Origin of the sequence: Nocardioides sp. GCM10028917, from assembly GCF_042666175.1 — a bacterium.
Classification (GTDB): domain Bacteria; phylum Actinomycetota; class Actinomycetes; order Propionibacteriales; family Nocardioidaceae; genus Nocardioides.
Genome location: NZ_JBHTFL010000001.1, coordinates 56270 through 283573, shown reverse-complemented (window position 1 = coordinate 283573; position 227304 = coordinate 56270). Strand labels below are relative to the sequence as shown.

Annotated in this window: 206 protein-coding genes, 6 tRNA genes and 1 pseudogene (1 of these 213 running past the window's edge); 119 read left to right on the top strand and 94 right to left on the bottom strand. The window is 70.4% G+C overall.

All coding sequences use genetic code 11. From position 1 onward, the window contains the following. The first annotated feature begins 159 nt into the window (after positions 1–159). On the top strand, positions 160–957 hold the full coding sequence (locus ACFQW6_RS01335) for a hypothetical protein (RefSeq protein ID WP_378540385.1): 798 nt from the start codon (positions 160–162) through the stop codon (positions 955–957). Between the two features lie 58 nt (positions 958–1015). Here ACFQW6_RS01335 and ACFQW6_RS01330 read toward each other — a convergent pair whose 3' ends face one another. After that, positions 1016–1615, bottom strand: coding sequence for a LysE/ArgO family amino acid transporter (locus ACFQW6_RS01330; protein ID WP_378540384.1), 600 nt, complete (start codon positions 1613–1615; stop codon positions 1016–1018). 72 nt (positions 1616–1687) lie between these two features. Between ACFQW6_RS01330 and ACFQW6_RS01325 the strand changes: the two genes are divergently transcribed. Continuing rightward, positions 1688–2599: a LysR family transcriptional regulator ArgP gene (locus ACFQW6_RS01325; RefSeq protein ID WP_378540383.1), complete on the top strand. Its 912-nt coding sequence runs from the start codon at positions 1688–1690 to the stop codon at positions 2597–2599. Between the two features lie 171 nt (positions 2600–2770). Further along, positions 2771–3529 carry a hypothetical protein gene (locus tag ACFQW6_RS01320; RefSeq protein WP_378540382.1) on the top strand — a complete coding sequence of 253 codons (759 nt, stop codon included), beginning with the start codon at positions 2771–2773 and terminating at the stop codon, positions 3527–3529. A gap of 36 nt (positions 3530–3565) precedes the next feature. Here ACFQW6_RS01320 and ACFQW6_RS01315 read toward each other — a convergent pair whose 3' ends face one another. From ACFQW6_RS01315 to ACFQW6_RS01305, 3 genes are read right to left on the bottom strand one after another with little or no spacing between them, the layout of a single operon-like run. Beyond that, a complete protein-coding gene (locus ACFQW6_RS01315) occupies positions 3566–4333 on the bottom strand; it encodes an amino acid ABC transporter ATP-binding protein (RefSeq protein WP_378540381.1) in 768 nt (255 codons plus the stop codon). Further along, complete coding sequence (locus tag ACFQW6_RS01310) at positions 4333–5124, bottom strand: amino acid ABC transporter permease (RefSeq protein WP_378540380.1); 792 nt, start codon at positions 5122–5124, stop codon at positions 4333–4335. The genes ACFQW6_RS01315 and ACFQW6_RS01310 overlap by 1 nt, the downstream gene beginning before the upstream one ends. Before the next feature lie 39 nt (positions 5125–5163). Beyond that, positions 5164–5952 (bottom strand): transporter substrate-binding domain-containing protein, encoded by a 789-nt coding sequence (locus tag ACFQW6_RS01305; protein WP_378540379.1) that lies wholly within the window; start codon positions 5950–5952, stop codon positions 5164–5166. 53 nt (positions 5953–6005) lie between these two features. On the opposite strand from ACFQW6_RS01305, the gene ACFQW6_RS01300 reads away from it, so the two are divergent. Continuing rightward, entirely contained in the window at positions 6006–6542 is a 537-nt protein-coding gene (locus ACFQW6_RS01300) for a DUF1697 domain-containing protein (protein WP_378540378.1), read from the top strand. Positions 6543–6563: 21 nt separating this feature from the next. On the opposite strand, the gene ACFQW6_RS01295 is transcribed toward ACFQW6_RS01300, so the two are convergent. The 4 genes from ACFQW6_RS01295 to ACFQW6_RS01280 form a co-directional block, all read right to left on the bottom strand. Next, positions 6564–7139, bottom strand: a complete 576-nt coding sequence (locus ACFQW6_RS01295) for a nicotinamidase (RefSeq protein ID WP_378540377.1) — start codon at positions 7137–7139, stop codon at positions 6564–6566. 97 nt (positions 7140–7236) lie between these two features. Further along, complete coding sequence (locus ACFQW6_RS01290; protein ID WP_378540376.1) at positions 7237–8373, bottom strand: methyltransferase domain-containing protein; 1137 nt, start codon at positions 8371–8373, stop codon at positions 7237–7239. 96 nt (positions 8374–8469) lie between these two features. After that, a complete protein-coding gene (locus ACFQW6_RS01285; protein WP_378540375.1) occupies positions 8470–11205 on the bottom strand; it encodes an AAA family ATPase in 2736 nt (911 codons plus the stop codon). A 58-nt stretch (positions 11206–11263) separates the two neighbouring features. Beyond that, positions 11264–12565, bottom strand: coding sequence for a nicotinate phosphoribosyltransferase (locus ACFQW6_RS01280; RefSeq protein ID WP_378540374.1), 1302 nt, complete (start codon positions 12563–12565; stop codon positions 11264–11266). 26 nt (positions 12566–12591) lie between these two features. On the opposite strand from ACFQW6_RS01280, the gene clpS reads away from it, so the two are divergent. Genes clpS through ACFQW6_RS01265 form a run of 3 tightly spaced genes read left to right on the top strand, consistent with a single transcriptional unit; the run spans position 12592 to position 14705 of the window. Continuing rightward, positions 12592–12888: an ATP-dependent Clp protease adapter ClpS gene (clpS, locus tag ACFQW6_RS01275; RefSeq protein WP_378540373.1), complete on the top strand. Its 297-nt coding sequence runs from the start codon at positions 12592–12594 to the stop codon at positions 12886–12888. Between the two features lies 1 nt (position 12889). Further along, positions 12890–13480: a DUF2017 domain-containing protein gene (locus ACFQW6_RS01270; protein ID WP_378540372.1), complete on the top strand. Its 591-nt coding sequence runs from the start codon at positions 12890–12892 to the stop codon at positions 13478–13480. Positions 13481–13499: 19 nt separating this feature from the next. Continuing rightward, complete coding sequence (locus ACFQW6_RS01265) at positions 13500–14705, top strand: DUF429 domain-containing protein (protein ID WP_378540371.1); 1206 nt, start codon at positions 13500–13502, stop codon at positions 14703–14705. Between the two features lie 32 nt (positions 14706–14737). Here ACFQW6_RS01265 and ACFQW6_RS01260 read toward each other — a convergent pair whose 3' ends face one another. Next, positions 14738–15991 (bottom strand): MFS transporter, encoded by a 1254-nt coding sequence (locus ACFQW6_RS01260; RefSeq protein ID WP_378540370.1) that lies wholly within the window; start codon positions 15989–15991, stop codon positions 14738–14740. An 86-nt stretch (positions 15992–16077) separates the two neighbouring features. Here ACFQW6_RS01260 and ACFQW6_RS01255 point away from each other — a divergent pair, with 86 nt between their 5' ends. The 4 genes from ACFQW6_RS01255 to ACFQW6_RS01240 are packed head-to-tail and all read left to right on the top strand — an operon-like array spanning position 16078 to position 18447. Further along, positions 16078–16530: a Mov34/MPN/PAD-1 family protein gene (locus ACFQW6_RS01255; protein WP_378540369.1), complete on the top strand. Its 453-nt coding sequence runs from the start codon at positions 16078–16080 to the stop codon at positions 16528–16530. Next, positions 16530–16817 carry a MoaD/ThiS family protein gene (locus tag ACFQW6_RS01250; protein WP_378540368.1) on the top strand — a complete coding sequence of 96 codons (288 nt, stop codon included), beginning with the start codon at positions 16530–16532 and terminating at the stop codon, positions 16815–16817. The genes ACFQW6_RS01255 and ACFQW6_RS01250 overlap by 1 nt, the downstream gene beginning before the upstream one ends. A gap of 13 nt (positions 16818–16830) precedes the next feature. Then, on the top strand, positions 16831–17781 hold the full coding sequence (locus ACFQW6_RS01245; protein ID WP_378540367.1) for a PLP-dependent cysteine synthase family protein: 951 nt from the start codon (positions 16831–16833) through the stop codon (positions 17779–17781). Between the two features lie 21 nt (positions 17782–17802). Further along, entirely contained in the window at positions 17803–18447 is a 645-nt protein-coding gene (locus ACFQW6_RS01240; RefSeq protein WP_378540366.1) for a DUF3152 domain-containing protein, read from the top strand. A 3-nt stretch (positions 18448–18450) separates the two neighbouring features. Here ACFQW6_RS01240 and ACFQW6_RS01235 read toward each other — a convergent pair whose 3' ends face one another. Next, positions 18451–20010, bottom strand: a complete 1560-nt coding sequence (locus ACFQW6_RS01235) for a CotH kinase family protein (RefSeq protein WP_378540365.1) — start codon at positions 20008–20010, stop codon at positions 18451–18453. 33 nt (positions 20011–20043) lie between these two features. Further along, positions 20044–21087: an alkaline phosphatase family protein gene (locus ACFQW6_RS01230; protein WP_378541053.1), complete on the bottom strand. Its 1044-nt coding sequence runs from the start codon at positions 21085–21087 to the stop codon at positions 20044–20046. Between the two features lie 97 nt (positions 21088–21184). On the opposite strand from ACFQW6_RS01230, the gene murI reads away from it, so the two are divergent. Then, on the top strand, positions 21185–22009 hold the full coding sequence (gene murI, locus ACFQW6_RS01225) for a glutamate racemase (protein WP_378540364.1): 825 nt from the start codon (positions 21185–21187) through the stop codon (positions 22007–22009). A 25-nt stretch (positions 22010–22034) separates the two neighbouring features. Further along, a complete protein-coding gene (locus ACFQW6_RS01220) occupies positions 22035–22799 on the top strand; it encodes an MBL fold metallo-hydrolase (RefSeq protein WP_378540363.1) in 765 nt (254 codons plus the stop codon). Between the two features lie 7 nt (positions 22800–22806). On the opposite strand, the gene ACFQW6_RS01215 is transcribed toward ACFQW6_RS01220, so the two are convergent. Both ACFQW6_RS01215 and ACFQW6_RS01210 read right to left on the bottom strand, forming a co-directional pair. Then, positions 22807–23457 carry a response regulator gene (locus ACFQW6_RS01215; RefSeq protein ID WP_378540362.1) on the bottom strand — a complete coding sequence of 217 codons (651 nt, stop codon included), beginning with the start codon at positions 23455–23457 and terminating at the stop codon, positions 22807–22809. Continuing rightward, the gene (locus ACFQW6_RS01210) at positions 23454–24608 is read right to left on the bottom strand and encodes a sensor histidine kinase (RefSeq protein WP_378540361.1); all 1155 of its coding nucleotides are present in this window, start codon (positions 24606–24608) and stop codon (positions 23454–23456) included. The genes ACFQW6_RS01215 and ACFQW6_RS01210 overlap by 4 nt, the downstream gene beginning before the upstream one ends. A 233-nt stretch (positions 24609–24841) precedes the next feature. Between ACFQW6_RS01210 and rph the strand changes: the two genes are divergently transcribed. Next, on the top strand, positions 24842–25582 hold the full coding sequence (gene rph / locus ACFQW6_RS01205) for a ribonuclease PH (RefSeq protein ID WP_378540360.1): 741 nt from the start codon (positions 24842–24844) through the stop codon (positions 25580–25582). Beyond that, on the top strand, positions 25579–26208 hold the full coding sequence (gene rdgB, locus ACFQW6_RS01200) for an RdgB/HAM1 family non-canonical purine NTP pyrophosphatase (protein WP_378540359.1): 630 nt from the start codon (positions 25579–25581) through the stop codon (positions 26206–26208). Before rph ends, rdgB begins: the two co-directional genes overlap by 4 nt. Here rdgB and ACFQW6_RS01195 read toward each other — a convergent pair. From ACFQW6_RS01195 to bcp, 3 genes are all read right to left on the bottom strand, one after another. Beyond that, positions 26197–27072: a bile acid:sodium symporter family protein gene (locus tag ACFQW6_RS01195; protein WP_378540358.1), complete on the bottom strand. Its 876-nt coding sequence runs from the start codon at positions 27070–27072 to the stop codon at positions 26197–26199. The genes rdgB and ACFQW6_RS01195 overlap by 12 nt on opposite strands. Before the next feature lie 64 nt (positions 27073–27136). Next, a tRNA-Leu gene (locus tag ACFQW6_RS01190) sits at positions 27137–27210 on the bottom strand. A gap of 7 nt (positions 27211–27217) precedes the next feature. Further along, positions 27218–27688: a thioredoxin-dependent thiol peroxidase gene (bcp, locus tag ACFQW6_RS01185; RefSeq protein WP_378540357.1), complete on the bottom strand. Its 471-nt coding sequence runs from the start codon at positions 27686–27688 to the stop codon at positions 27218–27220. 151 nt (positions 27689–27839) lie between these two features. Between bcp and ACFQW6_RS01180 the strand changes: the two genes are divergently transcribed. The 9 genes from ACFQW6_RS01180 to ACFQW6_RS01140 all read left to right on the top strand — a co-directional run bounded on the left by ACFQW6_RS01180 (position 27840) and on the right by ACFQW6_RS01140 (position 34094). Continuing rightward, complete coding sequence (locus ACFQW6_RS01180; RefSeq protein ID WP_378540356.1) at positions 27840–28529, top strand: energy-coupling factor ABC transporter permease; 690 nt, start codon at positions 27840–27842, stop codon at positions 28527–28529. Continuing rightward, positions 28526–28888 carry a PDGLE domain-containing protein gene (locus ACFQW6_RS01175; protein WP_378540355.1) on the top strand — a complete coding sequence of 121 codons (363 nt, stop codon included), beginning with the start codon at positions 28526–28528 and terminating at the stop codon, positions 28886–28888. The genes ACFQW6_RS01180 and ACFQW6_RS01175 overlap by 4 nt, the downstream gene beginning before the upstream one ends. Next, positions 28888–29571: a cobalt ECF transporter T component CbiQ gene (cbiQ, locus tag ACFQW6_RS01170; RefSeq protein WP_378540354.1), complete on the top strand. Its 684-nt coding sequence runs from the start codon at positions 28888–28890 to the stop codon at positions 29569–29571. The genes ACFQW6_RS01175 and cbiQ overlap by 1 nt, the downstream gene beginning before the upstream one ends. Further along, positions 29568–30323 carry an energy-coupling factor ABC transporter ATP-binding protein gene (locus ACFQW6_RS01165; RefSeq protein ID WP_378540353.1) on the top strand — a complete coding sequence of 252 codons (756 nt, stop codon included), beginning with the start codon at positions 29568–29570 and terminating at the stop codon, positions 30321–30323. Before cbiQ ends, ACFQW6_RS01165 begins: the two co-directional genes overlap by 4 nt. Next, complete coding sequence (locus ACFQW6_RS01160; RefSeq protein WP_378540352.1) at positions 30320–30568, top strand: DUF3618 domain-containing protein; 249 nt, start codon at positions 30320–30322, stop codon at positions 30566–30568. The genes ACFQW6_RS01165 and ACFQW6_RS01160 overlap by 4 nt, the downstream gene beginning before the upstream one ends. A 59-nt stretch (positions 30569–30627) precedes the next feature. After that, on the top strand, positions 30628–30927 hold the full coding sequence (locus ACFQW6_RS01155) for a co-chaperone GroES (protein ID WP_300048541.1): 300 nt from the start codon (positions 30628–30630) through the stop codon (positions 30925–30927). Positions 30928–30961: 34 nt separating this feature from the next. Next, the gene (locus ACFQW6_RS01150) at positions 30962–32944 is read left to right on the top strand and encodes an NAD(P)-binding domain-containing protein (protein WP_378540351.1); all 1983 of its coding nucleotides are present in this window, start codon (positions 30962–30964) and stop codon (positions 32942–32944) included. A gap of 85 nt (positions 32945–33029) precedes the next feature. Continuing rightward, complete coding sequence (locus ACFQW6_RS01145; RefSeq protein WP_172261506.1) at positions 33030–33173, top strand: GPGG-motif small membrane protein; 144 nt, start codon at positions 33030–33032, stop codon at positions 33171–33173. A 141-nt stretch (positions 33174–33314) separates the two neighbouring features. Beyond that, positions 33315–34094, top strand: a complete 780-nt coding sequence (locus tag ACFQW6_RS01140; RefSeq protein ID WP_378540350.1) for an SRPBCC family protein — start codon at positions 33315–33317, stop codon at positions 34092–34094. A gap of 23 nt (positions 34095–34117) precedes the next feature. Here ACFQW6_RS01140 and ACFQW6_RS01135 read toward each other — a convergent pair whose 3' ends face one another. The 3 genes from ACFQW6_RS01135 to ACFQW6_RS01125 form a co-directional block, all read right to left on the bottom strand. Continuing rightward, positions 34118–34561, bottom strand: coding sequence for a hypothetical protein (locus ACFQW6_RS01135; protein WP_378540349.1), 444 nt, complete (start codon positions 34559–34561; stop codon positions 34118–34120). 91 nt (positions 34562–34652) lie between these two features. Next, positions 34653–34991, bottom strand: coding sequence for a hypothetical protein (locus ACFQW6_RS01130; RefSeq protein WP_378540348.1), 339 nt, complete (start codon positions 34989–34991; stop codon positions 34653–34655). A 22-nt stretch (positions 34992–35013) separates the two neighbouring features. Then, complete coding sequence (locus ACFQW6_RS01125; protein WP_378540347.1) at positions 35014–36366, bottom strand: carotenoid oxygenase family protein; 1353 nt, start codon at positions 36364–36366, stop codon at positions 35014–35016. Positions 36367–36642: 276 nt separating this feature from the next. Here ACFQW6_RS01125 and ACFQW6_RS01120 point away from each other — a divergent pair, with 276 nt between their 5' ends. From ACFQW6_RS01120 to ACFQW6_RS01100, 5 genes are all read left to right on the top strand, one after another. Next, the gene (locus ACFQW6_RS01120; protein ID WP_378540346.1) at positions 36643–37695 is read left to right on the top strand and encodes an alpha/beta fold hydrolase; all 1053 of its coding nucleotides are present in this window, start codon (positions 36643–36645) and stop codon (positions 37693–37695) included. A 240-nt stretch (positions 37696–37935) separates the two neighbouring features. Beyond that, the gene (locus tag ACFQW6_RS01115; protein ID WP_378540345.1) at positions 37936–38892 is read left to right on the top strand and encodes an alpha/beta fold hydrolase; all 957 of its coding nucleotides are present in this window, start codon (positions 37936–37938) and stop codon (positions 38890–38892) included. Positions 38893–38942: 50 nt separating this feature from the next. Then, the gene (locus ACFQW6_RS01110) at positions 38943–39698 is read left to right on the top strand and encodes a hypothetical protein (RefSeq protein ID WP_378540344.1); all 756 of its coding nucleotides are present in this window, start codon (positions 38943–38945) and stop codon (positions 39696–39698) included. A 265-nt stretch (positions 39699–39963) separates the two neighbouring features. Next, entirely contained in the window at positions 39964–42744 is a 2781-nt protein-coding gene (locus ACFQW6_RS01105; protein WP_378540343.1) for an AAA family ATPase, read from the top strand. Between the two features lie 87 nt (positions 42745–42831). Further along, positions 42832–44190 carry a cytochrome P450 gene (locus ACFQW6_RS01100; protein ID WP_378540342.1) on the top strand — a complete coding sequence of 453 codons (1359 nt, stop codon included), beginning with the start codon at positions 42832–42834 and terminating at the stop codon, positions 44188–44190. Here ACFQW6_RS01100 and ACFQW6_RS01095 read toward each other — a convergent pair. Next, a complete protein-coding gene (locus tag ACFQW6_RS01095) occupies positions 44138–45040 on the bottom strand; it encodes a DUF6461 domain-containing protein (protein WP_378540341.1) in 903 nt (300 codons plus the stop codon). The two genes, ACFQW6_RS01100 and ACFQW6_RS01095, sit on opposite strands and share 53 nt — an antisense overlap. 108 nt (positions 45041–45148) lie before the next feature. Then, entirely contained in the window at positions 45149–46609 is a 1461-nt protein-coding gene (locus tag ACFQW6_RS01090; RefSeq protein WP_378540340.1) for a hypothetical protein, read from the bottom strand. Between the two features lie 323 nt (positions 46610–46932). On the opposite strand from ACFQW6_RS01090, the gene ACFQW6_RS01085 reads away from it, so the two are divergent. Both ACFQW6_RS01085 and ACFQW6_RS01080 read left to right on the top strand, forming a co-directional pair. Then, positions 46933–47742, top strand: coding sequence for a DUF1963 domain-containing protein (locus ACFQW6_RS01085; protein ID WP_378540339.1), 810 nt, complete (start codon positions 46933–46935; stop codon positions 47740–47742). 223 nt (positions 47743–47965) lie between these two features. Beyond that, on the top strand, positions 47966–48379 hold the full coding sequence (locus ACFQW6_RS01080) for an ATP-binding protein (RefSeq protein ID WP_378540338.1): 414 nt from the start codon (positions 47966–47968) through the stop codon (positions 48377–48379). Between the two features lie 357 nt (positions 48380–48736). On the opposite strand, the gene ACFQW6_RS01075 is transcribed toward ACFQW6_RS01080, so the two are convergent. Then, the gene (locus ACFQW6_RS01075; RefSeq protein ID WP_378540337.1) at positions 48737–49477 is read right to left on the bottom strand and encodes an HAD family hydrolase; all 741 of its coding nucleotides are present in this window, start codon (positions 49475–49477) and stop codon (positions 48737–48739) included. A gap of 271 nt (positions 49478–49748) precedes the next feature. Between ACFQW6_RS01075 and ACFQW6_RS01070 the strand changes: the two genes are divergently transcribed. Further along, the gene (locus ACFQW6_RS01070; protein WP_378540336.1) at positions 49749–50135 is read left to right on the top strand and encodes a hypothetical protein; all 387 of its coding nucleotides are present in this window, start codon (positions 49749–49751) and stop codon (positions 50133–50135) included. 191 nt (positions 50136–50326) lie between these two features. On the opposite strand, the gene ACFQW6_RS01065 is transcribed toward ACFQW6_RS01070, so the two are convergent. Then, on the bottom strand, positions 50327–51580 hold the full coding sequence (locus tag ACFQW6_RS01065) for a sulfatase-like hydrolase/transferase (protein ID WP_378540335.1): 1254 nt from the start codon (positions 51578–51580) through the stop codon (positions 50327–50329). A 196-nt stretch (positions 51581–51776) separates the two neighbouring features. Between ACFQW6_RS01065 and ACFQW6_RS01060 the strand changes: the two genes are divergently transcribed. Both ACFQW6_RS01060 and ACFQW6_RS01055 read left to right on the top strand, forming a co-directional pair. Next, positions 51777–52889 (top strand): sugar phosphate isomerase/epimerase family protein, encoded by a 1113-nt coding sequence (locus ACFQW6_RS01060; protein ID WP_378540334.1) that lies wholly within the window; start codon positions 51777–51779, stop codon positions 52887–52889. A 105-nt stretch (positions 52890–52994) separates the two neighbouring features. Continuing rightward, a complete protein-coding gene (locus tag ACFQW6_RS01055) occupies positions 52995–56351 on the top strand; it encodes a PQQ-dependent sugar dehydrogenase (protein ID WP_378540333.1) in 3357 nt (1118 codons plus the stop codon). A 155-nt stretch (positions 56352–56506) separates the two neighbouring features. On the opposite strand, the gene ACFQW6_RS01050 is transcribed toward ACFQW6_RS01055, so the two are convergent. Then, positions 56507–56579, bottom strand: a tRNA-Lys gene (locus tag ACFQW6_RS01050). 65 nt (positions 56580–56644) lie between these two features. Next, a complete protein-coding gene (locus ACFQW6_RS01045) occupies positions 56645–58213 on the bottom strand; it encodes a phytoene desaturase family protein (protein WP_378540332.1) in 1569 nt (522 codons plus the stop codon). Positions 58214–58414: 201 nt separating this feature from the next. Between ACFQW6_RS01045 and ACFQW6_RS01040 the strand changes: the two genes are divergently transcribed. Continuing rightward, complete coding sequence (locus tag ACFQW6_RS01040; RefSeq protein ID WP_378540331.1) at positions 58415–59317, top strand: universal stress protein; 903 nt, start codon at positions 58415–58417, stop codon at positions 59315–59317. A gap of 3 nt (positions 59318–59320) precedes the next feature. Here ACFQW6_RS01040 and ACFQW6_RS01035 read toward each other — a convergent pair whose 3' ends face one another. Next, entirely contained in the window at positions 59321–59500 is a 180-nt protein-coding gene (locus ACFQW6_RS01035) for a hypothetical protein (RefSeq protein WP_378540330.1), read from the bottom strand. Between the two features lie 138 nt (positions 59501–59638). Between ACFQW6_RS01035 and ACFQW6_RS01030 the strand changes: the two genes are divergently transcribed. After that, positions 59639–60763, top strand: a complete 1125-nt coding sequence (locus tag ACFQW6_RS01030; RefSeq protein WP_378540329.1) for an aromatic acid exporter family protein — start codon at positions 59639–59641, stop codon at positions 60761–60763. A gap of 281 nt (positions 60764–61044) precedes the next feature. Next, the gene (locus ACFQW6_RS01025) at positions 61045–61431 is read left to right on the top strand and encodes a hypothetical protein (protein WP_378540328.1); all 387 of its coding nucleotides are present in this window, start codon (positions 61045–61047) and stop codon (positions 61429–61431) included. A 284-nt stretch (positions 61432–61715) separates the two neighbouring features. Here the strand turns inward: ACFQW6_RS01025 and ACFQW6_RS01020 are convergent, their stop codons facing one another. The 4 genes from ACFQW6_RS01020 to ACFQW6_RS01005 all read right to left on the bottom strand — a co-directional run bounded on the left by ACFQW6_RS01020 (position 61716) and on the right by ACFQW6_RS01005 (position 65400). Next, positions 61716–62507, bottom strand: coding sequence for a carbohydrate kinase family protein (locus tag ACFQW6_RS01020; RefSeq protein WP_378540327.1), 792 nt, complete (start codon positions 62505–62507; stop codon positions 61716–61718). A gap of 73 nt (positions 62508–62580) precedes the next feature. Continuing rightward, complete coding sequence (locus tag ACFQW6_RS01015) at positions 62581–63954, bottom strand: flavin monoamine oxidase family protein (RefSeq protein ID WP_378540326.1); 1374 nt, start codon at positions 63952–63954, stop codon at positions 62581–62583. Between the two features lie 121 nt (positions 63955–64075). Then, on the bottom strand, positions 64076–64837 hold the full coding sequence (locus tag ACFQW6_RS01010; protein ID WP_378540325.1) for a DUF4386 domain-containing protein: 762 nt from the start codon (positions 64835–64837) through the stop codon (positions 64076–64078). Positions 64838–64965: 128 nt separating this feature from the next. Continuing rightward, positions 64966–65400 (bottom strand): hypothetical protein, encoded by a 435-nt coding sequence (locus ACFQW6_RS01005; protein ID WP_378540324.1) that lies wholly within the window; start codon positions 65398–65400, stop codon positions 64966–64968. Between the two features lie 189 nt (positions 65401–65589). Here ACFQW6_RS01005 and ACFQW6_RS01000 point away from each other — a divergent pair, with 189 nt between their 5' ends. The 5 genes from ACFQW6_RS01000 (at position 65590) to ACFQW6_RS00980 (ending at position 70670) form a co-directional block, all read left to right on the top strand. Further along, positions 65590–68433, top strand: coding sequence for a LuxR C-terminal-related transcriptional regulator (locus ACFQW6_RS01000; RefSeq protein WP_378540323.1), 2844 nt, complete (start codon positions 65590–65592; stop codon positions 68431–68433). Positions 68434–68624: 191 nt separating this feature from the next. Continuing rightward, entirely contained in the window at positions 68625–68951 is a 327-nt protein-coding gene (locus tag ACFQW6_RS00995) for a hypothetical protein (RefSeq protein WP_378540322.1), read from the top strand. A 90-nt stretch (positions 68952–69041) separates the two neighbouring features. After that, positions 69042–69479 (top strand): hypothetical protein, encoded by a 438-nt coding sequence (locus ACFQW6_RS00990; protein WP_378540321.1) that lies wholly within the window; start codon positions 69042–69044, stop codon positions 69477–69479. Then, positions 69476–70105 (top strand): GNAT family N-acetyltransferase, encoded by a 630-nt coding sequence (locus tag ACFQW6_RS00985; protein WP_378541051.1) that lies wholly within the window; start codon positions 69476–69478, stop codon positions 70103–70105. Before ACFQW6_RS00990 ends, ACFQW6_RS00985 begins: the two co-directional genes overlap by 4 nt. Positions 70106–70337: 232 nt before the next feature. Beyond that, positions 70338–70670, top strand: a complete 333-nt coding sequence (locus ACFQW6_RS00980) for a hypothetical protein (RefSeq protein WP_378540320.1) — start codon at positions 70338–70340, stop codon at positions 70668–70670. 242 nt (positions 70671–70912) lie between these two features. Here the strand turns inward: ACFQW6_RS00980 and ACFQW6_RS00975 are convergent, their stop codons facing one another. Together ACFQW6_RS00975 and ACFQW6_RS00970 are read right to left on the bottom strand one after the other, a co-directional pair. Further along, positions 70913–71185, bottom strand: coding sequence for a hypothetical protein (locus ACFQW6_RS00975; RefSeq protein WP_378540319.1), 273 nt, complete (start codon positions 71183–71185; stop codon positions 70913–70915). 61 nt (positions 71186–71246) lie between these two features. Then, entirely contained in the window at positions 71247–72281 is a 1035-nt protein-coding gene (locus ACFQW6_RS00970) for an NAD(P)/FAD-dependent oxidoreductase (protein ID WP_378540318.1), read from the bottom strand. Positions 72282–72360: 79 nt separating this feature from the next. Here ACFQW6_RS00970 and ACFQW6_RS00965 point away from each other — a divergent pair, with 79 nt between their 5' ends. Continuing rightward, a complete protein-coding gene (locus ACFQW6_RS00965) occupies positions 72361–72984 on the top strand; it encodes a helix-turn-helix domain-containing protein (RefSeq protein ID WP_378540317.1) in 624 nt (207 codons plus the stop codon). A gap of 199 nt (positions 72985–73183) precedes the next feature. On the opposite strand, the gene ACFQW6_RS00960 is transcribed toward ACFQW6_RS00965, so the two are convergent. The 6 genes from ACFQW6_RS00960 to ACFQW6_RS00935 all read right to left on the bottom strand — a co-directional run bounded on the left by ACFQW6_RS00960 (position 73184) and on the right by ACFQW6_RS00935 (position 80041). Next, positions 73184–74239, bottom strand: coding sequence for an NAD(P)-dependent alcohol dehydrogenase (locus tag ACFQW6_RS00960; RefSeq protein ID WP_378540316.1), 1056 nt, complete (start codon positions 74237–74239; stop codon positions 73184–73186). A 1-nt stretch (position 74240) separates the two neighbouring features. Further along, positions 74241–75086, bottom strand: a complete 846-nt coding sequence (locus ACFQW6_RS00955) for an ABC transporter permease (protein ID WP_378540315.1) — start codon at positions 75084–75086, stop codon at positions 74241–74243. Further along, positions 75083–76033 carry an ABC transporter ATP-binding protein gene (locus ACFQW6_RS00950; protein ID WP_378540314.1) on the bottom strand — a complete coding sequence of 317 codons (951 nt, stop codon included), beginning with the start codon at positions 76031–76033 and terminating at the stop codon, positions 75083–75085. Before ACFQW6_RS00950 ends, ACFQW6_RS00955 begins: the two co-directional genes overlap by 4 nt. Further along, positions 76030–76791 (bottom strand): DUF4386 domain-containing protein, encoded by a 762-nt coding sequence (locus ACFQW6_RS00945; protein ID WP_378540313.1) that lies wholly within the window; start codon positions 76789–76791, stop codon positions 76030–76032. The genes ACFQW6_RS00950 and ACFQW6_RS00945 overlap by 4 nt, the downstream gene beginning before the upstream one ends. Before the next feature lie 60 nt (positions 76792–76851). Further along, positions 76852–77082: a hypothetical protein gene (locus ACFQW6_RS00940; protein ID WP_378540312.1), complete on the bottom strand. Its 231-nt coding sequence runs from the start codon at positions 77080–77082 to the stop codon at positions 76852–76854. Between the two features lie 217 nt (positions 77083–77299). Continuing rightward, positions 77300–80041 (bottom strand): LuxR C-terminal-related transcriptional regulator, encoded by a 2742-nt coding sequence (locus ACFQW6_RS00935; protein ID WP_378540311.1) that lies wholly within the window; start codon positions 80039–80041, stop codon positions 77300–77302. Between the two features lie 252 nt (positions 80042–80293). Here ACFQW6_RS00935 and ACFQW6_RS00930 point away from each other — a divergent pair, with 252 nt between their 5' ends. Further along, positions 80294–81607 carry an MFS transporter gene (locus ACFQW6_RS00930; protein ID WP_378540310.1) on the top strand — a complete coding sequence of 438 codons (1314 nt, stop codon included), beginning with the start codon at positions 80294–80296 and terminating at the stop codon, positions 81605–81607. A 289-nt stretch (positions 81608–81896) separates the two neighbouring features. Next, the gene (locus tag ACFQW6_RS00925; protein ID WP_378540309.1) at positions 81897–82718 is read left to right on the top strand and encodes a hypothetical protein; all 822 of its coding nucleotides are present in this window, start codon (positions 81897–81899) and stop codon (positions 82716–82718) included. A 513-nt stretch (positions 82719–83231) separates the two neighbouring features. On the opposite strand, the gene ACFQW6_RS00920 is transcribed toward ACFQW6_RS00925, so the two are convergent. The 4 genes from ACFQW6_RS00920 to ACFQW6_RS00905 form a co-directional block, all read right to left on the bottom strand. Beyond that, complete coding sequence (locus ACFQW6_RS00920; RefSeq protein WP_378540308.1) at positions 83232–83621, bottom strand: hypothetical protein; 390 nt, start codon at positions 83619–83621, stop codon at positions 83232–83234. A gap of 24 nt (positions 83622–83645) precedes the next feature. After that, positions 83646–83825: a hypothetical protein gene (locus tag ACFQW6_RS00915; RefSeq protein ID WP_378540307.1), complete on the bottom strand. Its 180-nt coding sequence runs from the start codon at positions 83823–83825 to the stop codon at positions 83646–83648. A 107-nt stretch (positions 83826–83932) separates the two neighbouring features. After that, entirely contained in the window at positions 83933–87343 is a 3411-nt protein-coding gene (locus tag ACFQW6_RS00910; protein WP_378540306.1) for a heavy metal translocating P-type ATPase, read from the bottom strand. Between the two features lie 63 nt (positions 87344–87406). After that, positions 87407–87637: a heavy-metal-associated domain-containing protein gene (locus ACFQW6_RS00905; protein WP_378540305.1), complete on the bottom strand. Its 231-nt coding sequence runs from the start codon at positions 87635–87637 to the stop codon at positions 87407–87409. Between the two features lie 221 nt (positions 87638–87858). Here ACFQW6_RS00905 and ACFQW6_RS00900 point away from each other — a divergent pair, with 221 nt between their 5' ends. The 5 genes from ACFQW6_RS00900 to ACFQW6_RS00880 all read left to right on the top strand — a co-directional run bounded on the left by ACFQW6_RS00900 (position 87859) and on the right by ACFQW6_RS00880 (position 94405). Continuing rightward, a complete protein-coding gene (locus ACFQW6_RS00900; RefSeq protein ID WP_378540304.1) occupies positions 87859–89322 on the top strand; it encodes an AAA family ATPase in 1464 nt (487 codons plus the stop codon). Next, positions 89319–90665 carry a LuxR C-terminal-related transcriptional regulator gene (locus ACFQW6_RS00895; RefSeq protein ID WP_378540303.1) on the top strand — a complete coding sequence of 449 codons (1347 nt, stop codon included), beginning with the start codon at positions 89319–89321 and terminating at the stop codon, positions 90663–90665. Before ACFQW6_RS00900 ends, ACFQW6_RS00895 begins: the two co-directional genes overlap by 4 nt. 125 nt (positions 90666–90790) lie before the next feature. Further along, on the top strand, positions 90791–91435 hold the full coding sequence (locus ACFQW6_RS00890; protein WP_378540302.1) for a DJ-1/PfpI family protein: 645 nt from the start codon (positions 90791–90793) through the stop codon (positions 91433–91435). Between the two features lie 163 nt (positions 91436–91598). Continuing rightward, positions 91599–92801 (top strand): flavin-containing monooxygenase, encoded by a 1203-nt coding sequence (locus ACFQW6_RS00885; protein ID WP_378540301.1) that lies wholly within the window; start codon positions 91599–91601, stop codon positions 92799–92801. Positions 92802–93037: 236 nt separating this feature from the next. Beyond that, entirely contained in the window at positions 93038–94405 is a 1368-nt protein-coding gene (locus ACFQW6_RS00880; protein WP_378540300.1) for an MFS transporter, read from the top strand. 685 nt (positions 94406–95090) lie between these two features. Here ACFQW6_RS00880 and ACFQW6_RS00875 read toward each other — a convergent pair. The 3 genes from ACFQW6_RS00875 to ACFQW6_RS00865 form a co-directional block, all read right to left on the bottom strand. Beyond that, complete coding sequence (locus tag ACFQW6_RS00875) at positions 95091–95681, bottom strand: cysteine hydrolase family protein (protein ID WP_378540299.1); 591 nt, start codon at positions 95679–95681, stop codon at positions 95091–95093. A gap of 62 nt (positions 95682–95743) precedes the next feature. Beyond that, on the bottom strand, positions 95744–96700 hold the full coding sequence (locus ACFQW6_RS00870) for an alpha/beta hydrolase family protein (RefSeq protein WP_378540298.1): 957 nt from the start codon (positions 96698–96700) through the stop codon (positions 95744–95746). Next, positions 96697–97059, bottom strand: coding sequence for a hypothetical protein (locus ACFQW6_RS00865; protein ID WP_378540297.1), 363 nt, complete (start codon positions 97057–97059; stop codon positions 96697–96699). Before ACFQW6_RS00865 ends, ACFQW6_RS00870 begins: the two co-directional genes overlap by 4 nt. Before the next feature lie 38 nt (positions 97060–97097). Between ACFQW6_RS00865 and ACFQW6_RS00860 the strand changes: the two genes are divergently transcribed. Genes ACFQW6_RS00860 through ACFQW6_RS00850 form a run of 3 tightly spaced genes read left to right on the top strand, consistent with a single transcriptional unit; the run spans position 97098 to position 99593 of the window. Then, positions 97098–97727: a helix-turn-helix domain-containing protein gene (locus tag ACFQW6_RS00860; protein WP_378540296.1), complete on the top strand. Its 630-nt coding sequence runs from the start codon at positions 97098–97100 to the stop codon at positions 97725–97727. Then, a complete protein-coding gene (locus ACFQW6_RS00855; RefSeq protein ID WP_378540295.1) occupies positions 97727–98605 on the top strand; it encodes a type II CAAX prenyl endopeptidase Rce1 family protein in 879 nt (292 codons plus the stop codon). The genes ACFQW6_RS00860 and ACFQW6_RS00855 overlap by 1 nt, the downstream gene beginning before the upstream one ends. A 31-nt stretch (positions 98606–98636) precedes the next feature. Further along, entirely contained in the window at positions 98637–99593 is a 957-nt protein-coding gene (locus tag ACFQW6_RS00850) for a CPBP family intramembrane glutamic endopeptidase (protein ID WP_378540294.1), read from the top strand. Between the two features lie 857 nt (positions 99594–100450). Here the strand turns inward: ACFQW6_RS00850 and ACFQW6_RS00845 are convergent. The 9 genes from ACFQW6_RS00845 to ACFQW6_RS00805 all read right to left on the bottom strand — a co-directional run bounded on the left by ACFQW6_RS00845 (position 100451) and on the right by ACFQW6_RS00805 (position 111370). Continuing rightward, complete coding sequence (locus ACFQW6_RS00845; RefSeq protein WP_378540293.1) at positions 100451–100996, bottom strand: cysteine hydrolase family protein; 546 nt, start codon at positions 100994–100996, stop codon at positions 100451–100453. A 96-nt stretch (positions 100997–101092) separates the two neighbouring features. After that, positions 101093–101230: a hypothetical protein gene (locus tag ACFQW6_RS00840; RefSeq protein WP_378540292.1), complete on the bottom strand. Its 138-nt coding sequence runs from the start codon at positions 101228–101230 to the stop codon at positions 101093–101095. Positions 101231–101352: 122 nt separating this feature from the next. Then, entirely contained in the window at positions 101353–104094 is a 2742-nt protein-coding gene (locus ACFQW6_RS00835; RefSeq protein WP_378540291.1) for an AAA family ATPase, read from the bottom strand. A 92-nt stretch (positions 104095–104186) separates the two neighbouring features. Then, positions 104187–104417: a hypothetical protein gene (locus tag ACFQW6_RS00830; protein ID WP_172260959.1), complete on the bottom strand. Its 231-nt coding sequence runs from the start codon at positions 104415–104417 to the stop codon at positions 104187–104189. Then, positions 104417–105805 carry an alpha/beta fold hydrolase gene (locus ACFQW6_RS00825; RefSeq protein ID WP_378540290.1) on the bottom strand — a complete coding sequence of 463 codons (1389 nt, stop codon included), beginning with the start codon at positions 105803–105805 and terminating at the stop codon, positions 104417–104419. The genes ACFQW6_RS00830 and ACFQW6_RS00825 overlap by 1 nt, the downstream gene beginning before the upstream one ends. After that, positions 105802–106299, bottom strand: a complete 498-nt coding sequence (locus ACFQW6_RS00820; RefSeq protein ID WP_378540289.1) for a GNAT family N-acetyltransferase — start codon at positions 106297–106299, stop codon at positions 105802–105804. Before ACFQW6_RS00820 ends, ACFQW6_RS00825 begins: the two co-directional genes overlap by 4 nt. 182 nt (positions 106300–106481) lie before the next feature. Then, positions 106482–109013, bottom strand: coding sequence for an ABC transporter permease (locus ACFQW6_RS00815; RefSeq protein ID WP_378540288.1), 2532 nt, complete (start codon positions 109011–109013; stop codon positions 106482–106484). Positions 109014–109016: 3 nt separating this feature from the next. Next, complete coding sequence (locus tag ACFQW6_RS00810) at positions 109017–109871, bottom strand: ABC transporter ATP-binding protein (RefSeq protein ID WP_378540287.1); 855 nt, start codon at positions 109869–109871, stop codon at positions 109017–109019. A gap of 125 nt (positions 109872–109996) precedes the next feature. Next, positions 109997–111370, bottom strand: a complete 1374-nt coding sequence (locus ACFQW6_RS00805; RefSeq protein ID WP_378540286.1) for an MFS transporter — start codon at positions 111368–111370, stop codon at positions 109997–109999. Between the two features lie 400 nt (positions 111371–111770). Here ACFQW6_RS00805 and ACFQW6_RS00800 point away from each other — a divergent pair, with 400 nt between their 5' ends. The 4 genes from ACFQW6_RS00800 (at position 111771) to ACFQW6_RS00785 (ending at position 116719) form a co-directional block, all read left to right on the top strand. Further along, the gene (locus ACFQW6_RS00800) at positions 111771–113219 is read left to right on the top strand and encodes an MFS transporter (protein WP_378540285.1); all 1449 of its coding nucleotides are present in this window, start codon (positions 111771–111773) and stop codon (positions 113217–113219) included. Positions 113220–113296: 77 nt separating this feature from the next. Continuing rightward, positions 113297–115606: a HelD family protein gene (locus ACFQW6_RS00795; protein ID WP_378540284.1), complete on the top strand. Its 2310-nt coding sequence runs from the start codon at positions 113297–113299 to the stop codon at positions 115604–115606. Positions 115607–115659: 53 nt separating this feature from the next. Then, complete coding sequence (locus ACFQW6_RS00790) at positions 115660–116325, top strand: GNAT family N-acetyltransferase (RefSeq protein ID WP_378540283.1); 666 nt, start codon at positions 115660–115662, stop codon at positions 116323–116325. 19 nt (positions 116326–116344) lie between these two features. Further along, positions 116345–116719 carry a hypothetical protein gene (locus ACFQW6_RS00785; protein WP_378540282.1) on the top strand — a complete coding sequence of 125 codons (375 nt, stop codon included), beginning with the start codon at positions 116345–116347 and terminating at the stop codon, positions 116717–116719. A gap of 202 nt (positions 116720–116921) precedes the next feature. Here the strand turns inward: ACFQW6_RS00785 and ACFQW6_RS00780 are convergent, their stop codons facing one another. After that, positions 116922–118184 (bottom strand): MFS transporter, encoded by a 1263-nt coding sequence (locus ACFQW6_RS00780; RefSeq protein WP_378540281.1) that lies wholly within the window; start codon positions 118182–118184, stop codon positions 116922–116924. A 67-nt stretch (positions 118185–118251) separates the two neighbouring features. Between ACFQW6_RS00780 and ACFQW6_RS00775 the strand changes: the two genes are divergently transcribed. Then, complete coding sequence (locus tag ACFQW6_RS00775; RefSeq protein WP_378540280.1) at positions 118252–118824, top strand: winged helix-turn-helix domain-containing protein; 573 nt, start codon at positions 118252–118254, stop codon at positions 118822–118824. A 453-nt stretch (positions 118825–119277) separates the two neighbouring features. Further along, a complete protein-coding gene (locus ACFQW6_RS00770; protein ID WP_378540279.1) occupies positions 119278–119517 on the top strand; it encodes a hypothetical protein in 240 nt (79 codons plus the stop codon). 73 nt (positions 119518–119590) lie between these two features. Here the strand turns inward: ACFQW6_RS00770 and ACFQW6_RS00765 are convergent, their stop codons facing one another. From ACFQW6_RS00765 to ACFQW6_RS00755, 3 genes are all read right to left on the bottom strand, one after another. After that, a complete protein-coding gene (locus tag ACFQW6_RS00765; RefSeq protein WP_378540278.1) occupies positions 119591–119875 on the bottom strand; it encodes a hypothetical protein in 285 nt (94 codons plus the stop codon). A 108-nt stretch (positions 119876–119983) separates the two neighbouring features. After that, complete coding sequence (locus tag ACFQW6_RS00760; RefSeq protein ID WP_378540277.1) at positions 119984–120907, bottom strand: hypothetical protein; 924 nt, start codon at positions 120905–120907, stop codon at positions 119984–119986. Between the two features lie 738 nt (positions 120908–121645). After that, the gene (locus tag ACFQW6_RS00755) at positions 121646–122050 is read right to left on the bottom strand and encodes a hypothetical protein (RefSeq protein WP_378540276.1); all 405 of its coding nucleotides are present in this window, start codon (positions 122048–122050) and stop codon (positions 121646–121648) included. A gap of 323 nt (positions 122051–122373) precedes the next feature. Here ACFQW6_RS00755 and ACFQW6_RS00750 point away from each other — a divergent pair, with 323 nt between their 5' ends. Together ACFQW6_RS00750 and ACFQW6_RS00745 are read left to right on the top strand one after the other, a co-directional pair. Next, entirely contained in the window at positions 122374–122829 is a 456-nt protein-coding gene (locus ACFQW6_RS00750; protein WP_378540275.1) for a hypothetical protein, read from the top strand. Positions 122830–123207: 378 nt separating this feature from the next. Then, positions 123208–124953 (top strand): tyrosine-type recombinase/integrase, encoded by a 1746-nt coding sequence (locus ACFQW6_RS00745; protein ID WP_378540274.1) that lies wholly within the window; start codon positions 123208–123210, stop codon positions 124951–124953. Positions 124954–125028: 75 nt separating this feature from the next. Here ACFQW6_RS00745 and ACFQW6_RS00740 read toward each other — a convergent pair whose 3' ends face one another. The 3 genes from ACFQW6_RS00740 to ACFQW6_RS00730 all read right to left on the bottom strand — a co-directional run bounded on the left by ACFQW6_RS00740 (position 125029) and on the right by ACFQW6_RS00730 (position 129090). Next, positions 125029–126447 (bottom strand): hypothetical protein, encoded by a 1419-nt coding sequence (locus tag ACFQW6_RS00740; protein WP_378540273.1) that lies wholly within the window; start codon positions 126445–126447, stop codon positions 125029–125031. After that, positions 126440–127951 carry a hypothetical protein gene (locus ACFQW6_RS00735; RefSeq protein ID WP_378540272.1) on the bottom strand — a complete coding sequence of 504 codons (1512 nt, stop codon included), beginning with the start codon at positions 127949–127951 and terminating at the stop codon, positions 126440–126442. The genes ACFQW6_RS00740 and ACFQW6_RS00735 overlap by 8 nt, the downstream gene beginning before the upstream one ends. Positions 127952–128718: 767 nt before the next feature. Continuing rightward, complete coding sequence (locus tag ACFQW6_RS00730) at positions 128719–129090, bottom strand: hypothetical protein (RefSeq protein ID WP_378540271.1); 372 nt, start codon at positions 129088–129090, stop codon at positions 128719–128721. Positions 129091–129255: 165 nt separating this feature from the next. On the opposite strand from ACFQW6_RS00730, the gene ACFQW6_RS00725 reads away from it, so the two are divergent. Then, the gene (locus ACFQW6_RS00725) at positions 129256–129708 is read left to right on the top strand and encodes a hypothetical protein (RefSeq protein ID WP_378541070.1); all 453 of its coding nucleotides are present in this window, start codon (positions 129256–129258) and stop codon (positions 129706–129708) included. 34 nt (positions 129709–129742) lie between these two features. Here the strand turns inward: ACFQW6_RS00725 and ACFQW6_RS00720 are convergent. From ACFQW6_RS00720 to orn, 9 genes and pseudogenes are all read right to left on the bottom strand, one after another. Beyond that, a pseudogene (locus ACFQW6_RS00720) lies at positions 129743–130051 on the bottom strand (DUF3263 domain-containing protein); the annotation flags it as partial. A 777-nt stretch (positions 130052–130828) separates the two neighbouring features. Further along, the gene (locus ACFQW6_RS00715; RefSeq protein ID WP_378540270.1) at positions 130829–131443 is read right to left on the bottom strand and encodes a hypothetical protein; all 615 of its coding nucleotides are present in this window, start codon (positions 131441–131443) and stop codon (positions 130829–130831) included. A gap of 460 nt (positions 131444–131903) precedes the next feature. Further along, positions 131904–133679: an ATP-dependent endonuclease gene (locus tag ACFQW6_RS00710; RefSeq protein ID WP_378540269.1), complete on the bottom strand. Its 1776-nt coding sequence runs from the start codon at positions 133677–133679 to the stop codon at positions 131904–131906. 52 nt (positions 133680–133731) lie between these two features. Continuing rightward, entirely contained in the window at positions 133732–136851 is a 3120-nt protein-coding gene (locus tag ACFQW6_RS00705; RefSeq protein ID WP_378540268.1) for a type I restriction endonuclease subunit R, read from the bottom strand. Next, positions 136851–138149, bottom strand: a complete 1299-nt coding sequence (locus tag ACFQW6_RS00700) for a restriction endonuclease subunit S (RefSeq protein WP_378540267.1) — start codon at positions 138147–138149, stop codon at positions 136851–136853. The genes ACFQW6_RS00705 and ACFQW6_RS00700 overlap by 1 nt, the downstream gene beginning before the upstream one ends. Further along, positions 138146–139891, bottom strand: a complete 1746-nt coding sequence (locus ACFQW6_RS00695; protein ID WP_378540266.1) for an N-6 DNA methylase — start codon at positions 139889–139891, stop codon at positions 138146–138148. The genes ACFQW6_RS00700 and ACFQW6_RS00695 overlap by 4 nt, the downstream gene beginning before the upstream one ends. A 486-nt stretch (positions 139892–140377) precedes the next feature. Continuing rightward, positions 140378–141784, bottom strand: coding sequence for a tyrosine-type recombinase/integrase (locus tag ACFQW6_RS00690; protein WP_378540265.1), 1407 nt, complete (start codon positions 141782–141784; stop codon positions 140378–140380). A gap of 191 nt (positions 141785–141975) precedes the next feature. Beyond that, positions 141976–142051: transfer RNA gene (locus tag ACFQW6_RS00685), tRNA-His, on the bottom strand. A gap of 45 nt (positions 142052–142096) precedes the next feature. Next, the gene (orn, locus tag ACFQW6_RS00680) at positions 142097–142741 is read right to left on the bottom strand and encodes an oligoribonuclease (RefSeq protein ID WP_378540264.1); all 645 of its coding nucleotides are present in this window, start codon (positions 142739–142741) and stop codon (positions 142097–142099) included. Between the two features lie 155 nt (positions 142742–142896). Here orn and ACFQW6_RS00675 point away from each other — a divergent pair, with 155 nt between their 5' ends. Beyond that, positions 142897–143685 (top strand): DsbA family protein, encoded by a 789-nt coding sequence (locus tag ACFQW6_RS00675; RefSeq protein WP_378540263.1) that lies wholly within the window; start codon positions 142897–142899, stop codon positions 143683–143685. A gap of 25 nt (positions 143686–143710) precedes the next feature. Further along, positions 143711–144724, top strand: coding sequence for an adenosine deaminase (locus ACFQW6_RS00670; protein WP_378540262.1), 1014 nt, complete (start codon positions 143711–143713; stop codon positions 144722–144724). 15 nt (positions 144725–144739) lie between these two features. Here ACFQW6_RS00670 and ACFQW6_RS00665 read toward each other — a convergent pair whose 3' ends face one another. After that, positions 144740–144898 (bottom strand): hypothetical protein, encoded by a 159-nt coding sequence (locus tag ACFQW6_RS00665; RefSeq protein ID WP_378540261.1) that lies wholly within the window; start codon positions 144896–144898, stop codon positions 144740–144742. Between the two features lie 220 nt (positions 144899–145118). On the opposite strand from ACFQW6_RS00665, the gene ACFQW6_RS00660 reads away from it, so the two are divergent. Beyond that, complete coding sequence (locus tag ACFQW6_RS00660; RefSeq protein WP_378540260.1) at positions 145119–145736, top strand: hypothetical protein; 618 nt, start codon at positions 145119–145121, stop codon at positions 145734–145736. 205 nt (positions 145737–145941) lie between these two features. Here the strand turns inward: ACFQW6_RS00660 and ACFQW6_RS00655 are convergent. The 3 genes from ACFQW6_RS00655 to ACFQW6_RS00645 all read right to left on the bottom strand — a co-directional run bounded on the left by ACFQW6_RS00655 (position 145942) and on the right by ACFQW6_RS00645 (position 149787). Then, positions 145942–146017 (bottom strand) — tRNA-Arg (locus ACFQW6_RS00655). A 71-nt stretch (positions 146018–146088) separates the two neighbouring features. Beyond that, positions 146089–148023, bottom strand: coding sequence for a hypothetical protein (locus ACFQW6_RS00650; RefSeq protein WP_378540259.1), 1935 nt, complete (start codon positions 148021–148023; stop codon positions 146089–146091). Between the two features lie 375 nt (positions 148024–148398). Beyond that, positions 148399–149787 (bottom strand): dicarboxylate/amino acid:cation symporter, encoded by a 1389-nt coding sequence (locus tag ACFQW6_RS00645; protein WP_378540258.1) that lies wholly within the window; start codon positions 149785–149787, stop codon positions 148399–148401. A 262-nt stretch (positions 149788–150049) separates the two neighbouring features. Here ACFQW6_RS00645 and ACFQW6_RS00640 point away from each other — a divergent pair, with 262 nt between their 5' ends. Both ACFQW6_RS00640 and ACFQW6_RS00635 read left to right on the top strand, forming a co-directional pair. Next, complete coding sequence (locus tag ACFQW6_RS00640) at positions 150050–150649, top strand: hypothetical protein (protein ID WP_378540257.1); 600 nt, start codon at positions 150050–150052, stop codon at positions 150647–150649. Between the two features lie 25 nt (positions 150650–150674). Beyond that, the gene (locus tag ACFQW6_RS00635) at positions 150675–151277 is read left to right on the top strand and encodes a hypothetical protein (RefSeq protein ID WP_378540256.1); all 603 of its coding nucleotides are present in this window, start codon (positions 150675–150677) and stop codon (positions 151275–151277) included. Positions 151278–151280: 3 nt separating this feature from the next. Here ACFQW6_RS00635 and rlmC read toward each other — a convergent pair whose 3' ends face one another. Together rlmC and ACFQW6_RS00625 are read right to left on the bottom strand one after the other, a co-directional pair. Next, positions 151281–152444, bottom strand: coding sequence for a 23S rRNA (uracil(747)-C(5))-methyltransferase RlmC (gene rlmC, locus ACFQW6_RS00630; protein WP_378540255.1), 1164 nt, complete (start codon positions 152442–152444; stop codon positions 151281–151283). Then, positions 152437–153846 carry an aminopeptidase P family protein gene (locus ACFQW6_RS00625; protein WP_378540254.1) on the bottom strand — a complete coding sequence of 470 codons (1410 nt, stop codon included), beginning with the start codon at positions 153844–153846 and terminating at the stop codon, positions 152437–152439. The genes rlmC and ACFQW6_RS00625 overlap by 8 nt, the downstream gene beginning before the upstream one ends. Positions 153847–153952: 106 nt before the next feature. On the opposite strand from ACFQW6_RS00625, the gene ACFQW6_RS00620 reads away from it, so the two are divergent. The 5 genes from ACFQW6_RS00620 (at position 153953) to ettA (ending at position 161232) form a co-directional block, all read left to right on the top strand. After that, a complete protein-coding gene (locus ACFQW6_RS00620) occupies positions 153953–155071 on the top strand; it encodes a PrsW family intramembrane metalloprotease (RefSeq protein WP_378540253.1) in 1119 nt (372 codons plus the stop codon). Next, positions 155068–156960, top strand: a complete 1893-nt coding sequence (locus ACFQW6_RS00615) for a dynamin family protein (RefSeq protein ID WP_378540252.1) — start codon at positions 155068–155070, stop codon at positions 156958–156960. Before ACFQW6_RS00620 ends, ACFQW6_RS00615 begins: the two co-directional genes overlap by 4 nt. Positions 156961–157003: 43 nt before the next feature. Beyond that, positions 157004–158659 (top strand): YfjP family GTPase, encoded by a 1656-nt coding sequence (locus tag ACFQW6_RS00610; RefSeq protein ID WP_378540251.1) that lies wholly within the window; start codon positions 157004–157006, stop codon positions 158657–158659. A gap of 374 nt (positions 158660–159033) precedes the next feature. Then, on the top strand, positions 159034–159483 hold the full coding sequence (locus tag ACFQW6_RS00605; RefSeq protein ID WP_378540250.1) for a single-stranded DNA-binding protein: 450 nt from the start codon (positions 159034–159036) through the stop codon (positions 159481–159483). A 66-nt stretch (positions 159484–159549) separates the two neighbouring features. Further along, positions 159550–161232 (top strand): energy-dependent translational throttle protein EttA, encoded by a 1683-nt coding sequence (gene ettA / locus ACFQW6_RS00600; protein WP_378540249.1) that lies wholly within the window; start codon positions 159550–159552, stop codon positions 161230–161232. A 41-nt stretch (positions 161233–161273) separates the two neighbouring features. Here the strand turns inward: ettA and ACFQW6_RS00595 are convergent, their stop codons facing one another. The 3 genes from ACFQW6_RS00595 to ACFQW6_RS00585 form a co-directional block, all read right to left on the bottom strand. After that, entirely contained in the window at positions 161274–161768 is a 495-nt protein-coding gene (locus tag ACFQW6_RS00595) for a MarR family winged helix-turn-helix transcriptional regulator (protein WP_378540248.1), read from the bottom strand. Positions 161769–161803: 35 nt separating this feature from the next. Continuing rightward, positions 161804–163018: an acetyl-CoA C-acetyltransferase gene (locus ACFQW6_RS00590; RefSeq protein WP_378540247.1), complete on the bottom strand. Its 1215-nt coding sequence runs from the start codon at positions 163016–163018 to the stop codon at positions 161804–161806. A 61-nt stretch (positions 163019–163079) separates the two neighbouring features. Continuing rightward, the gene (locus ACFQW6_RS00585) at positions 163080–163676 is read right to left on the bottom strand and encodes a TetR/AcrR family transcriptional regulator (RefSeq protein WP_378540246.1); all 597 of its coding nucleotides are present in this window, start codon (positions 163674–163676) and stop codon (positions 163080–163082) included. A 136-nt stretch (positions 163677–163812) separates the two neighbouring features. Here ACFQW6_RS00585 and ACFQW6_RS00580 point away from each other — a divergent pair, with 136 nt between their 5' ends. Together ACFQW6_RS00580 and ACFQW6_RS00575 are read left to right on the top strand one after the other, a co-directional pair. Beyond that, positions 163813–163995 (top strand): hypothetical protein, encoded by a 183-nt coding sequence (locus ACFQW6_RS00580; protein WP_378540245.1) that lies wholly within the window; start codon positions 163813–163815, stop codon positions 163993–163995. An 84-nt stretch (positions 163996–164079) separates the two neighbouring features. Beyond that, positions 164080–164940, top strand: coding sequence for an acyl-CoA thioesterase (locus ACFQW6_RS00575; RefSeq protein ID WP_378540244.1), 861 nt, complete (start codon positions 164080–164082; stop codon positions 164938–164940). Here the strand turns inward: ACFQW6_RS00575 and ACFQW6_RS00570 are convergent. Together ACFQW6_RS00570 and ACFQW6_RS00565 are read right to left on the bottom strand one after the other, a co-directional pair. Then, entirely contained in the window at positions 164924–165301 is a 378-nt protein-coding gene (locus ACFQW6_RS00570; RefSeq protein ID WP_378540243.1) for a globin, read from the bottom strand. The two genes, ACFQW6_RS00575 and ACFQW6_RS00570, sit on opposite strands and share 17 nt — an antisense overlap. A gap of 43 nt (positions 165302–165344) precedes the next feature. After that, positions 165345–166400 carry a mechanosensitive ion channel family protein gene (locus ACFQW6_RS00565; RefSeq protein ID WP_378540242.1) on the bottom strand — a complete coding sequence of 352 codons (1056 nt, stop codon included), beginning with the start codon at positions 166398–166400 and terminating at the stop codon, positions 165345–165347. Between the two features lie 31 nt (positions 166401–166431). Here ACFQW6_RS00565 and ACFQW6_RS00560 point away from each other — a divergent pair, with 31 nt between their 5' ends. Beyond that, positions 166432–166821, top strand: coding sequence for a hypothetical protein (locus tag ACFQW6_RS00560; protein WP_378540241.1), 390 nt, complete (start codon positions 166432–166434; stop codon positions 166819–166821). Next, complete coding sequence (locus tag ACFQW6_RS00555; protein ID WP_378540240.1) at positions 166808–167191, top strand: DUF5130 family protein; 384 nt, start codon at positions 166808–166810, stop codon at positions 167189–167191. The genes ACFQW6_RS00560 and ACFQW6_RS00555 overlap by 14 nt, the downstream gene beginning before the upstream one ends. 208 nt (positions 167192–167399) lie before the next feature. Here ACFQW6_RS00555 and pepN read toward each other — a convergent pair whose 3' ends face one another. Beyond that, a complete protein-coding gene (gene pepN, locus ACFQW6_RS00550) occupies positions 167400–169952 on the bottom strand; it encodes an aminopeptidase N (RefSeq protein WP_378540239.1) in 2553 nt (850 codons plus the stop codon). A 79-nt stretch (positions 169953–170031) separates the two neighbouring features. Between pepN and ACFQW6_RS00545 the strand changes: the two genes are divergently transcribed. From ACFQW6_RS00545 to tig, 10 genes are all read left to right on the top strand, one after another. Beyond that, positions 170032–170631, top strand: coding sequence for a DsbA family protein (locus ACFQW6_RS00545; protein WP_378540238.1), 600 nt, complete (start codon positions 170032–170034; stop codon positions 170629–170631). Positions 170632–170707: 76 nt separating this feature from the next. Then, positions 170708–172534 (top strand): methionine--tRNA ligase, encoded by a 1827-nt coding sequence (metG, locus tag ACFQW6_RS00540; protein WP_378540237.1) that lies wholly within the window; start codon positions 170708–170710, stop codon positions 172532–172534. 68 nt (positions 172535–172602) lie between these two features. After that, positions 172603–173244 (top strand): NADPH-dependent F420 reductase, encoded by a 642-nt coding sequence (locus ACFQW6_RS00535; protein ID WP_378540236.1) that lies wholly within the window; start codon positions 172603–172605, stop codon positions 173242–173244. Continuing rightward, entirely contained in the window at positions 173244–174143 is a 900-nt protein-coding gene (locus ACFQW6_RS00530) for an alpha/beta hydrolase (protein ID WP_378541048.1), read from the top strand. The genes ACFQW6_RS00535 and ACFQW6_RS00530 overlap by 1 nt, the downstream gene beginning before the upstream one ends. A 68-nt stretch (positions 174144–174211) precedes the next feature. Continuing rightward, positions 174212–174745: a ribose-5-phosphate isomerase gene (locus ACFQW6_RS00525; RefSeq protein ID WP_378540235.1), complete on the top strand. Its 534-nt coding sequence runs from the start codon at positions 174212–174214 to the stop codon at positions 174743–174745. Beyond that, a complete protein-coding gene (locus tag ACFQW6_RS00520) occupies positions 174738–175652 on the top strand; it encodes an Fpg/Nei family DNA glycosylase (RefSeq protein ID WP_378540234.1) in 915 nt (304 codons plus the stop codon). Before ACFQW6_RS00525 ends, ACFQW6_RS00520 begins: the two co-directional genes overlap by 8 nt. After that, a complete protein-coding gene (locus tag ACFQW6_RS00515) occupies positions 175649–176704 on the top strand; it encodes a PP2C family protein-serine/threonine phosphatase (RefSeq protein ID WP_378540233.1) in 1056 nt (351 codons plus the stop codon). The genes ACFQW6_RS00520 and ACFQW6_RS00515 overlap by 4 nt, the downstream gene beginning before the upstream one ends. Positions 176705–176779: 75 nt before the next feature. Further along, positions 176780–176853 (top strand) — tRNA-Gly (locus ACFQW6_RS00510). Positions 176854–176900: 47 nt separating this feature from the next. After that, positions 176901–176973 (top strand) — tRNA-Pro (locus tag ACFQW6_RS00505). 182 nt (positions 176974–177155) lie between these two features. Next, positions 177156–178574 carry a trigger factor gene (tig, locus tag ACFQW6_RS00500; RefSeq protein ID WP_378540232.1) on the top strand — a complete coding sequence of 473 codons (1419 nt, stop codon included), beginning with the start codon at positions 177156–177158 and terminating at the stop codon, positions 178572–178574. A gap of 82 nt (positions 178575–178656) precedes the next feature. Here tig and ACFQW6_RS00495 read toward each other — a convergent pair whose 3' ends face one another. After that, complete coding sequence (locus ACFQW6_RS00495; RefSeq protein WP_378540231.1) at positions 178657–179841, bottom strand: phosphotransferase; 1185 nt, start codon at positions 179839–179841, stop codon at positions 178657–178659. A gap of 24 nt (positions 179842–179865) precedes the next feature. Between ACFQW6_RS00495 and ACFQW6_RS00490 the strand changes: the two genes are divergently transcribed. The 5 genes from ACFQW6_RS00490 to ACFQW6_RS00470 all read left to right on the top strand — a co-directional run bounded on the left by ACFQW6_RS00490 (position 179866) and on the right by ACFQW6_RS00470 (position 184105). Next, positions 179866–180291 carry a MarR family winged helix-turn-helix transcriptional regulator gene (locus ACFQW6_RS00490; RefSeq protein ID WP_378540230.1) on the top strand — a complete coding sequence of 142 codons (426 nt, stop codon included), beginning with the start codon at positions 179866–179868 and terminating at the stop codon, positions 180289–180291. A 119-nt stretch (positions 180292–180410) separates the two neighbouring features. Then, a complete protein-coding gene (locus ACFQW6_RS00485) occupies positions 180411–181016 on the top strand; it encodes an ATP-dependent Clp protease proteolytic subunit (RefSeq protein ID WP_378541045.1) in 606 nt (201 codons plus the stop codon). Positions 181017–181020: 4 nt separating this feature from the next. Next, positions 181021–181635 (top strand): ATP-dependent Clp protease proteolytic subunit, encoded by a 615-nt coding sequence (locus tag ACFQW6_RS00480; RefSeq protein ID WP_378540229.1) that lies wholly within the window; start codon positions 181021–181023, stop codon positions 181633–181635. A gap of 153 nt (positions 181636–181788) precedes the next feature. After that, the gene (clpX, locus tag ACFQW6_RS00475; RefSeq protein WP_378540228.1) at positions 181789–183069 is read left to right on the top strand and encodes an ATP-dependent Clp protease ATP-binding subunit ClpX; all 1281 of its coding nucleotides are present in this window, start codon (positions 181789–181791) and stop codon (positions 183067–183069) included. A gap of 121 nt (positions 183070–183190) precedes the next feature. Then, complete coding sequence (locus ACFQW6_RS00470) at positions 183191–184105, top strand: hypothetical protein (protein WP_378540227.1); 915 nt, start codon at positions 183191–183193, stop codon at positions 184103–184105. 148 nt (positions 184106–184253) lie between these two features. Here ACFQW6_RS00470 and valS read toward each other — a convergent pair whose 3' ends face one another. Beyond that, positions 184254–186887 carry a valine--tRNA ligase gene (gene valS, locus ACFQW6_RS00465; RefSeq protein WP_378540226.1) on the bottom strand — a complete coding sequence of 878 codons (2634 nt, stop codon included), beginning with the start codon at positions 186885–186887 and terminating at the stop codon, positions 184254–184256. Positions 186888–186964: 77 nt separating this feature from the next. Here valS and ACFQW6_RS00460 point away from each other — a divergent pair, with 77 nt between their 5' ends. From ACFQW6_RS00460 to ACFQW6_RS00385, 16 genes are all read left to right on the top strand, one after another. Beyond that, a complete protein-coding gene (locus tag ACFQW6_RS00460; protein WP_378540225.1) occupies positions 186965–187894 on the top strand; it encodes a GNAT family N-acetyltransferase in 930 nt (309 codons plus the stop codon). Between the two features lie 9 nt (positions 187895–187903). Then, on the top strand, positions 187904–188920 hold the full coding sequence (locus tag ACFQW6_RS00455; protein WP_378540224.1) for a hypothetical protein: 1017 nt from the start codon (positions 187904–187906) through the stop codon (positions 188918–188920). Positions 188921–188944: 24 nt separating this feature from the next. Continuing rightward, positions 188945–190306, top strand: a complete 1362-nt coding sequence (locus ACFQW6_RS00450; protein WP_378540223.1) for a bifunctional folylpolyglutamate synthase/dihydrofolate synthase — start codon at positions 188945–188947, stop codon at positions 190304–190306. Continuing rightward, positions 190303–190713: a DUF4233 domain-containing protein gene (locus ACFQW6_RS00445; RefSeq protein ID WP_378540222.1), complete on the top strand. Its 411-nt coding sequence runs from the start codon at positions 190303–190305 to the stop codon at positions 190711–190713. The genes ACFQW6_RS00450 and ACFQW6_RS00445 overlap by 4 nt, the downstream gene beginning before the upstream one ends. 185 nt (positions 190714–190898) lie before the next feature. Then, on the top strand, positions 190899–191330 hold the full coding sequence (gene ndk, locus ACFQW6_RS00440; RefSeq protein ID WP_378540221.1) for a nucleoside-diphosphate kinase: 432 nt from the start codon (positions 190899–190901) through the stop codon (positions 191328–191330). Positions 191331–191686: 356 nt separating this feature from the next. Next, positions 191687–192715 carry a rod shape-determining protein gene (locus ACFQW6_RS00435; RefSeq protein WP_378540220.1) on the top strand — a complete coding sequence of 343 codons (1029 nt, stop codon included), beginning with the start codon at positions 191687–191689 and terminating at the stop codon, positions 192713–192715. Next, positions 192715–193653 (top strand): rod shape-determining protein MreC, encoded by a 939-nt coding sequence (gene mreC / locus ACFQW6_RS00430; protein WP_378540219.1) that lies wholly within the window; start codon positions 192715–192717, stop codon positions 193651–193653. The genes ACFQW6_RS00435 and mreC overlap by 1 nt, the downstream gene beginning before the upstream one ends. After that, positions 193650–194162 carry a rod shape-determining protein MreD gene (gene mreD / locus ACFQW6_RS00425; protein WP_378540218.1) on the top strand — a complete coding sequence of 171 codons (513 nt, stop codon included), beginning with the start codon at positions 193650–193652 and terminating at the stop codon, positions 194160–194162. Before mreC ends, mreD begins: the two co-directional genes overlap by 4 nt. Beyond that, complete coding sequence (gene mrdA / locus ACFQW6_RS00420; RefSeq protein ID WP_378540217.1) at positions 194159–196294, top strand: penicillin-binding protein 2; 2136 nt, start codon at positions 194159–194161, stop codon at positions 196292–196294. Before mreD ends, mrdA begins: the two co-directional genes overlap by 4 nt. A gap of 5 nt (positions 196295–196299) precedes the next feature. Next, the gene (rodA, locus tag ACFQW6_RS00415) at positions 196300–197499 is read left to right on the top strand and encodes a rod shape-determining protein RodA (protein WP_378540216.1); all 1200 of its coding nucleotides are present in this window, start codon (positions 196300–196302) and stop codon (positions 197497–197499) included. Positions 197500–197595: 96 nt separating this feature from the next. Continuing rightward, complete coding sequence (locus tag ACFQW6_RS00410; protein ID WP_378540215.1) at positions 197596–199569, top strand: TIGR03960 family B12-binding radical SAM protein; 1974 nt, start codon at positions 197596–197598, stop codon at positions 199567–199569. Between the two features lie 20 nt (positions 199570–199589). Beyond that, positions 199590–200429, top strand: a complete 840-nt coding sequence (locus tag ACFQW6_RS00405; protein WP_378540214.1) for a hypothetical protein — start codon at positions 199590–199592, stop codon at positions 200427–200429. Next, on the top strand, positions 200426–201124 hold the full coding sequence (locus ACFQW6_RS00400) for a hypothetical protein (protein ID WP_378540213.1): 699 nt from the start codon (positions 200426–200428) through the stop codon (positions 201122–201124). The genes ACFQW6_RS00405 and ACFQW6_RS00400 overlap by 4 nt, the downstream gene beginning before the upstream one ends. Before the next feature lie 52 nt (positions 201125–201176). Beyond that, positions 201177–202226, top strand: a complete 1050-nt coding sequence (locus tag ACFQW6_RS00395; protein ID WP_378540212.1) for a methyltransferase domain-containing protein — start codon at positions 201177–201179, stop codon at positions 202224–202226. Continuing rightward, complete coding sequence (locus ACFQW6_RS00390; protein ID WP_378540211.1) at positions 202223–203854, top strand: glycosyltransferase; 1632 nt, start codon at positions 202223–202225, stop codon at positions 203852–203854. The genes ACFQW6_RS00395 and ACFQW6_RS00390 overlap by 4 nt, the downstream gene beginning before the upstream one ends. A gap of 43 nt (positions 203855–203897) precedes the next feature. Beyond that, positions 203898–205139 carry a hypothetical protein gene (locus ACFQW6_RS00385; protein WP_378540210.1) on the top strand — a complete coding sequence of 414 codons (1242 nt, stop codon included), beginning with the start codon at positions 203898–203900 and terminating at the stop codon, positions 205137–205139. Between the two features lie 14 nt (positions 205140–205153). Here ACFQW6_RS00385 and ACFQW6_RS00380 read toward each other — a convergent pair whose 3' ends face one another. Genes ACFQW6_RS00380 through ACFQW6_RS00365 form a run of 4 tightly spaced genes read right to left on the bottom strand, consistent with a single transcriptional unit; the run spans position 205154 to position 208708 of the window. Then, complete coding sequence (locus tag ACFQW6_RS00380) at positions 205154–206059, bottom strand: glycosyltransferase family 2 protein (RefSeq protein WP_378540209.1); 906 nt, start codon at positions 206057–206059, stop codon at positions 205154–205156. Beyond that, positions 206056–206442 (bottom strand): DUF2304 domain-containing protein, encoded by a 387-nt coding sequence (locus ACFQW6_RS00375; protein WP_378540208.1) that lies wholly within the window; start codon positions 206440–206442, stop codon positions 206056–206058. Before ACFQW6_RS00375 ends, ACFQW6_RS00380 begins: the two co-directional genes overlap by 4 nt. Then, positions 206439–207299: a glycosyltransferase family 2 protein gene (locus ACFQW6_RS00370; RefSeq protein ID WP_378540207.1), complete on the bottom strand. Its 861-nt coding sequence runs from the start codon at positions 207297–207299 to the stop codon at positions 206439–206441. The genes ACFQW6_RS00375 and ACFQW6_RS00370 overlap by 4 nt, the downstream gene beginning before the upstream one ends. 41 nt (positions 207300–207340) lie before the next feature. Beyond that, entirely contained in the window at positions 207341–208708 is a 1368-nt protein-coding gene (locus ACFQW6_RS00365) for a hypothetical protein (protein WP_378540206.1), read from the bottom strand. A 103-nt stretch (positions 208709–208811) separates the two neighbouring features. Here ACFQW6_RS00365 and ACFQW6_RS00360 point away from each other — a divergent pair, with 103 nt between their 5' ends. From ACFQW6_RS00360 to proB, 7 genes are all read left to right on the top strand, one after another. Then, positions 208812–209450 carry a class I SAM-dependent methyltransferase gene (locus tag ACFQW6_RS00360; protein ID WP_378540205.1) on the top strand — a complete coding sequence of 213 codons (639 nt, stop codon included), beginning with the start codon at positions 208812–208814 and terminating at the stop codon, positions 209448–209450. 64 nt (positions 209451–209514) lie between these two features. Continuing rightward, positions 209515–210243: a TIGR03936 family radical SAM-associated protein gene (locus ACFQW6_RS00355; protein WP_378540204.1), complete on the top strand. Its 729-nt coding sequence runs from the start codon at positions 209515–209517 to the stop codon at positions 210241–210243. Between the two features lie 321 nt (positions 210244–210564). Next, complete coding sequence (locus ACFQW6_RS00350; protein ID WP_378540203.1) at positions 210565–213861, top strand: Rne/Rng family ribonuclease; 3297 nt, start codon at positions 210565–210567, stop codon at positions 213859–213861. Positions 213862–214052: 191 nt separating this feature from the next. Further along, positions 214053–214352 carry a 50S ribosomal protein L21 gene (gene rplU, locus ACFQW6_RS00345; protein WP_191197488.1) on the top strand — a complete coding sequence of 100 codons (300 nt, stop codon included), beginning with the start codon at positions 214053–214055 and terminating at the stop codon, positions 214350–214352. A gap of 67 nt (positions 214353–214419) precedes the next feature. Further along, the gene (gene rpmA, locus ACFQW6_RS00340; protein WP_056602771.1) at positions 214420–214674 is read left to right on the top strand and encodes a 50S ribosomal protein L27; all 255 of its coding nucleotides are present in this window, start codon (positions 214420–214422) and stop codon (positions 214672–214674) included. Positions 214675–214770: 96 nt separating this feature from the next. Continuing rightward, positions 214771–216336, top strand: a complete 1566-nt coding sequence (obgE, locus tag ACFQW6_RS00335; protein WP_378540202.1) for a GTPase ObgE — start codon at positions 214771–214773, stop codon at positions 216334–216336. Further along, positions 216326–217459 (top strand): glutamate 5-kinase, encoded by a 1134-nt coding sequence (proB, locus tag ACFQW6_RS00330; RefSeq protein ID WP_378540201.1) that lies wholly within the window; start codon positions 216326–216328, stop codon positions 217457–217459. The genes obgE and proB overlap by 11 nt, the downstream gene beginning before the upstream one ends. 4 nt (positions 217460–217463) lie before the next feature. Here the strand turns inward: proB and ACFQW6_RS00325 are convergent, their stop codons facing one another. Beyond that, entirely contained in the window at positions 217464–217781 is a 318-nt protein-coding gene (locus ACFQW6_RS00325; RefSeq protein ID WP_378540200.1) for a MazG nucleotide pyrophosphohydrolase domain-containing protein, read from the bottom strand. Between the two features lie 24 nt (positions 217782–217805). After that, positions 217806–218090: an HIT family protein gene (locus tag ACFQW6_RS00320; protein ID WP_378540199.1), complete on the bottom strand. Its 285-nt coding sequence runs from the start codon at positions 218088–218090 to the stop codon at positions 217806–217808. A 32-nt stretch (positions 218091–218122) separates the two neighbouring features. Here ACFQW6_RS00320 and ACFQW6_RS00315 point away from each other — a divergent pair, with 32 nt between their 5' ends. After that, positions 218123–218782: a nucleotidyltransferase domain-containing protein gene (locus ACFQW6_RS00315; protein WP_378540198.1), complete on the top strand. Its 660-nt coding sequence runs from the start codon at positions 218123–218125 to the stop codon at positions 218780–218782. A 1-nt stretch (position 218783) separates the two neighbouring features. Here ACFQW6_RS00315 and ACFQW6_RS00310 read toward each other — a convergent pair whose 3' ends face one another. Next, complete coding sequence (locus ACFQW6_RS00310) at positions 218784–220031, bottom strand: hypothetical protein (protein ID WP_378540197.1); 1248 nt, start codon at positions 220029–220031, stop codon at positions 218784–218786. A gap of 73 nt (positions 220032–220104) precedes the next feature. Between ACFQW6_RS00310 and ACFQW6_RS00305 the strand changes: the two genes are divergently transcribed. From ACFQW6_RS00305 to ACFQW6_RS00295, 3 genes are read left to right on the top strand one after another with little or no spacing between them, the layout of a single operon-like run. After that, entirely contained in the window at positions 220105–221286 is a 1182-nt protein-coding gene (locus ACFQW6_RS00305; protein WP_378540196.1) for a cysteine desulfurase family protein, read from the top strand. Positions 221287–221303: 17 nt separating this feature from the next. After that, the gene (mnmA, locus tag ACFQW6_RS00300) at positions 221304–222407 is read left to right on the top strand and encodes a tRNA 2-thiouridine(34) synthase MnmA (RefSeq protein WP_378540195.1); all 1104 of its coding nucleotides are present in this window, start codon (positions 221304–221306) and stop codon (positions 222405–222407) included. Further along, positions 222404–223393 carry a methionine synthase gene (locus tag ACFQW6_RS00295; protein WP_378540194.1) on the top strand — a complete coding sequence of 330 codons (990 nt, stop codon included), beginning with the start codon at positions 222404–222406 and terminating at the stop codon, positions 223391–223393. Before mnmA ends, ACFQW6_RS00295 begins: the two co-directional genes overlap by 4 nt. A 16-nt stretch (positions 223394–223409) precedes the next feature. On the opposite strand, the gene ACFQW6_RS00290 is transcribed toward ACFQW6_RS00295, so the two are convergent. The 3 genes from ACFQW6_RS00290 to ACFQW6_RS00280 all read right to left on the bottom strand — a co-directional run bounded on the left by ACFQW6_RS00290 (position 223410) and on the right by ACFQW6_RS00280 (position 226413). Next, on the bottom strand, positions 223410–224048 hold the full coding sequence (locus tag ACFQW6_RS00290; protein ID WP_378540193.1) for an alpha/beta hydrolase: 639 nt from the start codon (positions 224046–224048) through the stop codon (positions 223410–223412). A 105-nt stretch (positions 224049–224153) separates the two neighbouring features. Further along, positions 224154–225746: an MFS transporter gene (locus ACFQW6_RS00285; protein ID WP_378540192.1), complete on the bottom strand. Its 1593-nt coding sequence runs from the start codon at positions 225744–225746 to the stop codon at positions 224154–224156. A 55-nt stretch (positions 225747–225801) separates the two neighbouring features. Next, entirely contained in the window at positions 225802–226413 is a 612-nt protein-coding gene (locus ACFQW6_RS00280; RefSeq protein ID WP_378540191.1) for a TetR/AcrR family transcriptional regulator, read from the bottom strand. Between the two features lie 156 nt (positions 226414–226569). On the opposite strand from ACFQW6_RS00280, the gene ligA reads away from it, so the two are divergent. Then, on the top strand, positions 226570–227304 hold the 5' portion of the coding sequence (gene ligA / locus ACFQW6_RS00275; protein WP_378540190.1) for an NAD-dependent DNA ligase LigA. It continues 1389 nt past the right edge of the window; 735 of the gene's 2124 nt are visible here — the first part of the coding sequence; the start codon lies at positions 226570–226572; the stop codon falls past the right edge of the window.

Here is a 227304-nt window from a genome sequence, read left to right as displayed (position 1 = left end):
GCGGTGCGTGAGGAGGAGTTCAGCCCCGCGGAACCCTCCTCAGCCACCGCTGCCTGCGTGTCGGGGTACGACGCGCCGGCGGGCGGTGTGTGGAGGGGATTCCTCGGGCGCGGAAATGCCCCTCACTCACCGCTCGGCGTCGGCCCTAGGCTGAGGCGCATGATGATCCGACCGGCCGAGCTGGCCGCGATCAAGGCCGGCACGGTCGACCTGGCGTTCCGTCGGTGGGCGAAGCCGCGGGTGGTCGTCGGCACCCGGATGCGTACGGGCGTCGGGGTGATCGAGGTGACGAGCCTGGAGCAGGTCAGCGTGTCGAGCCTGCGCGCGGACGACGCCCGCCGTGCCGGTGCGCCCTCGCTGGGGGCGCTCAAGAAGGCGCTGTCGGCGCGCTCGGAGGAGCCCGCCTGGCGGATCGGGTTGGCGTACGCCGGTCCCGACCCGCGCGAGGCGCTGCGGGCCGCGGTGCCCGACGCCGACGAGATCGCGACGATCAACGCCCGGCTCGACCGCCTCGACGCCGCGTCGGCGTACGGCGCGTGGACGCGGGAGACGCTCGACCTGATCGACCTCAACCCGACCGTGCGCGCACCCGACCTGGCCGCCCGGGTGGGGCGCGAGACGGCGGACTTCAAGAAGGACGTGCGCAAGCTCAAGGAGCTCGGCCTCACCGAGTCGCTCGCCATCGGCTACCTGCTCTCCCCGCGCGGCGAGGCGGTCGTCGACGCCGGTCTTCAGGCGCCGCGCGAGCGCGCACCCCGGGAGACGGGGACGCCGCTGCCGAGGAACATCGGCGCACCCGCCACGCGCGCGCTGCGGGAGGTCGGGGTGACGACGCTGGAGCAGGTCGCGGGCCACAGCGCCGCCGACCTGGCGGCGATGCACGGCGTCGGTCCCATGGCGATCAGCCGGCTGCGCGAGGCGCTGGCCGAGCGGGGCAGCCGCCTCGCGGGCGACTAGGCCAGGACGCCCACGAGCTCGCTCTCCGCCTCGGCGAGGCCGGGGGCATCGCGTCGGCTCAGTGCGCGAGGAGTCCCACGCCGAGGGTGCCCATCACCACCGCGATCGCCGAGTCCAGGACGCGCCAGGCGCCGGGGCGGGCGAAGAGGCCGCGCAGCAGGCGGGCGCCGTAGCCCAGGCCGAAGAACCACAGCACGCTCGCGACGAGGGTGCCGGTCAGGAACCACCAGCGGTCGGTGCCGAAGCTGTTGGCGACCGTGCCGAGCATGAGCACGGCATCGAGGTAGAAGTGCGGGTTGAGCCAGGTCAGGGCGAGGGTGAGCAGCACCGCCCGGCCGGCGGTGAGCGACGTCGACTCACCCGCCTCGAGCGCCGCCGGTCGCCACGCTCGCATCGCCGCGTGCACGCCGAAGGCGATCAGGTAGAGGCCGCCGAGCACCTGGGCCACGGGCAGGACGCCGGGCCACCGCTCGAGCACGACGCCCAGGCCGGCCACGCCCGCGGTGATCGCGACGACGTCCGAGACGAGGCAGGTCAGCACGATCGGCAGGACGTGCTCGCCGCGGATCCCCTGACGCAGGAGGAACGCGTTCTGCGCGCCGATGGCGACGATGAGGGCGAGTCCGGTGAGCAGACCGGTGAGAGCAACCTGGAACATGAGGGCAACGCTAGGTCGCGCATGGCGTTCAATCCAGCGAAGGATTCTGAGCAATCATTAGGATGTCTAAGTATGAAAGGCATCACCCAGCTCGACCCTGTGGCCCTGCGCACACTCGCCGTCGCCGTGCGGCTCGGTACCTTCGAGGCCGCCGCCCGCGAGCTGCACGTCACGCCCTCCGCGGTGAGCCAGCGGATCAAGGCGCTCGAGACCAGGATCGGCCGCGTCCTGCTGCACCGGATCAAGCCGCTGGAGCCCACCGAGGCCGGTCTGGTGCTGGTCCGCCTCGCCACGCAGACCGAGCTCCTGGAGCGGGAGGCCGTCGCCGAGCTCGTCGAGGAGCCCGACGCGACCGGGACGTCGTACGCCTCGCTGCCGATCGCGGTCAACGCGGACGCGCTCTACGGATGGTTCGTCGACGCCCTCGCCGAGGTGCAGTCGCGGCACCGCGTGGTCTTCGAGGTGGTGCGGGAGGACCACACCCGCACCGCGGAGCGGCTGCGTCGCGGAGAGGTGGTGGCGGCGATCACCGGTGAGCCCAAGCCGGTGCCGGGCTGCCGGGTGGTGCGCCTCGGCCGGCTCAGGTACGCCGCGGTCGCCACCCGCGACTTCCACGCCCGCCACTTCGCCGACGGTGTGGGGTCCGGGTCGCTCGGCGAGGCGCCGATCGTGGCCTTCGACCGCAACGACTCGCTGCAGCACGACTTCATCCGCCGGGTGACCCGTCGCCACCTCGCGCCGCCGGTGACCTACCTGCCGTCGGTGCGCGAGTTCGACCGCGCGATCCGGGTGGGCATGGGATGGGGGCTCCTGCCGGAGTCCGACGTCGTCGTCGAGCTCGACCGTGGTGACCTCGTCGAGCTGGTGCCGGGGCGGCGGCCCGAGGTGCCGCTGTTCTGGCAGCACTGGCGGCTCGGGTCCGCGCTGGTCGACGACCTCACCGACGCGGTGGTGGGTGCGGCACGCGGCTGGATGTCCGGCTGAGCCCGGTCCGCCGCCGCTCGGACAAGATGTGGTGATTCCCCTGACAGCCACAGGAGCCGGACCTAGGCTCCGAGCGAGATCGAGCACGGAGCTCGTCACGACCTGATCGGGGAAACCCCAGTGGCACGTCGTCGGAGCGCAACGTGGGCGTCCGCCCTCTGCGTCGGTCTGGTGCTCACCCTCAACGCCTGCGGAGGCTCCGGCGAGGCCGCCGCCACCCAGGGCGACGACTTCGTGCTGGAGGGCGACAAGCTCAAGGCGCTGAACGGCCAGGTCGCCAAGATGGGCATCGTGGAGTGGCACGGCCAGCTGCTCACCAAGAACCCCGACAACGGCGGCAAGCGCATCTTCGACCTCGACGGCCGGTACAGCCCGTCGACCGGCTACAGCGAGCTGTCGATGGACTCCGCGATCGGCGGTGACGTCCAGCAGGTCGACTACCTCGTCGTCGCGGGCCGCACGTACTTCAACAGCGAGGTCTGGGGCCCCAACGCCGCCGACTGCTGGGCCGACATCACCGACGACGAGGAGGGGCGCAGCTGGGCGCTGCCGACCGACCTCGACCCGACCTGGCCCGTCACCGCGGCCCGCGCGGTCAAGCTCGCCGGCGACGGCGTCGCCGTCGGGGTGCCCGCCAAGGCGGTGCTGACCGGCATGCCACGCGGTCTCTTCCCCTCGGTGCCGGCGTCCCTCGACGACATCGAGGCCAGGGCGGTCGTCACTCCGCACGGGCACCTGATCGAGGTGGGCGTGGACGTGCTGAACATGTGGAACGCCCTCCCCGAGGAGGAGCTCGCCGCCATCGACACCCGCAGGGCGGGCTGGTGGGCCATGACGATGAAGGAGTCGCAGGACGGTGCGAGCATCACGCCGCCCAAGTACGTCTTCGACCCCGCCGTCACCCCGCCCAGCCAGTGCAAGCGCGGCTGACCGGCTGAGGCACGCGCTGGACGACCGCGTCGGGTCCTAGAGCACCTTCGACAGGAACGACTGCGTCCGCTCGTGGCGGGGGTCGGCGAGCACCTGGCGCGGGTCGCCCTCCTCGACGATCACTCCGCCGTCCATGAAGACGAGGTTGTCGCCCACCTCGCGCGCGAAGCCCATCTCGTGGGTGACGACCATCATGGTCATGCCCTCGGACGCCAGGTCCTTCATGACCGCGAGCACGTCGCCGACCAGCTCCGGGTCGAGAGCCGAGGTGGGCTCGTCGAAGAGCATCATGTCGGGGCTCATCGACAGCGCCCGGGCGATCGCGGCGCGCTGCGACTGCCCTCCCGAGAGGTGGGCGGGGTAGGCCGACTCCTTCTCGGACAGCCCCACCTTCGCCAGGTTGGCGCGAGCGATCTCGACAGCCTCGGCCTTGCCACGACCCTTGACCTTCCGCTGCGCGATGGTGAGGTTGCGCAGCACCGTCATGTGCGGGAAGAGGTTGAACTGCTGGAAGACCATCCCGATGCGGGACCGGAGCTTGTCGACGTCGGCGTCGGGATCGGTGATCTCGTCACCCTCCACGAAGATGCGGCCGCTGGTGGGGGTCTCCAGCATGTTCACGCAGCGCAGCAGCGTCGACTTGCCGGAGCCAGAAGGCCCGATGACGCAGACGACCTGCCCCTGACCGACGTGGAAGTCGATGCCCTTGAGCACCTCGTTGTCGCCGAAGTACTTGTGCAGGTCCTGCACGTCGATCGCTGCTGCGGCCCGGTCGGCCGTGCGGTCGGTGGGGTGGGTGGTCATCAGCGGGCCCTCTCCGCGCGGCTCTCCATGCGGCGTACGACGATCGACAGCGGCACCGTGATCAGCAGGTAGCACAGGCCGATCACGATGATCGGGGTGAGGTTCGAGGAGGAGTTCATGCCCTCGCGGCCGAACTTGGTGAGCTCGTAGCCCGACAGCGACAGGCCCAGGATGTAGACGAGCGAGGAGTCCTTCGTCAGCAGGATCAGCTCGTTGGTCAACGGCGGGAGGATGATCCGGAACGCCTGCGGCACGACCACGCTGATCATGGCCCTGCTGTGCGACATGCCGAGCGACCGAGCAGCCTCCATCTGCCCCTTCGGCACCGCCTGGATGCCGGCCCGGATGGTCTCCGCCATGTAGGCGCCGCCGACGAGGCCGAGGGCGAGGGTGACGACCCCCAGGTTGCCGAAGGGGATCTCGTAGCGGGGGAAGGCGAGGTTGAAGCCCACGCTGAGCGCGATGAAGACGACCAGCGCGGGCAGCCCTCGGAACAGCTCGATGATGCCGGTCGCGATCCACCGGTAGGGCCCCACGCTCGACAGGCGCATGAGCGCCAGCACCAGCCCGAGCAGGAGCCCGAACGTGAAGCCGCACGCGGTGTAGATGATCGTGTTCTTGAGCGCGATGGTGATGACGTCGGGGAACTGCTCCTTGACCAGCTCCCAGTTCCAGAACGCCCGCTGGATCTGCTCCCAGTCGGCGATGAGCGCGATGGCCAGGAGCACGACCACCAGCACGGCGTACTGGACGTAGCGCCACCGGGCTGCACGCTGACGGGGACTCGCCATGGGCTCACATCACCTTGGTCGGGAGGGGCTGGGGAGGCGTCACTCGGTGGGGGCGGTGCCGAACCACTTCTCGTAGACCGCGTCGTACTCCTCGCTCGCGATGCCCTCGTTGATGGCGGCGAGCAGCTCGTCGTTGCCGCCCTTCTTCACCGAGAAGCCGTACTCCTCGCCCGTCTCGAACTCGGTGACCACCTCGACGTCGTCGTTCTGGCTGACGAAGTAGTTGAGCAGGCCGTTGTCGTTGACGCCGGCGTCGGTCTTGCCGGTCCGGACTGCCTGCTGCATCAGGGAGGAGTCCTCGAAGGAGATGATCTCCGCGTCCTCGGGGGCGTTCTCCCGCACGTAGTCGGCGCCGGTCGTGCCGTCCTGGACCGCGATCTTCTTGCCGGCCAGGTCCTCGAGCGAGGTGATGCCCGAGCCGGTCTTGGTCATCAGGGCCTGCGTGGCCTCGAAGTAGGGGTCGGTGAAGTCCATGACCGCGGCGCGCTCGTCGTTGATCGTCATGGCACCGGCCCCCACGTCGCACTGCCCGGTGTTGAGGGCCTCGCCCGTCGTGATCGTCTCCCACGCGACGTCGAGGACCTCGGTCTCGAGGCCTTCGTTCTCGGCGGCGATCGCCAGCACGTCCGGGTCGAAGCCGACGACCTCGCCGCCCTCGGTGAACTCGAAGGGCTCGTAGGGGAGGTGGGTGCAGATCGTCAGGGTGCCGTCCTTGACCAGCTCGATGCCCGACTCGGTGGTCGTGGACGTGTCGTCCTTGGCGCACCCGCCGACAGTGAGGGCGAGCGCCGCGGCGCTGACGACGGTGGCGAGAGCTCGAGTCTTCATGAGTCCCACCCTAGACCCGTCCGACCGCTGCCCCGGGCAGGCATACTCCCGGTGTGCCCACCTACGTCGCCTTCCTGCGCGCCATCAACCTCGGCGCGAAGCGGAAGTTCCCCAAGGACGCCATCAAGGCCGCGACCGAGGCGGCGGGCGGCCGCGACGTGGAGACCTACATCAACACCGGCAACGTCCGGCTGACCCACCCGGCACGCTCGGTGGCGAAGGTGCAGGCCGCGCTCGAGGAGGCGTACGCCGCCGCGGCCGGGTTCGAGGTCCCGACGGTCGTCTTCACCACGAAGGACCTCGCCGCGCTCACCGCGCGGGCCGAGGAGCTGCACGCCGAGCACGACCCGTCCGGCCAGCACTACGTCACCCTCTACTCCGCCGCTCCGAGCGCCGCCGCGGTCGAGGCCGCCCACGCGCTCGAGCACGAGGGCGAGACCGTCGTGGTCGACGGCCGCGCCGCGTACGTCCTGCTCGACGGCGACATCCACACCTCCAAGCTGCTCGCGTCGAAGGAGCTGACGGCGCTCGGGAAGGGCACCGCGCGCACCGTCAAGGTGCTGCGGACCGTCACCGAGAAGTGGTGCTGACCAGCAGGACCGGGTGGGCGGTCAGGCGATCTCGACGCCGGCTCCGGCCAGCTCGGTGATCGCGGCGGCCGTGGACTCCTCGGCCACGCCGGCACACAGCGCGGTCAGCACCCGGGTGGTGAACCCCGCGCCCGCGCTGTCGAGCGCCGTGGCGCGCACGCAGTGATCGGTGGCGATGCCGCACACGTCGACCTCCTCCACCTGCCGGGCCCGCAGCCAGTCGGTCAGCGGGTCCCCGGACGACGTACGCCCCTCGAAGCCGCTGTAGGCCGCCTCGTGCTCGCCCTTGTAGAACACCTCGTCGAAGGGCTGCGGGTCGAGGTTGGGATGGAACGCCGCCCCCTCGGTGCCGACCTTGCAGTGCACCGGCCACGAGTCGACGAAGTCGGGCTTGAGCGACCAGTGCGACCCCGGGTCGACGTGGTGGTCCTTCGTGGCGACGACGACGTCGTACGCCGGTGCGTCGTCGGCCTGCGAGTGCCAGCGGTGCAGCAGGTCGTTGATGCCCGCCGCCACGCTGGCGCCGCCCGGGACGGGCAGCGAGCCGCCCTCGCAGAAGTCGTTCTGGACGTCGACGACGATCAGGGCTCGGGCCATGCGTCGAGGCTAGCGGTGCGAGGACGCAGGAGCAGCCCTCCCGCCGCCCGGAGAGAGGGTGGCGGGAGGGCTGCCGCGGGCACCCCGGGCCCCGGCGTCAGCGGCGGGTCGCCGTGACGATGCGGTACTCCCAGTCGACGACCAGGCCGTCGCCCTCACCACGGTCGTGCGACTCGGCGAGCGCGACGAGGTCGGCCCGGAGCGCGGCGCGCCCCTGGTCGTCCAGCCGGCTGGCTGCCGCGAAGGTGGGTCCGTAGTAGGTGAGGAACAGGTCGGCGAACGCCCCGGCGTCGGTGAAGCGCTGGGTGACCTTCGCGGTCTCCGAGCGGACGTCGCTGACGCCCTCGCCCAGCAGGCCGGCGACGACCTCCTCCGTGCCCCACCGGGTGGCGGGCTGCGCGCCCGGCGGCGGCGACACGTGCGCACCGACGGTGCGCAGCATCCCGCCGACGAACCCCTCGGGGGTCCAGCTCGCGATGCCGATGCGTCCGCCGGAGCGCGTCACGCGGACCAGCTCGCGGGCGGCCGCGTCGTGGTCGGCGGCGAACATGACGCCGATGGCGGACATCACGACGTCGAACGAGGCGTCCTCGTAGGGCAGGTGCTCCGCGTCGGCCTCGGCCAGCTCGACGACGAGGTCCTCGGCCTCCGCTCGGCGCCGAGCGATCTCGAGGAGCTCGGGAACGTAGTCGATGCCGACCGACTCGGCCGACCGGCGTGCGGCGGCGAGGGCGACGTGGCCCGTGCCGGTCGCGACGTCGAGCACCCGGTCGGTCGGACTGACCCCGACGTGGTCGACGAGGTGCTCGGAGACCGGGACCGTCAGGGCGGCGATCTTGTTGTAGTCGCCGCTGCTCCAGACCTTCTGCTGCTTGTCACGGAGCTCGGAGAGGTCAGGGGTGCCGGTGGTGCTGGTGGTGGTGCTGGTCATGCTGGTTCCTTTCGTGGTGCCGTCCGGCGACTCCTGTGCGCCGGCGACGGACGTGGTGGCCGCCGAGACGTGCTCGAGCCGGAGGCCGGCCCGCCCCACCGCCTCGGTGACCAGGTCGACCGAGTCGGCCTCGTAGAGCAGGAAGCACGTCTCGTCCTCGGGGACGAAGAACGACTGCAGGTAGCGCACCGCCCGGCCCTCCCGGGCCAGGTCGGCGCCGGCCTGCTCCGCCACCGCGACGTGGTGCCGCGCGACGGCGTGGTCGCCCTGTGAGACGTAGAGCTCGACGAGGTACTCGGCCATGACTCCACGGTGCTCGCCCCGGACGGGGTGCCGAAACTGCGGAAGACCCGAGGAAATGACCCCGGGAACAACCCCAGTTGACAGCCTCGGTACGGCTCAGGTGGCGGTGTCGTCGAGCTCCGCCAGGCGCGGCGCGAGCTCCATCCGCGACCGGATGCCGAGCTTGGTGTAGGCGTTGCGGAGGTGGAACTCGACCGTGCTGACGGTGACGACCAGCGTCCGGGCGATCTCCTTGTTGGCCAGTCCCTGCACGGCGAGGTCGGCCACCCGGCGCTCGGTGGTGGTGAGGCGCCCGGGGGTGCTGGGGCGGCGGGCGCCCACCCGCTCGAGGTCGGCGCGCGCGGCATCGGCCCAACCGGGCGCGCCCTGCTCCTCGAAGAGCCGCACCGCGCGCTCGAGGGAGTCGCGGGCGGCGCCCCACTTGCGCGCGCGTCGCTGGGCCCGGCCGAGCGCGAGCCAGGTCCTCGCCGCCTCGGCCGCGAGCCCGCGCTCGTCGTACGCCGTGGCGACGCCGACCAGCGCCCGCGCCTCGTCGTCGGACCACGCGCCCGCGAGGGCGACCGTCGCGGCTCCGCGCCCCGCGGTGAGCCGGGCCCACGTGTGGTCCTGCAGGTCGGCGGTCTCGTGCAGCGCGTCGACGACCGTGCACGCGTCGCCCACGTCGCCGGTCTCGACGAGAGCCTCGACGAGGTCGGGGGCGGCGGGGAAGGCGCCGGGGTCGAGCACCCCCTGGTCGCGCGTGTGGGCCCACACGGTGCGGAGGTGTCGGACCGCCTCCTCGGGGCGGTGGTCCAGCAGGGCCGCCACGCCGAGCGCGCGCGTCGCCTCCAGCCAGTCCCAGCGGATCCCGGTCTCCTCGGCCTGCGCGATCGCTCGCTCGCCCCACTCGCGTGCACCGGCGGCGTCGCCCCGGCCCGCGGCGAGCAGGCTCCGGCACCGCTCGTACATCGGCCAGTGGAGCAGGCTGCTGTCGAGCGAGGCGGCCCACTCGTCGAGGAGCTCCGCGGCGTCGTCCCACCGGCCCAGGCGCAGCTCGAGCTCGCAGAGGTGGAGCCGAGCCAGCGCGTACGGGCTGGGCTCCCCGCGGTCGGCGGCGAGCGAGCGGAACGACTCGAACCGCTCCCGCGCGGGCCCCGGCTCCCCGCGCCACACGTGCTGCTGGCCGGCCACCCGCCCCGGCGTGCGGGCGAGGTACGACGACTCGCACGCGAGCACCTCGTAGCGCTCGAGGAGGTCGTCGAGGGGGCGCCCGCGCAACGCGGAGGTCCACACGCGGGTGTAGAGGGCGAGCCGCTGGCCGCCCGCGGAGCCGGAGGCCGACGCCACCACGGCCTCGGCGGCCCGAGCGTCGGCGACGACGACGTTGCGGACCTCGATGACTGCCTCGTTCTCGGCGAGGTGGCACAGCACGCGCAGGCGCAGGGCGGCGTCGTCGCCGGCCTCGTCGAGGGCGCGCTGGAGGAGCGCGAGGATGTCGTCGTTGCCGTGCACCACGCCGCCGGTGAGGAGCACGTGAGCGCGCACCCGGTCGGCCCGCTCGGGGAGGCTCGCCGCGCGAGGGGCGAGGAGGTCGGTCAGGCGCTGCTTCTCCCCGGCCATCTGCAGCAGCTTGGCCAGCAGCATCACCCGTCCCGCGTCGGCGTCGCCGGGCGGGGTGAGGCGCAGGGCGTGCCCGGCCAGGTCGGCGGCCAGCCGGATCGCGCCGCGCGCGGTCGCGCGCGCGACCGCCCCGTCGAGCCGGGCCGCGAGCACCGGGTCGGGCTCGGTGGCGGCGAGGGCGAGGTGCAGCACGCGGCGCTGGTCGTCGGAGACCACGGCGGCGAGGTCGGCGTGGAGACGTCGTACGTCGTCGGCGGTCGCGGCGCGCCGGGCGGCCTCGGCCAGCAGCGGGTGCGCCGGGCGGACCCGGTCGCCGTCGACGTCGACGACGCCCGTCGCGGACGCGTGCTCGAGCGCGTCCGGGCCGGCGAGGTCGCGCACCTGCGCGACGCGCAGGTCGGCGTCGAGCGCGAGCGCGAGCAGCAGCCGGCGGGTGGCGGGTTCCAGGTCGGCGACGCGCAGGCCGAGGAGGTCCTCGACCGCGTCGGGCACGGGCAGTCCCTCGCCGAGCGTCGCCGGGTCGCGGCCTGCCAGCAGCCGGCCGACCTCGAGGGCGAAGAGCGGGTTGCCCAGCGTCGTGTCGTAGACGCGACGGAGCAGGTGGTGGGGGAGTCGCAGGCCCAGCCGGGTCGCGAGGATCTGCCGGGTGCCGCCGAGGGTCGTCGCCCGCACCACGAGCCGGTCGACCCGCTCGTCGCGGAACGCGCCCTCGACCCCGCTGCGAGGGCCGGGGCGACGGGCGAGGAGGACGGTGACGCGGTCCTGCAGCCGGCGCGCCGCGTAGGCGAGCGCGGCCTGCGACGACGGGTCGAGCCACTGCAGGTCGTCGACGGCCACGAGGAGGTGCTGCTCGCGGGACAGGGAGCGCAGGGCGGAGAGGAGCGCGAGCGAGACCACCTGCTCGGTGGCCGGCTGCTCGCCGGGCTCGGCCCGGTAGAGCGCCACCTCCAGCGCGTGCAGCTGAGGCGGGGGGACCGCCGTGAGCTCGTCCACGGCGACCTCGTCGAGGAGGTCGATCAGCCCCGCGAAGGGGAGGCCGGTCTCGGACGCGCTGCCCCGCGCCGCCAGCACCCGCATCCCGCGGTCCCGGCCCCCCGCCAGGCCCTGCTCCCACAGGCTGGTCTTGCCGACGCCCGGCTCGCCCTCGAGCACCAGCGCCCGCACCGAGGTCGGCTCGCGGTCGAGCACCTCGGCGATCATCTCGAGCTCGGCGTCGCGCGCGACGAGACCCATGTCGGCATGATGACAGCCGACGGGCCGCGGGGCATCGGGAAAAGGTCGCCCCAGCCGGTCAGGGTCCCAGGTGCACCGTCGGGATCACGGGCTCGCCGGCCGACATCATCGTCACGGAGCGGGGCAGCTCGGCGACCGACGCACGGTGGCGGGTCCGGGCCTCATCGAGCGTCGCGCGGCCGACGACCTCGCCGTCACGCACGAGCGGGACGAGCAGGGCGCGGTCGTCACCGTCGTCCTCCGGCGGCGCGCCGATCCCCACCACCTCGGCCTCCGCGACCCCGCTCGGGCCACGCCGGCGCAGTGCGTACTTCCGGCCGCCGATGGACTGCTTGTCCGTCGACTTCTTCGCCACCGACACCAGCTCGCCACCCGCGTCCTCGCGCGCCACCAGCTTGTAGACGAAGCCGCACGTCGGGTGGCCCGAGCCGGTGACCAGCTGGGTCCCCACACCGTAGGCGTCGACCGGCTCCGCCGCGAGGGCGGCGATGGCGTGCTCGTCGAGGTCGCTGGTCACCACGATGCGGGTGGCGCTCGCCCCGAGGCCGTCGAGCTGGGCGCGCACCTCGCGCGCCACCTCGCCCAGGTCCCCGGAGTCGAGACGGACCGCCCCGAGGCCGGTGCCGGCGACCTCCACCGCGAGGCGTACGGCCTCGGCGACGTCGTAGGTGTCGACCAGCAGCGTCGTGCCCACGCCGAGGGTCTGCACCTGGGCACGGAAGGCGTCCGACTCGGCGTCGTGCAGCAGCGTGAAGGAGTGGGCGGCGGTGCCGGTGGACGGCACCCCGTAGCGGGCGCGGGCGGCCAGGTTGCTGGAGGCGTCGAAGCCGGCGACGTACGCCGCCCGCGCAGCCGCCACCGCGGCCTCCTCGTGGGTGCGGCGCGACCCCATCTCGATGCACGGGCGGTCCCCGGCCGCCAGCGTCATCCGGGACGCGGCCGAGGCGATCGCCGAGTCGTGGTTGTAGACGGACAGCAGGACCGTCTCCAGGAGGACGGCCTCGGCGAAGGTCCCCTCGACCACCACCAGCGGCGAGTAGGGGAAGTAGGCCTCGCCCTCGGCGTAGCCCCACACGTCGCCGGAGAAGCGGTAGGAGCCGAGCCAGTCGAGCATGTCGGGGTCGACGACCCCCTCGAGCGCCGTCAGGGCGGCAGCGTCGAAGCGGAAGTCCTCGATGGCATCCAGCGCCCTCCCGACCCCGGCCACGACGCCGTAGCGGCGACCCGGCGGGAGCCGCCGCGGGAACAGCTCGAAGACCGCCCGGCGGTCGGCCGTGCCGGACTGCCGCGCGGCCTGGACCATGGTCAGCTCGTAGTGGTCCGTCAGGAGCGCCGATGACCTACGGGGTGGGCTCGTCACGACCGACACTGTGCCACGATGGACTCGTGTCAGCCGCCAGTCCCGTAGAGGTCGAGCCGACCGTCACCCCCGATGAGATCACCTTCCTGTCCAAGCCGTGGGTGACCCTCGTGTGGGACGACCCGGTCAACCTGATGTCCTACGTCGCCTACGTGTTCCAGAAGTACTTCGGCTACGACAAGGCCAAGGCCGAGAAGCTGATGCTCGAGGTGCACACCGAGGGCAAGTCGGTGGTCTCGACGGGCACGCGCGAGGAGATGGAGCGCGACGTGCAGGCCATGCACGAGTACGGACTCTGGGCGACGATGGAGAAGGCATCCTGAGGTGAGCGGCTTCGAACGACACCGCAGGTCCGGCCGCGTGATCGCCACCTTCACCGGCTTCGAGGCCGATCTCCTGCGCTCCCTCGCCTCGCAGATGGTCGAGCTCCTGCGCAACGAGCGCGCCGAGCCGGCGGCACCCACCGCCGACGCGTTCGACGCGATGACGGCCGAGTTCTCCGGTGCCACCACCATCCCCGAGGACCCCGTGCTCGCGCGGCTCTTCCCGACCGCCTACCCCCACGACGAGGAGTCGGCCGCCGACTTCCGCCGCTTCACCGAGAGCGGGCTGCGCGACGGCAAGGCCTCGGCGGCGGGGTCGATCATCGACACGCTCGAGGACGCCGGGCTCCCGCCGGAGCTGACGGAGGACGGCCTCGTCATCGACGTCGAGCTCACCCACGCCGAGGCCGAGGCGTGGATGCGCGCGTTCACCGACATCCGGCTCGCGCTCGCCACCCGGCTCGGCGTGGAGGCCGGGGACGAGCACTACTGGCACTCGCTGCCCGACGACGACCCGCGCGCCCAGGCGCACGACATCTACGAGTGGGTGGGCTACCTGCAGGAGACGGTCGTCGAGGCCCTCACCTCGTGACCGGCCCCGTGACCGGCCCATGAGCCCCGTCCCGGACTTCGTCCTCGCGCTGCGGGACAAGATCGGCCACGACGCGCTGTGGCTCCCCGGGGTCACGGCCGTCGTACGACGTGGCGACGAGGTGCTGCTCGTGCGACGCGCCGACAACGGCCACTGGACCCCGATCACCGGGATCCCCGACCCGGGGGAGGAGCCGGCGGTGGCCGCGGCCCGCGAGGCCCTCGAGGAGACCGGTGTCCGGATCCGGGTGGACCGGCTGGCCGCAACGGCGGTCCACGGCGAGATCGTCCACGCGAACGGGGACCGCGCGACGTACCTCGACCTGACCTTCGCCTGCACCTGGCTCGAGGGCGAGGCCCACGTGGCCGACGACGAGTCGAGCGACGTGCGGTGGTGGCCCTTGTCCGCGCTGCCGCCGATGGGCGACATCATGACCGCGCGCATCGATGCCGCCACCAGCGGCGAGACCGCGGCACGGTTCGTCGCCCCCGCGGGGGCCGACGACGAGGAGCCGCCGCCGGTCCTCGCTCCGCCGGCGCCCGTGCTCGGCGTGGACGCCTGCCCGGCCGGGTGGGTCGGGGTCGTGATCGACCCGCAGCGCCGCGCCTCGGTCTTCGTCGCGTCCGACATCGCCGGCCTCGTCGACCTGGTCCGTGAGCGGCACGACGTCCCGGTCGTCGCGGTCGACATCCCGATCGGGCTGCCCGACACGGGCGGACGGCAGGCCGACGCGCAGGCCCGTCGCGCGCTCGTCGGCAAGGCCTCGTCGGTGTTCTCCACCCCGGTGCGCGCCGCGGTCGAGGCCGCCACCTACGAGGAGGCACGGGCGGCCAACCTCGCCGCGACCGGCGGACGCACCAGCGTCAGCGCCCAGGCGTACGCCCTGCGCGAGAAGGTGCTGCAGGTCGACGCGTGGGTGCGGGGACGGCCCGGCGCCCACGTGATCGAGGTCCACCCGGAGGTGAGCTTCGCCCGGATGGCCGGAGCCCCGCTGCTGGCGCGCAAGAAGGACGCCGACGGGGTCCGCGCCCGCCGCCAGGCGCTCGCCGCCCACGGCATCGTGGCGCCCGCGTGGTTCCGCGGCGCGGGCTTTGGCGAGGACGACCTGCTCGACGCGTGCGCCGTCGCGTGGACGGCCGTGCGCCACGCGCTGGGGGTCTCCGAGTCGTACCCCGAGGTGCCGGAGGTCTTCTCCGACGGGATCCCGGCTGCGATCTGGGTCTGAGGCTGGGTCTGAGGCTGGGTCTGAGGCCGACCTCAGCCGGAGTGCGTGAGCACGCCGTAGCGCTCCCGCGAGGCGAGCGCCCAGCGCGAGGCGGGCACCGAGACCAGCGCGACGCCGAGCATCAGTGCCGCCAGCACCAGCCAGCCGGTCTCGCCCATCTCGACGCACAGCAGCGTCACCAGCGGGGGACCGACGACGGCGATCACGCTGAAGCCGAGTCCGGCGAAGCCCTGGTACTGGCCCTGCCGCTCGTGCGGTGCGAGGCCCATCTGGAGTCCCCACTGGCCGCCCGAGCCGATCATCTCGCCGACCACGTGCACCAGCGACCCGACGACGAGCACCACCACGGCGAACGTCGCGTCGCCGCGGTCGGCGAGGGCCACGATGGCGAAGCCGGCGGCGATCCACACCGCCCCGCGGACCAGCGCCCGGGCGCCGGCCTCGACCGAGTCGGCCCGGCGCGAGAGCCGCACCTGGAAGAGCGCGACGCAGGCGGTGTTGAGCACGAGCAGCACCGCGACCATCACCGGCGGGGCCGCGGTGCGCTCGGAGATGTAGAGCGCCAGGCCGAGCTCCATCACGAAGAAGTGGAGCGAGAACAGCCCGGTCAGCGCGACCACGACCACGTAGGGCCAGTCGCGCAGCACGGCGAGGCGCGGCTCGCCCTCGGGCCGGACGTACGCCGGCAGGTCCGGCAGGCGGGTGGTGTTCCACGCCGCGAAGCCGGTGAAGACGGCGTTGAGCACGAACACCGAGACGTAGGCCCACGACTCGTCGACGACGAGCGCGGCACCCCCGAAGACCGAGCCGAGTCCGATCGCGGTGTTCGTCACCGCCCGCAGGTAGGCCTTGAACTGCACACCGCGCCCGCCGGTGGCGAGCTGCGCGATGACGCCCTGCTGCACCGAGCCGGCCGAGCGCTCGAACAGGGTGAGCAGTGCGAGCAGGAACGCGAGCTGCCACGGCGTACGCGCCAGGATCGGCAGCGCGCTCGTGAGGGCGGCGCCCACCATGCAGACCGTCAGCACGCGGCGCGGCCCGTGGCTGTCGCCGAGCTGGCCGGCCGGCACCTGGACGAGGATCCCGACGACGGCGGCGACCGCCAGCGCGAAGGCGACCTCGGCGGCGCTGAAGCCCACCTGCCGGGTGAAGTAGAGCGCGCTGGTCGTCATGACCGCGCCGGCGCCGAACCGGTTGGCGAACGAGCCGAGCGCCAGGACCCGCAGGTCGCGCTCGAGCGGGATGCCGCGGCGGGTCAGCGGCGCCCGCACCTGCGACAACGACATGTGGCTCCCCTCGAAGTCTCTCGACGTCAAGACTATGTGGTGAGACGCGTGCGAGCCGCATCGACCGCCTGCCTACCCTTGGCAGCGTGCTGACCCTCGCCCAGGAGATCTACGACGCCATCGTGGCGCACGCCAAGCGCGACCACCCCGACGAGGCGTGCGGCGTCGTCGCGGGCCCCGAGGGCAGCGATCGCGCCGAGCGGTTCATCCCGATGGTCAACGCCGCCGGCAGCCCGACGTTCTACGAGTTCGACTCCTCCGAGCTGCTGGCCCTCTACAAGGACATGGACGCGCGCGACGAGGAGCCGGTGGTCGTCTACCACTCCCACACCGCCACCGAGGCCTACCCCAGCCGCACCGACATCGGCCTCGCCAGCGAGCCGAACGCCCACTACGTGCTCGTCAGCACACGCGAGCACGGGAATAGCGACGGCCCGGTGGAGTTCAGGTCCTACAGAATCATCGACGGAGTCGTGACCGAGGAAGAGGTCGCGACCACGCCCACGACTGAGTCGTCCCAGAAAGCGAGCACCCCCTGATGGCCATCGAGGTCCGGATCCCCACCATCCTGCGCACCTACACCGACGGCGCCAAGGCCGTCGAGGGCGCGGGCGGCACGCTGTCCGCCCTGATCGACGACCTCGAGGGCAACCACCCCGGGATCAAGGACCGCCTGGTCGAGGACAAGTCGGGCTCGATCGACCTGCGCCGCTTCGTCAACGTCTACATCAACGACGAGGACGTCCGCTTCATCGGCGGACTCGAGGCGGAGCTCTCCGACGGCGACCAGGTCGTCGTCCTGCCGGCCGTCGCCGGCGGTTGCTGACCCGGCTGATCGCGTGACGCGCTACGACGACCTGCTCGCCTCCGTCGGCAACACCCCGCTGGTGGGGCTGCCGCGGCTCTCGCCCAGCCCCGACGTGCGTCTTTGGGCGAAGCTGGAGGACCGGAACCCGACCGGGTCGATCAAGGACCGTCCGGCCCTGCGGATGATCGAGCAGGCCGAGAAGGACGGCGTCCTGCGGCCGGGGTGCACGATCCTCGAGCCCACCAGCGGCAACACCGGCATCTCGCTGGCGATGGCCGCCAAGCTCAAGGGCTACCGCATCGTCTGCGTGCTGCCGGAGAACACCTCCGAGGAGCGCCGCCAGCTCCTGCGGATGTGGGGCGCGGAGATCGTCTCCTCGCCCGCCGCCGGTGGGTCCAACGAGGCCGTCCGCGTCGCCAAGCAGGTCGCCGGGGAGCACCCCGACTGGGTGATGCTCTACCAGTACGGCAACGAGGCCAACGCCCTCGCGCACCAGGAGGGCACCGGCCCGGAGATCCTCGCCGACCTCCCCGGCATCACCCACTTCGTCGCCGGGCTCGGCACGACCGGGACGCTGATGGGTGTCTCCCGCTTCTTCCGGGGAGCCAAGCCCGACGTGCGGATCGTGGCGGCCGAGCCGCGCTACGGCGAGCTCGTCTACGGCCTGCGCAACCTCGACGAGGGCTTCGTCCCGGAGCTGTACGACGCCTCGCTGATCGACTCGCGGTTCAGCGTCGGCCCGCGCGACGCCGTACGCCGGGTGCGCGAGCTGCTCGAGCTCGAGGGCATCTTCGCCGGCATCTCGACCGGCGCGATCCTGCACGCCGCACTCGGCCAGGCCGCCAAGGCGGTCAGGGCGGGGGAGCGTGCCGACATCGCCTTCGTCGTGTGCGACGGCGGGTGGAAGTACCTCTCGACCGGCGCCTACGAGGGGACGATCGACGAGGCCGAGGACAGGCTCGACGGACAGCTCTGGGCCTGAGGCGTGTCCTAGGCTGGTGCGGTGGACCGAGCGCCCCGCCTCCTGCGACTGCTGGTCGCGCTCGCGCCGCTCGTCCTGACGCTCCTGGCCGCCCCGTCTCACGCGACGGGGGAGGACGCCGGCGAGCACCGGCGCGCGGCCCGGACGCCGACCCGACCGACGGTGGCGTACGCCGTCCCGGTGAGCCGCCGCGTCACCTACTCCGTCAGGACGCGCGGGCGGGTGACGGCGTCGATGAAGGTCTTCCGCCGCCAGGCGCAGGAGACCTTCGACCACCGGCGCGGCTGGCGCGCCGCCGGTGTGCAGTTCCGCCGGGTGCGGCGGGGCGGTGACTTCACCCTCGTGCTCGCCGCGGCCGGCACGCTGCCGTCGTTCTCCCCGGGCTGCTCCGTGCGGTGGTCGTGCCGCGTGGGGCGGCGCGTGGTGATCAACCAGCTGAGGTGGAGACATGCGTCCCCGGCCTGGAACCGCGCCGGACGGTCGCGGCGCGACTACCGGCACCTGGTCGTCAACCACGAGACGGGCCACTGGCTCGGGCGCGGGCACGCCGGGTGCCACCGGCGCGGTCGGGCGCCGGTGATGATGCAGCAGTCCAAGGGCACCGGCCGGTGCCGGTTCAACCCGTGGCCGCTGCCCTGGGAGGCCGCGGCGGTCAGGCGGCGCTGAACGTCAGCGAGTGTTGGCGTCGATGACCAGGGTGGTGGTCGACGGCGAGCCCACGACGACGCCGCCGGAGGCCCCGGTCAGCGTGATCAGCACGGTCTCGCGGCCCTCGGTGACCCGGTCGTCGATGACTTGGACGGGGACGTAGCGCTCGGTCTGCCCGGGCGCGAAGACCGCCTGACCGGTGCCGTTGACGAAGTCCTCGCCCGCGGTGGCGGTGCCGGCCTGCACGGTCCAGGACACGTCCACGGCCCCGACGGCGGGCGACTGCAGCCGCACCGGCACCCACACCGTGCGTGCCCGCTCCTCGGTGCGCTGACGGATGCCACCGAGCCGCACCTCGTTGCTGCTCAGCCACTGGATCCGTCGGGTGAGCCAGTCGGCGAGGAACTCGACCTCGGCCTGGCGGTCGCGGCCGTGGCGGGTCCACTCAAGGTCGCCCGAGGCGTGCCACTGGGCCCAGTCGGCCTCGGCGGCAGGGGCCAGCGTCGCCGCTGCGCCCGGGATCTCGGAGACCACCTGGCGCGCGACCGGCTTGAGCTTGGCCCACCGGCTCTTGACGCGGGCGGAGAAGGCCGGGTCCTCCAGCATCCGGGCCACCCAGTGGCGCCCGACGCGGGTCACCCAGGTGTCGGGCTGGGAAGAGGCCTTCCACCGGCTGCCCGCGCTGAGGTCGAAGTCCCAGACGGGGCCGAAGACGAAGCGCTTGCCCGGCACCCAGCTGAAGTTGACGCTCGACTGGAAGTTGGAGTCCTGGTTCGCGAACAGCTCCTCGACGAGGTACCAGTCGATCAGCTTGCGGACGTTGACGTACGCCGCGTAGCCGGTGTCGGGATCGGCGAAGTCGGGGCCGTAGAGGACCCTCTCGAACCGCGACACCGCGCGCCGGACCTCGCGCCGCTGCTGCTTCGTGACCTCGTCGGGGTCCTTGAAGGCCACGGGCGTCCCGCGACGCGTGCGGAAGCCGGGCTCGTCGTCGCGGAGGTAGCGCTGGTTGATCTCCAGCAGGTAGCCGTCGTCGGGCAGGTCGACGCGTCCCTTGCCCTCCTCCACCTGCTCGGTGAGCATGTAGAGACCCTGCGACTGGCCGTTGAGGACGACCTCGACGAAACGGAAGCGCGGGGTCCACTGCAGCCGGGTCTGCGCTGCGATCGCGAACGCCGCGGCCGTCCGCAGCGAGCTGCGGTCGGCGTAGCCGGCGAGGAGCACCCACTCGTCGTACTCCCGCGACCCGACCAGGGCGGCGTCCTCCTCGAGCTTGAGCTTGTAGGGCTTCTTGGCCCAGCCCCAGGTCGAGTTGCCCCGTCCGCGCACCTCGGTGACCCGGGTGACGCCGTCCAGGGTGACGGTGCCGGGCACGTAGTCCTCGCGGTCGATGACCGCACCCGCGGTGTCGATGACCAGCTGGGTCTGCGCCGCCGGCGGCCAGCCCAGGACGGCGGCTGCCCGGTCGGTGCGCGAGGGCTCGTGCCCGGTGGCCGGGGCGAGCACGACGGCGGACGCGGCGACGGTGAGCGCGGTCGCGACGCTCAGTCGTCCCAGGAGGGGCTTCTTCAACAGGGGCATGGGTCTCCTCGGCCCGGCGTCCGGGCGGCTGGGTCAGGCAGGCGGGGGTGAGACGTCGAGGTCGAGGTCGGAGTTGTGCTCACTTCCCGGGACGGCCGCGAGGTCGAGGAGGTCGAGAGTGAGGTTGGCCAGGTCGCCGTTGCGGACCGGCTGCGGCGACTGGCGGTAGGTCGTGCGCCGCGTGCCGGGATCGCGGTAGTCGTCGGCGTTGAGCTCGTAGAGGTCGGCCCCGGCCGGGACGCCCGGGCCGGCCACCATGAAGGCCACGCGGTAGTTGGCCAGGCGGCGCGCGTCCGAGTGGTCAGCACCCAGACCGCCGTGGTCGCTGGTGAGGATGATCGCCGTGCGGCCGACGAGCGCGGGGTCGTTGCGGACGGCGTCGACGATCGACCCGACGAGCGTGTCGACCTGCTGGACCGCGCGCAGGTAGCGCGGTGACATGAAGCCGTACTCGTGACCGGCCGCGTCGGGAAGCGACAGGTGGACGAACCGGAAGGCGCGCTCGTGGTCGCGGAGGTCGCGCCGCACCGAGCGCGCCAGGCGCGCGTTGTCGAGCTGGATGCGGGTGGTCTCGATGGCCAGGGGCCAGCTGCGCTTCCACAGCGAGAACTTGGTCTTGCTCGCGAAGAGGGCCGTCGAGCCGCCGGCGGCGCTCACCTGCGTGAAGACCGACTCGACGCGCTTCCCGGCCGCCGCCTGCACGGTCGCCGGACGGCGCCGGTCGTCGTTCCACGTCACGCCGTGGCCGCCCGTCGCGGCCTCGACCCGCCGGCCGGTCACCATCCCGGTGTGGTTGGGAAGGGTGATGGTCAGCTCGTGCTCGGTGCGGGCGTTGAGCGTCGACGCGCCGGAGTCCATGAGGTCGTGCAGGTGGGGCGTGCGCGTGGGGCCGAGCCTGCCGAGGGCGTCGGTGTTGAGCCCGTCGACGGAGATGGCCACGACCGAGTCGATCGGGTTGTCGGCGGAGACGCGCTGGGTGCTCGGCAGGGGGTCGCCGGAGGGCACCTGGGCCGGGGCGGACGTCGGGCACAACCCGATGGCGGAGCAGGCGAGGAGGGAGGCGAGCGCGGTACGCATGGTCACGCGGCGACCCTAACCCGACGGGGGCGGTGTGACGGGGCCGACGCACGCGACCGCGTGACCCGCGACGCCCCGAGCGCCTAGCCTGCTGCCTGTGCCGACGCCCACGCCGCGAGAGACCGCCGACGCCCCCATCGGCATCTTCGACTCCGGCTTCGGCGGACTGACCGTCGCCCGCTCCGTCATCGACCAGCTCCCGCACGAGTCCGTCGTCTACCTCGGCGACACCGCGCGCCAGCCCTACGGCCAGAAGCCCATCGGCGAGGTCCGCGAGTACGCCCTCGAGTGCCTCGACCACCTCTACGAGCGCGGCGTGAAGGCGCTGGTCATCGCGTGCAACTCCGCCAGTGCCGCGATGCTGCGCGACGCCCGCGAGCGCTACGACGTCCCCGTCGTCGAGGTGATCCTCCCCGCGGCCAGGCGCGCGGCCGCGGCCACGCGCAACCAGCGGGTCGGGGTGATCTGCACGCGCGCCACCGCCAGCTCCATGGCGTACGACGACGCCTTCGCCGCCGCGCCGCACCTCGACCTGCACATCCGGGCCTGCCCGCGCTTCGTGGAGTTCGTCGAGGAGGGCGTCACCGGCGGTGACGAGCTGCTGGCCGCCGCCCACGACTACCTCGACCCGCTGGCCGAGGCAGGGGTCGACACGCTGATCCTCGGCTGCACCCACTACCCGCTGCTGACCGGCGTCATCTCCTACGTGATGGGCGACCAGGTCACCCTGGTCAGCTCGGCGGAGGAGTGCGCCAAGGACGTCTACAAGATGTTGGCCGGCACCGGCCTGATGCGTCCCGACGGCGAGGCGAGCTACACCTTCTCAACCACCGGCAGCCCCGACGACTTCGCCACGATCGGCCGCCGCTTCCTCGGCTCGGAGCTGCTCGGGGCGACGCAGTTCGCCGGGGGACGCGCATGAACCACCCCACGACGCGGGGTCCTCGATGAGGCTCACCATCGTCGGGTGCTCGGGTTCCTACCCCGGCCCCGAGTCCGCGGCGAGCTGCTACCTCCTGGAGGCCGACGAGGGAGGGCGCACCTGGCGGATCCTGCTCGACCTCGGCAACGGCGCGCTCGGGCAGCTGCACCGCTACGCCGACCCGCTGGGGATCGACGCGGTCTTCCTCAGCCACCTCCACGCCGACCACTGCCTCGACCTCTGCGGCTACTACGTGATGCGCAAGTACCACCCCACCGGCGCGCAGCCCCAGATCCCCGTCTGGGGGCCGGCGGGCACGGCCGAGCGGATGGCGCGGGCCTACGACCTGCCGCTCGACCCCGGCATGACCGAGGAGTTCGCGTTCCACGGCTACGGGGACGACGGCGCAGCCGTGGACCTGGGCCCGTTCCGCGTCGAGGCACGCCGGGTGGTCCACCCCGTGGCCGCCTATGCCCTGCGCGTCACCGCCGGCGGTCGGACGCTCGTCTACTCCGGCGACACCGGGCCGTGCCCGGAGCTCGACGAGGTGGCCGTCGGAGCCGACCTGCTGCTCGCGGAGGCGTCGTTCCGCAGCGGCGACGACAACCCGCCCGAGCTCCACATGACCGGCGCCGACTGCGGGCGTACGGCGTCGCGCGCCGGGGTCGGACGCCTGGTGCTGACCCACGTCCCGCCGTGGCACGACCCGGCCGACGCGGAGGCCGAGGCCCGCGCCGAGTGGTCGGGTCCGGTCGAGCTGGCACGCGCCGGCACGACGTACGACATCTAGCCGCGCGTCAGACCAGCCCGGCGTCGTGCACGACCATCGCGACCTGCACGCGGTTGGTGGCGTCGAGCTTGGTCAGCAACCGGGAGACGTGCGACTTCACGGTGGGGATGGACAGGTAGAGCTCGGAGGCGATCTCGGAGTTGCTGAGCCCGCGCCCGACGCACACGGCGACCTCGAGCTCGCGCTCGGTCAGCACGGTGAGCCGGTCCGCGGCGGTCGTGGTGCGGTCGGTCGTCGAGGTGTTGCGCAGCCGGGAGACCAGGCTGCGGGTCGCGGACGGCGACAGCATCGCGTCACCTGCCGCCACCGTGCGGATCGCTCCGACGATGTCGCCGGGCGGGGTGTCCTTCAGCAGGAAGCCGTCGGCGCCCGCCGCGACGGCGCTGAGCACGTGGTCGTCGGCGTCGAAGGTGGTGAGCACGACCACGGCCGGCGGGGACGGTCGCGAGTGCAGGACGCGCGTCGCCTCCAGGCCGTCCATCACCGGCATCCGGATGTCCATCAGCACGACGTCGGGCCGGTGCTCGGCGACCTGGGCCAGGCCGGCCTCGCCGTTGTGGGCCTCGCCCACCACCTCGATGTCGGACTGTCCGCCGAGCATCAGGGTCAGCGCCGAACGGACCAGCGGGTCGTCGTCGACGAGCAGCACGCGGATCACGCAGTCCACGGTAGCCAAGCCTCCAGCACGAACCTCGACCCCTCCGTGCGCTGCTGCAGCCGGCCGCCCCGCAGCTCGGTGCGCTCGCGCAGCCCGACCAGCCCCAGACCCGCGCCCGGCGCGGCGCTCGGCCGGTCGCTGAGCGGGTTGCTGATCACGACGGTGATGCCGCCGCGCTCGTCCCCCGAGGATCGGATCTCCACCTCGGCGCCCGGGGCGTGCTTGCGGACGTTGGTGATGCCCTCCTGCACGATCCGGTAGACCGTGCGGCCCGTCACCGGCGGCACCGGCACGTCGCCGTCGACGTGGTCGGCCCAGTCGATGTCGAGGCCGAGCGAGCGAGCCTCGTCGACCAGGGCGGCGATGTCGTCGTACGTCGGCTGCGGGCGCGCCGTGGGCGGGCTCGGGTCGTCCTCGCGCAGCACCCCGAGCACGCCGCGGAGCTCGTGGAGCGCGTCGTTGGCCTGTCGCTGGATCTGGCCGAGCCCCTCGCGGAGGCGGTCGGCGTCGAGGTCGTCGCGGAACGCGAGCGCGCCGGCCTGCATGGACACCTGGGTGATGCGGTGCGCGACCACGTCGTGCATCTCCCCGGCGATGCGGGCGCGCTCGGTCGAGCGGGCCTGGGTGAGCCGGAGCTCCTGCTCGAGCTCGGCGCGCTCGGCGCGGTTGCGGAGGTTCCAGAGCAGCTCGCGCCGCGAGCCGATGTAGAGACCCCAGCCCATCATCCCCGTGTTGACGGCCAGGTTGACCAGCGTGGTGATGAGGAAGTCGCTGTCCTCGATCGGCGCGATCGTCGTCCAGGTCTGCGCGGCGACGAAGTTGGCGGTGCCGACGAGCACCACCTCGCGCCAGCGCCGTCGGGTCGCGACGGAGACCGCGGCGAGGGTGGCCGGACCGGCCGCGATCCCGGAGAAGGCGCTCATCGCAGCGATGACGAGGGCCACCCGCTTGGGCGCACGGCGGCGGAAGTGGACCAGCACGAAGGCGGCGACGCCCAGGACCACCTCGACGGTGAAGAGCAGGCGGTGGTCGCGCCACTCGGCCCCCGCGGCGGTCTGCCAGACCGCCGCCGAGAACACGACGCACAGCGCGTAGCGCCACGCGTGCGCCACCCACGTCAGCTCGGGCTGGGTGTCGGGTCGCGGCTCCACGGCGCTCAGGGTAACGAGCCGATTTCCTACTTTGGTCGCAAGCACATGGCCTCTGGGCCGATGCGACGGCCGGGCTCGCGCGCGCAGGGTGGTCCCACCAACCGCGCGGAGGGAGCTGCGCGGCGTGGGGCCGCGCACGAGTGGACGGTCCCGCAGGGGAAGGGGTTTTGAGCCGGGTCCGGTAACACACGGGGGTGACCGGACCCGGCTCAGCCACGTCTAGGGTCGTGCCCATGACTTCTGCCCCGACTCCGGCTCCTCGGGCCGACGGCCGTGCCGACGACGAGCTCCGCCCGATCACGATCACCCGCAACTGGCTCGACCACGCCGCCGGGTCGGTGCTGGTCGAGTTCGGCGGCACCCGGGTGCTCTGCGCCGCGTCCGCCTCCGAGGGCGTGCCGCGCTGGCGCAAGGGCTCCGGCCTGGGCTGGGTCACCGCCGAGTACGCGATGCTCCCCGCGGCGACCAACACGCGCTCGGACCGCGAGTCGGTGAAGGGCCGCATCGGCGGCCGCACCCACGAGATCTCCCGGCTGATCGGCCGCTCGCTGCGGGCGGTCATCGACTACCAGGCGCTCGGCGAGAACACGATCGTCCTCGACTGCGACGTCCTCCAGGCCGACGGCGGCACCCGCACCGCCGCGATCACCGGGGCGTACGTCGCCCTGGCCGACGCGGTCGCGCACCTGCGCTCCAACGGCGCGCTCACGGGCGAGCCGCTGACCGGGTCGGTCGCGGCGGTGAGCGTCGGCATCATCGATGGCGCGCCGCGGCTGGACCTGCCCTACGTCGAGGACGTGCGCGCCGAGACCGACATGAACGTCGTGATGACGGGCGACGGGAAGTTCGTCGAGGTGCAGGGCACCGCCGAGGGCGCGGCCTTCGACCGCGCCGAGCTCGACGCCCTGCTGGCCCTGGCCGAGAAGGGTTGCGCCGACCTGACCCGCCTGCAGCAGGAGGCGCTCGGCCGGTGAAGATCTTCCTCGCCTCGGGCAACGCCAAGAAGATCCTCGAGATGCAGCGCATCCTCGCCGAGCACGTGCCGGGCATCGAGGTGCTGGGCATCGCCGACGTGGAGGGCTACGTCGAGCCGGTCGAGGACCAGCCGAGCTTCGAGGGCAACGCCCTGCTCAAGGCCCGCGCCGGCGTGGCGGCCACCGGGCTGCCGTCGGTCGCGGACGACAGCGGGCTGTGCGTCGACGCGCTCAACGGCATGCCGGGCGTGCTGTCGGCCCGGTGGTCAGGCAGCTCCAAGGCTGTCGACGGTGGGCGCGACGCCCGTAACAACGAGCTGCTGCTCGACCAGCTCCACGACGTACCCGACGAGCGGCGCGGCGCGCACTTCGCGTGCGCCGTGGCCTGGGTGATGCCCGACGGTCGCGAGCGCGTCGTCGAGGGTCGGATGGACGGGCGCATCATCCGCGAGGTGCGCGGCACCGGCGGCTTCGGCTACGACGTGGTCTTCGTGGCGGCCGAGCACGACGCCGAGGACCTGACCTCGGCCGAGCTCGAGCCGGGGGAGAAGGACCGGATCTCGCACCGCGGGCGGGCGCTGCGCGCTCTCGCGCCGCAGGTCGCGGAAGACCTGTCAGGCGACTGACATGTCCTCGCGGGCGCCGACCTGCCTGCTGACCCACGCGCCCCACAGTGCGGCGAAGAGGAACATGACGAGCGAGTAGACGGCCGCCGGCACGGAGATCTCGACCTCGTCGAGCACCTCGACCGCGACGAAGATCGCGAGCGTGGCGTTGTGCACCCCGACCTCCATCGAGGAGGCGATGGCCTGGGGGCCGGTGACCCCGAACGCCTTGGGCACGTAGTAGCCGACGACGAGGCTGATCGCGCAGAAGAGAGCGGTGACGAGGCCGACGTCGGCGAGGTAGTCGCTGACGTTCTCGCGCTGGTCGAGCAGGATCCCCAGCACGAGGATGGCGAGGATCACCGCCGAGCCGATCCGTACCGGCTTGTCCATCCGCCGGGCGAAGCCGGGCGCGCGGGCGTTGACCAGCATGCCGACGCCGACGGGCAGCAGGATCAGCGCGAACACCTTGACGATCTCGACGAGCGGCATGGAGACGTCGTCCTGCCGGTCGTACCACGCGATGGCGAGGCCGGTGATGATCGGCAGCGTGACGACCGCGATGACGGTGTTGATGGCCGTCAGCGTGATGTTGAGGGCCACGTCCCCACGGAACAGGTGGCTGAACAGGTTGGCGGTCGTGCCGCCCGGCGACGCGGCGAGCAGCATCATCCCGATGCCGAGCAGGGCCGGGAGGTCGAAGAGCACGACCAGTCCGAAGCAGATTGCCGGCAGCAGCAGGATCTGGCAGGCGAGCGCGACGGCCACGGCCTTCGGCGCCCGGCCCACCCGCTTGAAGTCGGCGACCGTCAGGTCCAGGCCGAGCCCGAACATGATGATGGCGAGGGCGAGCGGCAGCCCGACGGTGGTCAGCGCGGAATCCATGCGCGGACCCTAGTGGTGACGGGCGTCACGTGGGGAGGAACTTGCGCAGACGTGTACTCCCGCGTGCGCCCGGTGAGAGTCGAACTCACACTGTCACGGACCTAAACCGTGTGCCTCTGCCTGTTGGGCTACGGGCGCTGGACGATCAGTCCAACCCTAGGTCCCTGCGCAGCTTGGCGACGTGGCCGGTGGCCTTGACGTTGTACTGGGCGCGCTCGACCTTGCCGTCCGGGTCGATCACGAAGGTCGACCGGATCACGCCCTCGACCTCCTTGCCGTAGAGCTTCTTCGTGCCGAAGGCGCCGTACGCCCGGTGCACCGCCAGGTCCTCGTCGGACAGCAGCGTGAGGGTGAGCGCGTCGCGCTCGCGGAACTTCGCGAGCTTGGCCGGCTTGTCCTTGGACACCCCGAGCACCTCGTAGCCCGCCCCGCGCAGCGAGTCGAGCGACTCGGAGAAGTCGCAGGCCTGCGTGGTGCAGCCGGGGGTCATCGCGGCCGGGTAGAAGTAGAGGATCACCTTCTTGCCGCGCAGGTCCGACAGCGAGACCTGCTCCTCGGTGTCGCTGGTCAGGGTGAAGTCGGGGGCGGCATCGCCGGCGGCGAGGCGGTCGGACATGGGGACTCCTGTACACGGTCGGTCCGGACGGGGGTCCGGTTGGTTGTTGCAAGACGATTGCAATAAGGTCGATGCGTGCCGGCCCGGCATCGGGGGATCCGTGCCGGCCACCAGACATCCAACCAGCCCCGCCCGAGCAGGGAGCGACCACGTGCACGTGCCCGACGGCTTCCTCGACGCCCCGACCTCGGTGGCGACGGGGGTGGTGGCGGCGACCGCGGTCGCCCTGTCGCTGCGCGGCGCGCGACGCGAGCTCGACGACCGCACGGCGCCGGCGGCGGGCCTGGTCGCGACGTTCGTCTTCGCCGCCCAGATGATCAACTTCCCCGTGGGGGCGGGCACCAGCGGACACCTGATGGGCGGCGCGCTCGCCGCCGTCCTCGTCGGACCGTGGACGGCCGTGCTGTGCCTGTCGGTGGTGCTCGCCGTCCAGGCCCTGCTGATGGCCGACGGGGGCATCACCGCGCTCGGCACCAACATCACCCTCATCGGCATCGTGACCGTCGTCGTGGGCTACGGGGTCTTCGTCGGTCTGCGCCGGGTGCTGCCCAAGCGGCTCGGCATGGTGGCCCCGGCGGCCGCGGTCGGCGCCCTGGTCAGCGTCCCGGTCGCGGCGTTGGTCTTCACCGTGCTCTTCGCGATCGGCGGCAACGTCCCGGTCGACCTGGGCGCCGTCCTGACCGCGATGCTCGGCTGGCACACCGTGATCGGCATCGGCGAGGCCGTCGTGACCGGCCTGGTCGTCGCGAGCGTGGTGGCCGCGCGGCCCGACCTCGTCCACGGCGCCCGCCCGCTCCTGGTCGAGCGCGAGCTCGAGCTCCGCACCGGAGTCGTGCGATGAGCACCCGCCGCTTCTTCGCGGTCGCCCTGGTCGTCAGCCTGCTCGTCGCCGGTGTCGCCAGCTACTACGCCAGCTCGCACCCCGACGGCCTGGAGCACGTCGCCGAGCAGACCGGCTTCATCGACTCCGCCGAGGACTCGGCGACCGCCGACAGCCCGCTGGCCGACTACCAGACCTCGGGGGTCGACGACGCCCGCGTCAGCGGCGGCCTGGCCGGGGTGATCGGCGTGGTCGTGATGCTCGTGCTGAGCACCGGCCTGTTCTGGCTCGTACGGCGCCGGGGGACCGACGACGCCGACCCGGACGAGTCCCACTCCGACGACGTCCACTCCGAGCCCGCCCGCCGGTCGGAGGCCTGATGGGGGCCGGGCACGGGCACCGGCTGCACTTCCACGGCCACAGCCCGGTGCACCGCGCGCCCGCGCACCTCAAGGTCCTCGCCCTGCTGGGGTTCATGCTGGTGGTCGTCGCGACCCCGCGGCAGGCGTACCCGGTCTTCGCCCTCTGGGCCGCCGTGCTGCTGGGCGTCGTCGTGCTGTCCCGCGTGCCGCTGCGCTACCTGCTGCCGCGGATGGTCGTGGAGGTGCCGTTCGTCGTCTTCGCGGCCCTGATGCCGTTCATCGCCCACGGACCGCGGACCGAGGTGCTGGGCGTGAGCGTCTCCGAGCCCGGCCTCGTCGCGGGCGTCGCGCTGCTCGTCAAGGGCACGATCGGCGTCCTCGCCTCGCTCACCCTCGCCGCCACCACCGAGCCGCAGGACCTGCTCCGCGGGCTGCAGCGGCTACGGACCCCCGACCTGGTCGTGCAGATCATGGGCTTCATGATCCGCTACCTCGACGTGGTCACCGCCGAGCTGGGCCGGATGATGACGGCACTCCGCTCGCGCGGCTGCGACCCGCGCTCGCCACGGCACTGGCCCGTGCTGGCCCGCTCGCTCGGTGCCTTGTTCATCCGGTCCTACGAGCGCGGCGAGCGCGTGCACCTCGCCATGCTGTCGCGGGGGTACGACGGCCGCCTGCCGCAGTCGGGGGACGCGCGATGACCACCCCCGTGCTCGACGTGCGCGGGCTCGCGTTCGCATACCCGGACGGGCACCAGGCGCTCTTCGGGGTCGACCTCCACGTCCACCGCGGGGAGCGGGTGGCGCTGCTCGGGCCCAACGGTGCCGGCAAGACGACCCTCGTGCTCCACCTCAACGGCATCCTCGCCGCCGGGCGGGGCTCCGTCACGGTCAGTGGCCTCCCGGTCGCCAAGGAGCACCTCAAGGAGATCCGTCGTCGCGTCGGGATCGTCTTCCAGGACCCCGACGACCAGCTCTTCCTCGGCACGGTCCGCCAGGACGTCGCCTTCGGCCCCGCCAACCTCGGCCTGAAGGGCGAGGCGCTCGACCGCCGCGTGATGGACGCGCTCGACCGGGTGGGGATGGCCGACTACGTCGACCGGCCGCCGCACCACCTGTCCTACGGCCAGCGCCGCCGGGTGGCGGTCGCCACCGTGCTGGCGATGGAGCCGGAGATCCTGGTGCTCGACGAGCCGTCGTCCAACCTCGACCCCGCCTCGCGCCGCGAGCTCGCCGACATCCTGCGCAGCCTCGACGTGACGGTGCTGATGGTCACCCACGACCTGCCCTACGCGCTGGAGCTGTGCCCGCGCAGCGTCGTGCTGAGCGAGGGGGTCGTGGTCGCCGACCGGCCGACCTTCGACGTCCTCACCGACGACGAGCTGATGTCCGCACACCGGCTGGAGCTGCCCTGGGGTTTCGACCCGCGACGGATTGATAGCCTTCCCCGGTGACCCAGGACATGAGCGCGCTCGAGCGCGAGATCGAGGAGACGCGTGAGCGGCTCGCCTCGACGATCGACCAGCTCGCCTACCGCGCCCACCCCAAGACGATCGTCGGCCGGCAGGTGACGACCCTGAAGTCCCACTTCGTCGAGCTCGACACGGGCGCCCCCCGCACCGACAACATCCTCAAGGTGGCCGGTGCCGTCGTCGGGGTCATCGTCCTGTTCGCCGTCGTCCGCAAGGTCGCGAGCTGAGCGTGTCCTCCAGCAGCAGGGCGACCGGGGGCAGCGACCCCGGGTCCGCCCCGATCAAGATGCTGCACGACCGCGTGCTCGTCGAGGTCGACCAGGAGGCCGGCGAGCGTCGTTCCAGCGGCGGCATCGTCATCCCCGCCACCGCGGCGATGGGCGCGCGCCGCCTCGCCTGGTCACGGGTGATCGCGGTCGGCCCGCACGCCCGTGCGGTCGAGGTCGGCGACCGGGTCCTCTTCGATCCCGAGGACAAGGCCGAGGTCGAGGTCCACGGCGAGGTCTACGTCGTCATGCGCGAGCGCGACGTCCACGCGGTCGCCGCCGAGCGGCTCGAGGGCGGCTCCACCGGTCTCTACCTCTGATCCCGCCTTCGGGGGGCAGCCCTAGGCTTCGGCCATGGCCTACCTCGTCAAGCAGTCCCACCGCGCGCCGGCGGTGACCTCCCCGGTGCCCGTCGACGAGTCGCTGCCGCGCGCCTGCGTCATCGGCGCCGGGTCCGCGGGCATCGCGGCGGCCAAGCAGCTCTACCTGGCCGGGATCCCGTTCGACTGCTTCGAGCAGGGCAGCGACATCGGCGGGACGTGGGTCCTCGACAACTCCAACGGCCAGTCGGCCTGCTACGACACCCTCGAGATCAACACGTCGTGCCCGCGGATGGCGTTCTCCGACTTCCCGATGCCCGCGGACTACCCGCCCTACGCGCGCCACGACCAGGTGCGCGCCTACTTCGAGCAGTACGTCGACCACTTCGGCTTCCGCCACACCATCACCTTCGACACGACGGTGGAGGACGTCTCCCGGTCGGCCGGCGGCCGCTGGGACGTGCGCGTCACCGGGCCCGACGGCACCGAGACCCGCACCTACGACGCCGTGCTGGTCGCCAACGGCCACCACTGGGACCCGCGCTGGCCCGAGCCGGCCTACCCCGGCACCTTCGCCGGCGAGCAGATCCACGCCCACGACTACCGCTCCGGTGACCAGCTCGCCGGACACGACGTCGTGGTGGTCGGCGCCGGCAACTCGGCGATGGACATCGCGGTCGAGTCGTCCTACGTGGCGCGTACGACGACGTGGTCCGTGCGCCGCACCGAGTGGGTGCTGCGCAAGTTCCTCCTCGGCAAGCCGAGCGACCAGGTGGCCCTGCCGGGCTGGCTGCCGTGGTGGGTGACCGCCGCGCGGCTGCGCATCGGGGCGACGTACGCCGGCAGCATGACGAAGTACGGCCTGCCGGCGCCCACCCACAAGCCCGGGCAGTCGCACCCTGTGCAGTCCGACAAGATCCGTGAGCGCCTCGACGCCGGCGCGGTGACGGCGCGGCCCGGCATCGAGCGGCTCGACGGCGACCGCGTCGTCTTCGTCGACGGCACCACGGCCCCGGCGGACCTCATCGTGTGGGCCACCGGCTACCGCGTGACCTTCCCGTTCTTCAAGCCCGAGCTGGTGTCGGCGCAGGACAACGAGCTGCCGCTGTGGAAGCGCACCGTGCACCCGGACCTCCCCGGCCTCTACTTCATCGGCCTCGTGCAGGCCATCGGTGCGGTGATGCCGATCGCCGAGGCGCAGTCGGCGTGGATCGCCGAGACGCTCGCCGGTCGCTACCTGCCACCTGCGGACGACGTAGTACGACGCCAGATGGAGGGTGAGCACCGCCGGGACAAGAAGCAGTTCTACGCCTCGCCGCGGCACACCATGGAGGTCGACTTCGACCACTACCTGTGGGACCTCGATCGCGAGCGCAGGGCTGGTCGGGAGCGGGCGGCGACGCGCACGCCGTCGTCCGCGTCCGTGCCGGCCCCGGTGTCCGGCGGCGCGGGAGCACGACGCACGCTCGCCCGCCTCCTCCTCGGCGCGGCTCGGTGGAGGGCCGTCGGCGAGGTGCCGCAGCGCGGCGTGCTGGTCGGCGCACCCCACACCTCCAACTGGGACTGGGTGCTGACCATGCTCCTGGCGTGGCGCTACGGCATCACGATCCGGCTGCTGGTGAAGAAGGAGCTCTTCGTGGGACCGCTCGGCTGGCTGCTGCGGCGCACGGGCGCCGTCGAGCTGGACCGCAAGAACCCCGCGGCGACCATCAAGGACCTGCTGGCGGAGGCCGAGGGCGGCGACTCCTGGCTGCTCGGGATCGCGGCCGAGGGCACGCGATCGCGCAGCGACTACTGGAAGTCCGGCTTCTACCGGATCGCCCAGCAGACCGGCCTCCCGATCACCCTCGCCTTCCTCGACGTGCCCTCGCGGACCGTCGGCTGGGGCCCCACCTTCCACCCGACGGGCGACGTGAGCGCCGACATGGACGTCCTGCGCGACTTCTACGCCGACAAGACCGGCTTCAACCCCGAGGACTTCACGCCCCCGCGGCTGCGCGAGGAGGACCGGGCCTGAGGCTCGACACGCCCATCGGGGTGTGCGCGTTACCGTTGTGCAACCGTGAAGGCTAGGTTGAGGGTTCAATTGAAGGGAGCATGCAATGGCATTACTGCTGTGGATCCTTGCCGTCATCCTCGTGGTGTCCGGCATCGTCTCGTTGATCAGGGGTCAGATGCTCTGGGGCATCGTGCTCATCATCGTCGGGCTGCTGGTCGGCCCTGGCGGAGTCAGCCTGTTCACGTAGCCAACCCCTGCGGGAGAACGTCGAAGGGCCGGTCCTCTGGACCGGCCCTTCGCTTCTGCACGCCATGGATCGATTCCTCGTCTGCGGGTACCGAGAAGCCCTGTCGACGCGGTGCATCAGGGCGCCGCACCAGGAGGAGACATGACCACGAAGGTGCAGAAGAGCATCACCGTCGACGTACCGGTGAGCATGGCGTACAACCAGTGGACCCAGTTCGAGGAGTTCCCCCAGTTCATGGGCGGGGTCCAGAAGGTCGAGCAGCTCAACGACCGGCGTCTCCACTGGGTCGCTGAGATCGCCGGGGTGAAGCGCGAGTGGTACGCCGAGATCCTCGAGCAGCGCCAGGACGAGAAGGTCGCCTGGGCCGCCAGTGAGGGAGCCACGAATGCGGGCGCGGTGACATTTGCACCGAACGGCGCCGGCCGGACGCTCGTCACGCTCGACCTCGAGTACGAGCCCGAGGGCCTGGTCGAGAAGGCGGGCGACGCCCTCAACATCATCGAGCGGCAGGCGAAGTCCGACCTCGAGAAGTTCAAGTCCTTCATCGAGTCCCGAAGCCACGAGACGGGCGCCTGGCGGGGCGAGGTCGCGGGTCAGGCCGGCACCCCCGGTGTCGAGGCAGCCGCCTCCTCCGAGGGCGACAGCGGGAAGGCTGGCATCTCCGCCAAGGCCGCGGCGGCCGGCGCTGCCGCCGTGGCGGGAGCCGCAGCGGTGGCGGCCAAGAAGAGCGGCTCGTCGGAAGGGTCGGAGGCGGAGGAGGCCGTCATCGTGACCCCGCCGGTGGAGCCCGACGAGGTCGACGTCGTCGTCCTGGACGACGCCCCTCGGGCGGCCACGGATCCCGTGGTGGTGGATGACACCACGGGGCTCGACGACCCCGCTTCCGACGTGACAGGCGACAATCCCCGCGACCTCCGCTGAGCGCGGCGAGGCGGGTGGAGCGGTCACGACCCCGGCGCATACCGTCCGTACGTCGCTCCGAGCTGCCACGGCTGCGGACCGTCTGTCGGCGTGCCCGCTCGGCTGAGGACGAGCCGAAGGACCTCCGCGAGGTCAGGGTCGTGCCAACGCTCCCGGTCGCTGAGGTCGAGTACCCCGGGCAGCGCCCCGCCGCGCCGGTGCCGGCGCGCAGCCGGCCGAGGACGCCCCTCGAGCTGCTCGATCACTCCCAGCACCAGGTGCGCGTCCGCGAGGGGAGCCCCTGGCCACAAGAGGTCCATGACTTGCGGCGCTGCGCGGAGCTGAGCAAACCGCGGAGAGAGGTCGGCCACCGTGGCGGGCGCCAGCGCCAACGCCGCGCCCCACAAGTCGTCCTCGCCGTACCACCAGAGAACGCGCGCCAGGGACAGCGGAGAGGTGATGACGTGCTTGATCGCGTACGGACGCACGTGGTCATCATGCGCGTGGCTTGCTGCGTGTGGCACCGCCTGCCGCCTGATCCGCCTGCATCAGGCTGCTGGTGGGAGTGCAGGGCTTCCGCTACCGCTTCCTTCGACCGAACATCCGGCCCAACCGGTCGGCCATCGATCGTGGCGGCTTGATGTCGATCAGGTTCGATCCGTCGGGAAGCGGGAGGTTCGCCGCCAGCTCCCTGGAGAGTGTCGTGAGGACATGTGTGGTGTAGATCGAGGCGATCTGGTCCGCGTCGACGAACCGTGCACCTACGTCTGTGTGGACGACGATGCCGTCGAACACCGAGACCTTCTCATCGACCAGCACGGCTTGGACGGTGGCGAAGTGATGGCCGTCGCTCGTCTGCACCGGCGTACCCGGCTGCAGTGCGGTGTAGGCGATGGGGTGGCCGGGCGCATCAGGCATGCTGAAACCCTACGGCCGTCGCTCAGGCGAGGGCGGAGTCCGGGATCCAGTTCCCGTGGAATCCCTGCGGGACCCGGGCTGGCAGATGGACCGTGGCCACCGGATGTCCGAAGTCGTGGGCATCGATGATCACCAGGTCGCTGGCGTCGCGCGCGGCGTCGTACACGTAGCCCATGAGCCAACCGTCGTCCTCGCCGGCCGCGCCGCCGGCCGGGACGAACACCATCTCGCTGGCGATGCGGCCGGGGCCGAGGTCCACCTCGACGGTGGTGCCGCCGAGGAGGTCGTGCTTGCGCACACCTGTGCGAGGGTCATCGCCCAGGGCGCCCAGGTCGCGCACCGAGGACGCGCCGATCGTGTAGCCGTAGCGGTGGCGGCGGCCAGTGAGTCGTTCGTCCCCGCGCGGGAACTCCGTGCCGCGATCGTCGACGGTCTCGGTGAGGACCTTGCGTGCCCGCGGGTCGATCGTCCAGCGCTCCAGACGGGGGCGGTCGGACAAGGGCTCGCGGTCCTCGGCGAAGGCATGGTCGTGCACCACCAGGTCGATGACCACCCGGTCACCGTCGTCGAAGGCGTTGAGGGGGTGGTAGACGAAGCACGGCTCGACGTCGATCCACACGACCTCGGACGCGGTGCCGGCCCGGGGCAGGACCCCGACCCGGGCCCCGTTCTCGGGGCGCCAGCGGAAGGGCAGCGAGACGCCTTGGAGGGCGAGGTCCAGGTCGAAGAGCACCGGGAGGTCGAAGAGCACGACGCGGGAGGCGGTCAGGCCCATGTCGTGGAGCATGACCGGGGCCGGAAGGCCGATGTCGACAGTGCTGGTGAGCTCCCCGGACGGGTCGATCACGTGATAGCGCAACGCGGGGTCGTCGAAGCCGTAGCTCATCACGTGCATCTCACCGGTGTCCGGGTCGACCTTGGGGTGGGCGTTGATGCCGGCAGGGAGAGGGCCGCCGAAGTTGCGCGTGGCGACCGTGTCGAGGTCGCACGTCAGCTCGTAGGGCAGCGACCCCTCGGTCACGGCCAGGATCCGGCCGCCGTGGGCGAACACGTTGGTGTTGCCCGAGCCGGGATACCACCCGCCGTCCTCGTGGGGCACGGGGGACTCGTCGAGGTGCGCGCTGGCCTCCGGGCTGCGCACCCAGCGGTTGCGGTACCAGCGTGGCCGGCCGCCGTGCAGGTCGACGCCGTGCACCATCCCGTCGCCCGCGAACCAGTGGTAGGTGTCGGCCTGCGCTGCGAACGGGTTGGGACCGGTGCGGATGTACCTGCCCGCCAGCTCCGGCGGCACCGCGCCCGTGACCTCGAGGTCCGTCGCCGTCACCTCGGTGGCCACCGGCGCGAAGTTGCCGTCGAGGTACGTCGCTGCAGTCATCGTGTGCTCCCTGGCATCAGGCCGCCGAGCCGGCCCCACCAATAGACACCCTCGCCCGGTACGCGTCAATCCGTGTGACGTGACCACGTCACGGACGCTGGACCTGACGTCCTGCCCGTGGGCGGACCGGTGGAATCACGGGCGCGAAGCAGATGAGGGGGGACGAGGGTTCCTATTCCTCACCAGATCACGCTGGTGCGCCTTTCGAAGGAGACCCAGATGAACCATTCCTGGAAGTCACAGCATCGGGCACGACGGCTCGTTGGGGTTGCCGGCGTGGCCGCAACCGCCTTCGCCGGTCTGGCAGTGCTCGCCAGCTCGACCCTTTCAGCCAACAGCGCGACGCCCGTCTCATCGTCGGCTCACGGCAAGAGGCCCTCCAACATCGGTGTGGTCTCGACGGCGCCGGACCTGCCGCCAGGATTCACCTCCACCTTCAAGAGCCGGTTCGTCGACGCGAACGGCATCCGTCAGCACGCCGTGGTCGGCGGCGACGGTCCACCGCTCCTGCTCGTCCACGGGTGGCCGGAGAACTGGTACGCCTGGCGGCACGTGATGCCACAGCTCGCGGAGGACTACACCGTCATCGCCGTCGATCAGCGCGGCATCGGCCGGACGGAGAGGACGGAGGACGGGTACGACGCGGGAACCCTCGCCGACGACATGGCTGCCCTGATGACCGAGCTGGGTCATGAGCGATTCGCCGTGGTCGGTCACGACACGGGTGCCGTCGTCTCCTACGCGCTGGCCGCCGACCACCGCGACCGTGTCGAGCGGCTCGCATTCGCCGAGATCCCCGGCCCCCCGGGAGTCGGCAGCCTGGATGAGCCCCCGGCACCCCCGATGTTCGTGCCCGAGCAGGTCAACAACAAGCTGTGGCACATCCCGTTCAACCGCGTTGACGACGACCTGATCCTCGACATGGTCAGCAGCAACGCCGACGCCTACTACCGGTACGAGTACGCGATCCAGGGCGGCGAGACGACCTTGCCCGAATCGGCCATCAGGTACTACATCAAGCTGTACACCCGGGACCGGGACGTGCTGCGAGCGAGCTTCGGGCTGTACCGGGCCTGGGACGAGACCCTGACCCAGAACCGTGCGGTGCGCCAAGCCACCAAGCTGACAATCCCCGTCGTCGGGATCGGCGGAGTGGACAGCTGGGGCGAGCTCGTCGGACACGGCATGGAGCTCACCGCCACCGACGTGACGACAGCCGTCGTCCCCGGCGGCCACTGGGTCGCCGAGCAGGCGCCGGTGCAGCTGCTCGAGGTCCTCTCGGAGTTCCTCGCTCCCTACCACGCCGCGGCAGAGCGCGAGATGAACTGAAGGCATCAGCGGATTCGCTGCCTTGCTGAAGGGACCGGCCTGTTCACCAGCCGTCGGTCCCTTCAGTGCGTTCGATCAGTCCCATCCGTGCGTCCACGCGATCGACCGCAGCCGGCGGGCACGCCCGGTGTCGGACCAGTGGGCTCCCGGGCGCGAACGGGCGCGGCTGAGAGCCACAGTTCACATCACGACACCGCACCGGTGCCGACCTCTTCGTAGGTCCTCAGAAAGGAAACTCCCATGGACGCATCGCCGCCGTATGCGGAATCAACGGCCCCCGGATCCGTCTCCCGGGCTCCGGATCTTCCGGACGGGTTCACCACGACCTTCACGAGTCATCTGATCGAGGCCAACGGCATCCGCCAGCACGCGGTCGTCGGTGGCGCCGGACCTGCGGTGCTCCTGGTGCACGGCTGGCCGGAGAACTGGTACGCCTGGCGGCACCTGATGCCGGAGCTCGCCGAGCGGTACACGGTGGTTGCCGTCGATCAGCGCGGCATGGGGCTGAGCGACAAGCCCGCGGACGGGTACGACTCCGAGACACTCGCCAGCGACCTGGCAGCGTTGATGCTCGAGCTGGGCCACGACCGATTCGCGGTCGTCGGCCACGACACCGGCCTGGTGATCAGCTATGCCCTCGCCGCGGACTACCCCGACCGGGTCGACCGGGTAGCGCTCGCCGAGGTCCCGGGACCGCCGACGCCTGACCACTCACCACCCCTGTTCGCACCACGAGACATCAACAACAAGCTCTGGCACATCGCCTTCAATCGCGCAGGCCCCATCGCCGAGAAGCTCGTCCTGGGCCGCGAGGAGCTCTTCTTCGGCTACGAGTTCGCGATCCAGGGTGGCCAGGTCCCGGATGCGGCGATCGACTACTACGTCGGCGTGCTCTCCACCCCGGGAGTTCTCTCGGGCAGCTTCGGGTTCTACCGATCCTGGGACGAGACCATGGCCCAGAACGCAGAACGAGGCGCCCGCAAGCTGACGATGCCCGTCCTTGGCATCGGGGGAGAGGCGAGCTGGGGCGGGGCGGTCGGTGGTGCGCTGTCGGCGATCGCCGAAGATGTCGAGACCGTCGTCGTTCCCGGGACGGGCCACTGGGTGGCGGAGGCGGCACCGGACGCCTTGCTCACGGCGCTGAGTGCGTTCCTCGCGCCGTTCGGGGCACGCACCGAGTCCCGCGTGGGGGGTTAGCCAGCCGGTCCTCCCGAAACAGCACATTCCCTGGAGAAGGAGGGAACGAGATGGAGCTGCTGTTGTTCATCCCGATCCTGGCAGCGATCGGAATCCTGGCCCTCGTCGTCCGACGACGGAGCAAGCGTCGCGAGACCGCTCAGCGCGAACAAGCTCTGAGCTCCGTTCGTGGATTGGCCTTCGAGGACGTCACCGCGTTCGGCGTGGACCTCGCCGGCCTGGACTCCGAGATCAGCGGCCACGAGCTGGACGCCGGCGGCATCGCCGACTACCAGCGGGCGCTCGACGCGTACGAGGCAGCCAAGATCGCCAGCGAGGCGCTGCTGGGTCCTGACGACATCCAGGGTCTCGCCGAGACCATCGAGGATGGTCGCTATGCCATCGCCTGCGTTCGAGCTCGCGTGTCCCAGAGCCCTCTGCCGGCCAGGCGACCGCCGTGCTTCTTCGACCCACGGCATGGGATCTCGGTCACCGACGTGCCCTACACGCCGGCAGGCGGCAGCGAACGCCAGGTGCCTGCCTGCGCACTGGACACCCAGCGGATCCGCGCGGGCGCCGAGCCCGACATCCGCAAGGTGCCGGTCGGAGCATCCCGGGTTCCCTACTGGGACGGTGGCCCTGCGTACGCGCCGTACGCCGCCGGCTACTTCGGTGTCGACGCGCTGACGTGGCTGTTCCTGGGCAGCTTCGCCCTCACTGATCTCGAAGGAGGCGGCGACCCGGAGGGCGAGCTCGCCGAGAGCAACACCAGCGGCGCGGACGGCCATGGAGACGACGGTGGCTTCTTCGACGGCTCGGACTTCTGACAGTCGGCACGTCCCGCCGTGAGACAGCGACTGGCCCCTGAGGTCAGCTCGCACTGGCAGCGCCACGATGGGCCCGTCCGTGCCGATGTCGGCTCGTTCGTCCGCCCATGTCCCGTACCTCATCGGGGCCATGTCGTGAGGCTTGCAAGACGCTACTCTGAACGCGGAGCCGTCGATCATCCCACCCTCACCGACGATCTGCGTGCCTGGACGGCCTCTGCCCTGGCAGACGGCGCTGCCGGTGTAATGGCAGCAAGGGACAGCGATGTCACTGCGGCAGGAGCCTGTGCCACTGCATGGCCGCACGAGCGAGTGCGAGGCGCTCGACATGTACGTCGAGGTGGCTCGCGCCGGCGACAGTCAGACAGTGGTTCTTCGGGGGGAAGCCGGGATCGGCAAGACAGCCCTGCTCGAGTACGTAGCGGGCAGGAGCGAGGAGTGCTGGGTCCTGAGGGCAGTCGGGATCGAGTCGGAGATGGAGCTCCCGTTCGCCGCGGTCCATCAGCTCTGCCAGCCGCTCCTCGAAGGTCTGGAGCACCTGCCACTACCCCAGCGAGAGGCCCTCGAGACGGCGTTCGGGCTCAGTCCCGGAGAGCCGCCCGACCGCTTCTTCGTGGGTCTGGCCCTGCTCGGTCTGCTCTCTGCACAGGCCGAAGGGCGCCCAGTCGTGTGCCTCGTCGACGACGCCCAGTGGCTGGATCGGGCTTCGGCCCAGGCGTTGTCCTTCGTCGCGCGACGCCTCCACGCCGAGTCCGTCGCCATCGTCCTGGCCGAGCGCGACGGTGACGCCCCGAGCGAGTTCGAGGGGCTGCCCGAGGTGCGCCTCACAGGACTGTCGGAGGACGACGCGGCCGTGCTGGTCGCGTCAGCGACCATCGGGCCGCTCGACAGGTCGGTGAGGCGGCGGATCATCGCCGAGGCAAACGGAAACCCGCTCGCCCTTCTCGAGCTTCCGCGCGCGCAGACCTCGGCAGCTCTGGCAGGCGGCTACTCGGTCGCTGCCAGGCTGCCGCTGCCCAGCCGGATCGAAGCGAGCTACCGGGGCCGGATCCGCCTGCTTCCTGTCGACACGCAACACGTCCTGCTGCTGGCGTCAGCAGATCCGGTTGGCGATCCGGTCCTCTTCTGGCGCGCTGCCGCCCTCCTCGGCATCCCGGTTGAAGCGGCGGCCGCGGCCGAGGCGGCTGACCTGCTCGAGATCGACGGACGTGTGGGGTTCCGACACCCACTTCTGCGTTCGGCGATCTACCGGGCCGCGACGCCGGCGGAGCGGCGATCGGCGCACCGTGCGTTGGCCGCTGCCACGGATCCCGAGATCGATCCTGATCGTCGTGCCTGGCATCGCGCCCAGGCTGTGCTGGGCCCCGACGAGGACGTGGCTGCCGAGCTCGAACGCAGGGCAGGTCGGGCCCAGGATCGCGGTGGATTTGCTGCGGCGGCAGCGTTCCTCCAGCGGGCAGTCGTGCTGACCCAGGAACCAGCGCGGAGGGCTGATCGTGCCATGGCGGCGGCTCAGGCGAGCCTGCAAGCCGGTGAGTTCGACGCGGCGCTCCGGTTGGTCGGCACAGCGGAGGCTTGGCCCCTTGACGACCTCGGTCGCGCCCGCGTGAACCGGCTACGTGCCGAGGTGGCGTTCGCCCTGGACCGCGGCGGCGAGGCGCCCCTGCTGCTACGTCAGGCCGCTCACAGTCTCGAGACCCACGACGCGCGCCTTTCGCGCGACACCTATCTCGATGCCTGGGCTGCCGCGCTCTTCGCCGGCCGCATGGCTCACGAGGGAGGGAGTCTCGCCGATGTCTCCCACGCCGTCGCGAGTGCGCCCGACGTTGCAGGTCCACGACTCCCGCGGGACCTGCTCCTCGAAGGCTTGGCGAGGGTGTTCACCGACGGACGGCCCGCCGCTGTTCCAGCCTTGCATCTCGCAGTGGCGGCCTTTGCAGATCCCGCCGTCGGCCAGGAGGACGTGCTGAGGTGGGGCTGGTTGGCATCACGAGCGGCACTCTTCGTCTGGGACTACGACAGAGCGCTCGCCATCAGCACGGCAGCAGTGCGACTCGCCCGGGACGCCGGGGCCCTCGAGGCGCTCGCCGTGGTGGACAACGCGTGCGGCCAGACAGCCGCCGCCGGCGGCGACTTCGCGACCGCGTCGATGCTGGCAGCGGAGGTGGACACGCTCAAGGAGGCAACGCGCACCCGTATTGCGCCCCACGCCGCGCTCGCGTTGAGCGGCCTGCGAGGCCAGGAGGATCGGACCGCCGAGCTGGTCGACGGCGTCATGACCCACGCCACCGTGCATGGCCAGGGAACTGCTGTGCAGTACGCGAACTGGGCGAACGCCGTGCTCCTGAACGGCCTCGGACGCTACGACGAGGCGCTGCGCGCTGCCGTGTCGGCGACCGAGCAGGGACCGAGGCTGCACATCGCGTCGTGGGCATGGCCCGAGCTCATCGAGGCCGCCACACGGACGGGTGAACCCGCGCTGGCACGCGACGCGCTCGACCGGCTCGGCGAACACATCGACGGCTGCAGCTCCGACTGGGCGCTCGGACTGCACGCCAGGTCCTGCGCGCTGCTCAGCGACGACGAACCAGCCGAGCTGCTCTATCGCGAGGCAGTCGATCGCCTGGGCCGGACGCAACTTCGGCCTGAGCTCGCGCGTGCTCATCTGCTCTACGGCGAATGGCTCCGACGTCGAGGACTGCGCGTGGACGCCCGGGCGGAGCTCCGCACCGCGCAGGAGTCGTTCGCCGCGATGGGGATGGAGGCCTTCGCCGACCGTGCAGGTCGCGAGCTCGTCGCCACCGGTGAGAAGGTGCGCAGCCGCACCCTCGACAGCCAGCCCGTCCTGACGCCGCAAGAGGCTCAGATCGCCCAGCTCGCGAACGACGGCCTCACCAACCCCGAGATCGGAGCACGACTGTTCCTCAGCGCGCGGACGGTCGAGTGGCACCTCGGCAAGGTCTTCGCAAAGCTCGACGTGAGGTCGCGCCGAGGATTGAGCACCGCGCTCACCAAGGCCGGGTTGGCGGCCGTACCAGCTTCCTGACCTGAGGCGCGACGTCGACGCTCCGCTGAGTGCCGATCACTCGACCATGGTCTGGTGTCGCGGTGACCGTGGTGCCACCATGGTGTGGTGGCATCGGCAGGTGCTGGCACCACCCCGCTTCCGCCCAAGGTCGCCAGCCTCGGCCTGCGCGAGCGGCTGGATGCCTTGCGCAACTTCCACACCGGCGCGGCACTCCTGCGCGACCACGGTGGCCCGGTCGTACGCGTGCCGATCGGGCCGCGGGGGCTGACTCCCCAGTTCGTCATCGTCACCTCGCCCGCCGGTGCCCACGACGTACTGGCCGGCTTCGACGGGGCGCTCGACAAGGGCGTCCGAGTCCACGAGGAGACCAAGCACCTCGGCTTGAACATCTTCAACCTCCCACACGAGGCCTGGAAGCCGCGCCGGCGGGCGCTGCAGCCGCTGTTCACCAAGAGGCACGTCCGTGAGTTCGCCGTCCACATGTCGACGGAGGCCCAGGTGGCTGCCGAACGCGCCATCGACGCCGGACGGGTCGAGCTCGATCCGTTCACCCGGCGGCTGACGCTGCAGGTGCTCGGCCGGTCAGTTCTCGGACAGGACCTCGGCGCCCGGGCCGAGGCCATGGCCGGTGACTTCGCCACGCTGCTCGAGTACTTCACCGATCGCGGGACCTCACCGGTCCGGGTCCCGGCGAGGCTGCCCACGCCCGGGAACCGTCGCTTCGCCCGAGCCAGGGAGCGCTTCTTCGCCGTCATCGACGACGCCGTCGACCAGTGTCGACGCGACCCGGACCACCCCGCGGAGCTGATCCGTCTGCTGCTCGACGCGCGGGACCCTGAGACCGGTCAGGCGCTCACCGACGAGGACATCCGGGGAGAGCTCTCCGCGTTCCTGATCGCCGGACACGACACCACCGCAACGACCCTGTGCTACAGCCTCTGGGCGCTTGGCCGGGATCCATCGCTGCAGGACCGCGTCGCCGCCGAAGCCACCGCGCTCGGACAGCGGCGTCTCGACGCCGGCGACGTCTCCTCGCTCGAGCTCACGACCCGCGTGATCCACGAGTCGTTGCGTCTGTGTCCCCCGGCCGCCGCTGTGGGGCGACTGGCCGTGCGCGACGTGACTGTCGACGGCTGGCGGGTGCCTGCCGGAACCAACGTCATCGTGGGCATCATGGCGCTGCACACCGACCCTGTGCTGTGGTCCGACCCGGAGCGATTCGACCCCGACCGGTTCCTCCCCGAGTTCTCCCACACCCGCGACCGTTGGCAGTACCTCCCCTTCGGTGCCGGTCCCCGCTCCTGCATCGGCGACCACTTCGCGATGCTCGAAGCAACCCTCGGCCTGGCCACCATCGTCCGAGCGGTGCGAATCGAGTCCCTGGAGGCACGATTCCCTCTGGCCGTCCCGTTCACGATGACGGCGAGCGGACCGATCCCGGCGATGGTGACCGCCCGCTCGTGAGCACCAGACCGAGGTGCGGCCCGCACGGCCAGCTCGGGGCCTCACGGTGACCGTCGGGGTGGGCGTCAGTAGTCCTCCGCAACGGCCCACGGCACCGGCACGGCGTACCACTCGTCGACGTCCTGCACGGCGGGGTGGCGCGCACGCCGGTGACCTTCTCGCTCATCGCCTGGGCGACCGCGGACCAGCTGGCGAGCTCGGCCATCGGGCTCGCCGGATCAGACCACGCGAGCCTGGCGAGGTCGCGCACCTCCGCGGGGATCTCGTCGAGGCTGTCGACGAACGCGTACTCGAAGGCGTCGAAGACGATCTGGCCGTCACGCGCGTAGCCGAAGCGCGTCATCGCCTCGATGTTGTCCGTCGCCACGGCGCTGACCGCGCCACCCTCGGACAGCGCCGCGAGCAGTCGCTTCGGTGGGTCGGCGAAGCCGGTGTCCTCCCACGCGACCACACCGTCGCCCACCTGCAGGAAGGCGTACGCCGACGTGGTGAAGTCCGTCGCGGCGTCTTGGTCAGCCGCAGTCACGGGCTGCGCGCCGGGGCCGAGCAGGCGCTCCTTGGCCTCGGTCACGGTCAAGGGGGCGGCGACGATCCAGGTGCCCTCCTCGCCGTTGGCGTGCAGGTAGTGGTCGACGAGCGCTCTGTCTTCGGGCGAGAGCGAAGCCAGGTTGGCGTCGAGCTCGGTCCGGTCGAGCTCGGGCGGCTCGTAGGGCGGTGTCGGCGTCTCGGGCGGGGTCGGCTCCTGGGCGACGCCGGGGGAGTCCTGGTCGCCGCAGGCAGCCACGCCGAGCACGCCGAGCACGCCGAGCAGCACCACCACGGCGTACCCGCGCCGTCCCCCTGAACGCATGGCCACAGTGTCGTCGACGCAGTGCGGCGCGCGGAAGGGAGGTGGATGGATGGACCCGGACGGCAGGTCGGTGTCGGTGAGTGCTGCAGCGCTCGGGGTTCTGCGGGGCTAGGACGAACGCCCCGTCACCGCCGCCACCTCGACGGGCGCGCCTGGGGGTCCGGCGGTCGCCGACCGGTACTCGGGCACGCCCACGCAGGTGAGGAGCAGCCCATCGGTCGGCTCGCCCACCACGTCGGCGAGCTCGCTGTCTGCAAACGTCATGCCGGAGGCTGCGGCGCCCATCGCGTACGCGAGGAGGTGAAGCCGGCCCTCCACGATGCCTGCGCCCAGCTGGGCCTCGCGATAGGCGCGATCGTCGCACGACCCCACGTCGGCGATGCCGATCGTGACGAACGCCGCGTCCTGGGCGAGGCCCTGCTCGAGCGCGAGCACGTAGAGCTCGTCGCGGACGTTGCCGGTCCGCAGCGGGTCGGGCTCTGGCCACCTGTAGATGCCGGGCGCCATCCCGGCGACCGCGTGCACCGCGACCACGTGCGCCACGTCGATTCCGCGCGTCCCGGCGAGCATCGAGGTCCGGAAGGTGTCGAGCGACACGCTCCGGGTCGGGTCGAGGAGCCTGGTAGAGCCGCGCGACCGGATGACCTCGTCCAGAGACGGGCCGTCCACCACTGGAACGCGCACCGGCGGCGCCGAGGGCCACGGCGATCCGAGCGCATCCATGTCACCGGCGCGCTGCGCGGCCGTCACGAGTGGGAACTCGACGGGAGCGGCGTCGACCTGCCCGGGCACGGCGGGGCCGGTCGCGGCGATGGCGGGCGATCCTCCGCCCATCGTCACCAGCGCGACCGGCCACTCGTGGACGCCGTCGGCGCCGACCAGCGTCGTGACGTCGCCGTCGGGGAACCTCGTTATGAGGGCGGGCTCCAACCCGGCCGACGCTGTCGCGGCCAGCAGCTGCGAGAGCATCGTGCCGGCGTCCCAGTAGACGTGGCGGTACCCCCGTTCGCGGTACCTCCAGCCGGTCCGCCAAGGCACGCCCGTGACGACCACGGTGGGCGTCCCGCCGTCCGGCGCCGGACCGATCCGCACGAGCGCGTGCTTCTCCGGGTGGTACCAGTGCACGCCGGCCGGGACGCCGTGGCCGTCCGGCACGGCGACGTACAGCTCCAGCGGGAACCGTCCGCCGGCTGAGCCCGCGCTTCGGAACAGCATGGTGGCGTGCGGCCGGACGATCGTCCGCACGACGCCGGCAGCCAAGTGCAGCACCCGCGCGAGCTGGGGCAGGTCGAGGGTGCCGGGAGCGGTCGCAGCGGTCCCGGCGAGGACCGCGACGGCGGGCGCCGAGGTGGTGGGAAGGTCGCGCGGGAGCGACACCGTGGGGAGGTCGTCCGGATAGCGCTTGTAGAACCAGGGGAAGCGGCCGATGTCGTTCACGACCAGGTCCGCGACCACGCGGGGATCGTCCACGGGCGGCGCCCAGATCAGGTCCGGGTCCGACGCGTCGTACCTGCCGCACGAGGTGATGCGGTGCAGCGCCTGGGTGGCGGTCTCGGCCGAGGGATCCATCGAGCGCCCATCCTCCCAGATGTGGATCGACGGCACGAGGCCCCGACCGGGTGCCGTCCGGTGTGTGAATGGTCGTTCCGCGTCGGCAGTGTTTGCTCGTCTCGGGCAGATCCGGGCGAGCGTAGCCGGCCTCGAGGTGGCAGATCCGGACGGTTCGTCGCAGTGTCGAGGACGCCCGCCAACAAGCTTTGAGTGTGGCCAGGCAGGGAGCGGAAGCGGTGGGGTGAGGCGCGGTAGGCGGAGGCCGGCTCGTCGAGGTCAGCGATCGTTACCCTCGGCGGTCAAACGCGGCGTCAGATGCGCGTCTTGCCATACTGCTCAGCGTGACCGGACGCACCTACGACCAATTGGCTCGCCTCGCCCGCGCTCACCTCGGCGAGGCTCACGCGGCCCGTTGGCTCGGGTTGCTGCGGCCGGCCGTCCAGCTCCGGCACGCGCAGGATGGTGACGACGTCGTTGCGCGACTCGCCGGAACCCCGGCCTTGCCCGATGACGTTCCATGGCCGGAGTGGCCCGGCCACGGTTCGCTCGGGTTCGTCGCTGAGGTCGACCTTGCGGCGCTGGCCCGCGCCGGCCTCGATGCGGGTCTCGCCCTACCTGCTGACGGCAGGTTGCTGGCGTTCTACTTCGACGACCCGGAGGGCACCGGGGCGGTCGTGACCACCGGCGACCCAGACTCGTTTCAGGGCTCCCGCCTGCTGCACGTCAGCCACACCGCCCCGACGACCGACCCGCTCGTCGAGCTCACCGGTGTCCAGGTGCTTACCTGGCCGGACTACGAGCACCCCGTGCTGGAACGCCAGGGCTTCGACGAGCTCCCCGATGCGTTCGTTGACGGCCTTGACGGGCTGCTCGAGGGCGAGCTGGGGGACGCCTGGGGACGCCACCTTGGGGGGTGGGCGAGACCGGTGCAGGGTCCGGTCGAGCTGGAGGTCGCCGAGACCCGCCTTGGCGAAGCGACCTACGACGACGCTCACGAGGCGGAGGCGCTTGGCTGGCGACCGCTCCTGCAGATCGACAGCGACCACGCCGCGGGTCCGAGCTGGGGCGCTGCGGATTGTCTCTATTGGCTGGCGCGCACCGACGGCGCCGCACCACCGCGTGAGTCTGACTTCGCATTCACCTGGCAGTGATGAAAGAGCCTGCCCGGGCGAGCGCGATCACGGTGTCCTTGGGCAACACCGGCGGCGCCAGCCGTGCTGCACTGATATCACCAGATGCGCGCACTGAGCGGGCGCTTCCGCCGCGATCCCTCGGCCGCACCCAGGGCGGCATCCCACACCGCCCACCCCTCGCCATCGCCAGCCGGCGGGCGTAGAGTCGAAGATTCCTCAAGCAACGGGGATACCGCCACCGATGAGCACGATGGACAGCAAGACGATTTGGTCGCACAAGACCAACTTCGAAGCGACCCCGATCAGCGCCTCCGAGGCGCGCGCGTTCGTGTCTCACCACCTCGTGGATCACCGACTGCTGTACCTCGTCGAGTCGGTGCGTCTGGTGGCCAGCGAACTCGCGACCAACGCCTTGGTGCACGCCCAGACGACGTTCAGTGTGACTCTGTCCGGCTCCGACAACGAAGTGGTGCTGACGGTGTGGGATGACTCGCACGCGCTCCCCGAGCGGCGTGCCTCCCAAGTGCTGAATGCTTCGGGCCGTGGCCTCGAGATCGTGGACATCGTCAGCCAAGCCTGGGGAATCAACCAAGATGAGGCCGGATCAAAGGGGGTCTGGGCGTCCTTCGCCCTACGGAAGCCTCGCGAGTTCTAGACCTTTCCGCCTCACCGACGGGACAAGAGGAGACTCAATGCGGAGCACTTTGCCGTCCCCTTTTCATCGGCCAGATCCGCGCAACACGTCGGGGCATGTGCGGACGCCCGCGCCGCGGCAGATCCGATCGATTCTCAGTCCTCGCTGTAGGCGGTGCTCGGGTCAACTTGCTGGAGGAAGGTTCTGATCCTGGCCGTCAAGGCCATGTCGTTCGCATAGGCGGGGTCGTCCATCTTGGCAGCGGCGGCCGCTGGCTGCCCGGGCGAGGTGGAAGCCATTGCGGGCGCACGAGAGAAGCCGTAGCCGGGCTTCAAGGAAACGGAACCGATCGAAGCAGGTCGGAGTTCCTCCCGTCCGTCACCTCAGGAGCGCTGCGAGGTCCGCGACCATGCGGCCCTCGAGGGTCGGCCACGTGGTGAACGCGCCGGCCTCGGGCAGCGGTGCATCGTTCGGCACCGCGATCGTCGCGGCGCCCGACGCGATTGCCGATGCGAGTCCGTTGGGCGAGTCTTCGACCGCCACGCATTGCTCGATGCGTACGCCGAGCAGCTCGGCCGCACGAAGGTACGGCTCGGGGGACGGTTTGGTCTGGGTGACGTCCTCGGACCCGACGACCACGCTGATCGCGCCGTCCGGCGCTTCATCTGCGACCAGTTCCGCCATCTCGTGGGAGGAGGTGGTGGCGATGGCACACGGTACGTCGTGCCGCCGCAACGCTGCGAGCAGCTCGCGCACCCCCGGGCGCCACGGCACGATGTAGCGCAACGAGTCGATGACTGCGCGCTCGAGCGTTGCGACCAGCTCAGCCGACTCCATCTCGACGCCCGCGGCCTGCAATGCCACCGCGGTGTCGTGCATGTCCGCACCCACCAGCGCCAACCCTTGCTCCGTCGACCACGTTCCGGCGTGCTGCTCGACCAGGACGAACTGCTGCGCGACCCAGATCGGCTCACTGTCGATGAGGGTGCCGTCCATGTCCCACAAGACGGCCGCGAGGGTGGTGGTCACGGGCAGATTATGCCGCTGACGACGAGTCGCCGGAGCGTTGCCGGTAGTAGCAAGGAACGAAGCGGACAAGCGGCGGAATGGGGCAGTCATCGCGGCAGACCCGGACGCTCAAGACGTGGCGTATCGTCGCTGGATGGACCCTCGAGAGCGGTTCCATCGCACGGAGCAGGAGACCCTGGTACTGGGCTCGGCACGCGGGCTGGAGAAGATGCACCCGGCCTGGCGACGTCGGGGCGCTGTCCTGCTATCGCTGGCGGTCGGCGTCGTGGTGGGCGCCGGGGCGGTCCTGAGGTGGAACGACCACCATGACGACCGGCCATCCGAGACGCAGCGGGCGGCACGTGCTGCGGCCCACACCCCGGTGAGGCTGGTGCTCGCCGGCGCGTCGTCGGACGCGCCCCGAGACCGCTACGTGTCCATCGACGCCGTGCTGTTGCACAACGGGGGACCGGGCACTGCGACGGTCAAGCGGATCCATCGCCCCGGCACGAGCCTTTCGATCCGCGTTCCTGACCTACCGGTGACGCTGTCCACGAACCATCCCTACGAGCGGGTGCAGGTCCGACTCGCCCCGCGCGACTGTGTGCTGGCGACGGAGTGGACCCCGAGCGCTCGGCCGTTGACCGTCAGCTGGGAGGACGAGCGCGGACACTCTCGATCGGGCACCGGCGGTGATCATGATGCCCATCTCGAGTTGTTCCTCATCCGGCACATGAGTGCTGTTTGTGGTGACCCGTCCGAGAAGTGAGGCGTTCAGCCGATGCCGCGACCACTCAGCTCGGCAACGAGCGTGCCCGCGCTGGGCGTGCCGCCTTCGAGAACGCCGGACCTGACGACCGCACATTCCGATGTGCGGGCAACCCTGCATGGCGACGATCGCTTGGTGGAGCCCGTGCACCCGGGTTGACCGTTCGCATTCTGCCGCCCACCGTCTCGGTGCTACACCTCGCGCGCTCGCAGTTCCTTCCCCCGAGCCTCTCGCAGCGAGGTCAACCGCCGCGACAAGCGGGTCACGTCGGCTTGCTGGCGGCTGTTCAGCTGGTGGGGATCGGACTCCAGGTCGTAGAGCTCCCACTCGTCGCGCTCGTAGTGCTCGATGTAGGCCGTGGACCCTTCCCGCAGCATCGCCCACTCCAGATCAGGGTTCTCGACCAGCAGGCGGCGTCGCCAGCGCCCCCAGTCGCCGGTGCGCAGCGGCTGCAGCATCGAGCGCCCCGAGAGGTCGCGTCCGGCGTCGGGATCCAGACCGGCGATGTCGAGGGTGGTCGGCATCAGGTCGACCTGGGAGACGAGGGCGCTGCGCCTGCCGGGCTCGACGCCGGGTCCGCGGACGACGTACGGGATCCCGCTGGACTCCTCGTAGGGCTGCTCCTTGTGGAAGAGGCGGTGCTCGCCGAGCAGGTAGCCGTTGTCGGAGACGAGGAAGATCCAGGTCCGCTTGAGCTGTCCCGTCTTGCGCAGCACCGCGAGCAGTCGGCCGATCTGGTCGTCGAGGTCCTGGAGCTCCTCGAGCTTGCCCTCGAGCACTCGCCGCATCTCCGCACGGTCCTGCGGCGGCAGGTCACGCATCCAGGTCGGCTTGTCGGACATGTCGGCCTCGTTGAGAGCGGGCGGGTCCCACGGCACGTCGTCGAAGTCGTGACGGTGCTTCTCCGTCGGCGTGTACGGGGCGTGCGGCGCCGTCGGCCCCCACACCGCGAACCACGGTCCGGTGTCCCGGTGGCGCCTGACGAAGCGCCGCAGGCGCCGGAACGCGAACCGCTCCACCGCCTGGCGGCTCTCGAGCTCACGCAGCCTGCCGTCCACGTTGACCGTTTCCCGGTCACCCACAGAGGAGCCCACCCAGCGACCCCACCCGGGGGCGACATACGTGGCGTCGCGGGCCATGCCGTTCATGTACTTGCCGAAGTAGCCCGTGTCGTACCCCGCGGCCCGCATGCGCGTAGCGACAGTGTCCCGATCGTGGCGCTGAGCGACGAACCTGGCGTGGGTCGCGTTGGTGAAGCAGCCGTGGTCGTGGGGGTAGCGACTCGTCAGGATCGAAGCGCGTGCGGGCCCGCACAGCGGAACCGCGGCATATCCGCGACTGAACTCCACGCCCTTGCGTACGAGTCGCTTTCGCGTCTTCGGCATCCTGCTCAGCGTCCACCGCATCTGGTCGTCAGTGATGATCCAGAGCACGTTGTCCACCATCTCCACGAGCCTACGGCGAGACCAGGTGTGTGTCCGCGTTGTCCGCGACGGGCTGCTGGACCGATCTTGACGAACTTTTGTCGGTGCATGGACAAAAGGTTGACGAATGGCGACGTTCTTTCGTACGTTCGTCGGGCAGGTCGTGTGATCCACGCCACACTCCGTTTCCCCCCGACGTTCGACCCCGAGGAGCACCATGAGCACCCCTGACATCAACTCGACCGAGACACCCGCGCTCGTCCGGAGGCTCGGCCTCAGCAGGCGCCAGCTCATGGCAGCCACGACCGGCCTCGCCGCCGCCTCGGTGGCCGGCCCACTGACCTCCTCGGCCGCCGCCGCCCCCGACGGCGCCCTGATCCCGAGGGGCAAGCTCGGCATCATCCTCTACACCGTGCGCGACGCCATCAGCCGCGACCCCAACACCACCGACCTCGCCTCAGGCTTCAAGGAGGTCTTCGCGGAGCTGGCGCGGATCGGCTACAAGCAGATCGAGTTCGCCGGCTACACCCAGAACATCAACGCCGAAGGTGGACGCACTCCGGCTCCTGAGGTGCTCAAGCAGTGGCTCGACGACAACGGGCTGGAGGCTGAAGGCAACCACGGCAGCATCCCGAGCACCATCACCGACGCCACCCTGGCGAGCTTCGACGCTGCCTGTGAGGCGGCCAACATCCTGGGCATGGGTCACATCGGTACGGGTAGCGACCCGACCGGCTCGGCCCACCTGGCCGACTGGCAGGCTGCGGCCGAGCGATGGAACATCCTCGGGGAGCGGGCGATGAACATGCACGGGCTGAAGCTCTACACCCACAACCACTCGCCGGCGTACAGCTTCCTGCTCGACAGCGGGCCGCTGGACGAGTTCGGGCGTCCGACTCGCTCGTCGGGCATCCGTCGCCTGGAGTGGTTCCTCGACAACACCGACTCGCGCTACGTCTTCCTGGAGATGGACATCTACTGGGCCCACGTGGCGCAGTACCAGCACCACACCTACACCGCACCCGACGGCTCGTCGGTGCATGACATCTTCGACCCGCTGGCCACGGTCAACACCTACGGCCCCAAGCGCTACCCGCTGTTCCACGCCAAGGACGGCGCCTCGCGGCCGGGCACCTCCAACGGCTACGAGATCGTGCCCTTCGGCGCCGGTGACATCGACTACACGGCCTTCCTCGGCGGAGTCGGCGCCAAGGGTTACCACAACCCGATGTGGGAGCAGGACAACGCCGGCGGCGGCGCCGCGAACCCCGGTCAGTCGCTGGCCTACGCCCAGTACAGCTACGACAACCTGTCGAACCTGCGCGGCTGACCTCCGGCCTCCACCACCACAGAGCCCGGGGCGCACTCGGCGGCTGTTGCACCAGCCGCCGCGCCCCGGGCTCGCACGCCCTCCCTCGGAAAGCAGGACGGACACATGAAAACTACCCGCTCCACCACACGCCGACTGGCGTCCGCCGTCGCCACCATCGCACTGGGACTCAGCGCCCTGTCCGCCGTCCCAGCGCCGGCTGCTGCCCACGACGGTGTCGACCACGGCACCGAACCGGGGGCCGCGGAGGCCCTCGACTGGTCCAACTACGAGAAGGTCACGCTCACCAAGAACACCGGCGAGCCCGTCGACATGGCCGTGCTCCCTGATCGCCGGGTGCTGCACACCGCGCGCAACGGCGACCTTCGCCTCACCGACCCCGACGCCGGCACGACGCGCGTCGTGAACACGATCCCGGTCTACAACAACTCCGAGGACGGCCTCCAGACCGTCACCCTGGACCCCGACTTCGCGACCAACCAGTGGGTCTACCTCTACTACGCGCCGCGGACGATGACCGCGCCCTACCCCACGACCACCCCCGCCGGCTCGGCCCCCAACACGCTGCCTGCCGGTGCGGACGAGTCCTACTGGGACCAGTGGAAGGGCTACAACCAGCTCACCCGGGTGAAGTGGGACGAGCAGACGGACTCCCTCGACCTGAGCACCGAGCAGGTCATCCTCAAGGTCGAGGTCCAGCGCGGCCAGTGCTGTCACGTGGCGGGAGACGTGGACTTCGACGACGCCGGCAACCTCTACCTCGCGACCGGCGACAACACGCCCGCGAGCGCACCAGGCGCGAACGGGTTCGCGCCGAACAACGATGCGCCCGGGATGAACCCGGGCTTCGACTCGCGCCGCGGCGCGGGCAACACCAACGACCTGCGCGGGAAGATCCTCCGGATCAGCGTCCAGCAGGACGGCACCTACACGATCCCCGACGGCAATCTCTTCGCCCCGGGCACGGCCCGGACCCGGCCCGAGATCTTCGCGATGGGGCTGCGCAACCCGTTCCGCATCGACGTCGACCCGGAGACCGGCTCGGTGAGCTGGGGTGACTACGGCCCCGACGCCGGCGCCCCCAACCCCGACCGCGGCCCGCTCGGCTACGTCGAGTGGCAGACGACCGCGATCGACGAGCCGCTCAACGCCGGCTGGCCGTACTGCACGGGCGACCAGTTCAACTACAACGAGTGGAACTTCGCCACGTCCACCCCCGGACCGTTCTTCGACTGCGCGGCGGGCGCGGAGAACAACTCGCGGTGGAACACCGGGCTGGACGTCGTCCCACCCGCGGTCCCGGCGACCCTCTACTACGGGGACAACAACACCCACCAGCCGTGGCCCGAGCTGACCGACTTCTCTCCCGCGGGTGGGCAGGGCCCGATGGGCGGCCCCGTCTACCACTTCGACGAGCTGAACCCGTCAGCCACCAAGTTCCCCGCCTACTGGGACGACAAGGCGTTCTTCGGTGAGTTCTCGCAGGACTACCTGGCGGCATTCACCCTCGACTGGCCAGCCGGTCCGGTCACCCACATCGAGCACTTCCTGCCGAACGCCGCCCTCGAGACCAACGGCATGCCGATCACCGACAGCCCGATGGACCTCGAGTTCGGCCCGGACGGGTCGCTCTACGTCCTCGACTACGGTGACGGCTTCTTCCGCGCCAACCCGGACGCCGGGCTCTACCGGATCGACTACAGCCCCGGCAACAAGGCCCCGCGGGCAGTGATCGAGGCTGATCCCGTCTCGAGCAGCTCGGCGCCCCTCACGGTCGACTTCGACGGTGGCTCCTCGCTCGACCCGGAGGACGGTCCGTTGACCTACGAGTGGGACTTCGACGGCAACGGGACCTTCGACGCCACCGGGGTGACCGCGACGCACACCTACACCACGCTCGGGGCCTACACGGCCCGGCTGCGTGTGACCGACGCGGAAGGGCGCCGGGGTCTGACCTCGACCACCATCAGCGTCGGCAACGTGGCACCCACCGTCACCATCGACCAGCCGGCCGACGGGTCCTTCTTCGACTGGGGCCAGGCCGTCCCGTTCCGGGTCAGCACGTCGGACCCCGAGGACGGCGCCCAGACGGTCTGCTCCCGGGTGACCTGGACCTTCGGGCTGGGGCACGACGCGCACGCCCACCCGCTGAGCCAGGGCACGGGATGCCAGTTCGCCATCCCGACCCCGGCCGACGCCACCCAGCACGGCGAGACCGAGAACATCTTCGGTGTCGTGGTGATCACCTACACCGACGCCGGCGCGAACGGCGTGCCGGCGGCCACCACCACGGAGCAGCTGGTCCTCAACCCGAAGCCGCAGGAGGCCGAGTGGGCCGACTCGTCCTCCGGGGTGGCGATCGAGGGTGACGCGACGGCGAGTGGCCTCAGCAAGGTCACCTCGTTCGACGCCGGCGACTGGCTCGCGTGGGACCCGGTCAACTTCGAGGGCATCGAATCGGTCCGGGTCCGCGCGAGCGGGTCCGGCACGCTGTCCCTGCGGTGGGGCGCGCCCGACGGGCCTGCGTTCGCCGAGGTGGCAGTGGACTCCGCCGGCTGGGCCGAGACCCCCGGGAGCCTGGCCGACGCTCCGAAGGGCACCGGGAAGCTCTACGTCACGTCCACCGGGGGCGTCGTGGTCGACCGGCTCACCTTCGTCGGTGCGGGGGTGGCCGACACGGTTCCGCCCACGGTCGCGGCGACGCTCGAGCCGGCGCAGCCCAACGGTGCGAGCGGCTGGTGGACGTCGAACGTCGTCGCCATCATCACGGCCACCGACAACGGCACCGTGTCGTCACGCCAGTACTCGATCAACGGTGGCCAGACGTGGACCAACGTGCCCAACAACGGCCGGGTCACCATCTCGGCCGAGGGCACGACCACGCTTCTCTACCGGGCGACCGACAACGGCGGGAACGTCTCGTCGGTCGGCTCGACGACCATCAAGATCGACAAGACCGACCCGGTCATCTCGATCGCCGGTGTCACTGCCGCGCAGAGCGTCGCCAACACCGGGGACGTGACGTGGACGACGACGGACGCCGTCTCCGGGATCGCGTCGGTGGCGGTCACGGTCGACGGCGCCACCGTGCCGTCGGGTCAGCCGCTGGAGCTGTGGCGGCTCTCGCTGGGCAGCCACACGGTGGTGGTCACGGCGACCGACGTCGCCGGCCGTTCGAGCAGCTCGACGCTGACGTTCACGACCACCACGTCGCTGCCGACGCTCACCACCCTCGTGGGCGAGCTGGCCGACGACGGGTTGGTGTCGGCCGCCGGTGAGTCCCGGCTGGCGAAGCGCCTCGACCAGGCCAGGAAGCAGCTGGCCGCCGGCCGTCGCGCGCCCGCCATCTCACAGCTGCGCGAGTTCATCACGCTGGCCTCCGACCCGGTCAACGTGCCGGACGCCGCCGCCCGCGCCGCGCTGGTCCGCGACGCCCAGGCGGTGATCGACCAGCTGACCTGACCGAGCTCGTCACCAGCCCCGGCGACCCGCCCCACCTCGTGTGTATCTCGCAGGTGGGGCGGGTGAGCCGGAGGCGAGACGGCCACTTCTGAGGCACCTCGCCGACAACGAGACAGCCCCTGACCTGCGTTTCCGCTGGTCAGGGGCTGTATCGGTACGCCATCAGGGACTCGAACCCCGAACCCGCTGATTAAGAGTCAGCTGCTCTGCCAATTGAGCTAATGGCGCAGGCGGTGAAGCGAGTAGAACTCTACAGCGTCGTGATCGGCAGGCGAAATCGAGGTGGCCCCTGCTCAGAGGTCGGCGAGCACGGCCTGCGCCGCGTTGTGGCCGCCGAGGCCGGAGACCGCCCCACCGCGTCGCGCTCCCGAGCCGCAGAGGAGCACGGAGTCGTCCCCGGTCTGCACACCCCACTGCTGGGCAGGGGTCTCGAGCCGGGACCGGTTCGGGGCCCACGGCCAGTCGAGGTCACCGTGGAAGATGTGGCCACCCGGCATCGCCAGGTCCTTCTCGACGTCCTGCGGGATCTTGGCCTCGATGCACGGCCGACCGTCGGCGTCGGTGGCGAGGCAGTCGACGAGAGGCTCGGCCAGCACCGCGTCGAGCGAGGCGAGCGCACGCTGCACCGCGACGTCCTTGGCGCCCGGGTCGGCGTCGAAGAGCCAGGCCGGTGTGTGCAGGCCGAAGTAGGTCAGCGTGTGGGCCGAGCCCGCTCGGTCGCCGAGGATCGAGGGGTCGCTGAGGCTGTGGCAGTAGACCTCTCCCGGCAAGGGGTCCGGCACCGAGCCGCCGGCCGCGGCGGCGTACGCCCGCTCGATGGTCGAGTAGTCCTCGGCGAGGTGGAGGGTCCCGGCGAAGGCGACGGCAGGGTCGACGCCCGACCGCAGGGCCGGCAGCCGGTCGAGCAAGAAGTTGATCTTGAGCTGCGAGCCGGCGGGCTTGGTGTCGGGGTCCTCGCCCTCGCCGAGCAGGATCCGGAGCACCCAGGGTGCGACGCCGGACAGCACGCGGCGGCCCGTCACCGAGTGCTGCCGCTCGCCGTCGTGCCACGCGACCTCGGCACCGTCGGGGCCGGGCGTGATGGAACCGACGCCCGCGCCGGTGATGATCTCGGCCCCCGCGTCGACGGCGGCCCGCGCGAGCGCGTCGGTGAGCGCTCCCATGCCGCCGATCGGCACCCGCCACTCGCCGGTGCCGTTGCCGATCAGGTGGTAGAGGAAGCACCGGTTCTGCACGAGCGAGGGGTCGTCCATCGAGGCGAAGGTGCCGATGAGCGCGTCGGTGGCGACGACGCCGCGCACCGTGTCGTCGGCGAAGCGCCGGGTGATCGCACGGCCCAGCGGCTCCTCGACCACGTCGGTCCAGATGCGCTCGTCGACCAGGGCGCGGACGTCGCGCTCGAGGGGGAGCGGCCGCATCAGCGTCGGTGCCACGGCCTCGGCCAGCCGGCCGACCTCGCCGTAGAACGCCTCCCAGGCGGCGTACTCCTCCTCGCCCCCCGTGAGGTCGAGGAACGACGCACGCGTCGCCTCGCCCTCGGGCCGCTCGACCAGCAGGCCGCCGGAGCGCTCGCCGCGCGTCCAGGGCGTGTACGACGCTGTGGTGCGCGACGCGAGCCGGACGTCGAGGTCCAGGTCGGCCATCAGCTGCTCCGGCATCAGGCTGACGAGGTAGGAGTAGCGCGAGAGCCGGGCGGGCTGCCCGGCGAACGGCTCCACCGACACCGCGGCCCCGCCAGTGTGGTGGAGACGCTCGAGCACCACCACCGAGAGCCCGGCGCGGGCGAGGTAGGCGGCGCTCACGAGGGCGTTGTGCCCGCCGCCGACGACCACCACGTCATAGCTGTCCCTGGCCGCGTCCACCGATCCAACGTAGACCCTCGACCGGGTCATCCCGGGTGCGACACCGACGTCACCGCCGGAACGTGTCGTTCGGCACGCGACACCGTGGCCGGGCACGGCCCAGAGCAGGGCCCTTTGCCGTGCCCCGCGGGTCCAACGGCCCTTCGTACGGCGCCGCCATCGGCGAAGAGTGGAGGCACAGGACCAGCCGAGGAGGACGCCATGACCGAGCAGCGCACCACCGCACACGAACCCCGGATCGTTGTCGGGGTCGGACCCGAGCAGGTGGAGTCGGCGCTCGCCTTCGCGGCCGCCGAGGCTGTGCGCGCCGGGTGCGGGCTGCACCTGGTGCAGGCCGTCGACCTGACCCCGATGGCGGCCGACCCCGCCCTGTTGCCGGCCGTCGACATGGAGGCGTGGGGCGCCGTGCAGCTCGCCGAGGCGGTCAAGATCGCCGACGAGCTGGTCGACGGCGCGGTGCCCGTCACCCACGAGCTCGTCCGTGGAACGCCGGTGGGCGTGCTCGTCGACGTCGGTCGGACAGCGCGGATGGTCGTGCTGGAGCACCGGCACCTGTCCCGGCTGTCGCGGATCGTGAACCGCACGGTGGCGGGCGGCGTGGCCGCGCACCTGCGGGTGCCCGTGGTCGCCGTGCCGAGCGGGTGGCGGCCCGACGGGGAGCCGCGGGTCGTCGTTGCCGGCGTCGACGTGCCCGAGCGGGCGGACGAAGTGCTGCGGGCGGCACTCGCTGAGGCGCACGCGCGGGGTGCCCGGCTGCGGCTCGTCCACTCGTGGTCGCTCCCGACGGCCTACGAGGACACGTTCACGGCGGACGAGGTCCGAGGGTGGTCGGCCAGCGCCCATGCGGAGGTCTGCGCCGCGCTCGACCGGGTCGGCGACCTGAGCGCCGCCACGGACGCCGACGTGCGGGTCGAGCGGGGCCGGGCCTCCGAGGTGCTGGTGCAGGCCTCCGCCGGCGCCGAGCTGCTGGTGATCGGCCGCCACGACCCGCTCGTCCCGATCGGCTCGCACATCGGCCCGGTCGCCCGCGCCGTGCTCAGGGAGGCCACGTGCCCGGTGCTGCTCGCGACGCCGCGACCGCACCGCGCGGCGTACCACCCGTGAGGGTCAGCGGCACAGGAGCCGGGAGAGGAGGCCGCGGCGGGCGCCGCTGGCCTCCTTCTCGGCCGTGTGCTGGCCGTTGCACCAGTCCTCGGCCGGGACGGCTGCCCTGACCTGGCCGACGTGCTGGCTGCAGCCGGCCCAGGTGGTCTTGCCACAGGTCCTGCATCGAGCCGGTCGACACATGGGGGAGCTCCTTCACGCGAGGGTCTGCGACCCTAGCGGGCCGCCCCGCCGGTGCGATCATCGCCGGACCCTCCCTGGGGATGCTTGCACCTCCTCCCGACGTCCGTAGTGTCGATCGCTGAGGGAGAGGAGCACGGCATGGGTGCGAACGTGTGGGAGAGGTGGAGGGAGCGCGTCGACGACCGGCTCGGTGACCCGATCTGGTGGAACGACGTCCTGCAGCTGGCCAAGACGGTGCTGGCGGCCGTCGCGGCGTGGGTCATCGCGGCGAGCGTGCTGGACCTGGCGCAGCCCTTCCTCGCGCCGTGGGCGGCCCTCCTCGTGGTGCACGCCACGGTCTACCGCACCTTCTCCAAGGGCATGCAGCAGGTCGCTGCGACCGTCGTCGCGGTGCTGCTCGCCACGGTGGTGGGGGAGACCCTCGGCCTCAGCACGTGGGCGATCACGCTGCTGCTGGTGGTGGCCCTGGTGCTGGGCGCCGTGCCGTGGCTGGGCGCGGAGGCCACCACCATCGCGACCACCGGACTGGTCGTGCTCACCACCGGCTTCGAGGACGACGTCATGCTGGTCGCGCGGCTCCTCGACACCGCGATCGGCGTCGCTGTCGGACTGATCGTCAACGTCCTCGTGTGGCCGCCGCTGCGCCGGCACACGGCGGCCAAGGCCCTCGACCGTGTCGACGACGGCATCGGCGAGCTGCTGGCGGACATGGCCGGCGGCCTCGGCGACGGCTGCGACGACGAGGCCATCACGGGGTGGGTCGACCGCACCCGTGACCTCGACGGCGACCTCGACCAGGCCTGGGCGCTCGTGCGGCAGGCCGAGGAGAGCGCCCGGATGAACCCCCGTCGCTCGGCCCGGGTGATGAAGAACCCCCGTGAGTGGCACGAGCTGCTGCGGCGCATGGAGCAGGCCGTCGCCGAGACCCGGAGCCTGGGACGCACGCTCGGCGGTCAGCAGGCGCACCGCGAGACATGGGGCGAGTCCTTCGCGGAGCCGTGGATCTCGATGCTCGGCGACACGGGGCGTGCGACCAGCGCCGCCGACCCCGACGCGCTGCTCGACGTACGCCGCCGGCTCGAGGTGTTCACCGAGGAGCTGCGGTCGACCGAGCGCTCGCCGGAGTGGCCTATCTACGGAGCGCTGATCATCAACCTGCGCAACATCATCGACGCCATGGACCGGGTCGCGGCGGCGAACCCGATCGGGGGCTCGCGGGTGCCGATCCGGGTGCCGGTGCGGCGCGCCGCCGGTCGCGCCTGACTCCGTCGGCGCACCCGCCGCCATGTCGGTGCGCGCCCGGAACGGACCGAGCCCCTGACCGCGTCTCTGCGGTCAGGGGCTCGGTCGGACTGGGGTGAGTAACGGGACTTGAACCCGCCATCGAGCCGGTCCTGGCCGCGTGGCCAGGAGTCACGCAATCTACCTGCGGTTCCAAGCGGTCGTCAGTGGTTCTAAGCATCCCGAGGCGGCGCTGGGTGGTTCGTTTGCCCCCCAATCTGCCCCCCATTGCGCCCGTTCGGGACCTCCGGACGATCCACGGCATGACCTCCATCGACGACGACTTCAAGACCCTTCGCCGCTACTCCCGACAGGAGGCAGCAGCGATCCTCAAGGTGAAGGACTCCTGGCTCAAGAAGTGGGTCTGGAAGCACCTTGTGCCCCACCAGCGCAGCGGCGCGCCCGGGCCCCACCAGCGAGGTGTCTGGTTCACCTACGACGACATCCTCGCCACCGGCGCGCTGATGCCCAGCCTCATGTCCGGTCGTCAGGCCAACAGCCGCGCCGAAGCCCCCGTCATGACAACCGAGCCGACCGAGGGTGAGCACGCTGAAGAACCGGACGCCCTTGTCGTGCAGGCCATCATCAGGGACGTCGCCGATGACGAGCTTGCTCGATACCGCGAGCTCGCATCTCTGCGGCGTGTGTGATCACACGCAGTCGTGTCGAAGTCTCCACAGCCAGCGGCTGAACCGCCGCGTCTGCGCAGGGCGCTGCACTTCTGAACAGCGGTCGCCACGATGGTCGTCCCTTGCAGCAACGCAAAATGAGGGCCGCCTACAAGGCGGCTCAGCGTGCGGCAGAACGAAGTCACTCGATTGCGACTGAGGAGCGCATTCCTCCCGTTCGTACTTATTGGATTGAAGGCTCGCTGTGGGGCGTGAAGCGCTCCTTTGGCGCCTCGGATGTGCTGCTGACGCCGACATCCCAGCATTCACTCGTGAGGCGACTCGAGTATGGGGTTGAGTTCGACCGTGCCCAACGCTCGCGCCGCTTGCCGGGCTGCCGCTCGAAGAGCGCTCGTCACATCGGCACCTTCGAGGTGGGCGGCCAGGAAGCCGGCCATGAAGCCATCCCCCGCCCCATTCGTGTCGACGACCTGTGTCAGCGGTTCAGCCGGTACGTGGTGGCGTACACCCTGTGCATCGAAGGCGACGGCTCCCTCGGCGCCGAGCGTGCACACAGCTACCTGGGCGCCACGTGCCACGCACGTCTGCAAGAAGTCATACGGGGCATCCAACCGGTCGCCGTTCATGAACACGAACGATGCGGGGTCGAGGAACGGCGCGTGAAAGCTGCTGCTTCCGTCGTAGTCGTGCACGTCGGTCCAGATGGGGACACCGAGGGCGGCGACCTGTTCCATGGCGTCGCGCGAGGGCTGGGACAGGTCGAGGACGACCGCACGTGCTTGCGAGGCGGCGTCCAGCAGCCGACAGCGCGCGACGTGCGCCACGACGGCGTCGGGCGCGCGGGGCACGTCGAGGTAGATGGAGACCCGTCCTCCGGAGGGGTCCATGAGATTGAGGTGGCGCTCGCTGGGCCCGTTCACGTAGGTGGGAACGGTCACGATGTCGGCGCGAAGCAGGGCCGCTTCGATGGCGTCAGCTGCCGCGTCCGTGCCGAGGACCGTGTGCAGCTCGACGTCGAGACCGAGGTCGCGCAGGTGAGCGGCCTTCCCAGCGGACGTGCCACCAAGAAGCTCTCGGTGCGCAGCGGCGAACTGCATGTGCGGGGTGGGGGCCGGCAGCTCGTCGAGGTCGACGACCAGGTTCCAGGAGGCGGGTCCGTGGACGACGACGTCACTCATTCGCGTCTCCCGGCACCGGGATGGTCGCCGATCCGACGACCTCTCGCGCGGTCGCGATGCCCGAGCGGACGGCGCCTTCCATGTACCCGTTCCACTTCGTCGCGTATTCGGCGCCGGCCCAGTGGAGTCGGTCGACAGGCGGTCTCAGGGCGTCCCCGTAGCTGGTCCAGACTCCGGGTGCGAAGTGGGCGCCGTAGCAGCCGCGGGTGAACACTTCGGCACTCCAGTCCTTCTCCAGGTAGGCGGTCGGGCTCGCTGCTTGGGGGCCGAGGTACCGGACGAACGAGTCGAGCACCGTTTGGCGGCGCTGGGCATCGGGCAGCCGTTGCCACCGGCGTGCCTCGCCCCCCTCGACGAACCCGAGAAGGATGCCGACTTCGCCGCCGGGCGGGGAGACGTCGAAGGTGACCTTGACGGGACCGGTGTCGCTTGCCACTTGGCCGTTGAGTCCCTGGTCGCGCCAGAACGGCGTGGGATAGGAGGCGAACGTCTTGACGACGGTGCCGGCCGGGAGCTTCTGGGTGAGCTGGTCGCGCCACGCGGGTAGCGGTGGGTCGTAGTGCAGCCGTCCGGCAAGGGTCGGCGGGACGGCCACAACTACCCGATCTGCGGAGAAGGCGACGCCCGCGCGGCTGGTGACAGTGACACCGGTCCCGTGTTGCGTGATGGTGCCGACCGGCGTGGATAGCCGGATGTCCAGGTCGTCTGCCAGTCGTTGGGCTACAAGGACAGACCCGCCGGCGACGCGGTCCTGCTGGGCGCCGCGGTCGACCGCCAGCAGGGTTTCGAGGTCAGCGTTGCTGACCGCGTAGAAGAGGGCATGCAGCAACGAGAGGTCGCTGGCATCCGTGGCGAACACTGCTTCGGTCGCCAGCCGGAAGTACGCGCGTCCGCTTGGCGTGCGCAGGTTGCGGTGGAGCCAGGTCTCGAAGGTCTGGCTATCGAGCTCGTGGGCCTTGGGGTGCGACCACGGCTGCTCGGTGTCGACGCTGCGGGCGAGCTTGCCGAAACGGGCCATGCCCTGGGCCAGGTCGGCCAGCGCGATGGGATTGAGGCGCGGAACGGCACCCTTCGTTCCGGTGACGAGTGCGCGCCGGCTGCCGAGCTGGACCAGCACCTTGCCCTCGTCGTTCCAGGTGCGGAACGTCTCCAGACCGAGCTCCTCGACGAGGCGGTACATCTGCGTGTGGCCCTCCCCGATCCAGGTACCGCCTAGTTCAACGGGGTGGCCCTGCATCTCACCGCCCTCGACGCGGCCGCCGACGCGGTCACGGGCTTCGAGAACGACAACGCCTACGCCGCTGCGCTGAAGCTCTCGAGCGGCGGTAAGTCCCGCCAGTCCAGCTCCGACGACGATGACCTTCATGGGTGGCTCCTTGACTCGGCACGCCGGGTGGGGTGGTCGCGTGCAGGGAGGATGAGAAACGTACTGTGAGCGTGTGAGGCGCGGGCGGCTCGACGGCGTCCGGGCCATCTCGATGTGCGGCTCACAGCGACGCTCCTGTGCTGGCGTGGAGGCCGCGTACGGCGTCGGGCTTGAACCCCTTCACGGTGAGCCAGACGCCCAGGGCGGCCTCCCAAGCGAAGATCGGAAGCGTGACGAGGGCCGTCCACACAGAGGCCGGCTCGTTGATGCCGACGATGCTGGCTGCGCCAGCGACGAGGAAGAACGGGGCGCCGAGGAGCCCGATGGCGGGAATGGCGCGAGGGACGAGCCCGGAGCGGTACATGACGTAACCGAGCAGCACGGCGTTGATGCCGGGCATCACACCGGGTCCGAGCAAGAACGTCCAGTCGTGCACGGCGACGAGGGCCTCGGAGCTCACCAACCGGGCTGCGGCTTCGGCGCCGCCCGCGCCCGGCTGACGGAGGGTGACGACGGACAACATCGCCACGACGCCGGTGACGATGAGGGAGGCCTCGAAGACGCGGGCGGTGACGAAGCCGAGGGCCGCGCCTTCGTGTTGGCGTCGGACGACCGGGAAGAGGACGACCGCGGTGCCGATGCAGGCGAGCGCGGCGATGACCTCGAGGAGGCCGCCCCACATGACGCGGGTGTCGGCGCCCGCGCCGAGGACGTAGTCCGGGTTGTCGAAGATGGGCGCGTAGTTGATGAACTGGGCTGGGATGGAGGCGACGATGGTGACGAGGTACATGACGCCGGCCGTCATCGCGACGCCGCGGTAGGGCGCTCGAGAAGACCGGGGTTCGCGCGCTTGGGTGTGCTCGGTGCTGGCGGTGGTCCTCATGGAAATGCCTTTCTACGGTGATGACGCTGGGGGTCGCGTGGCCAGCCGTGGGGGGCGGCTGACCACGCGACCGGGGAGGCGGACGGTGTCCGCGGTGTGTGCGCCGGGCGGAGGGGCTCGGCGCCGGGTCAGGCGGCGAGGACGTGCGCTTCGCGGTCTGCCTTGAGCGTCTTGCGGACGCCGAGCCCCTGGGCGACGAGCCAGGTCAGCTCGAGCACGAGGAAGCCGACGACCACGAACGAGAAGCCGTTGAGGAGGGCCCAGATGAACGTGAGGGAGAACGCTGCCCGGCCGAGCGTGTCTGCGGTGATGAGCAGCGGTACCGGCCACAGGACCCGTACGACGCCCCACATGGTGGTGACGATGCCGAAGAGCACCACGTAGACCATGTGAGCGGACTCGAAGTCGGGCGGGGCGTCCCCGGGCAGGTTGAGGACGTCGTGGATCCACGCGAGGGCGCTGAGCACGAGCGCAGCGGTCCACGGAGTGGCGAAGGGCGCGGTGACGGCGACGTCGTAGATGGCGCCGGCTCGGCCGGCTGGGACGAGGGTCAGAGATCGCATGGCGTTGAGGCTCTTTCGGGAGGAAGTGAAGTGCCTGGAACGTAGAAAGCGACGTGGTGACCGAGCGTCACCACATGTTGTGACCCAGGATGTGACTTCGCAGTCGTTCGCGGAATCGCCGCCAGACCAGGGGCCGCCACCGCCGCCGCAGTCTGCGACCGGGGGTCTCCCTGGCCCTAGACTCGCGTCGTGTCAACGCCGGTGCTGGCTACGAAGCTGCACGCACCCGCCCTGCGGGAGCGCCTCGTGCCACGCGCCCGACTGCTCGACGTAGCTGACACCCTCCTGGGGCCGGGGCAACGGTTGGCGTTGGTGTCTGCCCCGGCGGGCTTCGGAAAGACCACCCTGGTAAGCAGTTGGGCCGCCGCCGCCGCGGAGGACCCGCAGCGGTCGGTATCGGTGGCGTGGCTCTCGCTCGATGACGCCGACAACGAGCTCGGTCGGTTGATGGCGCACCTGCTCGCCGCGCTGGAACGCGCGGGCGTGCCCATCGACAGCGGCGAGCTCGTCGCGCGCAGTGCCGGCGGGGTCGACGTGGCTACCGCAACCGGCCTGCTGATGGGTGTCGTGAACCGAGTGGCCCACGCGGTCGACGTGGCGGCTGTGGAGCAGACGCATCGCTGGCTGCTCGTGCTGGACGACTACCACGTCATCACGGCGCCCGAGGTTCACGAGACCCTCACCTACCTCCTCGACCACGCGCCGGAGCAGCTGCGGGTGCTGGTCGCCACCAGGTCCGATCCGCCCCTGCCGCTCGCGCGGCTGAGGAGCCGTGGACAGCTGACCGAGCTCCGGGCCGCAGACCTGCGGTTCACTGCGCAGGAGGCCAGCGACTTCCTCAACGAGGTGATGGGACTCGACCTGACCATGGCCGACGTAGAGGCGCTCGACGACCGCACCGAGGGGTGGGCCGCGGGACTGCAGCTGGCAGGGCTCTCACTACGCGGTCGGGCCGGGGCCGGTGACGTGTCAGCGTTCATCGAGGCGTTCACCGGCAGCAACAGGTTCGTCGTGGACTACCTAGCTGACGAGGTCCTCGCCCGACAACCGGTAGAGGTGCGCGAGTTCCTGCTCCGCACCTCGGTGCTGGACCGCTTCACCGCGAGCCTGTGCGCCGCCGTCAGCGGGCAGCCGGACAGCGGTGCGATCCTCGATCGTCTCGACCGGGACAACCTGTTCGTCGTGCCACTCGATGACGACCGGACCTGGTACCGGTACCACCACCTGTTCGCCGACGTCCTGCGCGCCCGCCTCCTGGCCGGCAACGCTGACGTCGTGGACCAGCTGCACCGCGATGCGTCCGACTGGTACGCAGCCCGCGACTCCTTCGAGGCAGCAATCCGCCACGCGTTCGCCGGGAACGACTTCGCGCGGGCCGGCCGCCTCGTCGAGGTGGCGCTCTCACCCACCCGACAACAGCGACGCGACGCGCTTCTGCTCACCTGGCTGCGCGCCCTGCCCCCGGATGTCGTACGACCGAACCCGGTGCTCAGCATGTCGGTCGCCTGGGCGGCGATGGTTGCCGGCGACCTCGACGCCGTCGAGCAGCATCTCCATGACGCTGACAGTGCCCTCGCCGACGCCGCAGCGAACCCGTCAGCCGCAGACACCTGGGTGGACACCCAAGACCTGCGCGCAGCGCCCGCCGGGATCCAGATGTACCGCGCGGCCCTGGCGCAGGCGCGCGGCGACAGCGACGCAACATCCGCACACGCGCGCGCCGCCCTGGCACTGGCCGGCAAGGACGACCACTTCATCCGCGCCGGCGGCGCCGGCTTCCTCGGCCTAGCCGCGTGGGCGCGCGGCGACATCACCGCGGCCCTCCCGACGTTCGAAGAGTCCGTCGCCTCATTGCGAGCGGCCGGCAACCACGTCGACGCTCTCGACACGACCATCGTGCTGGCCGGCATGTGGGTCACAGCCGGACGTCCGTCACGAGCGCGCGCCCTGTGCGAGCAGGCGTTGACCACCGCGACAGCGAACGGGGAACCGTATCCGCGCGCGACCGCGGACCTTCATACCTGGCTCGCGGACCTGGCGCTCGGCCGCAACGACCTCGCAGAGGCAGAGGATGAACTGGCCACCGCCGCCGCGCTGGCCGAGCGTGCGTCCATCACGGAGAACCAGCACCACTGGCCCACCGTCGCGGCCGGTGTACGGGCCGCCCACGGCGAGTACGACCAGGCGCTGCGGCTGTTGGACGAGGCGGCCCGCCTGTATCGCGCTGGCTTCTATCCGGACCTGCGCCCGCTCGCCGCAGTGAGAGTCCGTGTCCACCTCGCCAAGGGTGACCTCGGCGCCGTCCTCAGATGGATGGCGGAGAGCAACGTGGACCTCGACGACGAGGCTGAGTTCGCCTGTGAGTACGCACACCTCACGCTTGTGCGGGCCCACCTCGCACTGCACCGAACACACCAAGCCGTCCAGGCCCCGGACTTCGACGCTGAGACCGGGCACGCTGACCTGGCCGGGGTCCTGCAGCTGCTCGAGCGGTTGGAGGTCGCTGCGACAGCCGACGCCCGGCACGGTTCGGTCCTCGAAGCACGGCTTCTGCAAGCGCTCACGATGCACGCGCGCGGTGACGACTCCTCAGCCATCGACAGGCTGGCAAGTGCATTGGCTGCAGCGCCTGAGGTTGACACTTACGTCCGCCTGTTCCTCGACGAGGGGCCCGCGCTGGCCAAGCTGCTGAAGCAAGCTCCCCATCTGGGCGACGACGCTCACGCCGACGTGCTGACGTCAATGGCGCAACGGCTGCTCGTACCTGAGCGCGGTCCCACCCACTCCCAGACCCCCGCAGCTGAGGACCCCGGTCCTCGGAGCCGGCCGGCAGACCTGCCAGATCCGCTGAGTGAGCGTGAAGTGGAGGTGTTGAGGATGCTCGCCAGTGAGCTCACGGGCCCCGAGATCGCTCGCCACCTCTTCATCTCGCTCAACACGCTGCGCACCCACACGAAGCGGATCTTCACCAAGCTCGACGTGACGAACCGGTCGGCCGCGGTACGGCGAGGACGCGAGCTGAACATCATCTAGGCGCCCGTCCAGCGACCGCGCAGCCGCGGCCGCGGCCGGTCACATCGCCGGTCACCACATGTGGTGACGTCCGGTCACCAGAGCGCGCCATAGCTTCCACGCATCTCCGGAGCACCAGCCCCGGAACCATACGGGAAGCAGGAGGCGGACATGAGCACCACGACGGCTCCACACGCGACGGAGCCCCGGTCATGACCAGCTCATCTCGAGGCCAAGGGCCCGTCTGCTACGACATCCGCGTGCTCGGCCACCTGGACCCGCTCTGGTCCACCTGGTTCACCGGCCTGACCCTCACGCACGAAGACGACGGCACCACCTCACTTCACGGCGTCGTCACCGACCAGGCGGAACTGCACGGCCTGCTCGCCAAGGTCCGCGACCTCGGCGCGACGCTCCTGTCGGTCACTCCTGACGACGCCGCGCACCGGGGAGCACCCGCAGACGCGCCAGCAGACCCACCAAGCCCAAACCAGCACGACGAACCCGACGAGAACGGCGACCGAGAGCAGGAGCGGTAAGCCCCTCGCTGGCAGCGACCAGCTGCAGTGCCCCGTCCATCCCGTGCAGCACCACCCGACGTGACCGACCCAACGATCCAGGAGACCAAGATGAGCACCGTCACGGCAACCACCACACCGACAGCTCGTAAGGAACTGTCGTTGACCCGCATCAACATGATGCGCGCCGGCTACGCCTTCATGGGCATCGGGCTCGCCCTCGTGAAATGGCCGCTACTACCCGAAGCCCACACCCTGCCGCTCTACGAAGGTGTCACGTTGGCTCTGCTGACCGCGATGTCGTTGCTCGCTTGGGTGGGGCTGAGGTACCCGGTCAAGATGCTGCCGGTGCTGCTATTCGAGACGACCTGGAAGCTGTTTTGGCTTCCCCTCGTCGCGCTCCCCACCGCCCTTTCCGGCGACATGACCGCCGCGATGACGACCGTCATGGTCAACTGCTTCTTCGTCGCGCCCGTTATCGCCGTCACCCCCTGGCGGTACGTGTGGACCGAGTACGTGCGAGCCAGCGGGGACCGGTGGCGACGATGACCGGCCGGCTGCACGACACCATCGCGTGGCCCGTCCACACCGAACGCCTCACCCTTCGCCCGCCCACCGCCGACGACGCCGACAAGACCTGGCAGTTCCGCCGGCTACCCGAAGTCAGCCGCTGGCTCACCGACGGACCCAAGCCCCTGGACGCATACCGCGACCAGTTCCTCACCCAGGACCGGTTCGAGACCACCGTCGTCGTCGAAGCCGACGGACACGTCATCGGCGACCTCATGCTCGAAGTTCGAGACGCTTGGGGCCAGACGGAGGTTGCCGACCGGGCGAAGGGCACGCAAGGCGAGCTCGGCTGGGTCCTGGACCCCCAACACACCGGCCGAGGCTACGCCACCGAAGCAGTCCGTGCGTTGGCCGACATCGCGTTCAACGGGCTCGGCCTGCGTCGCGTCACCGCCGCCTGCTTCGCCGACAACGAAGCATCCTGGCGCCTGATGGAACGACTCGGCATGCGCCGCGAGACCTACAACGTCCGCGACTCCCTCCACCGCTCCGGCGAATGGCTCGACGGCATGGTGTACGCCCTCCTCGCCGACGAGCACCCCACCACCACCACCACCACCGCCGCCGACGCACCCGCCGAGTTGTCGGACGACTGCTCGAGCTAGCACTCGGCGCGACGACGCGCTCAGACACACCCGCAGCTCGCCGGCTGCAGTCGCTTTGACAACCCGAGCAGCAGCCGCAGCACGGGCCCGCCTCATGCCGCCCACTCGGACCTTCCTCGCCCGAACTCCTACAGCACGACCCCGAACGGAGAACACCATGCCCACGCTTACTTGGCGGGCGGTACATCCCGCCCACCGCTCAACGCAGTCGCCTCGCTCAACCGTCGTCGTCATGGCGTCACGGTTCGAGCTGCAACGCCTGCGAGACGTTCCGAGGTTCCTCCTCGACTCCGTACGCATCCGCCGCCAGGTGCTGCACGCCAACGGCGCACTGGGGGTCTCGCTGATCGCCCACCCCCTCCGCCGCCAGTTCCTCACACTCAGCGCCTGGAGCGACCGGCCAGCCGTGAACGAACTCGTCCGCACCGAACCACACCGCTCAGCCATGCAGCGGCACCGCCGGGCGATGACGGAAGCAACATTCACTTTCTGGGACGTCGATCAGGCGGACCTGCCGATCGATTGGGACGACGCGCGTCGTCGTCTCGACGCGGACCACGCATGAACCGAACCGCAAGTGGAGCGCATGCCGCGGCCAACTTCGACTGGCGTGCGGCGAGCTGCCTGGCCCCGCGCAAGCGTTGAGCCCCTGACCGAGTGGTCAGGGGCTCAACGTGTTCGGGCCGCGTCCGAGGCGGGGGAACCTCGTGACGTCACTGCGTAGGGGGTAGCAGCCGCCGCGGCCGAACTCCATCCCGTTGACGGCGACGGGGCGCCGTCCGGGGTCTGAAAGCGGGCGTCGGCGACTCAGGCGGCTCGCCGGCCAAGGATGCGTCCACGAAGGCGGTGCAGGCGCGGCATGAGGCCGTAGATGACGATCGGGACGGCCGCGGTAGCAAGGACGAAGGTCCGCACGATGACGTTGAGGTCCTGGAGCAGCGGGCCCAGCGTGAGGTTGAGGACGACGAGGGTCGGAAAGACCGCGACCCAGATCATCAGGGCGAGCTGGTGCTTGGTCGGAGGGCCCACGGGCGGGGCGGCGGGTGCGGCGTGCTGAGAATGGGTGTTCGTGGTGGACATGGGTGCTCCTGTTCGGTGAGGTTGGTGTGGCACGCCACCGCGTGGTGGGCGCTTGTGAGGCTCAGGTGGGGAAGCCGAGGCGGAAGTTCGCGACGGCGATGGGGATGTCCTCGGTGACGAGGTCGTTGTTGATGGCAATGGCCGCGGCAGATCCCTCACCGGCTGCGGTGATGACCTGCGCGCGAGGGTTGGTGGCGTTGCCTGCGGCCCACACGCCGGGGACGCTGGTGGCGCCGGTCGCATCCACCGAGACCCAGCCGTTGGTGGCGGTGGCACAACCGAGGTCGGTCAACAGCTGGTCATTGGCGACGAACGTGGGGCGGACGAAGACCGCGGCCCTAGGCACGACGGCGCCCGAGGTGAGTTTGACGCCGGTCAGCCGGTCGTCCTCGACGACAAGGCGGGCGACGGGTTCGTCCACGATGCCGATGGCCCTGGCGACGAGTTGTTCGCGTTCGGACGCGGTGAGGGTGCCGCCGTTGGTGAAGTAGACGACGTCGGAGCTCCACTGCCGCACGATGTGCGCGTGAACGAGCGCCTCCGGTGTGCCACCCAGGACGCCGAGCGGCCGGTCGCGGACCTCGTACCCGTGGCAGTACGGGCAGTGAAGCAGGTCGCGTCCCCAACGCTCCTGAACGCCGGGGATGTCAGGGATCTGGTCCTTGAGGCCGGTCGTGACGAGCACACGCCTGGCTCGCAGGACCTGACCCTCGGCCAGGTGCACGTCGAAGCCACGGCGACCGTAGGCGGGGGTGCATGCATCGGGGGTGAGCGTCGAGACGGAACCGGAGACGAGGTGCGCCCCGTACCCAGTGACCTCGGCTCGGCCCGCGGCGAGCAGCTCTGCAGGCGGGAGGCCATCGGAGCCCAGGAACCCCTGCATGTGCGCAGCCGGCGCGTTGCGTGGCCGGCCGGCATCCACGACAACAACCCGACGTCGCGCTCGGCCGAGCACGAGCGCAGCGGAGAGGCCAGCGGCGCCACCGCCGACGATGACGACGTCGTAGCTGGCGACGTCGGTCGCGGCCGGGGAGGCGTCGCTAGACGCGTAAGGCGAGGTGGTGGCCGGCTGCGAGTCCGATGGTGTGGGGTTCATGTCCACAAGGCTCGCTCGACCTGGCCTCCCGCAACAACGCTTGTTGCCGATTCTGGGAACGACGCGGTGAAATGGACTCATGAGCTCCGACGTTGAGGTTCCGAACGACGCGGGGTCCCCGATCGCGTCAGCGCTGGACCAGGTCGGTCCCCGGCTACGTCGGGTACGTGACCAGCGAGGCCTCACGCTGACCGAGGCGGCGCACCGCACGGGGATGTCGAAGAGCACCTTGTCGCGTCTAGAGACGGGACAGCGTCGCCCGAGCCTGGAACTCTTGCTGCCGCTGGCACAGGCGTACCGGGTCCCGCTCGATGATCTGGTCGGTGCACCTGAGGTAGGCGACCCGCGCATCAGACTCAAGCCGCGAAAGGTCAAGGGACGCACGGTGCTGCCACTTACTCGTCCCGGTGGCATCCAGGCGTGGAAGATCGTCATCCCGCGCACCCAGAGCGACCCGGCGCCGCGCGCACACGACGGGTTCGAGTGGCTCTACGTGCTGTCCGGGCGGATGCGGCTGGTGTTGGGGGACCAGGATCTGGTGCTCGGCGAAGGGGAGGCAGCCGAGTTCGACACCCAGGTGCCGCACTGGTTCGGCAGCACCGGTGAGGAGCCGGCCGAGGTGCTGAGCATCTTCGGACGACCGGGTGAGCGCATGCTCGTGCGCGCGTCAGGAAACGCTGACGTGCACGAAGACCACCACTGAAGTTCGCACGCGTCGATGACCCCGGGGTGACGTGGCTGAGCCCATCTACGGTGCGGTCTGACCGCCGGCGGGCAGACAAGCCCCGCGAAACGGACTGGGTCAGGGGGTTCGTGACGACGACCGCGACACGCCCAACGCGCCTCGAGCCCAGATTGACGTCTCTGGTGGCGTCGAGGAGTCCCCGGCTTCGGGGCGTTGCTCAGCCTATGGTGAGGACGACCTTGCCTCGAGGGTGTTCGGTCTCGACGTAGCGGACGGCAGCCGCCGCGTCCATCAAGGGGAACGTCCGGTCGATCAACGGCCGGAGGCTTCCAGAGCCGACCAAGTCAGCGACGCGAGCGAGCGTGGGTGAGTTCGGCACCGCCTGCGGGACCTTCACCTCGAAGGGCTGGAAGCGCGCCACAGCCGTCGCTCCGATGAGGAGGCGCAGCGGTCCCACCAGGCGTCCGTTTCCCGGGATGCCGCCACCGGACAGCACCAGGGTCCCACCGGAACGTACCGACCGACGCAGGTCGCGCAGGCGACGGTTTCCGACAAGGTCCACGACCGCGTCGTAGGTGCGGCCAGTACGGGTGAAGTCGGTGGCCGTGTAATCGATGACCGCGTCTGTCCCGAGTGATCGAACCAGACCGATGTTGCGGGTGCTGACCACGGCGGTGACGTGCAGGCCACGGGCCTTCGCGGCTTGGACGGCGAAGGTGCCGACCCCTCCTGAGGCCCCGTTGATGAGAATCGAACCGCCTGGCTCCAGCGAAGTCTCGTCTAGGCACAGCAACGCTGTGGTCGCTGCCAACGGCAACGCGGCCGCTTCTTGGAACGACGTGCCCGCCGGCATGACCGCGAGCTGGTCGGCGGACGCCACCGCGTAGTCCGCGAACGCTCCGATGCCTTCCCCGAAGACGGTATCGCCGGGCTTCCACGTGGTGACGCCGTCGCCGACCGACTCGACCACTCCGGCGAGGTCGGTGCCACGGGTGGCGATCCGGGGCCGGCGGGCGGCGAACAGGGTGCGGTCCATCAGTCGTGCCACACGGGGCTCGCCTCGCATCACGTGCCAGTCGCGGGCGTTGACCGAGGCGGCCTGCACGTTGACGAGAACCTGCCCTTCACCGGGGTGTGGGCGTGGTCGCCGAGTCAGTCGAAGCACCTCAGGCCCGCCGTAGCGGGTCTGGGTGACGGCACGACCGCCCGTTGGGTCCGAACGCGCCGACAGCGGCGAGGGGGCGGCGCCGTCCTCGATGCGGCCGGTGCCCACGTCACTTCACCTCCGAACGAAGGACGTTGACGACGGCCACCACCATGGGCACGACCAGCCATACAAGGCTGGTGACCGCGAGGTGCGACCACCCGTCACCGGCGAGCTCGCCGCGCAGCAGCGCGTCCTGGCTGTACTTGGCGTCAACCCACGGTCGCGCGTCTGCGAACCACGCCTGGCTGAACGCCAAGAACGCCAGCAGGCCTGGCGCGACGAACCCGTAGATCATGTAGGCGACGATGGCGCCGGAGCTGTTGCGGATGAGGGCTCCAAGGACGAACCCGACGAGCAGCAGCAATGTTTGTCCGAGGGCGAAGTACCCTACGTCGGCTGCGCTCTGGTCCCAGACCACGGGTACGTCTGCTAGTGCGGCACCGATCATGTTCCCCAGTGCGCCGACACCGAAGGCCGCGGCCGTGGCGGGGACGGTGACCAGGACCGCGGCGATGGCCTTGGCCAGCAGGACGCGGCCGCGATGCGGAACGAGGGTGAAGGTGGCCAGGCCCGAACGCTGACTCCACTCCGAGGTCACCGACAGCACGGCGATGATCGGCAGGATGACCGTCATCGGCACGCCGATAGCGAGAGTGAACTGGCTGTAGGTGACCTCTTCGGCGGGTGCCCAGGCAATGATGGCGCCGGTGGTGAGAACGGCTGCGCCACCCAGACTGGCCAGCAGCCACCGCCCAGAGCGGGTGTCGAAGTTCTTGCGGAGCTCGACACTGACCAGCCGCGTCAGCGGAGGCCGGGTGCCGGTGCGGCGCGACAGCGACCGGTTGACGTCAGGCTGCCTGTCGATCGCGCTCGTGGTGGTGAGGCCCGTCGTGGTTGTCGCGTTGATGGTCATGCCACTGCTCCTTCTAGCGAGGGCTGGGCGGCCGGCTGGCGGTCGCGCTGCGTTTCGGCGGTCAGTGCCAAGAACATCTCCTCGAGTCCGGCACCGTCCGCGGGGCGGAGCTCGGTGAGGGCGACGCCAGCCGACCAGGCGATCCGTCCGACCACCTCTGCGTCCGCGTCGACGCGGAACACCGACGGGTGATCGCTGTCTCCGGTGTCGTCCACGGTGTGGTGCACGAGGCCGGCTGTGGTCAGAGCCGCGTCCAGCTCGACGGGCTGGCGGGTGGCGACATGGGAGCCCGCGCCGGCGAGGAGGTCGGTCTTCGTTCCGGCAGCAACGACCCGGCCGTGCCCGATCACGACCAGGTCGTCGGCGACGACCTCGATCTCGTGCAGCAGGTGCGAGGACAGCAGCACGGTGGCTCCACGGTCGGCGTAGCCGCGCAAAAGGTCCCGCATCCACCGGATGCCGGCCGGGTCGAGCCCGTTGGCGGGCTCGTCCAGGATGAGCACGCCCGGCTCACCGAGCAGAGCGTGAGCCAGCCCGAGACGTTGACGCATGCCCAAGGAGTAGTCCCGCAGCCGGCGCGCGGCTTCGCTGTGGTCGAGACCGACCTGGTCCAGCACGTCGTCGATGCGACCGGTAGGCAGCCCCATCGTGCGTTGGGCGATGGTCAGCACCTCGCGGCCGGTTCGTCCGGCGTGCTGGGCCGACGCGTCGAGGAGGACGCCGACCTCCGCGCCCGGATTGGGCAGGTCGCGGAAGCGTCGGCCCTGGACGTGGGCGGTGCCGTGGTCGGGCGGGGTGAGGCCGACCACGACGCGCAGGGTGGTCGACTTCCCGGCGCCGTTGGGTCCCAAGAATCCGGTGATGCGTCCGGGGTGGGCGGTGAAGGTGACGTCGTCGACGGCGGTGAAGTCGCCGTAGGTCTTGGTGACGTGGTCGACGGCGATCATGACTGCGCCAGTCCGGCGGTCTGCTCGGGGGTGTTGAAGTCGGGCGTCTTGAAGCCCTTGACGATGAGGTAGATGCCGAAGCTGAGCTCCCAGAAGAATTCGGGTGCGGCGGAGAGCAGCTGGATGGCGCCGCCGGGCTCGATGAGGCCGAGGACGGCGGCTGAGCCGGTAGCGACGATGCACGTGCCGCCGATGAGGCCGAGCACCGCGAGCTGGCGGGGCACCAGGCCTGATCGGAACATCATCCAGCCGAGGACGAGCCCGTTGCCGACGCCGACGACGAACGCCGGGCCCAGGTTGAAGGTCCACTCCTGCATGACGAGGAACGCGTCCCCGACGGCGGCCAGGCCGGCGGCGGACTGATCGTCGGCGGCTGCGTAGTCCTGTCGCAGGGTCACGACGGTGAGGACGGCGAGGATGCCGACACCGATGAAGACGCTCTCCATGATCCGGGCGGCGATGAAGCTGAGGCCGAGATTTGGGTACCGGTGCTTGACGACCGTGTACAGCGCGGTGGCGGTGCCGATGTTGGCGATGATGAGGATGCACTCCGCGAACGCGCCCCACAGGACGCGGGAGTCCTCTCCGGGACCGGTGATGTAGTTGCCGTCGAACAGCGGCGGGTAGAACCCGACTTTGGCGGAGATCGAGGTGACGTAGGTGACGATGAAGAGCCAGCCGACGATGGTGGCGGCGCGCCGCGTCGGGTCCACCGGGGTGGCTTCGTGGCGAGTGGTGAGGCGCTGTGTGGTGGTCATCGGAAACTCCTAAGGTGAGCGACGAGGGGGTCGGGGTTGGTGGTGCGGTGAGTAGACGATTCAGTCCGGTTCGGTGCGCTCGACCGAGAGCAGTGGCAGCCCGATGTCGCGCAGCTTGTTCAGCAGTCCGTGCAGAGCGGCTTGGTCGGCCACGGGTCCGCGCAGGACGGTGGTGCCGTCTTCGGTCTGGGACAGGGTGGGACCGTCGAGCCAGGTGGACCAGCGGTCGTCCAGGCGTCCTTGGATACGGATCTCGTACCAGTCGCCTTGACGTTCGCTGTGGGTGTTCACCGTCGTCCCTCCCAAGGAGCGCAGTCCGGGTTGTTCTGCGCTGTTCATGTCCGGGAAAGTAGGAGCCCAGGTGATGAGCGCGCGTCATCACAGGTGATGAGTCGCCTGATGAACTCGCGGGTGTGCCATGTGAAGGCAGACCGGCCCGCGGCCTCGTAGGGCAGGAGCGCGGGAACTGCGACTTTGCAGCGCTGTGGGACGGGCCGCCGCGGGAGGGTCAGAGGTTCAGCTGATGGCCACGTCGAACGGCGGCGCGCCGGTTGTTCACGCCGAGCTTGGCGTAGATGTGCTGAGTGTGGGTGCGCACCGTCGCCAAGGACACGTTCAGGTGTCGGGCGATCGAGGGGCCGTCGAGGTCTGAGGCCAACAACCGCAGCACGTCCTGTTCCCGACTGCTCAGCGCCGCGACGAGGGTCAACGGCTCAGCGGACGGCCCGGGCACAGACACAGGCACGTCGGCGACGTTCGCGGCTGGTGACGACTGCGCTCGGATGTGCGCCGGGTGCCCGCCGACCGCCGCGTCGACGGTGCGAGCGAATCCGGACTCTGAACGTGGCAGGAGTGTGAGCAGCTCACGCACGCGCCGTCCTTCGCTCGTGAACGGGCGAACCCAGCCGCGCGGCTGAGCCAGCTCGACGGCCGGCATCAACCGGCGCACGGCCTCGTCGGTGCGCTCCGCCCGGTCGTGAGCGACCGCCTGGAGGACCATGGTCTCGACCACCACCGCGGTCCGTCCGCCGGCGTCGGCTGCCCGGTGCAGCCGCTCCAGCAGGGAGAGGGCCTGCGAAAGGTGGGTGTCGTCGTGTGTGTCGGCATGTTCGGCCAGCAGGAGGCGGGCCAACGTGACGTGCTCGTACTCGCGCAGATAGGTGACTTCGTCGGCGGCAGCCACGCCCGCGGAGGTGGCCCAGCTGCGTGCGGCGGCTAGGTCTCCGTCGTGGATGTGAAGCCGGGCGCGGACGGCTGGGATCGGCCGCACGACGGGTGAGAAGTCGCTGTTGAACAGGCGCTCAGCCTCGCAAAGCAGCGTGTCCGCGGAGGCCACATCGCCCTGCGCTTCGCGGAGGTGGGCCATCGCCACCCGCCATCGGTACGGCTGCTGCGGAAGGCCAGCGGATTCACCGAGGTCTGAGGCGCGGTTCAGGTTCTCCTCGGCCCCCACGGTGTCGCCTCTCTCCCATGCGACGCGGGCCAATGCCACCCACATGTCCGCCGTCCCGCGCACCACCCCCTCGTCACCGGCGGCGCCGGCGAGCTCCAGGCCGCGGGCGGCCGCGCGGTGAGCTTGGTCCAAACGACCCAGCTGTAGTTCCAGATCCACCAGCGTCACGGTGCAACCGAGCACGTCCGAGATGTACCCGGCGGCAGCCATGCAGTCCGCTGAGATCCGGTACGCCTTGAGCGCCGACGCCAAGTCTCCGGCGGACCACGCGGCCAGACCCTTGATGGCAGAGGCGCCACCAACGGTCAGCTGGTCATCGGCAGTGGCCCGAGCCAGCGCGGTCTCAGCATGTGCGATGGTCGCGCCGTGGTCCCCTTTCACCAGGGCGAACGCTGCCCGGTGCATCGCCAGGACCGCCGGCAACCTCCGCCACTCGGCGTCATTGCGGATGACGAACATGTCTGGCGCCGCAGCGAGAGACCTCTCCAACGCGTCGAGCCGGTCTCCGACGTCCTCGAAGGAGCTGGTGGACATGAGCGCGCCGATGAACTCGTTGGCCAAGACGGGACGCTTGTCCAGCACGGCGGGCGGCAGCTGGGACAGCCAGCTGCGCAACGTCCCCTCGGCCCGGTGGCGACGCAAACTGGGTGCTGCGACTTCGATGAGGTCGGCCGCAAGGTCGACGTCCCCGGCCGCGAACGCGTGCCGAACCGCCGGTTCGGGGTGTCCGGCCTGCTCGTACCAACGGCTGGCTCGCCGATGCAGCTCCGGGACGTCCTCAGGGCGCTCGGCGAGGAGCCGGGAGAGCAGCACGTCGGCGAACAGGTGGTGGTAGCGGTACCAGTGGCGTTGGTCATCGAGCGGGATGAGCAGCAGGTTGCGTCGTTCCAGCGTCTCGAGGAGACCGCGTCCGCCGCTTCCTGCGGTGACGGCGTCGCACAGAGCACCGCTCAGGCGATCCAGGACGGAGGTGTCGAGCAGGAACCGGCGCAGCGTTGCCGGCTGCTGGTCGAGCACCTCATCGACCAGGTAGTCCACGACGAACCTGTCGTCCCCGGCGAAGGTCGCGATGAACGACGCCGCGTCGTCGTGCCCGTGCAGCGACAGGGCTGCGAGCTGCAGTGCAGCAACCCAGCCCTCGGTTCGCGACTCGAGAGCGTCCACGGCGGAGGCTGAGAGCCTAAGGTCGTGGACGGTGTTGAGGTAGGTCTCAGCCTCGTCGGCGGTGAAGCGGAGGTCGCTGGCGCGAATCTCGACGAGCTCACCGCGAGCCCGCAGCCGGGGGAGCGGCAAGGCGGGGTCCGCTCGTGTGCTGATGATCAGGTGCAGCTGTGGTGGTCGATGGTCAAGGAGGAACGAGAGGGCGTCGCCAACGTCGGGGGTGTCGGCGAGGTGGTAGTCGTCGAGGACCAAGGTCACGTCATCCGGGCGGACACTGAGCTCGTTGATGAGCGAGGTGATGACGTCTGCCAGGAGGCTCTGCCCCCCTTCTAGCTGGCTCAGGGCGGCTGCGGCGCACCCCGGGCTGGCGACGTCGAGAGCCTGCAGGGCGTAGGTCCAGAACCGGGCTGCGTCTCCATCACGTGGATCCAGCGACACCCACGCCACGGTCGTGATGTTCGGACCCTCGGCGATTCGTTCTTGTAGCGCTGCCGCCAGCAGCGTTGTCTTGCCGAACCCGGCAGGAGCTGACACCAGGATCAACGCGGCGTCGCGCCCCCGGTGAAGCGCGTCGCTGAGGCGGGGACGGGGCACGAGCGCGCGGCGAGGTCGCGGAAAGAGGAGCTTGGTCTGCACCAGAGCATCCACCGCTGGCGCTCCCTCCTACGACACGTCGTGCTATCGAGCGTAGGGGGCTTGCTTTCGTCTGCTGAATCTGTGGTCAAGACCACCGCCAAGGCCGACTCCCGCGGCCACCCGTCGTGAGTCATGCTGGACTCCTGAGCAAGCCGTCATCGGTGTCCGGGCTGTCGTCAGGCGGGTGAACCGGGCGCACCGGTGGCGCCTACATCCGCATCATCCTTCTCGGGCGACCGTACGGAGCACGTCATGGCCGGCGCCGACCAGGGGAGCGCTGACCGCGCTGCGAGCACCGGCCCGCCCGGGTGGGATTGCATGCCTGAGGTGCAGAGAGGGTCGGCGCCGGTGCGAGTCGGGTGGAGGTTTGTCACCCTGTACGCGCTCTCGTACACGGGCGGTTCGCTGCTGTTCCTGGCGCCCCTGTTGGTGTCCTTGGCCTTGAAGGTGAACGACCTCGTCGGCATCGAGGCCGCTCCGGCCAAACTGGCCATGGTCACCGGCATCGGGTCGCTGTTCTCCATCGTGGCCAACCCGTTGTTCGGGCGGCTCAGCGACCGCACCACCTCGCGCATCGGGATGCGACGCCCCTGGATGGTGACAGGGGTGGCTCTCGGAGCGGCCGGGACCCTGACCGTCGCAACCGCCACGAGCATCACGGTCGTCCTCGTGGGTTGGTGCGTGTGCCAGGTGTTCTTCAACGCCATCCTGGCCGCTCAAACGGCGGTCCTGCCCGACCAGGTCCCGTCCGAGCAGCGAGGGATGGTCTCTGGGCTTCTCGGGTTGAGCGTGCCGGTGGCGTCGGTCGTCGGCACCTACCTCGTCCAAGCGTTCAGGGGCTCGATGCTGCTCATGTTCCTTGTGCCGTGCGGCGTCGGAGCCGCGGCCGTCCTGCTGTTCGCGTGGCGGCTATCAGACCGCCGCCTCTCTCCGCAGGACAAGCCCGCCTGGTCGCTGCGGGAACTCGCCGGCACCTTCTACGTCAACCCTCGACGCAACCCCGACTTCGCATGGGCCTTCTTCAGCCGCTTCCTCTTCATCATGGCCTACGCATTCCTGGTGACCTACCAGGCCTACTACCTCCTGGCTGAGGTCGGCATTGCGGAACCCGACGTTCCTCGACAGGTCTACCTGGGAACAGTCGTGCAGTCGCTGTGCCTCGTCCTCGTCGCACCCCTCGCGGGCCGACTGTCGGACCGCGTCGGCCGTCGGAAGCCGTTCATCGTTCTGGCGGCCGTCGTCTACGCCGCAGCACTCGTACTCCTTGCCGCCTCGAGCAGCGTTGCGGGCTACCTCGTGGCCATGGCCGTTGGCGGCGTCGGCTTCGGCATGTACATCTCGGTCGACCTGGCCCTGGTAGCGGACGTGCTGACCGACCCGCTCACCGCGGCGAAGGATCTCGGCGTCCTGAACATCGCAGGCGCAGCGCCCTTCGCCCTCGCACCCGCCCTGGCCCCGGGACTGCTCGCCCTGGGGCACGACAACTACTCCGTCCTGTACGCGGTCGCCGCAGCCTGCGCTCTGGCCGCCGCGGCTGCTGTGCTTCCCATCCGGCGTGCTGCCTAGCGTCAGGCCCTCCATTTCCACCCGGCGACCTGATGGAGGGCACCCCAGGCTCTGGATGAGTCCTGCTACTTCCAGGCCACCACCCGCAGCGTGAACTGCGCTGGTTCCGCGGCCCTCCTCTAGCCGCGGCGTCGGCTCCTATGGTTATCGGGCATTCGGGCGGGGTGCGCCGGGACCAAGGACCCTGCTGCCAGCTAACAGCGAGGAGCACTCTGGAGGCATGGAGGACCTGGGTTTGAGACAACGTGGCGAGTCGGGTGCGAGTGCGCCTGCTGTGAGGCACGCGAGCTTGGGCGAGCAGGACACCAAGTCGATCTGGCTCTGGTCGTGGACGATCTCTGTGCTGGTTGCGCTCGCCAGCGTGCTGGGTCTGACGAACCCCGGTGTCTATGGTGAGGAGACGGCGAACTGGGCTGCACAGGCGCGGGGTCAGGACGTCGGCAACCTGGTGGCCGTGGTCGTACTGCTGATCAGTGGCCGCGCCGGAGCGAGAGGTTCACATCGCGCCGCGCTGGTGTGGCTGGGCACGTTGCTCTACCTGGCGTACGCCTACACGATCTACTCCGTCGCTGTGCACTTCAACCAGCTGTTCCTCGTCTATGTGGCGGTGCTGGGCCTCAGTGCGTACGCCGTGATGTTCTCGGTGAACCGGCTGCGCGCTGAGAGCGAGACCTTGCCCGAGCCTGCCGGCCGGCGGGTCGTCGGCTACACCTCCATGGGCATTGCAGCGCTGTTCGGCCTGCTCTGGCTCAGCGAGCTCGTTCCGGCAACGATGTCGGGGGAGGTGCCGCCGAGCGTGGTCGAGGCCGGCCTCTGGGTGAACCCCGTCCACGTCATCGACCTTGCGATCCTGCTCCCGGCGATGGCAATTGCCGGCTGGCAGACGCTGAAGGGCCGCGCGGTCGGGCAGTTCTTCGCCGGTCCACTTCTTGTGTTCTCCGTGCTGATGGGCACCAGCATCGTCGCCGCCATGGTCCTTATGACGGTGGAAGGCTTCGAGGACATGCTGCCGCCGCTCATCATCGTGTCCCTCGTTGTGCTGGCCAGCGCCTTTGCCGCGTGGCGACACCTCCTGCCCCCGAGGCCGGCACCACTCTCGCGACGACGTTGACCGACGCCCCGGCCTCAGCGCGACGTTCGCGATCGGTGTCGAGCATGACGAGGAACTGCGCGGACACCAGCAGGCCGAGCGTGACCCGGGCGGGCCGTGTCGTCGCCGTGGGCGTGGCTGAGGGCGCGGTGGTCGTGGTGGTCATGGCGCGGGTCTCACGCGGCCAGTCGGGGCAGCGCGGCTTCGCACCGGGTGGCCCGCGCCGTGCCGCATCGAGGGCAGTGGCGGCCTCGGACGCAATCCATGTCCTGCCCGCACCAGCAGACGCCGGGCGTGCCGCCACCGGTGGTGGCGCGAACCGGTGTCGTGTTTGAGGTCCCGGTGTCCGAGATCGTGGTGATCTTGTCCATCGTTCTCACCGCCTTGTCGGTTGGAGCCGTTGTCGGCTGGGTTCTTCACGATCTCGCTGTACGGGCTCGCTCGAACCGGTCGAATGGCCGGGTTGGCGGCCGGGTTGGCGGCGGTTTGGTCGCCTGGCTGCGGTCGGCACCGGTCGGCGCCGCTCAGTGCTGGTCAGGGGGTCGCGACAACCGCGCCTGTGCGTACTGCACGGATGACGGAGGCAATGGCCTCCACCGAGGCGGCAGCCCCATTGGCGTCCTCGACGATGCCGGCATGGCTGGTGGCTGCGTCCCGCCGGACGGCGTTGCTGGACAGCCCGGCCATCTCCTCCTGCGCTTCCGTCCAGCCGTCGCTGTCCCGGGCGTTCTCCGCACTGGTCAGTACGACGAGCGGTCGGTCGCTGAGCGAGGTCAGCGCTCGAGCCTGCTCGAACACGATGGGGAGCATGGAGAGCTCGTCGCGGGCCTTGCGCCCGGCGCGGGGCGTCGCAGACATGGCGTCCACAGGTGCCGCGTCGTCGGCCGGGAGGTGCGACCCGGCGAGGGCTGCTCCGAGGCCCATCCGGGCCAGCGACGGAAGGACCCCCTAGGCGCGCCGCATCATGGCGTACTGCATGGGGTAGGCAGGGATGGCGTCGAACTGGCGAGGAGTCGTGCTGTCCAGCAGCACCATCTCAGCCACCCCCGCGGGGTACTGCTCGGCGTACGTCATGGCGTACGGGCCGCCGATCGAGTCGCCTGCCAGCACGGGTCGGCCTTCGACCATCAGCCATCCGGCTTACCGTCGGCGCAGGGGCACCCGCGCTCGAGCAGGCAGTGTGGACCTCGACCCTCCTCGTCGTAGACGGCGGCGAGGAGGGTCGAGGCCTCACTTCATCGTGCGGTGTCGGTGTGGATGACGAACGGGACGGTGATGACGCTGTCATCGGCGAGCCGGAACTGGGCGAACAGCCGGTAGGCGCCGGGCTCCTCGAACCGGACGTGCAGTCCTAGATCGGGGCCGAACCGGGTGCCGGGGACGGCGAGAACCGGGCGGCCCTGGTCGTCGAGGGTTTCCGCGTGCCGGTGGGAGAATCGTGTGCCGTCGGCAGAAATGACCGCGACGTGCCCAGCAGCGCCGAGGTAGGGCCGCAGGTCGTCGACCGGCTCCCCGGTGGTGGCGTCGCTGAACTCGAAGTGCAGGTCGCTTTCGTCGACGAGGACGGCGTCGCCGTGCAGGTCGACTCGGATTCCCGCCTCGACCTGAGTGCGCACGTCACCGTCCGGCACGCGCACCGGCGCCGGGGCAGTACCGGCGACCTGCAGCGGGATCGTGGCGAGCACGTCAGTCATCTGGCCTTGCTGCCGGAACTCGATGTGCGCGGTGAAGTCGCCCCCGGTCGGGAAGTCGGCGCTCACGGCGAACACTCCCGGCGTGCCGGTCGGTTCGGGGTGAATGTGCGCGAACGTGCCGAGGTCGGCCCGGGTCAGGATGAGGTGCATCCACACCTGGTGGGTGCGGACCAGGTCCTCGATCGGCTCGCCGGTCTCGGTGTCGCGCACCGACACGGTCAGGGTGGCCGGCTGGCCCGGCACGATCGGGGACGGACCGTCGACGGTGACGCTGAGTCCGGCGTCATTGGGGGTGATCGGCTCGACTTCGGTCTCCTCCATGACTGACATCGCGGGCCGCATCGGCATGCCCATGCCTTCGGACCAGGCGAGGAGCCCGTTCATGCCGCGCTCGGCGGCGTCGGTACGGGACGCGGCGGTGAACCCGGCGCCAAGGGCGAGTGCGAGGACGGCGACGGTGGCCAGGTAGGCCCACTGGCTGGCCCGGGCGCGCAGGGGCGGGTGCTCGAGCTCGGCCACGGTGGCGGGCGGGGTGAAGCGGCGCAGCCGCAGCGCGTTGGTGACCACGCTGACCGAGCTCATGGCCATCGCGGCCGAGGCCAGCACCGGGTCGAGGAGCAGGTCGTGCCACCAGTACAGGGCGCCGGCCGCGACGGGGATGAGCAGCACGTTGTACGCGAACGCCCAGGCCAGGCCCTGCTTGATGGTGGCCACGGTGCGTCGCGACAACGCGATGGCGGAGACGATGGTGCGCAGGTCCCCGCCGACCAGCGTGATGTCCGAGGCGGCGATGGCGACGTCGGTGCCGGTGCCGATCGCGATGCCAAGGTCGGCCTGGGCGAGGGCCGGGGCGTCGTTGATTCCGTCCCCGACCATGGCGGTGGTGTGCCCGGCGGCCTGGAGGGAGGCGACCCGGCGGGCCTTGTCTGCGGGGAGCACTTCGGCCATCACGTGGTCGATGCCGACCTGGGTGGCGATCGCGTGGGCGGTGCCGGTGTTGTCGCCGGTGACCATCCACACCTCGAGGCCTAGCGCTTTGAGCTGGGCGATCGCGTCGGCCGACTCCGGCTTGATCGGGTCGGCGACCACGAACAGGCCGGCCAGCTGCCCATCGACGGCGGCGTACATCGGGGTGCCGCCCTGAGCAGCGGCCTCCGCAGCGGTCTCGGCCAGCAGCGCGGTGTCGACCTGCTGGGCCCTCATGTGGGCCTGGTTGCCGACCAGGACCTGCGGCTCGCCCTCGATGGTCCGCAGTGTCGCGATGATGCCATGCCCGGGGACGGCCTCGAACGACGTCGTACGGCGCCCGTCGTGCGATCCGTGATGGGTGGCGTGGGCGGTGATGGCGGCGGCGACGGGGTGCTCGCTGCCGGCTTCGGCTTCGCCGACCAGGGCAATGAGTTCGTCGCGGCGGTGCGCCCACGAGGTGGTGGTGTGCACGGCGGTGAGGTCGGGGCGGCCTCGGGTGATGGTGCCCGTCTTGTCCAGGACCACAGCGGTGACTCGGCGGGTGGTCTCCAGCGCTTCGCCGTCTCCGATGAGGATGCCGAGCTCGGCGGCCTTGCCGGTGCCAACCATGACCGCCGTCGGGGTGGCCAGCCCGAGCGCGCAGGGGCACGCGATGATGAGGATCGCGACGGTGGTGTTGATGGCCAGGGTGAGGGACCCACCGGTCCCGGTTCCGGCCAGCGTGGCCCAGAGGACGAAGTTCGCGGCGGCGACCAGCAGGACCGCGGGGACGAACCAGGCGGCCGCCGTGTCGGCGAGCCTCTGCATGGGGACCTTCGAGCCCTGGGCGTTCTCGACCAGGTGGACGATCTGCGCGAGGGTGCCGTCGGCGCCGGTGGCCGTGACCTCCATCAAGAGGCTGCCGGTGCCGTTGAAGGTCGCGCCGATGACCGTGTCGCCGGCGGTCTTCGTGACGGGCACGGACTCCCCGGTGAGCATCGATTCGTCGACGCTGGAGGCGCCCTCGACAACCGTGCCGTCGAGGGGGATCTTTTCTCCGGGTCGGACCCGGACGACGGCCCCGACCCCCACCTCGTCCAACGGGACGTCGGTCTCGGTGAGGTGTCCGTCGGGGTGACGGGTGACAACCCGGGCGGTGGTGGGGACGAGCCCGACGAGCGCCTTGATGGAGGCCGCCGTGCGCTTCTTGGCGCGCAGTTCGAGCCAGCGGCCCATCAGAACGAGCGCGACAATGACCAGGGCCGTTTCGAAGTACACGTGCAGGGGCAGGCCCCACTTCTCGGCGAGGCCGGGCCACAACGTGACGAACGCGGAGTAGCCGTAGGCGACGCCCGTCCCGAGCGCGACGAGGGTGTTCATGCTGGTGCCGCGGTGCTTGGCCACGGCCCACGCGGCCTTGTAGATGTCTGCGCCGGCCCAGGCCTGCACGACCGTGGCGACCACGAAGATGGCGGGCATGAGCCAGTCCATGGTGTCCAGGTGGATCGGCACGTACATGATCGCCATCAGCCCCAGGCCAGTGGTGAGCGCCACCTGCCAGCGCCTCTTCAGTGCGGCGATCTCGTGGTCGCGGCGCCGGTCGAGTTCGTCGACCTGGTCACCCGCTGCACCTGACTCGGGTCGCGTCGCAGGGGCGCTCTGGGAGGCGGGGGAAGCGTTCGTGTCGGCGGAGGCCGAGGCGTTGGCGTTGGCGGCGGCGGTGGGACGCGGGGTGCCGGTGTAGCCGGCCTTCACGACCGCCTCGGTCATCGTCTGGGTGGACGTGGTCTGCGGTTGGTAGATGACCACCGCGGTCTCGTTCGCCAGGTTGACCGTGGCCGTGACCACCCCGTCGACCCTTTTGAGGGCCTTCTCGACGCGGCCCACGCAGGAGGCGCAGGTCATTCCGCCGATGTCGAGGGTGCACTCGACGGTGGTGTTCTCGCTGCCCGGGGCCGGGGTGTTGGTCCCAGGTTGGGCGCTGTTGGGGGTGGTCACGGTCATGGTGTGCTCCGTTTGTGGCAGGGGATGCGGTGAGCTGCGAGGCCCTCGGAAGGGCGTGATGCGTCAGGAGACGAACTGGTAGCCGGCCTCGTCGATCGCGTGGGCGACCTGCTGCGGGTCCAGGGGCTGGTCGTGGGTGACCGTGACCTCACCGGTGGGCAGGCTGACCTGGACGGTCTGGACGCCGGGCAGGGCGTCGAGCTCACGGCCGACGGCCATGGCGCAGTGGTCGCAGGTCATGCCGGCTACCTGAAGGCTGGTCGTGGTGCGGGTGTCGGGGCTGGAGGTCTGCATGCGCGTGTCCTGTCTGTGCGGGGCTCCGCCCGGGTGGCGAAGTGACTGGGCTGATGTTGCGCCGGCGGGGGATGGGGTCGCACCGGCTGAATCACCGGGTTCGTCACCGGGTTCCTCGTCCATCGCGCCGGTGACGCGGCGAGGCTCTGCATCGGCGCTGGTGGCGGCCGATGCAAGGTTCGGTCCGGCGCGATGTCGCGCGATGGAGGTAACCTCGCGCCGTGCGGATCCACGGGCGGGGGATCGAGCAGGCGCAGATCGGTGCCCTGCTTGAGTCGGCACGTGCGGGGACCGGAGGCGTGCTGGTCGTGCGCGGCGAGCCGGGCGTCGGGAAGTCCGCACTGCTGGCCGACGCCGTCGCCCCTCTGCTGGTCGACTCAAGCGTCACGGTGCTCCACACCCAAGGCATCGAGTCCGAGGCGCCGCTACCGTTTGCCGCGCTGCAGCGGCTGTTGCGGCCGCTGATGCGCCGGCATGCGGATGACATCGCGGCGCCGCAGGCCCACGCGCTGCGGGTGGCGTTCGGGGAGGTCCACGATCAGGACGTCTCTCCGGACGCGGCCGATGGTGACCGGTTCCGGGTGTTCCTGGGCACCCTGAACCTCTTCTCCGCCGCGGCCGACACGCAGCCGGTCGTCGCTGTCATCGACGACGCCCACTGGCTGGACGAGGCGTCAGCCGCGGCCCTGCTGTTCGCGGCCCGGCGCCTGAACATGGAGCGCGTCGCGCTGCTGTTCGGAGCCCGAGACGGGGACGTGCGCACCTTCGACGCCGGCGACCTGCCCGCTCTCCGCTTGAGCGGCCTCGACCGGACGGCAGTGGGCGACCTGCTCGCCGACCGATCCGGGGGTCTCGTATCCCCGGAGGTGTCCGCGCAGCTGCTCGCCGCGACCGGCGGGAACCCGTTGGCGCTCGTGGAGCTTCCCGAGGTCCTCACGGCCGGACAGCTCGAAGGAAGCGCGCCGCTGCCCGGGAGGCTCCCAGTCACCGGCGGCGTCGAGCGGGTGTTTGCCGAGCGCGCCGGGCGTCTCGGCCCGGACGCGCAACGGCTGCTCCTCATCGCAGCCACTGACGACTCGACCGAGATCGCAGTCATACGCGCCGCGGCCCGTGCACTGGGCGTCGACCCTGACGCCCTGGACGAGGTCGAGCGATCCGGGCTGGTCACCGTGACTGACGGAGTGCTGGAGATGCGGCACCCCTTGGTGCGTTCGGCCATCTACACCGGCGCCACCACGGTCGCGCGTCGGGCCGCACACCAAGCGCTGGCCGACGCGCTGACGCCCAACCCCGATGACGCGTCCCAAACTGCAGCGGCGGTGTCTGGACGAGCTGATCCCGACCGGCGCGCTTGGCACCGCGCCGCCGCCGCGGACGAACCCGACGAGTCCGTGGTCGCCGACCTCGACGAAGCAGCCGCACGCGCACACCGCCGCGGAGCGCACGAAGCCGCCGCCCGGGCCTACGAACGCGCCAGCGAGCTCACCACAGACACCGAGGGCCGAGCCCGACGGCTCTACCTCGCCGCCCGTTGTGCCTGGCTGACCGGACACCCCTCCGGGCTCGCAGCCTCAGCGAGGCGGCACTCACCCACGTCACCGACCCCGGGCTACGCGCCGACATCGCCCGACTCCGAGCCCGGGTGGAGTGGAACACCGGATCGGTACAGCTCGGACATCGGATGATCCTGCAAGCCGCCGCGGAGGTCGCCAACCACGACGCGGCCCGGGCCCGGGAGATGGCAATGTTCGCCGCCGCGATCGCCGCGTTCGGCGGCGACTCCGGCATCGACCTCCGGCCGCTCGACTTCGCCAACCCACCCGGCCCCGAGGCGCCCGCTCGCGAGCACGCATTCGCCGACCTGCTCATCGGACTCGACCACGTCGTGCACGACCGCTGGAACGACGCCGCAACGGTCATGGCGCACGTGTTCGCCACCGCTGAGGTCCTCGACGCCGCCGACCAGGACCTGCTGCCCAACCTGGGCATCGCCGCGCTGCACGTGGGCGATGACGCTGCCGCCTCCGAGTACCACCGCCGGCTGCTGTCGCGAGCCCGAGACACCGGCGCGATGGTGATGGTGCTCTACGCCCAGACCCGACTCGCGCTGATCGAGACCGCCACCGGAGCCTGGTCGTCGGCCGAAGCACGCTGTGCCGAGGCCGTCGCCCTGGGTGAGGAGACCGGGCAACCCGCTCTTGCGACAACGCCGAAGGCGCTGCAGCTCCTCATCGCAGCACGACGCGCTTCAGTGACCTACGAGCCGCTGCTGGTAGAGGTCGAGACCGCGCTGGCCGCGCAGGCCGTCGGCATCCTGGACGGGATCTGCCGCGATCTGGTGAGGTGGGCGAAAGGGCTCCACGCGCTGGGCTCCGGCGCCAAGCCCACCGCCGCGTTCCACCAGTTCGGTCAGATCTCCCACGACATCACCAAGCGCATGGCCGGCGTCGACCGGGTCGAAACGGCGGTGGCCGCGGGTCAGGACGCGGCCGCGCGTTTGTGGGTCGAGGATCTCACCACGTTCGCCGACGCGACCGGTCAAGCGTGGGCCCGTGCTGCTGCGGCCCATGCCCTCGCCCTCGTGGACCCCGACACGGCCGAGGAGCACTTCGAGGCCGCGTTGGCTGCGCACCCGAACTCCGGCGGGCGGGTGTTCGACCGGGCCCGAACCCAGCTCGCCTACGGCGAGTGGCTACGCCGCAACCGCCGCCGCGTCGACGCCCGCGAGCAGCTTCGCGTCGCGCTGGCCACGTTCGAGGACCTCGACGCCAAGTCCTGGGCGGACCGCGCGGCCGCCGAACTCCGAGCATCGGGGGAAACCGCTCGCAAACGCGACAACTTCGAGCCGCTCAAACTCACCGCGCAGGAACTCGCCGTCGCCACCCAGGTTCAACACGGCCTGTCCAACCGTGAAGTCGCCGCGCAACTATTCCTCTCCCCGCGCACCGTGGACTTCCACCTGCGGAACGTGTTCGCCAAGACCGGCGTCACGTCCCGGGTCGAGCTTGCTCAGCTCGCCCTCACCTGACGATCCGAACAGGCGGTCACGCTGAACCCGGCGATTTCACCGGCGCGACCAGGTGACGCCGGTTCGTAGCGTTTGTCGTCCCAGGCACCGCATCCCGCGGCGGCCGTCAAGGCGAGGAGCCTGCCGTGCAGACCACGATGAGCGTCGCGATCTTGCTGTTCGACCGGGTCACTGCCCTCGATGCGGTCGGGCCCTACGAGGTTCTCTCGCGCCTGCCGGGCAGCCGCGTCACTTTCGTCGGCGAGCGTCTCGGCCCGGTCCGTACCGACACCGGCCACCTCGCGCTGCACGTCGACGCCACCCTCGAGGACGTCGAGACCGCCGACGTCCTCGTCATCCCGGGCGGCATCGGGCAGCAGGCTCACATGGGTGCGGGAGCGGTCCACGACTGGGTGCGCCACCTCGACACCACCACGACCTGGACGACGTCGGTGTGCACCGGGTCGCTCATCCTGGCCGCAGCCGGCCTCCTGCGAGACCGGGCGGCGACCAGCCACTGGATGCGCCGCGAGGATCTTGCCCACTTCGGCGCCACTCCGACCGACGAGCGGGTGGTGTTCGACGGCAAGTACGTCACCGCCGCTGGCGTATCCGTCGGTGTCGACATGGCCCTCACGCTGGCAGACAAGATCGCCGGCCGCCGCGCCACCGAAGCCATCCAGTGCGGCATCGAGTACGACCCGCATCCGCCCTACGACGCGGGCCACCCCGGCAAGGTCGATCCCGGCATCGTCGCCGACCTGCAGACCCTCAAGAACATCCTCTTCTAGCTTCCAGCACCCGCACCAGAACACCCACCCGCACCCCGGCCCAAGCCGAGGTTCCCCACAGTCGGGTCCGCGGGCCGTAGGGGACCCCCCAGGCGTGCCCCCGACGCCGCACCCAGCGGCCCGCGGACCCTTTCCACCATTCGTCTCGACCAGGAGCCGCCCCGTGACCACACCCGCCACCCCGCCCACGCCGGACACTGGCCACGCGGACATACCCGCGGACGCTCGGAAAGAGCAGGACGCCCTCGACGTCATCGTGATCGGGGCCGGCCAGGCGGGACTCGCCGTTGCATGGCACCTGACCCAGCAGCACGCCCGGTTCGTTGTACTCGACGCGGCCCCGCAACTCGGCCATTCCTGGCGATCACGGTGGGACTCGCTGCGGCTCTTCTCCCCGGCCCAGTACGACTCGCTGCCAGGCATGGACTTCCCCGCCGCTCGGGACACCTACCCCGGCAAGGACGACGTCGCCGACTACCTCACCGGCTACGCCGAGCAGTTCCAGCTGCCCATCCTCCTCGGACATCGCGTCACCCGACTCCAACATCACCCGACCACGAACGGCCAGCACCCGGTGTTCACCGTGCACACCAGCCACGGACCGCTGCGCGCGCGACAGGTCGTGGTGGCCACCGGCGCATTCCAGAAGCCCCACCGACCCAGCTTGGCCGATGCCCTCAACGACCGAGTCGTGCAAGTGCACTCCGCGCACTACCGCAACCCCGACCAGCTACCTCCCGGGCCCGTGCTGGTCGTCGGTGCCGGCAACTCCGGCCTGCAAATTGCTGAGGAGCTGGCCACCCACCCCACCCCCGCCGGTAGCAGCGACAAGGACGGTGATCTTGAACGCCCGGTGCACCTCGCGGTCGGCACGACGCCACCACAGCTGCCGCAACGGTTCGCGGGCCGCGACCTGTTCTGGTGGCTGAGCAAGACGGGCGCAATCCACAAGCCGGCCACCTCTCTTCTCGCCCGGCGCATGCGGGCCCGAGGAGACGTGGTCATCGGCACCAGCCTGTCCCGGGTCAAGAGCTTGGGCGTCAACGCCCGCCCGCGGGTGACCGGGGCCGGACCGAACGGCGTCGAGTTCGCCGACGGCACGAGGCTCGCCCCGGCGAGCGTGATCTGGTCGACCGGGTTCACAGCCGACTACACCTGGGTAGACGTGCCCGGCGTCGTCACCGACACACCCCGCGGTGGAACCGTGGTCCATGAGCGAGGCGTCACCGCCGTCCCCGGGCTGTACTTCATCGGCCTGCCCTGGCAGCACTCCCGCGGGTCTGCGCTGCTCGGATTCGTCCGACACGACGCGGCCTGGCTCGCCGAACGGCTGTACGCCCACCGCACCCAGCTCCCCGGTCTGTAGAGGCAGCCACGACCCGCTGACCTGCCTAACGGGAAGGGGTGGCGCGATGGCCGATTGGGCGTTGACGATGCCGATGCCGCCGCGTAAATCTGAATGGCATGCGAGGACCGGAAAGTCGCACGGAAGCCGCCGTGGGGACACCGACACAGGACCGGTATGAGGTGGCGTGGGCGGGTCAGTGGCGGGCGCTGCGCCGCACCACCGGACGCCAGCGGCGTGCGCTTGGCTCTAGTTGGGTGGGGTTCTTCGTCGACATGGTCGACATCTACTTGCCGGTGATCGCTCTCGCTCCGGCCATTGCGTACTTCCAGCCTGAGACCCTCGCCGCCGGCCAGGCCGGCACACTGTTCTTCGTCACGTTCGCTGCCACCCTCCTGGGGCGACCCGTCGGCGCACTGATCTTCGGCCACCTCGCCGACACCATCGGTCGCCGGCGGGTCACGCTCGCATCGATCGCCGGGTTCAGCGTCTGCACGATCCTCATCGGCCTGCTGCCCGGCCACGCCACCTGGGGACTAGCGGCACCGGCCGCGCTGATCGGCCTGCGCTTCCTCGACGGCATCTTTCTCGGAGGCGAGTACACCGCGGCCACGCCCCTCGCGTTCGAGCACTGCCCGCCCGGCGCCCGCGGCCTGTTCGGTGGCCTGCTGATGAGCGCCTACGCCGCTGCGTACGCCGCCGTGTCCGCGCTCGTGCTGGTCCTTCTCCTCCTGCTGCCCGCTGGTGCCTACCAAGCATGGGGGTGGCGCGTGCCGTTCCTCGCCGGCGGTCTGGCCGGGCTGGTGTTCCTCCTGTGGAGAACACGCGTCCCGGAGTCACCGCTGTGGCAGGCCTCCGCGGCTGCGCGTCAAGGATCCGAAGGTCGCGGCGACGCCGGGGGAGACCCACGGGCCGCCGCACGGCAGGCTCCCGTACTGGTGCTCCTGAGCGGCGCATCGCGGCGCGACTTCGTGCAAGTCCTCGTGCTGATGGTCGGCCTGTGGCTGGTCGCCACCAGCGTCGTGTCAGTGCTGCCGCAGCGCCTGCTTGCGCACCTTGGCCAGTCCCCGGTCTGGGTCACTACGGTGCTCCTCGCCGCGCAACCGGTCGTGATTGGTGGTTTCATAGCGGCTGGCATGACCAGCCAGAAGGTCGGGCGTCGTCGTGCCCTCGCCCTGGGGGGCACGGTGTCCGGGACCGCCGGTTTCACCTGCTACGTCCTCACGTTGACGCTTCCGGTGGCCGGCTGGCTACTTGCGATCCTGGTAGTCGCGACCGAGGTGACCACCCTGGCGGTGTGGGGAGTAGTCACCTCCTACGTCAACGAGCGCTTCGCCACGAACATCCGCGCCACAGGGTTCGGCATGGCCTACAGCCTGGCGCTCGTCCCGGCCAGCTTCTACGCGTTCTACCTGACCGGGCTCACTCGGCTGATGCCCGAACGTCTCACCCAGCTCGTGCTCCTTGGCATCGGCAGCCTGATGGCGCTCGGCGGAGCCTGGTGGGGCCCGGAGACACGTGACGTCGACCTCGCAAGGGTCGGTGCTTCGCCAGCGATCGACGCCCCCGCGGACGTCACGAGCACCGGCGTTGCATGCGCCACGCCCTCGCGGCAAGACCAGTAGCGGTTGCGCGATTCCCGGGCGAGCCGACCGCCGTCAGGCGGGTGCGCCGCGGCGCCGTAGGAGGTATCCGCGCCCGGGGGCCACCCCCGAGCAGAACCCGGCAGTCTCACCGGCGCGACCAGGTGACCTCCAGGGCAAGTGTTGTCTTCATCAGCATCCCGCCCACGCAGCAATCTGAGACAGCAGGAGGTGGCCGTCATGGCCAATCAGAGAATCCTCGAGGAGGAGTCCGGAGTCAGCACCCCAATCCATCCTCCACACCCGCACAACGGCTACTACGCCGGCGACTTCACCAACGTTCCGTTCCGTAACCCCAGTGCCTCCACGGACGCGCCGATGTTCGCGGTTGCTGCCTGGTCCCACCCTCGGCCCTGAGCGCGCACGGGGCCCGGACGGGGCCCGGACGGGAGCCACGCATCGTGCTGTTCACACCCCACATACGGCCGCGGGCGTCGGCACGATGGACGATGTTCCCGGCGTGCGAAGAGCGCCGGATGAGGCTTGATCGGGGGTCGCACTTCGCTGTAGGAGAAGGACAAGACGCTTCACTAGGGATGGCACGACCGGCGGGGCCGGCCTACGTGCACCGCGTGAACAGGCCCGTGAAGCGGCGAACCGACGCAGCGTGGACGAGACCAGGCTGCGGGTGCTTCGTGACAGCGCGGTCGCCGTTGTTCCGCTCCGGTTAGGTGGCGGGGGCTACTTCCAGCAGTTGCCGTGTGTTCGCCAGCGTTGCGAACTCTTCGTGCAAGTTCGTGGCGGTAACCGCTGCGAGCTGGTCCGCGCTGACGACGGTCCCGTCCGGCGCCCGGCGGTCGAAGGTGTGGGTTGCGTCCAGGACAAAGACGACGTGATGTCCGAGGTTCCCTCCGACGCGGGCGGTGGTCTCGCAGCAGTGGTTGGTCGTGATGCCCGCTACGACGAGGCCGATCAGCTCGCGTTCGCGCAGCCACCGATGAAGGTCAGGCTTGCCGTGGAAGCAGGAGTTGACGTGCTTGGTGATGAGCAGGTCCGGGGTGCCGGTGACCACTTCCTTGAAGTCGTTGCCTGGCTGCCCTGGTCGTAGCGGTGAGTCCGGGTCGGTCGAGTCATGGCGGACGAACACCACGGGCCGATGGTGGGCGCGCCACTCGGCCAGGAGGGAGGCGATGTTCTGCTCGCACTCGGGGTTGTTGCGGGTGCCCCAGTAGTCGGCGTCATCGAAGGCGCGTTGCACGTCCACGAGGAGCAGGGCGAGGCGGTCCAGGTCCGGCAGGTCTGGGGCGGGGATGTCCACGGGTGACAGTGTGGAGGAGGTCGGGCTCTTGTGGGCGGTACCGCGTCGGGGAGAGGTCTGGTTCACCGTGTGCCGCCCATGTGTGCGCTGACCCAGTCCACGACGAGGCCGACGAGCTCGGGGTCGACGGGTTGGCGCATCTCGCGCTTGTATCCGGACAGGGACGCGGGTCCGGGCTGGGGTCGCAGGATGTGGCTGAGGTCGGCGAGTTCGTGCGTCTCCACGTCGGCCGGGACGAGGTCGCGGATGGTGGCAAGGTCGGCGGCCGGGACTTGGAGGTCCTTGCCGCCGGTGACGGCGAGCACCGGAACAGTGATGCGGGCGAGGTCGGTGCGGGGGTCGTGGACCATGAACTCTCGGTGCCAGCGGGCGTTGATCTTCGCGCCCTCGATGCGGGCCGCATCGGTGGTCGTGGCCTTGATCTTGGTGTGCGTCTTGGCGGTGCGGGCCTCCAGGTCGGTGCGCAGGAGCCGCAGCAGGCCGCGGATCGCGCGGGGCAGGGTGGGGGCGATCTGTGCGGACTGCCAGCGCAGCAACTCCTCGCCCGGTGTCGCGGAGCAGCTCAGCAGGACCAAGCCCGCGGCGGGTGCGCCGGCGGCGGCCAGGCCCGCGGCGTGGAGCCCGCCCTCGGAGTGGCCGAGGACGACGATCCGAGTTGGATCCACCTCGGGGCGCGCGGCGAGGAACTCGAGGGCGGCTGCGGCGTCGTCGCGATTGTCGTAGAAGCCGGCGGTGTGCCAGCTCCCGGTGCTCCCGCCGACGCCGCGCTTGTCGTAGCGGAACGTCGCGACCCCCACCGTGCCGAGCGCATCGGCTAGCTGGCCGGTGATGCCCAGGGGCATGCGCTTGTGGTCGGAGTTCCGATCGAGCGGTCCGGACCCCGGCACGAGCAGGACGCCAGGGAGCGGGCCCTCGCCGCGAGGGAGCGCGAGGGTGCCGGCAAGGGTCTCCACGCCGGACCGAAAGGTCACGGCGTACTCGGGCACGGGAGCCTCCTGGGCGCCGTCGAGGGTGGTCATCGTGCGCGGTCCGAGAGATGCGCCGCGAGTTCGCTCTGGAGCTTCTCGGGGGCGTCGGTGGTGATGAGCAGGGTGGCGTAGCGGTGCCCCGTGAGCGTCAGTCGCACGGCCGGGCCGTGGCCCCGCACAGCGACCAGCGTCTTGCCGGTGCGCGAGCGCCAGGTACCTAGCTTTCGCCGTCCCGGCAGCCCCAGACCGGGGGCCCGCAGTCCCTTCGCAGCCGCAAGCCCGTCGGGAACCACCTCGACGGCCGATACGGCGGCAAGCGGGACGTGCTGATCGCGAAGGAACCCGGCGACCTTCTCTGCGCGGGTAAACGAGACGGTGAGCGTGGTGCCATCCAGAGTGAGCGTTGTCATGGTTGACATTGTTATCATTCGTGGGAATGATGTCAACCATGACTCCTCCCCCCGACCAGTCTGAGCAGCGCATGCGACCGGCCGACGTCGTGCTGCACCCGGTCCGCATGCGGATCGTCCAAGCGTTCCTCGGCGACCGGGAGCTGACCACCGGCGACCTGCGCGCGGAGATCGCCGATGTTCCGAGCGCCACTTTGTACCGCCAGGTGGCGGCGCTCGCCCGGGGAGGCGTCCTCGACGTCGTGGACGAGAAGCGCGTCCGCGGAGCCGTGGAGCGCACCTACCGGTTGCACACCGGCACGACGCTTGTCGACGGAGACCAGGCGCGGGAGATGACCGTCGAGGAGCACCGCCAGGCGTTCATGACGTTCGTCGTGGGGCTTCTCGCCGACTTCGACCACTACTTGGACCGCGGCGAGGTGGACATGGCCCGCGACCTGGCCGGGTTCCGGCAGAACGCCATGTACCTGACAGATGAGGAGATGTCCGCGGTCGTCACCGAACTGCGAGCCGTCCTGGACCCCCGCATCGCACTCCCGCCGGCACCCGGGCGCACCCGGCGACTGTTCTCCACCGTACTGATGCCCGACGCCAACGCGCCGACCACCACCGACACCACCACGCCCGACATCGGCGAGCGGGCACCATCCCCTAAGGAACACGACTGATGAGCATGATGCAGACGGGCACCGCGCCCACCGCCCGCCCCGAGCTGCCGGTCAGGAACCGCAGCACCCTGATCGTCTTCTTCACCCTCGCCTACGGCCTGTCCTGGACCGTGTGGGGCACGACGCTCGCGCAGCAGGCCGGCTGGATCGGCTGGTCCGTCCCCGCCGAGCCGTTCGCGTTCCTCGCCGTGTCCGTTGCTGCACTCGTCGCCACGTCCGTCTTCGGCGGACGGGCAGCTCTGCGCTCGTTCGGGGCCCGACTGATCCTGTGGCGCGTGCCGGTCCGCTGGTACGTCGCCGCGGTCGCCCTTCCCGCGCTCCCGGCGGTCGCCGCGCTCGGTCTCCACCTCGCGCTCGGCGGCCAGCACGACGTCCACGCCCTCGTGCCGCTGGCCGCCGTACTGCCGCTGCTGCTGAGCCAGCTGGTCCTTCACCTGCTCACCGAGGAGGCCGGCTGGCGCGGTGTGGCCCTGCCACGCCTGCGCGCCGGCTTCGGCTCCCTGCCCGCTGGGCTACTCCTGGGTCTGCTGTGGGCCGGATGGCACATCCCGATGTTCTTCCTCGATGACACCCGCCAGACCTACCCGTTCGCCGGCTTCCTGGTCATGGTCGTGTCCATCAGCGTGGTCATGACCTGGGTGTGGGACCACACCGGCGGCAGCGTCTTGATCGCCGCACTGTTTCACGCAGCGATGAACACCGCCTGGGCTGTTCTCAACATCCTGTGGGGTGACGACCGTCTGTTCTGGCTCTGCGTCGCCTTCACCGTGGCCCTCGCGGCCGTCGTTGCCGTCCGGCAACTTCGGGACACCACCGCGGCACCGGTACCCGCACCTCGTGCCGCCACCCTCACCGCCGGCGCGGCCAGCCGCGCCTGACCCCCCCCACATCCAAGAAGGGCGCACCGTCGTGTCCCACACTCTGAAGGTCTACCTCGCCATCGTTCTCGGGTGGGCGGCCCTCGCCGGAGCGCTGCTTCGGATCACCGGCATCGACCTCGACTCCCTCATGGGAGCGGCAGTCATCGCCCTGCTCTACATGCCCTCACCAATGGTGGCGGCGCTGATCGCCGAACGCGGGTTTCGCCGCGACCGTCTCCGGCTGCCCCGGCGAGGGGTGCGTCCAGTTGCCGTGTACCTGCTGCTGCCGGCCGCCGCCGTGGTCGCGTTCGTTCTGCTGTTCCTTGGGGCCGTGCTGGTGGGGTCTGCGCTGCTCGGCGTCGACGCCACCGGTCAGCTCGCCCTGACCCAGGAGCAGATCATGGACGGCGCGGCCTCGCTCGTCGGGCAGGACGCGGTGGATGCAGCCGGTGAACCACCGCCCGCTGCCGTGCTGCTGGTGGCGGGCATGTGGGGTGCCCTAGTGGCCGGGTCGACGATCAACGGCGTCTTTGCGATGGGCGAGGAGTACGGGTGGCGGGGCCTGATGTGGGACGAGCTCCGGGCCGCCGGGCCGGTGCGCGCCAACCTGCTCATCGGCCTCGCCTGGGGCGTGTGGCACGCCCCGCTGATCGTCCAGGGCTACAACTACCCCGAGTTCCCCGGGCTCGGCGTCCTGTCGATGGTGGCGTTCTGTACCGGCATGTCGTTCGTCCTCACCGCGGTGCGCCAGCTGACCGGCAGCCTGATCCCCGTCGCCGCCACGCACGGCATGTTCAACGCCATCGCACCCATCCTGCTCATCCTCGCCCCGGATGCCCACCCGATCCTCGGTGGTCCGCTCGGGCTGCTGGGTGCCGCGATCTTCGCTCTCCTAGGGGCAGCGGCATGGGCAGTGACGCGTCGCGGGAGTGCGCACGGCAACCAGGTATCCCGTAACAACTCGGGACGCTCCACTGGACCCTCAACCGCAGGCAGCAGACGGTGACTGGCGCGTCCCCGTCCCCAACCCCGGCGTCTGGCCCGCCCACTGCTTCTCGGCTGGCGCCGACGCGCGGGCATCGGCATGTGCGTACGTCTCGACTCCAGCGAATCACCCGCCATCGAATAGGGGGACTCGCTCATCGGCTTGCTCGTTGACGGCTCCCGTGGCCACTGCGGGCGCGTGCTCGATTCCAGTGGTGTTGCGGTGGTTCCGTGATCGCGATCCCTCCAGCCAGTTGAAGGCGGCCCGGAATTGGGCTGTCCCACCGCTGACCGCGACGACCAGGTGGAACCGGCTCCGGTTGAGGCGGCCCTGCCCGTCATTGAGAGAGGGCTGCGACCCGCCAACGCCGCTCCACCTGGCCTACCAGGGCGACCAACCCGTCGGGTTCGCCGTGGTCGTCGTGCAGCCGGCGGCCTGGAGATCCTCTCCTGGGTGTCAACCCAGCCGCGTGGGGACGCGGTAGCGCGAGCCGGCCCCTGTCCGATGTCACGGACTACGCAGGAGAGACATCCCGACCGGAGGTCGAACTGTGGGTCTACGACGACAACGCCCGAGCCGTCGAGGGGCACCGGCGAACGGGCTGGTCTGCCAGCGACGACGTTCGAATCCACTCGACATCAGGTCGGCTCGAGCAACGCCATGTCCGAAGCGTTCTGTGAAACTCGAGGGGCGTCACTCAGCAGTAGAGTCAACCATGAGCAGCCACGGGTCACACGTCGGTGCCAGCTCGTTCATTGTGGGCGCGTAGCGGGTCGACCGCCGCTTCCGCCTTGATGACGGACGTTGGACGCCTCCCTTTGCCTGCGACACCGGCGGGTGGGCGTCCTGCGGTGTGTCTCGACGAGCGGCCGCGCACCTCAACTGCGGGGTGAGAGTGTCGCGATGACGTTCCGGGTGGTGACCACCGTGGCGAACTCGTCGTGCAGGTTGGTGCAGGTGGCGTACGCGAGCTGGTCGGCGGTGAGCCCGCGGCCGTCGGGGCCCATGCGGTCGTAAGTGTGCGTGGCGTCGGCTGCGAAAAGCACTCGGTAGCCGAGGTTGCCACCGACGCGTGCCGTGGTCTCGCAGCAGTGGTTGGTTGTGATGCCGCAGATCACCAGCCCGTCGACTTGTTTGCGTTGCAGCCATCGGTTCAGGTCAGGGGTGCCGTGGAAGCTGGAGTTCACGCTCTTGCGGACCAACAGGTCAGGCTGGGCGGTGTCGAGGTACTCCTTGAGGTGATTGCCTGACCGGCTCGGGTGAAGCGGACTGTTCGGGTTGGTCGAGTCGTGCTGCACGAACACCATGGGCAGGCCCGCCGCGGTGAAGGCGTCAACCAGTGAGGCGATGTTGCGGTCGGCGTCAGGATTGTTGCGTGGTCCCCAGAAGGCCGAGTCGTCGAACCCGCGCTGCACGTCGACCACGATGAGGGCGGTCGTCGCTGCGAGGAGCCCGGACGGGGTCGCCGCGGCTCGTGTGGTGTGTGGCATGTGGTCTCCCAGGAGGTGGGTGGTCGGGGGTTAGCGGGAGCCCTGCGGGCGAGTGGGCCAGCGGCGGGGCCCTCGGGCGAGGCGTGCGAGGCGGTCATTCTCAGCGGCTCGCAGCCGGCGCTGGATCTCGTGGTCGGCAGTGGCTTGGTAGAACAGGTAGCTGGTCATGGTGATCTCCTCAGGTGCGGTGGTGGAGTCACCATCGTGTTCTCGACGGCGGGGTGGTCGCGCCGGGGAAATCGCCGGGGAGATTGCCGGGTCGGGGGTGACCTGGCCCTGCCGGGCCTAGGTCAGGCGAGGTCGCCGGCGAGGGCCGCGAGTTCGGTGCGCGAGGTGATGCCGAGCTTCGAGTACACGTTGCGCAGGTGGAAGTCGACCGTCCGGGGGCTGATGAACAGACGAGTGGCGACGTCCTTGTTGCTCAGCCCTTCCCGTACGAGGCCGGCGATCTGTGACTCTTGCGGTGTGAGGCCGGTGGCGACGAGGTTGGCGCCACGTCGGGCGGTCTCACCGGAGGCTCGTAGCTCCTGTCGGGCCCGTTCGGCCCAGAACCCGGCGCCGAGGCTCTCGAACGTGTCGAGGGCTTCGCGCAGTGGCACTCGCGCGTCGGTGCGACGGCGGCGACGGCGCAAGTGCTCTCCAAGGGCCAGCTGGGTTCGGGCGCGGGCGGGGAGGCGGGGCGACTTGGCGTGCCATTCCAACGCCTTGCCGAAGTTCTTCTCGGCGTCACCGTCGCCGACCAAGGCTTGTGCGTGGTAGACCGCGGCCCAGGCCCATGCCATGTCGGTTCCCTCAGCGAAGGAGTGGAGCTCGTCGAGACCCTCCTTGGCGAGGTTCGCCCGATCGGCGCGCACGGCGGTCTCGATGCGGTCGAGCGCGGTCAACCAGCGTGCCACGGGTAGGTCGATCTGTTGCAGGTGGTGCAGGGCTGTGGCAGGTGTGACGTCGGACTGCCGAGCGGCGGCCCAGTGCGCGAGTCCGCGCACGATTCCCGCGACCGCGCCGTGAGGCGGACGCTGTTCGAGTTCGACGTCGAGTTCGCGCAGGTGTTGCGGGGCGGCCGCGTCGCCGCGCAACGCCGAGATGACGGCGAGCTCGGCAAGAGGTAGGGCGACGAGCTCATGCAGGCCGAGGTTGCGGTCGAGCAGCAATGCTTCCTGGGCGGCCGCTGCGGCTTCGCTCCACGCGCCGGTAGCGATGCGGAAGACGACGCCTCGGGTGAGGGCGTGCTCGATCATGTTGACGGCGGAGGTGTCGCGGGCGTGCTGGAGCTGGAGGTCGTGCAGCCGGATTGCCCGTTCGTCGTCGCCCAGGTGCATGGTCGCGATGGCGAGGTTGGCGTGGAGCAGCGGTGGTGCCGTCAGGGGCAGGGGGATGTCCCAGGCGCGTCGCAACGCCGTGGCTGCGGTCGCCCAGTCGTTTCGGATGACGGCGGTGAATCCGTCGAGCAGCAAACCGGCGACAAGTTCCTCTGGTGCTGCCTGTGGTGCGGGCGGCTCGACGATGGTGGAGGGGTCGGGAGCGTCGGCCGAGCGGGCGCCGAAGGATGCCAGGGCTGCGGCGAGCATGGCGAGGACCCGCGCGTGCGCAGGATCGTGGGGCGCTGCGGTGGTGGCTGCGTGGCACACGATCCGATAGCCGTCGTCGAGGGATCGGGTGTTCCACTCGACCTGGCCTTGAAGCTGAAGGAGTTCCGCGCGCAGGAGCGGGTCGTCGGCGTCCACGAGTGCGGCCCGGGTGAGGAGGTCGGTCTCAAGCGGCCGGCCGGCGGCGAGGTTGGCCCCGGCGGCGGCCAACAGGCGTTGGGCGCGCTCGTGGGGGTTGAGGGTGAGCTCGGCGGCGCGGGCCCATGCGGCGGCGGCTGCTTCATGTCCGCCGCGTCGACTCGAGCGCTGGGCGGCCTCGTCGAGCGCTGCGACTACGTCGGGGTCAGGGCCGTCGACGGACGCAGCCAGGTGCCAGGCGCGGCGGTCCTCGTGGGCGGTTCCGGTGAGGGCGTCGGCAAGCGCCCGGTGGGCCTGCCGGCGCCGTGAGCTCGTGGCGGCTCCGTAGATTGCGGACCGTACGAGCGGGTGGCGGAGCATGAGCCCGTCCGAGTTGATGCGCAGTAGTCCCGACTCCTCGGCAGTGTCGAACGCGTCGTGGGGTGCGCCGAGGGTGGCGGCAGCCCGGGCGACGGTGGCGGGGTGGCCGGAGTCGTCGGCGGCCACGACCAGGAGCACGGTCTGGGCTGCGGTATCGAGCTTGCGGTAGCGGTCGAGGAAAGCGCGCTCGACACGTTCGGTGAGCGGAAGCCGGTCGGGGAGACGGTGTTGTCCGGTCAGCTGGTCGGCGGTGAGCGCGCCGCTCAGCTCGATCAGGCCGAGCGGGTTGCCGTCGGTGACTTCGACGAGTTCTTCGAGCACATGGGCAGCAATCGGAGCAGCGGCTTGGTCGGCGATGAGCTCGCCGGCAGCGGCAGCTGCGACCCCGCTCACGGTGAGGGTCGCGAGGTCCGGTGTGTCGAAGGCTCCTGACTCGTCGTCCCGGATGGCGAACATCAGTGCGACCGCTTCGCCCTCGAGTCGTCGTGCCACGAACATCAGGGCTGCGGCGGAGGCGTCGTCGAGCCAGTGGGCGTCGTCGATGACCCCGAGGACGGGTTGGTCTCCGCCGACCTCGGAGAGCAGGTTCAGCGTGGCGAGGTAGACCAGATGTCGGTCGCCGGCGGTCGCAGTCTCTTCGCCGAACGCAGCGCGCAGCGCTCGGGCCTGGGGCGCCGGGATCTGGTCGAGGCGGTCGAGCACCGGACGGAGCAGACGGTGCAACGCCGCGAAGGGCAACGGCGCCTCGGACTCGACACCCCGCGTGCGCAGCACGGTCACACCAGTATCTTCAACCGCGTCCCGGGCGGCCGCGACCGCGTCATCGAGCAGGGCGGACTTCCCGACGCCCGGCTGGCCTCGCAGGACCAGCGCGGCTCCGTCGCCGGTTGCGGCGCGCTCGATGAGCGCGCGCAATGCTGCCTGCTCGGCCTCCCGTCCTCTCAGCACGGCGGCACCCTATCGAGTCGAACCCGACACCGGAACAGAGCCGATGTCGCGGCTTTTGCCTGGTTCGGTGACGGGTCCCGCGGCCGAGTCGGTCACTGGGCCGCCCGGCAATCGAGCCGGTCCAGGACGGTCAGCACGTCGGCGCGCTCCACGGGTTCTCGGGCGGTGACGATGAGCAGGCCGGCAGCCTCGTCGACGTCGCAGAAGCTGACACCGGGCAGGTTGCCCACCTGTCGCTCGACTGCTTCGCCGACACCTGTGGCCGGCGGGTCTTGGAGGCGGAACATCACGGTCCCGACGAAGGCCCGCGGGGTGTTGCGCATCATTGCGACCCTCCGCGCTGGTGTGGGTCGGCCGTCCGGGCGTTGTGGGTGAGGGCGGTGATGATGCGTGGCCAGGCGGCAGGGGGCAGGTCGTGCCCCATCCCTTCGACCAGCTCGAGTCGTGCGCCGGGGATGGCGGCGGCGGTCGCTCGCCCGCCGGAGGGGTGGCACATGCGGTCGGCTGTGCCGTGGATGGCTACCGTCGGAACTGTCAGGCGCGCGAGCGCGGAGGTGCGATCGGACGCGGTGCGTATTGCTCGGTGCTGCCTGGTCCGTCCGTCGCGGGCGTCGGGGTCGCGACGGAACGCCGCTCTCGTCGCCCGACGAACTTCGTCGAGGTCTTGGTCGAATCCGGTGGACCCGACGGCCTCGAAGATTCGCACGCGGCGTTCGACGGCTTCCTCTTCGGTGCGCGGCCGGCGTGCGATGAGGTGGCGAAGGAGCACGGGTGAGGTGCGCCCCTTTCCGCGCTGCCCGGTGGTGGACATCATCGAGGCGAGTGAGGCCACGCGGTTCGGGTGCCGGATCGCGATCAGCTGCGCCACCATGCCCCCGAGCGAGGCACCGACGACGTGTGCGGTCGCAACGCCGAGGTGGTCGAGGAGCCCGACTGCGTCGTCGGCCATGTCGTCGAGGGTGTACCTGGCACCGGGCAGGTGGGTGGACCGGCCGGCGTCGCGGTTGTCGAACCGGACGACGTGGGACCCGTGATGTGCCAGCTGGCGGCAGAACGCGTCGGGCCAGTGCACCAGCTGGAAGCCCAGCCCCATGATGAGCAGCATCGTGGGTGACGTCGGGTTGCCGAAGGTCTGGTAGCACACGGTGACGGCTCCGACGTTTGCGAAGCGCTCCGGGCTGGGACCGTTGGGGACCTCGCGTGTCCAGGCCAGGGCGGTGGTCGGCTCGTCGCCGGCCAGGTAGGGCGTGGCGGTGTCGCCCGGGTGGTAGCCCAGTGCAGTCCAGAACGGGTCGGCGAACGTGGCGTTGGTGGCGACGATGGTGGCCCGCAGTCGCTGCACCTCGGGCCAACGGGCCACCCATTCGAGCAGGAGCTCGTGCGTGCGACGGCCGATCCCGCGTCCTTGGTAGGCGGAGTGGGTCTGCAGGAGTCCGATGTGTCCGGTGTGGTCGTCCGGCCAGCCGCGAAGGACGTCCACGACGGCTACGAGCGCACCCGTGTCGTTGTACGCCCCGAGCACTGCCTTGTGCGCGGCGGGTAGCCCGGGTGGGCGGGTGCTGAGCAGCTCGGCTGCCGCGTGCGGGGGTGTCGCGGTGCCCGTGACACGGCGTGCATAGTGCGGGTCTGCGTCCAGGAGCGCCTGCACGGCCTTGGTGGCGCGCTGGTCGAGCTGTCGCAGGGTCAGCTGCGGCTTTTCGGTGGCGGTCATGCACGGTCCTGGAGGTAGCGGGTGTAGGCGTCCGGTCGCCAGGCGGCGACCATCTTGGTGCGAAGCGTGGCTCCCAGGCGCTGGTAGAAGCGCTGGCCGGCGTCGTTGTCCTGGTTCACGCCCCAGGTGATGAGTGACTTGTCAGGGCGCACGTGCTCGGCGAGGGCCGCCATGAGCATGCCGCCGATGCCGCGGTCGCGCACCTGCGGGCGGACGTAGAGGTCGTCCATGGCGAAGATGTCGTGGCCCTGCCACAGGTTGAGCTGCCGGGTGCCGCTGACGTACCCGAGGGGCTGCTCGGCTGCGACGGCGAGGAGGACCACGACCGACGGGTCGGCGAGCATGCGCCGCCAGTCCGCGAGGCTGGCGTGGACGGCGTCGGCGGAGTTCTCGTGCGTGGCGAGCTCGAGGAGCAGGGTTCGAACGTCGTGGGCGTCCTCGGGGCCGGCGCGGCGGATGGTGATGGTGGCGGTGGCGTCCGGCTGGTTGGTCATGGCTTTGCTCCTGTGCAGTGTGTGGATGTCGAGGTTGGATCGGGGTGGTGTCGACTCGGGGTGGTGTCGACTCGGGGTGAGGTGGGCCTGTTGTGGCGCCTGGAGGAACGCCGGGTTCTGCACCCCGTGGGGGCATGTGGGGTGGGTGCAGAACCCGGCTGCATGGGGGCTGGCGGGCGCGGTCATTCGCGGATGGCGGTCAACACCTCCAGACGGGCTGCGCGGCGTGCGGGCGCCAGTCCACCGACGACGCCGACCACGAGGGCCACGGCGGCAACGAGCGCAAGCCCGGTCGTGGGAACCTGCAGGTGCAGGTCACCGCCTTGGGCGATGGCGCGCACGAACAGGGCACTGGTGGCGACTCCGACGGTGGTCCCGACGAGCAGCCCGGCGACCGCGATGAGCAGGGACTCGGTGCGGATCATGGTCCGCAACTGCCGACGGGTCATCCCGACGGCACGGAGCAGGCCGAGCTCTCGGGTGCGTTCGATGATGGACAGAGCCAGCGTGTTGGTGATTCCGAGCATGGCGATGAGCACGGTGAGCATCAGCACGGCGGTGATCAGCGTGAGGATGCCGTCCAGGGACGCGGTGCGGGCCTCGGCCGCGCTGGCCTGGTCGCGTACTTCGACCGTCGGCATGGCCTCGAGCGCGTCCTCGAGCGCGGTCTGCGCCTCATCGACCGTGGTGCCCGGGCGGGGGCGCACCAGCAGGGTGGCGTCCACGCGCTCGGTGAACCAGTCGCGGTAGCTGGCGAGCGAGACGAGGTAGTCGGTGCTCAGCGCCTTCGCGTCGTCGTCGTCGATGAGCCCGACGACGGGCACCTCGACGGTGCCGGTGCGGGCGAACGTCATGGCGAGGCTGTCGCCGAATTTGAGACCGCGTTCAGCCGCCTGGCGCTCGGTGATGACCACTCCGTCGGTCAGGCCGGTCAGGCTGCCCTCGACCATGTCGACATCGGTCACGTCACCGATCGTCGCGGGGTCAAGCGCGGTGAGCGCGCGGGTGGCGCCGGCGTCCTTCCAGTGCCCGAACCGCAGCGGCGAGACCGTGCCGACCTCGTCCAGGCCTTCGATCTTCTTCAGGGTCGCCGGCTCAAGGCCGCCGAGCATCTCACCGCGTGCGCTCTCCACGACCAGTTCGGCCGTGATGGCCTCGTCGAAACCGGACTGCAGAGCAGCGCGGACCGAGGCTCCGACGACGGAGACGAACACCACCAGCGCGAGGCTGAGCGCCAATGCCATCACGGTCGCTCCGGTGCGTCGCGGTGCTCGTCGGGCAGCTTCTCGAGCCAGGCCCGCGGGCACGCCGCGGCCGGTGAGAGCGCTCAGCCCGCGCCCGATGTGGTGCACCACGGCGGGCGCGACAACCGGGGCGAGGGCGACCAGTCCGGCCACCAGGGCGGCCGTGCCGGCGCCGAGTGTCGGCATCGACTCGGTGGCCCCACCGACGCTGAGCGCGGCGACTCCCACGGCCGTGAACGTGACGCCCACGCCGGCGCGGATGCGGCCCCGACCGCCGGTGGTACCGAGGGCACCCTCGCGCATGGCCATCACAGGTGAGATGCGGGATGCGCGTCGGGCGGCACCGAACGCGGCGATGAACGTGACGACCACTCCGACCGCCAACGCGACGATAAGGGTGCGGGCCGACAGAACGGTGGGGCCGTCGGGGACGGTGGCGCCGGCGGCGTCCAGCAAGGCGCGCAGCCCGATGGCGGCCATGAGTCCGGCTCCGGTCCCGGCAACGGCTCCGGCTACGCCAAGGACGGTGGCCTCGCCGAGGATGGACGTCATGACCTGACGGCCGGTGGCTCCGGCCGCACGCATGACCGCAAGCTCCCGGGTGCGTTGTGTGACCAGCACCGAGAACGTGTTGGCGATGAGGAACGCACCGATCACCAGCGCGGCTCCGGCCAGCGCGAGCAGTGCGCCGGTGATGAAGCCGAGCTGAGACTTGGCGGCCGCCGCACTGGCGGCGGCCGTGTCCTGGCTGGCGGCCACGTCGACGTCCGTGCCGAGCTCGGCACGGAGGTCCTCAGCCACGCCCGAGGTGGCGGTGGCGTCGGCTGCGATGACGTCGATCTGCGAGATGCCGTCACCGAGCCGCAGGAGACGCTGCGCGGTGGACAGGCTGGTGAGGGCGACGGTGGTGTCGGGCAGCCCGTCTGCCTCACCGAAGCCGACCAACCCGACCACGCGAAGGTCGGCCTCACGGTCGGCCTGGACGCGAACCGTGTCACCGACGGTGATGTCGTGCGCGGTCGCGGTGGCTGCGTCGATGACGACCTCATCAGACTTCGCGGGTGCGTGACCCTCGCGGAGGGTGAACCCGTCGACTCCGGTCCACGAGGTGAGCATCGAGGGACCTGCCGGAACGATCGCCTTGCCGTCAGCGATGAGGAGTCCGGTTCCCTTGACGACGGGGATGGCGCGACCGACGCCGGGAAGCGCGGCGGTGCGGGTCGTCAGCTCGGCGTCGAGGGGGTCGCGTTCGACCTCGACGCCCATGGCGGCGTCGAAGGCGACGGCGTCGCGGATGACGATGTCAACCTCGGTGCTGGCGTCGCGGAACTGGTCGTCGAACACCTCTCGGGACGTGTCGGTCAGCACGAGGGTGCCGACGACGAAGGTGACGCCGAGGGTGATGGCAGCGAAGGTGAGCAGCAGCCGCCCGCGGTGGGCCATCGTCTGCTTGACGACAAGTCGGAGCATGGGTCAGCCCTCCTGGATGGAGCCGGAACCGAAGCCGGCGTGGGGATCGGGGTTGGCGTCGGGGTGGGGGTGCTCGTCGGTGTCGAGCTGGAGCATCCGGTCAGCGATGGCGGAGGCTGTGGGGTCGGTGATCTCTTCGATGACGCGTCCGTCGGTGAGGAGCACGACCCGGTCGGCGTGGGCGGCGGCCAGCGGGTCGTGGGTGACCATGACGATGGTCTGGCCGAGGTCGTCGCAGGCGTCGCGGAGGAAGCGCAGCAGAGCCTGCCCGTGCCGGGTGTCGAGGTTTCCGGTCGGTTCGTCGGCGAACACGATCTCGGGGCGGGTGACCAGGGCCCGGGCGACGGCGACTCGCTGCTGCTGACCTCCGGAGAGCTCGGAGGGGCGGTGGTGCAACCGCTCCCGCAGTCCGAGGGTGTCGACCAGTCGGGCCATCCAGTTGGGGTCTGCGCGCCGTCCTGCCAGGTCGAGCGGGAGGGTGATGTTCTCCTGCGCGGTGAGGGCGGGAAGCAGGTTGAAGCTCTGGAAGACGAACCCGAACCGGTCGCGGCGCAGCAGCGTGCGCTGCCGCTCGCCGAGGGCGGTGAGGTCGGTGTCTCCGATGAGTACCTGGCCGGCGTCGAGGACGTCGAGACCGGCGAGGGCGTGCATCAGGGTCGACTTGCCGGACCCGGACGGACCCATGATGGCGGTGAAGGTTCCGGTGCGGATGTCGAGGTCGGCACCGTCGAGCGCCTTCACGGCCGCCGGTCCGGTCCCGTAGGTCTTCACGAGGCCGCGGGCGCGTACCGCTACCGACGCGCTCGGGGCAGCGGCTTGGTCGGCTTGGGTGGCGCGGGTGTTGAGCAGGTTGGTCATGGGTGGCTCCTTGGTTGGTGGCCGGGTGCCGGCCGGGCGAGGACGTCGCAGGTTCGGGGGTCTCAGCCTCGGTTTCCCCGGCGCCTGGTCGCGCCGGGGAAATCGCCGGGTCCGTGGCTTCCGACTCAGTGGCCGTGGCCCTGGCTGATGGGGGCCCGCTCGGGGTCGTGCGCGGGCAGCATGAAGGTCGGGATGAGCAGGACAACGAGACCGATGGCGACGGCGAGGAACGCGTCCTGGCTGCCGGACGTGATGCCCGCGCGGGTGGTGAGGTTGCCGGCGACCGCGGTCAGGGATGCCACACCGAGCGCGGCACCGATCTCGTGGCCGGTCATCATCAGTCCCGACGCGAGACCCGACTGCTCGGGCGCGACGTCGCTCATCGCCGCAACGGAGATGGCGACGAACATCGGACCGACGCCGAGGCCGAGCAGCGCGAAGCCGGGAAGCACATCGCCCAGGTAGGAGGGGTCGGAGTCGACGAACGAAAGGACCAGGGCCCCCGCGGTGGCGATCAGCAGGCCCACGCCGATGAGCTTCTTCGCCCCGACGTGCGGCAGCGCCTTCGATGCGACGGCGGCGCTGACGGTGATGAAGCCCGCCAGCGGCAGGAACTGCAGGCCGGTGACGAGGGCGGACGAGCCGAGCACCTGCTGCAGGTACAGCGAGCTGAGGAAGATGGCACCGACGACGGCTCCGGTGACGCCCGCCATGACGGTGGATGCCGACACCAGGGACCGGATGTGCCACGTGGCGGGCGGCACGATGGGGCTCTCGACCTTGCGCTCGTTGACCACGAACCCGGCCAGCAGGATCGCGGCGAGGCCGGCGGCGACGAGTGTGTGGGGTGCCGTCCAGCCGTGGCTGGTGGTGGACTCCACGGCGTACACGAGGGTGAGCAGGCCGGTCACCAGGAGCGCTGCCCCGGACAGGTCGAGCTGGCGGCGGCCAGCGGTGGGCGTGGGCGCGAACCGGACTCTGGCCAAGACGCCGACGGCGACAGCGACGCCGATGGGGACGTTGATGAAGAACACGGCGCGCCAGTCGAAGACGGTGGTGAGGATGCCGCCGAACAGGACACCGGCGGCGATGCCCATGCTGGCCACGGTGCCCCACAGCGCCAGAGCGGTAGCCCGCTGGCGGCCCGAGTAGGTGGCCATGACGATGGACATGGCTGCCGGGGTGAGCAGGGCTGCGCCGGCGCCCTGGGCGCCGCGCGCGGCGATCAGGGTCGTTGCCGAGTCGGCGAAGCCGGCGGTGAGTGAGCCGAGCGTGAACAGGGTAAGGCCGGTCAGGAAGACGCGGCGGCGGTCGAACAGGTCCGCGACGCGTCCACCCAGCAGCAGGAACCCGCCGCTGAGCAGCACGTAGGCGCTGACCATCCACTGGTAGCTGCTGGACGAGAGGTGCAGGTCGTTAGCGATGCTGGGCAGGGCGACGTTCACGACGCTCACGTCGAGCACGACCATGATCTGCGCGGCCAGCATGAGGGCCAGCACGGTCCAGGGACGCCGTGCAGCTGGTGCGTCGTGGTCTGGGGCTTCGTGGTGTAAGCCCCCGTGGTGTGGGCCGGCGTGCGCGTCGTGTGCGGGCGGCGACGCCGTCGTGGAGTGATGCGAGTGGCTCATGGCGTTCTCCTCGGGAAGGTGATGCCGGCTCGGTGATGCCGGTGACCCGAGCGTCCTTCCGGACGCGGGTGGCTCGCGCCGGGAGTTCCGCCGGGTTGCCTCCGGTTGGGGCGACGGCATCGGCTCCGGCACTCAGTGCGCCATGTGACGTGACGGCAGAGCGAGGAGCGCCAGCGGAGGTGCGCCACGGAACGCCCGGGGGGCGCAATCCCGGCGATCTTCCCGGTGCGACGCAAGGCCCCTCGCCGCGACCGTGGACGAAGACGACTCCATGACCGAGGTGACAGCCATGACCACCAGCACGACCCCTTCCGCTACCTCACTCGATACACCTCGCGCCATCGAGGGCTTCAGCCCGAGCACTCGGCCCAGCGGGCCCAGTCGGTCCCGTCGGAGGTTCGCCCTGGCGTTGCTGGTCTCGGCGCAGTTCGTGATCATGCTCGACACGTCGATCGTCAACGTCGCGCTGCCGTCGATCCAAGCGTCACTGTCCATGAGCGCGAGCAGCCTCAGCTGGGTGGTGAACGCCTACGTGCTGACCTTCGGCGGGCTTCTCCTGCTCTGCGGTCGCGTCGCCGACCAGGTCGGCAGGCGGCGCATGTTCACGATCGGCTCGGCCCTGTTCACCGTGGGCACACTGGCCGCAGCGACCGCTGCCGACGAGTGGATGCTCGTCGCCGGCAGGATCGTGCAGGGTGCTGGAGCAGCGTGTCTGAGCCCGGCCGCGATGGGCCTGCTCCTCGTCAACTTCCCGGGCGAGCACCGGGCACGGGCGATAAGTCTGTGGGGCGCCGCATCGACGCTGGGTGGCGCCACCGGAGTCGCCGCAGGCGGACTGCTGGCCGGCGCGTTCGGCTGGTCATCGGTCTTCCTGGTCACCGTCCCGGTATCCCTGCTGGCCGTCGTCATGGCCGGGCGCGTCCTCGACGACAGCCAGCAGCGCGCCAGCCACGACTTCGACCTCCGTGGTGCCGTGAGCATCACCGGAGCCGTCGTCGCGCTTGTGCACGGGGCACTCGCCCTCACGTCGGGAAACTGGAAAGAGTTCGTCACCGTCGGAGTTGCAGTTCCCGTCGCGCTCGCGGCCGTGTTCATCCGAGCAGAGCGCCGCGCACCCGAACCCTTGGTGCCCCTCGACCTGTTCAGCTCCCGGACGCTGAGGATCGGCGTCGCCCTCGCCGTCTTCGGCGGAGCCGCCCGAGCTTCGACGTTCGTACTCGTCGCGCTCTACCTCCAGCAGGCACTCGCGATGTCCCCCGAAGCCGGTGGACTGGCCATGGTCCCCACGTCCCTGACCGGGTTCGTCGTGTCGCTCGTCCTCCTGCCGCGCGTCCTGCGTCGATTCGGGCCCCGGGCGAGCCTTGTCGCCGGGCTCCTGGTTCTCGCGATCGGACACCTGTGGCTGGCTCTCGAGCCTGCCGGGTCCGGCTACGCGCTTGGCGTGTTGCCCGGGCTGCTGTTCGTGGCGACCGGCGTCGCCCTCAGCTTCACCCCCACCACCGTGGTGATCGCGACCGCCGTCAACGAGTCGCACGCCGGCCTCGCTTCGGGTCTGGCCAGCAGCGCTACCCAGGTCGGTGCCGCACTCGGTACAGCGGCGTTCACCACCATCGCGTTGGAGAATCGGAGCTCCGGGTTTCCGGCCGCCTTCACCGCCGCCGCGGTCGTCGCGCTCACCACCGCGCTACTCGGCGCCCTTGCACGCGAGAACCGCCGCTAGCCCTCGCCTGTCGCGTGACCGCCCGAACGGGTCGCGACGACCCACACCTGTCCGCATCGCCGACGAGGACCACGCCTATGCCCCAGCCACCGAGTCACCAAGCCGTCTCCGATCCCTCGAAGGAGGACACTGCGGACAGCCCCCTGGCCGGACCCGACGAGGCTCGCACCAAGCCGCGTTCGCGGATCATCGCCGCGGAACAATCTGCGATCGACAACGCCTACCGACTTCTCGACGAACAGCGTCACATCGCCCGACACGCGCTAGCCGCGTCCCGGCTCAACCGCGGCACCGGCACCCCGCAGTCGCTCACCGAACGTGACGCCATCGTGTCCCAGCAGGAGGCCCGTGTTCGCACGCTGGAGGCTGTGGAGCACCAGCTCGTGTTCGGAAGGATCGACCGACCTCACGCGCGCAGCTACATCGGGCGCATCGGGTTGCGAGATTCGCGACGCGACAGCGTCGTGCTTGACTGGCGTGCCGACGCTGCCGCACCGTTCTACGCCGCTACGGCAGCGGATCCGCAGGGGCTGCTGCTTCGCCGTCGGCTGCGCGTCGTGGACCGAAGCGTCACCGACGTCCACGACGACATCGTCGCGCCCGGCCACGACAAGCGTGAGGACGTCCTCACGGACACCGCCGACGCTGCGATCCTGGCCGCAGCCCAACGACCACGCACTGGACGAATGGCTGACATCGTCAACACCATCCAGGCCGAGCAGGACGCCGCCATACGTGCCCCACTGGCCGGCATCCTCGTGGTCGACGGACCACCCGGAACTGGCAAGACGGTCGTGGCACTGCACCGGGTCGCGTACCTGCTGCACCGTCACCGCGACTACCTCGAACGACACGGCGTCCTCATCGTCGGCCCCGGATCGAAGTTCCTCGACTACATCTCTCACGTCTTGCCCGGACTCGGCGAGACCAGCGTCACCGCTGCGACCGTCCAGGACCTTTATTCCGTCCGCGAGCCTCTCGGTGACGACACAGCCCAGGTGGCCGCTCTCAAGGGAAGTGAGGAGATGATGCCGGTACTGCGGGCCGCCGTCGACAGCCAGTACCGGGTCCCCACCGCACCCATCCCGCTCGAGGTCGACGGCACGACCGTGTGGCTGCGCCCCGACGCTGTCCGCGTCGCTCAACAGCGAGCCCGGGACACCGGCGAGCCCCATAACCAAGCACGCGACCAGTACTCCAGCGCGGTCCTGGACGATCTGATCGACCAGATGCGCAGCCTGGACGAGCCAGTCGGCGGTGACGCCCGCGTGCGTCGTCTCCTCGCGGCGTCCCCAGACGTACGCCGTGAGGTGAACCTGTGCTGGATGCCCCGCACCCCAGAACAGCTACTCGAGCGGTTGTACGCCGACGAAGGCTTCCGCAGGGACTGCACCGACTCATGGACGTCCGCGCAGCGTGTCCTCCTGCACCGCCCGCGGGGTCGGTCGTGGACCCTCGCCGACATTGCACTCCTCGACCACCTCGCCGAGCTCCTAGGGCCGCTGCCGGCCACTACCGCCGAAGCTGCCGCCGCGCATGAGGTCGACACCGACCGCGAAGAACTCACCGCCTACGCCGCGGACACGCTCCGTGTCGCGAACCTCGACGCAATGCTCACACCCGAGATGTTGGCTGCGCGCCACGCCCCCTCTCCGAGGCAGACGACCACAGACGATCCGGTGTGGGACACCTTTGGACACGTCGTCGTGGACGAAGCGCAAGACCTCTCGCCGATGCAATGGCGCATGATCGCCCGCCGATGCCCGTCCAAGTCCATGACCATCGTCGGCGACCCGCACCAGGCAACCTCGCCGGCCGCGAGCAAACAATGGGTCCCGCTGAACACGTCGGCTGCCGGCCGGACGCGGCGACACCGCCTGAGCGTCAATTATCGCGTCCCCGGCAGGGTCATGGATGCGGCGATGCAAGTACTCGCAGCACACGTTCACGCTCCTGAGAAAGTCCGGTCCCTTCGCCCCGGGACGCCTCCGCGCTATGTGGAATGCCGGGGCTGCGATGAAGCGACGCTTGTGCGCCGAGGCGCTGACGTGGCACAGCGGTTGGCACGTACATCGCCCGGAAGCGTCGCCCTCGTGTTGCCGCCCGGCCTCGCCTGCACCGACGAGACTCTCACCACCGAGGGCGGCAGCCACCTACCCAACGTGAGCCTGATGTCGGCAGCTGAGGTCAAAGGGCTGGAGTTCGACCACATGGTCCTGGTCGAACCGCACCTCCTCGCGCACGATCCGGCACTACGCAGCCGCATGCTCTACATCTGCCTGACCCGAGCCACCCAAACTGTCACCCTCGTCCACCGTCGACTACTTCCCGCAGAACTCCTCACCGCCGGGAACAGACACACCCAGTTCCTCGACGTCCCCCAGTGACGACATCTACCCACGGAAAGCCCGACGTGACCTCACGACCTCACATCCCTGCCATGCCTCCGGTGCCGGCTCACGAGCCCAGCGCCACATGTCGCGACGGGGCACTGCAGCACCTCATCGAACGCGGGACGACTAGCGACGCTGACGCGATCGCCACGGCCTTGGCTGATGCGTTCCTCAACTACCCGTTCACCGACTGGATGGTTCCAGCCGACAACAGGGTGGGGCGCCTACGCGGGTTGTTCTCGCTCACCGTCGGCCGCGTCGGCATCCCCTACGGCGACACCTTCGTCGCACGGTGTGCAGCTCAGGGGCGAGGGCGCGAGATCGTCGGCGCCGTGGTGGGGATTCCCGCCAGCGGTGTGCCTGACGAGGTCTGGGCTTCCATGGCACCCGCCGAGGAAGCGCTGCTCGCACACCGTGCCGAGGCGAGCGCCCAAGCCGACCAAGCAACGCGCCGCCTACGTCCGACCGAACCTCACTACACAATCGCCACCATGGGCGTCGCCGGCCACCACCGGCGCCGGGGTCTTGCTGAGGCCCTGCTCGAGCCGGTGCTCGCCGCAGCGGACGACCAGACGCTGCTGTGCTACCTGGAAACCTCCAGCGCCAGCAACGTCAGGCTCTACCGGCGCGCGGGGTTCACTGTCCGGGGCTCGGCCGCACTCCCACACCGCGGCCCTACCGTTTGGGGCATGTCCCGCCTCCCCACGCTGTAGCGCAGCGCTGCTTCCCGAGGTGTCCGTCGAGACCGGCGACCGGGAGATCGCTGCGCAGTTCGTCAACCTGCGTTCAACACCTGCAGCTGCCTGGGCGAGTGAGGACTTGGGGGAGTACATGACCGTCGCGACAGCCCTCGAGTGGCGCCGGCGCGGCCGAAAGGTCTACTTCAGCATCGACGACAGAGAGGGGACGGAACTCGCCGACAAGTTCGGGCTGTCGAACCTTCGCACCCGGGAGTTGGTCACCGCGTGCATCAGGGCGGGCTTGGTCCCTACGAGAGCAGACCTGACGAAGCTCTGGATGGATCTGCGCAAGTACTCCCGTCTCCCAACGTTGGCCGAGACCAGTGTCGTCGGCGAATGGGACAGATGGAACGAGCACAAGCTTTAGTTCGTATCGACCCGGGGGCTCGCTGCTGCAACGTCATGTACGCCCGCAGCGGCTGTCGCGCTCGGAACCGCGATTCTCGGCAGCACCCTCGCTTGTGGTGGCGGCCGCTGACTCTCACCGGTCACGCCAGTGAGTCGACAGCAGCCCATGGCGAGACGGCTCGGCCCTCTCCGACCCTCAGCGGAGATTCGGACGATGTCGCTCAGGTGTTCGGCAGGGGTTCGGTGATCCGCTCCGCGACCGGTTCTGAGACCCACTGGTCCGGACGGGGCACCGAGCGGATAGACCGGCTGGCGGACAACAGCATGGCCAGCAGCGCGGATCCAGCCACGAGCACCGTCAAGGTTGCCTGACCGCCGTGATGCTCGAGCAGCCAGCCGCCGAGGAGTGGCGATAGGGGCATAACCGACATGGACAGGAACTGGCTGGTGGAAGACACCCGACCCTGGAGGTGGTCCGGGGTCACTGCCATCCGGTACGAGCCGATGCCGGCGTTGGCGACGGGGTTGAGCAAGAGCAGGAAGAACGTGCACAAGCAGGCCGTCCATGGGCTGGCGGACCAGGTGAGCGGGATCAGGGGCAGGCAGCACATCCATCCGACCAGGACGGTGAGCCGTCCGGTAGGAAGCCGTTGGATCAGCGCGGGCGCGACGGCGGCACCGAGGATGCCTCCGACGCCGGCCGCGGTGGAGACCAACCCGATCTGAGCGGCCGGCACGCCCTCTTGCACCATCCTGAGCGTCACAACGAAGAAAATCGCGTTCGTCACGAGGTTGGTCAGCGACGCCCACGTCATCAAAACACGGAAGAACGGGCGTGCCCACATGAACGCGAGTCCTTCCGACAGTTGCCTGCGTATCGGCTCGTGCCGCTGGGGGCGGGCGGACAGGTCCGTGCGTACCCTGCGCACCGTCAGGCACGCGACGGCGAACGTCACCGCGTCGACCGCGAACGGCAACCAGCGCGTCACGGCGTACAGCGCGCCGCCCAGCGGACCGCCGAGCAACGATGCAACGTGCTGACGTGCTTGGCTCTGGCTCAACGCGGTTGGCAGATCCTCCGTTGACACCACCGACCGGAGCGCCGAACTCTGCGCCGGGTTGTAGACGCCTGCAGCAACCCCACTGATCAGCGCCACAGCCGTGAGGTGCGGAAGGGTCAGTGCCCCGAGTGCGCCGGCCATCGCCAGTGAGGTGTACGCCGCACAGCCCGTGCCACTCGAGATCAACATGATCCGGCGCCGGTCGACCAGGTCGGCCAGCACGCCGGCAGGAAGGAGCACGGCGCACAAGCCCCCCAGGTAGGCGGCCTCCACCAATCCCGCGGTGACAACCGAACCGCTCAGCGCGTAGGCCACGAGCGGGAAAACGAACATCGAAAGCGCACTGCCGAGCTCGCTGACGGTGTCGCCGATCCACAAGATCGTGAAGTCGCGGTTGCGGGACAGCTGTCGGTAACCGGGCATACCCGCACCTTATGGTGCGCAATTTGTAGTGCGCAACATGTCTTGCGAAATTTGGTACGCTGCGTCGATGACGGACTCCCAGCACGTCACCGATCCCCGCGTCCTTCGTGCACTCGCTCACCCCGTGCGTGGCAGGATTCTCGACGAGATCGACGCTGCCGGGTCAGTCCGGGCGGCGGACGTGGCACGCGAACTGGGCATCCCCGCGAACCAGGCCAGCTTCCACCTGCGTCAGCTCGCGAAGTACGGACTGGTTGAGGAAGCGCCCGAGGAGGCGCGCGACAAGCGCGACCGGGTTTGGCGCGGGACCACAAGCGCAGCGCTGACGGTCAACCTCAAATCACTTGAGGACGCGCCCGGCGGCCGAACTGCGGTGCACGTCTTCCGGGAGACCAAGAGAGCCTGGGGGCACCACCTCGTCGACCGTGCGTTTCGAACCGATCACCCGCCTGGAAGTGGCCGGTTCTCCTCGTCCGAGCACGCGCTGAAGCTCAATGATGACGAGGCTGAGGAGTTCCGCGGGGAGTTGGAAGAGCTGATCGACGGCTGGACGAAGCGCACGCGTGGCCGTGGCACCGGACGGCGGACGTACGTTGTCTACCAGTTGGTGCAGCCCTATCCGGAGATCGCCGAACCGTAGAGCATCCCGCGCTGCCCCAACTCTGCCCCTGTCGTATGGGACCGATTGAACCGCCATCCGGTGCTGCAAAGTGTGCCGTGGCGTCGAACATGCCGGGAACACGCGAGCCACGGGCGAAGTCGAACGAGGTCTGATGTCGTCGCCGACCTAACCCCAGCTCACCCAACCCGAAGTCGATGTTCGGGACCTTTGAAGGTTGTGGAGCCCCTGATTGCTGGTCATGCCCGCGCATGACTGCATGGATGGTGGGCGTACAACAGCGGCCAGCGCGAGACGCGCCGGCCGCTGCGGTTGCGGGTCCTCCTAGTCGGGGGGCAAGCAAAGAGTCCCTAGCGTGGCCTCCAAGCTGTACCCACCGTTCTGGCACACGCTGCACCACTGGAGTGCGGCTCCCGGCTGGTGTAGGAGCTGCACGTCGTTCGTCGCCCACTGTGCCGAAAGCGTGGCGGCTAGGTGCGCATCACCGATTATGCCGGTCACGGCATCCTCGAGCAGCACGAGCTGCTGCTCGATCATCGGTGTGTTGCCTACGCCCCAACAGGACAGTTCGGCGCTAGTGCGCGCCAAGGCACGTCGCATGGTGAGCAGGAACTCGAAGCGGTCTCTCTTCGCAGGTGGCAGTGCGTGCAACGCTCGGCGCTCGCCATCGAGCATGACGGTCTCCATCTTTTGGCGTCCGGAACGTCGGTGTGAGGCTCCGTGACACGGACACGGCATGCGTGTCAGTCGGGACAGTGCGTGCACTCCGCAGCCGCACAAGGTCACGTCAAGAGCCGTTGGACAGCTCATCCGCGATCTCAGTCAGACGAAGGGCAGCTTCCCGCGCTGCTGCTGCGCCCCACGTGCGATCCACGGCTCCCAGGTTCACGTCAACGCCGACGAGATGGGCGAACGCGAAGATCAGAAGATCCTCGACGAGGTCGGGGTCGACGTCGGGAAGAGCGCGCTTCAGCTCGTCTCGGACCGCGCGCACGTCTGAACCTGCGTCGGCAGCGTCATGGACCGACAAGGCCAGGTTAGTCAGCAGGCTCTGGGCGACAGAAGGTTCCATGCGAACGAGCGTTCCGCGTGAAGGCCAAGCCGCAATGGTTTCACGGCACTGGAGTTGGGAGCAGGTTCATCAGGCCGCGTTTCGGCCTGCTGGCCTTCCTCTGTGAGGTCAGCGCAGGGTTCGGATGACGTGGGGGATTTGCGCTTTGAGCACGTTCTCGGCCTCGAACATGGGATTTAGCTGGATCGCCCACCTTGGGTCCCCGGACGATTGCCTGCCCCGGAGGGCGTGAACCATTGCGGCAGCCGCGTCGAGAGTGACAGTGGAGTCCTCGTAGACCTCGATCCGGATGAGCGCATGCCCGTAGCTGTGATGAGAGGTTGCGGTGTGAAGACGAACGTATGCAGTGTGGACGTTCCTGTCAGTGGTCCTAGAGGCGGGCAGACGGAGGCCGGGGGAGCGCCAGCCCGCCTTTGTGGGGATCAGGTCAGGGTCGGGTAGCCAGTCGGCCTGATGGGTCTTGACTACCCCCACCACGTCGTCGCGGTCGCTGCTGCGAAGGAGGGGCCCGTCCACGACGAGGACCTTCCCGGTCGCTTTGGGGGCCGCAGCGACAGCCAGGTCTTCTACGTGGCGGCGCGCCTGATCGATCCACTCGTCAGTCAGGGTCGCCAGACCCCACGGTGTGCTCTCAGGCAGCGCCACGACGGGCAGTTGGGGTGCGCGTGTGCGTACTTCCTTCTCATCGAGCTGTGAACAGATGACCGCCAGGCGGGGTTGGTGGTCGAGCAGCGTGAGACCGTGAACCGTGCCGGCACTTGTCCAGGCCAGCGTGATCTCTTTGTGCTCCAGTCGGCCCAACAGCGCGCGGGCTTGGACGCCGTCGAGGCATCCGAGGGGGAGAGCAGGCGGGACGTCGTGGATGGGGCGCGGCTGCTGTTCGATCTGCTGCACGATCCGTCGGTAGCGACCGGCGGTGGGTGTGGCGTCGCGGGCACGACTGTCAGTGAAGGCAACCGCCGCAGCAGCAAGATCGACCGGGACAGACGTCGGCGGCCAGGGCACGGGTTCAGAGAAGGATGACGAGGGCACGGGGGCCTCCTAGGTTGGCTCAGAGAGCGGGCGACCTACCGGTCGACTGCTCGCAGCGTGCCGCTGGTCGCCTGCCAGGCATTGCCCCGCACCGGGTGGTCCCGGACCAGGCGTGCGTGCGCAAGCAGCTGAACATGGAGGGAGCACTCTTCCCCCGGCCCAGTCCGAGGTACGTCATTTGCAAGCCCCTTGATGACTCTGACCGGTTGCCGTCGTCGACGGCTGGGACTAAGGGACGACTAGCTCCTATCGCACCGGCTGTTGCTGCCGCGGTACGAGGCCTCGATGCTGCGCCGCACCGGCAGCACGACTGATGCTGCTCAGTGCCGGGTGGGCTGAAGCGCCAGTCCAGATCGACTCCCGGACCCGCGTGGCCGCCCGCAAAAAGGCTCGACTGCGTTTATCAAAACGCCTGCGAACGCTGTGGTCCCTTCATTACGGTCCTACCAGTCCCGCTTCGGCGGGCCGTCCCGCAAGGGACCAAAGCGTCCGTTGGACTGGACGCTGTCGGTGACCCCCGGCAGTGCCTCGCACTGTCGGGGGTCTTGCCGTTCGGATGCTCGGGCGTCGCCACAACGCCAACCGCGCCGCTGTAGAACTGCTGAAGCAGCCTTGACGCTCGTGGCCGAAGTCGTACAGCTCGAGTGAGGCGGCAGCCAGGCACGTCGAGCTTCCGGGCGGCCGCCCATGGGAGGTGTCAACCACCTCTCGAGTGCAACATCCAGATCTCGTGCTCGCTTAGCGCGCACCCCACTCCGTCAGGATCCTCCAGGCCTCGAACTTCCAGGGCCCCAGCCTGTCGAGCACCCCAACGATGTTGAAGGGGCGGCCGACCGCCAGTGCGGCGGCGACCTCGAACAGGCGGTGCTCGCTACTGGACCAGGCGCGGCCGTTCTCATCCACGTCTGCAATCCATGCGTCCCAGTCGAGTTCGAGGTCCCAGACCCAGTCGCCTGAGTCAGCAAGGTGACCGTCACGCCGAGGTTCGGTGATCCACCGTGCGGCGTCGCGCAGCACCCTCTCGTTGGGGTCGAGCTCGAGTAGCGCCTTCGCGGCGAGCCAAGCCTTGTTGTGCACGCGGGAGAAGAACCTCTCCCAACTCGGAGATGCAGCGTTGGCTTCGTCACGGGAAAGAGACGGCATGGGTGCTCCTGGGTGAGTGTGGGGTTGCGGACCTTGTCCACCCGCACGGTGCCGCCGGAGGTTCCCTGTGCAATCGGTGCTCGACCTTGAGCCCGGTGACCCGCGGCTCGAATGAGAACGGGGCATAGCCGCACCGCACACACGTCGGGGAGAGCCTCAGTCGCCAACGGTTGAACGCCCGGTGTGCGCCGGGTCCCTACTTGCAGGTGCCCAGCCCATTCAGACCTCGACGCACATCACCCGTGCGCTGATTGTCGGTGCGTGCGCAATCGGGACCCTCCCTGATCAACGGCGCAAAAGGCGCCCCGAACCTCGGAGACACGATGAACACCACCACCACCACCACCAACGCCGCCACCGCCCTGGACGTGTTCCAGGCAGCCGCCTGGCTTGACGACCTCTGGAACAGCACGGCCCACGCACTCAGCGCCGACTTGATCAAGTGGCAGTGCACCACCTGGGGAAGCGGATTCGGCAGCCCCGACTGGACTGACACCGCCACCTTCGACGTGGTCGCTGCCGCGCTCGACCTGGTGACGTACACGAACGAGTTCGGCAGCGACGAGCTCATCGTGGAGGTCCCGCTGGAGCACTTCGAGCGGGTTCGCCAGATCATCGACGGGATCGGCGAGTGCAGCGAGGGCTGGCCGTGGCACGCCGAGGACGTTCAGGAACTCGGCTTCGAGGCCGTGCTGCGCGCGGCCGCCGACGCCCTGGGGATGACCGAGACGGCGATCCTCGCCAAGGAGGACCTGTGCAGCGTCCTCCGTCTCCGCTGAGACAGATCCCGACCGAACTGCGTCACCAGACCGGTCGCGTGATCACGCCCCGGCCTCCTGAGGCTTCGACGACGACCCCGACGCGAATGCGTCGGGGTCGTTTTGCGCGTGAGGGCAGCCCGCCGCCGGCCGGGTGCCTTTGACAGTGAACCGCCGCGGCGCACGACAGCTGGTGAGGACGTTCGCACGCCCCTGGTCTGCAGAAACGCTTGCCGGCGGGCCCTCGGCACGCACGGTGACTGTCAAGCGCCAAGCCCGCATACGGGTCTATTGCCGGATGGATCTTGACACCGACCGCCTTCGACTGTCGTGGCGCTCACCGCCGGCACGGTGAGCGCAGCTGCCGCACCCCGCGGCACCGGACCCGGAGGTCCCACCATGATGTCCCACACTCGCCCGAACCCGGCCCGCACGACCGCACCGACTTCGAACCGCCTCGTCCGTCCAGGCGCTCTGGTCGCGCTCCTGGCTCACGACGATGACGAGCACGACGTCGACCTGGAGGGTGTCGTCGAGATCGTCCAGGCCGAGATCGTCGACGGCACCGCGCCGTCCGAGGAGATGGCCCAAGTGCGAATCGACGCCCTGCTCGACGCGTTCCTCGACGAGGACGGGTCGCTGCTGGTGATCCCGCGCACCGGCCCCAGGACCCCGGACACGCCCGGTTCACGCCAGGCCGTGCGTCGCGCCATGCTCAGCGAGCTCCGCAGCAACGCGTGGGCCGACGGGACCCTCCACAACTACGGCCTGGGCGTGTCCGCCTGGCGAACATGGTGCGACGACCAAGGCGTGCCGGCGCTGCCCTTCGACCCCGTGCACGTGGCCAATCACATCATCGACTACGCCCTGGCCTGGGGGACGGACGACGCACCGCCCGTGGACGACGACGGGAACCTGATGCAAGCCGTGGCCGTCGCGACGGTCGAGAACCGGCTCGCGGCACTGAACAAGGCCGCAGAGTTCATGGGACTGCCCCGACCGGGGGACAACCACGGCGTCCGCGAGCTCGTGCGCGGACTACGCCGCACGTTCCTCACCGCGCCCACCCACCGCAAGGAGGCGCTGACGTTCGACTGCCTCGAACGCTGCCTCGTCGCCGCGGGCGGCGCGCGCCTGGTCGAGCTGCGTTGCCGAGCCACCCAGCTCCTGCGCGCACGCACAGCAGCCACCACGGGACAGCTTGCCAAGCTTCGGTGGCCCGACGTGCAGCTGGAACCGGACCGCGTCACTCTCGAGCTCGCCGCCGCCCACCGGCACGGCAAACCCACCACCGTCGAAGTCGTCGCGCACCGCACCAACAAGAACGTCTGCCTCGTCACCGCACTGCACGACCTGCGCGCCGCCGCCCACCACGCCGACGAGCTACTGACCAGTGACACTGGCAAGCCCCTCACCCGGCAGGCCATCCACCTGGCGGCACCCGAACAGTGGCACGAGCTGCCGACCATGACAGACCGTCAGCTCGCAGCGGTCGTGCCGGCGCGCAGCGACATCTCGCCGATGGGAGCGCGAGACCAAGCCCTCCTCCTGACCGGCTTCTGGTGCGCCCTGAGACGCAGCAACCTCTCGGCACTGAACTGGCGTGACCTCACCGACTACGGGACGGATGGCATCGAGGTCATCCTGCGCCGGTCCAAGACTGACCAGGAAGGCAAAGGCGCACGGTTGTGGGTGCCGGACGCGGCCGACGGTGGCATGGTCTTCGATCCGGCCCAGGCGCTGCGGGACTGGAAAGCGCTGCTCACCCGGCTCCTGGGCCGTGCCCCCGAGCCGTCGGAGCCCGTCTTCGCCCAGATGAACGGGGCGGGCACCCCGCTGCTCGACGTGCGCGGTCGACTGTGTCGTCTCAGCGGCGACGGCATCAACGATGTGGCGCAGCGTCTCGCCATCGCCGCGAACCTCACGACGCCGCCCGTCGCCGGGACTCGGAACCCCTACGGAGCGCACTCGTTGCGGGCCGGCTGGGTGACCGAAGCGGCCGCAGCCGGCTTCACGATCGACGAGATCATGGCCGTCACCCTGCACCGCAGCCCGGCCACCGTCGTCGTCTACATCCGGATGGCAGAGGCGCGGAAGCGAGGCACCTCGAGAAGGTTGCTGTCGGTTCTCAGCGGAGCCGCATGACGTGACGTGACCCCGGTTGCGGTGCCGCGACAGCGAGCGCCCGCCTAACGGCTGACGGAGACTTACGGCAGCCGGTCACCCGTTGAGTTCGAGCGTGCGGGACTCGTCGAAGGGGTCGGCGTGGCGCACGTAGATCTCGGCGGTGGCCGCCTTCACGTGGTCCGTCACGTCCGCGGCGATTTGGGAGTAGGACATGCCGGACCGGCGCGCCAGCGTGGCGGCCGTGACGCGGAGGCTCCTCGTCCCGACCCGGAGCTTGTCGTCGGTGTCGAGGTCGCAGTTGGCGACCAGAGCGCGCAGATTGCGGGCAGCGCCTGCACGGTTCAGCGCGGCGCCGTAGGGCGTTGCCGTCACCCACAGCGGGTCACTGTCCGCTGCGCCCTTGTGCCGTCGGGCAGCGAGGTGCAGGTCGAGTGCGCACGCGTCGCAGTAGGGCGGGCACCCGGTGCCGGCTTCACCCAGGTGGTCGTTCGACTTGTGGATCTCGCGTCTGGGGTGCCCTGAGCCTCTCGCACGTCGTCCGGACTTGTGCTCGGACGTTCTCGCCGTGTGCGCGTAACCCGTCGGTGTCGGTACCAGGTGGCCGATGGAGAGTCGCTGCATGGTGGCGTGACGGTGCGCCGTCGTGACGCCGAACAGGAGGTAGGCACGGGTCTGCACCACCATGAAGTAGTCGGGGTCGACGGACATCAACCACCAGATGCGGTCCTGTGCGGTGGCGGCACCCCACGCGGAGCGCCATGCTGCCGCCGACGCGGCGGCCTTGCTCGACCCGGGGGGTCGGCTGCGATCCCACGCCTGGCGCAGCATCCGGGAGTCGCGCACGCTGGGGCGTTCGTGCTCGTTGGTCTGGGGTTCGGCGAGCGGGTAGTCAGCGCACCCGCTCAGCGCTTCGACCAACGCGGCCACGAAGAGCGGTTGCCGGTGCCCGTCCAACAGGCGACGGGTGCCGTCCGGCCCCGTGACTACGACGCCATCGGCGCGGACCTCGAAGTCGTCTCGGTGTAGACGTTGGCACGGAGTGCCGTAGATCGTCGGGTCGATACCGAGAGCCCCGGCGACTGCGATGACGCCGCGCAGGCGGATCGTGCGCTGGTCGAGACCCTGCATCGGCTCACCCGCGACGGCGTCCTTGATGGTGCTCGGAGTCAGGGCCGGGCAGCGCTCAGGTGGTGCATCCGCCTCGTGACGGCGAACGGCCCGGATCCACGCCGCGTACCGAGTCCCGCGGGGGTCCTCGTAACCGAGGATCATCAGGTGTTGGGCGACACCCCGCGCATACTCAGTGCACGTGCCCGCGCGCCACGACAGCGCACCCCGGTTGGTGTGCAGAAACCGCAGAAGAAGCTGCTCCGGGTCCGGGGCGGCCGCCACGTCGATGCCGTTCGTCTCGGCCCATCGGCTGAGAAGAGAGGAGGTGAGACGGAGGTTGGCGTTCGGCGCCTCCGTGGTGAGGATGCTGGCCGCGCCCATGCGGTTGCGAGGTTCAGTCATGGCGGCCCTCCATGGCAGCCAGCAGTCGGCGGTTCACGTCCTGGGCGGACAGGCCGGCGAGGTAGCTGTCAAGGACGACGCCCAGATGACGGTGACGCAGCGCGTGAGAGATCTCCTCCACGCTCCAGCCGTCCATGCGCGCCTGCTCCGCGAAGCCCTTCCGGGTGCTGTACGAGGAGTACCGGGCCCCGTTGAGTCCACCGGCGAGCTGGACCAAGAGCCCCAAGTCGGACTTGGCGAGGTTCGTGCCACCCCCGGCGCCTTTGCCGGCATCGGCAAGGCCCCAGTCGTCGTCGCCGCGGGGCAACACGCTCATCCGAGTCAACAGGAAGCCTCCAGGGCCCCGCAAGGCATCCCGGATGCACAGGTACTCGGCCACGAACGACGCAGCCGAGCGTGAGTCCGCGGCATAGGGGAGCGCGCGTACAACGCGTTTGGCGCCAGATGGATCGTCCTTCGTGCCGCCGAGCTCGACGACCAGTCCGCGACCTTCAGGATCGCCGGCCACCGCTGTGCGCGGCAGACGCAACAAGTCGCCGCACATCCGGAACCCGCCCACCCATGCCAGCGCGACCCAGGCGCGGGCACGGACCCACCGGAGTCCAACCTCGCGACGACCAACGGCGAGTGCGATCGCTCGGCGGATCCCTGCGTTCTGGTACTGGGTGAGCGCCGATTTCGGGGCCACTGTGATGGCTGTCTTGCCGGGCCCCGGGGCTCGACGGGGCGGGGTGTGGATCAGACCGCGCCCCCCGTCGAGCGCCGCGATCTGTTTGACCAGCTGATACATCGCCGTCGCCATGCTGCCGTGGCTCGCCGCGGCCAGCAGAGCGCCGTCGCCGTTGTGTGACAGCACGACCCTTCGGACGACGCAGGCCGTGCAGTCCCATGGCACGCCCGCGACTCGCGCCTCGTGGTCGCACGCGATCACCTGGCCCGCGAGTCGGACACCTTCGCCGACGAGTTCGGTCTCAGCGACCCCAAAGCGCGCCAGTTCAGGGCCGGCCCACCCGTGGTCCCACGCCAGGAGCGCCGCCGCGATCCGAGCATCGATCCGGCTGTCCCGCGGAGACTCGGCGGCCAACATCGACACAAGATCGTCCCGGAGAAGTGGCCGCACCTGCCACTGCTCGAACGCTTCCGGATGCTGCGCCTTTGCCTTCCCCGCGCTGACCCCCACTGCCTTCAGCAGCGTGGCCCAGTCGCCGGCATGCTGTACCCGCTTGCAGGCAGGGACGAGGTTGGCTTGGGAGTAGCGGGCCGTGACCGCGGCGACGATGGCGTCGAAGTGCGCGCGACCGTACGAATGACCGTCCAGACGTAGGGTCGTCACTAGGTCGACGAACGTCTCATACGGCGCCGCCATCGGGTCCACGCCGTGGTCGGAGCAGTGTTGCTCCCACAGTCCCCAGTTCTTCGTGTGGTTACGCGTCGTGCCGGGTGCCAGCGAGAACTGCGCGACGAATTCGTCGATGTCGTTGTCCAACGCAGACCAGTCAGTCACGACGGGTGGGCTGTACGAGGGCGGTCGTCCCGGAGGCTTGGGGAGGGAAGAGGGCGGCACCACCAGGACTGTTCGGAGGCGCGAGGGTAACGCCGCCATCTGCTGCGGAGTCCGAGACGAGCGTTCGACGGTCCTGGCGCGACACTCCTTCCGGACCGGACACTCGTCGGTCCGATCGGACACTCACCGAAGGTCGAAACTCCGAGCGGGACACTCCTTGGTCTAGAACTGACGATCGCATAGCGGGCCCCGGCGCTCAGGCGGGTCGCCACAACGCAGAGACGCCGTAGGGTCCGAGGGATGCGTCAGTCTGGGGTCCTCCGGCGACCCACATTCACCCCAGGTCGAGCGCGGCCTGGCGACGCTGGGCACGGACACCTCGCGCGAGGAGCAGGAGCTGCTCACCGCTGCGACCATCGCCTACGCCGAGCTGACCATCACCATGGCCTGCGGCGAGAACTGCTCGTACGTTCCTGGCGCGACGTACCGGGACTGGCCGTATAGGACCCAAAGGGTCAGGACGACGCGACGGTGCGACGCATCCTGGCCCACGTCCATCAACGGGTGCGCAACCTAGTGATTGAGCTTGTGCCGGACCTCGACCTGCCGCCGTCGGTGCTGCGTCGCCGGCCGGCCACCACCAGAGCTCAGCGGAGGTACAAACCTCGGTACACATTCCTATACTTTGCTGAAGTGTAGGCGCGGATAGCCTCGCGCGGCGCGGCTCATCCTCTGCCCGCTTGCGGAACGCACCCGCCTAGCAACTCTCAGGCGGGCGAGAGCAGTGACGCTTCGGCCCACATCTCCATGACGACCCAGGAGGTGCCGGTTTCGTCGGGTGCGGCGACGATGATGAGGCCGTCGTAGTGGTCGCCCGCGATGCGGCGCCACCTGAGCAGCAGAGCGGGTTGTCGCCCGTACGGGCCGTCGTACCAGCAGTGCTTGATGGACGGTGGCGGCGGTCCCGGCGAGGCCGGTCCCGGAGGTGGGGCTGCCCAGGGTGCGGGAGCGTTGGGTCGCTTGCCGTGAAGGTCGGCGGTGCTGTGACCAGAGGTTGCGGAGCTCATCTGGCGTGCTCGGGTGTTGGCGACGCGTTCGGCCAGTGTCTCGCGGCCGAAGGCGCCATCCTTGCTGCCCATCCCGCCGGCCACACCCACCCTCTCGCACGTCGAACGTGTGTTCGCCCAGCATACTGCGACGGGTCGCGCGCCTCGGCGGCAGGCGAAGACCGGCACTCTTGTCGCGCGGCACGCGGCCGGTGTGGAGAACGGTTTGGAGCCGGCTGACCTGGGTAGCGTGCTGTCATGTCAGATCGGGCTGGCGAGTGGGTCACCGTCAGGGAGGCTGCCCTCCTGCTAGGTGTGCACTACTCGGCGGTCCCGAAGATGGTGCGCCGCGGGGACCTGTCGCCTCGGCCCAACAAACGTCCAAGCTTGTCGCGTCAGGCGGTGCTCGAATTGCGTGATGTTCGCGCTGAACGAGCTCGTCTGCGCGCGCTGCCGCCGCCTCCAAAGGCGCCGCCTGCGCCACCGGATGACGAGCACGAGTGGGTCGACGCTGCCGCGGTTGCTGCACATCTGAACGTCGGCGCTGCGGCCGTCCACCAACGCGCTCGCCGTGGCCGGTTGCCGTTCACGCTGGGCTCGGACGGCCGCACGCGGTTTTTCCGGATCGACCTCGTGGAGATGGCGGTTCGCGCACAGGAAGCGACACGGACCAAAGCAATCGCCGACGGGCCCGCCAGCGTCGCCGGTTAGCTGCCGCGGCCTTCGCGTGAGCGCTGCGCTGACCTTGGCGCCTCGCGCGGATGCGGCGAAGCGGGTTGACGGTGGCCGGGTCGGCGGTGAGGGCAGCTGGCGTGTCAATGATGGCGTTGAGGACTTGGTAGTAGCGCGGACCCCCCGACCCGGTCGTGGATGGTCGCGTCCTTGGCCCCGCGGTACTTCCAGAACTCGCTCGAACTCGAACACCGCCGCCTCCACGTCGGTGAGATCGGGCGGCTCTGCCGCGATTGCCTCGCGCATCTGCTCGGACAACTCGCTGGGCTTGTAGCCGGCACGACGAACCGTGTGGGTTGAGGTAGCCCTTGTCGGGGCTCATGCCTCCTGAGCGCACTTGTGCAGACGCGTGTGCACAAGTTCGAGCGCTGCCACTCTGCCCACCGGGGTGCCTGCATCTCGTGAGGTCGACGGGACGCCGGGCGCACACGAGCCGCTGAGGCGGGCATGCGTTTCAGCCACCAGCGCGTTCGAGCTGCTCGACCTCGGCCAGGAGCACCAAGACCGACTCAGCAAGTTCCTGCGCCACATCGCGCGGGACCGCCTCACCCTCAGTCAGTCCGAGTTGGTCGACCCAAGTCGCGCGACGTCGCCAGCGGGTCCGCTGCTCAGCAGTGCTCATGCCATCTCCCATTCCAGGTCACGCTCCCCCCTATGCGATTGAGGTGTGATAGCAGGGGGAGGGCGGGTCCGCGCAGATGCAGATCCTCGCGAACCCACTCACGTCGCCTACGGGATTGTCCTTTGGTCGCACGCACTGCGGCGCTCAGCGCACACGCGGAGTCCGAGGTCCTACCCCAGCAAGTCAGCCGGCGTGCAGCCAGCCGCTGCCGCCAGCTCAGCGACTGTCGTGGGTAGATCGAAGGCAAGCAGGTAGTAGATGAAGAAGTGTCGGGGCCACCCGTCCTGCTCACAGTCGTGATGCGCGCCAAGAACTCGGTACCAGGCTCCTCGCCCAAGTCGCGCGTCCACACCAGCGACCCAACGAGGAGCGGGTGCGGCAACTTTCGGTTCGGGTCGTCGAAAGAGAACGCCCGCCACCCGCGCGGGTCCGGTGTGAAGGAGTCGTCCGCGATGAGGACGTGAAACGGGCGGCCGGTCAGTGGTCGTCCCAGCCGCGGATGGACACGTCATTGCCGGAGGCGAGCATCTTGGTGAGCATCGTGTTCAGACGCACGGCCGCGGCGACTGCCTGCGTCGGATCGCTGACGTTGTTCGGTACGCCGGTGACGACGACCAAGCGCCCGTCTCGTTCGACGGCTACGGCGCGGTGGGTGGGCTCTTCACTGTGCGTGGGCTGCCGGAACGTCACGACGACCCGGATGTCTTCCCAAGCTGCCGACTGGTCCAGCAGTTCGAGCCTCAGGATGACTGCGCTGGCGAGGGACCCCGACCGACCGATGGTGCACCTGAGACCCGGGGCGATGCGGTCTTGTATGACTCGTGCGAGGGGAAGGATCGTCCAGTTGTACCCCTCGTCGTCCTCCATGTTCAGGTCAGTGTCGATGTGCAGGAACTGGAAGTCGTCTTCGCCCACCCGCAGCCGTCGGATCTCTCGCGCGAGGAGCAGAACCGCAACGGCTTGCTCGCTGACCACGCCTTCGACGAGCCCTTCCTCTCCGAACTCGAGGATCATGCGCGCGGTGGACTCCCAGCCTGCGGAACGCTCGGCAACGACGCCTTGAAGCTGGGCATCAGTAGTGCGCTCGGACACGCCGACCAGTGTGCCCGACCGGCCGGACACCGCACTGGTCCACCCGGCACCAGCGCGCGTTGCCGAATGGTTGCAGGCACGGCCCGGCGAGGTTGGGTACACGTGCTCACGGTCGCGCGTCTTGTCTCGCGGCCGGTGCTATCACACCTCAATCGCATAGGGGGCACGCTCCTATGCGACACCGTCCCACGGGAGAGCCGCACTTTCCCCGGCCCGCGTTCACGTCGAGTCCTTTGCGCCGGGCTCCGAGGCGCTTCCTGGGGCGAGCAGCCGCACCGCGGTCGTGCCGCCGCACCCGAGCTCGAGGGCTTCCCCGAAATCAGTCCCTGAGCGTGTGCACGTGACTCCGGGTAGGTCCGAGCATGGCCGCCGCACACGCCAGGCGCCGAGTTTGCGTACGTCTGCCTTCAATCTTCTACCTGAGATCGCTCACCAAGATCGAAACTGCGACGGCGGCCCGTCATGGTGATGCGAGCGGTGCTTCTTGTGCCAGGACTTCGGCCGGCGCCTCTTCAGCCGAAGCTTCGGACCCTGGCTCTTGGGCCAGGGCTTCTGCCAACCTCCGTACTGACTCAACGGCCAGGTGGGGACTCACCGTTGTGAGCACCGCTCTGTTCAACCCGCGGCCCTCTTGGATCAGTGCCTTGAGCTGCTTTAGGGTCTTCTTGCCATGGCGGTAGCGTTCCGGGCTCTCGTCGTAGATCGCCGCGGTCTCAATCGCCACCGTGCCGGGGCTTGGCGCTTTCTCACCTGTACGGCGCGCCGCCCTGTTGGCGGATTCGGTTTGAGCGTTGATCATCGTCTTCAATGAGTGTTCCCGAGCTTCGCTTGTCGCGGTCGCGATGAGCTCAGCTAACTCGGGCTGACTCAACTCAGGGTAGACGTCGTGCAAGTAGGCAGGCGACAGGAAGTGGCTCTCTACATCAGTTCCAGCGGTGACGAGTACAGAGAGCCCGAGCGCCTCCAACTCCATTGTGAAAACGTCCACCTCCTCGTCCGTCATGTAGTCCCGGTCTCTGTGGACTAGGACCTTAGTGCCGGGCGCGGTGTCAAGGATGAATCGCCCTAACAACTTTGCGGAATCGAGCTTGCTTGACGAGGCGTACGACCAAACGTCGTAGTCCTCGTCCGAGAGACCCGACGAGAGGAGAAGTGTCCTCAACCCTTGGGTATCGGTGTCCTCGGTGATGACAACTACGGGCGTCGCGCCGTTCCGCAGTCGGTCACCCGCGTCCAGCGCGCCCAACTCGAGGAGAGCACTGACGGTGTCGAATTTTTCATCACGCCGTTCGCCATTACTAAGCCAGTGAACGCCTGCTTCCAAGCGCCCAAACTCGTCCATGAAGTGACGAGAGTGGGTGGACATGAGAACCTGAAGATCTTGCATCTCAGTCAACTTTGCGAGGAGTCTGGCCAGTTTGCGCTGGTTATCCGGGTGCAGGTGAGAATCGGGCTCGTCGAGGATCAGCAACCGCGGCTTGTAGACGCCGATGTAGGACAGCGCTTGGATAGCTTGGAGCACTCCAGTCCCGCTGGAGTCAATCGGCAGGGTTAGGCCAGCCCTCTTCACCCAACCGTTGATGTGCTCTCCGGTGTCATGATCGAAGCCAATGTCAACTTCTACATCATGAAACACTTCTTGCAGAGAGGAGTGGAATTCCTCCCATGCTACGGCGTCTTCCTTGAGTGTCAGCAGAACGTTTCTGAACACGCTGTTCGCATCGCCTCGGGCCGCCGCCCTTCGTACTATGCCACGAGCACGGTATTCCTCCACGGACGGAATTCCGGCGAGACCCGGGGCAACCACGCTGAATGGTTCGTCGAGGTCGCTCAGGCGTTTGCCAAGAGCCTCACCTGAAACACGAACGGAGATGTTCTTGTTCTTGCCTCGGCTTACCAGGATGTCGGCAGTCCCAAGAACGTCGTCAGAGAGTTCTACCCTGATGGCAGTGGTGGCCTCTTGCTTCAGCCGCCCACCTAAGGACAGAGCGTGTACGTCCCGCAGGGGCGTGTAGATCAGCTGCTCTGTAGAGAGCGTGCCGCTCCTTTCGCCGTTCGACCACCGTGAGACGTTGTCAAGCTCGAGACTCTGGCACACAGAGGTCGCGAACTGGATGGCGTGAAGGACGCTGCTCTTCCCTGCATTGTTTGGTCCCACCAATAGAGTCAGCCCGTCCAATTTCAACGTCATGTCTTCGACAGACTTGAACCGTTGAATTCGCACCGTGGTAATCAAGTTGCTCCCATCTTGCTGCCACAAGCTTCTTGGCACATTGCAATTGAAGGTGTCATGCGTGCGCGTCGACCGCGGCTTCGTAGAAGGCGTCTGCCAGGGCGATGACGACGCCGTTGATCCCGGGGCCGTCGCTGAAGAAGTAGTCGGCCATGGTGTTGTGGGCGCCTTGGTTGTCGATGACCGCTTCGGTGACCGCTGACTGGAAGTCCTGGGACTCCAAGAACTGCTTCTTGGAGTTCACCTGGGTCTGCTTGACCAGATCGGGGTAGGCCAGCAACCGTTGAACCAGGCCGTTGACGAACTCCCGAATCTGCGACTCGGTGAATGCCTCGGCGCCGAAGAGGTCGTTCATCTTGTCGATGACGACCTGGAGGGCGACGTACTTCGGTTCCTTCTTGGTACCGGTGCCGGCGGCGCTGATGCCCTTCAGTTGCCCGTCCCCGGTCAGGGAGATGTCGACCCGAGTGCTTTTAGTGTGCTTGACGCCGACCAGGACGACGTCCGAGAGGTCGACCTCTGCTGCCCAGGAGGTCTCGTCGATAACCCGTTCGAGGAGGCGCAGGTAGATGGAAAGCATCTCCAGGTAGGGGTCGCCGTAGTCGACGATCTGACTCATGAAGTCGTAGAGCCGCACGTAGGTGGAGACGTCCTTGCGGAACAGGTCGAGGGCGTTGAGGGTGACCTTGTCCTCCTCCTCGAGCGCTCGGGCGTAGCGGCGTGCAAAGTCGTGCTGGGCCGGACTGATGGCCGCGGAGAGCGCGTTGTTGCCCTTGCGGGTGACCCACAGTTCGGCGACCTTGCGAGCCTGGTCCTCGGTGTAGATGCCGGCCTGGGCGAGTTTGGTCGAAAGGTGCACCACGACGTAGGGGTCGGTCTCGGTCTCCAGGGTGGCGTTCTTGAAGTAGGGCTCGAACGCGGCCTTGATGTCCTCGGGCTTGTTGACGAAGTCGATGACGAACGTCTTGCGCTTCAGCTCCCCGCTGGCGGTGCGGTGGGTGCGGTTGAGCCGCGACAGCGTTTGCACGGCGGTCACGCCGGAGAGCTTCTTGTCGACGTACATCGCCGAGAGCAGGGGCTGGTCGAACCCGGTCTGGAACTTGTTGGCGACCAGCATGATCTTGTAGGTCTCGCCCTTGAACGCTGCCGCCAGGTCGGCGCCAGCGCCGGGGTTCATGTTGGCCTCGGTGAACTCGTCGTCCTTGTCCGGTGCCGGACCCCAGTCGGGTGCCCAGATCTCGTCCTCGTCCATCCGCACTCCGCCGGAGAACGCGACCAGGGTCCGGTAGTTGTAGGAGGCGTCCTCGGCGGCGCGCTTGGCGATGTAGGCGTCGATGGCCTTCTTGTACTTCACCGCGGCCTTGCGGGAGTCCGTCACCACCATCGCCTTGGCCTTGCCCTCCAGCAGATGGGCGACGTTGGCGTGGAAGTGCTCGACGATGATCTTCACCTTCTGGCTGATGTTGGTGGGGTGCAGCCGCACCCACCGCATCAAGCCCTTGCGCGCCGCACCCTCTTCGACCTCGCCGTCGCTGTTGGCGTTTCCGGCGATCTTCAGGGCGGTCTCGTAGGCCTGGTAACCCTTGAGGACGTCGAGGATGTAGCCCTCCTCGATCGCCTGCTTCATCGAGTACAGGTGGAACTCGCGCGGCTTGCCGTCGGGCCCCTTGCGGCCGAACAGCTCCAAGGTCTTGTTCTTCGGGGTCGCAGTGAAGGCGAGGTAGGAGATGTTGGGCGACTCGGCCCGTTCGGTCATCTCCGCGGCCAGGATCGTCTCGACGTCGACCTCGCCGCCGTCTTCGATTTCCCTGACCTCCTCCGCGGTCAGCACCTGCTTCAACCTGGACGAGATCTGCCCGGACTGCGATGAGTGCGCCTCGTCGGCGATCACGGCGAACGTCTTGCCCTTCAGCGAGAAGTCGTCCCTCATGCTCTTCAGCACAGCCGGGAAGGTCTGCACGGTCACCGCGATGATCAGCTCGCCGGTCTCCAACGCGGAGGCCAAGAGACTTGACTTCGACGTCAGCCCAGCCTTGCGGACGTCCTCGGGGCTGATGGTCGCCACGATCTTGTTGCCGTCAAGCTGACGGATGGCGTCTTGGAGCTGTCCGTCGAGCACGGTCCGGTCCACGACCACGATGACGGAGTCGAAGACCTTCTTGTTGTCCACGTGCAGCCGGGCCAGCCGGTGCGCGGTCCACGCGATCGTGTTGGTCTTCCCCGACCCGGCGGAGTGCTCGATCAGGTACCGCTGCCCGACCCCCTCCTCGGTGACCGCGGCGACGACGTTGGTGACCGCCTCCCACTGGTGGAACCGGGGGAACAGCATGTTGGTGCGGCGCACCGAGGTTCCGGTGGCGACGTCCCACTCCTCCTTGGTCTCCACGAGCATCAGCCGGCCGATGATGGTGAGCCAGTCGTCCTTCTCCCACACCCGCTCCCACAGGTAGGCCGTCGCCGACCGCCCGTCCGCACCGGGCGGGTTGCCGGCACCGGCGTCGTAGCCGATGTTGTACGACAGGAAGTGGGTCTTCTCTCCCTCCAGCTTGGTGGTCATCGCCGCCAGGTCGTTGGAGACCGCGAAGTGCACCAGTGCCCGGTGTCCGAACGACAACAGCGGCTCCGGTCGACCGTTGGTGATCGGGTGGCGGTCCTTGCGGTACTGCTGGATCGCCTTATCCAGCGATTGGGTGAAGTGCGTCTTCAGCTCCACCGTCGCCACCGGCAGCCCGTTGACGAAGAACACCAGGTCGATGCTGCGCTGGTCGGCGGTCGAGAAGTGCACCTGTCGCATCACCCGGACCCGCATCGCCGCGTAGTGGGCGTTGGTCGTCTCGTTCAACGTCGTCTCGGGCCGGAACTGGGCCATCTTCAAGCGGCCACCGCCGATGAACTGCACCCCGTTGCGCAGGATGTTCAACGTGCCGCCGCCATGCTCCAATGGCTTGTCCAACGCCGTGGTCAGCACATCGAGAAACTTTGCCTGCGATCCGGCTGCCTTCAACGCCTTCTCGTACGCCGTCCTTTGCGTCTCCTCCAACCACGCGAACAGGTCCTTGGGGAAGATTGCCCGCTCCCGGTCGTAGCCGGTGTCATTGGTCGAGTACAGCCACCCATGCGCTGTCAGTTGTTCGCAGATCTCCGTCTCGAAGACAACCTCGTTGTGGTCGTTCATCAGGCTGCCGTCCGAACGTCGACTTGCCCCGTTACTGCCGCAGTGATCAGGGCTGCCCTGCGCTCCTTCGAGAGCTCAATGAACCGCTCGCTCTGGGCCATTATCGCGTCAATCTTCGGCGTCTCCTGATCGAGGAACTTCACGATCTGGCGCTGCTCGCCAAGAGGCGGTAGGGGGATGCGGAAGGCTTTGAGGTCACCCATGCCGATCGTGCGAATGGTGGACCCGTTCTGGAAGGAGCCGAAGAAGGGCTGCATGGCGTCTGCAAAGAGGACCCAGAGGTACTCCGGATCGAGCAGTGGGCCGCACACCCAGGCGGCGAAGTGCTGCGACGTCGCCATCGGGACACCCATGATCGCCGTGCGGCCGACCGTCGCGTCCCGGGAAAGAACGACTGTGCGTGCGGGCAGCAGCCGCGCCGAGCTGTTGGCGATCCCCGCATCACTGATGTGCTGGGCGGTGTCGTTGAGGTACTTGATTCCTTGCATGTTGCCGACGTCATGGAGGCTCACCCAGGGAATGTAGGTGTCAGTCCACCAGTCCTCTCGGGTCCGGCTAGGCGTGTGCCCGCTTTCGAGCTGCGCAACTGCCGTCAGCGGGACGACACCCCAGTGCGCCGGAAGTTGTCGCGCCCACGGCAGGGGACTGTCGACCTGGCTGACATGAGCCGTTCCGTACACAGCGGCGTTCACCCGAAGTGCGTGCCGCCGCTCGCGGAGCATCTCGATCAGGCGTTCCTGCTCCCCGATGAGGATGTCGATGCGGGCGGTCTCGCGGTCGAGGTAGTCGGCGATAGCGCGCTGCTCGTCGAGCGGCGGCAACAACAAGGGCGTCTTGGCGAGCTTGTCTGCAGTGAGGTGCGGCATCGAGACAGCGTTGGCGTAGGCACGGATGAAGCCGCTGGCGCGGAGGGCGATGAGGTAGTACGCAATGAACCGCCCATCGAAGCCGCGATGTGGGCGCAGCCGGATGATGGAGTTCTGAAATCCCCAACCGGGAAGGTCTTCGGCCATGTAGGCAGCGCGACCGAAACCACCCTGGCCCCCTTCAACAACCACGGCGTCACCGGCGCGGAGATCAAGCTGTTCCAGCTCCGGCTCGCCGAACCACATCTCGTTGACGCTGTCGAGAGCGAGCGCTCCGTCCGGTTGCACGTTGGCGGCCCGCATGTAGGGCGCGATCACGTCACTGCCGGAGTTCTTTGTCTGCAGCATCTTGCCTAGGGTGACGGTTGCAGCATTCTTGATCCTCCCCTCGCGCCAGCCCTTCGGCAGCGTCTCCCAGAGGGGCCCGGTCACCCCTCAACCTCCCGGAGCAGGTCGAGAATTGTGGCGACCTGTTTCTCCAGGTCGGCATCGATCTCGGCAAGGGGACGCGGTGGGACGTACTTGTAGAAGTGTCGGGTGAAGGGGATCTCGTAGCCCGTCTTGGTCTTGGCCCAGTCAACCCAGGCATCGGGGACGTGCGGCTTGACCTCGGTGTCGAAGTAGGCCTGGATGGCCTCGGTCCTGCCGGCGGCGCCAGCGGGGGAGCCGCCGTAGGTGAAGGGCACATTCTCGGTGTCGCGCATCTTGCTGTCGGGCTTGCGCTTGCCGTTGCGGTCCTCGACCGGGTTGCCGTCCTCGTCGAGGAGCGGACGCTCGACCGTGACGGTCCAGTAGCCGAAATCGTCGTTGGACAAGACCTTGGAGTAGTCCGTGTCAGCGTCAGTGAAGTCGGCGTACAGGCGAAGGACCTCAGCGCGGTCGGCGTCGCTGATCTCGCGCCCCTTGGACCCGAGGTTCTTGCGCATCTTGGTCCAGAACGAGGTGCCGTCGATGAGCTGGACCAGACCCTTGCGGTCGGGGTGCTTGCTGTTGTCGAGGATCCAGATGTAGGTGGCGATGCCGGTGTTGAAGAACATGTTGGTCGGCAGCGCGACGATGGCCTCGACGAGGTCGTTCTCCAGCAGCCACTGGCGGATGTTGGAGGGGCCGGACCCGGCGCCTCCGTTGAAGAGGGGTGAGCCGTTCATCACGATTCCGACTCTGCCGCCACCATCCTCGCGTGCCCGCATCTTGTGGGCCAGGTGGAGCAGGAAGAGCATCTGTCCGTCGGAGGTGGCCGGGAGGCCCGGCGCGAAGCGGCCGTAGGGGCCGACTTCGTCGCGTTCCTTAGTGATGGCCTTGGCGTACTGCTTCCAGTCGACCCCATACGGTGGGTTGGACATGCAGAAGTCGAACCGGCGTTCCGTGAAGGCGTCGTCGGTGAGGGTGTTGCCAAACGCGATGTTGGTCGCGTCGTGGCCTTTGGCGAGCAGGTCTGACTTGCAGATCGCGTAGGACTGGGGGTTGTACTCCTGGCCGTAGAGGGTGAGCCGTGCATCGGGGTTTTGGGCCAGCAGATGCTCCTCGGCCAAGGAGAGCATCCCGCCGGTGCCCGCGGTGGGGTCGTAGAGCGACCTAACGATGCCGGCCCCGGTCAGGTCGGCGTCCTTCTCGGCGAAGAGCAGGTCCACCAGCAGCTTGATCGCATCGCGCGGTGTGTAGTGATCGCCTGAGGTCTCATTCGCGGCTTCGTTGAACCTGCGGACGACGTACTCGAAGGCGTCCCCCATGTCAGAGTTCGACACCTTGTCCGGGTGCAGGTCCACGGCCTCGAAGGACTTGACGATCTCCCGTAGAAGACCGGCCTTCTCGAGGTCGAGGATCTCCTTCTTGAAGTCGAAGTAGTCGAACACGTCGACGTCTGCGGAGAACCGGTCGACGTAGTCGGTGAGGTTGTCCGCCAGCCCGTCGGCGTCGGCAAGCAGGTTTGCGAAGGAGTAGTTCGAGGTGTTGTAAAAGGGTCGGCCGGTGGCCCTGGTGACTTCGACCTTGAGCCGGTTGGGGTTGTCGAACTTCGCAGCCAGTTTCCGAACGGTGTGGCGTTCGGGCTCGAGGATGCAGTCGAGGCGTCGCAGGATGGTGAACGGCAGAATCACCGTCCCGTACTGGTTGGGGCGATAGGGGCCTCGGAGCTGGTCGGCGATGGACCAGATGAAGGTGCCGAGCGCGCTCATCGAGTCGCCACTCTGCCCGTTGCGCCGGCGACCCTTCGCCGCTCAGTTAGCTGCACATGACTGGCGTCTTCCCGGGGCGGCATGGGTTCATCTTGGCTCATCGTATTGCCGCTGGCAGCCGAAGCTGGCGAGAACGAACAGGTGGCGCGCTCGTGCCGCACTTGTCGGCTTCACCCGAACGCGGCCAGAGGCCGCGGCCGGACGACCAAATGAGGTGTTCGACTCGCGTCCTGGGGACCACGGCGTTCTTCTACACCTGTGGCTACTTCGCCAAAGGGATACGGTCTGTCCACAGGGACTGGGCCCCGCGAATCGACGCATCGGAGAGGTCTCCGCTGGCGAACCACCGCTGCAGAGGGCTGGGCGGTGTGACTCGATCCGGCCCCTGCAGACGGCGCGCGGACCGGGAAGCCAAGGTGCTGGACCTGCGTTCGATGCACGTGACGAAGGCCCGGACCGAGGTGGTCCGGGCCTTCGTGTTGTGTCCTAGGCGGCTAGGTCGTCCTCGTCGTCGACGTCGAACTGGGGGAGGTTGGACTCCCGCTTTGTGAGCTTGACGACCACCGCGCCCTCCTCGTCCACCTGGACGATGTCGGGCAGTCGTCGGTCGACGAGGGCCAGCGTCCGGTCGTCACCCTCGGGGGTGAGGTGCCCGTACACGTTCTCGGTCGTGGAGCTGCTGCTGTGGCCGAGTCGGCGCTGCACGACGAACACCGGGACGCCGTCGCTGAGCAGCCAGGCCGCGTGGGTGTGGCGGAGGTCGTGGATCCGGAGCCTCTTGGGCACACGGGCACCGGCGTTCTTCACGGCGGGGCGGAAGTAGCGGTTGTAGAAGTTGCCGTGGTGCAGGGGCTTGCCCTCGACCATGGTGAAGACGTGGTCGTCGTCGTGCTTGCCGTCCACGAACGGCCGCAGCAGCTCGACGAGCTTGGGGGAGAGGGAGATGCGTCGGACCGACGACTTGGTCTTGGGTCGTCCGAGCTTCCACTTCTTGCGGACCCACTTGAGCACCATCCGGATGTCGACGTAGGGGCGTTCGGCGTCGAGGTGCAGGTGACGGACCAGCAGGCCGGCGGCCTCTCCGAAGCGGGCGCCGGTGCCGACGAGGAAGTCGAGCAGGGGGCGGAAGTGCTCGTCCATCGCCTGACGCAGGTCGAAGTAGGCGGAGGCGTCGTGGAGGAAGAACATCTCGCGGCGGTCGGTCTTGGGCAACCTGATCTCGCGGGCGGGGTTGATCTCGAGCAGCGCCGGCCGCTGGTCGACCGCGAGCTGGAGTGCCTGCTTGAGGACGGTGTGGACGTTGCGGATGTACTTGTGGCTCAGCTTGGAGTCCTTGATCGGCCGCAGCGCATTGTTCAGCCGCGGCTTGGTGAGCATCAGGTCGACCCAGTGGTCGACGTACACCGCACCGGTGAGGGCGTCGGAGACGCGCAGCGGTTCGGTGCGCTGGATCAGACCGAGGTCGGTGTCGCCGAAGAACGGCAGGAAGTGGATGCGCCCGTACATCTCGTAGAGCTCTGCCGTGGACCCCTCGAGGTGGCGCTGGATGTCGAGGAACCGCTGCCACAGGTGGGCGAAGGTGACGCCGACGCGGGCGTCGTAGCGGTCCCCGACCCCGGTGGTGGACAGCACGACGCCGACGACGGCCTGTGTCGCGGTGGAGGTGTCCTGCGGGGCGGGCTTCGGCCGCCGGCCGAGCAGCTCGTCCAGCACCTCGTCGCTGGGGTTGTGCAACCACGCCAGCGCCCCGGAGAGGCTGCTGGTGCGGGCGAGCTGGCGGAAGAGTTCGGCATGGTCGCGGGTGGGGAACGGCTGAAAGGACCTCTTGGGTCCGGTCTCGTTCTGGTTGCGCCAGTAGACCCGGTGCTGCTGGCCGCGCTGTTCGATCCACATGATGGTTTCTCCGGTCGGTTGGTGGTGCTGACCGGCTTCACCGTGCGGCGATTCTGAGGGTGGGCAATCGACCCCGTCACTGCCCCCCAATCTCCTGCGGTGCCCCCCAATCTGCCCCCCAATTAGGGGGCACGGGGTGGAACGGATCGAGCCCCTGACCGCATCGCTGCAGGTCAGGGGCTCGATCTAGTTGGGGTGAGTAACGGGACTTGAACCCGCGACATCCGCCACCACAAGGCGGCGCTCTACCAGCTGAGCTATACCCACCATGTCCCGCAGCTGGCGCTGTGGACGACGAGAAGTGTAGGGCACTCAGTCCGTGGGGCCGGAATCGGCGTCCGTGTCGGGGCCGAGCCCGGTCAGCTGTCCGCCGTGGCGCGCGGCGATCTCCTTGGCGCGGGCGCTGTCCGGGCCGGGCTGCGGGACGAAGACCGCCTCACGGTAGTAGCGCAGCTCCTCGATGCTCTCCTGGATGTCGGCGAGTGCGCGGTGGTTGCCACGCTTGGTGGGGGCGGCGAAGTAGGCGCGGGGGTACCACCGTCGTGAAAGCTCCTTGATCGAGGACACGTCGACGATCCGGTAGTGCAGGAACGACTCGAGCGCCTGCATGTCGCGGGCGAGGAAGGCCCGGTCGGTGGCCACGGTGTTGCCGGCGAGAGGGGGCCGGCTGCCGTCGGCGCAGTGCTCCTTGATGTAGGCCAGCACCTGCTCCTCGGCGTCCGCGAGCGTCGTACCGCCGTCGAGCTCGTCGAGCAGGCCGGACTTCTCGTGCATCGACCGGACGAACTCGACCATCTGGTCGAGGGACTCCTGCGACGGCTTGATGATCACGTCGATCCCCTCGCCGAGCACGTTGAGCTCGAAGTCGGTGACGAGTGCCGCCACCTCGACGAGCGCGTCGGCCCTCAGGTCGAGTCCGGTCATCTCGCAGTCGATCCACACCAGTCTGTCGCTCACGACGGGCCACCCTACTTGGCCGTGCGTGGACGCTCTCAGCGTCGACTCAGCCTCGCCTCATAGGGTCGGGGGCGTGAAGGACAGGTTCGGCCTCGTCGCCCCGTCGACCGGACTGACCGACGATCAGACCACCGATCTCGAAGGAAGAAGCCTCGATGGCGCAGAAGAAGAGCTCGCACAGGACCGCTGAGGAGAAGGCGGCGACCGCGGCCAGGCGGGAGGCGCGGCGGGCGCGGACCGAGCGTTCGCGGGCCGAGGCCGAGGAGCGCCGCAAGAAGGCCAAGCGCAAGGAGCAGCTCACCCGCTTCGGCCTGATCGGTGCTGTGCTGCTCCTGCTCGTCGGCGGCTACTTCCTCATCACCAACCTCGGCTCCGACGAGCCGGACACCGCGCCGGCTGGCGCGAGCGGCGACTACGGCCTGGTGGTCGGCGACGCGGACGCGCCCAAGGAGATCGTGATCTACGAGGACTTCCTGTGCCCGTTCTGCGGCCAGCTCGAGCAGACGGTCGGCGAACGGCTGGACGCCGCCGTCGAGGCGGGCGAGGTCAACGTCGAGTACCGACCGCTGCCGTTCCTCGAGAGGATCAGCGACTACTCCCCGGAGGCCGCCAACGCCTTCGCCGTCGTCCTCGACGAGTCGGGCCCCGAGGTCGCGAAGGAGTTCCACGACCTGCTCTTCGAGAACCAACCGCCCGAGTCGGGCCCCTTCCCCGACAGCGACCAGCTCGTCGAGTGGGCGGTGGAGGCCGGTGCGGAGGAGGACGCCGTTCGCCCCGGTATCGAGGACATGGCCTTCGAGGGCTGGGTCGAGGCGGCCGGCGAGGCCGCGGCCGACGCCGACGTCGACTCCACGCCGACGGTGCTCGTCGACGGCGAGGTCGTCGAGGGAGAGGGCCTGACGATCGACGACATCGCCGCGAGGATGCTCGGCGCGAGCAGCTGACGTCTGCTCTGGGACACTGCGGGGCGTGAGTCTCCCGTCCTTCATCGCCGGCCTTCCCAAGGCCGAGCTCCACGTCCACCACGTCGGGTCGGCGTCGCCGCGGATCGTCTCCGAGCTCGCGGCGCGCCACCCGGCGGCGGGCGTGCCGTCCGACCTCGAGGCGCTGCGGGAGTTCTTCACCTTCCGCGACTTCGCCCACTTCATCGAGGTCTACCTCGCCGTCGTCGACCTGGTCCGCACGCCCGAGGACGTCCGGCTGCTGACCTACGAGGTCGCCCGGGAGATGGCGGAGGGCCAGAACCTGCGCTACGCGGAGCTGACCTGCACGCCGTACACCTCCGTGGTCCGCGGCATCCCCATCCAGGCGTACACCGAGGCGATCGAGGACGCGCGGGTCGCGGCCGAGCGCGACTTCGGGCTGGTGCTGAGGTGGATCTACGACATCCCCGGCGAGTCCGGGATCCCCGCTGCCGACGCGACGCTGGCGTACGCGCTCGAGCACCGCACCGACGCCCTGGTGGGCTTCGGGCTGGGTGGCCCCGAGATCGGGGTGCCGCGGGCGCAGTTCCGCCCCCACTTCGACGCCGCCCGGGCGGCCGGCCTGCGGTCCGTGCCGCACGCGGGGGAGACGACCGGTCCGGAGACGATCTGGGAGTCGCTGCACCTGCTGGGCGCCGAGCGCATCGGCCACGGCGTCTCGGCCGTCCAGGACCCTGAGCTGCTCGCGCACCTGGCCGACACCGGCATCGTGCTGGAGGTCTGCCCGACGTCCAACGTCGCGACGCGAGCCGTGGACCGCATCGAGGACCACCCGCTGCGGAGGTTCGTCGAGGCGGGCGTCGCGGTGACGATCAACTCCGACGACCCGCCGATGTTCGCCACGTCGCTCAACCACGACTACGCGGTCGCGGCCGACCTCCTCGACCTCGACGAGCGAGGCGTGGCCGACCTGGCGCGGGCGGCCGTCGACGCGTCGTTCGCGCCCGCGGACGTGAAGGCGCGGATCAACGCCGAGATCGAGGCGTACGCCGCTCGCTGAGGTGTGCCCGGTTGGTCAGCTGTCTGCGCGGCCGCGGGCCGCGCGGTGGGTGGGCATCTGCTTGGCCGAGCGGACGTTCGTCGGGTCGAGCGCGGTCATGACGTACAGCAGTGCGCCGATGCCGGCGAGCACGCCGAACACGGTGAGGAGACTCAGGCCCAGGTCGTGCGACATCGGGACTCCGATCTGGTGGGGGATGACTCGCGCTCGTACCCGTCCGCGGACGGCTCATGAGCGCGCCTTCACCCGCAGGGCGGTGCGGACGGGGGTAAACCAGAGTTCGCACAGGTGTCCTACCCCGAGGGGTATGACCGGCACGGGCGCCCGTGCCTAACGTCGAGCGAGCGGGCGGCGGATGCTGCCGTGCGGGAGGCGTCACTTCGGAGGGGAACCAATGAACCAGTTCACACACGTAGCGCGGCGGCTCGCCGCAGGAGCGGTGATCGCCCTGGCGATGACCGTCGGCCTCACCTCGTTCACGGTCGCCGGTTCGTCGGCGGCCGCGGGATCGGGCAAGTCGGTGGTCGGCAAGTCCGACCTCGGCAAGATCACCAGCAAGGTCGTCGGCAAGACGTCCACCGGCGACAAGGTCAAGGGCTCGTTCACGCCGATCGAGGTCGTCGAGCAGGGCGGCGTCATGTACATGACCGGCTTCCTGAAGGGCGTGATCAAGGACGCCGGACCCAACACCAAGTTCTCGGGCGTCCAGTCCATCCCGATCAAGAAGATCAACGGCAGCCCGCTCGTCAACGGGCGCGTCGCCGCCAACGCGGCCGCCTGCGACATCCTCAACCTGGTGCTCGGTCCGCTGGACCTCAACATCCTCGGGCTGCGGATCCAGCTGAACCAGGTCGTGCTCGACATCACGGCCGTCCCGGGTGCCGGCAACCTGCTCGGCAACCTGCTCTGCGCGGTGGCCGGGCTCCTCGACGGCACCCCGCTCGCCGGGCTCCTGGGCCAGCTCGGGACCCTGCTGAACCAGATCCTGGCCGCCCTCAACCTGGGCGTCTGATCACTTCGGCGCACCCCTGAACGTCGACGGCCCGGAGCCGGAGGTCTCTACCTCCGCTCCGGGCCGTCGTACGTCGCGCGGCTCGCGTCGCGCCGGGCAAGCATTCGGCCCCGCTACCTCATACGTGGCGGGGCCTGACCACATCCTGAGGGCAGAGGCGGCCGTGGTCCTGGACCGTCGTCGGCGTGTCGGCGCGACGACCTGGTGGCGCCCCCGGCAGGACTCGAACCTGCAACCCACGGATTAGAAGGCCGTTGCGCTATCCATTGCGCCACGGGGGCCAGCGGGGAGCAGTATCCCAGCCCGCACGCAGAAGCACCCCGGGTGTCCCCGGGGTGCTCCTGGTGATGGGTCAGTTGCTGCTGACGGTCCCCCCGTTCGTGACGGTCAGGGCCGACGTCTCGTGGCAGCTCGCCCCGATGTCCCGCTGGGCAAGGTTGGAGCTGTCATAGCTCACCCGCCAGGAGAACGAGCCGGTCGTGGTCTGCGCAGGCGCGTTGCCCGACAGGACCGTCTGCGGCGAGCTGCCGGAGACGTTCTTGACAGTCGAGAAGGCGGCGTCGCCGTTGCAGGTGCCGTTGGTGAAGAACTCGAACGAGACCGTTCCCGCCAGAGCGCCGCCGGCGCTCGCCGAGACCGTCGCCGAGTCACTGGGCACCCATGTCTGAGCGCTGGACAGCGACGAGGGCACGGTGGTGACCACCACGTCCTCGTCCACGTCGTTGCAGGCGGCGTTGTGTGTCGTGCCGGAGTTGTTGGTGCTGCCGCTGTACGACGCAACCCAGTGGTAGTCACCTTGTGTGGTCGGCGTGAACGAAGCCGGACCGTACGTGCCGTTCCCGCTCACGGCCACGTTCTCGGACGGGGTCTGAGTCGAGCTGTCGTACACCAGAGGGCCGCACCCGCTGCTGTTCGGGCCGAAGAGCTTGAAGGTGATCGAGCCACCCGCCGCCGGGCCTGCAGCGCCGGTGAGGTTGATCACCGGGTCCGCGGGGTCGGTCGCCAGACCGCTCAAGGTCGCCTCGTCGGTCACTGCCTGCCCGAGGACGACGTCCGGCCCAGCGCTGGTGGACAGCTCAGGCGGTGCGGGGTTCACGGTGAAGCACTCGGATTCCATGGAGTCGCTCGACCCCGGGATGCCGGCGGCAGGATCGCCGCTGAACTCGGCTCGCCAGCAGTACCGGCCGACCGACGTGACGTACGCCGTGTCGGAGACCACCGTCACCGGGTAGGCGGAGCCGGTGAGAGCCTTCGACCCGACCGAGGTCCCGCCGCTGGTGCAGAGGCCAGGGGCGTCCACCTTGCACAGGGAGAACGCGACCGACCCCGCTGGCGTGGCAGTTCCGCCTTCGAGACTGACGACAGCCGAGTCCTTGACCCCGACGACCCCCGTGCCGATGGAGAGCCCACCGCTCGGGATGTTCTCACCGGTGCTGTCCTTCGGGGTCGTCACGGTCGTCGACTCGCAGTTGCTGATCGGCGGCGTGTTCGTGAAGATGGTGTCCTTGTAGTCCGCGGTGTCGGAGTTGCCGGTCACCGTGCTCGGGATCGTGTTCGCGAAGGACAGGCAGGCCGTGCTGCCACCGAAGATGGTGGCCGTCAGGTCGACCGCCGCCTCGCCCCGGAAGCCGTCGGCGCTGTACTGCGCCTGGGACACGCTGGCGTTGAGGAGCGTCGGTGCCCCCAAGGTCAGGTTGGGCGCGGTGCCCGACCAGGTGCGCAGGTAGAGGTCCCGGCTGCCGCCCTGCTGGTCCCAGAGGATCATGAAGTCGCCGGCCGCGCGGTTGGCCCACGGGTTGCAGTTGGCGATGAGAGTGGCGTTGGAGGCGGTGTAGTCGCAAGCGACGGGCGCCTTGTTCTTCATGAACTCGTAGGCGATGAAGCCGGTGCCGCTGTTGGCGTCGCGCTCCCATGCGAAGTACAGCCAGTCGTGGTTCGTGGTGGTGTCCCGCTCGGTGTCCAGCCAGGCCCGGCGGAGGTCGACCTGCCCGTTGGGGTTGGTGGTGTCGAGCATCGGTACGGCCGCGTTGTGGATCACGCCGATCTTGGTGGTGTTCGAGTTCTTCGGACCGAGCTCCTTCACGTTGCCGAACAGATCGGTCAGCTCCACGGTGCCGGCATCGGGGATGGTGCCGTCGATGGTGTACGGCCCGTCGGCTGCGAACGCGGCCAACGGCGTGATGACAGCTGCGGCTACCAGCGCACCGACGGCGGCCAACCTGGCGCCGGGTCGGCGCCAGACACGGCGCTTCCCGCCGCTGGCGAAGACAGATGTGCTTCGTGGCATGGCGAACTCTTCTCTTCCGGGGGGATCCGGCCCGGACAGGGCCGGTGGAAGGCATCGCGCCGGCCGGACAGACCCCGGCCGGACGTGTCCGCCGCCAACTGGGCGGCTGCAAGAGTGCGTGGAGCCGGATGTGAAGGGTCGCCGTGCGCCCTTGTCTGATCGTGTCGCCTCACCCGAAAGGGTGCGTTGCTACCACGGTCCTGATTTGGGTCCGCTTCGCCGCAGATCCGGTGACTTCGGTCAAGGTTGCTCGTAGAACACGTACAGGTCCAGACCAGTCCAGACCAATTCCCGACCATTCCTTGGCCTTCTGGGCAAAGCGAAACGCCGGCCTCGGTCGCAGGGACCGAGGCCGGCGTCACGGGAGTGGGGCCGTCAGGCCGCGGCGGGAGCCGGCTCCCGGGTGTCCTCGTCCTCGCGCCAGGCGTCGCGGCCGCGCGGGGCGTCGTACGTCGCCATGTCGAGGATGCCCTCGCGCCTGGCGACGATGGTCGGGACCAGCGCCTGGCCAGCGACGTTGACCGCGGTGCGGCCCATGTCGAGGATCGGGTCGATGGCGAGCAGCAGGCCGACGCCCTCGAGCGGCAGGCCCAGGGTGGAGAGCGTCAGCGTGAGCATGACGGTGGCGCCGGTGACACCGGCCGTGGCGGCCGAGCCGATCACCGAGACGAACGCGATGAGCAGGTAGTCGGTGACCGAGAGGTCGAGGCCGAAGAACTGCGCGACGAAGATCGCCGAGATCGCGGGGTAGATCGAGGCGCAGCCGTCCATCTTCGTGGTGGCGCCCAGCGGCACGGCGAACGAGGCGTAGGCGCGCGGCACGCCCAGGTTGCGCTCGGTCACCGACTCGGTGACCGGCATGGTGCCGATCGAGGAGCGCGACACGAAAGCCAGTGAGATCGCCGGCCAGGCGCCGGAGAAGAACTGGCGCACCGAGAGGCCGTGGATCCGGAGCAGCGTCGGGTAGACGCCTGCGACCACCAGCGCGAGACCGGCGTAGACCGCCAACGTGAACATGCCGAGGGAGCCGAGGGCGTCCCAGCCGTAGCTGGCGACGGCGTTGCCGAGGAGGCCGACGGTCGCGACCGGGGCCAGCAGGATGATCCACCACAGCACCTTCTGCACCACGGCGAGCGCGGAGCGGACGAAGCCGAGGAAGGGCTCGGCCGCCTCGCCGACCTTGAGGGTCGCGATGCCGACGGCGATGGAGACCACGAGGATCTGGAGCACGTTGAACGAGAAGCCGACCGTGCCGTCGCCGTTGTCGTAGCCCTCGAGCCCCAGGACGTTGGCCGGGACCAGGCCGGTGAGGAAGTCGAGCCACGAGCCGGTGGTCGACGGCGCCGAGGCCGCTTCGGAGGTGACGCTGGTGTGGTCGCCCGGCTGGAGGACCAGGCCGAGGACAATGCCGATGACGACCGCGATGAGCGCGGTGATGGCGAACCACGCCAGCGTCCGCCAGGCGAGGCGGGCGGCGCCGGTGACATCGCGCAGGTTGGCGATCGAGGCGACGATCGCGAGGAAGACGAGCGGGGGCACGACGGCGCGCAGCAGCGTGACGAAGGTGCCGCCGACGGTGCTCAGCGTCTCGGTGAGCCAGTTGGGGTCGACCTCGCCGGTCGTGGCGTCCACGCCGTCCGCACCCATGCTGCGGGCGACGAGGCCGAGGACGACGCCGAGGGCCAGGCCGATCAGGACCTGGACGCCGAAGGAGGGGGTTCGGAAGCGGGTCGGCTTCTTATCCGCAGTGGTAGAAGTATTCATACTGAAAAAGTAACCTTTCGGAACCGCGCGGTCGCAACCGGGCGGGGACGCAGGTGGGTCGAGGTCAGTCGAGGATGCGTCCGAGGCGACACAGCGCGCTCTCGGTGCGGGCGAGGTCGACGGCACGACGCTGCGTCAGGAGGTCTCCGACGCTCGTGAAGGTGGTCGTGGCGGTTCGCACGTCGAGCCCAACGGCAGGCTCATACTTTCGATTCCGTGGTTCGTGTCACAGCCCGGGTGGCCGCGGACCTAGGGTTCGCGCATGTCTCGTCTCGCCACACGGCTCGTCGCCGTCCTCGCGCCCGTCGCCCTGCTCCTGCCCGCTGGCGCCCACGCGGCGAAGGTCGTCACCGAGGACGCCGTCGGCGACGCCGTGACCCTCATCGACGAGTCCACGGACCTCGACGAGCCCACCCCTGCGCCCGATCACGCAGGGACCGACGTGGTCCGGACGGCGGTGGCACACGGCGCCAAGCGGCTGCGGGTACGCGTGGCGTTCCGGGCACTCGAACGAGACCCCTTCCAGTTCATCGTGATACGCGTCCGCACCCCTCACGGGAACTACGAGCTCGTCGTCGAGCGGCTGGGCGGCAAGCCGATCACGAGCATCGACCTGGGGCGGAGGACCGTGGACTGCGACGGCCTGGGGGCCAAGGTGGACCTGCGTGCCGACACCGTGACGGCCTCGCTTCCCACGTCCTGCCTCGACGCTCCGCGCTGGGTGCAGATCGGGGTCGGTGCCGTCTCCGTGTCAGGACAGCAAGGCAATCCTGAGCTGGGCGCTGCGTACGCCGACGATGCGCACCGCGACGGTGCGATCCGCGACAACATCGCCACGGGTCCGAAGGTGCGGCGCGGCTGACAGGCCGCGACCTAGGGTTCGTCCCATGTCGCCACGTCTCGGCCTGCGCCTCGTTGCGCTCATCGTCCCCGCCGCACTCCTCGCACCGGTCGCCGCCCACGCTGAGAAGGTGGTGACGCACGACCCGGCCGGCGACGCAACGGTCGTCGGCTGGCTCGCTGAGGAGGACGCCGAGCTCCCCCCGGTCCCGGACCCGTCAGCGGCGGACATCGTCCGCACCGTCGCCGCGCACGGCGACAGGCGACTGAGCATCACGGTCCACTTCACCGAGCTAGCGGGCGTGCGGGACCACTCGATGCAGGTGCTCGTCCGAACCCCGTCGGGTGCCTACCGCGTCGATCTCGACAAGGAGGAAGGACGGCGGGTGCGGTCGACGATCACGCGCAATCGGGAGGCCGTCGACTGCCGCGCGCTCCGGGCCCGGTACGACACCGGTGCGGACGCGGTCGCGGTGTCCGTTCCCACCGCGTGCCTCTCGTCGCCCCGCTGGGTCCGGCTGGGCATCAAGGCCTTCGCGCCGCTCGCCACGACCGACCCCGCCGTGCTCGCGTCCACCGTCGACGACGGCCACCGCGACACGGTCCGCCTGATGAGCGTCGGCGCCGGGCCGCGGATCCACCGCGGCTGACGCTCACCGCTCCAGTAGCACCATCACCTCGTAGTGCGTGGTGTGCGGGAACATGTCGAGGACCCGCGCCTCGCGCGGTCGGAGCGACGGCATCAGCGCGAGGTCGCGCGCCAGCGACTCGGCGTTGCACGAGGAGTAGACGACATGGCGCACGCCTGACCGCTCGAGCCAGCCGGCGAGGTCGGGGCCGATGCCGCGTCGCGGCGGGTTGACCACGACGAGGTCCGGGACGGCGTCGGAGGCGAGGGCGTACGCCGTCGCGTCGGCCGCGACGAAGTCCGCCGCCACGCCGAGCTCGGACGCCGTGGTGGTGGCGGCTGCGATCGCGTCCGCGGACACCTCGACGCCCAGCACCTCCCGGCCGGGCGCCGCGAGGTGGAGCGCGAAACCGCCCACGCCGCAGTAGAGGTCCCAGGCGCTGCGGACGTCGGGAAGGTCGCCCACCCACGACCTGGCCTGGTCGTAGAGAGCCTCCGCGACCGCCGTGTTGGTCTGGAAGAACGACCGCGGACCCAGCCGCAGCGTCACCCCGGTGGCCAGCCGCATCGGCAGCGTCGCGGTGTCGGTCAGCACGACCTCGCGCTCGCCCTCGAGCACCGCCTTGTGCTCGGGCTGGACGTTGATCGTCACCACCCGCAGTGCCGGCACCGCCTCGAGCAGATTGGGCAGGCGGGAGCGGATGCGCGCCTCGAGGGCCGTCGACCTCAGCACGAGACGCAGCATCATCTCGGCGTCGGGGGACTCGGTGAGCAGCACGTGCTTGAGCTCGCCGCGCCTGGTCGCGACGTCGTACGGCACCAGGCCGGCGTCGCGGATCCACCCGGCGATCCGGTCCAGGGCCGCCCGCAACCCGTCGGAGTGCAGGCCGCAGTCGTGCAGGTCGATCCCCGAGAAGTCGCGGCCGAGGATCCCCAGCGTCGGCGCGTCGACGGTGCCGCCGACGGCCATCTTGGCCTTGTTGCGGAACCGCGCGTCCGCGCCGGCGACGGTCGTCAGCCACACCGGCGAGTCCACCAGCGAGCGAGCGTGCTTCTCCTTGTCAGAGAGCTGACGCCCGCGTGGGATGCCGAGCAGGGTGCAGGAGCGGCAGCGGAACGCGTCGTAGTGGTGGCAGCGTGGCACCCCGTCGACGACAGTCAGGCTGGGCGCCGGCGCCGGGTCAGCCACCGATGCGGGAGCCCATCCACTCCTCGACGTCGGCCGAGGTGCGGGGGAGCGAGGCCGAGAGGTTCCGGTTGCCGTCGGCGGTGACCAGGATGTCGTCCTCGATGCGGATGCCGATGCCGCGCAGCTCCTCGGGGACGAGCAGGTCGTCCTCCTGGAAGTAGAGCCCTGGCTCGACGGTGAGCACCATGCCCTCGGCGAGGTCGCCCTTGGGGTAGATGTCGACCGACGAGCGGCCGCAGTCGTGGACGTCCATGCCGAGCATGTGCGACGTGCCGTGGAGGGTCCAGCGCGCGTAGACCTTGGACTCCGGGTCGAGGGCCTCCTCCGCGGAGACCGGCAGCAGCTGCATGTCCTCGAGGCCGTGGGCGAGGACCTTCATCGCGGCGTTGTGCGCGGCGAGGAACGGCGCTCCGGGCCGGACGGCGTCGATGCCGGCCTGCTGCGCCTGCTGCACCAGGTCGTAGAGGTCGCGCTGGAGCGGCGTGAAGCGACCGTCGACCGGCAGCGTCCGGGTGACGTCGGCGGTGTAGAGGTTGTGGCCCTCCACGCCCATGTCGAGGAGGACGAGCTTGCCCGGCTCGATGGCGCCGGTGTTGTCGATCCAGTGCAGCGTCGTGGCGTGCGAGCCGCCCGCGCAGATCGAGTCGTAGCCGATGTCGTTGCCCATCGCGCGGGCGCGCCGGAAGAAGGTGCCCTCGATCCACCGCTCGCCGAACTCGCGCACGCGGTCCCACTCGCGCACCGAGTCGTCGAAGCCGAGGGTCGTGATGTCGCAGGCCTCCTGGAGCTCTCCGACCTCCCACTCGTCCTTGATGAGGCGCAGCTCGTCGGCGACGCGCGCGAGGTCCTCGTCCGTGGAGAGGTCGCGGGTCTTGCGGTCGTCGTCGAACGACGGCAGGTCCTTGACGTGGCGCACCTCGATGCCGAGTGAGTCGGAGATCTCCTGCGCCGACGGACGGCGGCCGGCCCACAGCTCGCCGTACTGCCGGTCGCGGAAGAACTCGTCGGTGTCGCGCTCGGACCGGGGACGGGCGTAGAGCACCGACTCGCCGTCCTCGATCACCAGCACGGCGTCGGAGGTCTGGTTGCCCGAGAAGTAGGTGTGCGCGGTGTCGGGACGGAAGCGGTAGTCGGTGTCGTTGGCGCGCACCTTGTAGGTGCCGGCCGGCAGGACCAGCCGGTCGTCGGGGAACGCCTCCGCGAGCTTGGCGCGCCGCTCGGCGGCCCGGTCGGCCACCGGGTGCCGCGGCATGTCGAGCTGGCGGTCGCCCCAGCCCTCGCGCATGAAGGCGGCGTAGGCGGCCGGCACCGCGGGGTCGTGCGACTCGGTCTTGGGCTGCTCACCGGCGTCGTCGGCGGTCGGGACGGTCTCGGCGGGGTTCTCCGCAGTCGGCTCGCTCACGCGGTCACTGTACGCCGGGACACAGGCGCGCCCGGACCCGATCGGCCGTCCCCCCAAGGGGTGCGGCAAGGCGGGTGGGAGGGCGCTGCTCCGTTAGGGTCGGACCATGCAACGAGGCCGCCGCGACAGTGTCGCGTTCACCGTGGTGGTGGCCGCACTGGTGCTCCTCGGCGCGGTGGTCATGGCGGTGGTCGTCGCGCTGTCCGGCGCCCCCGGCTCGCTGGCGCTGGCGGCCCTGCTCGCGGCGGTCCCGGTCGGGCCGCTCGTCGGCTGCTTCATGTGGCTCGACCGCTACGAGCCCGAGCCCCGCAACCTGCTCGTCGCCGGCCTGCTCTGGGGCGCGTTCGCCGCCACCGGCGCGGCCCTCGTGTTCCAGGGCCTCGGCCTCGCGGGCGGTGCCACCGAGCGCGACGTGCTGAACACCGTCGCTCCCGTCACCGAGGAGGTCACCAAGGGCGCCTTCCTGTTCCTGCTCCTGTGGTGGCGCCGGCACGAGCTCGACGGCGTCCTCGACGGCCTTGTCTACGCCGGCATGGTCGGCATCGGCTTTGCCTACACGGAGAACATCCTCTACCTCGCAGCCGCCTACGACGGCACCGACGGGCTCGGCCCCGGTGGCACCACGGCGCTGACCTCGACCTTCATCGTCCGGTGCCTCATCAGTCCGTTCGCCCACCCCTTCTTCACCGCGTTCGTCGGCATCGGGGTGGGCCTCGCGATCGCCTCGCGGCGGACGTGGGTACGACTCCTCGCACCCGTGGCCGGCCTGGTGCTGGCCGCCGTCCTCCACGGCGTCTGGAACTCCTCCACCGTCTCGGGCACGGGCCACTTCCTCGTCGTCTACGGCACGCTGATGTTCCCGATGTTCCTCGGCGTCGTCGCCTTCGCGGTCTACCGGCGCCGGTCCGAGCGCCCGCTGCTCGCGCAGGCCCTGCAGGACGCCGCCGACCGTGGGCTGCTGCCCGCCACCGACATCCCGTGGCTCGTCGACCTGCGCGCCCGCAGGCACGCCCGCCGCTGGGCGCGCCACCGGGGCGGCCCGCTCGCGGAGCGCGCCATGCGTGAGTACCAGGCCGCCGCCATCGAGCTCGGCTACCTGCACCACCGCTACCTGCGCGGCACGGCTCCGTCCGACTTCTCCGTGCGCGGACAGGAGCACGTCGAGGAGCTCGGTCGGATCCGCCCCTACATCTCCTTCCCCGGACAGGTGGTCCCCACGCGATGACCCACGACGACGACCGGACCGCAGACCAAGCCCGCGACCAAGCCCGCGACCAGGCCCCCGACCACGCCCCCGACCAGGCCCCCGACCAGGCTCCCGAGGAGCGGCGCAGCACCGACGCCTCGACCGCCATGGTGACCGCGCTGGTGCGCCTGCGAGGCGCCCTGCAGGAGGCACGGCTGCCGCTCGAGCTCCCCGGAGCGGACGAGCAGCGCGACGCCCGCGCCGAGATGGTCGACCAGCTCGAGGACTACGTCATCCCGCGCCTGATGACCCTCGACGCGCCGCTCCTCGCGGTCGTCGGTGGCTCGACCGGCGCCGGCAAGTCGACGCTGGTCAACTCCCTGGTCGGCACCCGCGTCACCACGCCCGGTGTGCTGCGCCCCACGACCCGGTCGCCGGTGCTCGTCCACCACCCCGACGACGCCAAGTGGTTCGGCCAGGACCGCCTGCTGCCCGAGCTGGAGCGGGTCGACCGCCAGACCAACGACCCCGCCGCGCTGCAGCTGGTGCCGTCGCCCGTCATGGCCCCCGGTCTCGCCGTCCTCGACGCCCCCGACATCGACTCGGTCGAGGAGCAGAACCGCGTGCTGGCCGCTCAGCTCCTCGCCGCCGCAGACCTGTGGCTCTTCGTCACCTCGGCCGCCCGCTACGCCGACCAGGTGCCGTGGGACTTCCTCCGCAAGGCCGCGGACCGCTCGGCCGCCGTCGCCATCGTCCTCGACCGCACTCCGCCCGAGGCGGTGGACACCATCACCACGCACCTCGCCCGGATGCTGGCGAGCCGCGGTCTGAAGGACTCCCCGCTCTTCGTCGTCGAGGAGGGCGAGGTCTCCGAGCTGGGCCTGCTGCCCTCGTCGTCGGTGATGGAGATCCGGCAGTGGCTCCGCGCGCTGGCCGACGACGAGGAGGCACGCCAGTCGGTGGTGCAGCAGACCCTCGACGGCGCGATCCGCACGCTGGCTCGTCGTACGCACTCGGTGGCCGACGCCGCCACCGAGCAGGTCGACGCCGTACGCCGCCTGCGCGAGGACGCCAACGAGGCCTACGACCGGGCCGTGACGGCGGTCGGCGAGGCGTCGGCCGACGGCACCCTGCTGCGCGGCGAGGTCCTGGCGCGCTGGCAGGAGTTCGTCGGGACCGGCGAGCTGCTCCGCTCGCTGGAGACCCGGGTCGGCTGGATCAGGGACCGGGTCGTCAACGCCGTCAAGGGCAAGCCGCAACAGGCCGAGCGGGTCACCGTGGCGGTCGAGTCCGGCCTCGAGACGCTCATCCTCGAGCACGCCGAGGCCGCCGCCGAGCGCGCCGAGGCGTCCTGGCGCAGCACGGCTGCCGGGCAGATCCTGCTGCGCGACGCCGGCGAGGACCTCGGCCGGGCCTCCCGCGACTTCCGCCGCCGCGCCGAGCGCGCGGTGCGCGACTGGCAGTCCGACGTGCTCGACATGGTCCGCACCGAGGGCGCCGAGAAGCGCTCGACGGCGCGGTTCCTCGCCTTCGGCGTCAACGGGCTGTCCGTGGCCCTGATGGTGGTGGTGTTCGCCCACACCGCGGGTGTCACCGGCGCCGAGGCGGGCATCGCCGGCGGGTCCGCCATCCTGGGCCAGAAGCTGCTCGAGGCGGTCTTCGGCGACCAGGCCGTGCGCTCGCTCGCCGAGCGCGCGCGCCGCCAGCTCGAGGCGTCCATGCGCGACCTCCTCGACGCCGAGCGCCGCCGCTACACCGACCTGCTCGACACCATGGAGGTCTCGCCCGAGACGCCGGAGCGCATGCGCGCCGCCGCCCGCAGGGTCGACGACCTGCGCTTCGCCTCGGTCCGCCGCGCCCCCGAGGCGGCAGCAACCCCGGTGCAGGAGCCTCCCCGGGTGTCGGAGCACGAGGGCCACGCCCCCTAGGGTTGGGGGCGCACAGCAGCACCACTCGGACGGTGAGGAACTCATGACGTCGTTGCTCGAAGGGGCCAAGAAGCTGGTCACCAGGAGCTCTGACACCGGCGCGCGCGTCGAGGGACTCGAGCGCGCCGCCGAGGCGGCTCGCGGTCGGGTCGACGACGCGGTGGTCGACGACGCCACCGCCGTGGCCGCCCGCGCCTCGAGCCGGCTCAAGCTGTCCGCCGAGCACACCGTGGTCGCGCTGGGCGGCGCCACCGGCTCCGGCAAGTCCTCCATGTTCAACGCTCTCAGCGGTCTCGAGCTGGCCGCGGTCGGCGTACGCCGTCCCACGACGTCGTGGGCCACCGCCGTCGTGTGGGGCAAGCAGGGCGCCGAGGAGCTGCTGGAGTGGCTCGGCATCCCCGCTCGCCACCAGGTCACCCGCGACTCGATGCTGTCGAAGGCCGACGAGGACGTCGAGATGCGCGGCGTCGTGCTGCTCGACCTCCCCGACCACGACTCCACCGAGGTGTCCCACCACCTCGAGGTCCAGCGGCTCGTCCAGCTCGCCGACATGATGGTCTGGGTCCTCGACCCGCAGAAGTACGCCGACGCTGCGATCCACGACCGGTTCCTCAAGCCCCTCGCCGGGCACAAGGACGTCATGCTGGTCGTGCTCAACCACATCGACACGGTGCCCGAGGACCGTCGCGCCGGCATGGTCGACGACGTACGCCGCCTGCTCGAGGCCGACGGCCTGGGCGGGGTCCCGGTGCTGCCGGTCAGTGCCCGCCAGGGCTGGGGCGTCCAGGAGCTGCGGGCGTTGATCGCCAAGCGCGTGGCGGAGAAGAAGGTCACCCGGTCCCGGCTCGAGGCCGACGTGCGCTCGGCGGCCCAGCGCCTGGAGGCGGCGACCGGCACCGGCAAGGTGCCCACCCTGTCGAAGGAGCGCGTCGCCGCGCTCGACGACGCCTTCGCCGACGCGGCCGGCGTGCCGACGGTGGTCAAGGCCGTGGCCGACTCGACCCGGCTGCGCGCCAACCGCGCGACCGGCTGGCCCGTCACGGCGTGGTTCTCGCGGCTCAAGCCCGACCCGCTCAAGCGTCTCCACCTCGACCTCGGCGCCGCCGGCAAGGAGCTCACCGGTACCGCGCGGACGTCCGTGCCGCAGGCGACCGGCGTGCAGCGCGCCCGCGTCGACACCGAGGTGCGCTCCCTGGCCGACCAGGTGGGGGAGGGCATGGCGCCGTCGTGGGCGAGCTCGGTGCGCGCGGCCTCGGTGTCCCGGCTGCCCGACCTGGGCGACCGCCTCGACCGCGCCGTCGCCGCCACCGACCTCGGTGCGACGAAGATCCCCGTGTGGGCCGGCTTCGTGCGGGTCCTGCAGTACGTCCTCATCGTCGCCGCGCTCGTCGGTGCCGGGTGGCTCGCGCTGCTCGCCCTCGGCTCCTACGCCAGGCTCCCCGAGCCGCCGACGCCCGAGGTCGGCGCCTTCCCGCTGCCCACCCTGCTGCTGCTCGGCGGGATCGGCCTCGGCGTGCTCCTCGCCCTGGTCTGCCGGTGGCTGGTCGCGCTGACGGCCAGGTCGCGCGCACGTGCGGCCGACAAGCGGCTGCGGGACGCGATCTCCGAGGTCTCCGAGGAGCTGGTCGTGGAGCCGATCCGGGCCGAGATCGCCTCCTACGCCACGGTCCGCGAAGGGCTGGCCACCGCCCTGCGCTGAGCCGGTCGCTGGGTTGGCGATCGGGTGGCCTGTGTGGGGCTGAGTTTTGCGGCTGGACTCACCGGATATCCGTGCGTCGCTCCCCAGCCACGGAGAACTGCGGCCATACGACACCGCGGCGGTGCTGCACGAGTCGTGCGGCCGCAGTTCTTGGTCGGGACGCCGCCTCGGCCGGGCGTCGGCCTGGGCCTCGACCCGGCCCCGACCGCGGCAGGGGCATGACCGGCGGTCGCGAGCCACCGCGCGTCCACAACCACGTGCCGGGGCGGGTTGTCCACAGTGGTCGGGCGGCCCGGCATGCCCGCGTCGGTCGTCGCCCCGAGGCTTGGAGAAGCGCGGCGGGCCCGCTGCCGCGGACACCAGGAGGCACCTCGATGAATGACACCCAGATCACCCTGGCCGGCTGGATCGGCGGCGACGTCACGCTCCGCGAGCTGACCGACGGACGAGCCGTCGCGACCTTCCGGGTGGCGTGCACCCCGTCGCGATACCGCGACGGCGAGTGGGTGAAGGGCACGACCTCGTGGCACACCGTCAAGGCGTGGAACCGTCTCGGCCGCCACGTCGCGTCCTCGCTCGCCAGCGGTGACCCCGTCGTCGTGCACGGTCGGCTGGTGGCCGACGTCTGGGAGCGCGACGGCAAGCCGCAGACGTCCTTCGAGGTCGTCGCCACGGCGGTGGGCCACGACCTCTCGCACGGCACCACCGTGCTCACCCGGGCCAGCGCCGCGACGGTGCCCGCGAGCCCGTCGGAGAGCACCGCGGTCGCCGCACCGGCGGTCGACGACGCAGGCGTCGCCGAGCAGCCGGCCCGGGCGGCGTGAGCAGTCCCGTCGCGGTCGACGGGTGCGATTGTCGGCGCAGGGGCGCTTCACCGTAGGCTCGCCCGCATGGCTGAGTACGTCTTCACACTGCGCAACGTGCGCAAGGCCCACGGTGACAAGGTCGTCCTCGACAACGTCACCCTCTCGTTCCTCCACGGCGCCAAGATCGGCGTCGTCGGACCCAACGGCACGGGCAAGTCCTCGCTGCTCAAGATCATGGCGCAGCTCGACCACGCCAACAACGGCGACGCGATCCTCGACCCCGACGCGACTGTCGGGATGCTGCAGCAGGAGCCGCCGCTGAGCGAGGGCAGGACCGTCCTGGAGAACGTCGAGGAGGCCGTCGGCGAGATCAAGGCCAAGATGAAGCGCCTCGAGGAGGCGTACATGGAGATGGGCGAGCCCGACGCCGACCAGGACGCGCTCATGGCCGAGACCGGCGACCTGCAGACCGAGCTCGACAACGCCAACGCATGGGACATCGACAGCCGCCTCGACCAGGCCATGGACGCGCTGCGCTGCCCGCCGCCGGACGTCCTCGTCGACAACCTCTCCGGTGGTGAGCGCCGCCGCGTCGCGCTCTGCAAGCTGCTGCTCCAGCAGCCCGACCTGCTGCTCCTTGACGAGCCCACCAACCACCTCGACGCCGAGTCGGTCCAGTGGCTCGAGGGCCACCTCGCGTCCTACCCGGGCGCTGTCCTGGCCGTGACCCACGACCGCTACTTCCTCGACAACGTCGCGCAGTGGATCCTCGAGCTCGACCGGGGCAAGGCGCACCCGTACGAGGGCAACTACACGACCTACCTCGAGACCAAGAAGGACCGCCTCAAGATCGAGGGCCAGAAGGACGCCAAGCGCGCCAAGGTCCTCGAGCGCGAGCTCGAGTGGGTGCGCTCCAACGCCAAGGCCCGACAGACCAAGAGCAAGTCCCGTCTGGCGCGCTACGAGGAGATGGCGGCCGAGGCCGACCGGATGCGCAAGATCGACACCTCCGAGATCAACATCCCGGCCGGTCCGCGTCTCGGCGACGTGGTCCTGGAGGCCGACAAGCTCGGGAAGGGCTTCGAGGGCCGCACCCTCATGCACGACGTGTCGTTCAAGCTGCCGCGCGCCGGCATCGTCGGCGTCATCGGCCCCAACGGCGTCGGCAAGACCACGCTGTTCCGAATGATCACCGGCCAGGAGGAGCCCGACGAGGGCACGCTGAAGGTCGGCCAGACCGTCAAGATCTCCTACGTCGACCAGAGCCGCGGCGGCATCGACCCCAACAAGAACGTGTGGGAGGTCGTGTCGGACGGCCTTGACTTCATCAAGGTCGCCAACTTCGAGATGAACAGCCGCGCCTACGTCGCGTCGTTCGGGTTCAAGGGCCCCGACCAGCAGAAGAAGGCCGGGGTGCTGTCGGGCGGTGAGCGCAACCGCCTCAACCTCGCGCTGACGCTCAAGATGGGCGGCAACATGCTGCTCCTCGACGAGCCCACCAACGACCTCGACGTCGAGACCCTGTCCTCGCTCGAGGACGCGCTGCTCGACTTCCCCGGCTGCGCCGTGGTCACCTCGCACGACCGGTGGTTCCTCGACCGCGTGGCGACCCACATCCTCGCGTGGGAGGGCGACGCGGAGGACCCGGCCCAGTGGTTCTGGTTCGAGGGTAACTACGCCGCCTACGAGGAGAACAAGATCGAGCGGCTCGGCATCGAGGCCGCGCGCCCGCACCGGGTCACCCACCGCCGCCTCACCCGCGACTGAGTCGAGCAGCCAACCGCGAGCCCCCGTTCAACGGTGATGGGTCAGGAGGTGCGGAGCTCCGACTCCGGGTGCCGATTGACCAGGTGGTCGGACACCCGGTCGAAGACCCGGCCCACCGCGGCGAAGTCCTCGGCCGGCACGAGGTCGAGGATGTTGCGTCGCACGCTCTCAACATGGCACGGCGCGGCGCGCACGAGCAGGTCGTAGCCCTTCTCGGTCATGGTCGCCACGACGCCGCGCCCGTCCTCCGGCGTCGTGCCGCGGGTGACGTAGCCGACCGCCTCCATGCGGGCGACGGTGTGGGTCACCCGGCTGCGCGAGTGCGCCATGGCGTCGGCGAGCTGGGCCATCCGCATCGCCCGGCCGGGTCGCTCGGACAGCCGGACGAGCACCTCGTACTCGGTCAGCGACATGCTGAACTCACGGCGCAGGTCGTCGTCGAGGCGTTCCTCGAGGAGGGTCATCCCCATCATCAGGGCGCGCCAGGAGTGTTGCTGGTCGTCGTCGAGCCATCGCGGCTCCCCCGTCCCGGTCATGGGGCAAGCCTAGTGCGGGCGGGGGCCCGAATGGCTCAGGAGAGCCGCTCGAGGATCATCGCCATGCCCTGCCCGCCGCCGACGCACATGGTGATCAGACCGGTGGACTTGTCGTGCCAGTCGAGGCTGTTGAGCATGGTGTTCTGCAGGCGGGCCCCGGTCATGCCGAAGGGGTGGCCCACGGCGATGGCGCCGCCGTTGACGTTGAGCCGGTCGAGGTCGATGCCGAGGTCCTGGTAGGACGGCACGACCTGGGCGGCGAAGGCCTCGTTGATCTCCACGAGGTCGATGTCGCCGATGCTCATGCCGGCGTACCCCAGCGCGTTCCTCGTGGCCTCGACCGGGCCGAGGCCCATGATCTCGGGGGAGAGCCCGGAGACGCCGGTCGACACGATCCGCGCCAGCGGGGTGAGGCCGAGCTCGGCCGCCTTGGTGTCGGACATGACCACGACCGCCGCCGCGCCGTCGTTCAGCGCGCAGCAGTTGCCGGCCGTGACGACGCCGTCGGGGCGGAACACCGGGTCGAGGCCGGCGATGGCGTCGTACGTCACTCCGGCGCGCGGGCCGTCGTCCGTGCTGACGACGGTGCCGTCCGGCGTCGTGACGGGGGTGATCTCGCGCTCCCAGAAGCCGTCGGCGATCGCCTTCTCGGCGAGGTTCTGGGAGCGGACCGCGAACTCGTCGAGCTCCTTGCGGTCGAGCCCGCGCAGCCGGGCGACGTTCTCCGCGGTCTGGCCCATCGCGACGTAGATGTCGGGCAGCTGGCCGTCCTCGCGCGGGTCGTGCCAGTCCTGGCCACCCTTCGCGAGCTCCGCGGTGCGGGCGCCGGCGTCCGTGAAGAGCGGGTTGCGGGTGTCGGGGAGGTGGTCGGAGGTGCCCTTCGCGAAGCGCGAGACCGTCTCGACGCCGGCGGAGACGAAGATGTCGCCCTCGCCGGCCTTGATCGCGTGGAACGCCATCCGCGTCGTCTGCACCGACGACGAGCAGTAGCGGGTGACCGTCGCGCCGGGGACCTCGAGGCCGAGGAGGGTCGTCACCACACGCGCCATGTTGTTGCCCGACTCGCCGCCCGGCAGCCCGCAGCCGAGCAGCAGGTCCTCGATCGCGGTGGGGTCGAGGTCGGGGACCTTGTCCAGCGCGGCCTGCACGGCGAGGACAGTGAGGTCGTCGGGACGGAAGTCCTTGAGCGAGCCCTTGTTGGCGCGGCCGATGGGGGTGCGCGCTGCGGAAACGATCACTGCCTCGGGCATGGAGAACTCCGGTTACTCGGCGGTTGCACGGTCTCTGCGCACCCTAGTGCGGCACCCTGGCTCAGGTCTCCGCAGGGTTGGGTCCGAGCCCGGACAGCAGCTGCTCGACGCTCGCGCTGACGAAGGCACGACGACGCCGCTGGGGGACCAGCAGCGACGCGAGCAGGACGCCGTCCAGCGCGGCGACGAGAGTCTCGGCCGAGGCACCCCCCTCCTCGTCGGTCGCCTCCATCAGGCCACGCACGGTGCGGACGAGGTCGTCACGCCACTGAGTGAAGCGCTCGGCGAGGGCCGCGTCGCGGGTGGCGGCGACCGTCAGCTCGAGCCGGGCGGCCAGCAGGTCGGGCTCGCCCAGCCACCGCGAGAAGAGCCGGGAGACCTCCGCGACGGCACGCTCGTGGTCGCCGGGGCACGACGCGAGCCGCGCACCCAGTGCGGCCACGTCGGCTGCCAGCCGGTCCGCGACGACGTCCCCCAGGGCGCGGAGCAGGGCGTCGCGGGTGCGGAAGTAGGCAGACGAGCTCCCTTCGGGCAGCCCCGCCTCGCGGTCGACCGCGCGATGGGTGAGCCCGCGGTTGCCCTGCTGCGCCAGCACCGTCGTCGCCGCCGCCAGGATCTGCCGGCGACGCGGCGACAGCTCCTCGCGCGATGGGCTCACGGTCTCCTCCTCGGGCGCCGACCGGGGCCCGGTTCGACGGTGACGCAGGACACTACCGGCCCGACTTGCGATCGTGAGGGTGCGGCGTATTCTTCTACATACGTAGAAGTTCTACACCTGTAGAAGGGAACCAGTCATGCAGCTCATCGACCCCACCGTCATCATCGCCCTCATGGTCGTCGTCGGCATCGCCGCCGTGGCCGCCCTCGCCCTGGCTGCGGTCGCCGTGCCCGCCACGCTCCGCGAGACGCGCAGCGACCGCGTGGCCCGACGCGAGTCCATCCCCACCTACTACGGCCGCCTGCACTTCGCGGCCTGACCGCCGGGAGCGACGGGACGCCTCTCCCCGGCCACCGACTGACACCGCCGCCCCCCGAAGGACTGCGTCTGCGACGATCGGGGCGTGCGGCACCTCTATCGCTGTCCCCTCCGATGGGCCGACCTCGACCTGCTCGGACACGTCAACAACGTCACCTACGTCGACTACCTCCAGGAGGCGCGGGTGGACATGTTCCGCACCCACGCCCCGGACAGTCGTGCGGAGGACCTGGCCGAAGGCGTCGTGGTGGTCCGGCACGAGGTGACGTACGTGTCCTCGCTGACCTTCGGCTTCGAGCCGGTCTCGATCGAGTGCTGGGTCACCGAGATCCGCGCCGCGAGCTTCACGATGGCCTACGAGGTCTTCGAGGAGGACGAGGCGGGGGAGCGCACCGTGTTCCTCCGGGCGCGCACGGTGCTCACCCCGTACGTCTTCGCCACGGAGCGGCCGCGCCGGCTGCACGCCGATGAGCGTGAGTCGCTCGGCCGCCTGCTCGAGCCGGACGAGCCGGTGCGGCCACCGGCCGCCCCCCAGGTCGTCGACGTGCCGGGCGGGCACTACCTGGTCCACGTCCGCTTCAGCGACGTCGACGTCTACGGGCACGTCAACAACGTGAAGTACTTCGAGTACTTCCAGGAGGCGCGCATCCAGCTCATGGTCGCGAGCGGCCGCGAGCTCGGTCAGGGCTACCACCTCGTCGTCGCACAGACCGACGTCGACTACCGGCGTCCGATCCTCTTCCGCGCCGAGGCCTACGACTGCTCGACCTGGGTCTCGCACATCGGCAGCACGTCGGTCGTGTTCGAGTCCGTCGTCCGCGACGGTGACGACGTGCTGGCCCGCGCGAAGGTGGTCGGTGTGTGCATCGACAGCGCGAGCGGCCGGCCGGCGCCGGTCCCCGAGGAGTTCCGCGACATGGTCGGGGCCGTCACTCCATCGAGTTGACCATGAACTGGGCGGCGTGGGTCACGTAGTCCCAGAACCTGGCGTCCTGCTCCTCGGTGAGGCCGGCCTCGTCGAGCCCGGCCCGGAAGTGCACCAGCCAGCGCTGCGCGGCGTCGGGCGTCACGCGGAACGGGGCGTGGCGCATCCGGAGCCGCGGGTGCCCCCGCGTGTCGCCGTACGTCGTGGGGCCGCCCCAGTACTGCATCAGGAACAGCGTGAACCGCTCCTCGGCGGGTCCGAGGTCCTCCTCGGGGTACAGCGGCCGCAACACCTCGTCCTCGGCCACCCCGGCGTAGAAGCGGTGCACGATCGTGCGGATCGTCTCCTCGCCGCCGATCTCGTCGTAGAAGGTGTCGGTCACGGTCCGATTGTCCCGCGTGGTCCCCACGGACCCCCGGCCGGGGTCACGCCTCCTCGGACGGGTCGGTGGAGGCCGCCGAGGGCGCGCTCTGCTGCCACATCACCCGCTGCGCGACAGCGAGGTTGATGCCCTCGTGCTGGAAGCGCGCCTTGACCCGCTCGCGCATTTCTCGCGCCACGCCCCACTGCTCGAGCGGCGCGGTCTTGAGAGTCACACGCATGACGATGCCGTCGACGCCGAGCGACTCCACGCCCCACACCTCGGGCTCCTCGATGACGAGGCCCTTGAAGTCCTCGTCCTCCCACAGGTCGTGCGCGACCTCCTGCAGCACGCGACGCACGGTGACCAGGTCCTCGGTGTAGCCGACCGTCACGTCCAGCACCGTGCGCGCCCAGTTCTGGCTCATGTTGCCGACGCGGAGGATCTCGCCGTTGCGTACGTACCAGACGGTGCCGTTGACGTCGCGCAGCCGGGTGACGCGGAGGCTCACGGCCTCGACGGTCCCCGAGGCCTCACCGAGGTCGACCACGTCGCCGACGCCGTACTGGTCCTCGAAGATCATGAAGATGCCGGACAGGAAGTCCTTGACCAGCGCCTGCGAGCCGAAGCCGATGGCCACGCCGATGATGCCGGCGCTGGCGATGAGGGGGCCGATGTCGTAGCCGAGCTCGGAGATGAACATGAGCGTGACGACGGTGAGCACCACTCCGGTGACGATGCTCTTGAGCAGCGAGCCCATCGTGGCCGCGCGCTGGGCCCGTCGCGTGTAGCCGGGGTCCTCGCGCAGGTTCAGGGCCGCTCCCATCCGGCCGCCGGAGATGGCGCGGCTGACGCGGTCGGGCAGCATCCCGTGCTCGGCCCTCCGGACGATGCGGTCGATGAGCCGGTGGAGCAGCCACCGGACCACGAGTCCGATCACGATCAGTCCCAGGAGGGCGGACGGCTTGCCGACGACCCAGTCGGCGGCCGTCGCCAGCGTGGAGTCGCCCGTCTGCTCCCACGTGAGGTTGCAGAGGTCCTCTCCGGTGTCACAGGGGTTGGTCTCGCTCCCGGAGACCTCGGTCATGGCCATGATCGGGGTGGTGAGGGGGTGAAGCATGCCCGCCAGTATGGGCGATACCCTGTTGCCCGTGACCACGCACGTCAGCCCCTCCAGCTCGTCCCGCAGCACGCGCGCCCGCCGGACGGGCCGTGCCACGGCCGTGGCCGCAGGCGTCGTCCTCGCCCTGCTCTCCGCGCCGGCCCATGCCGACGTCCCCGTGGGCTGGGGCGATCAGACCGAGCACAACCAGCTCGACTTCCTGCACACCCTCGGGCTGTTCGTCGGGATCCCGTTGCTGCTGTTCGTACTGCTCGCCCTCGCGGTCTACGTGCCCGTGATGATCCGCGGCGAGAAGCTGCTGCCCGACTACTCGGCCGGCGAGCCGCAGTGGATCGGCGGACCCCGGCAGGGTGTCGCCGAGCTGCCGGCGCCCGACGGCGTGGACTCCCGGGCAGGTGGCGCAAGTGGCCGCTGGTGACGCGCTGACCGAGACCGACCGGCTGGCCCTCGACAAGACGATCCGTCTCGCCGAGCAGACCTGCCGCTTCGAGTTCTCCGTCTACGTCGGTCCCGTCGAGGGCGAGGACACCCGTGCCTGGGCCACCCGGCTCCACAACCGTCTCGTGGTGCCGGCCAGGAGCGTGCTGGTGCTCGCCGACCCGCGCCGCCGGGTCATCGAGGTCGTCACCGGCGGCGAGGTGCGCCGCCACCTGAGCGACGCCGAGGTCGAGCTGGCCGTCCTGGAGATGGCCTCGGAGTTCGCCGCCGGCAACATGCTGGTCGGCCTCCAGCGCGGCATCGCCATGCTGGCCGAGCACGCGCGGCCGCAGACGACCCTCCACGCCTGACCACTCAGCGCCCCTCGCCGCGCTCGAGGCCGAGGGTGACGAGCCGCTGCTGACCGGCGACGACCCGCGCCATCGCTGCGTCGTACCTCCCGGCGTGTCGAGCGAACTCGCTGCTCCTCACCCCGTCGCGTGGGCAGCCTCCCGGTGAGATGCGTGGAGGCCTGAGGTCACACCGTGACCTCAGGCCTCCACCTTGCTGAGCGCGAGGTCAGCGTGCGTCGTGCTGCTGGGCGGCGAGCGCCCGGGCGATCTCGGCACGTGCCTCGCCGACGTAGCGCTGCGCCTGCTTGGGCGCCGAGCTGTCCGCGAGCCACTCGTCGAGGCGGCCGAGGGTGGCCTCGGAACCGAGCGGCCTGGGGAAGCCGTACTCGAGGATCGTCGAGGCCTTGTGGAAGCCCAGCGAGTCGACGAGCGTCTCCGACGCGGCCAGGAACTTCTCGAGGTAGGGCTCGAGCACGTCCTCCTGGCCGAAGCGGAAGATCGAGAACGCGATCTCGCGCGACGTCTCGTTGGGCGTCGACGGGTCGAGGAGCGCGTCCCACGCGGCGGCCTTGGCCTCCGCGGTCGGCTGCGCGGCGCGGGCTGCGGCGGCCTGCTCCTTGCCCGAGATGGTCTTGTCGACCTCGAGCTCGGCGTCGATCTCCGCGTCGCCGAAGCGACCCTGCTTGGCGAGCGCCGTGATCAGCGCCCAGCGCATGTCCTGGTCGACGGCCAGTCCCTCGACCTCGAACGACCCGTCGAGCAGTCCGATGAGGTCGCCGAGCGCGGCGTCGCTGTGGGCGGCGCCGGCGTAGGAGCGGGCGAAGGTCAGCTGGTGGTCGCTGCCGGGCTCCGCGGCGAGCAGCAGCTCGCGCAGGCCCGTCTCCCACCTCGCCTTCAGCTCCGGACGGTGCGCGGGGTCGGAGTAGAAGTTGACGGCCAGCGCGGTGGAGGCCGGGATCCGGGTCACCGCCCACGCGTCGGTCTCCTGCCCGATGTTGGCCAGGACCAGGTCGGCCCAGTCGCGGGTGCGCATCTCGCCGTCGCGGGTCATGTCCCACGCGGCACCCCACACGAGGGCGCGCGGGAGGGAGTCCTCGAAGGTGGACAGCGACGCGATGGCGGTCGCCAGCGACCGCTCGTCGAGGCGGATCTTGGCGTAGGCGTGGTCCTCGTCGTTGAGCAGGAGCAGCGCGGGCTGCTTGACCCCGACGAGCTCCGGGACCTCGGTGCTGGCGCCCTCGACGTCGATCTCGACGTAGTCGCGACGCACCAGGCGGCCGTCGACCTCGTCGTAGAGGCCGATGCCGAGGCGGTGCCGGCGCAGCGTCGGCCAGTCCTCGTGGGCCGTCTGGCTCACCGCGAACGCCGAGTAGGCGCCGTCGGCGTCGAGCTCGAAGGACGGGGCGAGCGTGTTGACGCCCGCGGTCTGCAGCCACTCCTGGGCCCAGCCCTGCAGCTCACGGCCCGACGACTTCTCCAGGGTCGCGAGCAGGTCCTTGAACTCCGGGTTGCCGTACTCCCACTCCTTGAAGTAGCTGCGCAGGCCCTCCAGGAAGGGCTCGATGCCGACCCAGGCGACGAGCTGCTTGAGCACCGAGGCGCCCTTGGCGTAGGTGATCATGTCGAAGTTGACCTCGACCGCGTGCAGGTCGACGTTGTCGGCCGCGATCGGGTGCGTCGAGGGCAGCTGGTCGGCTCGGTAGCCGGTCTGCTTCCGGGCGTTGGCGAAGCCGGTCCACGCGTCGTCGAACTCGGTGGCGTTGGCCTCGCACCAGTAGCAGGCCCACTCGGCGAACGACTCGTTGAGCCAGAGGTCGTCCCACCACTTCATGGTGACGAGGTCGCCGAACCACATGTGGGCCATCTCGTGGGTGATGACCGAGGCGCGGAACTCGAAGAAGGAGCGCGGCTGGCGACTGCGGGGGAGGTACTCGTCGCGCAGCGTCACGCAGCCGGCGTTCTCCATCGCCCCGGCGTTGTACTCGGGGACGTAGAGCTGGTCGTACTTCCCGAACGGGTACGGGTAGTCGAACTGCTCCTCGAACCACTCGAAGCTCTGCTTGGTGAGCTTGACCAGCTCCGCCGTGTCCATGTGCTCCTTGAGCGACTGGCGGCAGTAGTGGCCCAGCGGGATGGTGCCGAACTTGCCCTCGTAGGTGTCGAACTCGCCGTGGTACTCGCCGGCCACGATCGCGGTGATGTAGGTCGACATCCGCTTGGTGGCGGGGAAGCGCCAGGTCGACGCGCCGTCGCCTGCCTCGGCGGGCTCGGGGGTCGCGGCGTTGGAGACCACGACCCAGTGCGACGGGGCGGTGACGTTGAACGTGAAGACGGCCTTCAGGTCGGGCTGCTCGAAGGTGGTGAAGACGCGACGGGCGTCGGGCACCTCGAACTGGCTGTAGAGGTAGACCTTGTCGTCGGCGGGGTCGACGAAGCGGTGCAGGCCCTCACCGGTGTTGGAGTAGGCGCAGTCCGCGGTCACGACGAGCGTGTTGGTCTCCTCGAGACCGTCGAGCGCGATGCGGCTGTCGGCGTACGCCGTGGCGGGGTCGAGGGTGCGCCCGTTGAGGGTGATCTCGCGGACGGCGGGGGCGACCAGGTCGGCGAAGGTGACCGAACCGGGCTCGCGGCAGGTGAACTCGAGCGTGGTGGTGGAGACGAAGGTGGTCGCCTCTGGCTGGGTGGCTGACGTCAGGTCCAGGTCGACGGTGTACGCCGTGACGTCCAGGAGGGCGGCGCGGGTGGCGGCCTCGTCCCGGGTGAGGTTGGTTCCAGGCATGCGGGCATCCTGCCACCGGGGTGTGGGGGCGCCCACATCGGTGGGGAATAGGTGGCCGCGGCGAGGAATTGTTGTTGACATGGCTACCGCTGACCTCTGGTTCGACCCGCTCTGCCCGTTCGCCTGGATCACCTCGCGCTGGATCCGCGAGGTCGAGCAGGTCCGTGACATCGACGTGCAGTGGCACGTGATGTCGCTGGCCTACCTCAACAAGGACAAGGACATCCCCGACGACTACCGCGAGATGCTGCAGGGCACGGAGAAGCCGGTTCGCGTCGCGATCAAGATCGCCGAGGACTACGACAACACGATGCTCGGTGACTGGTACACCGCCATCGGCACCCGCCGCCACAACAACGGCGAGGAGCTCTCGAAGGAGACCGTCGCCGCGTCGCTGGCCGACGTCGGCCTCCCGGCCGACCTGATCGAGGCCTGGGACGACGAGTCGCTCGACGAGGCCGTCGCCAAGAGCCACCACGAGGGCATGGACCCCGTCGGCGACGACGTCGGCACCCCGACGATCCACATCAACGGCTCCGCGTTCTTCGGCCCGGTCCTCTCCAAGATCCCGCGTGGCGAGGACGCTGGGGAGCTGTGGGACGGCGCGGTCGCCGTCGCGAAGTTCCCCTACTTCTACGAGCTCAAGCGCTCGCGGACCGGCGACCTCGACTTCAGCTGACCCACGCAGTCGCCCGACCTGATCACGGACGCCACCCGGGGAAACCGGGTGGCGTCCGGTCACTAGGCTGGCGCCCATGACTCGTGTCCTGTCCGCCGTCGCCTGGCCGTACACCAACGGCCCGCGCCACATCGGCCACGTCGCCGGTTTCGGCGTGCCCTCCGACGTCTTCAGCCGGTTCATGCGGATGGCGGGGCACGACGTCCTCATGGTCAGCGGCACCGACGAGCACGGCACCCCGATCCTGGTGCTCGCCGACAACGAGGGCCTGCCCGCCCGCGAGCTGGTCGACAAGTACAACCAGGTGATCGTCGACGACCTCTGCGGTCTCGGCCTGTCGTACGACCTCTTCACCCGCACGACCACCGGCAACCACTACGCGGTGGTGCAGGAGATGTTCGAGACCTGCCGCCGCAACGGCTACATGGTCGAGGAGACGACGAAGACCGCCATCAGCCCCTCGACCGGCCGGACCCTGCCCGACCGCTACATCGAGGGCACCTGCCCCATCTGCGGCTACGCCGAGGCGCGCGGCGACCAGTGCGACAACTGCGGCAACCAGCTCGACCCGACCGACCTCATCGACCCGCGGTCCAAGATCAACGGGGAGACCCCGGAGTTCAAGGACACCCAGCACTGGTTCCTCGACCTGCCCGCGCTCGCCGACGCGCTTGGGGAGTGGCTCGACCAGCGCGAGGCCACCGGCCTGTGGCGGCCCAACGTGATCAAGTTCAGCCAGAACATCCTCAAGGAGATCCGGCCACGGGCGATGACACGCGACATCGACTGGGGCATCCCGGTCCCGGGCTGGGAGGACCAGCCGACCAAGCGGCTCTACGTGTGGTTCGACGCTGTCATCGGCTACCTGTCCGCCTCCATCGAGTGGGCGCGACGCCTGGCCGAGAAGGAGGGGACGAGCCCGGACAAGTGGCGCGAGTGGTGGAACGACGCCGACGCCGAGTCCTACTACTTCATGGGCAAGGACAACATCGTCTTCCACTCGCAGATCTGGCCCGCCGAGCTGCTGGCCTACAACGGCGCGGGCGACAAGGGCGGCGAGCCCGGCCCATTCGGCACGCTCAACCTGCCGACCGAGGTGGTCTCCAGCGAGTTCCTGACCTTCGGCGACTCGCAGTTCTCCACCAGTCGGGGCAACGTCATCTACGTGGGCGACTTCCTCGCGCGCTACGGCCCCGACCCCCTGCGCTATTACATCTGCGCCGCCGGCCCGGAGACCTCCGACGCCGCCTTCACGTGGGCCGACTTCGTCACCCGCAACAACTCCGAGCTCGTCGCCGGCTGGGGCAACCTGGTCAACCGCACCGCCACGATGATCGCCAAGAGCTTCGGCGAGATCCCGGCCGCCGGCCCGCTCGAGGAGGTCGACGAGCGGGTGCTCGCCACCGTTCGCGAGGGCTTCACGACCGTCGGCGAGCTGGTGGAGAAGCACCGGCTCCGAGCCGCGATCGCCGAGGCGATGCGGGTGGTCGGCGAGGTGAACAAGTACGTGACGCTCACCGAGCCCTACAAGATGAAGGATGACTCGCAGCGCGAGCGCCTCGGCACCGTCCTCCACGTGGCCGCGCAGTGCGTGAGCGACTGCAACACGCTGCTGTCGCCGTTCCTGCCGCACGCAGCGAACAAGGTGCACGCCGTGCTCGGCGGGGAGGGCGAGCTCATGCCGATGCCGCGCATCGAGCAGGTCGACGAGCTCGAGCCCGACAACGGCGCCGGCCACACGTCGTACTCCGTCATCACCGGCGAGTACACGTCGACGCCCGCCTGGGAGTCGCGCCCGGTCGTGGTCGGTGCGAAGGTCGACAAGCCGACGCCGGTCTTCACCAAGCTCGACCCGTCGGTGGTCGAGGAGGAGCTGGCCCGTGCGGCCGGTGAGCCGGCGTGACCGCGCCTGGCCGACCCTCGCGCACGGCCCGGGTGGGCCACCCCGTCCCAGACCGTCAGGAGGTCGTCATGCAGGTCGCAGTCCTCGGCACCGGTGCGGTCGGTCGCGCCATCGCGCCACGCCTGGTCGAGCTGGGGCACGACGTACGCCTCGGGACCCGCGACCCGGCCACCACGCGGGCCCGCGACGGCTGGACGGAGCTGCCGGGCGTCCCGCTCGTCACCTTCGCCGAGGCCGCCGCGGGTGCGGACCTCGTCGTGCACGCCGGCAACGGAATGGCTGCGCTCGACCTGCTGGGGCAGGCCGGGGACCTCGCCGGCACCGTGCTGCTCGACGTCTCCAACCCGCTCGACTTCAGCGCCGGGTTCCCGCCCACCCTGGCGGTGAAGGACACCGACTCGCTGGGCGAGCAGCTGCAGCGTGCGTTTCCCGACACCCGCGTGGTCAAGTCGCTGAACACCGTGACCGCCGAGCTGATGGTCCACCCCGACCGGCTGCCCGAGTCGACGACCGTGTTCGTCAGCGGCGAGGACGACGACGCGAAGCGGCTGGTGACCGGCCTGCTCACCGAGCTCGGTCACCGCGACGTGATCGACCTCGGCGGGATCGAGACCGCGCGCGGCGCGGAGATGTGGCTGCCGCTGTGGGTGCGGCTGATGGGCGCCCTCGGGACCGCCGAGTTCAACCTCAAGGTGGTGCGACCGGCGTGATGTACCCGGAGGTCCGCGCGGCGGTCGCCGCCGACACCGGCGACACCGGTCCCGCGCTCGGCGCGCCCGGGTTCGACCTCGCCGCTCACCGCGAGGAGGCCCGGCTCGCCAACCTCCGCCTGCCACGCGAGGACGTCGCGTCCGTGGAGGACGTCGACGCCGACGGGGTCCGGTGCCGGCTCTACGTGCCCGCCGACCCCGTGCCAGGTGTCGTCGTGCACGCGCACGGCGGCGGCTTCGTGCTCAACGACATCGACGTCCACGACGGCATCTCGCGTCGCATGGCCAACCGCGGCCGTCGAGCGGTGCTGAGCGTGGACTACCGGCGACCGCCCGAGCACCCGTTCCCGGCCGCGCCCGACGACCTCGACACGGTCGTCGGCTGGCTGGGCCGCGAGGGCCCGCCCGGGCCGTACGCCGCCCACGGCGACTCGGCCGGCGCCAACCTCGCGCTGGTCGCCGCCCTGCGCAACCCCGACTTCTTCAGCGCGGTCGCGCTGGTCTACCCCTTCCTCGACCCGCGCACCGGCTTCCCGTCGTGGCGGCTGGGGGAGGAGTCGGGCTTCGGCCCGGCCGAGGCGACCTGGTACTGGGAGCAGTACGCCCGCACGGAGGCCGACTACGACCAACCCGACCTCGCGCCGCTGCTCTCCGACCGGCTCCACACCCTGCCCCCGACCTTCGTCGCCACCGCCGAGGCCGACCCGCTGCGCGACGAGGGGGAGGAGCTGGCCCGGCGGATCGCCGAGGCGGGCGTCGAGGTCGTCGGCATCCGCTGCCTGGGCCAGACCCACGGCTTCTGGCGGCACGCGACGTTCACCGCCTCCGAGCCGCTGGTGCGGCAGGTGGCCGGCTGGCTCGACCAGCACCTCGAGCGCGTCGGGTACGGCCCGACGTAGTCGGGGCGGACTGGCGTGCGAAGCCCCGCAGCCGCTTGCGGCAAGGGGGCCTTGAGAGGATGTTGGCCATGCGCGTACACCTGGGCTCCGACCACGCCGGCCTCGACCTGAAGGACCACCTCCTGATGTGGCTGGTGGACCACGGCTACGAGGCCGTCGACCACGGACCGTTCGTCTACGACGCCCTCGACGACTACCCCTGCTTCTGCCTCCGGGCGGCCGAGGGAGTGGCCGCCGACCGCTCCGAGGGCCTCGACAGCCTCGGCGTCGTGATCGGCGGCTCCGGCAACGGCGAGCAGATCGCGGCCAACAAGGTCGAGGGAATCCGGTGCGCGCTCGCGTGGTCGGAGGAGACCGCGGCGCTGGCCCGCGAGCACAACGACGCCAACGTCGTCTCGGTCGGCGGGCGGATGCACCCGGTGGACGACATGACCCGCTTCGTCGAGATCTTCCTCTCCACGGACTTCTCCGGCGACGAGCGCCACGTGCGGCGCATCGGCCAGCTCTCCACCTACGACGAGACGGGTGAGCTGCCGCCGCTGCCGGAGTCCGCCCTCCGCGGCCCCGACACCGACGCGTCCCGCGACCGCACGGATGCCTGAGGGACACACCCTTCGCAAGCTGGCCGACGACCTCACCGCGGCCTTCGCGGGCCGCAGGGTCCGGGTGTCGTCGCCGCAGGGCCGCTTCGCTGCCGACGCCGAGCAGCTCGACCGGTCGCTGGTCATCGGCGCCGACTCCGCAGGCAAGCACCTCTTCCTCGAGCTCGAGGACGAGCGCTTCGTGCACGTCCACCTCGGCCTGATCGGCCAGTTCGACGTCCACACGGGGATCGAGGGCGGCGCTGCCGGCGTGCCCGACCCGGTCGGCGCGGTGCGGCTGCGGCTGGTCACGCTCGACGACCCGGCCGACCCGCGCGCGACGGCGTACGCCGACCTGCGTGGCGCCATCATCTGCGACCTGGTCGGCGCCGCGCGACGGGCCGAGGTCCTCGGCCGCCTCGGGCCGGACCCGCTGCGACCCGACGCTGACCCCGATCTCGCCTGGCGGCGCATCTCGGCGAGCCCGCGCGCCATCGGCGACCTCCTGATGGACCAGAAGGTCCTCGCCGGCGTCGGCAACGTCTTCCGCGCGGAGGTGCTCTTCCGGCACCGCATCCACCCGCTGCGGCCCGGCAACACGCTGCGCAGCGGCCAGTGGCGGGCGATGTGGGCGGACCTCGTCGAGCTCATGGCCGAGGGCGTGCGCACCGGCCGGATCGACACCGTGCGCCCCGAGCACACGCCCGAGGCGATGGGTCGAGCGCCGCGCAAGGACGACCACGGCGGCGAGGTGTACGTCTACCGGCGTACGTCGCAGCCGTGCCTGGTGTGCGGCACGACGGTGCGGACGGGAGAGCTCGCAGGACGCAACTCGTTCTGGTGTCCCGAATGTCAGCCGAAGTTCCGGTCGCGGGCCCTACGATCTCCCACCAAGGGGACTGGGAGAGCAGGAGGGGCTCGAGCATGAGTTCTCCATCGCTCAACGCCGTCGCCAGCCGGTTGGTCCCGCGGGGCTCGCGCACGCTCGTCCTGCTGGTCGCCTCGACCGTGCTGATCGGCCTGGCCATCTGGTTCCGCAGCGACGACGTGCCGCTGGTGTCGCTGCTGGTGCCACTCGTGCTCTCCAGCCTCGTCCTCGGGCCCCGGCAGCTGCCGTGGTTCGTGCTGTTCGTGCTCCTCGTCCTCGCGCTGGTCGTGCCCTCGCAGCGCGACATCAGTCTTCGCATCGTGCTCACCGTGGTGATCATCTTCGGCCTGGGGTTCGTCGTCCTGCTGTCCTCGTTCCGCCGCTCGCGCCTCGGCGTGGCCGGCATCCAGGGCGAGATGATGTTCGTCGACCTGCGCGACCGGATCCTGCGCCAGGGCGGCATCCCCGACCTGCCCGCGGAGTGGTACGCCGCCAGCGAGCTGAGGTCGGCCGGGGGCACCCCGTTCGCGGGCGACTTCGTCGTCGCCTCGCGCGTCGAGGGCCGGCTCGAGGTGGCGGTCGTCGACGTCTCGGGCAAGGGGCAGGGGGCCGGCACCCGCGCCCTGCTGCTGTGCGGGGCCCTGGGTGGGCTGCTGAGCGCGCTGCCGCCGAGCGAGTTCCTCGACGGGGCCAACCGGTTCCTGCTGCAGCAGGACTGGGACGAGGGGTTCGCAACCGCGATCCACCTCTCGCTCGACCTCACGACCGGCCACTACGACATCCGCAGCGCCGGCCACCCGCCGGCAGCCCTGCGTCACGCCGGGTCGGGCCGGTGGGAGGTGCTCGAGTCCGAGGGACCCATCCTGGGTCTCGTCGACGGGGCCACCTTCGCCGCCGTCTCCGGGGAGATCCGCCGCGGCGACGCGCTCCTGCTCTACACCGACGGCATGGTCGAGACCCGCAACCGCGACATCGCCCTCGGCATCGACAAGATGCTCGGGCAGGCCGAACGACTGCTCCGGGGCGAGTTCGAGGGCGGCGCGACCCGGCTCGTCGAGGCGCTCGGCTCCCGCAACGACGACCGCGCGCTGCTCCTGGTGCACCGGCGCTGAGCCGGGTTGGGGCGCACGCTCGCGCGTGTGGCACCATGACTCCCGCACCGGCGGTACGACCTCGCCGGGACGCGCGCGGATGTAGCTCAATGGTAGAGCCCCAGTCTTCCAAACTGGCTACGCGGGTTCGATTCCCGTCATCCGCTCCAAGCAGGCTGCGAGAGCCCCCCACAAGGGGCCGTCGGAGCCCGCTTGGCGGGGCGTAGCGTAGTGGCTAGCGCGCCTGCTTTGGGAGCAGGAGATCGCAGGTTCGAGTCCTGTCGCCCCGACCCTCTGGCCCCACCCGTCACGTGGTCCCCGCGCCTCCCACGGGTGGTCCGGGCGTGATTCGGCCTGTGCCCCTGCCCTCGATAGACTGGCGCGGTTTGCGGTCGCCGGGCCCCGTGCCCTGGCAGCGCCGCTCCTTTCCCCGTGTGGTCCACCCACAGACCTTCAGCATCAGGAGACATTTGTGAAGAGCGCCGTCGAGACCTTGAGCCCCACCCGGGCCAAGCTGACCGTCGAGGTGCCCTTCGAGGAGCTCAAGCCGAGCCTCGACGCGGCGTACCAGAAGATCGCGAAGCAGATCAACGTCCCCGGCTTCCGCCGCGGCAAGGTCCCGCCGGCGGTCATCGACCGGCAGGTCGGCCGCGGTCCGGTCCTCGACGAGGCGATCAACGCCGTCGTCCCGCAGCAGTACATGGCTGCGCTGCAGGAGCACGACCTCGAGCCGCTCGCCCAGCCGGAGATCGAGGTGACGAAGTTCGAGGACAACGAGTCCCTCGAGTTCACCGCCGAGGTCGACGTCAAGCCCGACTTCGAGGTGCCCGCCTACGACGGCCTCGAGGCGAGCGTCGACGACGTGGAGATCAGCGACGCCGACGTCGACGAGCAGGTCGAGGCGCTGCGGGAGCGCTTCGGCACGCTGGTCCCCGTCGAGCGCGCCGCTGCCGACGGCGACTTCGTGACCATCGACCTGGTCGCCTCCAAGGACGGCGAGACCGTCGAGGGCGGCGAGGTCACCGGCATGTCCTACAAGGTCGGCCGCGGCGGCATGATCGACGGCCTCGACGAGGCCCTCGTCGGCCTCTCGGCAGGCGAGGACGCGACGTTCGACTCCGAGCTCGCCGGTGGCGACCTGGTGGGCGAGCCCGTCCAGGTGACCGTCACGGTGACGGCCGTGCAGGAGCAGCAGCTCCCGGAGTACGACGACGAGTTCGCCCAGCTCGCCTCCGAGTTCGACACCGTCGAGGAGCTCACCGCCGACGTGCGCGAGCGCCTGGGTCGCGGCAAGCGCCTCGAGCAGGCCGCCGCCGCCCGCGACGCGGTCCTCGAGGCCCTGCTGGAGAAGGTCTCCATCCCGCTCCCCGAGGTGATGGTCACCGACGAGCTCAACGCCCGTCGTGCGAACGTCGAGCAGCAGCTCGCCATGGCCGGCATCACCATGGAGAAGTACCTCGAGGACGAGGGCCAGACCCAGGAGGAGTTCGAGGCCGACCTCGACCGCCGGGTCCGCGACGCCGTCGCCGCCCAGTTCATCCTCGACAAGATCGCCAAGGAGGAGGAGTTCGGCATCGACCAGGCCGAGCTCTCCGAGCACCTCGTGCGGCGCGCCCAGCAGTCCGGCCAGGACCCGCAGGAGTTCGCCAACCACATGTTCGAGCACAACCACATCCCCGAGCTCGTGCAGGAGATCATGCGCGGCAAGGCGCTGGCGACGATCGTCGAGGCGGCGACCGTCAAGGACGCGTCCGGCAACGTCGTCGAGCTGAAGAACCTGCGTCCCGACGGGACCATCGGTGAGCCCGTCGAGGAGAGCACCGTCGAGGGCACCGACGCGAGCGCGGACGAGAGCACCGACGAGCAGCCCGAGGAGTCCGAGCAGGCCTGACCCGCTCCGCTCCACGACCGGCGCCCACCCCTCCCGGGTGGGCGCCGGTCGCATCTCCGATGCGGCGTCCGGTGAGCCCCCCTCAGCCCGGCTCGGTGTCGGCGAGCACGTCGAGGGAGTAACGGGCGATCGCCGCCCGCTGGCGCGACCAGTGGTCGAGGGCGTCGGTGTCCGGCTCGTCGAGCCGCTCGAGCGGCAGGCTCGGCAGGCCGTTGAAGAGCATCAGGCTCACCGCGTGGCCGCGCCTGACCTCGTCCACCGGGACCTCGAGCCCCTCGTCGGCGAGCCCGGCGGCGTACGACGCCACGCACGCGGCCGCGCGCTCGCGCAGGTCGTCGGCGTCCTGCCGCCCGATCTGGATGTCGCCCACCAGCAGCTGGGACAGGTCGAAGCCGACGGGCTGGGACCGCCAGAACCCGAAGTCGATCAGCGTGAAGCCCGGCTGGCCGGCCCGGCGCAGCAGGTTGTTGGGGCAGGCGTCGCCGTGCGAGGCCAGGTGCCGCGAGGTGGCGAACTCGTGGGCCAGGACGTCGAGGTGGCGCGCCGCCGTCAGGAGGCCGTCGCGGAGGCAGCCGAAATGCTCGGCGACGACGGGATGCAGCCAGGTGCCCTCGTCGTGGAGCCCGGGGAGCACGGTGTAGGCCAACCGGCCGGCGACGAAGCTGTCGATGTGCCAGGGCTGCGGGTCGATGTCGGCCAGCGCGGCGACCTCCCGGCTGGCGGAGAGGCGCCCGAGCAGGCGCGCCGCGCGGACGCTGTCGTCGGGTCCCCACGGCACCGGGTCCGCGTCGACGGCCTCCATCCAGATGACGGCGGTGTCGTCGGGGCGCTCCTCGACCCGCAGGCCGCGGGGCATCGAGAACCCCTCAGGAAGCCGCTCGCGCAGGTCGGAGCCGTAGACCAGCGGCTCGGCGCGCCACGGGAGCGAGGCCGCCGCCCACTCGCCGATCTCGGGAGGTACGCCGGCGAAGGCGGGGGAGTGCCGCCAGTTGTGCACCCGCTTGACGAACAGCGTGAACTCCCGGTCCTCCTCCCGGTCCTCGCTGTCCGCGCCGGCGGTGGCGCGGCCCCGGACCCACGTCCGGGCGCCGGTGAGGATCGACGGGACGTCGTAGGCGACGGGCTCGGCCGTGGAGTCGTGCAACCGCACCGTCGGCACGTCCCACAGGTCGGCGACCATCGCCTCGAGCTCGGCGTCGGTGACGTCGTCGGCCCCGAGCACCTCACGCCGGTCGACCCCGGGCGACAGCGTGAAAGTTGCTTTCATGGTCATAGAAGGTAAGTTACTTTCATGACCCGCGTCAAGAGGCTCCCGGCCGCCCGGCCGCACCTTCCGATGCTGATGGGCATGGTGTTCTCCCGGCTGCGGGAACGCCTGGCCGTGGAGGCGCCGGACCTGCGGCCCTCCCAGCTGCGCGTCCTGGAGTGGCTCCCGGCGGACGGGTTGACCATCAGCGAGCTCGCCGAGTGCGCCGAGATGACGACGCAGGGGTGCGGGCAGTTCGTGCGCCAGCTCGAGGCGCTCGGCATGGTGGAGGTGTCGGTGGCCGACCACGACGCCCGCGCCCGCGTCGTACGCACCACCGCCACCGGGCGCGACGCCCTCGCCCGCTCCGCGGCGGTGCTGGCTGCCTGCGACGAGGCGTGGGCCGCGCAGGTGGGCCCGGAGCGGTGGCGGGTGTTCCGCGAGGTGCTGGAGGAGGTCGCGCTCGACTGAGCGTGCCGAGCCCGAATCCGCTGTGGGCGAACAGGGTGGGTCAGCGCGTGGAAGTGTCCGTCCTTCCGGCTAGTGTCGCCAGCGTGAACCAGAACTCCAGCCCAGCCCTCTCGCCCGAGATGAACGGCGCCGGTGGGATGTATGGCCTCGACGACCACATCTACCAGCGCCTCCTCCGTGAGCGCATCGTCTTCCTCGGCTCGGAGGTGCGCGACCAGAACGCCAACGCGATCTGCGCGCAGCTCCTCCTGCTCTCCGCGGAGGACCCGGAGGCCGACATCTTCCTCCACATCAACAGCCCCGGCGGCTCGGTCGACGCCGGCATGGCGATCTACGACACGATGAACTACATCCCCAACGACGTGGCGACCGTCGGCATGGGACTGGCGGCCTCGATGGGCCAGTTCCTGCTCTGCGCCGGCACCAAGGGCAAGCGCTACGCCCTGCCCCACGCCCGCATCATGATGCACCAGCCCTCCTCGGGCATGGGCGGCTCGGCCTCCGACATCAAGATCCAGGCCCAGCAGTCGTTGCACATCAAGAAGGTGCTGCTCGACCTGATCGCCGAGCACACCGGCCAGACCGTCGAGCAGGTCGTCGCCGACGCCGACCGTGACCGGTGGTTCACCTCGGACCAGGCCGTCGAGTACGGACTCGTCGACCAGGTCATCACCAGTGCCCGCGAAGCCGCCGACGAGGGCCGCCCGGCCCGGACCAAGGACTGACGACATGAACTACTACATCCCGCAGTGGGAAGAGCGGACCTCCTACGGTTTCCGCCGCATCGACCCCTACGCCAAGCTGTTCGAGGAGCGCATCATCTACCTCGGCACGCCGATCAGCGACGACGTGGCCAACGCGGTCATCGCCCAGCTGATGTGCCTGGAGACGATGAACCCCGACACCGACATCAGCATCTACATCAACAGCCCCGGTGGCTCGTTCACCGCGCTCACCGCGATCTACGACACGATGCGCTTCATCAAGCCCGACGTGCAGACGGTCTGCCTGGGGCAGGCTGCCTCGGCCGCCGCGATCCTGCTCGGCGCCGGCGCCAAGGGCAAGCGGATGGCGCTGCCCAACAGCCGGATCCTGATCCACCAGCCCTACACCGAGGGCACCTTCGGCCAGACCTCCGACATCGAGATCCAGGCCAACGAGATCCTGCGCATGCGCGAGCTGCTCGAGCAGATGATCGCCGACTCCTCGGGCAAGTCCATCGAGCAGGTCAGCGCCGACATCGAGCGGGACAAGATCCTGACCGCCGAGCAGGCCGTCGAGTACGGCCTGATCGACGCGGTCATCGAGTCCCGCAAGGGTGCCCCGGCCCTCGCGGGTCGGTGAGCCGAGACCGCGAAATGATGGTCGACGACATCTCGTGTCCGGCCCCCGTCCGGGGCCGGCGCGGGGTACCGTCGTACGGCTCACTGCAAGACCGCACAGCGCAAGGTGTTGAGTGTCGGGACCCTTTCCCGGCGAGACTGGAGGACACGACTCGTGGCACGTATCGGTGACGGCGGAGACCTGCTCAAGTGCAACTTCTGCGGAAAGAGCCAGAAGCAGGTCAAGAAGCTCATCGCTGGGCCCAACGTCTACATCTGCGATGAGTGCATCGAGCTGTGCAACGAGATCATCGAGGAGGAGCTGGCCGAGGGCGCCGAGGTCAGCCTCGAGGAGCTTCCCAAGCCTCGCGAGATCTTCGAGTTCCTCAACTCCTACGTGATCGGCCAGGAGCACGCCAAGAAGTCCCTCGCCGTCGCGGTCTACAACCACTACAAGCGCGTCCAGGCCGGCCTCCAGCCCGTCAGCGGCAAGGCGAAGGACGACGTCGTCGAGGTCGCCAAGTCCAACATCCTGGTGATCGGGCCGACGGGTTGTGGCAAGACCTACCTCGCGCAGACCCTCGCGCGGATGCTCAACGTCCCCTTCGCGATCGCCGACGCCACGGCGCTCACCGAGGCCGGCTACGTCGGTGAGGACGTGGAGAACATCCTCCTCAAGCTCATCCAGGCCGCCGACTACGACGTCAAGAAGGCCGAGACGGGCATCATCTACATCGACGAGATCGACAAGGTGGCCCGCAAGGCGGAGAACCCCTCGATCACGCGCGACGTGTCGGGTGAAGGTGTGCAGCAGGCGCTCCTGAAGATGCTGGAGGGCACCACCGCGTCGGTGCCGCCGCAGGGCGGGCGCAAGCACCCGCACCAGGAGTTCATCCAGATCGACACCACCAACATCCTGTTCATCGTGGGCGGCGCGTTCGCCGGCCTCGAGCAGATCATCGAGCAGCGCGTCGGCAAGAAGTCGCTGGGCTTCACCGCCGACGTGCGCGGCGCCGCCGAGCGGGAGGCCGACGACCTGCTCGCCCAGGTCCGTCCCGAGGACCTCACCAAGTTCGGCCTGATCCCCGAGTTCATCGGCCGCCTGCCGCTGATCGCCAGCGTGAGCAAGCTGGACCGCGAGGCGCTCGTCCAGATCCTCACGGAGCCGCGCAACGCGCTCGTCAAGCAGTACCAGAAGCTCTTCGACCTCGACGGCGTCGAGCTCGAGTTCACCGATGACGCCATCGACTCGATCGCCGAGGCGGCCCTCGAGCGCGGCACCGGTGCGCGCGGCCTGCGCGCGATCATCGAGGAGGTCCTCCTCTACGTGATGTACGACGTCCCGTCGCGGGGCGACGTCGCCAAGGTGATCGTCACCAGGGAGGTCGTGGAGGACGACGTCGCTCCGACCCTCATCCCGCGTGAGGCCGAGGGCCGCAAGAAGAAGTCAGCCTGACCTGTAGTCCGAAATGACCATGACGGTCTAGTCATTTCGGACCATTCCGGGCCATCGACGCAGGACATGCGTCATGGCCCGGAGAGACTGGCGTCTCGTCAGTATGTGGGAAGGGGACCCCGTGGGGGTTGACCAGAAGCGACCGCTCGTCGGTTTCGCTCTCGTGGCGGTGCTCTGTGCCGTCCTCATGTTCCTCTCCGTCGGGCGCGGGTTCGGGCTCAGCGACTTCGTCCGACCCGGCAAGCCCATCGCCGCGCCGGTCGAGCGCACCCCGGCCGCGCCTCCCGCCGGCGCCGTCCGGCAGGACGTCCCCGTCGTCATTCCCGCCGAGCTGAGCGCCCCACCGCTTGCCGCCGTCGTCGCTGCCTCCGCCGAGAAGGTCTCCACCACGGGGTCCGAGACCTCTGCTGCGGCCGCCTCCGGTGGGTCCGGGTCGTCCGCCTCGGGCGCCTCGGCGACCGACTCCCAGGACGCTGCCGACGACGCTGACGACGAGACCGTCGACGACCAGGGCACCGACCCCGGCACCACGGATGACGACGACGCCACGACGACCGACCACGACGCGGCCAAGGCCCAGCGGCAGGCTGAGCGCGAGGCAGCGAAGGCCGAGCGGAAGGCTGAGCGCGAGGCGGCCAAGGCCCAGCGGAAGGCTGAGCGCGAGGCAGCCAAGATGCAGCGCAAGGCTGAGCGCGAGGCGGCCAAGGAGGAGCGGGACGCGGTGAAGGCGCAGCGCAAGGCTGAGCGGGACGCGGCCAAGATCCAGCGTGAGGCTGAGCGGACCGCAGCGAAGGCCCAGCGCGTGGCGCAGCGGGAGGCGGCGAAGGCCCAGCGTGACGCGGAGCGGGACGCGGCGAAGGCCCAGCGTGACGCGGAGCGGGACGCGGCGAAGGCGCAACGCGACGCCGAGCGGGACGCGGCGAAGGCCCAGCGCGACGCCGAGCAGGCGGCCGCCCAGGCCGCCATGCACGCGGGCAGCGCCCCCGGCAACAGCGGCAACGCCGGCAACGGCAACAACGGCAACGGCAAGGGCTGAGGCTCCCGACCGCCGCGCCGAGCGGTGAGTGACGCAGGTTCTGGGCCGCCAGAACATGTCTCAGTCACCGCTGAGCGCCGGTTCACGGCCCGGACGCACGAATCCCCCTCACGCACCGCTGAACGGCGCGTGAGGGGGATCGGCTGCCTCAGTCCTCGGTGGGCGCCAGCTCGGCGGCGGTCACCCGCAGCTCGGTGGCGGACTCGTCGGTGACGAAGTCCAGGTCACCGACGATGGTGCCGACGGCACGCAGGTCGTCCTGCGCCTGCTGGGCGGCCTCCACCAGGGACGCCGGGCCGGTGATCTCGACGCGGGAGAGCGGGGCGCGCATCTTGGCCTTCGCCTGCGACTTGGCGCCCCGGATGCCGGTCAGCGCGGCGGCCACGGCGTCGAGGACGAGCGGCTGCGACGCAGCAGCCGAGCCGAGGTCGGCGGCGGTGGGCCACGACGCGTGGTGGATGGAGCCGTCCTGCCACCACGACCAGACCTCCTCGGTGGCGTAGGGCAGGAACGGCGCGAGCAGCCGGAGCTGGACGTGCAGCGCGATGGCCAGCGTGGCGCGCGCGGAGTCGGTGCCGGCGCCGCCCTCGACGTCGTACGCGCGCTCCTTGACCAGCTCGAGGTAGTCGTCGCAGAACTCCCAGAAGAACTTCTCGGTGACCTCGAGCGCGGTCGTGTAGTCGTAGGCGTCGAAGGCCTCGGTCGCGCGGCGGACGACGACCTCGAGCCGGCCCAGCAGGGCGCAGTCGACGGGGGCGCTGACGACGGCCGGGCTGAGCTCGGTGGCGCCGACGTTGCCGAGGACGAACTTCGACGCGTTGAGGACCTTCATCGCCAGACGACGACCGACCTTCATCTGCGACTCGTCGAAGGGGGAGTCCATGCCGGGACGGCCGATGGCGGCGCGCCAGCGGACGGCGTCGGCGCCGTACTTGTCGAGGATGTCGGTCGGCACGACGACGTTGCCCTTGGACTTCGACATCTTCTTGCGGTCGGGGTCGACGATGAAGCCGGAGATCATCGCGTGCGACCACGGGACGACGCCGTGCTCGAAGTCGGCACGGACGACGCGAGAGAACAACCAGGTGCGGATGATGTCGTGCGCCTGGGTGGCAAGGTCGTAGGGGAAGACCCGCGAGAAGAGGTCGGCGTCGACCTCCCACATGCCCGCGATCTGAGGGCTCAGCGAGGACGTCGCCCACGTGTCCATCACGTCGGGGTCGCCGATGAAGCCGCCGGGCTTGCCCCGCTGGTCCTCGGTGTAGCCGCCGGGCGCCTGCGTCGACGGGTCGACCGGCAGTTGGTCCTCGCTCGGCATCAGGGGGTGGTCGTGGTCGGGTTCACCGTCGGCGTCGAGGGGGTACCAGACCGGGAACGGGATGCCGAAGAACCTCTGCCGTGAGACGAGCCAGTCGCCGTTGAGGCCGCCGACCCAGTTGTCGTAGCGGTGCTTCATGTGGGCGGGGATCCAGGTGATCTCCTCGCCGCGGACCAGCATCTCCTTGCGCAGCGCCGCGTCGCGACCGCCGTTCTTGATGTACCACTGGCGGGTGGCGATGATCTCGAGCGGCTTGTCGCCCTTCTCGTAGAAGTTCGCCATGCGCTGGGTCGCCTTGGGCTCGCCGTCGAGGTCGCCCGACTCGCGGAGCAGGGCGACGATCGCCTCGCGGGCGCTGAACGTCGTCTTGCCGGCCATCTCGGCGTACGCCGTCGCGGCGGGCTCGGCGGCGAGCCACTCGGGCGTCTCGCGGACCAGGCGTCCGTCGCGACCGACGACCGTGCGGACCGGCAGGTCGAGCTCGCGCCACCACATGACGTCGGTGAGGTCGCCGAACGTGCAGCACATCGCGATGCCGGCGCCCTTCTCGGGCTCCGCGGCGGGGTGGGCGAGGACCGGGATCTCGACCCCGAAGACCGGCGACGTGACCGTCGTGCCGAAGACGTCCTGGTAGCGCTCGTCGTCCGGGTGCGCGATCAACGCGACCACGCTCGGGATCAGCTCGGGACGCGTGGTCTCGATGTGGATCGGGCTGCCGTCCGGCTGGTGGAAGGCCACCCGGTGGTAGGCACCCGGGTAGTCGCGCGCCTCGAGCTCGGCCTGCGCGACGGCGGTCTGGAACGTGACGTCCCACAGCGTCGGCGCCTCGGAGAGGTAGGCCTCGCCGCGGGCGAAGTTGCGCAGGAACGCCCGCTGGCTGACCGTGCGCGAGTGGTCACCGATGGTCGTGTACGTCGGGTTCCACTGGACCGACAGGCCGAGCTGGCGCCACAGCGCCTCGAAGGCCTTCTCGTCCTCGACGACGAGCTGCTCGCACAGCTCGATGAAGTTGGGCCGGCTGATGGCGACCTGTCGCTTGGGGTCCGGCTTCTCCGGCGGGGTGAAGTCGGCCTCGTAGGGCAACGTCGGGTCGCAGCGCACGCCGAAGTAGTTCTGCACGCGGCGCTCGGTCGGCAGGCCGTTGTCGTCCCAGCCGATCGGGTAGAAGACCGCCTTGCCCTGCATGCGCTGGTAGCGCGCGATGAGGTCCGTGTGGCTGTAGGAGTAGACGTGGCCGACGTGCAACGAGCCGCTGACGGTCGGCGGGGGCGTGTCGATGGAGTAGACGTTCTCCCGCGGCTGGGTGCGGTCGAAGGCGTAGGTGTCGTTGTCGGCCCACGCCCGCGACCACTTCTCCTCCAGGCCCTCCAGCGCCGGTCGCTCCGGTACGACGACGGCACGCGTGTCGGTGCTCGGTGTCGTCGGGCCGGCCTCCGGGGCCTGGGTGCTGGAGTTCTCAGTCATGCGCCGAGTCTATTGACGGGCCTCCGGCCTGCGAAAACGAGTATCGACGCAGGGCGCGGTGGACCTAGCGTGCGGCCATGGACACAGACCTCACGCTGGAGTTCTTCGACACCCCGCAGCCCTTCCTCGACGCCGCCGGCGAGCTGCTCGCGGCCGACCCCGTGCTGGGGAGCGTCATCGCGAGCGTGAGCCAGCGGACCGCCCGTGAGCTCGCGGACGGCCGGGACTCGTGGGCCGAGGTGGACGCGCCCTTCCAGCGGTGGTGGGTGGTGGTCCGCGACGCGTCCGGCGAGGTCGTCAGTGCGGTGATGCGGACGGCGCCCTTCAAGCCCTACCCGTCCTTCTCGATGCCGCTTCCCGACCCCGCCGCCCGTGCGCTCGCGGCCGCCCTCCACGAGCGCGGGGAGGTCCTGGGCGGGGCCAACGGTGCCCTTCCGGGCGCTGCCGTCCTCGCCCGGTCGGCGGCCGACCTGCTCGGCGGAGAGGTCGTCGCCGACAAGGCGACCCGCCTCTGGGAGGCCACGTCCGTCGACGTGCCGCCCGCCCCCGAGGGCCGGCTGCGCCGGGCGACGGAGGACGACGCCGCGCTGGTGCTGGCGTGGTTCGAGGCGTTCCATGCCGAGGCCGACGAGCAGGCCGGCCGCGAGCCGGACCCGGCGTCGGGCGAGCACAACACGCTCGACAGCGTGCTGGTGCGCATCCGCGAGGGCGTCGAGTGGCTGTGGGAGCTCCCCGACGGCACGATCGCCCACCTGACCGGCTCGGGGCTGCCGGCCTACGGCGTCAGCCGGATCGGGCCGGTCTACACGCCCAAGGAGTTCCGCGGCCGCGGCATCGCGTCGTACGTCGTCGGGGAGCTCACGCGTCGCGGCCTCGAGGCCGGGCACCGGATGTGTCTGTTCACCGACCGGGCGAACCCGACCTCCAACAAGATCTACGCGGGGCTGGGATACGAGCCGACCGTCGACATGGCGGAGCACCTCGTCACCGTTCCCACGACGCCCTAGTCTCGGCGGATGCGGCGGACCCTGGCACTCATCGTGTCCCTGGTCGTCGTCGCCGCTGCCTCCTCCTCGCCGGTGCCGGCCCGCTCGGCGCCCGCGGTGCCGGCGACCGATCGCACGGCACGGGTCCACGCCGTCGGCGGCTGCGAGCTCTTCCCGGCCGACAGCCCGTGGAACAGGCGCATCGACCGGCGGCCGGTGTGGAGGTGGTCGTCGGCGATCGTGCGGAGGCAGGCGGCCGGCCACGACCTCCACCTCGACCTCGGCACCACCGAGGACCACTACGGCATCCCGGTCACCGTCGTCGACGAGGACCAGCCGCTGCTGCCGTTGCGGTTCGGCACCGACGGCGAGGACTACCGCGACAAGAGCGACCGCGGCCCGGTCTTCGTGCCGGCCGATGCTGCGATCGAGGGCGGCAGCGCCGGCGACCCCGACCCGGACGAGGGCGACCGCCACGTGGTCACGGTCCGCCGCGGCACCTGCGACCTCATCGAGCTGTACGCCGCCGAGCGGGTGCGCGACGCCTCTGGCGAGGTCGTCGCCTGGCGGGCCGCGTCGGCCGCCCGCTGGGACCTCTCGTCCAACCGGCTGCGCCCCGCCGGCTGGACCTCGGCCGATGCCGCCGGCCTGCCGATCCTCCCCGGGCTGCTGTCCTACGAGGAGGCGGCCTCCGGGCGGATCACCCACGCCCTGCGGTTCACGCTCCCGTCCGCTCGCTCCGCGTACACCTGGCCGGCCCGCCACTGCGGTCCGAGGAGCAACACGGCGCGCGACCTGCCGGCGTACGGCCTCCGCTTCCGGCTCCCGAGGTCCTTCCCGGCCCGGCGCTACACCGGCGTCGCCCGCACGATCGTGGTGGCGATGAAGACGTACGGCCTGGTCCTCGCGGACCAGGGCTCGTCGATGTTCGTGACCGGGACCTCCGACCCGCGCTGGGCCGACGCGCTCGACCAGCTCCGCACGCGACCGGTCGACGGCAAGGCGCTCGAGGTCGTGAAGCCGTGGCGGCGGGTCGTCACCTGCTGACCCGGTCAATAGACTCGGGACGCCATGACTGATGCCCCTGAAGCCCCGCGCCTCGCCGAGACCTTCGACGAGGTCGAGGACGCCCTCCTGTCCCGCTGGCCCGAGACCAAGCTCGAGCCCAGCCTCGACCGGATCGAGGCGTTCATCGAGCTGCTCGGCGAGCCGCAGCGCTCCTTCCGCTCGATCCACCTCACCGGCACCAACGGCAAGACCAGCACCAGCCGGATGATCGAGACGCTGCTGCGCGCCCTCGACCTGCGCACCGGGCGCTTCACCTCCCCGCACCTGGAGCGGATGAGCGAGCGGATCAGCATCGACGGCGAGCCGCTGGACGACGAGGCGTTCGTCCGCGCCTTCAACGACGTCGCGCCCTACACCCACCTCGTCGACGCCGAGCAGGACCACCCGCTCAGCTTCTTCGAGACGATCGTCGGGATGGCCTACGCTGCCTTCGCGGACGCTCCCGTCGACGTCGCCGTGGTCGAGGTCGGGATGGGCGGCAGCTGGGACGCCACCAACGTCATCGACGCCGATGTCGCCGTGGTGCTGCCGATCGCCGTCGACCACGCCAAGTACCTCGGCGACGACGCCGTGACCATCGCGGCCGAGAAGGCCGGGATCATCAAGCCCGGGTCGATCGTCGTGCTCGCCGAGCAGACGCCCGAGGTCGCCGCGGTGCTGCTCGAGCGGGCCGCCGAGACCGGCGCGACCGTCACCCGGGAGGGCATGGAGTTCGGGGTGGTTGCACGCACCCCCGCCGTCGGTGGCCAGGTCGTCTCGCTCCAGGGCCTGCGCGCGCGGTACGACGACGTGTTCCTGCCGCTCTACGGCGCCCACCAGGCCCAGAACGCCGCCGTGGCGCTCGCCGCGGTCGAGGCGTTCGCCGGGACGGGCGTGCTCGACGACGACGTGGTGCGCGCGGCGTTCGCCGAGGTCACCTCGCCAGGACGCCTGGAGATCATCCGGCGCAGCCCCACGATCCTGCTCGACGCCGCGCACAATCCCCACGGGGCCGAGGCCGCGGCGGCGGCGCTGGAGGACTCCTTCTCGTTCAGCCCGCTGGTCGGGGTGATGGGCGTGATGGAGGACAAGGACCACGAGGGCCTTCTCGCCGCCTTCGAGCCGTACCTCGAGCACCTCGTGTGCACCCAGAACTCCACCCCGCGCTCCCTGTCGGCCGCCGCGCTCGGCCGGGCCGCCGTGGAGGTCTTCGGCGAGGACCGCGTCAGCGTCGTCCCCGACCTGGCCGACGCGATCGACCGGGCCGCGACGCTGGCCGAGGCGGGGGAGGCCATCAACGTCTCGATCGGCGCCGGTGCAGTGCTCGTCACCGGCTCGGTCGTCACCGTGGGCGAGGCCCGCTCCCTGCTGAAGGGTCGCCGATGAGCGACCGGGCCCCGCGGCCCGCCGACGACCCGGTGCCGACCAACACCGAGCGCTCGCCGCGGCGTGGCATGGCCGCCGCCGTCCTGAGCCTCGAGGCGATCACCCTCGGCCTGACCACGCCGGTGATGATCACCATCGCCGACGTCCCGGCCGGAACCGCGGTGGCAGTCGGCCTCGGGCTCGCGGTGGTGTGCCTGCTGCTGGCCGGCATGCTGCGGGCCGAGTGGGCCTACGTCGCGGGCTACCTCGTGCAGGTCGCCGCCATCGGTCTGGGGTTCGTCGTCCCCGTGATGTTCGGCCTCGGCCTCGTCTTCGCCGCGCTCTGGACGGGTGCGGACCTGCTCGGTCGCAAGATCGAGCGCGAGCGTGCCGCCGCGTGGGCGGCGTACCGCGCGGAGCAGGGCTAGCCCGGATCCACGGTCTCTCGCCTGCTGCGCACCACCATGCGGGCGCGCTGGCTGCGTTGTCAGGCACTCGACGGGCCTAGCGGCCCGCCTTCGGCCCTCCGCCTTGCCATCACGCCCGCCTGATGGCGCTCGCGACGGCGGCGCCCGATGGATCAGGGCTGAGCCTCCTCGCTAGGCTCCCCGGCATGACCGACGTCCAGCGTTCCCTCGTCCTCGTCAAGCCCGACGGCGTGCGCCGCGGCCTCTCCGGCGAGGTCCTGCGCCGGATCGAGGCCAAGGGCTACACGCTCGCGGCCGTCGAGCTGCGCACCGCGACCCCCGAGATCCTCGCCGAGCACTACGCCGAGCACGAGGGCAAGCCGTTCTACGGCCCCCTCGTGGAGTTCATGCTGTCGGGCGCCGTGCTCGCGGTCGTGATCGAGGGCCAGCGCTGCATCGAGGGCTTCCGCTCCCTCGCCGGCGCCACCGACCCCACCGTCGCCGCCCCCGGCACCATCCGCGGGGACCTCGGCCGCGACTGGGGCCTGGCCGTCCAGCAGAACCTCGTCCACGGCTCGGACTCCGAGGAGTCGGCCGCCCGCGAGATCGGCATCTGGTTCCCCGAGCTCGCGGACTGACGCGAGCTCGCTCGCGATCAGCCCGCGAGCGAGGCATCCTTGACCCCAGCCCGCGACCATGTCGCGGTCAGGGCGCAAGCTCGCTCGCGGTGCGTGACGGATTCCCCGCTCGAGCGGGGAATCCGTCACCTGGAGGCCGTTGCAACCCCCTCCAAGTGTCGGACTCGCCCTCCCAGTCCGCCGTTACGTCAACCCGCCGGCTGGAGGGCGTACGCCGCAACGCCCGTCACACGGGCCACACGCCTCGCGCGTGTCCTCCCGGGAAGACGCTGTCCCGCTCCTTAACCTGAGCGTGGGTCGGCAGCCTCGCTGACTCCTCTTCCCGGTACGACCCGATCTGCGAGGGCAGCAGCGGCATGGCAAACAGCTTCATCGGCCGAGACATGGCCGTCGACCTCGGCACCGCCAACACGCTGGTCTATGTCCGCGGCAAGGGTGTCGTGCTCGACGAGCCGTCCGTCGTCGCGATGAACACCACCACCGGTGAGGTGCTCGCGGTCGGCCACGAGGCCAAGCGGATGATCGGCCGCACCCCCGACAGCATCGCCGCCATCCGGCCGCTCAAGGACGGCGTGATCGCCGACTTCGAGGCCACCGAGCAGATGCTGCGCTACTTCATCCACCAGGTGCACCGCCGGCGCTACTTCGCCAAGCCCCGCATGGTCATCTGTGTCCCCAGCGGCATCACCGCGGTCGAGCAGCGCGCGGTCAAGGAGGCCGGCTACCAGGCCGGTGCCCGCCGGGTCTACATCGTCGAGGAGCCGATGGCGGCCGCGATCGGCGCCGGGCTCCCCGTCCACGAGGCCACCGGCAACATGGTCGTCGACGTCGGCGGCGGCACCACCGAGGTCGCCGTCATCAGCCTCGGCGGCATCGTCACCAGCCTGTCGGTGCGCACCGCGGGCGACGACCTCGACCAGGCGATCATCGCGTGGATGAAGAAGGAGTACTCCCTGATGCTGGGGGAGCGCACCGCCGAGGAGATGAAGATGACCCTCGGCTCGGCCTTCCCGCTGCCCAGCGAGCCCGACGCCGAGATCCGCGGCCGCGACATGGTCTCCGGCCTGCCCCGCACGGTCGTCGTCTCCAGCTCCGAGCTGCGCCAGGCGCTCGAGGAGCCGCTGCACAACATCATCGACGCCGTCCGCACCACTCTCGACCAGACGCCGCCCGAGCTGGCCGGCGACATCATGGACCGCGGCATCGTCCTCACCGGCGGTGGCGCGATGCTGCGCGGCCTCGACGAGCGGTTGCGGCACGAGACCGGCATGCCCGTCCACCTCGCGGAGGACCCGCTGTCCTCGGTGGCCTACGGCGCCGGCAAGTGCGTGGAGGAGTTCGAGGCGCTCCAGCAGGTGCTCGTCTCCGACCCGAGGCGCTTCTGATGGGGGCCTTCGGGGGGCACGAGGGCCGGGAGCGACGCTGGACAGGGCTCGACAAGCTCGAGTCGCGCAACCGCCCGCCCCGCTCGTTGCTGGTCGCGCTGGTCCTCGCGAGCGTCACCCTCATCACCCTGGACGTGTCCGGTGGCGGCAGCTCGCCGCTCGAGCCGGCGCGGCGCGTGGTCGGGGAGGCCTTCGGTCCCGCCGAGGCCGGCGTCGCCGCGGCCGTGCGCCCCTTCACCGCCGTGCCCACCTGGTTCCGCAGCAAGGGGGACCTCGCCGACCAGGTCCGCGACCTCGAGGCCAGCAACGCCGAGCTGAAGGGCAAGGTGCAGCTCGCCGGCTTCGACCGCAACCGCCTCGAGCAGTACGACGGACTCACCACGGCCGCCGAGGACCTGGGATCGGCCCTCGTCCCGGCCCGCGTGGTCGCGCTGGGCTCGCGCCAGTCGCAGAGCTTCACCGTCACCATCGATGCCGGCTCCGAGGCCGGGGTCGGCCCGGACATGACGGTCGTCAACAACGACGGCCTCGTCGGCCGGGTCCTCCGGGTCACCCGCAGCACGGCCACCGTGCTGCTCGTCATCGACCCGGACTCGACCGTGGGCGGCCGGGTCGGCTCGAGCATGGAGATCGGCTTCGTCACCGGCAGCGGCTCGCTCGACCAGAAGTCGGGGCTCGACCTCCGGCTGGTCGACGACGCCTCCGTGCCGGCCCGCGACGACACCGTCGTGACGTGGGGCAGCTCGACCGGGCCCTACGCGCCGGGCGTCCCGATCGGCACCATCACCGAGGTCTACAGCTCGCTGCGCGAGGCCTCCCAGCGCGCGGTCGTCAAGCCGTTCGTGGACTTCTCCGCCCTCGACGTGGTCGGCGTGATGGTGCCGAGCGGCTCCGGCAGCGACCGTGCCGTGATCGAGGCGGACGGGAGCCTGCGATGAAGGGGCTCAGGGTGCTGATGGCCGTCGCCGCCGTCGTCGTCGCGCTCGTCGTGCAGGTCACGCTCTTCCCGCACGTCGCCTGGCACGGCATCGTGCCCAACCTCTGCCTGCTGGTCGTGGTCGCGGCCGCGCTCACCGTCGAGGCGCCGTTCGCGCTGGTGCTGGGCTTCACCGCCGGCCTCACCCTCGACCTCGCGCCGCCGGCCGACCACGTCGCCGGCCGCTGGGCGCTGGCCCTGACGATCGCGGCGTTCCTCGCGGCCCGCGTGCGCCAGGACCAGAAGCCCACCGCGCTCGCCGTCGTCGGCACCGTTGCGGCCGCGTCGTTCGTGGCCACGTCGGTCTTCGCGCTCTCCGGCGTGCTGCTCCAGGACCCCGACATGTCGGTCGCCGGCCTCCTCGAGGTCGTCCTGGTCGCCGTCGTGTGGGACGTGCTGCTGACCCCGTTCGTGCTCCCGCCGCTGATGAGGCTCTTCGCACGGTTCAGCCCGCAGTGGGCCGCGTCGTGAGGGGAGCGACCACCCCCAGGAGCGACAAGAGCCGTCTGCGACTGGTGGTCGTGCAGGCCCTGGTCTTCTCGCTGTTCGCCACCCTGTTCGTCCGGCTCTACTACCTCCAGGTCATCGGCGGGGAGTCCTACCAGGCGCAGGCCGCCGACCAGTCGGTGCGCGACATCGTCGTCCAGCCCCAGCGCGGCCTGATCGTGGACAGCCAGGGCCGCCCGCTCGTGGCCAACCGCACGTCGTGGGTCATCTCGATGGACCGCACGCTCCTCGGCAAGCTGGAGGAGGGCCAGCGCACCGAGCTGGTCCGGCGCGTCGCGGTCGTCGTCGACGCCGAGCCGGCGGACGTCGAGGCCCGCCTCGTGACTTGCGGCGACCCCGGCAGCGTCCGCGACGTCTGCTGGAACGGCTCGCCCTACCAGCCCGTGCCGGTGGCCACCGACGTGCCCAAGAGCGTCGCCCTGCAGGTGCTCGAGCAGCCCGAGGACTATCCGGGCGTGCTCGCCGAGCAGCAGAACGTCCGCTCCTACCCACGGCCCTTCGGCATCAACCTCGCCCACGTGCTGGGCTACCTCAGCCCCGTCACCGAGGACGAGTACGACCTCGCCGCCGAGCGCGACGACCGCTCCCTCAACGGTGCCTCGGTCGTCGGCCGCGCCGGCGTGGAGAAGCAGTACGACGAGTGGCTGCGCGGCCTGCCCGGCTACCGGCGGGTGGCGGTGGACTCGATGGGCCGGGTGCTGGGCGACGACTCGCTCGTCGAGAGCACCCCCGGTGACACCCTCGTCACCTCGATCGACGCCAAGGTGCAGTCGGTCGTCGAGCGCCAGCTCGCCGAGCGGATCGCGTTCCAACGCACCCAGCTCGACACGGTGACCGGCCGCAGGTACGCCGCCGACTCCGGCGCCGCCGTCGTCCTCGACGCGAAGACCGGTCGGGTGGTCGCGATGGCCAGCCAGCCGACGTACGACCCCGACGTGTGGACCGGCGGCATCAGCGAGGACCAGCTGAACCGGCTCTACTCGGAGAAGGCCGGCACGCCGCTGCTCTCGCGAGCCACCCAGGGCCAGTTCGCCCCGGGCTCGACGTGGAAGCCGTTCATGACCGCCGGCGCCCTGACCAACGGCTACTCCATGGACACCACGCTGCCGTGCTCCTCGGGCTTCCAGGTCGGCAACCGGGTCTTCAAGAACTACGAGTCCGGCGCCTACGGCAACATCGGCTTCGCCAAGGCCCTCGAGGTCTCCTGCAACACGTTCTTCTACCGCGTCGGCTACGACTTCTGGCAGCGCTTCGGAAGCGACCCCGCCGACATCGACGCCAAGGACCCGCTGGTCGAGGAGGCCAAGGAGTTCGGCTTCGGCTCCCGCACCGGCATCGACCTGCCCGGTGAGGCGCCCGGCCGGATCGCCGACCGCCACTGGAAGCAGGCCTACTACGAGTCGCAGAAGGACTACTACTGCGAGCTCAGCGGCAAGCCGCAGACCCCGGACACCAGCGACTTCGTCTACAAGTTCGCCCACGAGTTCTGCCTCGAGGGCAACCTCTACCGTGCCGGTGACGCCGTGAACTTCTCCATCGGCCAGGGCGACACGATCGTCACCCCGCTGCAGCTCGCCCGCGGCTACGCCGCGCTGAGCAACGGCGGGACCCTCTGGGCGCCGACCGTCGCCAAGGCGATCGTCAGCCCCGAGGGCAAGGTGCTGCGTCGCATCGCGCCGCGCAAGGTCGGCAAGGTCGACGTGCCCGAGAAGTACCTCGACTACATCGACAGCGCCCTGGAGAACGTCGCCCGGGTCGGCACGATGGCCTGGAAGCTCGTCGGCTTCCCGATCGACGACGTCACCATCCGCGCCAAGACCGGCTCCGCGGAGGTCTACGGCAAGCAGTCGACCGGGTGGGTCGCGTCCTACTCCAAGGACTACGTCGTGGTGATGATGATCAGCCAGGGCGGCACCGGCTCGGGGTCGACCGGTGAGGGCATCCGCGCGATCTGGGAGGCGCTGTACGGCATCGAGGGCGAGACCGTGCGCCCGGCGCGCGCGGCGACCCCCGGCACCGTGCCGCCCGCCGAGCTGCCGCAGTTCCTCGAGGACGGGTCGATCATGCCGCCCGTCCCCGACAAGGCAGGGGAGTGAGTGCGATGACCGTCCTGTCCACCCGTCCCAGCCCCCGACCGTCCTCCCGTCCGTCCTCCCGGCCCCTGCGCGCGGGCTCCAGCCTGCGCGCCCCGGGGCTCGACTGGCTGCTGATGCTCGCCGCCCTCGCGCTCGTCACGCTGGGCACCCTGCTCGTCTGGTCGGCCACCTCGACCCGCGCCGACCTCACCGGCGGCGACCCCAACGCCTACCTGCGCAAGCAGCTCGTCAACATCGCCATCGGCTTGGTGCTGATGGTCGCCGTCCTCGCCACCGACCACCGGTGGGTGCGCATCCTCGCGCCCCTGGCCTACCTCGCCAGCGTCGGCGGGCTCGTCATGGTGCTCGTGGCCGGCAGCACGATCAACGGGTCCCGCTCGTGGATCCAGCTCGGTGGCATGTCCATCCAGCCCGCGGAGTTCGCGAAGCTGGCCGTCGTCATCGGCATGGCGCTCGTCGTGGCCGAGCGCACCGAACGGCGGTGGGGACGGCGCGTCGGCAGCATCGAGGTGGTCGTCATGCTCGCGATCGCCGGGGTCCCCGCGGCGCTGATCCTGCTGCAGCCCGACCTCGGCACGATGCTCGTGCTCTCCGCGACGGTCTTCGGTGTCCTCGCGGTGGCCGGCGCGGGCCGCCTGTGGCTGGCGGGCCTGACGGTCGGGGCGGTCGCCGGCGCAGTCGCCGCGGTGTCGATGGGGGTGCTCAAGCCCTACCAGGTCGACCGCTTCCTCGCCTTCACCAACCCCGGGCTCGACCCGAGGGGCGCCGGCTACAACACCGAGCAGGCGCGCATCGCCGTCGGCAACGGCGGTCTCTTCGGCCAAGGACTCTTCGACGGCTCGCAGACCCGCTCCGGCTTCGTGCCCGAGCAGCACACCGACTTCATCTTCACCGTCGCCGGCGAGGAGCTCGGCCTCGTGGGGGCCGGCGTGCTGATCCTGCTCGTGGCCGTGCTGATCTGGCGTGCGCTGGCCATCTCGGCCCAGGCCGGCGACCTGTTCGGCCGTGTCGCGGCCGCCGGCATCGCCTGCTGGTGGGGCTTCCAGGCCTTCCAGAACATCGGCATGTGCCTCGGCATCATGCCCGTCACCGGTGTGCCGCTGCCGTTCGTGTCCTACGGCGGCAGCTCGCTGTTCGCCGGGATGCTGGCGCTCGGCCTGCTGCAGAACATCCACCTCAGGTCGGCCGGTCCGGTCCGGCGCTGAGTAGGCCGCACGACCGACCGGGACGTAACCTTGAGGGTCGGCGCGTCCGCTGCGCCGCCCTTCCCTGATCCCGATCCCCGTTCGAGGTGGTGCTGCATGTCCGTCGCGTCGGTCTTCCCGCGCCTGGAGGCGAGGCTTCCCTCGGTGCAGAAGCCCATCCAGTACGTCGGCGGCGAGCTCAACTCGGTCGTCAAGGACTGGGACTGTGCCACGACGTCCGGTTCCGGCGGCCCGACGGTCCGGTGGGCGCTGATGTACCCCGACGCCTACGAGGTGGGCCTGCCCAACCAGGGCGTCCAGATCCTCTACGAGGTGCTCAACGAGCGCGACTGGATCATCGCCGAGCGCACCTACTCGGTGTGGCCCGACATGGAGCAGGTGATGCGCGACGGTGACGAGCAGGGCCCGATCCCGCAGTTCACCGTCGACAGCCACCGCCCCGTCGGTGCCTTCGACCTCTTCGGCCTGAGCTTCTCCACCGAGCTCGGCTACACCAACATGCTGAACGCCTTGGACCTGGCCGGGATCCCGCTCCACGCGGTCGATCGCGGCGAGGACGACCCCGTGGTGATCGCCGGAGGCCACGCCGCGTTCAACCCCGAGCCCATCTCCGACTTCGTCGACGCGGCGGTGCTCGGTGACGGTGAGGAGGTCGTGCTCGCGATCTCCGAGGTGGTGCGCGAGTGGAAGACCGAGGGCCGACCGGGCGGTCGCGACGAGCTGCTGCGCCGGCTCGCGGTCACCGGCAACATCTACGTCCCCCGGTTCTACGACGTGACCTACGCCGCCGACGGCTCCATCGAGGCGGTCGTGCCCAACCGGCCGGGCATCCCCTTCCGGGTCCGCAAGCACACCCTGATGGACCTCGACCAGTGGCCGTACCCGGCCAACCCGCTGGTGCCGCTCGCCGAGACCGTGCACGAGCGGTTCTCCGTCGAGATCTTCCGAGGCTGCACGCGCGGCTGCCGGTTCTGCCAGGCCGGCATGATCACCCGACCGGTGCGCGAGCGGTCCATCAAGACCATCGGCGACATGGTGGAGAACGGCATCCGCAAGTCCGGCTTCGAGGAGGTCGGCCTGCTGTCGCTCTCGAGCGCGGACCACACCGAGATCGGCGAGGTCGCCAAGGGCCTGGCCGACCGCTACGAGGGCTCGAACGTCTCCCTGTCGCTGCCCAGCACGCGCGTCGACGCCTTCAACATCACCCTGGCCAACGAGTTCTCCCGCAACGGTCGCCGCTCGGGGCTGACCTTCGCGCCGGAGGGCGGCTCGGAGCGGATGCGCAAGGTGATCAACAAGATGGTCAGCGAGGACGACCTGATCCGCACCGTCGCGGCGGCGTACTCCCACGGCTGGCGCCAGGTGAAGCTCTACTTCATGTGCGGCCTCCCGCGGGAGACCGACGAGGACGTGCTCGCCATCGCCGACCTCGCCAAGCGCGTGATCAAGACCGGCCGCGAGGTCTCGGGCCGCAACGACATCCGGTGCACGGTCTCCATCGGCGGGTTCGTGCCGAAGCCGCACACGCCGTTCCAGTGGGCCGCGCAGCTCGACCACGAGGCCACCGACGAGCGGCTCCGGCTGCTGCGCGAGGTGGTCCGCGAGGACAAGAAGTACGCCCGCGCGATCGGCTTCCGCTACCACGACGGCAAGCCCGGCATCGTCGAGGGACTGCTGTCCCGCGGCGACCGACGCGTCGGCCGCCTCATCGAGGAGGTCTGGCGCGACGGCGGCCGCTTCGACGGCTGGAGCGAGCACTTCTCCTACGACCGCTGGATGTCGTCGGCGGAGAAGGCGCTCGCCGGCACCGGCGTCGACGTCGACTGGTACACCACCCGCGAGCGCGACTACGACGAGGTGCTGCCCTGGGAGCACCTCGACTCCGGCCTCGACAAGGACTGGCTCTGGGGCGACTGGGAGGACGCCCTGGCGACCGCCGACGGCGCCGACAACGAGATCGAGGACTGCCGCTGGACGCCGTGCTACGACTGCGGCGTCTGCCCCCAGATGGGCACCGAGATCCAGGTCGGCCCGACGGGCCAGAAGCTGTTGCCGCTCAGCGTCGTCTGACACTGGCATGATTCCGGCTCGTGCCCCACGTGCTGGACCTCGGTTCCCGGAAGTTCTGGCAGCTCACCGGTCGTCAGGTCGACCTCGAGGGTCGCGAGCGATGGCTGGACGCACCCGTCAGCCGGTCGCCGCGGGTGAGCGAGGAGTGGCTCGCCGCCGAGGCCGCCCGCCACGGAGGCGTGCTCGGCGCTGACGAGCCGGACGCGGGCCTGCTGCCGTCGATGGCGGTCCTCGACGGCCCGGGCTTCGACTCCGGGCGGCTGCGCCCGGAGGTCCGCGACTTCTACGAGCACACCGCGGCGTGGCAGATGGAGGTCTGGTCGGGCTGGTCGCCCGTCTTCTGGCCCGCGGGGGAGCTGGTGTCCCGGCTCTGGGGGCGGCGCGTCGAGCAGCTCGCCCTGCCGATGCGCCCGCTCGAGGTCGCCCGCGGCATGGACAGCCGGGTCACCCCGATCCGCGACCGGCACGGCGACCAGGTCGCCGCCGCGTGGAACCGCACCCTGCGCGGCAGCGGCAGGCCGGTGTTCAGCGGCGCCTACTCGGCGCGCACGCTGCCCGGCGCCGACCGGCCGAGCGTGCACGTCGCGTTCCCGCTCGAGTCGGGCAACGTCCAGGTGTTCCTCCGTCCCACGGTGACCGACGACGGCGGGCTGCTGCTGGAGTCACCGACCGGCAGGTTCGGCCAGGACGGGGCGTACGTCGTCGTCCGCGACCGTCGCGCCCACGCCGCGCGCGTCCCGCTGCACGAGACCTTCCACCTGTACGTCGATGCGGACGGCGTGCTGCGGACCGACCACGAGCTGCGGCTCTGGGCGGCGTCGGCCGTCCGCCTGCACTACAAGCTCGAGCGGGTCGCGTGACCCTCCACTCCTTCCACCTCGCCGAGGTGCCCCGCCGGGTGGGCGTGCGGGCGCTCCTCCGCCGGCCCGCCGCGGCCACGCCCGGGCTCGACCACGCCGAGTGCCTGTCGCTGATGCGGCTCGGCGCTCCCACCGTGTCGCCGGACCGGCTGCAGGTCGGGCGGCTCGCCGTCTTCGCGCAGTGGCGCGACGAGGCGGCGCTCGAGCGCTTCCTGGCCCGTGACCCCCTGGGGCGTGAGCTCGCCGGTGGCTGGCACGTGCGGCTCGAGTTCCTGCGTCGCTGGTCGACCATCGCCGCCCTCCCGGGGTTGCCCGTCCGCGCCGTCACGTGGCGGCAGGACGAGCCCGTCGTGGCGGTGACGCTGGCCCGGATGCGGCTGGGGGAGGTGCCGCGCTTCCTGCGCAGCGGCAAGCCCGTGGAGCGGCTCGTGCGCGACCACCCGGGCGTCACCCTCGCCGCCGCCGCCCTGCGCCCGCCGCACACCATCTCCACCTTCTCGGTCTGGCGCACGGTGCAGGAGATGGAGGACATGGTGCACGGGCGCGCCGCCGTGCCGGACCCGCGCCGGCACGCCGACGCGATGGCCGAGCGCGACCGTCGCGACTTCCACCACGAGTTCGCGACCTTCCGGTTCCGGCCCGTCTCCGAGCACGGCGCGTGGCAGGGCCGGAGCGGCATCGTGCCGACCGTCTGACACGTATAGCCTGACCCCGCACATCGCCCGCCGTCAGACAGGGGACGCTCACGTGAGCGAGGGAACGCGCTCGGAGGACTACTCGAGCACCTATTACAACGACGCACACCTGGGCGGCTACGACCACTACACCTGGGACAACGACGAGTGGCGCACGTTCTTCCTCTCCGTCGCTGACCGCATCGTCGGGGCGGTGAACCCTCGCACGGTCCTCGACGTGGGAAGTGCACGCGGGCTCCTGGTGCAGGCGCTGGCCAGCAAGAACGTCGATGCCGTGGGGATCGACATCTCGGCGCACGCCGTCCAGACGGCGCACGAGGACGTGCGCGACCGCCTCCGCGTCGAGTCGGCCACCGAGCCGCTGGGCGGACCCTACGACCTCGTCACCTGCATCGAGGTGCTCGAGCACATGGCTCCGGGCGACGCGCAGAAGGCCATCGACAGCATCACTGCCGCCACCGACCTCGTCCTGTTCTCCTCCAGCCCCGCCGACCACGACGAGCCCACCCACGTCAACACGCGCCCCACGGCGCAGTGGGCGGCATGGTTCGCCGAGCGAGGCTTCTTCCGCCGCACTGACGTCGACCTCTCGTCCATCTCCCCGTGGGCTGTGCTGTTCGAGCGGGCCGAGCTGACCCTCCACACGCTCGCCCAGCGCTACGAGCAGCAGCTCGCCGCGGTCAACGCCGAGCTGGTGCAGAAGCGGCAGGCGCTGCTCGACTCGCACCGGCGCGTCAGCTCCCTCAACGAGCAGCTGGAGGCCGGCACGTCGACGAAGGTCGCCGAGCAGGCCGCGCAGGCCGAGGAGTGGCGCGCAGAGGTCCTGGCTGCTCGCCACCAGCTGCTGACGACTCGTGACCACATCGTGGGGACCGAGGCTCAGGTGGCGCAGCTCACCCGCGACAACGCGCAGCTGCGCGGGCAGCTCAGGAAGGCGCGCAAGCAGCTCGTCAACGTACGCGGACGCCTCGAGGAGGCTCGGCAGCGCACCGGCCGTCTCGTCCGGGAGAACCGGCGTCTCACCGACCAGGCCGCACACCCGCCGCCGCGGCCGTCGCTCGTGCGCCGCGCGGGACGGAAGCTGCTGGGCGGATCCCGGTGAACCCACCACTCTTCTCCATCGTCACACCGGTCTACGAACCGCCGGTGGACGTGCTCGGCGACACGATCGCCTCGGTCCTCGCGCAGGACTTCGAGAGCTGGGAGTGGATCCTGGTCGACGACTGCTCACCGACCGAGGCGGTCCGGGAGCTGATCCGTGAGCACGCGGCCAGGGACCCGCGCATCCGGCTGGTGGAGCGTGAGACCAACGGCCACATCGTCGCGGCTTCCAACGACGGCATCGACGCCGCCCGAGGCGAGTTCATCGTGCTGCTCGACCACGATGACCTGCTGACGCCGGGCGCGCTGTCCGCCAACGCTCGGCAGGTCGCGGAGCACGACGACGTCGACTACCTCTACTCGGACGAGGACAAGGTCGACGACGAGGGCAACCTCTACGACGAGTTCCGCAAGCCCGAGTGGTCCCCCGAGCGCCTGCGCGGTCAGATGTACACCTCGCACCTGTCGGTGATGCGCACCGACGTCGTTCGCCGCGTCGGCGGGTTCCGCGAAGGCTACGACGGCTCCCAGGACCACGACCTCGCGCTTCGCGTGGGCGAGGTGGCACGTCGGGTCGTCCACATCCCCGAGGTGCTCTACCACTGGCGAGCCGTCGTGGGGTCGGCGTCGGCCGACATCAACGCCAAGCCCTACGCCACGATCGCAGGCGCCAAAGCCGTGCAGGACCACATGGACCGTGTGGGGCTCGCCGCCGATGTCGGTCAGGGACCGGTTCCTGGTCACTACCGGATCACCCGCCGGCTCGACCCCGCGCTGCGGGTGTCGATCGTCATTCCGACCATCGGGCAGTCCGACCTCATCTGGGGATCGCGACGCGTGATGGTCGTGGAAGCGGTGCGGACGCTCCTGCACCGTACCGCGCACGACAACCTCGAGATCGTCGTGGTCTACGACGAACCCACGCCGCCGGAGGTGCTGGCAGAGCTCCGGGAGGTGGCCGGCGACAAGCTGACCCTCGAGCTGTTCACCCGCCCCTTCAACTACAGCGAGAAGATGAACGTCGGGTGCCTCCGGGCGTCCGGGGAGCGACTGGTCTTCCTCAACGACGACGTCGAGGTGATCTCGCAGGGGTGGCTCGAGCAGCTGGTCGCGCCGCTCGACGAGCCGGACGTCGGACTCACCGGCGCTCGCCTCTACTTCAGCGACGCGACCGTCCAGCACGCCGGGCACGCCTACGCCGGCGGCCACTACCTGCACCCGTTCCGGGACCTGCCGCGGGACTCCTACGGGCCGTTCGGCGCCCTCATCATCAATCGTGAGGCCAGCGGCGTGACCGCAGCCTGCGCGGCGATGCGTCGTGACACCTTCGTCGAGATCGGAGGCTTCTCGGAGGCGCTTCCGGCCAACTTCAACGACGTCGACCTCTGCTACAAGGTGCGTCAGGCAGGGCAGCGCATCGTCTACGTCGCCTCCGTCGAGCTCTACCACTTCGAGTCGCGCAGCCGCGAGCGTGCGGTCCACGACTGGGAGCGCAACCTGGTGCGCGGCCGTTGGGGGATCCCGCTCGACGACCCCTACGTGCCGGGGCTGAGGCGCACCAGGCCCACCGGGAAGGGCGCCGGCGCTCGCAACGGCGCCAACCGCGGCCGTACGAAGGGGCGCGCCTGACCGCCGTCGGTGCCGACGGGGTCGCCACCTAGGATCGCATCTCGTGTCCTCGAGCGAGTCGCCCGCCAGATCCGGGTCCTTGGTACCCGTGCTGGCCGCGGCGGGGACGAGCGGTGTCGCCGGCTACGTGGTGCTGGTGCTGGCCGCGCGGGTCCTCGACCCGGCGACGAACGCAGCGTTCCTCGTGTTCTGGGGGGCGATGTTCGCCGTCTTCGGTGCCCTCGTCGGCCTGACGACCGAGACCACGCGCGCGGTCTTCTCGTCCCAGGGACAGGGATCCACCGCGGTCCTTCCCGCTGTGCTGGGACTGGCGGGCTCGGTCGCGTTGGCGGTGGCGGCCTCGGGGCTGGCGTGGGCCCCGCTGCTGTTCGGCGATCGCTGGCCGGGCCTGCTCGCTGCGATGGTGGTGGGCATCGTGCTGTTCGGCCTGCAGCAGGGCCTCAACGGGGCCGCGGCCGGGACCTCCGCGTGGAACGCGTACAGCCTCTTCGTGGGGTCCGAGGCCGTGATGCGCCTGGTCCTGTGCGCGCTGGTGGTGGTGGCCGGGGGACAGCTGCTCGGCCTGGCATGGGCCGTCGCGCTGGCGTGCGGCACGTGGGTGGTCTGGCTGCTGCTGCGTCGCGACCACCGCGTCCTCGTGCACGTCCGGGTCTCCGGCACGGTCTCGGGGCTGGTGCGGCGCATGCTCGTGGCCTGCTCGGCAACGGGAGCGTCCGCACTCCTCCTCGTCGGCTACCCCGTCCTGCTGAGGGTCACCACGCCGGCCGAGGTCTTCGCGGGGGCCGCGCCCATCGTCCTGTCGGTCTCCCTGTCCCGGGCGCCGCTGCTGGTACCGCTGGGCATCTACCAGAACGTCCTCGTCACGCGGGTGATCCGCGACGGGCTCCGCGTGCTCCGCCCGATCGTCGGCGGCCTGGTCGTGCTCACCGCCGTCGGCAGCCTGCTCGCCTGGTGGGTGGGGCCGTGGCTCCTGCACGTGATCAACCCGACGTACGACGTGTCAGGGGGCGTGTTCGCCGGTCTGGTGCTGGCCGCGGGCCTGGTCGCCGCGCTGACCCTCACCGGTGCGGCCACGGTCGCGCTCGACCGTCACGCCGTCTACCTCGCCGGGTGGCTGGCGGCCACGGCAGCGTCGTGGCTCGTCCTGATGGTGCCCGGCAGCCTCGAGAGCCGGGTCCTCGTCTCCCTGGCGGCTGGTCCCGCGGTGGGCATCGCCGTGCACGTGGGGTGGGGACTGGTGCGTGGAGCAGCCGGCGGCACACGGACCTCCCGGCTGCCTCGGTGACGAGGAAGGGCGCGTCAGCCGACGGCGTGCCTCAGCACCTGTCGTACGGCCCCGGTCCTGTCCTCACGCGAGCGCAGGGCCCCCGGCAGGAGGGTGAGCGCGTGCAGCCGCGACGTCCACCGGCGTCGAGCCTCGCGCTCAGCGCCGTGCCAGCCCTTCTCGCGCATCTGTGCGGCCGCATCGGCGAAGTAGCGCCGATCCTGGGCGAACCTGCTGCCGTCGCTCAGGGTGGTGCCCGACAGGCTGGTGGCGTGACGTCGGTAGGCGAAGGTCACGTCGGGGTCCAGCACGAGGGCTGAGCCGTCGGCGACCATGTCGAGGACGAGGGCGAGGTCGAGGATGATCGGCAGGTCCTGCCGGAAGGCGTGGCGCTGGACCTTGTTCGTGCGGAACACCAGCGAGGGCCAGTAGAGCCAGTTGCCGCGGAGCAGGCTGGCGGCGAGCTCCTCGCCCGAGAGGACCAGGGGACCGCGGGTGCGCGGCCTCACCCATGACTTGACCCGGTCGCCGAGCGGCACCACCTGCCTGCCGGCGGAGTCGATGACCTGCACCCCGGGCTGGAAGATGTCCGCGTCGGGGAAGGCGGCCAGGAGCTCCTGCGCCCGAGCGACGTAGTCGGGGAGCATGACATCGTCGCACCCGAGGAACACCACGGCCTCCCCGGAGGCGAGGTCGAGGCACCGCTGGAAGTTGGCCGCGATGCCGAGGTTCTCCTCGTTGCGCCGGTAGTGGATGCGCTGGTCGCTCTCGCGGGCGAACAGCCCGGCGACGGCCGGATCGGGGTAGCAGTCGTCGACGATCGTCAAGGTCCAGCGCGGATCGCGCTGTGCGCGCACGCTGTCGACTGTCGTCATCAGGAGGTCGGGATCGCCCCAGTAGGGGACGAAGATCTCCAGTGGGGCAGCGACTGGGGCGGTCAACTCGTCGACTCGTCGTGGGAGGCCGCCGGCGGCTGCTGGGACTCGCGGCCTCGCTCGATCTCCAGCCGTACCAGCGCCAGCTCCTCGGCGAGGGTCCGCGTCCGCTCCTCGAGCCGGCTCAGCTCGGAGCTGTGCTGGAGCGTCAGGACGAGGATCACGATCGCCGCGCAGAAGAAGAGGAGGTTGGTCGGGACCGCGAGCCCGACGGCGTCGGAGGCCTCGTAGAGCAGGATCGGGAACAGCGCCACCGTGATGACCGCGACGGCGACGAGCGCCCAGATCAGCGCGTACTTCTCGCGCAGCCGGTGCCGGCGCATCATCTCGAACAACGTCAGGAGGATGACCGCGGAGCCCGCGATCCCCAGGATCGTGCTGCCGCTCATGGTCGTGCCTCCGGGTGCGCGACGGAGCGCGGGGCGTCGGTGGTGGGCTCGACGGTGGATTCGGACGTCGGCTCCGTGGTCGGCTCGGTGGTCGGCTCGGTGGTCGACGTGCGGACCTCCGCCTCGTCCTCGAACTGCGCGGGCCAGTCGCGGACCAGGGCGAGCAGCAGTGCGACCACGGCACGGCAGAGGTAGATCGCTGCCTTCACGGGGGAGTGCGAGGCGCGGCCGGCGGTGCGTGCCCGCATCGTCACGGGTTCCTGGGTGATCCGGCAGCCCGCGCGTGCCGCGATCACGAGGGACTCGACGGTGTCACCGAGGTACTCGGCCGGGTAGTGCTTGGCGAAGAGCGCGATCGCCCGGCGGTTGGAGACCCGGAACCCCGAGGTGACGTCGGTGAGCCGGGTCCGCGCCAGGCGCGAGAGGACCCACGCGAGCAGCACCATGGCCCAGCGACGCGGGCCCCGGACGACGTAGGGGTCGTCCGCCTTGGCGAAGCGGGCGCCGATCACCACGTCGGCACCGTCGAGCCGATCGACGAGGGCGGCCAGGAAGCGGGGATCGTGCTGCCCGTCGGCATCGATCTGCACGGCGACGTCGTAGCCGTGCCGCAGGGCGTAGCGGTAGCCGGTCCGCATGGCACCGCCCACGCCGAGGTTGAACGGCAGCCGGCACACCGTGGCCCCGGCCGCCACCGCCACCTCGGCGGTGCGGTCGGCGGAGCCGTCGTCGACGACCAGCAGGTCCGCCCAGGGGACACACGAGTGGATCTCATGCAGGGTCGCGGCGATGCTCGCCTGCTCGTTCCACGCTGGCACGATGACGAGAACTCGGAGACCGTGCGGTCCTTTCGACACCCGCGCGATGCTATCAACCGGAGGGTGTCGATCAGGCCCCATCAGGCCTCGCCCATCATCAGCGCCAAGCCCCACGTGACGACTCCGAGGGCGAGCAGGGTGTAGCGCAGCCACGGGCGCGGCCTGCCGACGAGCAGGGCGGCCGACAGCAGCGCCCATGGCAGCAGCGAGTGCGCGTAGCGGCTCGGAAGCGGGACGTAGATGTTCTCGACGATGCCCACGACGATCGCCAGGGCCGGGGCAGACACCACGGCCACCAGCACGGTGCTGGCTCCGACGAAGCGGCGCAGCGGCGGCAGCCCGGCGGACAGCGCGAGGCCGACGGAGCCGCCGATCGCGAGCGCGCTGGCCACGGTGTACACGGGCAGCGTGGCCGAGCCGGTCGCATAGGGCGCCAGCGCGCCACCGCCGAGGGCCGGCAGGAAGTTGCCCAGCTCGACGACGAGGTTCTTGCCCTCGAGCGGTGCCCCGAAGCCGAACTTGGGCTGCTCGCCGACCGCCAGCGCCGACCGCAGCGCGATCCAGCAGCCCTGGGCGACGATGGAGGCGACGAGGGTCGCCGCAGCTGAGATGGTGCGGCGGTCGGTGAGGAACGCGCGCACCCGGGGCCTCGCCCCGCCGGCCTGCTGCGAGGCGCCGTACGCCGCTGCGAGCACGAGCACGAGCGCCGCTGCGACGAACGCGATGAAGTTCTGCAGCTTGAACAAGGTGGCCAGCGCCGCCGCCGCGGGGAGGAGGAGCAGCGGTCGCCGCCCTCCGTCGAGCGCCTGCATCGTCAGCAGTGCGGCAAGGCCTCCGGACGCGAGTGCGGTGGCGTCGGTCGAGATGTAGGTGTTGCCCCAGTAGGCAGCGAGCGAGCCCACCATCACCAGGTTGAAGCCCACTGCGATCGGGATCGGCACCCTGGCACGGCGCATGGCGAGGTAGAGGAACACGGCGCCGAGCGCGAGCCAGAAGCCACCGACGAGGCGGCCCGCGCTGACGAAGTCGACGCCCGCCCAGATGAGGGGCTGGGCGAGCACCCGGGTCGCGCCGAAGTACAACGGGGTGTAGAGGTCGGCGGTGGTCCCGCCCCCGATCGGGTACCCCACGCTGTTGGGCTTGCGACAGGCCGCTGGGTTGCGCGGCATCTCGGGGATGTTGCGCACCCCGTGGCAGACCACGTACTTGCGGGCGAAGAACGGCATCGCCTCCCCGCGCCTCACGATGCCGTGGTCAGCGACCTTCGCGTAGTAGCCGACGTACTGGTACTCGTCGATGGGGGACATCATCTCGTGCTCGGTGACCTGGTCGGTCGTGAAGACGAACGACGCCACGATCAGCGCCAGGACGGCGACGAGGTCGCCGCGCCGTCGCCACCACGGTGTTCTCGGTTCCGACGGAGCCACCGCGTCGGCTTCTGCGCTCATGGGAGGGGACCCTAACCAAGCGGCAGGGTGCCCATGAATTCGCCGCGGCTGGGCTCCGATCACGGCCCGGTTCCCGACGAACGGTGGCGGTAGGGTGCCGCGCATGAACGGCTCCTCGGCTGAACTCCCCGAACCCCACGTGCCGGACACCCGGTCGCACGAGTACGCCGACCGGCTCCGCGACCTGAGCGGAGCTCGGTGGAAGGAGCTCCTCGACGTCCAGCGCCCGTACCGGTGGAACCTCCACCGCCAGGGTCTGGGACGCACCCTCGACGTGGGATGTGGCATCGGCCGCAACCTGGTGAACCTCGGGCACGACTCCGTCGGGGTGGACCACAACGCCGAGTCCGTCGCGGAGTGCCGGGCACGCGGTCTCGAGGCCTACACGACCGAGGAGTGGCAGTCGGGCCCCGTCGTCGCAGTCCCCGAGTCGTTCGAGGGCATGCTCGTCGCCCACGTCCTCGAGCACGTCCATCCCGAGCACTGGGAGGGCCTCGTGACGGCCTACCTGCCCTACCTCAAGCCCGGTGGGCGGGTGATGATGATCTGCCCGCAGGAGAAGGGCTACACCACGGACAGCACGCACGTGCACTTCACCGACGGCGCGCAGATGGCGGACCTGGCCAGGCGCGTCGGCCTCGAGGTGGAGAAGAACTACAGCTTCCCGTTCCCGAGGATCGCCGGACGCGTCTTCCCCTACAACGAGTTCTGCCTCGTCGCGCGCAAGCCCGCGCGGCGGTGACGGCACCCGTCGGCGACCTCCGGCGCGTCGGTCCACCGCGCCCCGAGAGATAGTCTCGTCGGCCGTGCCCCAGCAGCAGCCCGAGCAACAGGCCCCTCCCGTCCAACGACTCCGCGTGCGATACGCCAAGCGCGGGCGCATGCGCTTCACGAGTCACCGGGACTTCAGCCGCGCCTTCGAGCGGGCCGTCTTCCGCGCGCGGGTGCCCATGGCCTACTCCTCGGGCTTCAACCCGCACCCGCGCATCTCCTACGCCGGGGCGGCCCCGACGGGGTCGGCGAGCGAGGCGGAGTACCTGGAGCTGGCCCTGGCCGAGGTCGTCGTCCCCGCCAGTGTCCACGCGATGCTCGACGAGGCGCTCCCGCTCGGACTGGACGTCCTCGAGGTCGTCGAGTCGCCCGGTGGATCGTTGGCCGACCTGCTCGAGGCCAGCCGCTGGCGGATCGCGCTGACCGCCGACCACGCCGCGGTCACGGACGCCGTGACGCGGTTCCTGGCGGCGGACGAGGTGCTCGTGGAGCGGATGACGAAGAAGGGGATGCGCGAGTTCGACGCTCGTGGGGCGGTCCTCTCGCTGGTGGTCGACCCGGCCGACGCGGCCACGCCCGGACGTACGTCGATGGACGTGGTGCTGCGGCACGGAACGCCGGCCGTGCGCCCCGACGACGTCCTCCGCGGGCTCGAGGCCGCGGCAGGCCTGCCTGTGGACGAGGCGCCGCTCATGACCCGGCTTGCGCAGGGCCCGCTCCTCGGGTCGGGCCAGGTCGGCGACCCGCTGGCGGATCGGGCATAGCGCCACGCGGGGGCCGGTGTGCGATACTCGCCACGTTCGACGCCCTGACCACCGTCGGGATCCGTCGAGCCGACGACGTTCTCGCCGGCCGCACCAGCGGTCGGCACCCCGAGTGGGTGGACGTCACCGGACCGCGACGCGGCCACAGGAGTCGGTGACAGCGACTCGGTGGCCCGGCGACCGCGGCGGGTGGCGCACCGGTCGCTCGGAGACGCACCCGCGGAGGGGGTCGCCGCCACAGAAGCTTTGCGTCCCCGCCGATCGCCCTGCGAGAGGGGCGGACGCCGTACCGGCACCGTCACGGTGCCCGAGGAGCACCACATGCTCAGTGATGACCAGAACGACCAGCCCGAGCGCACCGAGTCGGAGACCCCGACGCCGGGAGCGGGCCAGCCCGCCGAGGCAGCCGCGCCGGCCACGCCCGTCGTGACCCGTCGTACGCGCAAGGCGCCCGCCAAGAAGTCGGCCGCAGCGCCCGCCCCGTCCACGGGAGACACGCCGGGCGACGCGACCAGCGACGCGTCGTCGGACGCCGCGCCCGAGGCCGGCGACACCGACGCCCCGGTCGTGCGGAAGACGACCTCGCGCCGGGCGCCTGCCAAGAAGGCCCCGGCTCGCAAGAGCGCCGCGAAGAAGACCGCCGCAACCCCCGAGCCCGACGCTGCTGCGGTGCCGTCCGAGGCCGACCCGGTCGACGACGCCCCCGCCGCGAGGACGGCTGCCAAGAAGTCCGCTGCCAAGGCGCCGGCCAGGAAGACCGCAGCCAAGCGCACCGCCAAGAAGGCCGCAGCCGCGCCCGAGCCGGCCGCCCAGGAGACTGCCGAGGAGGCAGCCGCGACCGCCGAGGCGCCGGCCGCCGAGGCCGCCACCGCGGTGCTGTTCCAGGCACCCGTCGTCACGACGACCACCCGCCGCACGCGCAAGAAGGCCGCGCCCGCCCCGGTCGAGACGGTCGACGGCGACGCCACCCAGGCCGCCCAGGCCGGTGAGGCCACCGAGGCCACGGAGGCAGCGGCTCCGGCGACCGCCAAGAAGTCGGCCGCCAAGAAGTCGGCTGCGAAGAAGTCCACCGCTGACAGGCCGGCCAGGAAGCGGTCCGGCAAGAAGGCCGCCGCTGCCGCGGACGCGTCTGCCGTCGACGAGGACGAGGACGCCGCCGCAGCTCTCGCGGACGCCGAGCCCACCGAGGACGCTGAGGGCACAGAGGCCGCGGTCGACACCGAGGCCAGCACCGAGGCCAGCCCCGTTGCCGACACCGAGAGCGACGCCGAGTCCGCTGACGACACCGAGGGTGACGGTGAGGGCGGGGCCGGCCGACGTCGTCGCCGCCGTGGCGGCCGCCGTCGCCGCAAGTCCGGGGAGGGCGACGGCGAGGGCAGCGCGCCCGAGCCCGGTTCTGCCGACACCGCCGACGACTCCACCGAAGGCACCGCGGGACCCGCCCCGGCGGAGGGCGACTCCGACGCGACCGACGGCACCGGCGAGGGCACCTCGCGCCGCCGTCGACGTCGTCGCCGTGCGGGCGACGAGGGCTCCTCCGACGACGCCGAGCCGAACACCGTGACCCGGGTCCGCAAGACCCGCTCCGCCGAGGACCAGATCACCTCGGTCCAGGGCTCGACCCGCCTTGAGGCGAAGAAGCAGCGCCGCCGCGAGGGCCGCGAGGCCGGTCGCCGCCGGGCACCGATCGTGAGCGAGGCCGAGTTCCTCGCCCGTCGCGAGTCGGTGGAGCGGGTCATGGTGATCCGCCAGCGCCAGGACCTGATCCAGATCGGCGTGCTCGAGGACAAGGTCCTCGTCGAGCACTACGTCGCCCGCGAGTCCCAGACCTCGCTCATCGGCAACGTCTACCTCGGCCGCGTCCAGAACGTGCTCCCGTCGATGGAGGCCGCCTTCATCGACATCGGCAAGGGCCGCAACGCGGTCCTGTACGCCGGCGAGGTCAACTGGCAGTCGCTCGGCCACAAGGAGGGCCAGCCCCGCAAGATCGAGTCGGTGCTCTCGAGCGGCCAGATGGTCCTCGTGCAGGTCACCAAGGACCCGGTCGGCCACAAGGGCGCCCGCCTGACCAGCCAGGTCAGCCTCGCCGGTCGCTTCCTCGTCTACGTCCCGGACGGCACCACCTCCGGCATCTCGCGCAAGCTGCCCGACACCGAGCGCAGTCGCCTCAAGACCCTCCTGAAGGAGATCGTCCCCGACACGGCCGGCGTCATCGTGCGCACCGCGGCCGAGGGCGCCAGCGAGGACGAGCTGACGCGTGACGTCGAGCGCCTCAAGGCCCGCTGGGAGGACATCGAGAAGAAGGCGACCCACAAGGGTTCGGGTCCGCAGCTGCTCTACGGGGAGCCCGACCTGACCCTGAAGGTCGTGCGTGACCTGTTCACCGAGGACTTCGCCAAGCTCGTCATCGAGGGCGACGACGCCTGGGACACGGTCCACGGCTACGTGGAGTCGGTCGCCCCGGACCTCGCCGGGCGCCTCGAGAGGTTCGAGCGCGGCGCGACGGGCGGCGACGTGTTCGCGACGTACCGGATCGACGAGCAGATCCAGAAGGGACTGGACCGCAAGGTCTGGCTGCCGTCGGGTGGCTCGCTGATCATCGACCGCACCGAGGCGATGACAGTGGTCGACGTCAACACCGGCAAGTTCACCGGCTCCGGAGGCAACCTCGAGGAGACGGTCACCAAGAACAACCTCGAGGCCGCCGAGGAGATCGTGCGCCAGCTCCGCCTGCGCGACATCGGCGGCATCATCGTGGTCGACTTCATCGACATGGTGCTCGAGTCGAATCGCGACCTCGTGGTCCGACGGCTCGTCGAGTGCCTGGGTCGCGACCGCACCCGCCACCAGGTCGCCGAGGTGACCTCGCTCGGCCTGGTGCAGATGACCCGCAAGCGGATCGGCACCGGGTTGGTCGAGGCGTTCAGCGAGAACTGCGAGCACTGCCACGGCCGCGGCGTGGTCATCAAGGACCAGCCCGTGGACCCGGACGCCCGCTCCGACGACGGCGAGGGGCGTCGCAGCAGCAAGCGCCGCGGTCGTCGCGGCGCCGGCAACGACGACGCCGACAACGGCAACACGGGCCGCGGCGCGGACGCGAGGACCGGCGACGCGCACCACGCCCACGCCTCCGCCCCGTCTCCCAAGGACGTCGCCGCGATGGCACGCCACGACCGCGCGGTCGAGGAGGCGTCGCCGGACGCGTCCGAGGTGTCGTCGGAGCCGTCGGGCGACGCCCGGTCGACCGAGCCCGCTGCGGAGAAGGTCGCCGACGCACCCCGCGCCGAGGCGCCGCCGGCTGCCAGGGACCGGTCGACCGAACCGGCTGACGACAAGCTCGCCGAGACGGTTGCCGACAAGGTTGTCGAGCAGGCGGCCGAGGCGCCGCCGGCCGAGCCCGAGAAGCCCAGGGTGGTGACGCGGACGCGTCGCCGGTCCGCCAGCCGCCCCGCTGGTCCGCCGTCGGGCGTCACGCCGGTGGGCGTGGCCGCTCCTGCTGCGTCCGACGCAGCCGACGGCGGCTCGGACAGCCCGTCCGACCCGTCCTCGGGCGGTCCCGGCGAGTCGCCCGTGGTCGAGCACGTCCCGATCAAGAAGAAGGGCTCGCGCAAGCGATGAGCCCTCGGGAGGAGGGTGGCCGACCTCGTTTTGCCCGGTCGGCACCCGATCCCGTAGTCTTGACCCTCGGTGTTCGACACACCATCCCTGCGCGCCCGCCACGCGGCGTACTCGCCCGAAGTTCCAGGCGGTGTCGTGCGCAGACCCCCAGTTCTGAGACCAGTAGTTCGTATCGAGGAGAGTGACTCGCCGTGTACGCAGTCGTGCGCAGTGGCAGCAAGCAGCAGAAGGTTGCCGTGGGCGACGTCATCGAGATCGACGCACTGGCTGCCGCCGGTGACACCCTCACCCTTCCCGTGGTGATGGTCGTCGACGGCGACAAGGTCACCGCGACCGGCCTCGACAAGGCCAGCGTGACCGTCGAGGTCACCGGCCGCACCAAGGGCCCGAAGATCATCATCCAGAAGTACAAGAACAAGACCGGCTACAAGAAGCGCCAGGGTCACCGCCAGAAGTACACCCAGGTCAAGGTCACCGACATCTCCCTCTGAGCACCCCTCCTCGGGCCTGCCCGAGGTCGACCACTCACACGGAAACTTTCCTCCAAAGGACTGAACAATGGCTCACAAGAAGGGTGCTGCGAGCACCAAGAACGGTCGTGACTCCAACGCCCAGCGCCTCGGCGTGAAGCGCTTCGGCGGCCAGGTCGTCGGCGCTGGCGAGATCATCGTCCGCCAGCGCGGCACGCACTTCCACCCGGGCACCGGCGTGGGTCGCGGCGGCGACGACACCCTCTTCGCCCTGCAGGCCGGCGCCGTCGAGTTCGGCACCCGCCGTGGTCGCAAGGTCGTCAACATCGTCCCCGGCGAGTGACGTCACCGCGACACTGAGCACTTCTGCGAAGGGCGTCCCTGTCTGGGGGCGCCCTTCGCGCATTCGCACCCCGCTGCACAGCTGACAGGAATCCCCATGGCCATCCCCACGTTCGTCGACCAGGTCACGCTGCACCTCGCGGCCGGACGAGGTGGCAACGGCGTGGCCTCGGTCAAGCGGGAGAAGTTCAAGCCGCTCGGTGGGCCCGACGGCGGCAACGGCGGCCAGGGCGGGTCGATCATCCTCCAGGTCGACACGAGCGTCACGACCCTCGTCGACTACCACCACAGCCCGAAGCGCCGCGCCGACAACGGTGGGCAGGGCGCCGGTGACCACAAGAACGGCGGCAACGGCAAGGACCTTGTCCTGACCGTCCCCGACGGGACGCTCGTCAAGGCCGAGGACGGCACGCCGCTGGCCGACCTCGTCGGCCACGGGACCACCCTGGTGATCGCCGCCGGCGGCCGCGGCGGCCTCGGCAACGCCGCCCTCGCCTCGTCCAAGCGCAAGGCCCCCGGGTTCGCGCTGCTGGGTGAGCCCGGCGACGAGCTCGTCGTACGCCTCGAGCTCAAGGTCGTGGCCGACATCGGCCTGGTCGGCTTCCCGAGCGCCGGCAAGTCGTCGCTGATCGCCGCGATCTCGCGGGCGCGACCCAAGATCGCCGACTACCCGTTCACCACGCTCATCCCCAACCTCGGCGTGGTCACCGCCGGCGAGACGACCTTCGTGGTCGCCGACGTGCCGGGGCTGATCGAGGGTGCTGCCGAGGGCCGTGGCCTCGGCCACGACTTCCTCCGCCACATCGAGCGCTGCGCCGCCCTGGTCCACGTCGTCGACACGGCCTCCATCGAGCCCGGCCGCAACCCCCTCGACGACCTGGAGGTCATCGAGGGCGAGCTGGCCCGCTACGGCGGCCTCGAGGACCGGCCCCGGCTGGTCGCCCTCAACAAGGTCGACGTCCCGGACGGCCAGGACATCGCCGACATGGTGGTCGAGGAGCTGCGAGGTCGCGGCCTGCGCGTCTTCGAGGTCAGCGCCGCGTCCGGTGCCGGCCTGCGTGAGCTGACGTTCGCCATGGCCGAGATCGTCGTCGCGTCCCGCGAGGTCGCGCCCGCTGCCGAGCCCGAGCGGATCGTGCTCCGGCCGAAGGCGGTCGACGGCGGGGACGACTTCGAGGTCGTCGCCACCGACGAGGGCTGGCGGGTGCGGGGCACCAAGCCCGAGCGTTGGGTGCGGCAGACCGACTTCAGCAACGAGGAGGCCGTGGGCTTCCTCGCCGACCGCCTGAACCGGCTCGGGGTCGAGGTCAAGCTCGCGCAGATGGGTGCCGAGGAGGGCGACACGGTCCTCATCGGCGCCGACGACAACTCGGTCGTCTTCGACTTCAAGCCCAGCGTCGAGGCCGGTGCCGAGATGCTCGGCCGTCGTGGTGAGGACGAGCGGCTGCGCGAGGCACGCCCCGCCCGCGACCGCCGTCGCGACATCGCGGAGGGGATGGAGACCAAGGCCGAGGAGGAGGCGCGCGCCGACGTCGCCCGCCGCCTCGACGAGGAACGCCGGAAGAAGGGCCCCAACCGCAGCTCCGGCAGCTCCGGCGTGGGCCCGATGGCCTACGAGATCGGCAGCAAGGACGACCCCGACTGGGACGGCAGTGACGACTGACCGCTCGGCCGCCCGACTGAGCCTGGTGGCCGGTGCCCGACGCATCGTCGTCAAGGTCGGCTCGTCGTCGCTGACCACGGCCGCCGGCGGCATCGACCCGGTACGCGTACGACAGCTGGTGGAGGTGCTCGCCGCCGCCCGCGGCGGCGGCGCGGAGGTCGTCCTGGTCTCGAGCGGCGCCATCGCCGCCGGACTGGCCCCGCTCGGGCTGACGAAGCGCCCGCGCGGCCTCGCCGCGCAGCAGGCGGCCGCGTCCGTGGGACAGGGGCTGCTGGCGCACCGCTACCAGGAGGAGTTCGCCCGGCACGGGATCGTCACGGGCCAGGTGCTCCTCACGGTCGACGACGTCACCCGGCGCGCGCACTACCGCAACGCGCACCAGACCTTCGCCAAGCTTCTCGAGCTCGGGGTCGTCCCGATCGTCAACGAGAACGACACGGTCGCCACGTCCGAGATCCGCTTCGGCGACAACGACAGGCTGGCCGCGCTGGTGGCCCACCTCGTGCACGCCGACCTGCTGGTCCTGCTCTCCGACGTCGACGGCCTGTACGACGGCCCGCCGTCGCGCCCCGGCGCGCGACTGGTCCCGGTCGTGCGGTCCGAGGAAGACCTGGCCGCGGTGACCGTCGGGTCGACCGGCGCCGCCGGCGTGGGCACGGGTGGCATGACCACCAAGGTCGACGCGGCCCGCATCGCGACCGGTGCCGGCATCGACGTCCTGCTGACCTCCGCCGAGCAGGCCGCTGCCGCGCTGTCAGGCGCCGAGGTCGGGACCCACTTCGAGGCGACCGGCAAGCGCCGCCCCACCCGCCTGCTGTGGCTGGCCCACGCCACGTCCGGGCAGGGGACGCTGTCCCTCGACGGCGGCGCCGTCCGCGCCGTCGTCGAGCGTCGCGCCTCGTTGCTCGCGGCCGGCGTGACCGCCGTCGACGGCGCGTTCGTCGCAGGGGATGCCGTCGACCTGCTCGACCCGGACGGCGCCGTGGTGGGCCGCGGGCTCGTCAACTTCGACGCCGACGAGCTGCCCGCCCTCCTCGGCCGCTCGACCAGCGAGCTCAAGGAGGCCCTCGGGGCGGCGTACGAGCGCGAGGTCATCCACCGCGACGACCTCGTCCTGCTCTAGGCGGTCAGTCCTCGGCCAGCGCTTCGTCGAGCTCGTCCATCGTGCTCGCGAAGGCAGCAGCGAGGTCGACGTCGTACGCGTCGGCGAGGGTCAAGACGCTCCACAGGCAGTCGGCGAGCTCGTGGGCCAGCGCCTCGTCGAGGTCGTCGCGCGGACGCACGCCCGCCTTGCCCTGCACGAGCTTGGCGAGATCGCCGACGTCGCCGAGGAAGCCGAGCATGATCTCCTCGGTCGTCCACGACCGGCCGTAGGCCGAGGCCTCCACCTCGGCGTACCTGCTCCGCACCGCGCGTGCCCGCTGCTGCATCTCCTCGAACTCCATGCGGTGATCCTGCCGCAACCGGGCTCAGTCGAAGACGCGTGGCCGGTCGAGCGCGGCGGCGAGCCTCTCGACGTACGGGTCGCGCGCGGTCGGCGGCACCCACGCTCGCTCGGGGTGACGCTCGTAGAGCCGGTCGCCGTGGTGGCGCGGCAGGACATGCACGTGGAGGTGCCACACGTCCTGGTCGCCGGCCGGCTCGTTGTGCTGCCGCGTCGACACCCCGTCGCAGTCGTACGACGTCCGCATCGCGACCGCGAGCTGCTGGGTCAGGTCCCAGACGGCGTGGCCGACGGGCTCGTGGGTGTGCATGGGCACACGCTGCCACGGGTAGCGTCGCAGCCATGGCCGCCAAGCGTGAGCCGCTGCGGCGGACGCCCGAGGACGTCGCGGAGGACGAGGAGTTCTTCCGCTGGTACGGCGCGTGGGCGCCGCTCGACCCGCCGGACCTGGTCCGGTTCATGGCGGGCTTCGAGCGCCCGTGGTGGATCGTCGGTGGGTGGTCCGTCGAGGCGTTCACCGGCCACGCCCGCGAGCACGAGGACGTGGACCTCTCGATGCTCGCCTGCGACCTGACCGCGTTCCGCGAGCACGTCGGAGACGACTGGAACCTGTGGAGCAACCACGGCGGCACGCTCCGGCCCTTCAACGACCGCCACCCGGAGGTGCTCGACGTCCGGAGCCAGGTGTGGGTCCGGCGCAGCGCTGCCGACCCGTGGATCATCGACCTGGTCATCACGCCCGACCGCGACGGCCTCTGGACGAGCAAGCGCGACCCCGACCACGTCGCACCGCTCGAGGAGGTGACCTGGGTGGCGGACGACGGCGTGCGCTACCTGCGGCCCGAGATCACCCTGCTCTACAAGGCCGCGCTCCACCGGCCCAAGGACGACCGCGACCTCGCCGTCATCTGGCCGCTGCTGGAGAGGGAGTCGCGCGCCTGGCTGAGCGAGGCGGTGGGTCGGCTGTACCCGGACCACCCCTGGCTGGAGCGCATGGCCTGAGTCAGGCGGCCCGCGCCCAGGCGAGCGCCTGCGCGGTCAGCTCATCGGTCGACAGCCCGAGCTGACGACGTACGACCTCCTCGGTGCCGGCCGAGGACGAGGAGCGGGCCGTGCGGAACGTGCGGACGAGGTCCCAGAGCACGGCCTCGCCGCGGGTCGTGGCGAGGTAGTCGCACACCAGCGCCGCCAGGTTGTAGCTGAGGGCGGGGTCGCGGGTGTAGAAGCGCCGGCTCGGCTCGAGCGTGCGGCCGGTCGCGGTGCTGAGCTGGAAGGCGGCGATCCGGCGGCGCTCGTCGACGGGCATGGTCGAGCGGGCGACGTACTCGGCCACGCCCTCCGCCAGCCAGACGGGGGAGCGGTCGTCGGTGCTCGCGAGCGCCACGTGCACGAGCTCGTGGCGGAACACCAGGCCGCGGGAGATGACGTCGCCGACGACGGTCGGGGTGACGGCGAAGCGGTAGGCGGCCACCGGGCCACCTTCGCGAGCCAGGACGGGGAAGGCCACCCCGGCCGTGTCGTCGACGCTCATCGCGCTCATCGCGCCGATGGCGGTGGTGTCGGAGGTCCCGTAGGCGACGTAGCGGCCCGACCAGGCCGGGAGGTGGCGCTTCACCACCGCCGTGGCGTCGGCGAGGTCGGACATGACGTAGGTGGCGTGCTCGCTGGTGTCCTCGTCGAAGACCCCGAGGATCCCGCCGGCGCGGCGCACCTCGATGTGGGCGAGGTCCCAGGGAGCCGGGATCCACCCGGTCTCCTCGTCGACCGCGCGGTCACGGTCGTCGGCGAGCAGGACGTCGTCGCCGCTGCGCACGAACGTCCAGGCCGTCTGCTGGGTGACGGGTCGGCGGTCGAAGCCGCGCAGCCGCATCGTGAACTCGACGGGGAGCTGCAGGTCGCCCCTGCCGGCGACCTCGGCCAGCGCGTCCTCGTCGCCCAGCTCGTAGGACACGCCGCTCACCGGCAGCCGTGCCAGGTTGTCGAACCAGCGGGCCTGGGTCGCGGAGAAGCCGAGCTCGTCGGGGTCGACGGTGGCGAGGAACGCCTCGCGGTCACCGGCCGCCAGCGCGCGCTCGCGCTCGTCGAGGAGCGCGAGGGCCTCCTCCCGGAGCGACTCGTCCTTCCCGTCCGGCGCCGCGGACCGCTCCGGGCGGTCCGGCGCGGGGGAGTCGACGGGCGGCTGGCCGCCCGCCTGGCACGCGAGGGTCGGCAGCAGGAGGAGACAGGCGAGCAGGGCCCGGGACGCGCGCACGGAGGGAGCCTAGGTGTGAACGTGGCCACGCGGGGCAGGTTGGCGCAGGTCTGCCCCGTAGGCTTGGCAGGTCATGAACCAGTCGCTCGTCTACCTCGACCACGCCGCGACCACGCCGATGCTGCCGGCCGCGATCGAGGCGATGACGCGCCAGCTCACCGGCGTGGGCAACGCGAGCTCCCTGCACGCCTCCGGCCGCGGTGCCAGACGGGTGGTCGAGGAGTCCCGCGAGACCATCGCCGGGGTGATCGGCGCCCGGCCGGGGGACGTCGTCTTCACCTCCGGCGGCACCGAGTCCGACAACCTCGCGCTCAAGGGCATCTTCTGGGCCCGCCGCGCCGAGGACCCGCGCCGCACGCGCATCCTCTCGACCGCCATCGAGCACCACGCGGTCCTCGACCCGCTCCACTGGCTCTCCGCGAGCGACGCCGCCGACGTCGAGCTGCTGCCCGTGTCGCAGGAGGGCGTGCTGGACCTCGAGTCGCTGAGGGCCTCGGTCGCCAGGGACCCGGGCTCGGTGGCGCTGATCTCGGTGATGTGGGCCAACAACGAGGTCGGCTCCCTGCAGCCGGTCGACGAGGTCGTCGCGATCGCCGCCGAGCACGGCATCCCCGTGCACACCGACGCGGTCCAGGCCCTCGGGCAGGTGCCGGTCGACTTCGCCGCCTCCGGCGTCGACGCGCTGACCTTCACCGGCCACAAGGTGGGCGGCCCCTACGGCGTGGGTGCGCTCGTCGTACGTCGTGACCTGGCCGTCAGCGCCCTGGTGCACGGGGGCGGGCAGGAGCGCGACATCCGCAGTGGCACGCTCGACGTGCCGGCCATCGCCAGCCTCGCGGCCGCCGTCGAGGAGTCGGTCAAGCACCAGCACGAGCACGCCGTGCGCATCGCCGCCCTGCGTGACGACCTGGTGCGGCGCGTCATCGAGGTCGTGCCCGACGCCCACCTGCACGGTGCGCCGGCCGGGCCCCAGCGGCTCCCGGGCAACGCCCACCTCGGCTTCCCCGGCTGCGAGGGCGACTCGCTGCTGATGCTGCTCGATGCCCGCGGCATCGAGTGCTCCACCGGGTCCGCCTGCTCCGCGGGGGTCCCGCAGCCCTCGCACGTCCTGCTCGCGATGGGCTGCGACGAGGACCAGGCGCGGCACTCCCTCCGCTTCTCGCTCGGACACACCACCACGCCGGGCGACATCGACGTCCTCGTCGAGGCGATCGGCCCCGTGGTGGAGCGCGCCCGGGCCGCGAAGGCACGTTGAGGGCGGTCGAGCCAGGGATGAAGGTCGTCGCCGCCATGTCGGGCGGGGTGGACTCCGCGGTCGCCGCCGCCCGCGCCGTCGAGGCCGGGCACGAGGTGACCGGTGTGCACCTCGCCCTGAGCCGCAACCCGGCGTCGTACCGCTCCGGCGCGCGTGGGTGCTGCACCATCGAGGACAGCAACGACGCGCGCCGCGCGGCCGACGTCATCGGCATCCCGTTCTACGTCTGGGACCTGTCCGACCGCTTCCACGAGGACGTCGTGGAGGACTTCATGGACGAGTACGCCGCCGGGCGCACGCCCAACCCGTGCCTGCGGTGCAACGAGAAGATCAAGTTCGCCGCCGTCCTGGACCGCGCGCTCGCCCTGGGCTTCGACGCGGTGGCGACCGGGCACTACGCGCAGCTGCGCACCGGGGCCGACGGGCTCATCGAGATGCACCGCGCCACCGACCACGCCAAGGACCAGTCCTACGTCCTCGGCGTGCTTGACCAGCAGCAGCTGCGGCACTCCCTCTTCCCGCTCGGCGACACCGACAAGACGCTCGTGCGCCGTGAAGCCGCGTCGCGCGGCCTGCTGGTGGCCGACAAGCCCGACTCCCACGACATCTGCTTCGTCGCCGACGGCGACAACGCCGGCTGGCTGCGCGAGAAGCTCGGCGACCGGGCGCCCAACCACGGCGGCGACATCGTCGACGCCACGACCGGCGAGACGGTCGGCAGCCACACCGGCACGTACGGCTTCACCATCGGCCAGCGTCGCGGTCTCCACCTCGGCGTGCCCGCCGCCGACGGCAAGCCGCGGTTCGTGCTCGACATCGAGCCGGTCAGCGGCACCGTCACGGTCGGTCCTCGCGAGCGCCTGGCCGTCGACCGCGTCGAGGGGGTGCGCCCGCGCTGGTGCGGCACGGTCCCCGAGCGGGTCGAGGGCACCGTCCAGATGCGCGCCCACGGTGCGGAGCACCGGGCGGTCGTCGTCGTGTCCGGGGACCGGGTCGGGATCGACCTCCTCGACCCGGCCGAGGGGATCGCACCCGGTCAGGCCGCGGTGATCTACGACGGCACCCGGGTGGTCGGCTCGGCGACCATCGCCTCGACCCGCCCCGTCGAGGTCCACGCGTGACGCGGGCCACGGGCGTGGGCTCGATGCCCGGCACGACCGATGCCGACCATGTCGAGGCGACGCGTCTCGTCCTGGGCGAGCTGCCCGACCTGCCCCACGTGCCGGAGGTGCCCGGCCGCGGTGTCACGGCTGCCATGACGGGCCGCGGGCTCGCGGTCGTCGAGGGCCTCGGCGCCGACCTTCAACCCGCCGGCTGGCGGCTCACCGACGCGAGCGGGGTCGACCACCGACGGGCGCAGTCCCTGCTCGCGCAGGACCTCGACACGGTCGAGGAGCTGGCGCAGGACTACCGAGGCGCTTTCAAGACCCAGGTCGCCGGTCCGTGGACGCTCGCCGCCACCGTCGAGAGGCCACGCGGCGACAAGGTGCTCGCCGACCACGGCGCCCGCCGCGAGCTCGCGCAGGCGCTCGCCGAGGGCGTGCGCACCCACCTCTCCGACCTGCGTCGGCGCGTGCGCGGTGTCGACCGCTGGATCGTGCAGGTCGACGAGCCGGCGCTGGCCGCCGTCGTGGCCGGCCGGGTGCCGACGGCCAGCGGCTTCGGCCGGCACCGCCGCGTCGACCTGCCCGAGGCGTCGGCACACCTGGAGTGGGTCGTCGCCGCGATCTCCGACGCGGGCGGCGAGGCGTGGGTCCACTCCTGTGCACCACAGACCCCGTGGTCGCTCGTCGCCGGGACCGGGGCCCAGGGGCTGTCCGCCGACCTCGACATGCTCAGGCCGGCCGACCTCGACACGTTCGCGGAGGCGCTGGAGGCGGGCCGCACGGCCGCCCTCGGTGTCGTGCCGTCCACAGACCCGGCCGCCGAGGTGGCCGAGGTGCGCACCACTGAGCGGGTCCAGCGCTGGCTCGACATGCTCGGCCTGGACCCCGACGGCGTGGGGGAGCACCTGCTGGTCACGCCGACCTGCGGTCTGGCCGGTGCGTCGGCGGAGTGGGCGGGCCGGGCCGTCAGGCTCTCGGCGGCCGTGGCCCGGAACCTCTGACGCCTCCGGGGCGCGGTCAGCGGCCGGCGGGAGGGACCTGGGCTGCGATCACCTCGAGCACCGACGAGAGCGCCACGTCGTGCCACTCCCGCGAGCCGACGAGCATGTAGTGGCCGAGGCCACCCAGGTCGTGGAGCTCGACGCTGGCGGCGACGGTTCGCGCGCGGTCGACGTAGCGGCTGGTCTCGCGGAACGACGTGATCCGGTCGCGGCGCCCGTGGGCGGCGCGGAGCGCGCGACCCGCCAGCGTGGCGACCGGGTCGTCCGCGGACCACCACGGGGCCAGACCGACGACGCCGACGACCGAGGGGTCGTCGGCCACGTGCACAGCCACCCGGGCGCCCATCGAGTGGCCGAGGAGCACCACGGGCAGGTCGCCGTGCGCCTCGCGGAGCCGGTCGAGCGCCCACCGGGCGTCGTCGGTCGGGTTCGCCCCGCCGGTCCATCCCCGGTGGCGGTAGCGCAGGAGCCACACCCCGACCCCGGCCTCGTGGGAGCGCGCGGCGATGCTGCGCTGCAGCCAGAGCGCCCGGCGCCACGACGCGCTTCGCCCGTCGATCGGCTGGCGCGAGTGGGGCTTCCCGCCGTGCAGCAACAGGACCATGGCTCGTGCGCCTGCGGGGGCGTCGTACGCCGTGAGGTGCGGGTCGGTCACGTAGCTCCTTCGGAGCCGCACCGGGGTGCGGATGCCGGGATGCTGCCGACGGAGGACCTCCTGGACGGAGATCCCCCCTCGGGCGGGCTGGTGCAGGGCAGCCGATCAGTGGGCGACGACGCCTTCCGGGCCGTCGGTCGCCAGCTCCTCGTGCTTGACGTCGAGGAAGATCCAGATCACTGCCGACGCGGCCAGCATCAGGATCGAGCCGACCAGGAACGCGTTGGTCGATCCCTCGGTGAAGATCTGCTGCTGCGCGATCTCGGCGAACACCTTCGCCTGCTCGGGCGACGGCTGCGGGCCACCCGCGGCCGCCGCGGCGAACTCCTTGGCCCGGTCGGTGAAGGTCTGCGTCGCGACCGTTGCGAGGACGGCGAGCCCCAGCGCTCCACCGACCTGCTGGGCGGTGTTGAGCACGCCGGACCCGATGCCGGACTCCTCCGGCCGGAGGTGGTGGACGGCCGTCAGCGTCACGGGCACGAACGTCAGACCCATGCCGAAGGCCATCATGACGACGAACGGCAGGATGTCGGCGACGTAGGTGCCGACGAGGTCGCTGGGCGGGAAGGACGTGTCGTAGGGCAGGGTCGAGAAGCCGTAGAGCGCGCCCGCGGCGATCAGGGTGCCCACGCCGGCGATGTAGCGCGGGTTGATCCGGTTGACCAGGTTGGACGCCATCCCCGCGCCGACGACGATGCCGACCGTGAAGGGCAGGAACGCCACGCCGGCCTTGAGCGGGCTGTAGCCCATGACGTTCTGGATGTACTGGCTGAGGAAGTAGAACATCGCGAACATCGCGGCCGGTGCGAGGAACATCGCCACGAAGCTCGAGGCACGCGTGCGGCTGGTGAAGATGCGGAACGGCAGCAGCGGGTGGGCGACGCGGCTCTCGACGAAGCCGAAGACGACCAGCAGCACCGCGCCGACCGCCAGGCTGGCGATGGTGTAGGTGTCGGACCAGCCCTCCGTGCCGGCCCGCGAGAGGCCGTAGACCACGCCGAGGAGGCCGAGGGTGCCGGTCACGGCACCGGGGAGGTCGAGCTGGCCGGGGTGGGACTCGGACTCGTTGAGGAACCGGGGCGCCAGCAGGGCCGCCACGATGCCGATGGGCACGTTGATGAGGAAGGTGAGGCGCCAGCCGTCGACGACGATGCCGAAGATCTCCGGCGACGTGCCGGTGAGCCAGCCACCGAGGATCAGGCCGACGGCGGCGCCGGCTCCCGACATGGCGGCGTAGACGGCGAACGCGCGGTTGCGCGCCGGGCCGGCGGGGAAGGTCGTGGTGATGAGCGCCAGGGCGGCGGGCGAGGCGAGCGCCGCACCGAGACCCTGGAGGCCACGCGCTGCGAGCAGCAGCGGCTCGTTGGTGGCGAGACCGCCGAGGAGCGAGGCCACGGCGAAGACGACGAGGCCGATGATGAAGATGCGTCGGCGCCCGTAGAGGTCGGCCAGGCGTCCGCCGAGCAGCAGGAGGCTGCCGAAGGCCAGGGCGTAGCCGGTGACGATCCAGGGCAGGTTGGCGTTGCTGATGCCGAGGTCGGTCTGGATGTAGGGAAGCGCGATGTTGGCGATGCTCGCGTCGAGCACGACCATCAGCTGCGCGATCGAGATCAGGACGAGGGCCCACGTCAGGTTGAGCTCACGCTGGGGCGGTGTCACCGCCCCGGGCGGCGGGGTGGTGCTGGTGGTGTCGGTCATGGGGTTCCTTCGGCAGGGTTCAGGGTCGAGTGGAGCAGGTGGGTCTGACAGTGGGTCAGGAGCTGGCTGGCGGGACCGGCCCGTGGAGCGCGGCCGGCAGGATGACCTCGTCGAGCACACGACCGACGAGCTCGGGAGTGACCGCCTCGCCCAGGAGGAAGGCGCGGTGCAGGACGATCCCGGCCAGCGCCGGGGCGACGATGGCCAGGTCGACGTCGGGGTGGACCTCGCCACGCTCGCGGGCGCGTTCGTAGATGCAGCGCGAGGCCTCGACCTTGGGACCGATGAAGTCGCGCCGGTAGACCTCGGCGAACTCCGGGTCGCGCCCCATCGCGGTGACGACGGCGGAGAGCACCGACTGGGCCTGCGGGTCGGAGATGCCGCCGTGGCCGCAGTAGGCGGCGAGCAGGTCGCCGCGGAGGGTGCCGGTGTCAGGCACGGTCGCGGTGGCGCTGTGGTGGCACATCACCGCGGCGACGACGAGCTCGGGCTTGCCCCGCCACCGCCGGTAGAGCGTGGCCTTCGACGCCTTCGCGCGGGTGGCGACGGCGTCCATCGTGAGCAGGTCGTAGCCGACCTCGGCGAGCACCTCGAGGGTCGCCGCCAGGATCTCCTGCTCGCGCTCGCCCTCGACACGCGGGCGGGTGCCGGTCTCGGCGGGGGTCAATGTTGCTCCTCAGTTCACAGTGCAGATGATGAAACGGAACGGTTTCGTTCCACAACGTCAGGGTAGGCAGATCCATTCCGATGGAACAACGTTGTTTCATCCGGTCCAGACCACAGGCCGGCGGCGGGTGTCGGCGCCGACCGGCAGACTGTCCCCATGAGCACGTCCGAGCAGCCCGACCTCGAGGCCACCAACGCCACGGTGGAGTCCGCCCCGCCCGAGGCGCGCGAGCGTCACCGGGAGATCAGCGAGCAGGTCGACGACGCCCGCTGGCGCTACTACGTGCTCGACGACCCGACGCTCTCCGACGCCGAGTTCGACGTGCGGCTGCGCGAGCTCGAGGCGTTGGAGGACCGGTTCCCCGAGCTCCGCACCCCCGACTCGCCGACGCAGAAGGTCGGTGGAGCGGTGTCCACCGAGTTCACCGCGGTCGACCACCTCCAGCGGATGGAGAGCCTCGACAACGCGTTCACCTACGACGAGCTCGAGGGGTGGTACGCCCGCCTGCAGCGCGAGGGCCTCGACGCGCCTGAGCTGCTGTGCGAGCTCAAGGTCGACGGCCTCGCGATCAACCTCCTCTACGAGGACGGCCGGCTGGTGCGCGCCCTCACCCGCGGTGACGGCCGCACCGGCGAGGACGTCACGCCCAACGTCAAGACGATCGACTCCGTGCCCCACCGACTGACGGCCGCGGACGGGTTCCCGGTGCCCGGGCTGCTCGAGGTGCGCGGCGAGGTGTTCCTGCCCGTCGAGGCGTTCGAGCGGCTCAACGTGTCGATGACGGAGGCGGGCCGTCCCGCCTTCGCCAACCCGCGCAACGCGGCGGCCGGGTCGCTGCGGCAGAAGGACCCGCGGGTCACGGCCAGCCGCGCGCTCGGGATGGTCTGCCAC

Bases quoted from the DNA above. Each gene is read 5' to 3' on its own strand.
- ACFQW6_RS01335 (WP_378540385.1), top strand. From the start codon at position 160: ATGATGATCCGACCGGCCGAGCTGGCCGCGATCAAGGCCGGCACGGTC.
- ACFQW6_RS01330 (WP_378540384.1), bottom strand. From the start codon at position 1,615: ATGTTCCAGGTTGCTCTCACCGGTCTGCTCACCGGACTCGCCCTCATC.
- ACFQW6_RS01325 (WP_378540383.1), top strand. From the start codon at position 1,688: ATGAAAGGCATCACCCAGCTCGACCCTGTGGCCCTGCGCACACTCGCC.
- ACFQW6_RS01315 (WP_378540381.1), bottom strand. From the start codon at position 4,333: ATGACCACCCACCCCACCGACCGCACGGCCGACCGGGCCGCAGCAGCG.
- ACFQW6_RS01310 (WP_378540380.1), bottom strand. From the start codon at position 5,124: ATGGCGAGTCCCCGTCAGCGTGCAGCCCGGTGGCGCTACGTCCAGTAC.
- ACFQW6_RS01305 (WP_378540379.1), bottom strand. From the start codon at position 5,952: ATGAAGACTCGAGCTCTCGCCACCGTCGTCAGCGCCGCGGCGCTCGCC.
- ACFQW6_RS01295 (WP_378540377.1), bottom strand. From the start codon at position 7,139: ATGGCCCGAGCCCTGATCGTCGTCGACGTCCAGAACGACTTCTGCGAG.
- ACFQW6_RS01290 (WP_378540376.1), bottom strand. From the start codon at position 8,373: ATGGCCGAGTACCTCGTCGAGCTCTACGTCTCACAGGGCGACCACGCC.
- ACFQW6_RS01285 (WP_378540375.1), bottom strand. From the start codon at position 11,205: ATGGGTCTCGTCGCGCGCGACGCCGAGCTCGAGATGATCGCCGAGGTG.
- ACFQW6_RS01265 (WP_378540371.1), top strand. From the start codon at position 13,500: ATGAGCCCCGTCCCGGACTTCGTCCTCGCGCTGCGGGACAAGATCGGC.
- ACFQW6_RS01260 (WP_378540370.1), bottom strand. From the start codon at position 15,991: ATGTCGTTGTCGCAGGTGCGGGCGCCGCTGACCCGCCGCGGCATCCCG.
- ACFQW6_RS01250 (WP_378540368.1), top strand. From the start codon at position 16,530: ATGGCCATCGAGGTCCGGATCCCCACCATCCTGCGCACCTACACCGAC.
- ACFQW6_RS01235 (WP_378540365.1), bottom strand. From the start codon at position 20,010: ATGCCCCTGTTGAAGAAGCCCCTCCTGGGACGACTGAGCGTCGCGACC.
- ACFQW6_RS01230 (WP_378541053.1), bottom strand. From the start codon at position 21,087: ATGCGTACCGCGCTCGCCTCCCTCCTCGCCTGCTCCGCCATCGGGTTG.
- ACFQW6_RS01220 (WP_378540363.1), top strand. From the start codon at position 22,035: ATGAGGCTCACCATCGTCGGGTGCTCGGGTTCCTACCCCGGCCCCGAG.
- rph (WP_378540360.1), top strand. From the start codon at position 24,842: ATGACTTCTGCCCCGACTCCGGCTCCTCGGGCCGACGGCCGTGCCGAC.
- ACFQW6_RS01195 (WP_378540358.1), bottom strand. From the start codon at position 27,072: ATGGATTCCGCGCTGACCACCGTCGGGCTGCCGCTCGCCCTCGCCATC.
- bcp (WP_378540357.1), bottom strand. From the start codon at position 27,688: ATGTCCGACCGCCTCGCCGCCGGCGATGCCGCCCCCGACTTCACCCTG.
- ACFQW6_RS01175 (WP_378540355.1), top strand. From the start codon at position 28,526: ATGAGCACCCGCCGCTTCTTCGCGGTCGCCCTGGTCGTCAGCCTGCTC.
- cbiQ (WP_378540354.1), top strand. From the start codon at position 28,888: ATGGGGGCCGGGCACGGGCACCGGCTGCACTTCCACGGCCACAGCCCG.
- ACFQW6_RS01165 (WP_378540353.1), top strand. From the start codon at position 29,568: ATGACCACCCCCGTGCTCGACGTGCGCGGGCTCGCGTTCGCATACCCG.
- ACFQW6_RS01155 (WP_300048541.1), top strand. From the start codon at position 30,628: ATGCTGCACGACCGCGTGCTCGTCGAGGTCGACCAGGAGGCCGGCGAG.
- ACFQW6_RS01150 (WP_378540351.1), top strand. From the start codon at position 30,962: ATGGCCTACCTCGTCAAGCAGTCCCACCGCGCGCCGGCGGTGACCTCC.
- ACFQW6_RS01145 (WP_172261506.1), top strand. From the start codon at position 33,030: ATGGCATTACTGCTGTGGATCCTTGCCGTCATCCTCGTGGTGTCCGGC.
- ACFQW6_RS01140 (WP_378540350.1), top strand. From the start codon at position 33,315: ATGACCACGAAGGTGCAGAAGAGCATCACCGTCGACGTACCGGTGAGC.
- ACFQW6_RS01130 (WP_378540348.1), bottom strand. From the start codon at position 34,991: ATGCCTGATGCGCCCGGCCACCCCATCGCCTACACCGCACTGCAGCCG.
- ACFQW6_RS01125 (WP_378540347.1), bottom strand. From the start codon at position 36,366: ATGACTGCAGCGACGTACCTCGACGGCAACTTCGCGCCGGTGGCCACC.
- ACFQW6_RS01115 (WP_378540345.1), top strand. From the start codon at position 37,936: ATGGACGCATCGCCGCCGTATGCGGAATCAACGGCCCCCGGATCCGTC.
- ACFQW6_RS01110 (WP_378540344.1), top strand. From the start codon at position 38,943: ATGGAGCTGCTGTTGTTCATCCCGATCCTGGCAGCGATCGGAATCCTG.
- ACFQW6_RS01105 (WP_378540343.1), top strand. From the start codon at position 39,964: ATGTCACTGCGGCAGGAGCCTGTGCCACTGCATGGCCGCACGAGCGAG.
- ACFQW6_RS01095 (WP_378540341.1), bottom strand. From the start codon at position 45,040: ATGCGTTCAGGGGGACGGCGCGGGTACGCCGTGGTGGTGCTGCTCGGC.
- ACFQW6_RS01090 (WP_378540340.1), bottom strand. From the start codon at position 46,609: ATGGATCCCTCGGCCGAGACCGCCACCCAGGCGCTGCACCGCATCACC.
- ACFQW6_RS01080 (WP_378540338.1), top strand. From the start codon at position 47,966: ATGAGCACGATGGACAGCAAGACGATTTGGTCGCACAAGACCAACTTC.
- ACFQW6_RS01075 (WP_378540337.1), bottom strand. From the start codon at position 49,477: ATGACTGCCCCATTCCGCCGCTTGTCCGCTTCGTTCCTTGCTACTACC.
- ACFQW6_RS01065 (WP_378540335.1), bottom strand. From the start codon at position 51,580: ATGGTGGACAACGTGCTCTGGATCATCACTGACGACCAGATGCGGTGG.
- ACFQW6_RS01060 (WP_378540334.1), top strand. From the start codon at position 51,777: ATGAGCACCCCTGACATCAACTCGACCGAGACACCCGCGCTCGTCCGG.
- ACFQW6_RS01055 (WP_378540333.1), top strand. From the start codon at position 52,995: ATGAAAACTACCCGCTCCACCACACGCCGACTGGCGTCCGCCGTCGCC.
- ACFQW6_RS01040 (WP_378540331.1), top strand. From the start codon at position 58,415: ATGACCGAGCAGCGCACCACCGCACACGAACCCCGGATCGTTGTCGGG.
- ACFQW6_RS01035 (WP_378540330.1), bottom strand. From the start codon at position 59,500: ATGTGTCGACCGGCTCGATGCAGGACCTGTGGCAAGACCACCTGGGCC.
- ACFQW6_RS01030 (WP_378540329.1), top strand. From the start codon at position 59,639: ATGGGTGCGAACGTGTGGGAGAGGTGGAGGGAGCGCGTCGACGACCGG.
- ACFQW6_RS01025 (WP_378540328.1), top strand. From the start codon at position 61,045: ATGACCTCCATCGACGACGACTTCAAGACCCTTCGCCGCTACTCCCGA.
- ACFQW6_RS01020 (WP_378540327.1), bottom strand. From the start codon at position 62,507: ATGCAGTTCGCCGCTGCGCACCGAGAGCTTCTTGGTGGCACGTCCGCT.
- ACFQW6_RS01015 (WP_378540326.1), bottom strand. From the start codon at position 63,954: ATGAAGGTCATCGTCGTCGGAGCTGGACTGGCGGGACTTACCGCCGCT.
- ACFQW6_RS01010 (WP_378540325.1), bottom strand. From the start codon at position 64,837: ATGAGGACCACCGCCAGCACCGAGCACACCCAAGCGCGCGAACCCCGG.
- ACFQW6_RS01005 (WP_378540324.1), bottom strand. From the start codon at position 65,400: ATGCGATCTCTGACCCTCGTCCCAGCCGGCCGAGCCGGCGCCATCTAC.
- ACFQW6_RS00995 (WP_378540322.1), top strand. From the start codon at position 68,625: ATGACCAGCTCATCTCGAGGCCAAGGGCCCGTCTGCTACGACATCCGC.
- ACFQW6_RS00990 (WP_378540321.1), top strand. From the start codon at position 69,042: ATGAGCACCGTCACGGCAACCACCACACCGACAGCTCGTAAGGAACTG.
- ACFQW6_RS00985 (WP_378541051.1), top strand. From the start codon at position 69,476: ATGACCGGCCGGCTGCACGACACCATCGCGTGGCCCGTCCACACCGAA.
- ACFQW6_RS00980 (WP_378540320.1), top strand. From the start codon at position 70,338: ATGGCGTCACGGTTCGAGCTGCAACGCCTGCGAGACGTTCCGAGGTTC.
- ACFQW6_RS00975 (WP_378540319.1), bottom strand. From the start codon at position 71,185: ATGTCCACCACGAACACCCATTCTCAGCACGCCGCACCCGCCGCCCCG.
- ACFQW6_RS00970 (WP_378540318.1), bottom strand. From the start codon at position 72,281: ATGAACCCCACACCATCGGACTCGCAGCCGGCCACCACCTCGCCTTAC.
- ACFQW6_RS00965 (WP_378540317.1), top strand. From the start codon at position 72,361: ATGAGCTCCGACGTTGAGGTTCCGAACGACGCGGGGTCCCCGATCGCG.
- ACFQW6_RS00955 (WP_378540315.1), bottom strand. From the start codon at position 75,086: ATGACCATCAACGCGACAACCACGACGGGCCTCACCACCACGAGCGCG.
- ACFQW6_RS00950 (WP_378540314.1), bottom strand. From the start codon at position 76,033: ATGATCGCCGTCGACCACGTCACCAAGACCTACGGCGACTTCACCGCC.
- ACFQW6_RS00945 (WP_378540313.1), bottom strand. From the start codon at position 76,791: ATGACCACCACACAGCGCCTCACCACTCGCCACGAAGCCACCCCGGTG.
- ACFQW6_RS00930 (WP_378540310.1), top strand. From the start codon at position 80,294: ATGGCCGGCGCCGACCAGGGGAGCGCTGACCGCGCTGCGAGCACCGGC.
- ACFQW6_RS00920 (WP_378540308.1), bottom strand. From the start codon at position 83,621: ATGGGCCTCGGAGCAGCCCTCGCCGGGTCGCACCTCCCGGCCGACGAC.
- ACFQW6_RS00915 (WP_378540307.1), bottom strand. From the start codon at position 83,825: ATGGTCGAAGGCCGACCCGTGCTGGCAGGCGACTCGATCGGCGGCCCG.
- ACFQW6_RS00910 (WP_378540306.1), bottom strand. From the start codon at position 87,343: ATGACCGTGACCACCCCCAACAGCGCCCAACCTGGGACCAACACCCCG.
- ACFQW6_RS00905 (WP_378540305.1), bottom strand. From the start codon at position 87,637: ATGCAGACCTCCAGCCCCGACACCCGCACCACGACCAGCCTTCAGGTA.
- ACFQW6_RS00895 (WP_378540303.1), top strand. From the start codon at position 89,319: ATGATCCTGCAAGCCGCCGCGGAGGTCGCCAACCACGACGCGGCCCGG.
- ACFQW6_RS00870 (WP_378540298.1), bottom strand. From the start codon at position 96,700: ATGACCACCCTCGACGGCGCCCAGGAGGCTCCCGTGCCCGAGTACGCC.
- ACFQW6_RS00865 (WP_378540297.1), bottom strand. From the start codon at position 97,059: ATGACAACGCTCACTCTGGATGGCACCACGCTCACCGTCTCGTTTACC.
- ACFQW6_RS00860 (WP_378540296.1), top strand. From the start codon at position 97,098: ATGACTCCTCCCCCCGACCAGTCTGAGCAGCGCATGCGACCGGCCGAC.
- ACFQW6_RS00855 (WP_378540295.1), top strand. From the start codon at position 97,727: ATGAGCATGATGCAGACGGGCACCGCGCCCACCGCCCGCCCCGAGCTG.
- ACFQW6_RS00840 (WP_378540292.1), bottom strand. From the start codon at position 101,230: ATGACCAGCTACCTGTTCTACCAAGCCACTGCCGACCACGAGATCCAG.
- ACFQW6_RS00830 (WP_172260959.1), bottom strand. From the start codon at position 104,417: ATGCGCAACACCCCGCGGGCCTTCGTCGGGACCGTGATGTTCCGCCTC.
- ACFQW6_RS00825 (WP_378540290.1), bottom strand. From the start codon at position 105,805: ATGACCGCCACCGAAAAGCCGCAGCTGACCCTGCGACAGCTCGACCAG.
- ACFQW6_RS00820 (WP_378540289.1), bottom strand. From the start codon at position 106,299: ATGACCAACCAGCCGGACGCCACCGCCACCATCACCATCCGCCGCGCC.
- ACFQW6_RS00815 (WP_378540288.1), bottom strand. From the start codon at position 109,013: ATGCTCCGACTTGTCGTCAAGCAGACGATGGCCCACCGCGGGCGGCTG.
- ACFQW6_RS00810 (WP_378540287.1), bottom strand. From the start codon at position 109,871: ATGACCAACCTGCTCAACACCCGCGCCACCCAAGCCGACCAAGCCGCT.
- ACFQW6_RS00800 (WP_378540285.1), top strand. From the start codon at position 111,771: ATGACCGAGGTGACAGCCATGACCACCAGCACGACCCCTTCCGCTACC.
- ACFQW6_RS00795 (WP_378540284.1), top strand. From the start codon at position 113,297: ATGCCCCAGCCACCGAGTCACCAAGCCGTCTCCGATCCCTCGAAGGAG.
- ACFQW6_RS00790 (WP_378540283.1), top strand. From the start codon at position 115,660: ATGCCTCCGGTGCCGGCTCACGAGCCCAGCGCCACATGTCGCGACGGG.
- ACFQW6_RS00780 (WP_378540281.1), bottom strand. From the start codon at position 118,184: ATGCCCGGTTACCGACAGCTGTCCCGCAACCGCGACTTCACGATCTTG.
- ACFQW6_RS00775 (WP_378540280.1), top strand. From the start codon at position 118,252: ATGACGGACTCCCAGCACGTCACCGATCCCCGCGTCCTTCGTGCACTC.
- ACFQW6_RS00765 (WP_378540278.1), bottom strand. From the start codon at position 119,875: ATGGAACCTTCTGTCGCCCAGAGCCTGCTGACTAACCTGGCCTTGTCG.
- ACFQW6_RS00755 (WP_378540276.1), bottom strand. From the start codon at position 122,050: ATGCCGTCTCTTTCCCGTGACGAAGCCAACGCTGCATCTCCGAGTTGG.
- ACFQW6_RS00750 (WP_378540275.1), top strand. From the start codon at position 122,374: ATGAACACCACCACCACCACCACCAACGCCGCCACCGCCCTGGACGTG.
- ACFQW6_RS00745 (WP_378540274.1), top strand. From the start codon at position 123,208: ATGATGTCCCACACTCGCCCGAACCCGGCCCGCACGACCGCACCGACT.
- ACFQW6_RS00740 (WP_378540273.1), bottom strand. From the start codon at position 126,447: ATGACTGAACCTCGCAACCGCATGGGCGCGGCCAGCATCCTCACCACG.
- ACFQW6_RS00730 (WP_378540271.1), bottom strand. From the start codon at position 129,090: ATGGGCAGCAAGGATGGCGCCTTCGGCCGCGAGACACTGGCCGAACGC.
- ACFQW6_RS00725 (WP_378541070.1), top strand. From the start codon at position 129,256: ATGTCAGATCGGGCTGGCGAGTGGGTCACCGTCAGGGAGGCTGCCCTC.
- ACFQW6_RS00705 (WP_378540268.1), bottom strand. From the start codon at position 136,851: ATGAACGACCACAACGAGGTTGTCTTCGAGACGGAGATCTGCGAACAA.
- ACFQW6_RS00695 (WP_378540266.1), bottom strand. From the start codon at position 139,891: ATGAGCGCGCTCGGCACCTTCATCTGGTCCATCGCCGACCAGCTCCGA.
- ACFQW6_RS00690 (WP_378540265.1), bottom strand. From the start codon at position 141,784: ATGTGGATCGAACAGCGCGGCCAGCAGCACCGGGTCTACTGGCGCAAC.
- ACFQW6_RS00675 (WP_378540263.1), top strand. From the start codon at position 142,897: ATGGCGCAGAAGAAGAGCTCGCACAGGACCGCTGAGGAGAAGGCGGCG.
- ACFQW6_RS00665 (WP_378540261.1), bottom strand. From the start codon at position 144,898: ATGTCGCACGACCTGGGCCTGAGTCTCCTCACCGTGTTCGGCGTGCTC.
- ACFQW6_RS00660 (WP_378540260.1), top strand. From the start codon at position 145,119: ATGAACCAGTTCACACACGTAGCGCGGCGGCTCGCCGCAGGAGCGGTG.
- ACFQW6_RS00650 (WP_378540259.1), bottom strand. From the start codon at position 148,023: ATGCCACGAAGCACATCTGTCTTCGCCAGCGGCGGGAAGCGCCGTGTC.
- ACFQW6_RS00645 (WP_378540258.1), bottom strand. From the start codon at position 149,787: ATGAATACTTCTACCACTGCGGATAAGAAGCCGACCCGCTTCCGAACC.
- ACFQW6_RS00640 (WP_378540257.1), top strand. From the start codon at position 150,050: ATGTCTCGTCTCGCCACACGGCTCGTCGCCGTCCTCGCGCCCGTCGCC.
- ACFQW6_RS00635 (WP_378540256.1), top strand. From the start codon at position 150,675: ATGTCGCCACGTCTCGGCCTGCGCCTCGTTGCGCTCATCGTCCCCGCC.
- ACFQW6_RS00620 (WP_378540253.1), top strand. From the start codon at position 153,953: ATGCAACGAGGCCGCCGCGACAGTGTCGCGTTCACCGTGGTGGTGGCC.
- ACFQW6_RS00615 (WP_378540252.1), top strand. From the start codon at position 155,068: ATGACCCACGACGACGACCGGACCGCAGACCAAGCCCGCGACCAAGCC.
- ACFQW6_RS00610 (WP_378540251.1), top strand. From the start codon at position 157,004: ATGACGTCGTTGCTCGAAGGGGCCAAGAAGCTGGTCACCAGGAGCTCT.
- ACFQW6_RS00605 (WP_378540250.1), top strand. From the start codon at position 159,034: ATGAATGACACCCAGATCACCCTGGCCGGCTGGATCGGCGGCGACGTC.
- ettA (WP_378540249.1), top strand. From the start codon at position 159,550: ATGGCTGAGTACGTCTTCACACTGCGCAACGTGCGCAAGGCCCACGGT.
- ACFQW6_RS00595 (WP_378540248.1), bottom strand. From the start codon at position 161,768: ATGACCGGGACGGGGGAGCCGCGATGGCTCGACGACGACCAGCAACAC.
- ACFQW6_RS00590 (WP_378540247.1), bottom strand. From the start codon at position 163,018: ATGCCCGAGGCAGTGATCGTTTCCGCAGCGCGCACCCCCATCGGCCGC.
- ACFQW6_RS00580 (WP_378540245.1), top strand. From the start codon at position 163,813: ATGCAGCTCATCGACCCCACCGTCATCATCGCCCTCATGGTCGTCGTC.
- ACFQW6_RS00565 (WP_378540242.1), bottom strand. From the start codon at position 166,400: ATGCTTCACCCCCTCACCACCCCGATCATGGCCATGACCGAGGTCTCC.
- pepN (WP_378540239.1), bottom strand. From the start codon at position 169,952: ATGCCTGGAACCAACCTCACCCGGGACGAGGCCGCCACCCGCGCCGCC.
- ACFQW6_RS00545 (WP_378540238.1), top strand. From the start codon at position 170,032: ATGGCTACCGCTGACCTCTGGTTCGACCCGCTCTGCCCGTTCGCCTGG.
- metG (WP_378540237.1), top strand. From the start codon at position 170,708: ATGACTCGTGTCCTGTCCGCCGTCGCCTGGCCGTACACCAACGGCCCG.
- ACFQW6_RS00535 (WP_378540236.1), top strand. From the start codon at position 172,603: ATGCAGGTCGCAGTCCTCGGCACCGGTGCGGTCGGTCGCGCCATCGCG.
- ACFQW6_RS00530 (WP_378541048.1), top strand. From the start codon at position 173,244: ATGTACCCGGAGGTCCGCGCGGCGGTCGCCGCCGACACCGGCGACACC.
- ACFQW6_RS00525 (WP_378540235.1), top strand. From the start codon at position 174,212: ATGCGCGTACACCTGGGCTCCGACCACGCCGGCCTCGACCTGAAGGAC.
- ACFQW6_RS00520 (WP_378540234.1), top strand. From the start codon at position 174,738: ATGCCTGAGGGACACACCCTTCGCAAGCTGGCCGACGACCTCACCGCG.
- ACFQW6_RS00515 (WP_378540233.1), top strand. From the start codon at position 175,649: ATGAGTTCTCCATCGCTCAACGCCGTCGCCAGCCGGTTGGTCCCGCGG.
- ACFQW6_RS00495 (WP_378540231.1), bottom strand. From the start codon at position 179,841: ATGAAAGCAACTTTCACGCTGTCGCCCGGGGTCGACCGGCGTGAGGTG.
- ACFQW6_RS00490 (WP_378540230.1), top strand. From the start codon at position 179,866: ATGACCCGCGTCAAGAGGCTCCCGGCCGCCCGGCCGCACCTTCCGATG.
- ACFQW6_RS00485 (WP_378541045.1), top strand. From the start codon at position 180,411: ATGAACGGCGCCGGTGGGATGTATGGCCTCGACGACCACATCTACCAG.
- ACFQW6_RS00480 (WP_378540229.1), top strand. From the start codon at position 181,021: ATGAACTACTACATCCCGCAGTGGGAAGAGCGGACCTCCTACGGTTTC.
- valS (WP_378540226.1), bottom strand. From the start codon at position 186,887: ATGACTGAGAACTCCAGCACCCAGGCCCCGGAGGCCGGCCCGACGACA.
- ACFQW6_RS00460 (WP_378540225.1), top strand. From the start codon at position 186,965: ATGGACACAGACCTCACGCTGGAGTTCTTCGACACCCCGCAGCCCTTC.
- ACFQW6_RS00455 (WP_378540224.1), top strand. From the start codon at position 187,904: ATGCGGCGGACCCTGGCACTCATCGTGTCCCTGGTCGTCGTCGCCGCT.
- ACFQW6_RS00450 (WP_378540223.1), top strand. From the start codon at position 188,945: ATGACTGATGCCCCTGAAGCCCCGCGCCTCGCCGAGACCTTCGACGAG.
- ACFQW6_RS00445 (WP_378540222.1), top strand. From the start codon at position 190,303: ATGAGCGACCGGGCCCCGCGGCCCGCCGACGACCCGGTGCCGACCAAC.
- ndk (WP_378540221.1), top strand. From the start codon at position 190,899: ATGACCGACGTCCAGCGTTCCCTCGTCCTCGTCAAGCCCGACGGCGTG.
- ACFQW6_RS00435 (WP_378540220.1), top strand. From the start codon at position 191,687: ATGGCAAACAGCTTCATCGGCCGAGACATGGCCGTCGACCTCGGCACC.
- mreC (WP_378540219.1), top strand. From the start codon at position 192,715: ATGGGGGCCTTCGGGGGGCACGAGGGCCGGGAGCGACGCTGGACAGGG.
- mreD (WP_378540218.1), top strand. From the start codon at position 193,650: ATGAAGGGGCTCAGGGTGCTGATGGCCGTCGCCGCCGTCGTCGTCGCG.
- rodA (WP_378540216.1), top strand. From the start codon at position 196,300: ATGACCGTCCTGTCCACCCGTCCCAGCCCCCGACCGTCCTCCCGTCCG.
- ACFQW6_RS00410 (WP_378540215.1), top strand. From the start codon at position 197,596: ATGTCCGTCGCGTCGGTCTTCCCGCGCCTGGAGGCGAGGCTTCCCTCG.
- ACFQW6_RS00375 (WP_378540208.1), bottom strand. From the start codon at position 206,442: ATGAGCGGCAGCACGATCCTGGGGATCGCGGGCTCCGCGGTCATCCTC.
- ACFQW6_RS00365 (WP_378540206.1), bottom strand. From the start codon at position 208,708: ATGAGCGCAGAAGCCGACGCGGTGGCTCCGTCGGAACCGAGAACACCG.
- ACFQW6_RS00360 (WP_378540205.1), top strand. From the start codon at position 208,812: ATGAACGGCTCCTCGGCTGAACTCCCCGAACCCCACGTGCCGGACACC.
- ACFQW6_RS00350 (WP_378540203.1), top strand. From the start codon at position 210,565: ATGCTCAGTGATGACCAGAACGACCAGCCCGAGCGCACCGAGTCGGAG.
- rpmA (WP_056602771.1), top strand. From the start codon at position 214,420: ATGGCTCACAAGAAGGGTGCTGCGAGCACCAAGAACGGTCGTGACTCC.
- obgE (WP_378540202.1), top strand. From the start codon at position 214,771: ATGGCCATCCCCACGTTCGTCGACCAGGTCACGCTGCACCTCGCGGCC.
- ACFQW6_RS00325 (WP_378540200.1), bottom strand. From the start codon at position 217,781: ATGGAGTTCGAGGAGATGCAGCAGCGGGCACGCGCGGTGCGGAGCAGG.
- ACFQW6_RS00320 (WP_378540199.1), bottom strand. From the start codon at position 218,090: ATGCACACCCACGAGCCCGTCGGCCACGCCGTCTGGGACCTGACCCAG.
- ACFQW6_RS00315 (WP_378540198.1), top strand. From the start codon at position 218,123: ATGGCCGCCAAGCGTGAGCCGCTGCGGCGGACGCCCGAGGACGTCGCG.
- ACFQW6_RS00305 (WP_378540196.1), top strand. From the start codon at position 220,105: ATGAACCAGTCGCTCGTCTACCTCGACCACGCCGCGACCACGCCGATG.
- mnmA (WP_378540195.1), top strand. From the start codon at position 221,304: ATGAAGGTCGTCGCCGCCATGTCGGGCGGGGTGGACTCCGCGGTCGCC.
- ACFQW6_RS00285 (WP_378540192.1), bottom strand. From the start codon at position 225,746: ATGACCGACACCACCAGCACCACCCCGCCGCCCGGGGCGGTGACACCG.